The organism is Haladaptatus paucihalophilus DX253 (assembly GCF_000376445.1).
GTDB lineage: Archaea > Halobacteriota > Halobacteria > Halobacteriales > Haladaptataceae > Haladaptatus > Haladaptatus paucihalophilus.
In genome coordinates this window covers 166,337-385,667 of record NZ_AQXI01000001.1, presented here as the reverse complement: position 1 = coordinate 385,667, position 219,331 = coordinate 166,337, and the positions used below count along the sequence as shown (strand labels likewise).

Annotated in this window: 248 protein-coding genes, 6 tRNA genes, 1 other RNA gene and 1 pseudogene (2 of these 256 cut by a window edge); 147 read left to right on the top strand and 109 right to left on the bottom strand. The window is 62.4% G+C overall.

Annotated features, from left to right (window positions below):
- Window positions 1-277, bottom strand: partial view of a triose-phosphate isomerase gene (gene tpiA / locus B208_RS0102230; protein WP_007979109.1) — the 5' end (the start) only. Its footprint begins 368 nt before the window's first position; the window shows 277 of its 645 coding nt (coding positions 1-277); its start codon is at window positions 275-277; its stop codon lies beyond the left edge, outside the window.
- Window positions 278-460: 183 nt separating this feature from the next.
- Here tpiA and B208_RS0102225 point away from each other — a divergent pair, with 183 nt between their 5' ends.
- The gene (locus tag B208_RS0102225) at window positions 461-1,381 is read left to right on the top strand and encodes a DUF4349 domain-containing protein (protein ID WP_232423702.1); all 921 of its coding nucleotides are present in this window, start codon (window positions 461-463) and stop codon (window positions 1,379-1,381) included.
- Window positions 1,382-1,537: 156 nt separating this feature from the next.
- Here the strand turns inward: B208_RS0102225 and B208_RS0102220 are convergent, their stop codons facing one another.
- From B208_RS0102220 to B208_RS0102210, 3 genes are all read right to left on the bottom strand, one after another.
- Complete coding sequence (locus tag B208_RS0102220; RefSeq protein ID WP_007979111.1) at window positions 1,538-3,157, bottom strand: GMC family oxidoreductase; 1,620 nt, start codon at window positions 3,155-3,157, stop codon at window positions 1,538-1,540.
- Window positions 3,154-3,696 (bottom strand): gluconate 2-dehydrogenase subunit 3 family protein, encoded by a 543-nt coding sequence (locus tag B208_RS0102215; protein ID WP_007979112.1) that lies wholly within the window; start codon window positions 3,694-3,696, stop codon window positions 3,154-3,156. Before B208_RS0102215 ends, B208_RS0102220 begins: the two co-directional genes overlap by 4 nt.
- Before the next feature lie 126 nt (window positions 3,697-3,822).
- Window positions 3,823-4,776, bottom strand: a complete 954-nt coding sequence (locus B208_RS0102210; RefSeq protein WP_007979121.1) for a TIGR03557 family F420-dependent LLM class oxidoreductase — start codon at window positions 4,774-4,776, stop codon at window positions 3,823-3,825.
- A gap of 62 nt (window positions 4,777-4,838) precedes the next feature.
- On the opposite strand from B208_RS0102210, the gene B208_RS23695 reads away from it, so the two are divergent.
- Window positions 4,839-5,159 (top strand): hypothetical protein, encoded by a 321-nt coding sequence (locus B208_RS23695; RefSeq protein WP_139025492.1) that lies wholly within the window; start codon window positions 4,839-4,841, stop codon window positions 5,157-5,159.
- Between the two features lie 128 nt (window positions 5,160-5,287).
- On the opposite strand, the gene B208_RS0102200 is transcribed toward B208_RS23695, so the two are convergent.
- A complete protein-coding gene (locus B208_RS0102200; protein ID WP_007979128.1) occupies window positions 5,288-5,593 on the bottom strand; it encodes a hypothetical protein in 306 nt (101 codons plus the stop codon).
- Window positions 5,594-5,701: 108 nt separating this feature from the next.
- Between B208_RS0102200 and B208_RS0102195 the strand changes: the two genes are divergently transcribed.
- The 4 genes from B208_RS0102195 to B208_RS0102180 are packed head-to-tail and all read left to right on the top strand — an operon-like array spanning window position 5,702 to window position 8,563.
- On the top strand, window positions 5,702-6,871 hold the full coding sequence (locus B208_RS0102195) for an aminotransferase class I/II-fold pyridoxal phosphate-dependent enzyme (RefSeq protein ID WP_007979130.1): 1,170 nt from the start codon (window positions 5,702-5,704) through the stop codon (window positions 6,869-6,871).
- A complete protein-coding gene (locus B208_RS0102190; RefSeq protein ID WP_007979131.1) occupies window positions 6,868-7,386 on the top strand; it encodes an adenylate kinase family protein in 519 nt (172 codons plus the stop codon). Before B208_RS0102195 ends, B208_RS0102190 begins: the two co-directional genes overlap by 4 nt.
- Complete coding sequence (locus B208_RS0102185; protein ID WP_007979132.1) at window positions 7,386-7,988, top strand: CDP-alcohol phosphatidyltransferase family protein; 603 nt, start codon at window positions 7,386-7,388, stop codon at window positions 7,986-7,988. The genes B208_RS0102190 and B208_RS0102185 overlap by 1 nt, the downstream gene beginning before the upstream one ends.
- Window positions 7,989-8,029: 41 nt before the next feature.
- Window positions 8,030-8,563: a multiprotein bridging factor aMBF1 gene (locus B208_RS0102180; protein WP_007979134.1), complete on the top strand. Its 534-nt coding sequence runs from the start codon at window positions 8,030-8,032 to the stop codon at window positions 8,561-8,563.
- Between the two features lie 391 nt (window positions 8,564-8,954).
- On the opposite strand, the gene B208_RS0102175 is transcribed toward B208_RS0102180, so the two are convergent.
- From B208_RS0102175 to B208_RS0102165, 4 genes are all read right to left on the bottom strand, one after another.
- Window positions 8,955-9,389, bottom strand: coding sequence for a DUF7313 family protein (locus tag B208_RS0102175; RefSeq protein WP_007979135.1), 435 nt, complete (start codon window positions 9,387-9,389; stop codon window positions 8,955-8,957).
- 53 nt (window positions 9,390-9,442) lie between these two features.
- Complete coding sequence (locus B208_RS24640; RefSeq protein ID WP_232423701.1) at window positions 9,443-9,898, bottom strand: NAD(+)/NADH kinase; 456 nt, start codon at window positions 9,896-9,898, stop codon at window positions 9,443-9,445.
- Window positions 9,823-10,185: a hypothetical protein gene (locus B208_RS24635; RefSeq protein WP_018128673.1), complete on the bottom strand. Its 363-nt coding sequence runs from the start codon at window positions 10,183-10,185 to the stop codon at window positions 9,823-9,825. The genes B208_RS24640 and B208_RS24635 overlap by 76 nt, the downstream gene beginning before the upstream one ends.
- A gap of 114 nt (window positions 10,186-10,299) precedes the next feature.
- On the bottom strand, window positions 10,300-11,610 hold the full coding sequence (locus tag B208_RS0102165; RefSeq protein WP_007979137.1) for a M28 family peptidase: 1,311 nt from the start codon (window positions 11,608-11,610) through the stop codon (window positions 10,300-10,302).
- Window positions 11,611-11,821: 211 nt separating this feature from the next.
- Here B208_RS0102165 and pdhA point away from each other — a divergent pair, with 211 nt between their 5' ends.
- Together pdhA and B208_RS0102155 are read left to right on the top strand one after the other, a co-directional pair.
- Complete coding sequence (gene pdhA / locus B208_RS0102160) at window positions 11,822-12,883, top strand: pyruvate dehydrogenase (acetyl-transferring) E1 component subunit alpha (protein WP_232423700.1); 1,062 nt, start codon at window positions 11,822-11,824, stop codon at window positions 12,881-12,883.
- A gap of 81 nt (window positions 12,884-12,964) precedes the next feature.
- Window positions 12,965-13,198 (top strand): hypothetical protein, encoded by a 234-nt coding sequence (locus B208_RS0102155; RefSeq protein ID WP_232423699.1) that lies wholly within the window; start codon window positions 12,965-12,967, stop codon window positions 13,196-13,198.
- On the opposite strand, the gene B208_RS0102150 is transcribed toward B208_RS0102155, so the two are convergent.
- Window positions 13,199-13,456: an MTH865 family protein gene (locus tag B208_RS0102150; protein WP_007979146.1), complete on the bottom strand. Its 258-nt coding sequence runs from the start codon at window positions 13,454-13,456 to the stop codon at window positions 13,199-13,201.
- Window positions 13,457-13,568: 112 nt separating this feature from the next.
- Between B208_RS0102150 and B208_RS0102145 the strand changes: the two genes are divergently transcribed.
- Together B208_RS0102145 and B208_RS0102140 are read left to right on the top strand one after the other, a co-directional pair.
- On the top strand, window positions 13,569-14,618 hold the full coding sequence (locus tag B208_RS0102145) for a M42 family metallopeptidase (protein ID WP_007979149.1): 1,050 nt from the start codon (window positions 13,569-13,571) through the stop codon (window positions 14,616-14,618).
- Between the two features lie 675 nt (window positions 14,619-15,293).
- On the top strand, window positions 15,294-15,884 hold the full coding sequence (locus B208_RS0102140) for a plastocyanin/azurin family copper-binding protein (protein WP_007978914.1): 591 nt from the start codon (window positions 15,294-15,296) through the stop codon (window positions 15,882-15,884).
- Window position 15,885: 1 nt separating this feature from the next.
- On the opposite strand, the gene B208_RS0102135 is transcribed toward B208_RS0102140, so the two are convergent.
- Complete coding sequence (locus B208_RS0102135) at window positions 15,886-16,443, bottom strand: NAD(P)/FAD-dependent oxidoreductase (protein WP_007978912.1); 558 nt, start codon at window positions 16,441-16,443, stop codon at window positions 15,886-15,888.
- A 34-nt stretch (window positions 16,444-16,477) separates the two neighbouring features.
- Window positions 16,478-16,954 carry an SRPBCC family protein gene (locus B208_RS0102130; protein WP_018128671.1) on the bottom strand — a complete coding sequence of 159 codons (477 nt, stop codon included), beginning with the start codon at window positions 16,952-16,954 and terminating at the stop codon, window positions 16,478-16,480.
- Window positions 16,955-17,041: 87 nt separating this feature from the next.
- Here B208_RS0102130 and B208_RS0102125 point away from each other — a divergent pair, with 87 nt between their 5' ends.
- Window positions 17,042-17,632 carry an arsinothricin resistance N-acetyltransferase ArsN1 family B gene (locus tag B208_RS0102125; protein WP_007978908.1) on the top strand — a complete coding sequence of 197 codons (591 nt, stop codon included), beginning with the start codon at window positions 17,042-17,044 and terminating at the stop codon, window positions 17,630-17,632.
- Here B208_RS0102125 and lrpA1 read toward each other — a convergent pair.
- The 3 genes from lrpA1 to B208_RS0102110 all read right to left on the bottom strand — a co-directional run bounded on the left by lrpA1 (window position 17,625) and on the right by B208_RS0102110 (window position 20,985).
- Entirely contained in the window at window positions 17,625-18,053 is a 429-nt protein-coding gene (lrpA1, locus tag B208_RS0102120) for an HTH-type transcriptional regulator LrpA1 (RefSeq protein WP_007978906.1), read from the bottom strand. The genes B208_RS0102125 and lrpA1 overlap by 8 nt on opposite strands.
- Before the next feature lie 104 nt (window positions 18,054-18,157).
- Window positions 18,158-19,093 carry a thiamine pyrophosphate-dependent enzyme gene (locus B208_RS0102115; RefSeq protein ID WP_007978905.1) on the bottom strand — a complete coding sequence of 312 codons (936 nt, stop codon included), beginning with the start codon at window positions 19,091-19,093 and terminating at the stop codon, window positions 18,158-18,160.
- A gap of 2 nt (window positions 19,094-19,095) precedes the next feature.
- The gene (locus B208_RS0102110; protein WP_007978903.1) at window positions 19,096-20,985 is read right to left on the bottom strand and encodes a 2-oxoacid:acceptor oxidoreductase subunit alpha; all 1,890 of its coding nucleotides are present in this window, start codon (window positions 20,983-20,985) and stop codon (window positions 19,096-19,098) included.
- A gap of 296 nt (window positions 20,986-21,281) precedes the next feature.
- Here B208_RS0102110 and B208_RS0102105 point away from each other — a divergent pair, with 296 nt between their 5' ends.
- Together B208_RS0102105 and B208_RS24630 are read left to right on the top strand one after the other, a co-directional pair.
- Entirely contained in the window at window positions 21,282-24,656 is a 3,375-nt protein-coding gene (locus B208_RS0102105; protein ID WP_007978901.1) for a PKD domain-containing protein, read from the top strand.
- Window positions 24,657-24,945: 289 nt separating this feature from the next.
- On the top strand, window positions 24,946-25,644 hold the full coding sequence (locus tag B208_RS24630) for a hypothetical protein (RefSeq protein ID WP_232423698.1): 699 nt from the start codon (window positions 24,946-24,948) through the stop codon (window positions 25,642-25,644).
- A 26-nt stretch (window positions 25,645-25,670) separates the two neighbouring features.
- Here the strand turns inward: B208_RS24630 and B208_RS0102095 are convergent, their stop codons facing one another.
- A complete protein-coding gene (locus B208_RS0102095; RefSeq protein ID WP_007978898.1) occupies window positions 25,671-25,886 on the bottom strand; it encodes a hypothetical protein in 216 nt (71 codons plus the stop codon).
- Between the two features lie 3 nt (window positions 25,887-25,889).
- Complete coding sequence (locus B208_RS0102090) at window positions 25,890-26,930, bottom strand: Mrp/NBP35 family ATP-binding protein (protein WP_007978895.1); 1,041 nt, start codon at window positions 26,928-26,930, stop codon at window positions 25,890-25,892.
- A gap of 175 nt (window positions 26,931-27,105) precedes the next feature.
- On the opposite strand from B208_RS0102090, the gene moaA reads away from it, so the two are divergent.
- From moaA to rpsB, 16 genes are all read left to right on the top strand, one after another.
- On the top strand, window positions 27,106-28,080 hold the full coding sequence (moaA, locus tag B208_RS0102085) for a GTP 3',8-cyclase MoaA (RefSeq protein WP_007978893.1): 975 nt from the start codon (window positions 27,106-27,108) through the stop codon (window positions 28,078-28,080).
- Between the two features lie 74 nt (window positions 28,081-28,154).
- Window positions 28,155-28,931, top strand: coding sequence for a M99 family carboxypeptidase catalytic domain-containing protein (locus B208_RS0102080; protein ID WP_007978891.1), 777 nt, complete (start codon window positions 28,155-28,157; stop codon window positions 28,929-28,931).
- Window positions 28,928-29,221, top strand: coding sequence for a hypothetical protein (locus B208_RS0102075; RefSeq protein ID WP_007978889.1), 294 nt, complete (start codon window positions 28,928-28,930; stop codon window positions 29,219-29,221). The genes B208_RS0102080 and B208_RS0102075 overlap by 4 nt, the downstream gene beginning before the upstream one ends.
- A gap of 82 nt (window positions 29,222-29,303) precedes the next feature.
- Window positions 29,304-29,388: transfer RNA gene (locus B208_RS0102070), tRNA-Ser, on the top strand.
- A gap of 16 nt (window positions 29,389-29,404) precedes the next feature.
- The gene (locus B208_RS0102065; RefSeq protein WP_007978888.1) at window positions 29,405-29,911 is read left to right on the top strand and encodes a 30S ribosomal protein S13; all 507 of its coding nucleotides are present in this window, start codon (window positions 29,405-29,407) and stop codon (window positions 29,909-29,911) included.
- Window positions 29,911-30,432: a 30S ribosomal protein S4 gene (locus tag B208_RS0102060; protein WP_007978885.1), complete on the top strand. Its 522-nt coding sequence runs from the start codon at window positions 29,911-29,913 to the stop codon at window positions 30,430-30,432. Before B208_RS0102065 ends, B208_RS0102060 begins: the two co-directional genes overlap by 1 nt.
- Window positions 30,429-30,815, top strand: a complete 387-nt coding sequence (locus B208_RS0102055; protein ID WP_007978883.1) for a 30S ribosomal protein S11 — start codon at window positions 30,429-30,431, stop codon at window positions 30,813-30,815. Before B208_RS0102060 ends, B208_RS0102055 begins: the two co-directional genes overlap by 4 nt.
- A gap of 3 nt (window positions 30,816-30,818) precedes the next feature.
- Window positions 30,819-31,565 carry a DNA-directed RNA polymerase subunit D gene (locus B208_RS0102050; RefSeq protein WP_007978882.1) on the top strand — a complete coding sequence of 249 codons (747 nt, stop codon included), beginning with the start codon at window positions 30,819-30,821 and terminating at the stop codon, window positions 31,563-31,565.
- A gap of 189 nt (window positions 31,566-31,754) precedes the next feature.
- A tRNA-Leu gene (locus tag B208_RS0102045) sits at window positions 31,755-31,839 on the top strand.
- A 30-nt stretch (window positions 31,840-31,869) separates the two neighbouring features.
- Window positions 31,870-32,223 (top strand): 50S ribosomal protein L18e, encoded by a 354-nt coding sequence (locus tag B208_RS0102040; RefSeq protein WP_007978880.1) that lies wholly within the window; start codon window positions 31,870-31,872, stop codon window positions 32,221-32,223.
- Window positions 32,220-32,657: a 50S ribosomal protein L13 gene (locus tag B208_RS0102035; protein WP_007978879.1), complete on the top strand. Its 438-nt coding sequence runs from the start codon at window positions 32,220-32,222 to the stop codon at window positions 32,655-32,657. The genes B208_RS0102040 and B208_RS0102035 overlap by 4 nt, the downstream gene beginning before the upstream one ends.
- Window positions 32,651-33,046 (top strand): 30S ribosomal protein S9, encoded by a 396-nt coding sequence (locus tag B208_RS0102030; RefSeq protein ID WP_007978877.1) that lies wholly within the window; start codon window positions 32,651-32,653, stop codon window positions 33,044-33,046. Before B208_RS0102035 ends, B208_RS0102030 begins: the two co-directional genes overlap by 7 nt.
- Before the next feature lie 12 nt (window positions 33,047-33,058).
- Window positions 33,059-33,259 (top strand): DNA-directed RNA polymerase subunit N, encoded by a 201-nt coding sequence (locus B208_RS0102025; protein WP_018128667.1) that lies wholly within the window; start codon window positions 33,059-33,061, stop codon window positions 33,257-33,259.
- Entirely contained in the window at window positions 33,259-33,441 is a 183-nt protein-coding gene (locus tag B208_RS0102020; RefSeq protein WP_007978874.1) for a DNA-directed RNA polymerase subunit K, read from the top strand. The genes B208_RS0102025 and B208_RS0102020 overlap by 1 nt, the downstream gene beginning before the upstream one ends.
- On the top strand, window positions 33,438-34,649 hold the full coding sequence (eno, locus tag B208_RS0102015; RefSeq protein WP_007978871.1) for a phosphopyruvate hydratase: 1,212 nt from the start codon (window positions 33,438-33,440) through the stop codon (window positions 34,647-34,649). Before B208_RS0102020 ends, eno begins: the two co-directional genes overlap by 4 nt.
- The gene (gene rpsB, locus B208_RS0102010) at window positions 34,646-35,425 is read left to right on the top strand and encodes a 30S ribosomal protein S2 (protein ID WP_007978869.1); all 780 of its coding nucleotides are present in this window, start codon (window positions 34,646-34,648) and stop codon (window positions 35,423-35,425) included. The genes eno and rpsB overlap by 4 nt, the downstream gene beginning before the upstream one ends.
- A 138-nt stretch (window positions 35,426-35,563) precedes the next feature.
- Here the strand turns inward: rpsB and B208_RS0102005 are convergent, their stop codons facing one another.
- On the bottom strand, window positions 35,564-36,865 hold the full coding sequence (locus B208_RS0102005) for a methyl-accepting chemotaxis protein (protein WP_007978867.1): 1,302 nt from the start codon (window positions 36,863-36,865) through the stop codon (window positions 35,564-35,566).
- Window positions 36,866-37,065: 200 nt separating this feature from the next.
- Between B208_RS0102005 and mvk the strand changes: the two genes are divergently transcribed.
- On the top strand, window positions 37,066-38,049 hold the full coding sequence (mvk, locus tag B208_RS0102000; protein ID WP_007978865.1) for a mevalonate kinase: 984 nt from the start codon (window positions 37,066-37,068) through the stop codon (window positions 38,047-38,049).
- Window positions 38,046-38,786, top strand: a complete 741-nt coding sequence (locus B208_RS0101995) for an isopentenyl phosphate kinase (RefSeq protein WP_007978863.1) — start codon at window positions 38,046-38,048, stop codon at window positions 38,784-38,786. The genes mvk and B208_RS0101995 overlap by 4 nt, the downstream gene beginning before the upstream one ends.
- Window positions 38,787-38,836: 50 nt before the next feature.
- Here B208_RS0101995 and B208_RS0101990 read toward each other — a convergent pair whose 3' ends face one another.
- The 8 genes from B208_RS0101990 to B208_RS0101955 form a co-directional block, all read right to left on the bottom strand.
- Entirely contained in the window at window positions 38,837-39,091 is a 255-nt protein-coding gene (locus B208_RS0101990; protein ID WP_007978861.1) for a DUF7314 family protein, read from the bottom strand.
- Window positions 39,084-39,455: a DUF7315 family membrane protein gene (locus B208_RS0101985; protein WP_007978860.1), complete on the bottom strand. Its 372-nt coding sequence runs from the start codon at window positions 39,453-39,455 to the stop codon at window positions 39,084-39,086. The genes B208_RS0101990 and B208_RS0101985 overlap by 8 nt, the downstream gene beginning before the upstream one ends.
- Before the next feature lie 27 nt (window positions 39,456-39,482).
- The gene (locus B208_RS0101980; protein ID WP_007978858.1) at window positions 39,483-40,247 is read right to left on the bottom strand and encodes a cytochrome b family protein; all 765 of its coding nucleotides are present in this window, start codon (window positions 40,245-40,247) and stop codon (window positions 39,483-39,485) included.
- Window positions 40,248-40,251: 4 nt separating this feature from the next.
- Window positions 40,252-41,046 (bottom strand): cytochrome b, encoded by a 795-nt coding sequence (locus tag B208_RS0101975; protein WP_007978856.1) that lies wholly within the window; start codon window positions 41,044-41,046, stop codon window positions 40,252-40,254.
- Between the two features lies 1 nt (window position 41,047).
- Window positions 41,048-41,890: a Rieske 2Fe-2S domain-containing protein gene (locus tag B208_RS0101970; protein WP_007978854.1), complete on the bottom strand. Its 843-nt coding sequence runs from the start codon at window positions 41,888-41,890 to the stop codon at window positions 41,048-41,050.
- Between the two features lie 3 nt (window positions 41,891-41,893).
- On the bottom strand, window positions 41,894-42,280 hold the full coding sequence (locus B208_RS0101965; protein WP_007978851.1) for a DUF7318 family protein: 387 nt from the start codon (window positions 42,278-42,280) through the stop codon (window positions 41,894-41,896).
- Window positions 42,281-42,961: a plastocyanin/azurin family copper-binding protein gene (locus tag B208_RS0101960; protein WP_026177700.1), complete on the bottom strand. Its 681-nt coding sequence runs from the start codon at window positions 42,959-42,961 to the stop codon at window positions 42,281-42,283. It abuts the gene before it with no gap.
- An 88-nt stretch (window positions 42,962-43,049) separates the two neighbouring features.
- A complete protein-coding gene (locus B208_RS0101955; RefSeq protein WP_007978848.1) occupies window positions 43,050-43,838 on the bottom strand; it encodes a DUF7319 domain-containing protein in 789 nt (262 codons plus the stop codon).
- Between the two features lie 90 nt (window positions 43,839-43,928).
- On the opposite strand from B208_RS0101955, the gene B208_RS0101950 reads away from it, so the two are divergent.
- Window positions 43,929-44,417 (top strand): DUF7321 family protein, encoded by a 489-nt coding sequence (locus tag B208_RS0101950; protein ID WP_007978846.1) that lies wholly within the window; start codon window positions 43,929-43,931, stop codon window positions 44,415-44,417.
- 11 nt (window positions 44,418-44,428) lie between these two features.
- Here the strand turns inward: B208_RS0101950 and nth are convergent, their stop codons facing one another.
- Window positions 44,429-45,115, bottom strand: coding sequence for an endonuclease III (gene nth / locus B208_RS0101945; protein ID WP_007978844.1), 687 nt, complete (start codon window positions 45,113-45,115; stop codon window positions 44,429-44,431).
- A gap of 108 nt (window positions 45,116-45,223) precedes the next feature.
- Between nth and B208_RS0101940 the strand changes: the two genes are divergently transcribed.
- The 3 genes from B208_RS0101940 to B208_RS0101930 all read left to right on the top strand — a co-directional run bounded on the left by B208_RS0101940 (window position 45,224) and on the right by B208_RS0101930 (window position 47,645).
- Window positions 45,224-45,421: a hypothetical protein gene (locus B208_RS0101940; protein WP_007978842.1), complete on the top strand. Its 198-nt coding sequence runs from the start codon at window positions 45,224-45,226 to the stop codon at window positions 45,419-45,421.
- 78 nt (window positions 45,422-45,499) lie between these two features.
- Window positions 45,500-46,474, top strand: a complete 975-nt coding sequence (mvaD, locus tag B208_RS0101935; RefSeq protein ID WP_007978840.1) for a phosphomevalonate decarboxylase MvaD — start codon at window positions 45,500-45,502, stop codon at window positions 46,472-46,474.
- Window positions 46,475-46,535: 61 nt separating this feature from the next.
- Complete coding sequence (locus B208_RS0101930) at window positions 46,536-47,645, top strand: NAD(P)/FAD-dependent oxidoreductase (RefSeq protein ID WP_007978839.1); 1,110 nt, start codon at window positions 46,536-46,538, stop codon at window positions 47,643-47,645.
- Here B208_RS0101930 and B208_RS0101925 read toward each other — a convergent pair.
- Entirely contained in the window at window positions 47,642-47,998 is a 357-nt protein-coding gene (locus tag B208_RS0101925; protein ID WP_073096529.1) for a hypothetical protein, read from the bottom strand. The two genes, B208_RS0101930 and B208_RS0101925, sit on opposite strands and share 4 nt — an antisense overlap.
- A gap of 130 nt (window positions 47,999-48,128) precedes the next feature.
- On the opposite strand from B208_RS0101925, the gene B208_RS0101920 reads away from it, so the two are divergent.
- The 6 genes from B208_RS0101920 to B208_RS0101890 all read left to right on the top strand — a co-directional run bounded on the left by B208_RS0101920 (window position 48,129) and on the right by B208_RS0101890 (window position 55,115).
- A complete protein-coding gene (locus tag B208_RS0101920; RefSeq protein WP_232423697.1) occupies window positions 48,129-48,350 on the top strand; it encodes a hypothetical protein in 222 nt (73 codons plus the stop codon).
- Window positions 48,351-48,526: 176 nt separating this feature from the next.
- Complete coding sequence (locus tag B208_RS0101910; RefSeq protein WP_007978831.1) at window positions 48,527-48,982, top strand: thiol-disulfide oxidoreductase DCC family protein; 456 nt, start codon at window positions 48,527-48,529, stop codon at window positions 48,980-48,982.
- Between the two features lie 284 nt (window positions 48,983-49,266).
- Window positions 49,267-51,198, top strand: a complete 1,932-nt coding sequence (locus tag B208_RS0101905) for an asparagine synthase-related protein (RefSeq protein ID WP_007978828.1) — start codon at window positions 49,267-49,269, stop codon at window positions 51,196-51,198.
- On the top strand, window positions 51,195-52,925 hold the full coding sequence (locus tag B208_RS0101900) for an alkaline phosphatase family protein (RefSeq protein ID WP_007978826.1): 1,731 nt from the start codon (window positions 51,195-51,197) through the stop codon (window positions 52,923-52,925). The genes B208_RS0101905 and B208_RS0101900 overlap by 4 nt, the downstream gene beginning before the upstream one ends.
- A gap of 5 nt (window positions 52,926-52,930) precedes the next feature.
- Window positions 52,931-53,950 (top strand): lipid II:glycine glycyltransferase FemX, encoded by a 1,020-nt coding sequence (locus B208_RS0101895; protein WP_007978824.1) that lies wholly within the window; start codon window positions 52,931-52,933, stop codon window positions 53,948-53,950.
- A gap of 70 nt (window positions 53,951-54,020) precedes the next feature.
- Window positions 54,021-55,115, top strand: coding sequence for a hypothetical protein (locus tag B208_RS0101890; RefSeq protein ID WP_007978822.1), 1,095 nt, complete (start codon window positions 54,021-54,023; stop codon window positions 55,113-55,115).
- Window positions 55,116-55,129: 14 nt separating this feature from the next.
- Here the strand turns inward: B208_RS0101890 and B208_RS0101885 are convergent, their stop codons facing one another.
- Window positions 55,130-56,203, bottom strand: a complete 1,074-nt coding sequence (locus B208_RS0101885) for a M23 family metallopeptidase (protein ID WP_007978821.1) — start codon at window positions 56,201-56,203, stop codon at window positions 55,130-55,132.
- 68 nt (window positions 56,204-56,271) lie between these two features.
- Window positions 56,272-57,156, bottom strand: coding sequence for an ArsR/SmtB family transcription factor (locus B208_RS0101880; protein WP_007978819.1), 885 nt, complete (start codon window positions 57,154-57,156; stop codon window positions 56,272-56,274).
- 230 nt (window positions 57,157-57,386) lie between these two features.
- Here B208_RS0101880 and B208_RS0101875 point away from each other — a divergent pair, with 230 nt between their 5' ends.
- Window positions 57,387-58,079, top strand: a complete 693-nt coding sequence (locus B208_RS0101875; RefSeq protein WP_007978818.1) for a metallophosphoesterase family protein — start codon at window positions 57,387-57,389, stop codon at window positions 58,077-58,079.
- A 38-nt stretch (window positions 58,080-58,117) separates the two neighbouring features.
- Here the strand turns inward: B208_RS0101875 and B208_RS0101870 are convergent, their stop codons facing one another.
- Complete coding sequence (locus B208_RS0101870) at window positions 58,118-58,855, bottom strand: hypothetical protein (RefSeq protein ID WP_007978817.1); 738 nt, start codon at window positions 58,853-58,855, stop codon at window positions 58,118-58,120.
- 186 nt (window positions 58,856-59,041) lie between these two features.
- Here B208_RS0101870 and B208_RS0101865 point away from each other — a divergent pair, with 186 nt between their 5' ends.
- From B208_RS0101865 to B208_RS0101840, 6 genes and pseudogenes are all read left to right on the top strand, one after another.
- Window positions 59,042-59,806 (top strand): 2-phosphosulfolactate phosphatase, encoded by a 765-nt coding sequence (locus B208_RS0101865; RefSeq protein ID WP_007978816.1) that lies wholly within the window; start codon window positions 59,042-59,044, stop codon window positions 59,804-59,806.
- A gap of 153 nt (window positions 59,807-59,959) precedes the next feature.
- Window positions 59,960-60,727 (top strand): sugar phosphate isomerase/epimerase family protein, encoded by a 768-nt coding sequence (locus tag B208_RS0101860; RefSeq protein WP_007978815.1) that lies wholly within the window; start codon window positions 59,960-59,962, stop codon window positions 60,725-60,727.
- Between the two features lie 266 nt (window positions 60,728-60,993).
- The gene (locus B208_RS0101855) at window positions 60,994-61,767 is read left to right on the top strand and encodes an ATP-grasp domain-containing protein (protein WP_007978814.1); all 774 of its coding nucleotides are present in this window, start codon (window positions 60,994-60,996) and stop codon (window positions 61,765-61,767) included.
- 316 nt (window positions 61,768-62,083) lie between these two features.
- Window positions 62,084-62,962, top strand: a complete 879-nt coding sequence (locus B208_RS0101850; protein WP_018128665.1) for a helix-hairpin-helix domain-containing protein — start codon at window positions 62,084-62,086, stop codon at window positions 62,960-62,962.
- Between the two features lie 85 nt (window positions 62,963-63,047).
- Window positions 63,048-63,642, top strand: a pseudogene (locus tag B208_RS0101845) (peroxidase-related enzyme).
- A gap of 744 nt (window positions 63,643-64,386) precedes the next feature.
- A complete protein-coding gene (locus tag B208_RS0101840) occupies window positions 64,387-64,731 on the top strand; it encodes a carboxymuconolactone decarboxylase family protein (RefSeq protein ID WP_007978810.1) in 345 nt (114 codons plus the stop codon).
- Between the two features lie 250 nt (window positions 64,732-64,981).
- On the opposite strand, the gene B208_RS0101835 is transcribed toward B208_RS0101840, so the two are convergent.
- From B208_RS0101835 to B208_RS0101825, 3 genes are all read right to left on the bottom strand, one after another.
- A complete protein-coding gene (locus B208_RS0101835; protein WP_007978808.1) occupies window positions 64,982-65,227 on the bottom strand; it encodes a hypothetical protein in 246 nt (81 codons plus the stop codon).
- 151 nt (window positions 65,228-65,378) lie between these two features.
- On the bottom strand, window positions 65,379-65,573 hold the full coding sequence (locus B208_RS0101830) for a cold-shock protein (protein ID WP_007978806.1): 195 nt from the start codon (window positions 65,571-65,573) through the stop codon (window positions 65,379-65,381).
- A 378-nt stretch (window positions 65,574-65,951) separates the two neighbouring features.
- A tRNA-Arg gene (locus B208_RS0101825) sits at window positions 65,952-66,026 on the bottom strand.
- Window positions 66,027-66,127: 101 nt separating this feature from the next.
- Between B208_RS0101825 and B208_RS0101820 the strand changes: the two genes are divergently transcribed.
- The 3 genes from B208_RS0101820 to B208_RS0101810 all read left to right on the top strand — a co-directional run bounded on the left by B208_RS0101820 (window position 66,128) and on the right by B208_RS0101810 (window position 68,276).
- Complete coding sequence (locus tag B208_RS0101820) at window positions 66,128-67,009, top strand: geranylgeranylglycerol-phosphate geranylgeranyltransferase (protein ID WP_007978804.1); 882 nt, start codon at window positions 66,128-66,130, stop codon at window positions 67,007-67,009.
- A gap of 158 nt (window positions 67,010-67,167) precedes the next feature.
- Window positions 67,168-67,809, top strand: coding sequence for an RAD55 family ATPase (locus B208_RS0101815; RefSeq protein ID WP_007978802.1), 642 nt, complete (start codon window positions 67,168-67,170; stop codon window positions 67,807-67,809).
- Between the two features lie 56 nt (window positions 67,810-67,865).
- Window positions 67,866-68,276, top strand: coding sequence for a CoA-binding protein (locus tag B208_RS0101810; protein ID WP_007978800.1), 411 nt, complete (start codon window positions 67,866-67,868; stop codon window positions 68,274-68,276).
- 42 nt (window positions 68,277-68,318) lie between these two features.
- Here the strand turns inward: B208_RS0101810 and B208_RS0101805 are convergent, their stop codons facing one another.
- The 4 genes from B208_RS0101805 to B208_RS0101790 form a co-directional block, all read right to left on the bottom strand.
- Window positions 68,319-70,379: an alkaline phosphatase PhoX gene (locus B208_RS0101805; protein WP_007978799.1), complete on the bottom strand. Its 2,061-nt coding sequence runs from the start codon at window positions 70,377-70,379 to the stop codon at window positions 68,319-68,321.
- A gap of 330 nt (window positions 70,380-70,709) precedes the next feature.
- Entirely contained in the window at window positions 70,710-71,129 is a 420-nt protein-coding gene (locus B208_RS0101800; protein WP_007978797.1) for a hypothetical protein, read from the bottom strand.
- A 183-nt stretch (window positions 71,130-71,312) separates the two neighbouring features.
- Window positions 71,313-72,293: a PLP-dependent cysteine synthase family protein gene (locus tag B208_RS0101795; protein ID WP_007978795.1), complete on the bottom strand. Its 981-nt coding sequence runs from the start codon at window positions 72,291-72,293 to the stop codon at window positions 71,313-71,315.
- 57 nt (window positions 72,294-72,350) lie between these two features.
- The gene (locus B208_RS0101790; RefSeq protein ID WP_007978793.1) at window positions 72,351-72,656 is read right to left on the bottom strand and encodes a DUF5798 family protein; all 306 of its coding nucleotides are present in this window, start codon (window positions 72,654-72,656) and stop codon (window positions 72,351-72,353) included.
- 81 nt (window positions 72,657-72,737) lie between these two features.
- Here B208_RS0101790 and B208_RS0101785 point away from each other — a divergent pair, with 81 nt between their 5' ends.
- The 3 genes from B208_RS0101785 (at window position 72,738) to ffs (ending at window position 73,935) form a co-directional block, all read left to right on the top strand.
- A complete protein-coding gene (locus B208_RS0101785) occupies window positions 72,738-73,136 on the top strand; it encodes a DUF7548 family protein (RefSeq protein ID WP_232423695.1) in 399 nt (132 codons plus the stop codon).
- 82 nt (window positions 73,137-73,218) lie between these two features.
- Window positions 73,219-73,551, top strand: a complete 333-nt coding sequence (locus tag B208_RS0101780; protein WP_232423694.1) for a DUF5658 family protein — start codon at window positions 73,219-73,221, stop codon at window positions 73,549-73,551.
- Between the two features lie 72 nt (window positions 73,552-73,623).
- Window positions 73,624-73,935, top strand: an RNA gene (ffs, locus tag B208_RS23235) — signal recognition particle sRNA.
- A gap of 89 nt (window positions 73,936-74,024) precedes the next feature.
- Here ffs and B208_RS0101775 read toward each other — a convergent pair.
- The 3 genes from B208_RS0101775 to B208_RS0101765 form a co-directional block, all read right to left on the bottom strand.
- A complete protein-coding gene (locus tag B208_RS0101775; protein ID WP_007978790.1) occupies window positions 74,025-74,924 on the bottom strand; it encodes a succinylglutamate desuccinylase/aspartoacylase family protein in 900 nt (299 codons plus the stop codon).
- 72 nt (window positions 74,925-74,996) lie between these two features.
- The gene (locus B208_RS0101770) at window positions 74,997-75,872 is read right to left on the bottom strand and encodes a mechanosensitive ion channel family protein (protein ID WP_007978789.1); all 876 of its coding nucleotides are present in this window, start codon (window positions 75,870-75,872) and stop codon (window positions 74,997-74,999) included.
- Window positions 75,872-76,117: a YhbY family RNA-binding protein gene (locus B208_RS0101765; RefSeq protein WP_007978788.1), complete on the bottom strand. Its 246-nt coding sequence runs from the start codon at window positions 76,115-76,117 to the stop codon at window positions 75,872-75,874. The genes B208_RS0101770 and B208_RS0101765 overlap by 1 nt, the downstream gene beginning before the upstream one ends.
- A gap of 138 nt (window positions 76,118-76,255) precedes the next feature.
- Here B208_RS0101765 and B208_RS0101760 point away from each other — a divergent pair, with 138 nt between their 5' ends.
- Entirely contained in the window at window positions 76,256-77,419 is a 1,164-nt protein-coding gene (locus B208_RS0101760) for an NAD(P)/FAD-dependent oxidoreductase (RefSeq protein WP_007978787.1), read from the top strand.
- Window positions 77,420-77,459: 40 nt separating this feature from the next.
- Here the strand turns inward: B208_RS0101760 and B208_RS0101755 are convergent, their stop codons facing one another.
- Window positions 77,460-78,191, bottom strand: coding sequence for a fumarylacetoacetate hydrolase family protein (locus tag B208_RS0101755; protein WP_007978786.1), 732 nt, complete (start codon window positions 78,189-78,191; stop codon window positions 77,460-77,462).
- Window positions 78,192-78,296: 105 nt separating this feature from the next.
- Here B208_RS0101755 and B208_RS0101750 point away from each other — a divergent pair, with 105 nt between their 5' ends.
- The 4 genes from B208_RS0101750 (at window position 78,297) to B208_RS0101740 (ending at window position 80,394) form a co-directional block, all read left to right on the top strand.
- Window positions 78,297-79,022 carry a metal-dependent hydrolase gene (locus tag B208_RS0101750; RefSeq protein ID WP_007978785.1) on the top strand — a complete coding sequence of 242 codons (726 nt, stop codon included), beginning with the start codon at window positions 78,297-78,299 and terminating at the stop codon, window positions 79,020-79,022.
- Between the two features lie 474 nt (window positions 79,023-79,496).
- The gene (locus B208_RS0101745) at window positions 79,497-79,889 is read left to right on the top strand and encodes an OsmC family protein (RefSeq protein ID WP_007978783.1); all 393 of its coding nucleotides are present in this window, start codon (window positions 79,497-79,499) and stop codon (window positions 79,887-79,889) included.
- Between the two features lie 58 nt (window positions 79,890-79,947).
- Entirely contained in the window at window positions 79,948-80,124 is a 177-nt protein-coding gene (locus B208_RS23230; RefSeq protein ID WP_007978781.1) for an HVO_2753 family zinc finger protein, read from the top strand.
- Window positions 80,125-80,127: 3 nt separating this feature from the next.
- Window positions 80,128-80,394, top strand: coding sequence for an elongation factor 1-beta (locus B208_RS0101740; protein ID WP_007978779.1), 267 nt, complete (start codon window positions 80,128-80,130; stop codon window positions 80,392-80,394).
- 23 nt (window positions 80,395-80,417) lie between these two features.
- Here B208_RS0101740 and B208_RS0101735 read toward each other — a convergent pair whose 3' ends face one another.
- Entirely contained in the window at window positions 80,418-81,086 is a 669-nt protein-coding gene (locus tag B208_RS0101735) for an MBL fold metallo-hydrolase (RefSeq protein ID WP_007978777.1), read from the bottom strand.
- A gap of 81 nt (window positions 81,087-81,167) precedes the next feature.
- A complete protein-coding gene (locus tag B208_RS0101730; RefSeq protein ID WP_007978775.1) occupies window positions 81,168-82,334 on the bottom strand; it encodes a cystathionine gamma-synthase in 1,167 nt (388 codons plus the stop codon).
- Between the two features lie 87 nt (window positions 82,335-82,421).
- On the opposite strand from B208_RS0101730, the gene B208_RS0101725 reads away from it, so the two are divergent.
- From B208_RS0101725 to B208_RS0101685, 9 genes are all read left to right on the top strand, one after another.
- Window positions 82,422-83,411, top strand: a complete 990-nt coding sequence (locus B208_RS0101725) for an aldo/keto reductase (RefSeq protein ID WP_007978774.1) — start codon at window positions 82,422-82,424, stop codon at window positions 83,409-83,411.
- 122 nt (window positions 83,412-83,533) lie between these two features.
- Complete coding sequence (locus B208_RS0101720) at window positions 83,534-83,824, top strand: 50S ribosomal protein L21e (protein ID WP_007978773.1); 291 nt, start codon at window positions 83,534-83,536, stop codon at window positions 83,822-83,824.
- A 3-nt stretch (window positions 83,825-83,827) separates the two neighbouring features.
- Window positions 83,828-84,184: an RNA polymerase Rpb4 family protein gene (locus B208_RS0101715; RefSeq protein ID WP_007978772.1), complete on the top strand. Its 357-nt coding sequence runs from the start codon at window positions 83,828-83,830 to the stop codon at window positions 84,182-84,184.
- A gap of 43 nt (window positions 84,185-84,227) precedes the next feature.
- Complete coding sequence (locus B208_RS0101710; protein WP_007978771.1) at window positions 84,228-84,800, top strand: DUF655 domain-containing protein; 573 nt, start codon at window positions 84,228-84,230, stop codon at window positions 84,798-84,800.
- 121 nt (window positions 84,801-84,921) lie between these two features.
- Window positions 84,922-85,806, top strand: a complete 885-nt coding sequence (locus B208_RS0101705; protein ID WP_007978770.1) for a 16S ribosomal RNA methyltransferase A — start codon at window positions 84,922-84,924, stop codon at window positions 85,804-85,806.
- On the top strand, window positions 85,806-87,041 hold the full coding sequence (locus B208_RS0101700; RefSeq protein ID WP_007978769.1) for a mechanosensitive ion channel family protein: 1,236 nt from the start codon (window positions 85,806-85,808) through the stop codon (window positions 87,039-87,041). The genes B208_RS0101705 and B208_RS0101700 overlap by 1 nt, the downstream gene beginning before the upstream one ends.
- A complete protein-coding gene (locus B208_RS0101695) occupies window positions 87,038-87,613 on the top strand; it encodes a HemK2/MTQ2 family protein methyltransferase (protein WP_007978768.1) in 576 nt (191 codons plus the stop codon). Before B208_RS0101700 ends, B208_RS0101695 begins: the two co-directional genes overlap by 4 nt.
- A 63-nt stretch (window positions 87,614-87,676) precedes the next feature.
- Window positions 87,677-88,672, top strand: a complete 996-nt coding sequence (locus B208_RS0101690) for a hypothetical protein (protein WP_007978767.1) — start codon at window positions 87,677-87,679, stop codon at window positions 88,670-88,672.
- Window positions 88,669-89,844 carry a methionine synthase gene (locus B208_RS0101685; protein WP_007978765.1) on the top strand — a complete coding sequence of 392 codons (1,176 nt, stop codon included), beginning with the start codon at window positions 88,669-88,671 and terminating at the stop codon, window positions 89,842-89,844. Before B208_RS0101690 ends, B208_RS0101685 begins: the two co-directional genes overlap by 4 nt.
- 95 nt (window positions 89,845-89,939) lie before the next feature.
- On the opposite strand, the gene B208_RS0101680 is transcribed toward B208_RS0101685, so the two are convergent.
- Window positions 89,940-92,222 carry an immune inhibitor A domain-containing protein gene (locus B208_RS0101680; RefSeq protein WP_232423693.1) on the bottom strand — a complete coding sequence of 761 codons (2,283 nt, stop codon included), beginning with the start codon at window positions 92,220-92,222 and terminating at the stop codon, window positions 89,940-89,942.
- Window positions 92,223-92,910: 688 nt separating this feature from the next.
- Here B208_RS0101680 and B208_RS0101675 point away from each other — a divergent pair.
- The 3 genes from B208_RS0101675 (at window position 92,911) to B208_RS0101665 (ending at window position 97,200) form a co-directional block, all read left to right on the top strand.
- The gene (locus B208_RS0101675) at window positions 92,911-94,257 is read left to right on the top strand and encodes a ribonuclease J (RefSeq protein ID WP_007978762.1); all 1,347 of its coding nucleotides are present in this window, start codon (window positions 92,911-92,913) and stop codon (window positions 94,255-94,257) included.
- Between the two features lies 1 nt (window position 94,258).
- Entirely contained in the window at window positions 94,259-95,314 is a 1,056-nt protein-coding gene (gene idsA3, locus B208_RS0101670) for a geranylfarnesyl diphosphate synthase (RefSeq protein ID WP_007978760.1), read from the top strand.
- Between the two features lie 107 nt (window positions 95,315-95,421).
- Entirely contained in the window at window positions 95,422-97,200 is a 1,779-nt protein-coding gene (locus B208_RS0101665; RefSeq protein ID WP_007978758.1) for a glutamate--tRNA ligase, read from the top strand.
- Between the two features lie 108 nt (window positions 97,201-97,308).
- Here B208_RS0101665 and B208_RS24125 read toward each other — a convergent pair whose 3' ends face one another.
- Window positions 97,309-97,464 carry a hypothetical protein gene (locus B208_RS24125; RefSeq protein ID WP_007978756.1) on the bottom strand — a complete coding sequence of 52 codons (156 nt, stop codon included), beginning with the start codon at window positions 97,462-97,464 and terminating at the stop codon, window positions 97,309-97,311.
- Between the two features lie 128 nt (window positions 97,465-97,592).
- Between B208_RS24125 and B208_RS0101655 the strand changes: the two genes are divergently transcribed.
- Entirely contained in the window at window positions 97,593-97,880 is a 288-nt protein-coding gene (locus B208_RS0101655; RefSeq protein WP_007978754.1) for a HalOD1 output domain-containing protein, read from the top strand.
- Window positions 97,881-97,916: 36 nt separating this feature from the next.
- A complete protein-coding gene (locus B208_RS0101650; RefSeq protein WP_232423692.1) occupies window positions 97,917-98,594 on the top strand; it encodes a helix-turn-helix domain-containing protein in 678 nt (225 codons plus the stop codon).
- On the opposite strand, the gene tmcA is transcribed toward B208_RS0101650, so the two are convergent.
- Both tmcA and B208_RS0101640 read right to left on the bottom strand, forming a co-directional pair.
- Entirely contained in the window at window positions 98,591-100,897 is a 2,307-nt protein-coding gene (gene tmcA / locus B208_RS0101645) for a tRNA(Met) cytidine acetyltransferase TmcA (protein ID WP_007978751.1), read from the bottom strand. The genes B208_RS0101650 and tmcA overlap by 4 nt on opposite strands.
- A gap of 189 nt (window positions 100,898-101,086) precedes the next feature.
- Window positions 101,087-101,941: a cytochrome c oxidase subunit 3 gene (locus B208_RS0101640; protein ID WP_007978748.1), complete on the bottom strand. Its 855-nt coding sequence runs from the start codon at window positions 101,939-101,941 to the stop codon at window positions 101,087-101,089.
- Window positions 101,942-102,424: 483 nt separating this feature from the next.
- Here B208_RS0101640 and rpl7ae point away from each other — a divergent pair, with 483 nt between their 5' ends.
- The 9 genes from rpl7ae to B208_RS0101595 all read left to right on the top strand — a co-directional run bounded on the left by rpl7ae (window position 102,425) and on the right by B208_RS0101595 (window position 109,067).
- Window positions 102,425-102,787: a 50S ribosomal protein L7Ae gene (gene rpl7ae / locus B208_RS0101635; protein WP_007978746.1), complete on the top strand. Its 363-nt coding sequence runs from the start codon at window positions 102,425-102,427 to the stop codon at window positions 102,785-102,787.
- A gap of 11 nt (window positions 102,788-102,798) precedes the next feature.
- A complete protein-coding gene (locus B208_RS0101630) occupies window positions 102,799-103,026 on the top strand; it encodes a 30S ribosomal protein S28e (protein WP_007978744.1) in 228 nt (75 codons plus the stop codon).
- The gene (locus B208_RS0101625) at window positions 103,026-103,217 is read left to right on the top strand and encodes a 50S ribosomal protein L24e (RefSeq protein WP_007978742.1); all 192 of its coding nucleotides are present in this window, start codon (window positions 103,026-103,028) and stop codon (window positions 103,215-103,217) included. Before B208_RS0101630 ends, B208_RS0101625 begins: the two co-directional genes overlap by 1 nt.
- Window positions 103,214-103,672: a nucleoside-diphosphate kinase gene (gene ndk / locus B208_RS0101620; protein ID WP_007978740.1), complete on the top strand. Its 459-nt coding sequence runs from the start codon at window positions 103,214-103,216 to the stop codon at window positions 103,670-103,672. Before B208_RS0101625 ends, ndk begins: the two co-directional genes overlap by 4 nt.
- 169 nt (window positions 103,673-103,841) lie before the next feature.
- On the top strand, window positions 103,842-103,979 hold the full coding sequence (locus B208_RS24120) for a hypothetical protein (RefSeq protein WP_007978738.1): 138 nt from the start codon (window positions 103,842-103,844) through the stop codon (window positions 103,977-103,979).
- A 473-nt stretch (window positions 103,980-104,452) separates the two neighbouring features.
- Window positions 104,453-105,856 carry a selenium-binding family protein gene (locus B208_RS0101610; protein ID WP_018128659.1) on the top strand — a complete coding sequence of 468 codons (1,404 nt, stop codon included), beginning with the start codon at window positions 104,453-104,455 and terminating at the stop codon, window positions 105,854-105,856.
- Window positions 105,853-106,215 carry a 2Fe-2S iron-sulfur cluster-binding protein gene (locus B208_RS0101605; RefSeq protein ID WP_007978735.1) on the top strand — a complete coding sequence of 121 codons (363 nt, stop codon included), beginning with the start codon at window positions 105,853-105,855 and terminating at the stop codon, window positions 106,213-106,215. The genes B208_RS0101610 and B208_RS0101605 overlap by 4 nt, the downstream gene beginning before the upstream one ends.
- Before the next feature lie 141 nt (window positions 106,216-106,356).
- On the top strand, window positions 106,357-108,732 hold the full coding sequence (locus tag B208_RS0101600; protein ID WP_007978734.1) for a penicillin acylase family protein: 2,376 nt from the start codon (window positions 106,357-106,359) through the stop codon (window positions 108,730-108,732).
- Window positions 108,729-109,067: a hypothetical protein gene (locus B208_RS0101595; protein ID WP_007978732.1), complete on the top strand. Its 339-nt coding sequence runs from the start codon at window positions 108,729-108,731 to the stop codon at window positions 109,065-109,067. The genes B208_RS0101600 and B208_RS0101595 overlap by 4 nt, the downstream gene beginning before the upstream one ends.
- Before the next feature lie 18 nt (window positions 109,068-109,085).
- Here B208_RS0101595 and B208_RS0101590 read toward each other — a convergent pair whose 3' ends face one another.
- The 6 genes from B208_RS0101590 to B208_RS0101565 all read right to left on the bottom strand — a co-directional run bounded on the left by B208_RS0101590 (window position 109,086) and on the right by B208_RS0101565 (window position 114,592).
- Window positions 109,086-109,688, bottom strand: coding sequence for a class I SAM-dependent methyltransferase (locus tag B208_RS0101590; protein WP_007978730.1), 603 nt, complete (start codon window positions 109,686-109,688; stop codon window positions 109,086-109,088).
- A gap of 70 nt (window positions 109,689-109,758) precedes the next feature.
- A complete protein-coding gene (locus B208_RS24870; protein WP_007978728.1) occupies window positions 109,759-109,884 on the bottom strand; it encodes a hypothetical protein in 126 nt (41 codons plus the stop codon).
- Window positions 109,885-109,998: 114 nt separating this feature from the next.
- Window positions 109,999-110,069 (bottom strand) — tRNA-Gly (locus tag B208_RS0101580).
- A gap of 116 nt (window positions 110,070-110,185) precedes the next feature.
- A complete protein-coding gene (locus tag B208_RS0101575) occupies window positions 110,186-110,827 on the bottom strand; it encodes a class I SAM-dependent methyltransferase (protein WP_007978727.1) in 642 nt (213 codons plus the stop codon).
- Window positions 110,828-110,858: 31 nt separating this feature from the next.
- Window positions 110,859-112,958 (bottom strand): type II secretion system F family protein, encoded by a 2,100-nt coding sequence (locus B208_RS0101570; RefSeq protein ID WP_007978725.1) that lies wholly within the window; start codon window positions 112,956-112,958, stop codon window positions 110,859-110,861.
- The gene (locus tag B208_RS0101565) at window positions 112,958-114,592 is read right to left on the bottom strand and encodes a type II/IV secretion system ATPase subunit (RefSeq protein WP_007978723.1); all 1,635 of its coding nucleotides are present in this window, start codon (window positions 114,590-114,592) and stop codon (window positions 112,958-112,960) included. The genes B208_RS0101570 and B208_RS0101565 overlap by 1 nt, the downstream gene beginning before the upstream one ends.
- Before the next feature lie 238 nt (window positions 114,593-114,830).
- On the opposite strand from B208_RS0101565, the gene B208_RS0101560 reads away from it, so the two are divergent.
- Entirely contained in the window at window positions 114,831-115,304 is a 474-nt protein-coding gene (locus B208_RS0101560) for a DUF5793 family protein (RefSeq protein WP_007978721.1), read from the top strand.
- A gap of 18 nt (window positions 115,305-115,322) precedes the next feature.
- On the opposite strand, the gene B208_RS24865 is transcribed toward B208_RS0101560, so the two are convergent.
- Window positions 115,323-115,454, bottom strand: a complete 132-nt coding sequence (locus B208_RS24865; RefSeq protein ID WP_264781515.1) for a hypothetical protein — start codon at window positions 115,452-115,454, stop codon at window positions 115,323-115,325.
- 90 nt (window positions 115,455-115,544) lie between these two features.
- Between B208_RS24865 and B208_RS0101550 the strand changes: the two genes are divergently transcribed.
- The 5 genes from B208_RS0101550 (at window position 115,545) to B208_RS0101530 (ending at window position 122,112) form a co-directional block, all read left to right on the top strand.
- The gene (locus B208_RS0101550; RefSeq protein ID WP_007978717.1) at window positions 115,545-116,906 is read left to right on the top strand and encodes a phosphohexomutase domain-containing protein; all 1,362 of its coding nucleotides are present in this window, start codon (window positions 115,545-115,547) and stop codon (window positions 116,904-116,906) included.
- Window positions 116,907-117,027: 121 nt separating this feature from the next.
- Window positions 117,028-118,161, top strand: coding sequence for a BMP family lipoprotein (locus B208_RS0101545; RefSeq protein WP_007978715.1), 1,134 nt, complete (start codon window positions 117,028-117,030; stop codon window positions 118,159-118,161).
- A 48-nt stretch (window positions 118,162-118,209) separates the two neighbouring features.
- Window positions 118,210-119,757, top strand: coding sequence for an ABC transporter ATP-binding protein (locus B208_RS0101540; protein ID WP_007978713.1), 1,548 nt, complete (start codon window positions 118,210-118,212; stop codon window positions 119,755-119,757).
- Window positions 119,754-121,067 (top strand): ABC transporter permease, encoded by a 1,314-nt coding sequence (locus tag B208_RS0101535; protein ID WP_007978710.1) that lies wholly within the window; start codon window positions 119,754-119,756, stop codon window positions 121,065-121,067. Before B208_RS0101540 ends, B208_RS0101535 begins: the two co-directional genes overlap by 4 nt.
- Window positions 121,060-122,112 (top strand): ABC transporter permease, encoded by a 1,053-nt coding sequence (locus B208_RS0101530; protein ID WP_007978709.1) that lies wholly within the window; start codon window positions 121,060-121,062, stop codon window positions 122,110-122,112. The genes B208_RS0101535 and B208_RS0101530 overlap by 8 nt, the downstream gene beginning before the upstream one ends.
- Here the strand turns inward: B208_RS0101530 and B208_RS24115 are convergent.
- Window positions 122,091-122,276 carry a hypothetical protein gene (locus B208_RS24115; protein ID WP_171970510.1) on the bottom strand — a complete coding sequence of 62 codons (186 nt, stop codon included), beginning with the start codon at window positions 122,274-122,276 and terminating at the stop codon, window positions 122,091-122,093. The genes B208_RS0101530 and B208_RS24115 overlap by 22 nt on opposite strands.
- 77 nt (window positions 122,277-122,353) lie before the next feature.
- Here B208_RS24115 and cdd point away from each other — a divergent pair, with 77 nt between their 5' ends.
- Both cdd and B208_RS0101515 read left to right on the top strand, forming a co-directional pair.
- Window positions 122,354-122,740: a cytidine deaminase gene (cdd, locus tag B208_RS0101520; RefSeq protein ID WP_007978705.1), complete on the top strand. Its 387-nt coding sequence runs from the start codon at window positions 122,354-122,356 to the stop codon at window positions 122,738-122,740.
- 114 nt (window positions 122,741-122,854) lie between these two features.
- Entirely contained in the window at window positions 122,855-123,673 is an 819-nt protein-coding gene (locus B208_RS0101515) for a nucleoside phosphorylase (RefSeq protein WP_007978704.1), read from the top strand.
- Here B208_RS0101515 and B208_RS0101510 read toward each other — a convergent pair.
- Window positions 123,670-125,946, bottom strand: coding sequence for a DUF2298 domain-containing protein (locus B208_RS0101510; RefSeq protein ID WP_007978702.1), 2,277 nt, complete (start codon window positions 125,944-125,946; stop codon window positions 123,670-123,672). The genes B208_RS0101515 and B208_RS0101510 overlap by 4 nt on opposite strands.
- A gap of 149 nt (window positions 125,947-126,095) precedes the next feature.
- Between B208_RS0101510 and B208_RS0101505 the strand changes: the two genes are divergently transcribed.
- The 11 genes from B208_RS0101505 to B208_RS0101455 all read left to right on the top strand — a co-directional run bounded on the left by B208_RS0101505 (window position 126,096) and on the right by B208_RS0101455 (window position 135,533).
- Window positions 126,096-126,170: transfer RNA gene (locus B208_RS0101505), tRNA-Met, on the top strand.
- 191 nt (window positions 126,171-126,361) lie between these two features.
- Entirely contained in the window at window positions 126,362-127,045 is a 684-nt protein-coding gene (locus B208_RS0101500; RefSeq protein WP_007978700.1) for a type 1 glutamine amidotransferase domain-containing protein, read from the top strand.
- A gap of 53 nt (window positions 127,046-127,098) precedes the next feature.
- Entirely contained in the window at window positions 127,099-127,368 is a 270-nt protein-coding gene (locus tag B208_RS0101495) for a hypothetical protein (RefSeq protein WP_007978698.1), read from the top strand.
- 143 nt (window positions 127,369-127,511) lie between these two features.
- Complete coding sequence (locus B208_RS0101490; protein WP_081460912.1) at window positions 127,512-129,563, top strand: ABC transporter substrate-binding protein; 2,052 nt, start codon at window positions 127,512-127,514, stop codon at window positions 129,561-129,563.
- 182 nt (window positions 129,564-129,745) lie between these two features.
- Complete coding sequence (locus B208_RS0101485; RefSeq protein ID WP_232423691.1) at window positions 129,746-130,732, top strand: ABC transporter permease; 987 nt, start codon at window positions 129,746-129,748, stop codon at window positions 130,730-130,732.
- Window positions 130,733-130,735: 3 nt separating this feature from the next.
- On the top strand, window positions 130,736-131,692 hold the full coding sequence (locus tag B208_RS0101480) for an ABC transporter permease (RefSeq protein WP_073096532.1): 957 nt from the start codon (window positions 130,736-130,738) through the stop codon (window positions 131,690-131,692).
- A gap of 3 nt (window positions 131,693-131,695) precedes the next feature.
- Complete coding sequence (locus B208_RS0101475; RefSeq protein ID WP_232423690.1) at window positions 131,696-132,844, top strand: ABC transporter ATP-binding protein; 1,149 nt, start codon at window positions 131,696-131,698, stop codon at window positions 132,842-132,844.
- The gene (locus B208_RS0101470; RefSeq protein WP_018128658.1) at window positions 132,817-134,184 is read left to right on the top strand and encodes an ABC transporter ATP-binding protein; all 1,368 of its coding nucleotides are present in this window, start codon (window positions 132,817-132,819) and stop codon (window positions 134,182-134,184) included. The genes B208_RS0101475 and B208_RS0101470 overlap by 28 nt, the downstream gene beginning before the upstream one ends.
- A gap of 80 nt (window positions 134,185-134,264) precedes the next feature.
- The gene (locus B208_RS0101465; protein WP_232423689.1) at window positions 134,265-134,759 is read left to right on the top strand and encodes a hypothetical protein; all 495 of its coding nucleotides are present in this window, start codon (window positions 134,265-134,267) and stop codon (window positions 134,757-134,759) included.
- Window positions 134,756-135,235 carry a hypothetical protein gene (locus tag B208_RS0101460; protein ID WP_007978688.1) on the top strand — a complete coding sequence of 160 codons (480 nt, stop codon included), beginning with the start codon at window positions 134,756-134,758 and terminating at the stop codon, window positions 135,233-135,235. Before B208_RS0101465 ends, B208_RS0101460 begins: the two co-directional genes overlap by 4 nt.
- Before the next feature lie 40 nt (window positions 135,236-135,275).
- Window positions 135,276-135,533 carry a hypothetical protein gene (locus tag B208_RS0101455; protein ID WP_007978687.1) on the top strand — a complete coding sequence of 86 codons (258 nt, stop codon included), beginning with the start codon at window positions 135,276-135,278 and terminating at the stop codon, window positions 135,531-135,533.
- Here B208_RS0101455 and B208_RS0101450 read toward each other — a convergent pair.
- The 6 genes from B208_RS0101450 to B208_RS0101425 form a co-directional block, all read right to left on the bottom strand.
- The gene (locus tag B208_RS0101450) at window positions 135,530-135,742 is read right to left on the bottom strand and encodes a hypothetical protein (RefSeq protein WP_007978686.1); all 213 of its coding nucleotides are present in this window, start codon (window positions 135,740-135,742) and stop codon (window positions 135,530-135,532) included. The genes B208_RS0101455 and B208_RS0101450 overlap by 4 nt on opposite strands.
- Window positions 135,743-135,748: 6 nt before the next feature.
- Window positions 135,749-136,276 carry a hypothetical protein gene (locus B208_RS0101445; RefSeq protein WP_007978685.1) on the bottom strand — a complete coding sequence of 176 codons (528 nt, stop codon included), beginning with the start codon at window positions 136,274-136,276 and terminating at the stop codon, window positions 135,749-135,751.
- 7 nt (window positions 136,277-136,283) lie between these two features.
- Window positions 136,284-136,535, bottom strand: a complete 252-nt coding sequence (locus B208_RS0101440) for a hypothetical protein (protein ID WP_007978684.1) — start codon at window positions 136,533-136,535, stop codon at window positions 136,284-136,286.
- 44 nt (window positions 136,536-136,579) lie between these two features.
- Window positions 136,580-136,921 (bottom strand): hypothetical protein, encoded by a 342-nt coding sequence (locus tag B208_RS0101435; protein ID WP_007978683.1) that lies wholly within the window; start codon window positions 136,919-136,921, stop codon window positions 136,580-136,582.
- A 1-nt stretch (window position 136,922) separates the two neighbouring features.
- A complete protein-coding gene (gene hpt, locus B208_RS0101430; protein ID WP_007978682.1) occupies window positions 136,923-137,489 on the bottom strand; it encodes a hypoxanthine/guanine phosphoribosyltransferase in 567 nt (188 codons plus the stop codon).
- Window positions 137,490-137,826: 337 nt separating this feature from the next.
- Window positions 137,827-138,231, bottom strand: coding sequence for a type IV pilin (locus B208_RS0101425; protein WP_007978680.1), 405 nt, complete (start codon window positions 138,229-138,231; stop codon window positions 137,827-137,829).
- 497 nt (window positions 138,232-138,728) lie between these two features.
- On the opposite strand from B208_RS0101425, the gene mbhE reads away from it, so the two are divergent.
- From mbhE to mnhG, 7 genes are read left to right on the top strand one after another with little or no spacing between them, the layout of a single operon-like run.
- A complete protein-coding gene (mbhE, locus tag B208_RS0101420) occupies window positions 138,729-141,107 on the top strand; it encodes a hydrogen gas-evolving membrane-bound hydrogenase subunit E (RefSeq protein ID WP_007978678.1) in 2,379 nt (792 codons plus the stop codon).
- Window positions 141,104-141,565, top strand: a complete 462-nt coding sequence (locus tag B208_RS0101415; protein ID WP_007978677.1) for an MnhB domain-containing protein — start codon at window positions 141,104-141,106, stop codon at window positions 141,563-141,565. Before mbhE ends, B208_RS0101415 begins: the two co-directional genes overlap by 4 nt.
- On the top strand, window positions 141,562-141,918 hold the full coding sequence (locus tag B208_RS0101410) for a sodium:proton antiporter (protein ID WP_007978675.1): 357 nt from the start codon (window positions 141,562-141,564) through the stop codon (window positions 141,916-141,918). Before B208_RS0101415 ends, B208_RS0101410 begins: the two co-directional genes overlap by 4 nt.
- A complete protein-coding gene (locus tag B208_RS0101405; protein ID WP_018128657.1) occupies window positions 141,915-143,495 on the top strand; it encodes a Na+/H+ antiporter subunit D in 1,581 nt (526 codons plus the stop codon). The genes B208_RS0101410 and B208_RS0101405 overlap by 4 nt, the downstream gene beginning before the upstream one ends.
- Window positions 143,492-144,082 carry a Na+/H+ antiporter subunit E gene (locus B208_RS0101400; protein ID WP_007978671.1) on the top strand — a complete coding sequence of 197 codons (591 nt, stop codon included), beginning with the start codon at window positions 143,492-143,494 and terminating at the stop codon, window positions 144,080-144,082. The genes B208_RS0101405 and B208_RS0101400 overlap by 4 nt, the downstream gene beginning before the upstream one ends.
- Window positions 144,072-144,359, top strand: a complete 288-nt coding sequence (locus B208_RS0101395; RefSeq protein WP_007978669.1) for a monovalent cation/H+ antiporter complex subunit F — start codon at window positions 144,072-144,074, stop codon at window positions 144,357-144,359. Before B208_RS0101400 ends, B208_RS0101395 begins: the two co-directional genes overlap by 11 nt.
- Window positions 144,356-144,679, top strand: coding sequence for a monovalent cation/H(+) antiporter subunit G (mnhG, locus tag B208_RS0101390; RefSeq protein ID WP_007978667.1), 324 nt, complete (start codon window positions 144,356-144,358; stop codon window positions 144,677-144,679). The genes B208_RS0101395 and mnhG overlap by 4 nt, the downstream gene beginning before the upstream one ends.
- A gap of 358 nt (window positions 144,680-145,037) precedes the next feature.
- Here the strand turns inward: mnhG and coaBC are convergent, their stop codons facing one another.
- On the bottom strand, window positions 145,038-146,204 hold the full coding sequence (gene coaBC, locus B208_RS0101385) for a bifunctional phosphopantothenoylcysteine decarboxylase/phosphopantothenate--cysteine ligase CoaBC (protein WP_007978665.1): 1,167 nt from the start codon (window positions 146,202-146,204) through the stop codon (window positions 145,038-145,040).
- Window positions 146,205-146,237: 33 nt separating this feature from the next.
- The gene (locus tag B208_RS0101380) at window positions 146,238-148,157 is read right to left on the bottom strand and encodes an ABC transporter ATP-binding protein (protein ID WP_007978663.1); all 1,920 of its coding nucleotides are present in this window, start codon (window positions 148,155-148,157) and stop codon (window positions 146,238-146,240) included.
- 96 nt (window positions 148,158-148,253) lie between these two features.
- Here B208_RS0101380 and sugE point away from each other — a divergent pair, with 96 nt between their 5' ends.
- Window positions 148,254-148,577, top strand: coding sequence for a quaternary ammonium compound efflux SMR transporter SugE (gene sugE / locus B208_RS0101375; RefSeq protein WP_007978662.1), 324 nt, complete (start codon window positions 148,254-148,256; stop codon window positions 148,575-148,577).
- A gap of 526 nt (window positions 148,578-149,103) precedes the next feature.
- Here sugE and B208_RS0101370 read toward each other — a convergent pair.
- Window positions 149,104-149,868 (bottom strand): FAD-dependent oxidoreductase, encoded by a 765-nt coding sequence (locus B208_RS0101370; protein WP_007978660.1) that lies wholly within the window; start codon window positions 149,866-149,868, stop codon window positions 149,104-149,106.
- A gap of 102 nt (window positions 149,869-149,970) precedes the next feature.
- Here B208_RS0101370 and B208_RS0101365 point away from each other — a divergent pair, with 102 nt between their 5' ends.
- Window positions 149,971-150,501, top strand: a complete 531-nt coding sequence (locus B208_RS0101365; protein ID WP_007978658.1) for an SRPBCC family protein — start codon at window positions 149,971-149,973, stop codon at window positions 150,499-150,501.
- Between the two features lie 13 nt (window positions 150,502-150,514).
- On the opposite strand, the gene B208_RS0101360 is transcribed toward B208_RS0101365, so the two are convergent.
- The 4 genes from B208_RS0101360 to B208_RS0101345 form a co-directional block, all read right to left on the bottom strand.
- Window positions 150,515-151,372, bottom strand: a complete 858-nt coding sequence (locus tag B208_RS0101360) for a DMT family transporter (RefSeq protein ID WP_007978656.1) — start codon at window positions 151,370-151,372, stop codon at window positions 150,515-150,517.
- Window positions 151,373-151,442: 70 nt separating this feature from the next.
- Window positions 151,443-152,789 (bottom strand): alkaline phosphatase family protein, encoded by a 1,347-nt coding sequence (locus tag B208_RS0101355; protein WP_007978653.1) that lies wholly within the window; start codon window positions 152,787-152,789, stop codon window positions 151,443-151,445.
- Between the two features lie 66 nt (window positions 152,790-152,855).
- Window positions 152,856-153,968: a DHH family phosphoesterase gene (locus B208_RS0101350; protein ID WP_007978651.1), complete on the bottom strand. Its 1,113-nt coding sequence runs from the start codon at window positions 153,966-153,968 to the stop codon at window positions 152,856-152,858.
- Window positions 153,969-154,142: 174 nt separating this feature from the next.
- Complete coding sequence (locus B208_RS0101345; protein WP_007978649.1) at window positions 154,143-154,676, bottom strand: inorganic diphosphatase; 534 nt, start codon at window positions 154,674-154,676, stop codon at window positions 154,143-154,145.
- Between the two features lie 214 nt (window positions 154,677-154,890).
- Here B208_RS0101345 and B208_RS0101340 point away from each other — a divergent pair, with 214 nt between their 5' ends.
- Window positions 154,891-155,247: a PadR family transcriptional regulator gene (locus tag B208_RS0101340; RefSeq protein ID WP_007978646.1), complete on the top strand. Its 357-nt coding sequence runs from the start codon at window positions 154,891-154,893 to the stop codon at window positions 155,245-155,247.
- Here B208_RS0101340 and B208_RS0101335 read toward each other — a convergent pair.
- Both B208_RS0101335 and rnhA read right to left on the bottom strand, forming a co-directional pair.
- A complete protein-coding gene (locus B208_RS0101335; protein ID WP_007978645.1) occupies window positions 155,228-155,773 on the bottom strand; it encodes a DUF7108 family protein in 546 nt (181 codons plus the stop codon). The genes B208_RS0101340 and B208_RS0101335 overlap by 20 nt on opposite strands.
- Complete coding sequence (rnhA, locus tag B208_RS0101330; RefSeq protein ID WP_007978644.1) at window positions 155,766-156,359, bottom strand: ribonuclease HI; 594 nt, start codon at window positions 156,357-156,359, stop codon at window positions 155,766-155,768. Before rnhA ends, B208_RS0101335 begins: the two co-directional genes overlap by 8 nt.
- A 129-nt stretch (window positions 156,360-156,488) precedes the next feature.
- Here rnhA and B208_RS0101325 point away from each other — a divergent pair, with 129 nt between their 5' ends.
- Window positions 156,489-157,454 (top strand): transcription initiation factor IIB, encoded by a 966-nt coding sequence (locus tag B208_RS0101325; RefSeq protein WP_026177694.1) that lies wholly within the window; start codon window positions 156,489-156,491, stop codon window positions 157,452-157,454.
- A 112-nt stretch (window positions 157,455-157,566) separates the two neighbouring features.
- Window positions 157,567-158,826: a DNA repair protein NreA gene (gene nreA / locus B208_RS0101320; protein WP_007978640.1), complete on the top strand. Its 1,260-nt coding sequence runs from the start codon at window positions 157,567-157,569 to the stop codon at window positions 158,824-158,826.
- A 1-nt stretch (window position 158,827) separates the two neighbouring features.
- On the opposite strand, the gene corA is transcribed toward nreA, so the two are convergent.
- The 8 genes from corA to B208_RS0101280 all read right to left on the bottom strand — a co-directional run bounded on the left by corA (window position 158,828) and on the right by B208_RS0101280 (window position 165,551).
- A complete protein-coding gene (gene corA / locus B208_RS0101315) occupies window positions 158,828-159,808 on the bottom strand; it encodes a magnesium/cobalt transporter CorA (RefSeq protein ID WP_007978638.1) in 981 nt (326 codons plus the stop codon).
- Window positions 159,805-159,975: a hypothetical protein gene (locus B208_RS24110; protein WP_007978637.1), complete on the bottom strand. Its 171-nt coding sequence runs from the start codon at window positions 159,973-159,975 to the stop codon at window positions 159,805-159,807. The genes corA and B208_RS24110 overlap by 4 nt, the downstream gene beginning before the upstream one ends.
- Window positions 159,976-160,015: 40 nt before the next feature.
- A complete protein-coding gene (locus B208_RS0101305) occupies window positions 160,016-160,651 on the bottom strand; it encodes a DUF6517 family protein (protein ID WP_007978635.1) in 636 nt (211 codons plus the stop codon).
- Between the two features lie 41 nt (window positions 160,652-160,692).
- Entirely contained in the window at window positions 160,693-162,180 is a 1,488-nt protein-coding gene (cysS, locus tag B208_RS0101300) for a cysteine--tRNA ligase (protein ID WP_007978633.1), read from the bottom strand.
- Window positions 162,181-162,235: 55 nt separating this feature from the next.
- Window positions 162,236-162,739, bottom strand: coding sequence for a DUF7523 family protein (locus B208_RS0101295; protein WP_007978631.1), 504 nt, complete (start codon window positions 162,737-162,739; stop codon window positions 162,236-162,238).
- A 39-nt stretch (window positions 162,740-162,778) separates the two neighbouring features.
- Window positions 162,779-163,330 carry a DUF7524 family protein gene (locus B208_RS0101290; protein WP_007978630.1) on the bottom strand — a complete coding sequence of 184 codons (552 nt, stop codon included), beginning with the start codon at window positions 163,328-163,330 and terminating at the stop codon, window positions 162,779-162,781.
- Window positions 163,331-163,379: 49 nt separating this feature from the next.
- On the bottom strand, window positions 163,380-163,565 hold the full coding sequence (locus B208_RS0101285; protein WP_026177693.1) for a methytransferase partner Trm112: 186 nt from the start codon (window positions 163,563-163,565) through the stop codon (window positions 163,380-163,382).
- 570 nt (window positions 163,566-164,135) lie between these two features.
- Window positions 164,136-165,551, bottom strand: coding sequence for an adenylosuccinate synthase (locus B208_RS0101280; RefSeq protein ID WP_007978626.1), 1,416 nt, complete (start codon window positions 165,549-165,551; stop codon window positions 164,136-164,138).
- Window positions 165,552-165,784: 233 nt separating this feature from the next.
- On the opposite strand from B208_RS0101280, the gene B208_RS0101275 reads away from it, so the two are divergent.
- Window positions 165,785-166,090 carry a hypothetical protein gene (locus tag B208_RS0101275; protein ID WP_007978624.1) on the top strand — a complete coding sequence of 102 codons (306 nt, stop codon included), beginning with the start codon at window positions 165,785-165,787 and terminating at the stop codon, window positions 166,088-166,090.
- Here B208_RS0101275 and B208_RS0101270 read toward each other — a convergent pair.
- The 4 genes from B208_RS0101270 to B208_RS0101250 all read right to left on the bottom strand — a co-directional run bounded on the left by B208_RS0101270 (window position 166,087) and on the right by B208_RS0101250 (window position 169,245).
- Entirely contained in the window at window positions 166,087-167,673 is a 1,587-nt protein-coding gene (locus B208_RS0101270) for a DUF7527 domain-containing protein (RefSeq protein ID WP_455550048.1), read from the bottom strand. The two genes, B208_RS0101275 and B208_RS0101270, sit on opposite strands and share 4 nt — an antisense overlap.
- Before the next feature lie 583 nt (window positions 167,674-168,256).
- Window positions 168,257-168,535: a UPF0058 family protein gene (locus B208_RS22870; RefSeq protein ID WP_007978620.1), complete on the bottom strand. Its 279-nt coding sequence runs from the start codon at window positions 168,533-168,535 to the stop codon at window positions 168,257-168,259.
- 69 nt (window positions 168,536-168,604) lie between these two features.
- Window positions 168,605-168,820 carry a DUF7120 family protein gene (locus B208_RS0101255; protein ID WP_007978619.1) on the bottom strand — a complete coding sequence of 72 codons (216 nt, stop codon included), beginning with the start codon at window positions 168,818-168,820 and terminating at the stop codon, window positions 168,605-168,607.
- 179 nt (window positions 168,821-168,999) lie between these two features.
- Entirely contained in the window at window positions 169,000-169,245 is a 246-nt protein-coding gene (locus tag B208_RS0101250) for a hypothetical protein (protein ID WP_007978617.1), read from the bottom strand.
- Window positions 169,246-169,454: 209 nt separating this feature from the next.
- Between B208_RS0101250 and B208_RS0101245 the strand changes: the two genes are divergently transcribed.
- The 4 genes from B208_RS0101245 (at window position 169,455) to B208_RS24860 (ending at window position 173,354) form a co-directional block, all read left to right on the top strand.
- Window positions 169,455-170,051, top strand: a complete 597-nt coding sequence (locus tag B208_RS0101245; protein WP_007978615.1) for a sulfite oxidase-like oxidoreductase — start codon at window positions 169,455-169,457, stop codon at window positions 170,049-170,051.
- Window positions 170,052-170,084: 33 nt separating this feature from the next.
- Window positions 170,085-171,413, top strand: coding sequence for an isochorismate synthase (locus tag B208_RS0101240; RefSeq protein ID WP_007978613.1), 1,329 nt, complete (start codon window positions 170,085-170,087; stop codon window positions 171,411-171,413).
- A complete protein-coding gene (gene menD / locus B208_RS0101235) occupies window positions 171,410-173,161 on the top strand; it encodes a 2-succinyl-5-enolpyruvyl-6-hydroxy-3-cyclohexene-1-carboxylic-acid synthase (protein ID WP_007978611.1) in 1,752 nt (583 codons plus the stop codon). Before B208_RS0101240 ends, menD begins: the two co-directional genes overlap by 4 nt.
- A gap of 67 nt (window positions 173,162-173,228) precedes the next feature.
- The gene (locus tag B208_RS24860) at window positions 173,229-173,354 is read left to right on the top strand and encodes a hypothetical protein (RefSeq protein ID WP_007978608.1); all 126 of its coding nucleotides are present in this window, start codon (window positions 173,229-173,231) and stop codon (window positions 173,352-173,354) included.
- A gap of 35 nt (window positions 173,355-173,389) precedes the next feature.
- On the opposite strand, the gene B208_RS0101225 is transcribed toward B208_RS24860, so the two are convergent.
- From B208_RS0101225 to B208_RS0101205, 5 genes are all read right to left on the bottom strand, one after another.
- Entirely contained in the window at window positions 173,390-173,647 is a 258-nt protein-coding gene (locus B208_RS0101225) for a hypothetical protein (RefSeq protein ID WP_007978606.1), read from the bottom strand.
- 38 nt (window positions 173,648-173,685) lie between these two features.
- Window positions 173,686-174,927: a tripartite tricarboxylate transporter permease gene (locus B208_RS0101220; protein WP_007978603.1), complete on the bottom strand. Its 1,242-nt coding sequence runs from the start codon at window positions 174,925-174,927 to the stop codon at window positions 173,686-173,688.
- A gap of 93 nt (window positions 174,928-175,020) precedes the next feature.
- Window positions 175,021-175,347 (bottom strand): 50S ribosomal protein P1, encoded by a 327-nt coding sequence (gene rpl12p, locus B208_RS0101215; RefSeq protein WP_007978602.1) that lies wholly within the window; start codon window positions 175,345-175,347, stop codon window positions 175,021-175,023.
- A 6-nt stretch (window positions 175,348-175,353) separates the two neighbouring features.
- Entirely contained in the window at window positions 175,354-176,385 is a 1,032-nt protein-coding gene (locus tag B208_RS0101210) for a 50S ribosomal protein L10 (protein ID WP_007978601.1), read from the bottom strand.
- 1 nt (window position 176,386) lies between these two features.
- Window positions 176,387-177,025: a 50S ribosomal protein L1 gene (locus B208_RS0101205; protein ID WP_007978600.1), complete on the bottom strand. Its 639-nt coding sequence runs from the start codon at window positions 177,023-177,025 to the stop codon at window positions 176,387-176,389.
- 173 nt (window positions 177,026-177,198) lie between these two features.
- On the opposite strand from B208_RS0101205, the gene B208_RS0101200 reads away from it, so the two are divergent.
- Window positions 177,199-177,924: a hypothetical protein gene (locus tag B208_RS0101200; RefSeq protein WP_007978599.1), complete on the top strand. Its 726-nt coding sequence runs from the start codon at window positions 177,199-177,201 to the stop codon at window positions 177,922-177,924.
- Window positions 177,925-177,939: 15 nt separating this feature from the next.
- Here the strand turns inward: B208_RS0101200 and B208_RS0101195 are convergent, their stop codons facing one another.
- Complete coding sequence (locus B208_RS0101195; protein WP_007978598.1) at window positions 177,940-178,416, bottom strand: 50S ribosomal protein L11; 477 nt, start codon at window positions 178,414-178,416, stop codon at window positions 177,940-177,942.
- Between the two features lie 131 nt (window positions 178,417-178,547).
- On the bottom strand, window positions 178,548-178,751 hold the full coding sequence (locus B208_RS0101190; RefSeq protein ID WP_007978597.1) for a VNG_1110C family protein: 204 nt from the start codon (window positions 178,749-178,751) through the stop codon (window positions 178,548-178,550).
- 113 nt (window positions 178,752-178,864) lie between these two features.
- On the opposite strand from B208_RS0101190, the gene B208_RS0101185 reads away from it, so the two are divergent.
- The 4 genes from B208_RS0101185 (at window position 178,865) to B208_RS0101170 (ending at window position 183,835) form a co-directional block, all read left to right on the top strand.
- Complete coding sequence (locus B208_RS0101185) at window positions 178,865-179,974, top strand: OBG GTPase family GTP-binding protein (RefSeq protein ID WP_007978596.1); 1,110 nt, start codon at window positions 178,865-178,867, stop codon at window positions 179,972-179,974.
- Complete coding sequence (locus B208_RS0101180; protein ID WP_007978595.1) at window positions 179,971-180,420, top strand: TIGR04206 family protein; 450 nt, start codon at window positions 179,971-179,973, stop codon at window positions 180,418-180,420. The genes B208_RS0101185 and B208_RS0101180 overlap by 4 nt, the downstream gene beginning before the upstream one ends.
- 109 nt (window positions 180,421-180,529) lie before the next feature.
- Window positions 180,530-181,294 (top strand): VOC family protein, encoded by a 765-nt coding sequence (locus tag B208_RS0101175; RefSeq protein ID WP_007978593.1) that lies wholly within the window; start codon window positions 180,530-180,532, stop codon window positions 181,292-181,294.
- Window positions 181,295-181,777: 483 nt separating this feature from the next.
- On the top strand, window positions 181,778-183,835 hold the full coding sequence (locus B208_RS0101170; RefSeq protein WP_073096535.1) for a DUF7827 domain-containing protein: 2,058 nt from the start codon (window positions 181,778-181,780) through the stop codon (window positions 183,833-183,835).
- Between the two features lie 110 nt (window positions 183,836-183,945).
- On the opposite strand, the gene dph5 is transcribed toward B208_RS0101170, so the two are convergent.
- On the bottom strand, window positions 183,946-184,749 hold the full coding sequence (gene dph5 / locus B208_RS0101165) for a diphthine synthase (RefSeq protein WP_007978589.1): 804 nt from the start codon (window positions 184,747-184,749) through the stop codon (window positions 183,946-183,948).
- A 77-nt stretch (window positions 184,750-184,826) separates the two neighbouring features.
- Entirely contained in the window at window positions 184,827-185,669 is an 843-nt protein-coding gene (locus B208_RS0101160; RefSeq protein ID WP_232423687.1) for a hypothetical protein, read from the bottom strand.
- A 371-nt stretch (window positions 185,670-186,040) separates the two neighbouring features.
- On the opposite strand from B208_RS0101160, the gene B208_RS0101155 reads away from it, so the two are divergent.
- Entirely contained in the window at window positions 186,041-187,021 is a 981-nt protein-coding gene (locus B208_RS0101155) for a class I SAM-dependent methyltransferase (protein WP_026177691.1), read from the top strand.
- A gap of 149 nt (window positions 187,022-187,170) precedes the next feature.
- Window positions 187,171-187,245: transfer RNA gene (locus B208_RS0101150), tRNA-Thr, on the top strand.
- A 134-nt stretch (window positions 187,246-187,379) separates the two neighbouring features.
- Here B208_RS0101150 and B208_RS0101145 read toward each other — a convergent pair.
- The gene (locus B208_RS0101145) at window positions 187,380-188,579 is read right to left on the bottom strand and encodes a GNAT family N-acetyltransferase (protein ID WP_232423686.1); all 1,200 of its coding nucleotides are present in this window, start codon (window positions 188,577-188,579) and stop codon (window positions 187,380-187,382) included.
- 117 nt (window positions 188,580-188,696) lie between these two features.
- Between B208_RS0101145 and B208_RS0101140 the strand changes: the two genes are divergently transcribed.
- Together B208_RS0101140 and B208_RS0101135 are read left to right on the top strand one after the other, a co-directional pair.
- Window positions 188,697-190,271 (top strand): class I adenylate-forming enzyme family protein, encoded by a 1,575-nt coding sequence (locus B208_RS0101140; protein WP_007978582.1) that lies wholly within the window; start codon window positions 188,697-188,699, stop codon window positions 190,269-190,271.
- 301 nt (window positions 190,272-190,572) lie between these two features.
- Complete coding sequence (locus tag B208_RS0101135; protein ID WP_232423685.1) at window positions 190,573-190,935, top strand: hypothetical protein; 363 nt, start codon at window positions 190,573-190,575, stop codon at window positions 190,933-190,935.
- A gap of 35 nt (window positions 190,936-190,970) precedes the next feature.
- Here B208_RS0101135 and coxB read toward each other — a convergent pair whose 3' ends face one another.
- Window positions 190,971-191,741, bottom strand: coding sequence for a cytochrome c oxidase subunit II (gene coxB / locus B208_RS0101130; RefSeq protein WP_026177690.1), 771 nt, complete (start codon window positions 191,739-191,741; stop codon window positions 190,971-190,973).
- 177 nt (window positions 191,742-191,918) lie between these two features.
- Here coxB and B208_RS0101125 point away from each other — a divergent pair, with 177 nt between their 5' ends.
- From B208_RS0101125 to B208_RS0101115, 3 genes are all read left to right on the top strand, one after another.
- The gene (locus B208_RS0101125) at window positions 191,919-194,180 is read left to right on the top strand and encodes a DUF6789 family protein (RefSeq protein ID WP_007978577.1); all 2,262 of its coding nucleotides are present in this window, start codon (window positions 191,919-191,921) and stop codon (window positions 194,178-194,180) included.
- A complete protein-coding gene (locus B208_RS0101120) occupies window positions 194,180-194,740 on the top strand; it encodes a hypothetical protein (RefSeq protein ID WP_007978575.1) in 561 nt (186 codons plus the stop codon). The genes B208_RS0101125 and B208_RS0101120 overlap by 1 nt, the downstream gene beginning before the upstream one ends.
- Before the next feature lie 82 nt (window positions 194,741-194,822).
- Window positions 194,823-195,242 carry a VOC family protein gene (locus tag B208_RS0101115; protein WP_018128653.1) on the top strand — a complete coding sequence of 140 codons (420 nt, stop codon included), beginning with the start codon at window positions 194,823-194,825 and terminating at the stop codon, window positions 195,240-195,242.
- Between the two features lie 6 nt (window positions 195,243-195,248).
- Here B208_RS0101115 and B208_RS0101110 read toward each other — a convergent pair whose 3' ends face one another.
- The 3 genes from B208_RS0101110 to B208_RS0101100 form a co-directional block, all read right to left on the bottom strand.
- A complete protein-coding gene (locus B208_RS0101110; RefSeq protein ID WP_007978571.1) occupies window positions 195,249-196,079 on the bottom strand; it encodes a cytochrome c oxidase subunit 3 in 831 nt (276 codons plus the stop codon).
- 46 nt (window positions 196,080-196,125) lie between these two features.
- A complete protein-coding gene (locus B208_RS0101105) occupies window positions 196,126-196,905 on the bottom strand; it encodes a GHMP family kinase ATP-binding protein (RefSeq protein WP_007978569.1) in 780 nt (259 codons plus the stop codon).
- 103 nt (window positions 196,906-197,008) lie between these two features.
- On the bottom strand, window positions 197,009-197,350 hold the full coding sequence (locus B208_RS0101100; protein WP_007978567.1) for a DUF7344 domain-containing protein: 342 nt from the start codon (window positions 197,348-197,350) through the stop codon (window positions 197,009-197,011).
- A 100-nt stretch (window positions 197,351-197,450) separates the two neighbouring features.
- On the opposite strand from B208_RS0101100, the gene B208_RS0101095 reads away from it, so the two are divergent.
- The 3 genes from B208_RS0101095 (at window position 197,451) to B208_RS0101085 (ending at window position 199,139) form a co-directional block, all read left to right on the top strand.
- Window positions 197,451-198,266, top strand: a complete 816-nt coding sequence (locus B208_RS0101095; protein WP_007978565.1) for an ArsR/SmtB family transcription factor — start codon at window positions 197,451-197,453, stop codon at window positions 198,264-198,266.
- Between the two features lie 30 nt (window positions 198,267-198,296).
- Window positions 198,297-198,578, top strand: a complete 282-nt coding sequence (locus B208_RS0101090; protein ID WP_007978562.1) for a hypothetical protein — start codon at window positions 198,297-198,299, stop codon at window positions 198,576-198,578.
- Window positions 198,579-198,824: 246 nt separating this feature from the next.
- Window positions 198,825-199,139 carry a GerW family sporulation protein gene (locus B208_RS0101085; protein WP_007978560.1) on the top strand — a complete coding sequence of 105 codons (315 nt, stop codon included), beginning with the start codon at window positions 198,825-198,827 and terminating at the stop codon, window positions 199,137-199,139.
- Between the two features lie 16 nt (window positions 199,140-199,155).
- On the opposite strand, the gene cruF is transcribed toward B208_RS0101085, so the two are convergent.
- From cruF to B208_RS0101070, 3 genes are read right to left on the bottom strand one after another with little or no spacing between them, the layout of a single operon-like run.
- The gene (gene cruF, locus B208_RS0101080) at window positions 199,156-199,989 is read right to left on the bottom strand and encodes a bisanhydrobacterioruberin hydratase (RefSeq protein ID WP_007978558.1); all 834 of its coding nucleotides are present in this window, start codon (window positions 199,987-199,989) and stop codon (window positions 199,156-199,158) included.
- A complete protein-coding gene (locus tag B208_RS0101075) occupies window positions 199,982-200,809 on the bottom strand; it encodes a prenyltransferase (protein ID WP_018128652.1) in 828 nt (275 codons plus the stop codon). The genes cruF and B208_RS0101075 overlap by 8 nt, the downstream gene beginning before the upstream one ends.
- A 19-nt stretch (window positions 200,810-200,828) precedes the next feature.
- Window positions 200,829-202,358: a phytoene desaturase family protein gene (locus B208_RS0101070; RefSeq protein WP_007978554.1), complete on the bottom strand. Its 1,530-nt coding sequence runs from the start codon at window positions 202,356-202,358 to the stop codon at window positions 200,829-200,831.
- A gap of 363 nt (window positions 202,359-202,721) precedes the next feature.
- Between B208_RS0101070 and B208_RS0101065 the strand changes: the two genes are divergently transcribed.
- Window positions 202,722-203,030, top strand: a complete 309-nt coding sequence (locus tag B208_RS0101065; protein WP_007978553.1) for a hypothetical protein — start codon at window positions 202,722-202,724, stop codon at window positions 203,028-203,030.
- Between the two features lie 73 nt (window positions 203,031-203,103).
- Here B208_RS0101065 and B208_RS0101060 read toward each other — a convergent pair whose 3' ends face one another.
- Both B208_RS0101060 and btuC read right to left on the bottom strand, forming a co-directional pair.
- Complete coding sequence (locus tag B208_RS0101060; protein ID WP_007978552.1) at window positions 203,104-204,390, bottom strand: ATP-binding cassette domain-containing protein; 1,287 nt, start codon at window positions 204,388-204,390, stop codon at window positions 203,104-203,106.
- A complete protein-coding gene (btuC, locus tag B208_RS0101055) occupies window positions 204,387-205,496 on the bottom strand; it encodes a vitamin B12 ABC transporter permease BtuC (protein WP_007978551.1) in 1,110 nt (369 codons plus the stop codon). The genes B208_RS0101060 and btuC overlap by 4 nt, the downstream gene beginning before the upstream one ends.
- Window positions 205,497-205,556: 60 nt before the next feature.
- Here btuC and B208_RS0101050 point away from each other — a divergent pair, with 60 nt between their 5' ends.
- The 7 genes from B208_RS0101050 (at window position 205,557) to B208_RS0101020 (ending at window position 210,773) form a co-directional block, all read left to right on the top strand.
- Window positions 205,557-206,636 (top strand): PGF-CTERM-anchored ABC transporter substrate-binding protein, encoded by a 1,080-nt coding sequence (locus B208_RS0101050; protein ID WP_007978550.1) that lies wholly within the window; start codon window positions 205,557-205,559, stop codon window positions 206,634-206,636.
- Between the two features lie 334 nt (window positions 206,637-206,970).
- Complete coding sequence (gene srp19, locus B208_RS0101045) at window positions 206,971-207,252, top strand: signal recognition particle subunit SRP19 (protein ID WP_007978549.1); 282 nt, start codon at window positions 206,971-206,973, stop codon at window positions 207,250-207,252.
- Window positions 207,252-207,479 carry an H/ACA ribonucleoprotein complex subunit GAR1 gene (locus B208_RS0101040; protein WP_007978548.1) on the top strand — a complete coding sequence of 76 codons (228 nt, stop codon included), beginning with the start codon at window positions 207,252-207,254 and terminating at the stop codon, window positions 207,477-207,479. The genes srp19 and B208_RS0101040 overlap by 1 nt, the downstream gene beginning before the upstream one ends.
- A gap of 80 nt (window positions 207,480-207,559) precedes the next feature.
- A complete protein-coding gene (locus tag B208_RS0101035; protein WP_007978547.1) occupies window positions 207,560-208,588 on the top strand; it encodes a presenilin family intramembrane aspartyl protease PSH in 1,029 nt (342 codons plus the stop codon).
- A 73-nt stretch (window positions 208,589-208,661) separates the two neighbouring features.
- Complete coding sequence (locus B208_RS0101030; RefSeq protein WP_007978546.1) at window positions 208,662-209,978, top strand: ATP-grasp domain-containing protein; 1,317 nt, start codon at window positions 208,662-208,664, stop codon at window positions 209,976-209,978.
- 51 nt (window positions 209,979-210,029) lie between these two features.
- Window positions 210,030-210,290, top strand: coding sequence for a hypothetical protein (locus tag B208_RS0101025; RefSeq protein ID WP_007978545.1), 261 nt, complete (start codon window positions 210,030-210,032; stop codon window positions 210,288-210,290).
- 60 nt (window positions 210,291-210,350) lie between these two features.
- Window positions 210,351-210,773, top strand: a complete 423-nt coding sequence (locus B208_RS0101020; RefSeq protein ID WP_007978544.1) for a hypothetical protein — start codon at window positions 210,351-210,353, stop codon at window positions 210,771-210,773.
- Window positions 210,774-210,780: 7 nt separating this feature from the next.
- Here B208_RS0101020 and B208_RS0101015 read toward each other — a convergent pair whose 3' ends face one another.
- The 3 genes from B208_RS0101015 to B208_RS0101005 all read right to left on the bottom strand — a co-directional run bounded on the left by B208_RS0101015 (window position 210,781) and on the right by B208_RS0101005 (window position 213,715).
- Window positions 210,781-211,779 carry an ornithine cyclodeaminase family protein gene (locus tag B208_RS0101015; protein WP_007978543.1) on the bottom strand — a complete coding sequence of 333 codons (999 nt, stop codon included), beginning with the start codon at window positions 211,777-211,779 and terminating at the stop codon, window positions 210,781-210,783.
- A gap of 182 nt (window positions 211,780-211,961) precedes the next feature.
- Window positions 211,962-212,183, bottom strand: coding sequence for a hypothetical protein (locus B208_RS0101010; RefSeq protein WP_007978542.1), 222 nt, complete (start codon window positions 212,181-212,183; stop codon window positions 211,962-211,964).
- Between the two features lie 275 nt (window positions 212,184-212,458).
- On the bottom strand, window positions 212,459-213,715 hold the full coding sequence (locus B208_RS0101005; protein WP_007978541.1) for an OFA family MFS transporter: 1,257 nt from the start codon (window positions 213,713-213,715) through the stop codon (window positions 212,459-212,461).
- A gap of 87 nt (window positions 213,716-213,802) precedes the next feature.
- Here B208_RS0101005 and B208_RS0101000 point away from each other — a divergent pair, with 87 nt between their 5' ends.
- Window positions 213,803-214,444 carry an SdpI family protein gene (locus B208_RS0101000; RefSeq protein ID WP_007978540.1) on the top strand — a complete coding sequence of 214 codons (642 nt, stop codon included), beginning with the start codon at window positions 213,803-213,805 and terminating at the stop codon, window positions 214,442-214,444.
- A 10-nt stretch (window positions 214,445-214,454) separates the two neighbouring features.
- On the opposite strand, the gene B208_RS0100995 is transcribed toward B208_RS0101000, so the two are convergent.
- From B208_RS0100995 to B208_RS0100985, 3 genes are all read right to left on the bottom strand, one after another.
- Complete coding sequence (locus tag B208_RS0100995) at window positions 214,455-214,856, bottom strand: pyridoxamine 5'-phosphate oxidase family protein (protein ID WP_007978538.1); 402 nt, start codon at window positions 214,854-214,856, stop codon at window positions 214,455-214,457.
- Between the two features lie 74 nt (window positions 214,857-214,930).
- The gene (locus B208_RS0100990; protein WP_007978536.1) at window positions 214,931-215,350 is read right to left on the bottom strand and encodes a DUF3054 domain-containing protein; all 420 of its coding nucleotides are present in this window, start codon (window positions 215,348-215,350) and stop codon (window positions 214,931-214,933) included.
- A gap of 22 nt (window positions 215,351-215,372) precedes the next feature.
- Window positions 215,373-215,963 (bottom strand): class I SAM-dependent methyltransferase, encoded by a 591-nt coding sequence (locus B208_RS0100985; protein WP_007978534.1) that lies wholly within the window; start codon window positions 215,961-215,963, stop codon window positions 215,373-215,375.
- A 105-nt stretch (window positions 215,964-216,068) separates the two neighbouring features.
- Here B208_RS0100985 and B208_RS0100980 point away from each other — a divergent pair, with 105 nt between their 5' ends.
- The 5 genes from B208_RS0100980 to B208_RS0100960 form a co-directional block, all read left to right on the top strand.
- Window positions 216,069-216,620 carry a GNAT family N-acetyltransferase gene (locus tag B208_RS0100980; protein WP_026177689.1) on the top strand — a complete coding sequence of 184 codons (552 nt, stop codon included), beginning with the start codon at window positions 216,069-216,071 and terminating at the stop codon, window positions 216,618-216,620.
- A gap of 113 nt (window positions 216,621-216,733) precedes the next feature.
- Window positions 216,734-217,747, top strand: a complete 1,014-nt coding sequence (locus tag B208_RS0100975) for a thioredoxin domain-containing protein (protein WP_232423684.1) — start codon at window positions 216,734-216,736, stop codon at window positions 217,745-217,747.
- 105 nt (window positions 217,748-217,852) lie between these two features.
- Entirely contained in the window at window positions 217,853-218,833 is a 981-nt protein-coding gene (fen, locus tag B208_RS0100970; RefSeq protein WP_007978529.1) for a flap endonuclease-1, read from the top strand.
- 40 nt (window positions 218,834-218,873) lie between these two features.
- Window positions 218,874-219,170 (top strand): hypothetical protein, encoded by a 297-nt coding sequence (locus B208_RS0100965; RefSeq protein ID WP_018128649.1) that lies wholly within the window; start codon window positions 218,874-218,876, stop codon window positions 219,168-219,170.
- 60 nt (window positions 219,171-219,230) lie between these two features.
- Window positions 219,231-219,331 carry the beginning of a BolA family protein gene (locus tag B208_RS0100960; protein WP_026177688.1) on the top strand. It continues 148 nt past the right edge of the window, so the window shows 101 of its 249 coding nt (coding positions 1-101); the start codon lies at window positions 219,231-219,233; the stop codon falls past the right edge of the window.

The window sequence follows — 219,331 nt, the reverse complement described above, 5'->3', positions numbered from 1 at the left end:
CGAGTTTCTGTCTGCACTCGGAGTGGTTGATCATGGTCCCGGTCGCGCCCGCGTCGGTGACGGCCTCCGCGAGGGTGCTCCCGGTGTGGCTTCCGTGTTCGACGGGACTGACGTGTTGGCCCCACGTTTCGACGCCTGTGTCGGCGACGCGCGAGAGGTGGGCGGTTTGCGGTGCCACGGCGATATCGACGCCGTAGTCGTCGCTCACGTCGCGGGCGGCGTCCGCGATTTCGACCGGGTCGCACGGATAGGCTTTCAGATTGACGAGTACGAACATATCCGAAGCGACTGTCGGCGCCCCCAAATAGGTTGCGTCATGCGCAAGTACGGACGGGGAAACCGGACGACGGAAACGCGGGAGGTGGATGCGGAGCGGGACGAGCGCTGATGTGGCTGGAAGGGTGAAACAGGTATTTCACTCTACCTAACAGTTTTGCTCACGGGTTTACCAGTAGACTCCATGACAACATGGACCCGACGACTGGCCGTCCTCTCGGTGGTCGTCCTCGTCGTCCTCGCCGGATGCGCCGGAATGGGCGGAAACGACACGGCGAAGGACAGCGCGAATCACGATGGCGGCGGTTCGAACGGCGGCGACGCCGGGAACGCGCGCCCGAGCGACGGGACGGCCCCGCAGTCCGCCTTGGTCGTCCAGCAACGCGCGCTCATCCGAACCGGAAACGTCACGCTGTCGGTCGAAAACTTCGGGAACGCGAGTCGGTCCCTGACCCGCGCGGCCCGCGAACGCGGCGGGTTCGTCAGCGACTCCTCCCAGCGCGTCCACCACGATGGTAACGGGACGTGGACCTCCGGGAGCGTCGTCTTCCGCGTCCCGAAGGAGAACTTCTCGGCGTTCTTCGAGCGGGTCAAACGAGCGGGTGAAGTGGCGGAGTCGAGCACCGGCACAGAGGACGTTACCGACCGGTTGGTGGACCTGAACGCCCGCCTCGAAAACCTCCGGTCACAGCGCGACAAGCTCCGGGCGCTCTACGAGAACGCGAGCGACACGGAGGCGGTGCTCTCGGTCCAGAAGCGACTCTCCGACGTGCAAACCGACATCGAACGACTGGAGGCGAAACAGCAGTCGCTCGAACGGCGAGTCGCCTACTCGACGGTGACGGTGCGGATGCACGAACCGCAACCGACGAGCGACACGAAAAGCCCGGCCGAGAAGTCGTGGTACGAGACGGGTGTCGTCGCCGCGTTCCTCGATTCGGTCGACGGTGCCATCGTCATGCTCCGCGCGTTCGTCGTCGGGGCGGCCTACCTCCTTCCGTACCTGGTCGTCCTCGGCGTTCCGGTCGGCGGTGCGGTCCTGCTCTTGCGCCGCCGGTCGGAGTCGGAGACGTCTGCCGCGCCCGTTACGGACGAAGAGGAATGAGGAAGACGGCTCGCAGTCGCTCGCGGACGGCTCACGGCCCCTGTGGGAAGTTCATAGCCCCCCGTGGACGGTTCACGGCCCCCCGTGGACGGTTCACGGCCCCCCGTGGACGGTTCACGGCCCCCCGTGGACGGTTCACGGCCCCCCGTGGACGGCTCACAACCGCTCGTGAACGTGGTCCGCGGCCTTCAGCGAGAGGGCCGCGATGGTGAGAGTGGGGTTCATCGCCCCGCTGGTGACGAAGACGCTGCTCGACGCGATGGTGCAGTTCTGCAGGTCGTGGGTGCGGAGGCGAGCGTTCACCACGCTCGCTTTCGGGTCGGTTCCCATCCGGGTCGTCCCCATGTGGTGAAACGCCGGGCCGGTGTTTTCGGGGCCGACGTGCCACGTCACCTCCGCGCCGAGTTCGTCGAGGATGTCCCGCTGAATCTCGTTCGCCCGGCGGAGCGTCGCCTTCGTCCGCTCGTCGACTCGCCAGTGAATCCGAGGAACCGGGTTGCCGTGGTCGTCGGTCGTTCCGGAATCGAGCGCGATTCGGTTCTCCTTTCGCGGTTTCTGACCGGCGAGCGCCCCCATGCCGACCGAGTTGCCGTACTCCTCGCGGATGGTCGAAAGCAGCTCGTCGCCCCACTCGTCCCCGTCGAGGGCGAGGCCGACCGGCGTAGGTCCCGCGTAGTTCGAGAATTCGAGTTTCAGGCGGTCGTACTCGGCGTCGTCGGCCGCCGGGATTCCCTTCGTTCCCCGCGCGGGGTCCTCGTAGAACTGGTGACATTCGCTGGTGATGAAGCCGACGCGGTGCTGTCGGGTGCGCCGGTCGATTCGTCCACCCATCCCCGCGTACAGGTGGTCCATGAAGTAGCGGCCGACCGCGCCGCTGGTGTTCGCCAGTCCGTCGGGATACGTCTTCGATTTCGAGAGGAGAAGCAGGCGGGGTATCTCCACCCCGCCACCGGCGAGGACGAACTCGCGGGCCTCCTGTCGGTGTTCGACGCTTCCCGTTCCCCCGTTCCCGTGGTCCGGCGCGGCGTACACCGCGGCTTCGATGCGCTTTCCCTCGTCGTCGTGTTCGAGGCGTTGCACCGCCGCGCGGTCGATGACGCGCGCGCCTTCCTCCTCGGCCTTCCGCACGTGGACGTCGGCGCCGTACTTCGCGCCGGAGGGACAGACCGGTTTGCAGGTGCCGTAGCCGACGCACTCGCTTCGTCCGTCGTGCGGTTCGGAGTTGCGCGCGTTCGGCACGGAGTGCATGGCGACGCCGAGCGACTCGCACGCGTCGGCGAAGATGGAATCGCTGTGGGAGGGACGGAACGCGGGCAGGGGAAACGGTTCCTCGCGCGGCGGCGCGAAGGGGTTGTCGTCCGCACCCGCGACTCCGAGTTGCGACTCGGCGCGGGCGTAGTACGGTCGAAGGTCGTCGTAGCTGATGGGCCACGCGTCAAAATCGGATTCGTGCAGGCGCATGACCATTCCCTGCCAGTGGAGCGTGCTGCCGCCGACCCCCTTGACGCGGGCGCGGTTCAGCGGATAGAACTGCTCGCCGGTCGAGGTGTAGGCGTCCCGCGGCCCGCCCATGTCCCAGACCGAGCGGTCGTCGTCGCCGGGGCGAATCGCTCGCTCCATCCGACGTTTTCGGTCCTCGAATTCGAATCGCTCGCCCGCTTCGAGGACGACGACATCGTGGCCGCGTCGCGCGAGCGTGTGAGCGACCAACGCGCCCGCCGGACCCGCGCCGATGACACAGACGTCGGCACGCTCGGAGGGGGTTCGGTCGGTCATTCATCACCACCTCGGTAGGTGTCGAGGCCGCCGGGGTACCCTTGTGGATTTTCGGTGCCGACAAGTTTCCCGCCTGTCGGCGAGGTGAACAGCGCGAAGAGGACGTCGTTGACGAGGTAGTACCGGACCCGCGCCGCGTCGGACCCGTCCGGGTCGGGATGCGCGGTCGCCACACCCATCTCGTCGAGGAGGGTGTTTCGCGTCTCTCGGTCGAGTTCGACGAACGTCCCGTCGTACCACTCGGTCGCGTAGGTGTCGAGGGTCGAAATCGCGGCGGCCGTTCCCAGCCGGTAGCCCGGGCGGTCCTCGGTGCGTCCGACGGCGTAGGTCGTCACAAACTCCCGGATTCCGGTCACTTCGGTGGGGAACACAACCCGCGCGACCGCGACGAGCGTGTCGATGTCGTGTGTCGCCAGCGCTGGCTCCTTCCCGTCGTCGCCGAACTCCAACACGTCGGATTCGACCAGCGCCGCCCCGCCGACGACGGCGACGCCGCTCGCGGCGAGGGCGGACAGCGCGTCCCGGCGCGTTAACTCCATTTCGAACGAGATTAGGCACACCTAAACCTTGAGGGTTGTCCTTCCCGTTCGCGCCTGTTCGAGTCCGTTCGCTCCGGTCTCGAAGACGGAGCGAAGATTCGCTCCCTCCGCGTCCGTCGGCTTCGCTCATTCGACCTCGGGTAGCACTTCCTCCTCGTAAAACCGGAAGAACGACTCTTGATCGGGGCCGATTTGGTGGACGTACACGTGGTCGTAGCCCGCGTCGGCGAACTGCTCTACATTCTCGATGTGCGTCTCCGGGTCGGGGTCGGTCACGATGCTCCCCTCGGCGATGTCCTCGCGGGTGACCATTTCACACGCCTGTTCGAAGTGGGTCGGCGTCGGCAGTTGCGAGTTGAGTTCGCCCGCGAGCGCGCTGTTCGGCCACCACTCGTGGGCCGTGTCGATGGCGTCCTCCTCGTCCTCCGCGTAACAGACGGTCATCTGACTATACCGCGGTCCCTCGCCGCCCGCGTCCTCCCACGTCTCCACCGTGTCCTGCGGACCGACGCTCCAGAACCCGTCGCCGAGGTCAGCGGCGGCTTGCGCCGCTCGCTTCCCGTAGGCGGAGACGATGATGTCCGGCGGTTCCTCGGGGAGCGTGTAGAGGCGCGCGTTCTCGACCGTGAAGTGGTCGCCGTAGTAGCTCTGCTGGCCGCCCTGCCACAGTTTGCGGATAATCTCGACCGCTTCTTCGAGCATCTCCGTTCGAACCGCGTGTTCGGGCCAGTGCTCGCCGGTGACGTGTTCGTTCAGGCGCTCGCCCGTCCCGACGCCGAGGAAGAAATCGCCCTCGAACATCGTCGCGGCGGTGGCGGCGGCTTGCGCGACGATGGCCGGATGCATCCGCATGATGGGGCAGTTCACCCCCACCCCGACCGGCAGGTCGTCCGTCGCCCGTGCGACCCCGCCAAGCGTGGACCAGACGAACGGGGCGTTTCCCTGTTGGCTTATCCACGGATGGTAGTGGTCGGAGATGGACGCGAACTCGAATCCCGCCCGCTCTGCGCGGACCGCGTGGTCGACCAGTTCGTTCGGCCCGTGCTCCTCGCTCGAAATGGTGTAGCCGATGTGCGTCATCGCGTTCCTCCGTCGGCGGTCGTGTCGAGAATCATGCCACCGGCGCTACATCGGTCGCCGGTATGAGGACTCTGGCTGAAAACGCAAGGACAGTTTCGACGGCGGTGTCCTCGAATCGCTCCTGCCAGTTCTTACCGCCCCTGCCGTTCCTACCGCTCTTACCGCTCCTGCAGTTGTCTTTGGAGCCGTTGCTGGCGTTCCTGTTGTCGGCGTTGTCCCTGTCGTCGCTGGTGTTCCGATTGTCGTGGTTGTCGCTCCGGTTGCTGCTGTTCGTGCGGTTGCTGTCGTCCCCGTTGTTGCTGTTCGTGCGGTTGCCGTCGTCGCTCGGTGGGGTGTCGATATCGCTCCTCCGTCGGCGAGCGTTGCTGTTCCGACCGGTGTGACCCGCCGTGTCGCCGCTGGCGTTCCCCTCCTTGTCGCCGTTTTCCGTACCGTCGTTCCCGTTGTAGGCGCTCCTGTCGCTGTCGTCGTTCCTGTCTCCCCCCGCGAATTACGGTTCGCTCGACGTCGCTCAGCCGTCGTTCGGACCCGCCCTGTTGCCGTTCGATTCCACCTCGTCGTTCGCCTCCCTCTCGGTGCTGTTCGACCCCGTGCTGTCGCTGTCCCTGCCGCTGGCGACCGTAGCGTCGCTCTTTTTGCTGTCGTTGCTGTCGTCGATGTGGTTCGTGTTGCTCTCCCCGACCGCCTTGCCGACGGTTCGGTTTCGACCCGTACCGTCGCTGGTGGCCCGCCTGCCGTTCTCGTTCTCTCCCTTCCTTCCGCGGACCGCCGTACCGTTGGGGTTCCCGTTCGCTCTCCCGACCGCGTTGGCGCTCACGATGTCGATGATGTGTCATTGTACCTCACGGCTGAGTCGGTCGGAAATCGTTTAGTCGTGCTGGCCGCGGGTGGCCACGCTTAAGACCGGTCGGTGACACCTCCCGACATGGAACCACGAGACCTCTCCGCGCACGTCGCGTATCAGGCCGGACGGGGCATCGAAGAAGTCGCTCGGGAACTCGGTATCGACCCCGACGACCTCGTGAAACTCGCATCGAACGAGAACCCGTTCGGGCCGAGTCCGGCGGCGGTGGACGCCATCCGGGATGCGGCCGGGAACGCGAGCACGTACCCCAAGGCGTCACACACCGACCTCACCGCCCGGCTCGCCGACCGCTGGAACGTCGAATCCGAACAGGTGTGGCTGGCGAACGGCGGCGACGGCGCGCTCGATTACCTCTCGCGCGCCATGCTCGACCCGGGAGATACCGTCCTCGTCCCTTCCCCCGGGTTCGCCTACTACGGCATGAGCGCCCGCTACCACCACGGCGAGGTGAACGAGTACCGCCTCTCCGCCGAGGACGGCTTCTCGCTGACCGCGGACACCGTGCTCTCCCAGTACGACGGCGAGCGAATCGTCTACCTGACCAGCCCGCACAACCCGTCTGGCGGCCGGTTCTCGCTCGACGCCGTGACGAAAATCGCCGACGAGACCGACGAGGAAACGCTCGTCCTCGTGGACGAAGCCTACGGCGAGTACGCCGACGGACCGAGCGCGATTTCGCTCCTCGCCGAGAGCGATGACAGCGACACATCTGCCGGTGTGTCTGGCAATCGCGCTCCGCGTGATGACAGCGATGCACCTACTGGTGCGTCTGGCAATCACGCTCCGCGTGATGACGTTGCGGTCCTCCGCACGTTCTCCAAGGCGTACGGACTCGCGGGCGTCCGGCTCGGCTACGCCGTCGTCCCCGAGGAGTGGGCCGACGCGTACGCACGCGTGAACACGCCCTTCGCGGCCAGCGAACTCGCCTGCCGTGGCGGCCTCGCGGCGCTCACGGACGACGAACACGTCGAGAAGTCCATTGAGACGGCCCGATGGGCGCGCGAGTACATCTACGAGACCCTCGACGCGCCGACGTGGGAGAGCCACGGCAACTTCGTCCTCGCGGAGGTCGGCGACGCGAGCGCCGTCGCCGAGGCGGTCCAGGAACGCGGCGTCATCCTCCGCGACTGCACGAGCTTCGGGCTTCCCGACTGCGTGCGCATCACGTGTGGGACGAAAGACGAAACCCGACGCGCCGTGCGCGAACTCAACGAGGTGCTGTCCTCGTGAGGGTCGCCGTCACCGGAACCCCCGGCACGGGCAAGACGACGGCGACGGAACTGGTCGAAACCGACCTCGAAGTCGTCCACCTGAACGACGCGATTCGGGAGGAGGAACTCCACGACGGGGCGGACGAGGAGCGCGGGAGTCTCTACGCGAACTTCGACGCGATTCGGCAGTGGTTGGACGAACAGGGCGACGGAGGCGACGACCTGCTCGTCGATTCGCACCTCGCCCACCACTTCGACGCCGAGAAGGTCGTCGTCCTCCGGTGTCACCCCGAAGAGCTGCGCGAGCGACTGCTCGAACGCGGCGAGACGGACGCGAAGGCCGAGGAGAACGCCGAGAGCGAGGCTCTCGACGTGATTTTATCGGAGTCGGTCGCGGAACACGGCACCGAGTCGGTCTACGAAATCGACACGACCGACCGAGCGCCGGACGCGGTCGCGTCGGATATCGAGGCCGTTATCGAGGGCGAGCGCGAACCGTCCGCCGGAACCGTCGATTATCTGGAGTACCTCTAATGCTCGACCAACTTCGCCCCGTCGCCAACCGCGCGCTTCGACCGTTCGTCTCGGCATCGACAACTCTCGGATTAACGCCCAACGCGGTGAGTATCATCGCGTTCGTCCTCGCGGGCGGTGCCGGTGTGGCGTTCTACGTCGCCCCGGGTGCCCCCGTCTGGTATCTCGTCGGTGCCGTCCTCGTCTTCCTGAACGGCTGGCTCGACATCCTCGACGGTGCGCTCGCCCGCGAACTCGGCACCGACTCGCCCGCGGGCGACCTGCTCGACCACGTTCTCGACCGCTACGCCGACATCATCCTCATCGTCGGGTTCGCGGCGGGACTGGGCCGGTTCGCGCTCGGACTCGCCGCCGTGACGGGCGTGTTGATGACCTCGTACCTCGGCACGCAAGCCCAAGCCGTCGGGTTGGACCGCGTGTACGGCGGTTTGCTCGGCCGGGCCGACCGGTTGGCGCTCATCGGCATCGTCGGTGCGCTGGCCGCGTTCGTCCAATCCGTCGGCGGGTACTCGCTCGTCGTGCTTTTACTCGCCCTGTTCGCCGTCGTCGGGCACATCACGGCGCTCCAGCGATTTTACTATTCGTGGCGCGCCTTGTCCTGACGTGGCGTGCCATTTATGAGTCGAGACGGTAAATAGCAAGTATGGTTCAGTGTGAGATGTGCGGTGCCGAAACGGCGTCTCCCAAGACTATCAAGGTCGAAGGTGCGGAACTCGACGTGTGTGACAACTGTGCCGACTTCGGCACGGAAGTCAAGACACAACAGACCTCCTCCACCTCGACCAAGTATTCGACGTCTTCGTCCTCGTCTTCGGGCAATTCGAGCACCAGCACTGGCAGTGCGGGGTCATCCGGCGGGTCGCGCTCGCGCCGGAGGGACATGTTCGACGACATGGACGAAATCGCGCCGGATTACGACGACCGAATTCGAAACGCGCGCGAATCGACCGGTCTGAGTCAAGAGGACCTCGCCAAGGAACTCAACGAGAAGGCGAGCCTCATCAGCAAGCTCGAACACGGCGACATCCTGCCGAGCGACAGCGTGCAAAGGAAACTGGAGAAAAAACTCGACATCAGCCTCACCGTCGGTAGCGCCGGGGCGGACGACGAGGAGTGGAGCGGCGGCAGTTCGACCGGGAGTTACACCCTCGGGGACGTGGTGAAACGCAAAGACTGAACTCCACGACGCGATTTCCGTCTTTTTCGACGTTCGTGACGCCGTGAGCGGCGCGAACGCGGCGTGGTGTCTCGTCGATAGAAACGAGCGGTTCGAAGAAGTAGTATATTTCAGTATTTAACAGTGCTTTTTAGTACCATTCAGTACTTTTCGTTGTATTACAGTACTATTTTCCATATTCAGTACTCTCTCCGCCGTATTCAGTATCTTGTCTACCGTTTCGGTGGTATTCGAGCGGATACCGTTCGCTCGGACACGCAATCGGAACGCGTCGGACCTTCCGATTGCGACCGAGGTCCGACCTCGAAACTGGACTCCACGAAAAATCGAAACCCCATCACTCGGGAGCGGGATGTGAGAAACGAGAAAGGGAAAACCGAACGGAGCCGCTTCAGATAACGGCGTCCCAGATCGGCTTGATGATGAAGAAGACCGTCTCGTAGCCGATGTACATGAGGACGAGCACGGACGCCAAGACGGCCGCTTTCGGTTTTTCGAGCGGGAGTCCACGACGCAGCTCGACCGAGCGGGCCTCCACTTCGAAGAAGTCGGTGATGACGAGACCGAGGACGAGCGTCGAGAGGACGATACCGCCGTGGTGGTGGAGCGTCAGGAAGTAAAACGCCGAGAGGACCAGCAGGATGTTGCTGACCTCGTGGGGAATCCAGCGACTCAGCGTTTCGCGGTCGTCGTCTTTTGCCTGTTTCTCGTAGTTACGGGACGCGAGGATACGCGTCAGCATGTTGACCAACACGAGACCGAACACGACGAACCCGGCGTACGGTTCGAGCGCGTCGACCGGTCCGAGTAATGATAGGGGTTGCATGCTCGAAACTCAGTGCGACAGCGTATTATATTCTTTCCAATTGGGCCGCTCGGTCACTCGTCGAAAAACGGCCGACTTGATTCGACGCTGACGAGTTCCATCGACCCGTCGAACGCAACTTCGACCGGTTCGTGCGGTCGGACGGGACGGACCGACCGGTCGTCGGCGAGGAGTTCCACCGCGTCCTCGTCGCGTTCGACGGCCAACGTCACCGGGCCGCGGAGCACCCAGTTATCGACGTGGATGGCGAACGGTGCGACGGGAACGACGGAAACGACCCCGGTACCGCGTTCGACGACCGGTCCTCCGGCGTCGTGCGCGTAGCCCAAACTCCCGGTCGGCGTGGCGACGACCACGGCGTCGGCACGGAACTGGGAAACCTCTTCGCCCGCGACGCGGACGCTGTACTCCGAGATTCGGGCGGGTTCGCTGGTCACCAGCGTCGCATCGAACAGCGCGTCGGCGACGTGTTCACCATCGACCGTTGCCGAGAGTAGCGGTCTGTCCACCGTCGTCCACTCCCCGGCGAGGAGGTCCGCGACGGCGGGTTCGAGGTCGGCCGGAGCGCGACGCTCTCCAGTCCCGGTCCGGCATCGACCGGCAGGACCGGGACCGACACGCCCGCGCGCACGAGGTTCGTTACTGCCTGCTCGCCGACCGCGACGACGACGGTCGGGTTCGCGTCGAGGACGGTTCCGGTGTCCTCGCTCGTCGTCGGTTCGGCTTCGTCACCGAGCGCACCCTCGATTTCCTCGACGACATCGCCGTCGGTACTCGGTACGATGCCTACACGCATTCTGGCCTCCGTCCATAGTGGTCGCGTGGTTCGGTCATTATCAGAACAGTCTCACCCCGACCAGAAAAGGATACCGCGCTCCGAGTGAAATCGCGCGACGGAAACGGACGCGGGTTACTCGTCGTAGGGCCAATCGCCGATTATCTTCATCCCCGCCGCTTGGTCCTCGGCTTCGAGCGCGTCGGCGATTTCCTCGGGGGCTTTGTGTTCGACCTCGAACTCGTCACTCGCGAGGTACACAGCCAACTCGGTGAGGAGGATGGCCTGTTCGCGGAGGTCGCGGACTTCGAGTTTGTCCAGCGTGTCGGCGAAAGTGTGTCCCCATCCACGTCCCTCGTCGCCCGTCTCGCTCATGACGTGATAGCCCGGGACGCCCCACTGGACGAACGGCCAGTGGTCGCTGTGCGGTCCCTGTTCGGGAATCGTCGAGATGGGGTGTCCGTACTGGTCCGCGACTTCGTGAGCCGCGTCGTCCAGTTCGTCGAACCCGTGCGTGGTGAACGTGAGCGTCCGCCCTCGGGCCACGCCGTCGTTGTTCAGGATGGCTTTGATGCCGTCGAAGTCGGTGACGCTGGCCATGTGCGACGACCCGTCGAGACCGACTTCCTCGGCACCGAAGGCGACGAAGTGAACCTTCGTGTCGAGTTCGTCCTCGCGCTCCGCGAGCGCGTTCGCCATCTCGACGACCATGGCCGTTCCCGCGCCGTTGTCCATCGCGCCCTCGGCGATGTCGTGGGCGTCGATGTGGCTGGTGACGAGCACTTCCCGCTCGGTGTCCGGGCCGAGTTCGGCGTGAACGTTCTGGCTGGTCGCGTCGTCTATCTCCGCATCGACGTTCACCGTCACGTCGTCACCTTCCCAGCGCCGAGCGAGTCGAGCACCGACTTCCTTCGAGACGCCGACGGCGGGGATGTCGCCGATGGGGTCCTCTTCGGTGCCGACGCTGCCGGTCGGCGGGAGACAGCCCTCGACGTGGTTGCGGAAGACGAAGGCGGCCGCATCGCCCTCGACGGCGTAGTAGTACTTCTCCCGTCGGTGGATGAACCGGTCGTAGTAGCTCGGGACGTTCGAGGCGACCATCACGACTTTTCCCTCGATGTCGTGCTTCTCGAAGTCGTCCGGGAGTCCGTAGCCGAGGTCTACCAACTCACCGTCGACGCTTCCGGCGGGACTGCGCGGGAGCGCGATGCTGTCCTGCGTCGTCTCGCCGGCCTCGATGGAACTGGACCCCCGCGTCCAGCCCTGTACGTCGAACTCTTCCAACCGGGCGTTCCGTGCGCCGGCCTCGGCGAGCGCGTCGCGGGTAACCTCCGCGGCCGCTCGTTCGCCGTCGCTTCCCGTCATACGGTTCCCGATATCGACTATCGTTTCGAGGAAGTTCCATCCCGCGTCGCTCGTGAACGTCCGCCCGATCCACTGTGACATACGCCTACACATCTCTCAGCCCCCGCCTAAATGTTTCGAAACGTAACATCCTGACAAATCGTCGGTTATTCCGTCACTTTCGGAAGAATCCTCGGCGATTTATAATTCGGGTACTTAAACCACCTATCTATTCATCCCAATATTCCTTCTGTGGCGATGCTTTATAACGAATGATGCCGTTTGACCGATAGACAGTCGGTGATTCCAAGATATGGCTTCACAAGCACCTGACATGGCGCGCGTAGTTGGACTCGACGGTAGTGTCGAAGGGAACGTGAATCTCTCCCCGACGGACGTGGAGAACATGTACCGATTACAGGTACTCGCACGGACATTCGACGAGAAAGCCGTCTCGCTCCACCGGCAGGGGCGGATCGGGACCTACGCGCCATTGCAGGGGCAGGAAGCGGCACAAGTCGGTGCGGCGTACGCGCTTTCGCCGGACGACTACTGCTTCCCGACCTACCGCGACCACGGGATTTACATCACCCGCGGGCACGCGATGCGAGACATCCTGCTCCACCTCTCGGGAGCGGGTAACTACGTGGACCGCGAGGATGCGGACGGACTCCGGACGTTTCCGCCGACGATTCCCATCGCCACCCAACTGCCTCACGCGGTCGGCGTCGGCATGGGTGCGAACTACACGGACGACGACTGCGCCGTCCTCGCCAGCTTCGGTGACGGCGCGACGAGCGAAGGCGACTTCCACGAGGCGCTGAACTTCGCTGGCGTCTTCGAGACGCCGACGGTGTTCTTCTGTCAGAACAACCAGTGGGCGATTTCGGTGCCGCGCGAGCGCCAGACGGCCAGCGCCACCATCGCCCAGAAAGCACAGGCATACGGCTTCGAGGGGGTCCGCGTGGACGGTAACGACGTGCTGGCCGTCTACCGGACCGTCTCCGACGCGCTCGAACGCGCGAAGGAGGGGGAGCCGATACTCATCGAGGCGGTCACGTATCGGCAAGGTGCGCACACCACGACCGACGACCCGACGAAGTACCGCGACGACGCGGAAGTCGATGCGTGGGCGGAAAAGGACCCGATAGAACGGACCCGCGAGTACCTCGAAACGGAGCACGGCTGGACGGACGAGGACGAGGACGAACTTCGTGAGGAGGCGAAAGCGCGGGTCGCGGAAGCGGTCGAGGCCGCCGAAGCGCACGACGGTTACGACGTCGATGCCATCTTCGACCACGTGTACGCGGACGACCATCCCCGCTACTCACGACAGCGCGCCAACGTCCCCGAAAACCCCGACGTTGAACGCTGACGCCCCGCCCGACTCGTTCTCGCCGCAGCGGTCGCCAGCACAGTTATGTGTCGGGCTGTGGTATCCGGCACGGGGTCTACGATGGAACGCCACGAAAGACGAATGGGTGAGTACGGGGCGGAAACCGAGCAAATAGCGGACATCGCCGAGATGGAAATCACGGAGCCGACGCTGACGTGGCTCGAAGTGTCGCAGCCACAGCAGCCGATTCCGCTCGGGAAAAACGACCGGGTGATAGACAGTCGATTCAACGAGCAACACGACGTGTGGGAGGTACTGCTCGTCGCGTTTCCGGACGAGGAAGAAGAATCGTAGTTACAGCATGTCCTTCTGTTTCAGCCCTTCGATGAGGTCATCGACGAGGGCGTCAACGTCGTCGTAGGGGAAGTCCTGTGCGTCGTTCATCTTCGTTGCGAGCTCCATCGCCGTGAAGCTCGTATCGCCCGCTTCGAAGCGCGTGCCGGGACCGTTCGGCAGCGCCGGAACGAGTTCCATCGGGTTGCTGACGGGGTAGTCTGCACCTTCGAACGCGTCTTGGAACTGCTGTCGGAATTCCGCTTCTTTGTCAGCCATGTCAGCCACTGTGTGAGTAAACGGCAAAAACGTTCCGAAACCACGATACACAAGTTGAGAGTTTATTCACCGCTTCAGAGAGGTTTATACGGAGATGGGAACGAGATTCGGTATGGCATTCGATTTCGATTTCGAACTTTTGTGCGAACTGACGGAGGCGAACGGTGCGGCGGGGTACGAGGACCGAATCCGAGACATCGTTCGACGGGAGTTGGAGGACGAAGTTGACGAACTCCACACCGACGCGATGGGGAACGTCGTCGGGACGATAGAAGGGTCCGAGGACTACGACGTCGCCGTCGCCGCCCACATGGACGAAATCGGATTCATGGTCCGGCACGTCAACGAGGACGGTTTCGTCTCGCTCGACGCGCTCGGCGGCTGGGATTCCCGCGTGTTGCGAGCACAGCGCGTCGTCGTTCACGCCGAGGGCGGTGACCTACCCGGCGTTATCGGCTCGGTACCGCCGCACCTGTTGGACGGCGACGAGGAAGAAGAGGACGTCGAGGACGTCTACGTCGACCTCGGGCTTCCGGCGGACGAAGCGACCGAGTGCGTGTCGGTCGGCGACATCGTTACGATGGAACAGACGACGAGGAAAGTCGGCGAGAACGTCTCCGGCAAGGCGCTCGACGACCGCGTTTGTCTCTTCGCCATGCTGGAGGCTGCAAAGCGAATCGAGGACCCCGATGCGACCATCCACTTCTGTGCCACGGTACAGGAGGAAATCGGCCTTCGCGGTGCGACCGCACTCGGCGTCGACGTGGACCCCGACCTCGCGGTCGCCCTCGACGTCACCGTCGCAAACGATTTCCCCGCCGTGAAGCGCGAACGGGACTACGTGACCAGCCTCGGTGACGGCACCGCTATCAAACTCAAGGACGGCAGCGTCGTCACCACCCCGAAGGTCCACCGTCGGATGCGGTCGCTGGCCGAGGCGCGCGACATCCCGTACCAACTCGAAGTGCTCCCCTCGGGCGGGACCGACACCGCCGGTTTCCAGAACACCTACGGTGCGAAACCGGTCGGCGCTATCTCCATCCCGACGCGCTACCTCCACACCGTCACCGAGAGTGCCAACGGCGACGACGTATCCGCGACCATCGATCTCCTCACCGCCTTCCTCGAAACCGAGGACGGCGAGCACGATTACGCGCTCTAGAGCCACCACTTTCAGCCACCACCTTTTACGACGGTCACAAGCAGGAGCGATGGCGACAGCCATCGCTCTTGCTGGCTTCTTCACGGCTTCGCCGTGGAGGAACGAGGGTGCTCCGCTCCCTCGCATTCCCTGTAAAAGCTGGACCAAAAGCACCACGTCACCCCACTTCCGTCGCTCCTTTCAGTCGCTCCGTCCGGGGGTTCCTCGGCCCGTTCGCTCGCTACGCTCGCTCACGGAGAGTCCGCTTGTCGTGAAAATTCATCCGGCCTACCTCTTCTTCCAGTCGCTCACAAAGAACTAGCGACCGGTGAGAGCGATAGACCAATTGAGACGACCGCCAGAAATCGGCTATCGATGCAACTACTAGAAATGAGCACGCGACAGGATTCCGGGGCGGTTGGTGACACAGCCGCTAGTCTCTAGCGTTTTTACCGGAAAATCGAAGATTTTCCGGGCCGACGACCGAGTGGAGCGAGGGAGGAGTGCTTTTGGTCCAGCTTTTACAGGGAATGCGAGGGAGCTTTGCTCCCTCGTTTCTTCACGGCTTTGCCGTGAAGAAGACGGGTCGGCGCGGGTCGATTCGACCCGCGCTGACCGTTCGACCGTCGTAAAAGGTGGTGATAAGGTCGTAGGCAAACCAAAGTATTCAGTACCCATCGGTACAAACCCCCGCTCATGACAGATGGGGAAGCGGATGAATCAGTCACTCGACGTGGATTTCTCCTCGGTTCTGCGGGTGTCGTCGCGGCGGGTGCGGCCGGAACGGCGGCCGCACAGGAAGACGGCACGACGACCAGTTCCGGTGAAAACAACAGCAGTTCCGGCGGCGGCGGTGGCGCGACGAAGACCGTGAAGGTCGGTCCGGGCGGCGACTTGGTGTTCGACCCGGACAAGTTGACCGTCACGCCCGGGACGACGGTCAAGTTCGTCTGGGAGTCGGACGGTCACAACGTCGTCCCCGAAAGCCAACCAGAGGGTGCCGGCTGGGAAGGCTCGGGCAGTGCAAGCGAGCTTTTCGACACCGGTCACACCTACTCACACACGTTCAGCACGGCTGGCGAGTACGCGTACGTTTGTGCCCCGCACAAGAGCGCTGGCATGACCGGTTCCATCACCGTCGGCTCCTCGTCCGGGTCGTCGGAACCGGCGATTCCGGGTAACGCGAAAACGCTCGGCATTGCGACGTCGGGGGCGCTCGCGTTCACCCTCTCGATAGGATACTTCTTCATGAAGTTCGGCGGAGATTACGGCGAAGCGGTCGAGTAGCCTACTCCGCGTCGTCCGGCGTATCGAAGTCGTGGAATGCACGTCCCTTTTCTGTGCTCAGGATATCCAAGCCAGCGGCCGCGCCGCCGCCGACGGAAATGGCCGCCTGTATCTTGTCCGCCCGGGAACACCAGCCCGCGGCGTAGGCGTTTTCGACCGTCGTTTCGTTGTCCGAGTCGGTTTTCACCGTCCCGTCGTCGTTCAACTCACAGCCGAGGTCCTCCGCCATCTCGCGCGACCGTCCGGTGGTGAAGAGGACGTAGGTAGCGTCGTACTCGCCGTCGGCGGTCGTAACCGTGAACCCGTCGTCGGACGTCTCGACGTTCGTGACCTCCTCGCCCTGCTTTCGGTCTGCCCCCTGTTCGTCCACCTGCTCGCGGGCGATTTCCATGAATTCCTCACCGTCGATGCTCTTGATTCCGAGGTAGTTGAACAGGTGTGCGGCGTGCATCGCGGTGTCGTCGGTATCGAAGACGACCGTATCGAGGCCGTTTTTCGCGGTGAACAGTGCCCCACTCAATCCGGCGGGACCGCCGCCGATGACAGCTACATCTGACATACGGTGTCGGATACCACGCTGACGATGATAAAGTTCATCGCTCCAGCAGTTTCTTCGTCTTTCGGTGTCGATACCGGAACATGGGTTCGAAACCGACTTTTGCGAGCGGGCTTCCCGGTTCGCCCAGCGCCGGGAATCGGTAGTTCACCACGTCGCGTACCAGCGTCTTCCCGTCCCCGGCGTAGAACTGGTGGGTGTGTTCCCATTCGGGAAACGGACCGCCTTCCATCACGTCCCGAAACATCGCGGCCCCGTCTTCCTCCTCGCGCCGGACGATTTTCGAAACCCACCGTTGGCGCGGACCGACGTCGAACGGCCGAAGCGACAGCCGGATTTCCGTTCTGTTCCCCAGCACGTCCGGGTCGGACTCTCCCTCCGGTCCGCGGATTCCCTCCACGCGGAGGTTCATCCATCCCGGTGTGAGCGCCTCCAAGCCGTCGAGGGTCGAGTAAAACCGCCACACGTCCTCGAACGGCGCGTCGACCCACACTTCGCGCTGATAGGTAGCCATCGTTCGGGAATTCCGTCGCTCACCTCAAAGGTCTTGTGCGCAACCAGTACGACGGCGATTTATCCCGGCTCCGAACGTACACCGCCCATGCCAAACCTTCGATTCGCCGAGACGGGCGATGCCGCCGACATCGCGGCCATCTACGCACCGGTCGTCCGCGAAACGACCATCTCGTTCGAGACGACGCCACCGGACGAAGACGAGATGGCGGACCGCATCCAAACGACCCTGCCAACCTATCCATGGGTGGTCTGTGAACACGACGACGAACTCCTCGGCTACGCCTACGCGGGCTCTCACCGGTCACGCGAGGCGTACCAGTGGTCCGCGGACGTGTCCGTGTACGTCCACCGCGACCATCGTCGGTCGGGCGTCGGGAACGGTCTCTACGAGTCTCTGTTCTCGCTCCTCGAAAGACAGGGCTTCTACAACGCGTACGCCGGAATCGCGCTCCCGAATCCCGCCAGCGTCGGCCTCCACGAATCGCTCGGATTCGAGCACGTCGGGACGTACGAAGCCGTCGGCTACAAAGACGACGCGTGGCGGAGCGTGGGCTGGTGGCACCGTCGGCTCCGACCTCTCGACGACCCGGAACCGCCGCTCCCCCTAACTGAAGTACCGGAGAACGCCGTGGAAGACGCGTTGAATTGCGGCCGCGAATCGATACGAATCACTTGAGTCGCTCTTGGAGGAACGACGGGTGGGCTGCGGTGACGCCGTCGATGGTGAGGATGTCGTCGCTGATGACGCCCCCGACCGCATCGCCGTTCGGCGCGCGCACTTCGGCCATCAGCATGTGGTCGCCGCTGCACGTGTAGAGCGTATCGATATCTTCGAGTTCCTGTAGCGCTCGGGTCGCCTCGACGTAGCGTTCGCTTTCGACGTCGATACCGACCAGAGCGATACTCTGGCTCGACAGCTTCTTCGGGTCGATTTCAGCAGAATACCCGACGATGACGCCTTCAGCTTCGAGCTGGTCGATGTATTTTCGAACGGTCGGTTTCGAAACACCGGCCCGGTCCGCGATTTCCGAGTACGACGCTTGCGCATCGTCCTCTAACACCCGGAGAATGCGGTCTTCGGTCGATTCCGTGCTCATGTTACCAGTATGTTTCCCGCACAGGAAAAAATACCTTGCGAATTGAAAAACACATTAGCAACCATGAAAAGGTTGTTAGATCCGTCGAGAACGGAGAAACGAGATTACTTGTGGCGGTCGAGGAAGTCGTAGCTCCGTTCCCACTCGTAATCGTCGTCGAAGTACCGCTCTGCGAGCGGCGTTTCCGGCATGTCGCCCGTGGACTGTTTCTCCTGCTGGTAGGAGGGGCGCTCGTCGTTCACGTAGAAGCGGCCGGTGAGGACCTTGCCCTCGTAGAGCGCGTCCTCGGCGTCGTGCATCGCTTCCATCGCTTCACGACGGTCGTGAACGTCGAAGTCGTAGTCGTCGCTGTCCTGCACGTCGATGTACGGGACGTACTGCTTTGCGTCCTTGTTCCACGTCGGGCACTGCGTGAGGAAGTCCACGTGTGCGAACCCGTCGTGTTCCATCGCCTCGGCGAGGATTTCCTTCGCCTGGTTCGGATTGACGGCCGCCGTTCGCGCGACGTACGTCGCACCCGAGGTGAGCGAGAGCGAGAGCGGTCGAATCGGGCTCTTCGCGTTCCCGCGCGGCTGGGTCTTCGACTTGTGTCCCTTCGGGGACGTGGGCGACGTCTGCCCCTTCGTCAGTCCGAAGATCTCGTTGTCGAAGACGATGTAGGTCATGTCGTGGTTCTCACGAGCCGTGTGCATGAAGTGGTTCCCGCCGATTCCGTAGCCGTCTCCGTCACCGCCTGCGGCGATGACTTCGAGGTCGGGGTTGGCGAGTTTGGCCGCTCGTGCGACCGGCAGGGACCGCCCGTGGATGGAGTGGAAGCCGTAGCTCTGGAAGTAGCTCGAGAGCTTCCCGGAACAGCCGATACCCGTGACGAGCAGCGTCTCGTCCGGCGTGCGGCCGACTTCGGGCATCGCCTGTTTCAGCGCCTTCAAGACGCCGAAGTCACCACAGCCCGGACACCACGTCGCTTGCGGTTCGAGGCTGGGCGTGAACTCGTTCACGTCGATATCTCGTTCTTCGTCGATTGCGTTGAATACACTCATTTTCAGTCACCCGTTGCGGATTCGATGCGCGTGTTGTGCGCTGGCTCGGCACTGCCGTCGAGTCGTGCTTCGAAGCCGTCTACGACGTCGGTCGGCTCGAACGGGTTGCCGTCGTATTTCAGCAGGCTGAACAGCTTGTCGCCGTGCTTGCCGGTCGCCGCCTGAATGTGGCGGCGGAACTGTGCCGTGGCGTTCATCTCGACGACGAGCGCTTCGTCGACGCCTTCGAGGAACGAATTGACCTCGTTCTTCGGGAACGGCACCATGTCGCTGACGTTCATGGCTTTGACCGAGTGGCCATCCTCGTTCAACATGTCGACTGCCTCCTCGACGGCACCCTTCGTGCTGCCGAAGTTGAGGATGGCGTAGTCGGCGTCCTCGTCGCCGTAGACGGTCTGGTGGGACTCGTCCATCGCGTCGAGTTCGTCGCGGATGGCGTCGAGTTTCTCCATCCGTCGGTCCATCTGTGTGACGCGGTTGTCCGGGTCCTCGCTGATGTGACCGGCCTCGTTGTGCTCGTTACCGGACGCGAGGAAGTTGCCGCCCTTCTGTCCCGGCAGGGAGCGCGGGCTGACGCCATCTTCGCCGTCGTAGCGGTAGCGCTTGAAGCGACCGGCGAGACGCTCGCCCTGCTCGATGTCTTCCTCGGTCACGACTTCGCCGATGTCCGGGTTCGGCTCGCGGTCGAACGTGGACTCCGTAACCGTCTCGTGACCGCCGGAGAGTTTCTGGTCGTAGAGGATGATGCTCGGAATCTGGTAGTTGTACGCGAGTTCGAACGCCTTGCGCGTCTGGATATACGATTCCCGGGCATCACCCGGTGCGAAGACGACGCGGTTCGAGTCGCCCTGACTCGTGTACAGGACGTGTTCGAGGTCGCCCTGTTCGGGTTTCGTCGGCATCCCGGTCGAGGGACCGGCGCGCATCGATTCGACGAGCACGATGGGCGTCTCGGTGATTTCCGCGAGTCCGAGCGGTTCGGACATCAGCGCGAATCCACCGCCGGACGACCCGCTCATCGCCTTTGCACCCGCGTGGCTCGCACCGATTGCGAGCGAGGCGGCGGCGATTTCGTCCTCGACCTGTTCGGAGATTCCGCCGAGGTCGGGGAGGTGCTGGGTCATGATGGTGAACACGTCGGTCCACGGCGTCATCGGGTACCCGGAGATGAACCGACATCCCTCGTCGATGGCACCGTAGGCGATACCGTGGCTCCCCGAGATGAGGATCTGTTCCTCGTCGTGTTCGCTCTCGGGAACGGTGACGCCAACGTCGGTGTCGTAGTTCTCCTTGACGTCCTCGTAGGACTCTCGAAGGATTTCGAGGTTCGGTTCGAGGATTTTCTCCGGCATGGCCTCGCTCATCAGCTCCTCGACGATTTCGAGGTCGAGGTCGATGATGGCGCACGTCGCGCCGACGCCGGCCGTGTTTCGCATGACTTCGCGGCCGTGCTCCTTGGCGAGTCCGCGAAGGTCCAAGTCGAAGACGTGCCAGTTGTTCTCCTCGACGCGCTCATCGAAGTCCGGAATGTCGTCGGTGTCGAGCAGTCCCGAATCGTAGATGATGACGCCACCCTCGCGGAGTTCGTCCAAGTTCTCCGACAGGGGCTTGATCTCTTCGTTGCCGTAGTAGGCTTCTTCCTGTGGGTTTCGCGCGAAGCTGTCTCCGAGCGCGAGGAGGAAGTTGTAGTTGTCCCCGCGCGATTTGACTTCGTGGTCCGCCGCGCGAATCTCCACGTAGGTGTGGCCGCCGCGAATGCGCGACGGATAGTGTCGGTGCGTGAATACGTGTAACCCTGCTCGCATGAGGGCTTTTGCAAAGTTCTGACTCGTCGAGTCGATCCCGTCACCGGAACCGCCTGCGATTCGCCAGATGAGTTCGTCATCCGTCATAATTGAAGCTCCTGGCCTCCCGGGCCTAGTGGATAAGAGTTGAGTCGCAAGGTGGTAAAGCCTTTGCCATAGATTAGCAAGGAACTATTGTGATAGATGGCGCGTAACGGCTGATTTCAGGCGATTTGACTGGATAAACTCTGCATTTATTAATGATTGTTTAACCGTTGCTGGACAGACCTTTACGACAGCCCGCGGTTATTGCACCACCATTTTTAGGCGGATGTTTTAATATATAAATATAGATAAATCAAATAACTTTTTAAACCAAACCGATGCAAAACTCGTCGAATCTCATGAACCGAGTCGTATCGAGCACCATCGTGCTACTACTACTCACGACGACATTTCTACCGTCGGTAACGACGGCGAACGAACCGCCGCTCGCGGACGCTGGTCTCGACCAGCACGTCGCGCGAGGAAGCACCGTCCTTCTCGACGCCACTGGCTCACACGACCCGGATGGATACGTCGAAGGATACGAATGGACGATAGAGACACCCGGTAATCGAACGATCGAACCGAACTGTCCGAGTTGTCCGCAAACCCGATTCCGTCCGAACACCGTCGGAACGTACACGGTATCTGTGACGGTTACCGACGAGGATGGTACTAAAAGTCGAGACTCGCTCTACATCACCGTGTCGCCGGGCGAGTCCCCGACCGTTGACGTTTCGGGTTCACGCACCCCTTTCGTCGGCCAGCAAACGGTTTACTCCGCGACTATCGATGCGGGTTCTGCATCGCTCGACCACATCGTTTGGTCACTCGATGGAACGGCTATCGCCACAGATTCTCTCTCGGGTGCGAAAGACGTCGATACTATCACCCGGACGTTCCCGAACACCGGTACGAGAACGGTTACCGCTACTGTGTACGATACGGACGGACAGACGGACACGGATTCGATCGATTTGTCCGTCCGATCGAACGGGAGCCCCCCACCGTCGAGTTCCACTGCCCAGAAGTACACGCCAACTGTTGCTGGTGATTCACTGATCACGGGGACGGCACCGTTTCGTGGAACGTATCGTTTGAAGTCTATCCCCACACCGAACCAAATACGTTCCGTCCGTTGGTTTGGAGACGGCGTACGACTCGCAAGCGGTCGAACGCTGACGACCGACTGGAAAGCGGGTGACCATTCGCTGTACGCCGCCGTCTCCTACTCTGATGGCTCCCACGACATCGCCCGTTTTTCCGACGGGACGACCACTGTCGTAGCCGACCCCAAACCCACGATTGACCTCCCATCGCTCGACAGTTATGGTGCGGTTTCTGGTCGAACCACCGCGACAGATCCGTACGGTAACCTGCAATCGGTTCGCGTCCAGCTGGGTGGAAAGAGAATCGGCCACACTAAAATGGATGCCACCTCCCCCGGAGCGATGCAGCGGCATCGATCGGTATCCTTCGACACTCGGGATTTCAAGGTCGGTAAGAAGTACACGCTCTCCGTGACGGCAGTCGATTTTCACGGCCAAAAAAGCACGCTGAAACGGACCATAACACCCGCGAAGATGCCGAAAATCATCCAATCAGGGTTCGTTAAAAACGATGTAGATTCGTACGATGAGCGGATCGACCCGAAACGATATACTGCACACCACGTGACGAAAATAGATTTAAATGGAGTTGATCCGTCGGATGTCAAATTCCATTTCACCACCAAACATGAAAAGAAGCTGATAAAACTATCCGGAGAGGAATCTGTAAACGGGGATATTTTATCCATTAATACACTCTGGGCTGGCTCTACTCCGAAAAACTATGATATTGTCCAAAATATCAACATAGAGAACCCAAATTCGGGGAATAGTGAATGGTTCTATGAAGAAAAACATTTCTTGCATGTGAACCCCAGCCCTCCAGAAATTCGACTTTCGGTCATCCGCGATGGGGGGACCGGTTATCGTCCGACCAATCTGGGGATGGTTGTGGATGCGGGCGACTCGTTCGACCCGGATGGATCAGAGTTAAGGTATATCTGGAAACAAGGAGCTAATCCGATCACTCCGGATAACACGACAGCGAAGTTTAGCTCCGTCGAACTCGCTGGACTGGAAGTCCGCGACGGATACAACAAGTCGGCTTCGGTCAATTCCCACTTTCTCAACTACTTCGCGCCGGAGATTAAAAATGTGGAGTTGCTTTCGGACGGGCCTTACAAACCAAACGAGACGATACGTCTACGGGTCACGACCGAACGATACAAATTTAGCAAAAATAGCTATCACCTTCGATATGATTTGGGGATTTCAATTGAAGGTGCATCCGGTTCGATCACTGATTGGCAAAAAGACAAGATTACGAAAAGGAGTCTTAAAGAAAATTTCCACGGTACGGACCCTCGATACTACACTGGAATCGTGGAGCTTCCAGCATCCCAACTGTTCCGGAAAAACGACACCGTGAAGGTGCGGGTATATAACGAAGAGAGACCGGAGACGTACAACGAGATCGAAATTCCGGATGTCGAGGTAATGCGGAGATACGGTCAGTTCTGGACGAACCCCAGAATCAAGAGCACGGAGTATTTCGTTAACCGGCCGACGTACGACTGGAAACTCGCAACATCGCCGGAGAAACGCGACCGCTATCTCTCGAAGGGATATTCAGTCGATCAGAAGAGTCGTGATGGCTTCGAGTACTCGCTCGAAGAGCGCAAAAAGGTTCGGGACGCGAAATACGAAGATGTTGATCGGTCGTTCTCGACCGAGTTACAGCAGTCGGCATTCTTACAGGGACACCCGAACTGGTGGTCGACGGGTCGCAAGGCGGAAAAATACACCTACACGACGACCGAGCACGAATGGCACGATTCGAAATCGGGGAGAGGGAGATTCACCGGGGAGACACGACGTGTGCAGGTTCACCCGGCGCAGTATCGAACGTTGAAACAGTTCGCTCACGAACACGAAGTGACGAAGACGGGGACTAGAACGGTCCGGAAGACGAAACAGGTCGAAGTGACGAAAACGGATACCAAATACGTGATGCAGTGTCGTCCGAACGGTATTTGTTTCGAAGTTCCGGAGCAGTACACGTACACGACGACCGTCTCAAGGACGTACACGACGACCGAGACATATACCTATACGGTCACCGAGACGGATACCTACTGGTCGTATCAAAAATTTAACTTCGATGACTACTATACGGGTGAACAAAAGCGAGTGAAAGTAGAGGATGCAGAGTACGATACAGAGTATCGGTTCGAGTACTCGGAACGACACACGGGCGTAGACTACACGTACGGAGTGCAAACGCGGGAGAAAGTCCGAGATGCACAGTACGAATGGCAAGAGCAGTCAACGACGACGAAACGGGATGTCGCAATGTCGTTCGCCCGGAACAGTGATTGGCGAATTGGAAGTTATCGCCCGAACGTGAAGTGGAGTCTAAAGAAGCGGACGGGTACCGAGACCAAAACTGTCGATCAGTATCTGGAATCAGATACCGTCGTAATGACCTACGTGACTGCAAAAGTCGACCTTGTTCGTCAGTATGTTACCGAAGGTGGCGAAATTCAGAACAATACTGTCGGGGAGAAGATCGTTGATGAGTCCTTCCAAAATCTCCTGACCGACTCTGATCTTCGGACGCAACTCAAACACCACCGAGACCAACGAGAAAACGGCTGTAATGGTGAAACAAACTGCATGACATAACACATTAATTTTATATACTTATTGTGCACAAATCATCTGCATGAAGCGTGAAGTTACAATCACCATGATTATAATAGTACTATGTTCGTTCATTTTTGTTCCAATTGTAGGTGCTAATTCACTTAATAATGGCAACTCTGGATGTCCGGTTTCGAAAAGCGGTGATACGAGATTTATACAGTCATTTAATGGTGTCTGTGTCAAATCCCACTTTACAAAAGATGTTGTTTCAATTGTTGTTTCTAACCCGACTGACTCTTATATAGATCTTTCTGGGATACTTGTTCAAGTGGATGATACAGACTTCCATGATGAGTCCTTCGATATTGGTCCTGGGCAACAGATCCATCGAGAGATAAATATCACTAAAGGTTTAGACATAGTCAAAAACAACCACACGACAACCGTCTCCACATACGGCAATTACACTACCTACAACTTCACCGAGAAAATCAACGCATCGGCGACGGATGAAATCCCGACTCCGTATATTGCGAACGTCACGGTAGCCGATGGAACCATCGATGGGGAACCGTCTGCGGTTGCGTACGTCACGCTCGTCAACCCGTCGATGCGGCGATATCCGACGAAGCTGTTCGTTCACACGATAGGGACGGACGGGAGCTTCTATGCGCCAACACCACTGCCGAACAATTCGACGACGATCAAAGTCGAACTGCTCGATAAACGCGGTGCGAAAATCGCGGGTGAAGCTCGCTTGTACACCGGCAATCTCACGAAAAAACAAGGCGGACTCGATCAAGTCGGGTTCGTCGGAAAGGCAGGGGAGGGTACCCAGCAATGGAACGAATCATTCCAGCCGGCCCGTCCGACGTGGATGAACGATCACTATCAGTACGAAAACGACACATATTCCCAAAGCTTCGGTGAGAAGTTGAGCGGGGACCGCGAAATCGGTGGTGTACCGGTTGTCTATCTGGGACTGGTCGTGCTAGTCGGATTGCTTTTCGTTCGGCGCTGGCGCTGAACGCACACGGGTCGACTTTCTCCACGTCAGTTCTCGCTCTTCGTCCGAATTATCTCGCGCATGTTGATGAAGATGTCACGCGGCGTCGTCTCTTCGTCGGGGTCGAACAGATCGCTCACGCGGTAGAGCATCGCGGCGACCAGCTTGCTCTCGCTCGACTCGCCGCGGATGTCGTCGGCGATGTCTCGGAGGGTTTCCATACGCTCCTCGTCGGGGTCGAACGATTCCGTCTCGCGTGGCATGGTTCACTCCTGTTGCTGGCGGCGGCGGTTGATGATGCCGACGTTGTTGGCGACGTTTTCGGTCAGGGTGCGGAACGACTCTCCGGTGTCGCTCTCGTCGTCGAGGACGATGGGCTCTCCTTCGTCGCCGCCGCTTCGCACGGAGGGGTCGAGCGGTATCGAGCCGAGGAAGGGCATCTCGTGGTCCTCGGCGAATTCGGCCCCACCGCCGTGGCCGAAGATATCGTGTTCGCCGCCACAGTCGGGGCATTTGAAGGTACTCATGTTTTCGGCGATACCGAGGACGGGGGTGTCGTGTTTGCCGAACATCTGGAGACCTTTGTTCGCGTCGTCGAGCGCGACCTGCTGGGGCGTCGTAACGATGACGGCACCGGTGACGGGGACGCTCTGGAGGAGCGTGAGTTGCGTGTCTCCGGTTCCGGGGGGTAGGTCAACGACCATGTAGTCGAGCTGCCCCCATTCGACGTCCTCCCAGAGCTGTGTGAGGACCTTGTGAACCATCGGGCCGCGCCAGATTACGGGATCGTCCTTGCCGGTGAGGAACGCCATGCTCATCAGTTTCACGCCGAACTTCTCGGGCGGGACGAGCTTTTGCTCCTCGGTGGCCCGCGGTCGCTCGTTGGCGTCCACCATCCGCGGGACGTTCGGGCCGTAGACGTCGGCGTCGAACAGGCCGACGCGGGCACCGAGCTTTGCGAGTCCTGCCGCGAGGTTGACCGCGACGGTGCTTTTTCCGACGCCGCCCTTTCCCGATGCGACTGCGATAATGTTTTTCACGCCCGGAAGCACCTGCTCTTCCGGGGAGAGCTGGGTATCGACGCGTGCGGAGAGTTCGGTGTCGATTCCCTCGTCGTTGAGCGCTTCGCGGACGCGATTCGCGATTTCCGACTCGTGGGGTGCGTAGGGTGCACCGAGCGCGAGTGAAATCCGTGCAGTCTCGTCTTCGACCGTAACGTCGTTTACGAGTCCGAGAGAGACGATATCTTCGCCGAGGTCCGGGTCTTCGACCGTTCGGAGAACGGCTCGAACGTCAGTTTCATCCATATGATGACGATAAGGAGGGATTTGTCGATAAGGCTTGTGAACCCCGAAGCCGGAAATTTCGATTTGTGAGGCTGATTTCCGCTAGCTGTCGAACTCCCCGTAATTGAATTCGGTTACGTTCAGGTTGCATCCTCCCACGAGTTTAAGAATCCTCGCGCGCAAGACAGGGATACTAATGCTCGAAGACTCGTTCGGGCGCGAGGTTACGGGGGTGCGCGTTTCGCTGACCGACCGGTGTAATTTCGATTGCGTCTACTGCCACAACGAGGGATTAGGCGATACACGCGGACCGATGGAGCCGGGTGACGACGAGATGGGTACCGACGACGTGGTTCGGTTTCTCGAAGTCGCCCGCGAGTTCGACGTCGGAAAGGTGAAGTTCACCGGCGGCGAGCCGATGCTCCGGGAGGACTTGGAGGAGATAATCCGCCGGACGCCCGACGGGATGGAGACGTCCCTGACTACGAACGGGACGTTTCTTCCGGGGCGCGCGGAGGAACTCCGGAAAGCGGGATTGTCCCGCGTAAACGTCTCACAGGACGCGCTCGACCCGAAAGCGTTCGCGGAGGTAACGAAGAGCGGTGCGTACGACAAGGTGCTCGAAGGGGTCGAAGCGGCGCTCGATGCTGGACTCGACCCGGTAAAGCTCAACATGGTCGTTTTCGAAGCGACGGCTGGCTACGTTCCGAAGATGGTGGAACACGTCGCGGAGAACGACGGGTTGCAGTTGCAACTCATCGAATACATGCCGGAACTGACCGGCAATCCCGAGTGGGCGATCGACATCCAGCGGGTTCACGATTGGCTCGAAGAACAGGCCGACGAAATAGAAATCCGCGAGATGCACGGGCGGAAACGATACTGGGTCGGCGGCGGAATGGTCGAAATCGTGGACCCGGTGGAGAACCCGAGCTTCTGTTCCAATTGTCACCGCGTGCGCGTCACGCACGAAGGATTCCTAAAAGGTTGTCTGAATCGCAACGACGACCTCCGACCGATGGGAGAGATGACGAAACCCGAAATCCGGTCGGCGTTTCGTGAGACGGTGGCGAATCGAGTCCCGTACTACGGCGAATACATGGTCCGAAACGACGACGGGGAATGGGAGATAAACGACCGCTACATCGACGACCAGTATATCGACGCGTGATTTTTTTCGGCTCTCGATTCTGACCACACCACCGAGCGACAAGGTTGATAGTGCTCCACTGTGGCGGTTCCCGTATGCGACGGCGCTCACTGCTTTCGAAGACCGGCGCACTCCTCGCCGGAGGGATGGCGATGTCGGTCGCCGGGAGCGGACGGGAGAGTCTCGACCCTTCCTATCGAATCCTTCCGGATACGAAGTACGAGACGGGGGTCTTCGTTCGAGAGGGGACGTCCGACGGGCCGACGGCGATGGTGGTCGGTGGGATACACGGCGACGAGCAGTGTGGTTATCGCGCCGCGAGCGAAATCGCGGGATGGCAGGTCGGCCGGGGAAAACTGGTCGTACTTCCGAAGGCCAACCGAGTGGCGATTCGAAGGGACCGGCGAGAAGGAGCACATGGCGACTTGAACCGTCAGTTTCCGACCGGCGAGAAACCGGAGACGAGGTTGGCTCGCGCCATCTGGGGAGTGGTCGAGCGCCACAACCCGGACGTGGTGCTCGATTTGCATCGGTCGGTCGGCATCTACGGCTATCACGAGTCGTCGGTCGGGCAGATGATTTGGCCGACGGACGCCGGAAACGCGAGCGAGTACGCGAAGCGGACGGCGGAGGAATTGAACGGAAACGTCGTCCCGTGGTACATGCCGTTTCACGAGTATCGCCGCGGCGGCGAACTCGACGGGTCGAGACCGATGCTGGTACACAAGGTGGCGGGCGATCTCGACCGGCCGGGATACATCGTGGAGACGACAGAGTTCTTCCTCGACGCCGACACGCGGGTTCAGTGGGAGAAGGCGGTGGCGACCGACCTGCTCTCACGGCACGGTATCGAACAGCGAGGGAACCGATGAGCGGGGCTGTGAACGTTCGGCGGCTGTTTCTCGGACGCTCCGTCTGGGTTTGGTATCTCCTGTTGGTCGGTCCGGTCGCTCTCGGCGCGTTCGACACTCGGTTGATGACGCCGCTCGCCCTGCCGGGGTACGTCGCGCTCACCATCGGAAGCGCGTTCGGGAGTTACCTCTTTCCGACGCTCGAACTGTGGGTGTTTTGGGGGCCGCTTCTCGTGGGTGCCTATTTCGTGTCCGTGGCGCTTGCGGCGGCCTCTCATGCGGTTCGGGAGACATTCGTTGCGTTTAAATAGTAACCCCCGGTAGAATGCAGTGCAGACACCTGTAGGGGCACGCGTCCCGAGTCCGGAAGGGCGAACATATACAAGCGAGCGTGTCGAGGTAGCCTAGTCTGGCCCACGGCGCAGGGTTGCTAACTCTGTGGCGTCAAGCCTCGAGGGTTCAAATCCCTCCCTCGACGCTCCAAACTATCAACCATGAGTACCGAACAACCACAGGACGAAGACGACGACCTTCGGTACTTCGTCCGCATCGGGCAAACTGACCTCGATGGGACGAAGACCGTAGAGCGGTCCCTCTCCGAAATGAACGGGATCGGTCGTCGAACGGCCCGAATCGTCGCCGAGGAGGCGGACGTCGACCGGAAGGCGACGTTCGGCCGACTCGACGATGACGACATCGAACGTGTCGTTGAGGCCGTCGAAAACTACGCCGACGAAGTTCCTGCGTGGCTCACGAACCACCGCAAGGAGTACTTCTCCGGCGAGACGACTCACGAGACCGGCAACGACCTGTCGATGTCCCGACGCCGGGACCTCAACAGGATGCAGATGATCGACTCCTACAAAGGCGTCCGACACAAGCGTGGACAGAAGGTTCGCGGTCAGCGAACCAAGTCCACGGGTCGTACCGAGGGTACGATCGGTGTCAACGTCGAGGAGATCAAAGAAGCCGCAGGGGAAGAAGCCGAGGGTGAAGAATAATGTCGCTCCCAGGTGAGAACACCAAGTTCTACGAGACGCCGAACCACCCGTTCCAGGGCGAGCGAATCGCCGAGGAACGCGGTCTGATGGACCGATACGGCCTGAAGAACAAGGAAGAGCTCTGGCGAGCACAGAGTGAACTTCGCAACTACCGCCGCGAGGCACGGTCCCTCCTCGGGGACATCTCCGGCGACGAAGTCAGCGAAAGCGACGAGTTCCTCTCGCGCCTGAAGCGACTCGGCATCCTCGACGATGGCGACGAACTCGGCGACGTGCTGCTCCTCGACATCACGGACGTTCTGGAGCGCCGTCTCCAGACCGTCGCGTACCGAAAGGGCCTCGCCCACACGCCGAAACAGGCACGCCAGTTCATCACGCACGGTCACGTCACCGTCGACGGCCAGCGCGTGTCGGTTCCGTCGTACAAAGTCGAGATCGACGAGGAGTCCGACATCTCCTTCGACGAGCACAGCCCGATTGCGGACGAACTGCACCCCGAACGGTCGGAGGGTAACGAATGAGCGACAACGACGAAACATGGGGCATCGCCCACGTACACGCATCGTTCAACAACACCATCATCACCATCACGGACCTCACGGGTGCCGAGACGGTTGCGAAGTCGTCCGGTGGCTCGGTCGTGAAGCAGAACCGTGACGAGTCCTCGCCGTACGCGGCCATGCAGATGGCCGAGACGGTCGCCGAAGAGGTCAAAGCGGCTGGCATCGACGGCCTGCACATTCGCGTGCGCGGCCCCGGTGGCAACCTGCAGCAGAACCCCGGTCCCGGTGCGCAGGCGACGATTCGAGCGCTCGCCCGCGCCGGTATCGAAATCGGTCGCATCGAGGACGTCACACCGATTCCGCACGACGGTACCCGCGCACCGAAAGGTAGTGGATTCTAAACCATGACCGAAGACTTCGACGTAGAGTTCATCGACCGCGGCGAACGGAAGGCGCGTTTCCTCGTTCGCAACGTCACCCCGGCGTTCGCAAACGGGATTCGCCGAGCGATGATCGCGGACGTCCCGACGCTGTCAATCGACACGCTCCGGGTCATCGAGAACTCCTCGGTGATGTTCGACGAGCAGATCGGACTGCGACTCGGACTCGTTCCTTTGACGACGCCGCCCGGAGAGTTCGAGGAGGGCGACACGGTAACGCTCAGCCTCGACGTTTCGGGACCGGGAACCGCGTTCTCGGGCGATCTCATCAGCTCGGACGAGATGGTGCAGCCCGCCGACGATAACATCCCGATAATCGACCTCAAAGAGGGGCAGCGTCTCGAACTCGAAGCCGACGCGGTGCTCGGCTCGGGGAAGGACCACGCCAAACACCAGGGTGGCGTCGCGGTCGGCTATCGTCACCTACAGCGCGTCGAAGTCGTCGGCGACCGGGACGAGTTCGGGGAAGAAGAACCCCGAATCCTTCGCGGAACCATCGAAGACGATGGTGAACTCGTTCCGACGGAGACGTTCGACCACGACCTCTCCCAGCGGTTCCCCGGAAAGGAGGTCGAGGTTCACGACGTTCCGAACGCCTTCGTGTTCGACGTCGAAAGTGACGGCTCGTTCACCGTCGAAGAGTTGGTGACGCAGGCCGTCGATTCGCTCACCGAACGTGCGGACGAACTCGAACAGGCAATTCAACTATAACCATGATCGGCCCTTACAACCTCCCTGACGTGTCCGCCGGTTCCGCGAGTCTCGACTCTCGGAATCGCTGGACTCGCGGGCGACGGTCGCTCGCGGAATCCGAGGTATGTGCCTCGGCAATCGAAAGTGGTTTTAAGGGCCACGGACAACACTGTGTTGCCCGCGAGGGTACGCACGTGTTCTCAGCGTGCAGGGATAGCCAAGTCTGGCCAACGGCGCAGCGTTCAGGGCGCTGTCTCGTAGGAGTCCGCAGGTTCAAATCCTGCTCCCTGCACTTCAGTTCTCAGTACTTGGAGGAAGTAGCATGAGCAAAACTAACCCGAGGCTCAGTAGTCTCATCGCCGAACTCAAGTCGGTGTCCCGTGATTCGGACGCCGACGTGTGGACCGACGTTGCAGCACGCCTCGAGAAACCACGGAGTACGCACGCGGAGGTCAACCTCGGCCGCATCGAGCGGTACGCGGAGGAAGACGAGACCGTCATCGTACCCGGCAAGGTTCTCGGTAGCGGCGTCCTGCAGAAGAACGTCACCGTTGCTGCAGTCGATTTCTCTTCGACTGCGGAGACGAAGATCCAGCAGGCAAACGGCGAACCGATCCAACTCGAACAGGCAATCGAACAAAATCCCAGTGGTTCCAACGTGCGGGTGATTCGATGAGCATCGCGGAATTTGACGCAGATGTCGTAGTCGACGCGCGCGACTGTATCCTCGGTCGTGTCGCGAGCAACGTCGCACAGCGTGCGATGGACGGCGAAACGATCGCCGTCGTCAACGCCGAGCAAGCTATCATCACGGGCGACAAACAGGACATACTGGACAAATTCGAGACGCGCTTCAACCTCAGCTCCGACCAGGGGCCGTACTACCCGAAGCGCCCGGACATGCTCGCAAAGCGCTCGATTCGGGGAATGCTCCCGTACAAGAAGCCGCGAGGGCGCGAAGCCTTCGAAAACGTGCGTGTCTACGTCGGCAACCCGTACGACGAGGACGGCGAAATCCTCGACGGCACGTCGTTGGACCGACTCTCGAACATCCGCTTCGTCCAGCTGGGCGAAGTCAGCGACTACCTAGGTGCTAACGTCACATGGTAACGAACACGAGCGGAAAGAAGAAGACGGCCATCGCTCGCGCCACGGTCACGGACGGCGAGGGTCGCGTACGGATCAACTCGAAGCCAGTCGAACTGGTGGAGCCGGAGATGGCTCGCCTCAAAATGCTCGAACCGTTCCGCATCGCGGGCGACGAGCGTGAGGAAGTCGACGTTGAAGTGAGCGTTTCGGGTGGCGGAATCACCGGACAGGCAGACGCCGTCCGCACCGCCATCGCGCGCGGTCTCGTCCAGTACATGAACGATGCCGAACTCCGCGATGCGTTCATGGAGTTCGACCGTTCCCTGCTGGTCAACGACGTCCGCCAGTCCGAACCGAAGAAGTGGGGCGGCCCCGGTGCCCGTGCCCGCTACCAGAAGTCCTACCGCTAAGGTGATTTCCCCATGATGATTCCAGTCCGGTGTTTCACGTGTGGCAACGTAGTCAGCGAACACTGGCAGGAGTACAAGGCTCGCGCCGAGACGCAGATGGGCAACGAAGACCCCGGTAAGGTCCTCGACGACCTCGGTGTCGAACGCCACTGCTGCCGACGGATGCTCGTCGCTCACAAAGACCTCGTGGACATCGTCGCACCCTACCAGTAATGGCTCAACAACAATACTCCCGATACGAAAAAGCACGAATCCTCGGTGCGCGAGCGCTGCAGGTGTCGTATGGCGCTCCCGTCCTCATCGAGACGCAAGAGTCCCAGCCGATACTCATCGCGGCCGAGGAGTACGACGCTGGCGTGCTGCCGTTCTCCGTCCGGCGTGAGGAGGCAGAATGACGCGCATCGAGAGCGTTCGGCTCCGTCAGATACTCGACTCGCGTGGGAACACCACGGTCGAAGCCGACATCCTGACCGAGAGCGGTGGATTCGGTCGTGCCGCCGCACCGAGCGGTGCGAGCACGGGCGAGTACGAGGCCATCGAACTCGACACGAGCGAGGCAATCGCGTCCGCTCGTGAGCACGCCGTTCCGCGTCTCGAAGGAGCCGTCTACGTCGGCGACCAGCGCGACGTGGACCGAACCCTCCGTGCTGCGGACGGAACGGACAATTTCTCCGAAATCGGCGCGAACAGCGCCGTCGCTATCAGCATGGCCGCCGCGAAAGCCGCGGCGGACGTGCTCGGTGCACCGCTCTACCAGCACCTCGGCGGTGCGTTCCGCGGCGACAACTACCCGATACCGCTCGGTAACGTCATCGGGGGTGGCGAACACGCCGCCGACGCCACGGCGATTCAGGAGTTTCTCTCCGCGCCGGTCGGCGCACCGAGCGTCCAAGACGCGGTGTTCGCCAACGCGGCCGTTCACTCGGAAGTCGCGGACATCCTCGCCGAGCGGGGAGTCCCCTCGGCGAAGGGTGACGAAGGCGCGTGGGCGCCGTCCATCGACGACGACGACGCGTTCGAAGTGATGGACGAAGCCGTCTCGACCGTCTCCGACGAGTTCGGATTCGAGATTCGATTCGGTCTCGACGTGGCCGCAGCCGAGATGTACGATGCCGACGCCGACGAGTACCAGTACCGCGACCGGACGCGCTCGACCGACGAGCAGATCGAGTACATCGCGGATCTCGTGGACGAGTACGACCTCGCGTACGTCGAGGACCCGTTGGACGAAAACGACTACGAAGGGTTCGCGAAACTCACCGACAAGGTGGGCGAGAAGACGCTCGTCTGTGGTGACGACCTGTTCGTCACGAACGTCGAACGACTGTCCGAGGGCATCGAGAAGGGTGCCGGAAATAGCATCCTCATCAAGCCGAATCAGATCGGCACGCTTTCGGACGCGTTCGATGCCGTCGAACTCGCGGTCGAGAACGGGTACGACCCGGTCATCTCGCATCGAAGCGGTGAAACCGAGGACACGACGATTGCACACCTCGCCGTAGCGACCGACGCACCGTTCATCAAGACGGGGACGGTCGGCGGCGAGCGAACCGCAAAACTCAACGAACTCATCCGAATCGAGCAGAACGTATCACGATTATGAGCGATAACGAATCCGAACAGGTAGAAGAAGAAACGGACGGTCTCGACGCCGCGGAAGAGGAGATCGACGCGGAGCCGACCGGCGAGTCCGGTGCGGAACCGGCAGTCGACCCTGACGAAGACGTCGCCGCACAGGCGGACGAGACCGAAGAAGAAGACGAACCGCAGTTCGACGAGGACGTCCTCGGCGACGAGGAGGCGGACCTCCTCATCCCCGTCGAGGACTACCTCGGCGCAGGTGTCCACATCGGTACCCAGCAGAAGACCGAGGACATGGAGCGGTTCATCCACCGCGTTCGAACGGACGGCCTGTACGTCCTCGACGTGAGCAAGACGGACCAGCGAATCCGCACGGCGGCGAACTTCCTCGCCGACTACAACCCCGAGCAGATTCTGGTCACGTCCTCGCGCCAGTACGGTCGGTTCCCGGCCGAAAAGTTCGCCGATGCGGTCGGCGCACGTGCCCGCACGGGTCGATTCATCCCGGGTACGCTGACGAACCCGAAATACGACGGCTACATCGAGCCGGACGTCGTGGTCGTCACGGACCCCATCGGAGACGCACAGGCGGTCAAGGAGGCCATCACGGTCGGCATCCCCGTCATCGCCATGTGTGACTCCAACAACAGCACGAGCAACGTCGACCTCGTCGTCCCGACGAACAACAAAGGTCGCAAGGCGCTGTCGGTCGTCTACTGGCTGCTCGCCAACGAGACGCTCGACCGCCGCGGTGCGGAACCCACCTACTCGCTCGACGACTTCGAGAGCGAGATTTAATCGCCGAGTTTTCGATTCGATTTGCGCTGTTTTCCGATTCGCTTCGTCGGCCAGCGGTCGCGTTCTCGCCTTCGATTCGGCTTCACAACCGCTCGGAGATGACCGCCGAAAATAGAGTGGGCTAGTTCGACAGGCCGCTCAGTCCAGCGACTGTTCGATTTCGGTTTCGAGGGCGTGAATCCGCTGTTCCAAGTCGGCGACCATCTCCGTCTGCTGTTCGTTGGCGGTGGCGATGCTTTCGACCGAATCCGACACCTCTTCGCTCCGGCGAACGCTGTTGTCGATGATGGTCGCTATCTCCTCCGCGCTCGCGGCCTGTTCGTCGGTCGCGTCCGCGATTTCCGTGATTCCCACGTCGGTTTCCTGAATCGCGGTGACGATGGATTGCTGGTTCTCGACGACGGTTTCTATCTCCTCGGTCGCCGCGACGATACCGTCGTTGGTGGCCTCGACGCTCTCGACCGTATCGAGCGCGGTTTCTCGGATATCGTTGACGATGGCTTCGATCTGTTCGACGCGTTCTTTCGACTGCTCGGCGAGGTCTTTGATCTCGTTTGCGACGACGGCGAAGCCGTCGCCCTCCGCTCCGGCGCGCGCCGCTTCGATGTTCGCGTTCAACGCGAGCAGGTTGGTCTGCTTTGCGATGTTGTCGATGACTTCGACGATTTCGTCTATCTCGTCGATACGGTCTTCGAGTTCGTTCGCGTCGGTGACAACTTCCTGTGCGCTCTCGGAGACGTCATCGACCGTGGCGAGGGTTTCGACCGCGGCGTCGGCTGACGTTTCCGCGAGGGTTTTGGTTTCGGTGCTCTGACTGCTGACCTCCTCCGCGCTCGAAGCGATCTCCTCGATGGTCGCGCTGAAGGTAGCGACCTCCGATTGAACGTCCCCGAGGTTTTGGGATTGGTCGTGCGCTAATTCGCGGATGGATTGGGAGTCGTCTGCGACGTCCGCGGCGGACTCCCGGAGTTCGGCGACGGCGCCCTCCACCTCGTCGGTCATCTGTTCTTGGAGCCTCCGAACGGATTCCCGCTGCTCGATGAGTTCGGTGACACGGGTGATGACCTCGACGGCACCGACGCACTCGCCGTCGGGCGTGGTTATTGGGACGCCCAGTGTGCGCCCGTGAATCGTCTCGCCGCTCGCCGCGGTCGCGGCGCGGATGTCCGATTCGCGGATAACCTCGCCCGTTCGAACGACGGCTTCCGCGAGCGTTTCGGTTTCCCCGTCGGTTCCGAACAGTTCGTAGGCTGGCATGCCGATTGCCTCATCCGCGGAATACCCCATGAGGTCCTCCACCCTTCGATTCCAGTGCGTTACCGTTCCGTGTTTATCGATGACGAACGCCGGTTCCGGGTACAGCACGATCAGATTTTCGAACGCGTGCCGCCAGAACGACCCAGCGTCGAGGTCGCCGCCGGGATATATCTCATCTCTCACAGGTTTCTCAGTTGCCATTGTTCGATTATGTATTAAGGGCGATACAACCGATGGGCATATATTTTTGGACTGACGACGGATTGAGGCATCAAATTATATACACATACCAGCTAGTCTGTCGTCGGTGGCTCGCGGGGAATTCGGTGTCGGGCGGACCGCAGTCCGAAAGCCCTGTTATGTCCCGGTGCGGAGCCACGAGCATGACCGTTTCCAGCGCCCCGGGGAAGGTGTATCTCTTTGGGGAACACGCCGTCGTGTACGGCGAACCCGCCGTCCCGTGCGCCATCGAGCGCCGGGCGAGCGTAACCGTCGAAGCGCGGGACGACGACCGACTCCGCGTGCACGCCAAGGATCTGAGTATCGACGGATTCACCGTCGAGTACAGCAGCGAGACGAACGCCACGCCCGACGTGAACGTCTCGGAGTCGCTCGTCAGGGCCGGTGTCGGCTACATCGACGCCGCGATAGAACAGGCACGCGATGCGACCGATACGCCGGACGCGGGATTCGACATCACCGTGGAGAGCAACATCCCGCTCGGTGCGGGTCTCGGCTCCTCCGCCGCCGTGACCGTCGCCGCAATCGACGCCGCGACCCGCGAGCTCGGCGTGACGCTCTCATCGGACGAAATCGCGGACCGTGCGTACAAAGCTGAACTCGCGGTGCAGGACGGCGAAGCGTCGCGCGCGGACACCTACTGCTGTGCCACCGGCGGCGCGGTTCGCGTCGAGGGCGACGACTGTCGGTCCATCGAGGCACCCGACCTCCCCATCGTTGTCGGCTTCGACGGCGGCGCGGGCGACACCGGAAAACTCGTGGCCGGGGTCCGGGCGCTCCGCGACGAGTACGATTTCGCCGCCGAAACCGTCGAGAACATCGGCGATATCGTTCGACAAGGCGAACAGGTGCTCGCCGACGGCGACCTCGACGAACTCGGTAAGCTGATGAACTTCAATCACGGTCTGCTGGAGGCGCTCGGCGTCTCCTCGCGCTCGCTCGACAACATGGTCTGGGCGGCCCGCGACGCGGGTGCGATGGGGGCGAAACTCACGGGTGCGGGCGGCGGCGGCTGTATCGTCGCCCTCGACCCGACGGACGAGACGAAGACGGCGCTCCGGTTCACGCCCGGCTGTGAGGACGCCTTCCGCGCGGAACTCGACACCGAAGGGGTGCGCGTCGAATGAGCCTCACCGTCCTCAAACTCGGCGGAAGCGTCATCACGGACAAAGACCGTCCCGACACGCTGGACGGGGAGATGTTGGACTACGTTGCGGATGCGGTGGGCGATGCGCAAATCGACGACCTCGTGCTCGTTCACGGCGCCGGTAGTTTCGGCCACCACCACGCCAGCGAGCACGGCGTTTCGAAAACGGTGGGAAGCAGTGACGTCGCGGCGGTTATCGACATCCACGGCGCGATGGAGACGCTCGACCAGTTCGTGCTCTCCCGCCTCCACGAACGCGACGTTCCCGCCGTCCCCGTTCATCCGTTCTCCGTCGCGTCCCGTGATTCGGACGCGGAGCTCTCGCTTCCGGTCCAGCAGATTGCGACGATGCTCGGAGAAGGGTTCGTTCCCGTCCTTTACGGCGATGTCGTCGTCCACGAGGGTAAGGGCGTCACCATCGTCAGCGGCGACGAACTCGTCACGTCCGTTGCACGGCAACTCGACGCGGACCGCGTTGGCTTCTGTTCGACCGTTCCCGGCGTCCTCGACGAAGACGACGCCGTAATCCCCGAAATAACGTCCTACGAGTCGGTCGCGGACGTGCTCGGTGAAAGCGAATCGACCGACGTGACCGGCGGAATGGCTGGCAAGGTCGCCGCACTGCTCGAACTCGGTGCGCCCGCGTCTATCTTCGCCCCGGACGACCTGACGGCGTTTCTCGACGGGGAGAATCCGGGGACGAGAATCGACGGGTGAGCGGGTACGGTCAGCGGATAATCGGAGAAAAAGCGGAGAAAAGACTCGTTTTACGCGCGAGACTGGCGAACCTGTCGCAGGACCGGGATGACGAGCCAGAAGAACACCATCCCGAAGATGGCGAGCCAGAAGGTCGCCTCGCGAAGGATGAGGGCCAGATTCCCGTACATGCCCAAGCCGCTGGGGACTTCCCCGATGAGTTGTGTATCCTCGAACCCGGGGGTGGTGTACCAACCCGAGAGAACCATCCATGCAAGCCCTGCGGTGGCCGCGATACCGAGTCCCTTTGCGAATTCGTCAGCCATTGTTAGACGGTTCGTCGGAGTCATCTTTAGACTTTCCCATTCCCTCGGTGCGGAACCGCGTCGAAAAGGCGTAGACGACCGCACCGGCGGCGATGAGGAACAAGCCGAAGATGGCGAGCGGGAAGTCCACTTGCGGAAGTGGTGCGGTCGCTCGGTCAGTCGCCGAATCGAGGAGGATGAAGCCGAAAACGACCGCGAACACGGCGAACATCGTCGAGAAAACGGTAACCGCCTTGTACACCCGGAGCGGGACGACGACATCGCGCGAACGGATTCCACCAGCGGTGTCCGCGGTGTCGCCTTCGGATTCGTCGTCAAATACCGAGTCACTCCGCTCTTCGTCGTCGTCCCGAGATGAAGACATGGAAATGGGAATGGAAATGTGTGGTAGTTACTTCGGCGGGCGGAGTCGATAGTACCGGCGGTTCAGGCTGAACATGTACCCTTCGCGCATCGACTTCAGCACCGTGTAGGTGATGGTTCCCGCGATAACGGGCACGAAGAACGCCAAGTCGAACGTCAGGTGTGCCGCGATGGGCAGCAGGTTCTTGATCGACAGCGCACTGATGGTGGTGGCGAACGTGACGCCACCGACACCGACCGCGGACCAGAACGGCTGTTCGACCGGTCGCCGTGCGCTCCCCTTGTTGAGGAACGGAACGATGGCGATGAAGCCGACCACGACGACGTTTGCGACGACACCGAACGTCCGGTCGGCCATCAGCTTCTGCCCGCCGAGGATGGCCAGCTCGGGGTTGAGCGGACCGAGCTTCAGCAGCCCGAACGACCAGTAGAGATACCAGTCCGGCAGGATGATGGCCGGAGTCGAACTCGGGTCCGCCGGCGGTCCGAGGTGCGGCGGGAGCGTCGCCGCGAGGAACAAAATCATCCCGATGAAGAAGCTCCCTATCGAGAGGTTCCGAATCATCTCGTGGGGCCACGTCGGGAACGCCAGCACGTCACGTTCGACGTAGCTGGACTCCTGTCGGAGGTCTTGGTCCTCGCGCCGCGACCGCTCGAAGTATTCGTACGTCAGCCGGGAGAGCCCCTGCGTGCGCTGCTTCCGTTCGAGCCACGTCGGGGTCTCGTCGTCCGGCGGGACGATGCCGGTACCACTTCCGTCGGTTCGGGGTTGGGATTCGTTTTCGTCGGTCATTGTATCAGTGTGGTTCCGCGATGCCCTGCATCCAGACGATGCCGATGTGGACGGCGACGAGCGTCGTCACGACGAACGGCAACAGGAACACGTGCAGGATGTACATGCGCTGGAGCGTCGATTGACTCAGGCTGAAGCCACCGAACAACAGGTGTGCAACCCATTCGCCTATCAGCGGTACGGACAGGCTCATTTCGACGCCGATCTGTCCGGCCCAGAACGCCAGCTGGTCCCACGGGAGCAGGTAGCCGGTGTACCCGAACACCAGCGTCAGGCTGATGAGGATGATGCCGAGAATCCAGTTCACCTCGCGCGGTTCCTTGTACGCACCCGTGAAGTAGACACGGAGCATGTGGAGGAACACCGCCGCGACCATCACCTGTGCCGCCCAGCGGTGGATCGACCGAAGCATGAACCCGAAGTTCAAGTCGGTCATGATAAACGTAAGCTGGTTGTACGCGGCCGACGGGTCACCGGCGGTCGAGGGCGAGTAGTAGAACCCGAGTAGCGCGCCGCTGATCGCGGCAACCGCGTACGCGAGGGTGGAAAAGCTCCCCAGCGCGTACAGCGGATACCAGTACCAGAACTTGTTGTCGAGGCCGTACTGTTCGGTGTGGCTTTTCGGCATCTGGAGGTTGACGCGGTAGTACAACGTCTCCAGGATTTCGAGGTAGTCCACGATGCGGAAGCGCTTGTCCATCCACATCAGCGTCGTGAGGAACGTACTCTCGATGGGCGTGAGGTCCTTCTCACGGAGCCACTCCCCGTGGTCGTATTCGTCTTTTGGTTCGAGACTCATCTTAGCTGTCCCCCTCCGGGCGTGGCAGCGCCACGAAGGATTTCTTTACGAGGCTGAAGGGGTCGTACACCGACTGGTGGCACGGACAGTAGACGTCGTCCTGGGCGTTGAACTTGGCGGACCCCGCGATTCCCTTGAATTTGGGAACGCAACAGAAGTGGGTACACTTGTTGAGCCACGCAACGAATCCTTTGTCCGTACTGGCGTTTACCCACTCGTTGTCCTTCTTCTCGATGAGCGGGCTACGGAGGACTTGTACCGTCAGGGTCTGCGAGCTGTCCACGTCCTGTGAACGCCACGTGACCGTCGCGGGTTTGCCGAGACCGGACTTACCGATGCCGTTGCCCCACGTCTTGTAGTCCGAGAAGTCGTCGACGTGGACTTTCCCGCCCGCCTCGACGTCGGCCTGCCATTCGTACTGTGCCCCTTTCTTGTATCGGAAGTAGTTGTCTTGGTCCGCTTCGGGGTCAACGCCTTTGTACGTCTGGACACCACAGTACTGGAACCATTCGGGGGAGTACGTCATGCCGCCGATCTTCTTCTCGGCGACGACGACTTCCTGTCCGCCCTTTTGGACCTTCTTCGCCTCGGGGAACTGCCCCTTGAGATATCCTTCGCTGTCGATTTCGATGGGTATCTGCGGCATTCCACGCGGGGCGGGTCCCGCGATGTTCTCGACCGCCATGTACTGCGTGGTCCCACCGCCCTCGCCGGACGGGGAGGTAGCAGTTTTCAATGCGGCACCGGCGCCGACACCGACGCCAGTGAGCGTTGCACTGCCGACCACGCCTTTGACGAAACGGCGGCGACCTGTGCTCTCCGGATATTTGTCGTCTCCTGCCATTGTTTATCGTTTGTAGTAGGGGTACACTGCTCGTTTGAACTGTTCCCACGCGTTACCGAACGATTCGGTTCCTTCCTCTTGTCCCTCGCGCACGTAGAGGTCTTCCCATTTGCGACGACGCTTTTTCACGATCATCACGTCGGGGAGGAACTCCTTGCGGTACAACATGAGGATGAACGCGAGGTCGATGAAGATGACCGCGAGGATGCCGCCGAGGAACATGTTGCCGGCCTCCCTGAGGCCCCAGCCGTTGAGGAGGCCGTACGTGAACAGACCGACGAACACGACCTCGACTATCGTCAACAGGACGATGGTGATAGCGGCGGTCGTGCTTTCTCGTGCCGGTTCGTATCGGTGAATATCGCCGTAAGTGCTTCCTGACGAGGACATCTATCTGTTCCCTCCACTGGTGTTTGCGGATTCGCCGTACTTCAGGAAGAAGAACGTGTAGAGGAGCGACATCATCACCATCAGAATCGTCGCGATTCCGACGTAATGTGCCTGGAACGGAACACCCATCTCCTCCGGGTCCGCTTCCGCTACCGCGCCGCCACCGCCCGAGCTACCGACGGTGATGGAACCGGTCATGCCGGCGCTCTTGTGCGGGGCACAAACGTACGCGTACTCGCCGGGCGTACTGAACGTGTGCGAGTAGGTGTGACCGGTGTCGAAAAGCTCGCTCGCACTGCCCGAGCCTTCCCAGCCGGCGCCCTCTGGTTGGCTTTCGGGGACGACGTTGTGACCGTCCGACTCCCAGACGAACTTGACCGTCGTCCCGGGCGTGATGGTCAGCTTGTCCGGGTCGAACACCAAGTCGCCGCCCGGACCGACCTTCACGGTCTTCGTAGGACCGCCACCACCGCCGCCCTGTGATTGGTTCCCGCTCGATTGATTCCCGCTGGACTGGTTCCCGCCTCCCGACGTCGTCGTTTGGCCTCCACTCGTCCCGTTACCACCGGACTGGTTTCCGCCTCCTGACGTCGTCGTTTGTTGCGCACCAGCGGGTGCCGCAGTCGCGGCTGTTCCGCCAGCAACACCGCTGGCCGCCAGTAGAAAGTCCCGCCTCTTCATACATGTGTTGGTCAGGATGGGACTTGCTTAAACCCACCGATGCCGATGGATTGCCGTCATCGGCAGGCTCGGAATCCCTCCGTCCGGTTCAGTCGTCCTGGTCCTTTTCGTCGACGGGGAGAAAGTCGGGTCGCATCCCCGATTCGACGCCCGCCGAGCGGAGTCTGTTTCGATACTCCTCGGACCGAAATCTGTCGGACAAACGGGCGTTCGCCACGATGAGAAGGACGAACAGTCCGAAGACGAAGAAGGCACCCCCGACGAGGGCGAGCAGGGGTGCGCCGTCTCGAACCGAATCGGCGACGCCGACGACACCGAGGACGATGAGGAGCCACGCGATTATCATCCCGATACCGCCGAGCACGTGAATCGCGCCGATGGTCTGCATCAGCTTGTTGCCGAGTTCGCCGCTGCCCTCGGTCACCTCGTCCGGTTGCGGTAGTTGGCCCCCCTCGGGCATTTCCGGGACCTCGTACTCGTCCATCGACGCTAACGCGACCGTGGGTTTCACGTCGCGCAAAACGGTTCCACGTCCCTCGACGCTACCGTCGGGGTAGACGATGGCGTATCCCTCGTCGGAGTACGCGGCCAACTGTGGCTCCCCGTCGCGCGTGATGCGCTCGACGACGGCGAACACCTCCCTGATAGCGATGCGGTGTTTCAGGTCGGCCTCCACGCGGTCGAGCAACTCCGTGCCGGTTATCCACGAGTCGGGGTCGAAGGCGACCTCCCACTCTTCGAGCGACATCTCCGCCATGTCCTCGGGTCCGAAGTTCTCGAAATCGTACTTATCGTCGACCTCGCGGCGGAGTTCCTCGCGGGATTTCTCTGGCGCGTCGTCGTCCACGCCCTCCGTCCCGCTGTCGGAGTCAGCCATTACCCGAACCTTACACTTCGATGGCTAAAACGTCTTCTGACCTGCCCGGCGTTTCGGACGGTTTAACGCATCCCGGTCTAACCATCCAGTATGGTATCCGACGCGGCGATTGCGACCGTGGTCGCCCTAGTCGTGACGGCGAGCTTTCCGTTTTATCTCTACGGCGCGTGGATCATTCTCGAATCGGACCCCGTGACGTGGGCGGTACTGACCCGCCATCTGAAGTATATCTCCGTCGGACTGCTGTTGACCACGGTGCCCTTCCTCACGTGGATGCTTCCGCGATTCATCGCCCACTTCGGCGGCGGTCTCGCCGCGGTGCACGCCTTCCTCGGGTTGCAAGCCTACGCGATGTTGATACTGGCGCTCACCGGCATCATTAGGATATTTCAGGTCAAACGCGCTCACGATTTGTACGGCACGCCGAACCCCGAGATGGACATCGGCGAACTCCACGAAAACATGGACTCGTGGCGGTGGCGTCTGCGCGCCGGGGTCGCTGGCTACATCATTTTCTGGCTGCTCGCGTGGACGCTCGGCGTCGCACGCTTTTTCATCCTGCACACGGACTATCTCTGATTCGAAGTCCCTCAGTCCCACGCCTCGCCGCTGGCGAGGTCGATGTCGTTGTCGAGTTTCGAGGACGGACAGATGTCTTCGAGGATGCAGTCCCCGCAATCGGGGTTCCGCGCGGTGCAGGTCGCCCGTCCGTGGCTGATGAACAGGTGGGTCAGCCACTGCCAGTCCTCCTCGGGGACGAACGTCATCAGGTCGGACTCGATTTTCTGGGGCGTCTTCTCCTCCGTCAGACCCAACCGGCGCGAGAGACGCTGGACGTGGGTGTCAACGACGATTCCTTCCACCACGTCGTGACCGTGCTGGAGCACCACGTTCGCGGTTTTCCGCCCGACGCCCGTGAGGTCGGTCAGTTCGCTCATCGTGTCTGGAACCTCCCCGTCGTGTTCCTCGATGATGGTCCCGCAGGCGCTGTGTATCCACTTCGCCTTGTTGTTGTAGTACGTGATGGAGTTCAGGTCCTCGGCCAACTCGTCCACGTCGGCGTTCGCGTAGTCCTCCACCGACTCGTACTTCTCGAACAGGTGTTCCGTCTCCTTGTTCACGCGCTCGTCGGTACACTGGGCCGAGAGCATGACCGCGATGAGGAGTTCGAGGCGGTTCGAGAAGTTGAGCGAGATGGTCGCGTCGGGATACTCGTCGTACAGTCTGTCCACGATTTCGTCCAGTTGTTCCTCCCGCGTGTCGAGTGGGACGCCCATGTCGGTGTTCTCGGAGGGCGTCGGTTTGAGTGGTTCGATGTCTCGGGAGAGCGGTGAGAGAGTCGGCGCGGAGAAAGAATCTTACTCCCGGTGTTCGTAGGCGCGAACATGTCCCCCGATGGTTACTCGGCTTCGTGGACGGACCCGGATTACGTCTCGACGGTCGTCGGCGTTCTCGCCGCCGCCGCGCTCTACTTCTACAGCGCGTGGGTGAACTGGGGGCCGACGACGGTCGAAATAACGGTCGTCTTGCTAGCGGTCCTGCTCCCGACGACGCTCGCCTACGAAATTGCTCGTCGTTTCTAAGATGGACGACTCGGAAACCGCCCGTCGTCCGACTCGTATTCCAGAGAGTTTAAACGCCCGTCACGCACCCATCTCCGTATGAAAGCGACCGCGAAGGCCCACCCCATTCAGGGGCTGGTCAAGTACCACGGGATGCGCGACGAGGAACAGCGGTACCCGTACCACGACAGCATCAGCGTCTGTACCGCACCGAGCCACACGAAAACGACGGTCGAGTTCGACGAGTCGTTCGACTCGGACACCTTCGTCGTCGACGGCGAGAAACTGACGGGGCACGCGGCGGACCGCGTACGTACTGTGGTTTCCCGCGTGCGCGAGCTGGCCGAAATCGACACCCGCGTCCGACTGGAGAGCGAGAACAGCTTCCCCTCGAACGTTGGTCTCGGCTCCTCGTCGTCCGGGTTCGCCGCCGCCGCGATGGCCGCGGTGGAGGCCGCCGGTCTCGACCTCTCGCGTCCGGACGTCTCGACCATCGCGCGCCTCGGGTCGTCCTCGGCCGCCCGCGCCGTGACGGGCGGCTTCTCCGACCTTCACATGGGCCTGAACGACCACGACTGCCGCTCGGAGCGGCTCGAATCGCCGCTCGAAGACGACGTGCGAATCGTCGCCGGGCTGGTTCCGGCCTACAAGGAGACCGAGGAAGCCCACCGCGAAGCCGCCGACAGTCACATGTTCGACGCGCGGTTGGCGCACATCCACGACCAACTCGTCGAGATGCGCGACGCGCTCCGCGTCGGCGACTTCGACCGCGTGTTCGAGACGGCGGAACACGACTCCCTCTCGCTCGCCGCGACGACCATGACCGGTCCGGCGGGATGGGTGTACTGGAAGCCCGAAACCCTCGAAATCTTCGACGCGGTTCGGAAACTCCGCAACGACGAGGGAATTCCGGTCTACTACTCCACGGACACGGGTGCCAGCGTGTACGTCAACACGACCGCCGAGCACGCCGAATACGTCGAGGAAGTCGTCGCCGATTGTGGCGTCGAGACCATGCGCTGGAAGGTCGGCGGCCCGGCCGAAATCCTCCCCGAAGACGACGCGCTGTTCTGAGTTCCCGAACCGCTACTTGAGCGGGGAGTACGCCTTTAGCCCTCCCATCCGTTGTTTTCCCATGGACATCGCAGTGCTCGGCGCTGGCTATGCCGGTCTGTCCCTCGCTCGAAAACTCGAAACGGACCTCTCCGACGACGCCACCATCGTCGTGGTCGAGGAGACGGGCGAACACCTCGTTCAGCACGAACTCCACCGCGTCATCCGCCGCCCCTCGCTCGCGGACCAAATCTCGATTCCGTTGACCGACGTCCTCGACTGCGAGGTTCGGGAGACTCGCGTCGAATCGGTTGACCCGGACGAAAATCGCGTCCGCCTCGAAGACGACGTGCTGGAGTACGACTACGCCGCCGTCTGTCTCGGTGCCGAAACCGCCTTCTACGACCTCCCCGGCGTCGAGGAGTACGCGATTCCCCTGAAGCGTCTCGAACACGCCCGCGAGATTCGGGAGGGCTTCCTTTCCGCCGACGGCGGTCGCGTCGTGGTCGGCGGCGCGGGACTCTCGGGCGTGCAGGTCGCGGGTGAACTGGCCGCCCTCGCCGACGAGGAGGAGAAGAACGTCGAAATCGTCCTGCTCGAACAGTTCGAGACGGTCGCGCCCGCCTTCCCGGCCAACTTTCAGGAGGCCGTACGGGACCAACTCGAACGACGCGACATCGACATTCGTACCGGAACCGCCGTCTCCCGCGCCGATGACGACACTATCACGCTCGAAGACGGCGAAACGTTCGCGTACGACCTGTTCGTCTGGACGGGCGGGATTCGCGGTTCCGACGCGATGGGCGGCGACCGCGCCCGCGTCGATAGCACGCTCCGACTCGGCGACGGAACCTTCGTCGTCGGCGACGCCGCGCAAGTCGTCGATGGCGACGGCGAGGCGGTTCCAGCGAGCGCACAATCCGCCGTGCGGGAGGCCCGCGTCGTCGCGAAAAACATCGTTCGACTGGTCGAGGGCGACGACGTGTTCGACCCGCGTCTCGACCAGTTCACCTTCGACTCGCCGGGGTGGCTCGTTTCGGTCGGCGACGGCGCGGTGGCGCAAATCGGCCCGACCGTCGTGACTGGACGGGCGGCGAAGGCGCTCAAGGCGACGGTCGGCGCTGGTTACCTCTCGTCGGTCGGTGCCGTCAGAAACGCGGTCGATTTGATCGGAGAAGAGTTGGGGGACTAAATACCCGGAATCCCGAGTGCGCTCGACGTCAGGACGTCGAGGAAGACCAGCGCGTAGGAGATGACGACCACCGAGAGCCACGCGATGAGACCGATACCGATGGCGTTGCCCCAACCGCCGGGATACCGCCAGTTGATGACCCAAACCCACGCGATGAGGACGACGATCCAACCGAACAACCAGCCGACTAACACCGCGACGATACCGCCGATGACCGAGCCAACGATGGCTGTTATCAACGCGTATCCGTAATCGTCGGTTCCCGTGACGACCCGCGCACCGATGTAGATGCCGAGACCACCGATGAGCAGGCTCACGATGAAGCCGACGACGGAACCCATGAGGGATAACATCGTGAATTCCCCTACGACGAACCTGTTTTTATAAGAACCGCTTGCGACTCGTCGGAACCTCCGCGGCGAAATGGTTATAATAAACGAATTCAGCATCATCTTTAAGGTACTGGCCCATCCTTGCCTCACCATGGCACGCGAGCCGACGCTTGACACGGTACTGATCGGCGCGGTCGGAGCCGGTGCTGCGGCGCTAATCGGAACGAGAGCACTGGAATACTACCGAGAACGACGACGCCACTCGACGCCACACGTCGTTTGCACGGACTGTGGCGAAGCGATGCCGATAGACGACGTTCTCGACCCGGCAGTCACCTGCGCTTGTGCGACCAGTAACGTGAGAATGGACTGAGAAGAAACTGCGTGCCACGACGTTCACTTTTCGAGAAAACGAGTCGGGGAGTTAGACGTGGCGCAAACTGCCACGAAATCCCCGCTCTGTTGTGGACGCGATGACGAAAGCGACGGCGACGATGAGGAACTTCCGACGAATCTATCGGTCCGCGACACCGAGTGGGGAACGAAACGATGACCGACGAACGGGACCCCGACGAAATCATCGGCGACCTCGACGGGCCGGTGTTGCTCTTCGACGGCGTGTGCAACCTCTGTAACGCCGCCGTTCGGTTCACGGTCCGGTTCGACGAGTCGGGGACGTTCCGGTTCGCGCCGCTCCAGTCCGCCGTCGGGCGGGCGCTCCTCGACCGACACGGCCTCTCGACCGACGAGTTCGATTCGGTCGTGCTCGTGGAGGGTGACGACTGTTACACCCGTTCCACCGCCGCGCTCCGGGTCTGCCGCCGACTCGACGGTCCGTGGCCGCTCCTGTACCCCCTCGTTTTTCTCCCGGCCGCCCTCCGGGACCCGGTGTACGACCTGATAGCGACGCACCGCTACCGGCTCTTCGGGCGGACGGACGAGTGTCAAATCCCGGACCCCGAACTCCGCGAGCGGTTCGTCGAGCGCGCGCTCGATACGGTATGAACCCCCTATCGCGCGAGTAGGTTCCCTCTTCTCATCGGTTCGTTCCCGCTACTCGACCGGTAGGATGACGTACGTCACCCACAGGCCGCGTATAACAATGGTTCGGCGTCGCCAGTTGTATTTCAGTGAGAACGGATGAACGAAAGGCCACATCGAATCGAATTAGGCTGCGGTTCCGCCGAACGGGTCGCCCATCCACCACCGGCGAACGGTCGGACTACCGACCGCTACGCGGCCGTTATGAGTGAGAAGGGAATTCGACGCGTTTCGGGAGGGAGGGGCACATGGTAGGATTGTTCGGTGCCTTCGGCGACCGCACGGTCGGCTTAGACGCGTTTCCGAGCATGCGGCGTGGGGGCCCAGAGCGAACGGATTCGTTCGCCGACGATGCGGTCGCCGTGACCACGGGATTCCATCCGCTGCTGGCCGACGAACAGCCCGTCCGAACCGCCACGGAAGACGTGCTGGTCTGGACCCTCGGCGACGTGCACGGGTTCGAACGAAACGGCTCGTATCAACCGCGTCCGGCCGCCATCGATACGCCGACGTTCTGTGCGAACCTGTACGAGTCGTACGGCATCGACTTCGTGGACGGTTTAAACGGGGAGTTCGCGGGCGTCGTCTACGACCGCGAACGACGGACCGTCTTCCTGTTGACCGACCGATTGGGTTCGTATCCGCTCTTCCACACGGAGGCGGGCGACGCGCTGTTGTGTTCGACGGACATCCAAACGCTCGCCGGATTTCCGGGCGTCGAAACCGCGTTCGACCGCGACTATCTCGCCGAGTTTCTCGCCTACAAGCGGTCGTTCGGCGTGACGACGCCGCTCTCCGGCATCGAACGGCTTCCACCCGCGACGGTCACGGCCATCGACCTCGACGACGCATCGACGGATTCCCGGCGGTACTGGCGGCCCGAGTACGCGCCGAAGGACGAACCGTTCGAGTACTTCGTCGAGGAGTTCGTCGAGCGATTTCGACGCATCCTCGACGAGTGGGTACGTGACGACCGCGAGTACGGCCTGCTGTTGAGCGGAGGGAGCGATTCGCGGCTCGTCATGGCCGCGATGGACCGTCCCGTCGTCGGGTTCCACATGAACGACTGGAGAAACCGCGAGGCGCGCGTCGCGGAGCGTATCGCCGCGGCCGCCGGTAACGAATTTCGGTTCCTCCACCGCGACGAGGAGTATCGGCGGCGGTCGCTCGCGGAGAACCCCTCCCTCTCGAACTTCGACGGGTGGTACAAACAGGGCTACCCGACGGGCTTTGCCGACGAAATCACGTCGTCGGTGGACGTGCTCATGTCCGGGCTGTACGCCGACACGCTGTTCAAAGGCCACGCGGTCCCGTCGCCGAAGGTGTCGCTCGGCCCGGTGGGGAACGTGACCTTGCCGCTCGAAACGCCGATTCGGACGGTGGACGAGTTCATCGACCGGCTCGCCACCGACGCCCCTCCGTACCTCGACGCCGACGTGGACCTCGAAGCCGTCCTTCGGAAAAACATCTCCGTCACTTCGGACGGGGAGATAGACCACCACGGCGTTCGATACCGGTCGATTCGGGAACTCGTCCTCTGTAGCGACTACTACCCGCTGTCGAACGACACCGAACTCATCTACACGAACAGCCTCCGACAACTCCGTCCGTATCGGACGCCGTTTCTCGACAATCGGCTCATCGACCTCCACCTCTCGATGCCGGTCGAATATCAGCTTCGGCGCAACATCGTCCATCAGGCCATCGAGCGGCTCGACTCGCGTCTCGCCGCGGTTCCGCACTCGGAGTCCGGCGTTCGAGCCGACCGCTCGTTCCCGGTCGAATACGTCGGCAAGCACCTGAACGCATTCCGGTGGAAGCACTTCGAGGACGAGACGCCGCCGGAACCGTGGTGTACGCACGGCCCGTGGCCGAACGACGCGGCGTTTGTCCGACAGGACGGATTCGTCCGGGACGCGCTCGCCGCGAACCGCGAGGTCGTCGAAATCCTCCCATTCCTCGATTGGGAGGGCGTCCGGCGAAGCTACCGCGACCACTTCGACGGCGCGGACAACACCGTCGAACTCTACACGCTGTTGACCCTGCTCGAGATGCCGGTAACGAAACTGCTGGGCGATGCCGTCGAAACCGACGACTCGGGGGCGACCGGTTCGGAACCGGTCGGCGACCGACCGCTGATCAGGCTTCCGACCACCGACGAAGGGGGTGAGGAGCGGTGAGCGGCAACGACAGTAGTGGCGATGGCAGCGACGGAGACATCGGTAACAACGAGGGCGTCGATGGAGACGTTGGTAACAACGACGGCCTTCGAACGCTGGTGCTCGGACTGGACGGGGCCTGTCCGCCGATTCTCGAACCGCTGTTTTCGGCGGGGGCGCTTCCGAACCTCCGCTCGATATTCGACGGCGGCGTCTCTGGTCCGCTCGAATCCCAACTGCCGCCGTGGACGCCGAGCGCGTGGCCGTCGCTGTTCACCGGCGTCAACCCCGGCAAACACGGCGTGTTCAGCTTTCTGGACTACGAGGGCTACGACTGGAGCGTCGTGGACGGCTCGGACGTCCGCGCCGTTCCCGTCTGGGAGCACCTCTCCCGGCACGGATTCTCGAGCGTCGTCGTCAACGTGCCCGTGACGCACCCGCCGCGCGAGTTCGACGGTGCGCTCGTGCCGGGGTACATGGCCCCCGACTCCCCGGCGTGTCACCCGCCGGACCTGCTCTCCGACATCCGCGAGGAAATCGAGGACTACCGCGTCTACCCCGAAACGACGGACCTCTCGCCCGAGGAAGCCGCCGCCGAGTACCGCGACGTGGTGGAGATGCGCGGTGAGGCGTTCCGCCTCCTCGCGGACCGGTTCGACCCCGACTTCGGATTCCTGCAGTTCCAGCAGACGGACACCGTGTTCCACGAGTTCCCCGGCGAGCGGGAGACGGTTCGGGCGGTGTACGAGGCGGTGGACGAGCAGGTCGGCGAGGTCCTCGACGCGACCGACCCGGACACCGTTCTCGTCGTCAGCGACCACGGGATGGGCGAGATGACGGGCACGGGATTCTACGTCAACGAATTCCTCGCAAAACACGGGTACGTGGACGTGTCGCAGGGCGGCGACGGAATGCCCTCGTGGGTTCCGACGCGGGAGTCGCGGCTTCGAAACGGCGACGCGGACGGAGACGACGCGGACGACCCCAACTTGCTTCGGCGCGTGACCGCCCTCGCCGCCAAGTGCGGCCTCACGACGACACGGGCGGGAAAACTGTTGTCGGCGGTCGGCCTCCGCGATTTCGCGTCCGAACACGTTCCCGCGGGGGTCGTCCGGGCGAGCGGCAGGCAGGTCGATTTCCCGGCCTCGACGGCGTACATGCGGGCCAGAATCGAGTGCGGCGTCCGCATCAATCTGGCGGGCCGCGACCCGAACGGCGTCGTCCCGCCCGAGCGATACGAAGCCCTCCGGACGGAACTCATCTCCCTCCTCGAAGGCGTCGAGACGCCGGACGGAGAGCCGCTGTTCGAGGACGTGGCACGGCGGGAAGCGTACTTCGACGGACCGGAGGCGGACCGGGCGGTCGATATCGTCACGGTTCCGTCCGACTTCGACCACTTCCTCTCCGCGGAGCTTTCGGGGGACGAGTTCGCCGCGCCCGGCCAACCGTGGAACCACAAGCGAAACGGCGTCGTCGCCATGGCGGGCGACGGCATCGACGGCCCGCTCGGGGACGCCCACATCTTCGACGTGACGCCCACCGTCCTCGCGCTGTTCGGCGTGCCGACGAGCACCGAGATGGACGGCGAGGCGTTGTCTTCCGTGGAACCCGTCGGGGAACGTTCGTACCCGACGCGGCGGGAGGGCGGACGCGAGCGGAAGGAGGAAGCGCGGGAGGACGGACGCGAACCGACCGCATCCGAGGAATCGATGGAGAACCGACTGACGGCACTCGGCTATTTGGAGTGATACGCATGACGATAGACGTAAAAGAAGCGGACGATAGCACGCTCGAACGATGGAACTCGTTCGTGGACGAATCGAAGGAAACGACCCCGTTTCATCGGCGCGAGGCGCTCACGCACCTCGCGGAAACGGCGAACGCCGAGGTGCGGTTCCTCGTCGGCTACAAAGGGCAGGAACCGGTCGGCATCTTCCCGATATTCGAGACGACCAAGGGACCGTTCCGGATGGTGTACTCGCCGCCGCCGCACCTGGAGGTGTACTACCTCGGTCCGGCCCTGCTCAACTTCTCGAAGCTGAAACAGCGGAAAGCGGAGCGCCGACATCGGTCGTTCATCGACGGCTGTCTGTCGTGGATAGACGACGAAATCGACCCACACTACGTGGACGTTCGGACCGTGGACGGGTACACCGACCTGCGTCCCTTCTCGTGGAACGGGTTCGACGTGTCGCCGTCGTACACGTACATCCTCGACCTGACGGAAGACGACCTGCTGATGCAGTTTAGCCGCGACGCGCGGAGCAACGTCAGGAACCGGGACGACGACTGCACGATTCGGGAAGCGGGCGTCGAGGGTATCGAGGCGGTCATCGGCCAGATTCAGAACCGCCACGCGGCACAGGATAAGGAGTACCGCATCGACCCCGCGTTCGTGACCGAACTGTACGAGCGACTACCCGAGGGATGCGTCCGCCCCTACGTCTGCGAGCGAGACGGCGAAATCCTCGGCGGCATGGTCACGCTCGAAGGGGACGACACCATCTACCGCTGGCAGGGCGGCGCGAAACACGACCTCGACGTGCCCATCAACGACCTGCTGGATTGGCACATCATTCGGGACGCGCGGGAGCGAGGGCTGACCCGCTACGACCTCGTGGGCGCGAACCTGCCCCGCCTCTGTCGGTACAAATCGAAGTTCGGCCCGGAGCCGGTCGCCTACCACACCGTCCAGCGGAAGGCGACCCGGATGCAGGCGGTGACCGGGGTGTATCGTCGGCTCCCCTCCGCGCTCAGGGTGGTGTCGGAATGAGACGCCCTGCTGCCGACCTGTTCGCCCCCGACCTGCTAGCCGACGATTGCCCGACTGCAAGCCGACGAGCATGACGAAGCGAACACGGAACGACATCAAGCGACGAACACGGGACGGTATCGACCGACGAACGTACCTCCTCGCGGTCGCCGGGGGCGTCGGTGCCATCGGCGGCGTTTCGGCCGCCAGTCTCGGGGGCGAGAACGACGGGTCCCGTTCGAAGGCGGTCGTTCGACCGTCGGAGTTCGTCCTCGAACAGGACGATACGTGCGTCCCGCTCGGTGTCGTCACGTCGGACCTGCCGATAGAGACGTTCTACGACTACCGCTCGTCGGACACCGACCCCGAGGGGTGGTACAGCGCCTACGGCCCGGCGACCGACCTCGAACAGGCCGAAAACAGCGTCCTCTACCTCTACCACGGTCCGAAGGGGAGGAGCCTCGTCTTCATGCACGGAAAGCGCGGGAGCGACGGCGGCGGGTCGGTCACGTTCCACATCACCGGTCTCCCCGCGGACGGCGAGTGGGCAGTCACCGACGACCAGTACGACGCGTCCACCAACTACGACACCTTCTCGAAGTCGGACGACGGCTGGACCGTTGATTGGACGTGGGCGGGCGATTCCCACCACGGCGGGGGTGCCGACGGCGGCGCGTTCCGGGGAATCACCCGCGACGACGTGGTGACCATCGACCCAGCGTTCAACGACGACGCGCGGTTGTACAGGCAACACGTGAACCGAAACTACGTCGGACCGGTCGAGAACTGGAACGCGCTCGCCGCCGATTCCGATGGCCATCGGTGGGCGTCGTTGGACATGGAAACACCGGTCGTCATCCGTTCAGGGCAGTGTGGTGGGAACGACGGTTCGGCAACTACGACCTCGACCACGACTGCCACCGAACCGCGAACGACGCGCGGCGGGAGTCGGACAGAAGAGACGACGAGCGCCACCGGGAGAACCACGACCGGTTCTGGAGGCGACCCGACCGTCACGGACGGTACGACGCCGCTGACATCGACGGCGACCGAAGGGGCGGCGAGCGGACCCGAAGACGGAACCACGTCGAACGGACAGGCCGGGTTCGGAATCCTCGCCGGTGTCGCTGGGTTCCTCGGGATATTCGGTGCGAGTCGCTACTTCGAGCGGGATAGCTCCGACTGAGCGGACTGTGCGCCTCAGTCCGCTCTCGGGGCGACCCGCTGGCCCGCCGAAACGTAGCGGGGGTCGCCGGAGTCGTCCGCCGCGTCGGACGCGACGTCCTCGAACCGAATCGGCAGTCCCATCCCGAGGTAGAAGTTCGGGCGGTCCTGGACGTGGAAGTGAAGGTGGGGTTCCGTCGAATTGCCGGAGTGCCCACAGCGACCGATCTGCTGTCCGCGTTCCACGCGCTCGCCCTCGGAGACCGCGACGCTTCCGCGCTGAAGGTGTGCCGAGACGCTGTACTCGCCGTCGGCGTGCTCGATGGTGACCCAGTTGCCGAGGATGTTGCGTTGGCGCAGGTCGAGCCATCCGCCCGCACGGGGACCGTCTCGATGGCCGTCGTGCGCCGCGACGACGACGCCATCCGCGGGTGCGCGTATCGGTTCGCCGTAGCAGTAGTACTGGTCCGGGCGTGACCCGTCGCCGGTGTGAGTGCGACCCTCCTCGTCAGTTATCACGAAGTCGAGGGCGTATCGCTGGGCGAGGATGCTCCACGAATGGGAGCGTTCGCGCGTGGGGCCGCCGTTGATGACCGTCCACGTTTTGCCGTCCGTCGGTGCTGTACCACCGTCGGCGTCGTCGGTGGAATCGTCCCGTAATGTGCCGTCGGCGAACGGCAACCGGTAGGCGGTCGCCTGTTCGAACCGGTCGGGGTTCGGCAATCGACCGCGGTATCGAAGGAGCGTCGGAACGTGTCCGACCAGTTGGAGCACGCCTTGTACGAACACGAACGGGTTCAACTGCAACAGCAGAAGCGACAGGCGCGACCGGCGCGTGTAGGATTTTCCGCCGATGGCGACCCAATCGGTCGGGTCCTCCTCGTCCTCACCGAACGAGGGAAGGAAGCCCCGCACGAGCGGCCACAGCCCGAACAGGAAGAACAGCGCGAACAGCCGGAGGGAACGAAGTGATTGGAACAGGTAGCCGGGTATCGAGAGGAAGCCGAGCAGGGAGAGAAACGTCGGGTCGGGGAGACGCCCGAGGAGCCCCTCGCGTCGGGTCGATTCTACTCCGTCACCGGAATCGGTCGGGCCGTGTGCGCCGGACATCGGGAGTAGATGGGGTCGTCTCCCGCTTCAGTGTTTGGCGAACGATTCTTCGATTGAATTTTTGATAGTTACTCCACGGTTCGCCGCGTCGTCTCCGTGGCGTGGGCGGTGTCGTCTATCGTAACGGACAGCTCCTCGCCTTCGAGTCGGAAGGTGAGTCGGAGACGGTCGTCGTCTCCCTCGTTCACGAGGGACCCGTCGTTCTGTGCGAATTCGAGTTCCCACAGGTACGACGTGCGGACGGAGCGCCCGTGGCGATTGTACAACGCGTTCACCTCCGGATGGCTCAACAGGCAGAATCCGATGGGACCGAGGAGTTGGGCGCCACACGTCTCACAGACCGCGTGGAATCGCGGGACTACCTCCTCCTCTCCCACCTCCGGTTCGACCGGCCGGACCGCGGTCGAAATCGAGTCGTAGCACTTGGGACACGTGCCGAGGAGCGCCAACTCCACGGCGCGGTGGACCAACACCGTCGCCAACTCGAGGAGTTCCTCGACTGTCGCGTCCGCGGCGGCGTTAGGTGGCACTCCCCAATGGAACAGGGGATGGTCGTTGTCACAGGAAACGGAGAGAACGCCGTCCTCGTACGCGCCGATGGCCGTCTCTCCGCATTCGCTGCACGCGCTATCGAGTTCGACCGGACCGAGCGTTTCGCGCCCGGTGTACGTCCCTGCGAGGATGGCGGACGCCATCTCGACGCCCGCGTAGTTGAGTCGGTACCCCTCGTCCGTCTTCTCGACGAAGTGCCCGCGGAGCTTCTTCAGATGGTACAGAAATCGCCCCGAGTCGCGGACGCCGACGCGCTTTCGCAACTCGGAGAACGGCAACGTCGGATTTCCCGGCCGCTCGCGGTGGGTGTCGGCGAGCGCTTCGATGATTTCGACCCGCGTCGGGTCGCTGAGCGCGCCGAACGCCGTTGCCGGGTCGATAGCCTCGTCTGGCGAATCCATGGGTTCGTTTGCTATCGAACCGAGGGGCCGTGTGAGTGTAAATCCACGGAACTGACGCCGCGGGTTCCGGCGACGAGCGGCGGGCGAGTAGGCGGTCATCCCGGTGGACGACCGTCGTTGCACACCACCGGTTCCGGGTGGGCTTCCCGAACGAGTTCGAGCGCGGAATTCGGAGCGTTTCGGAGCTTATTTCTACGCCCGTTTGAGAACGCTCATCTACGACACGACAAATGAACTCGGCCCCGTTTAATCGGAGTATCTCGGCACAGCACCGCGCCATCGACCTCGCCGACTGGAACAACGTGTACGTCGTCGGCGACGTCCACGGGTGCCGAAAGACGCTCGACCGACTCATCGAGAAACTCGCGCCGAGCGACGACGACCTTCTCGTCTTCGTCGGGGACCTCGTTCGACGCGGACCGGACAGTCACGGCGTCGTCGAACTCGTCCGCTCGTCGGACAACATGCTCTCCGTTCGAGGGAACAACGAGGAGAAACTGCTCCGTGGCCGACGGGTCGCGCCGGACCTGACCGAGGCGGACCTCCGCTGGCTCTTTTCGCTTCCGGTCGCCATCACGTGGGAGAACGCGCTCGTGGTCCACGGGGGCATCGACCCGCGGAAGCCGCTCGGCGAGCATACCGTGGACGACTTACAGAACATGGAGTCGCTCGGCGACGACGGCCGCCCGTTCTGGTGGGAACGCTACTCGGGAGACGATCGGGTGTTCTTCGGCCACACGGTGCTCGAACGGCCGTTCGTCGAGGACGCCGCGGTCGGCCTCGACACCGGTTGCGTCTACGGGGGCGCGCTGACGGCATACGACGTTCGCCGCGACCGAACGATACGCGTCGAACCCGCCCGCGCCCACAAGGAACGGCCGCCGGAGAAGTTCGTACGCCCGATGCTTGCGACGCCGAAGTAGAGCGCTCGGACGGTCCGGCGGAGCGGATACACGGACCGTCAGCCCCGCAACGCGTCCTCGATGGAGTCCGCGAGCGGGGTTTCGAGGCCGGTGTGTTTGAAACTCGTCGCCGGATTGCTGTCGACCGCGACCCAGCGGTCGTCCACCCGAATCACGTCGACGCCGAGCGCGCGTGCACCGAGAAAATCGAGCAGTCGTTCGATTCTGACGGCCACGTCGGTGTCGATGGTTCCGGGACCGAGGCGTTCGCGCTCGCCGTGGAGCTTCGAGTCGAACCGCACGACCGCCGTGTGGGTTTCGTTGCCGTCGTGGACGGCGTAGTACTTGTGGTCCGGCCCGTCGGCGTCGAGGAGTCGCTGATAGAAATCCCCGGTCCCGTTCGCCACGGGGTCGTCGCCGATGTCGATGAACCCCTTCGCCACGTAGTCGCCGTCCGGCGGTTCGGTCAGAATTGACGGGATACGAAATCCGGCGGCGGCGAGACAGCCGAGTTGGGATACGCGATTGAACAACAGCAGGGAGGCCACGTAGCCGTTCCACGTCTTGATTCCGTTCCGTTCGGCGTATTCGAGCGCGTCGAGCGACTCCCACCGCGCCTTCTTGTTGACGAGCATGGTCAGTCGGTCGAGGCGGTCGCGTGGCTGCTCCACACCCGGTTCCAAAAACTCGACGTCGTACCCTCGCTTTCGTAAGGTTTCGGCGACGACGCCGAACACTTGATGGTTCGGATCGCAGATAATTCCGATACGTTCGTCGCCGGTGGCTTCATCCCCCATGGTGAATCACCTTGCCACGGAGTACCACCCGTGTTCGTATATGTCTTCGTGGCAACAGGCACCCACCGTGATTGACTATATAGTGCTCTGTAGAGATATTACAGAGCGCTTTTCTACCTAGATAGGCGTTAAACTACCTGCATACGCAATCATTGCACGTTCCTATTCGGACACTCCAGATACTCTATGCAAAATACGAACCAACTCTCCATCGACTTCGATGGGGACCACATCCGACGATGCGAGGACCTGCCAACGGAACCCGCTCCCGGCAACTACGTCATCATCGACGTCATGTTCTTCTCGACCACCGTCGTCGAGTTGCTGGCCGCGGGTGCCCAGTCCGTCCACGTCCCCGAAGAACGTGGACTGGAGTTCGAGTACCAGTCGGACAACGCCGACGCGAAAATCGGTGGCGGTCGCACCGAGGCGTTCGAACCCGAGGACGGGTACGACTTCTACAATTCCCCGAGCTACGTGCAGTCGGTGGACGTAACGGGGCGTCCCACGAGTTTGACCTCCTCGAATGGCGGGCGTGCGATATCCAACCTCCAAGAACTCGGCGACGATGACGTCGACATCTACATCGGGTCCACGACGAACGCGGCGGAGCTGGCTCGTCACCTCCCCGACGACGAGAAGACGTATCTCGTCAGTGCGGGGTCGAAGGGCGAGTGGGCGACGGAGGACGACCTCGGTGCCGCCATGATCGGTCGATACCTGAACGACTATCCCCTCCTCGATTTCGAAGTCGAGATGTTTCAGGACATGCTGCAGGTGGCGAAGGGTGAGAACTACGTCGAGCGACACGAGGTTCGCCGCCGGGACGTCGAGGAGTTCGTGCAGGCCATGAACAGTCGGTCGGTCGTGCCAAAACTCGTCGGCGGCGAGTTCGTCGACGTGAACGAGTCGCCGCTGCAGACGGCGGCCCAACCCGCGACCTCCGACTGATCGTTTTTACCGTCAGTTCTGCCGTTTCACTGTTTTTCTGCCGTTTCACCGTCGATATCGTAGTCGTTTCGACGCCGGAACCTCGCCTGTCTCCCGAGTGTGAATAACGGCTATACGCTCTGCGGACGCAGTATTACGGCGGTGAGTACAACTATGCAGTTCGGTGCATCGCTCGACGTGCGGTTCGATGAATCGGTCGAGGAGTTCGTCCGGTTCTTGGGGGAACAGGGGCTTTCACACGTCGAGCTACGGAAGGGGTACTTGGACGTGCGTTCGGACCCGCCGAGCCCGGACCGATTGCGGCGAATCGCGGACGACCACGGGGTGACGTACACCGTCCACATGCCCCACCGTGACTGCAATCTCGGGAATCAGAACGAACGGCTTCGACGGGCGTCGGTCGAAGCCGTCGAGGAGTCGCTGGATTTGGCCGCGGACATCGAGGCCGGTGGCGTCGTGGTTCACGGCGGGTCCGTGCGGACGCGGTATCCGGAACGCGCACAGGAACACGGCCGCGAGCAAGCCGTTCGCTCCATCCGCGAGTGTATCAACTACGCCGAGGAGGTCGAAGTGCCGGTCTGTCTCGAAAATCAACGGGATAAACCATCGAGCCGACGGAACACCGCGGTCCCCGACCGGATTGCGGCGTTCGCCGACGACATCGGTATCGACTCGGAATACTTCCGGTTCACGCTCGACGTGGGGCACGCGAAGGCTACGGGGGTTCCCTACGAGGCGTTCGTCGAGCGATTCGGCGACCGTATTCACGTCGCTCACCTCCACGACAACGACGGGACGGGTGACGACCACGACCCCCTTCCGGAGTTTCGGGCGGTCGCGGACGAAATCGGTGCCGAATACAACGTTTTCGAGATGAAGTCGCTCGACGATATCCGCCGGTGCGTCTCGGGTGGTTCGTAAGCGATTCCACACCGCCGGTCCGTCGACACGTCGCGTTTGGGAGGCGATGTATGGCCGTCCGTAACTTTCACTCGTCCGTTCCGATGCCGTTCGGCACGCGTGCGCCGGGAACCATATTTATATACTCATATATAGATTATATTGACATAACAGAGCTATTGCGTGGTAGGCATACACAATTTCTATACGTACACCTATGCTAGAGAGTGTCTGTGTCGCTTAACAAGAGATCTCAAGGGGGGGAACAGTCTCGACAGCGAGTGGGGGTGATTTGCAACGAGGAACACGACGTGTTCTCGGTCGTTGGAGACGAACTTCGCAATCGCGGTATCCGTGTCGATTTCTTCGAGCCCGGAACGGCGCTGTCCGAGGAAACTATCTCGAATCTCGATCTGCTGATGAACAAGAAGGTGGACCCGCATTCGTTTCGCGCGCTGGAACGGGCCGAATCGGCGGGTATTGCGACGTGGAACGGGTACAGAACGGTCCTTCTCGGCGCTCGTCTCGTCGGGTATCGCGTGCTCGAACGCGTGGGCTGTCGGGTGCCACCGGTCTCGTTCGAAAAACCATCGGGTGATTACGTGGCGAAGACATCCTTCGACTGGCACTTCCATCCCGACCCCGAGTTCAACGGAGAGGGGGATTTCTATCAGGAACTCGTCCCGGCGGATCCCATCGATCACAAGTACTACGCCGTGGACACCGGCGACGAAATCGTCGTCCGAGTGCTCCGTGCGAAGTCGAAACTACGCGGGAAAAAGGAGTACATCGACCTCATCGATCCCGAACCCGTGCTGGCCGAGCAGATTCGAGACGTGATGAAACTCACCGGCTCGCAAGCCATCGGCGTTGACTTCATCGAATCCGACGACGGCTACTGGGCCGTGGACGTGAACCCGGCGATGAGTTTCAGGGAAGCCGAGATGGAAGACCAACTGGTCGAGTCGGTCCTCGCGGTGCTGTCGCGCGATACCGACGACTCGACCGAGACGGCAATCCGTTCGGTGCTCACTGAACGGGAACTCGGGACGGGAGACTGACACCCCGGCGACGGCAGCGGTCCGTCCGAGCGAATCCCGTTTCATCGTACCACGTCACCGTCGTAGTGTTTATGCTACTTACGGTCGTCCGTGTGCGGTGGGCCCGTCGATACTGGGGCTATCGACGAAACGAGGGGGGTCGGGCGGCGTGGTCGCGTCCACCGCACGGACTGCCGGAAGAGAACCGCGGTTCGACGGGACAACCAGTCGAGTACCGACGCCGAGGAGCGACCCAAACGACATCACAATACCATATCGTCGGTTGCTCTCCCGGTGTCAGCAACATCGATACGATACAACACATCATAAAATGACTATGAAAGTAATCTGTGAAAACGGACTCACCCTCGACTGTAAAGGGTACAAAGCGGTAGACAGCGGCGTCATTCTGATGGATGACGAAGACCGAAAGAACGTCGTCGGGTTCGTCCCGAGCGAACACCTGGAGTACGTCGTCTCCGAGGACGTTTTCGAGGAGAACCGGGAACTGCTCGGCGTTCCGGAACCCGAAATCGAATCGCCCGAGGAACTCGACGACCAACTGGACCGATTCGAGCGGGAAGTCGCCGAACTGGAGAAGAACCTGGACGAGCAGACCGAAGCGATGTCCGAGGAGGAAGTCGAACTCCGCGAAGAAGTCGAGGAGAGACGCGACCACCTCCAAGCGCACGTCGAATCGGTCCAATCCCAACTGTCCCAGGTCATCGACCGAGCGGAGCATTTACGACGGCTCTCGGAAAGTGAGGAAGCGGTCGAAACGGAAGCGGGAGACGCGGACGCCACAGCGGAGGCGGGCGCTTCATCCGCCGTGGAAATCGACGAGACGAGCGAGGACGTCGAGGAACTCCGTCACGAACTCGACGACCGCCTCTCGGCTATCGAGGACCGTCTCGAAACCATCGCCGAGACGGGCGAAGCGAGCGACGAGTCCGACGACGGTGACAAAGCGGAAGCGGAGGAAACGGAGGGCGAAGAGGGTGCGGAGATGGAAGCGGAGGGCGACGGCCAGCACCTCGAACGGATCGACGGGTTGGGCGATACCTACCGCTCACGGCTCGAAAATGCGGGCATCGACTCCCTCGAAGACCTCGCTTCCGCCGAACCGGACGACGTTGCCGAGGCGGCGAACGTCCCCCAGACCAGAGCCGAAGGGTGGGTCGAAGAGGCCTCCGAAGAGCAACGCTCGAACGCGTAACGGACGGTATCAGTTTTGTTTTTCGGGTCCAACCGTCTCGGAACCGGACGACTTTGTTAAGTGAGAACACACCGAATCGGGGGATATGTCCGACCCGACCCTCTCCGACGAGGCACAGCGACGATTTCCCGTCCCCGACTACGATGAGATTCCCGACGACCTCCGCGAACGCATCGACGAGGAGACCGAACGCGCCGGATTCACGCCGAACGTGTTCGCGGCGCTCGCGTACAAGCCCTCCCACTTCCGCGCGTTCATGGCCTTCCACGACGCCCTCGTCGACGATACGTCGCTCGACCGCGAGGAGGTAGAGATGATAATCGTCGCCGTCTCCGGGGTCAACCACTGCTATTACTGCAACGTCGCCCACGGCGCGCTCGTTCGCATCTACGCGAAACGGCCCACCCTCGCCGACCAGTTGGTGGCGAACTACCGGCAGGGCGGACGTGAGCGAGAAGCGGGTGGCGATGCTCGACGTGGCGGTGAAACTCACCGAGCGCCCGACCGAGGTGTCCGACGACGACCTACAACGACTGCGCGACGTCGGGTACAGCGACGAGGAAGTCTGGGACATCGGAAGCGTGACGTCCTTTTTCAACCTCTCGAACCGGATGGCCATGTTCGCCGACTGGCGACCGAACGACGAGTTCCACACGATGGGCAGGGAACGACGCGAGTAGCTTTCCGTGACGAACGGACGTCGGCACGCGAATCGTGCCGTTCCATCGCATTAAAAATCGACCGCTCCACCGAACTCGTTGTACGAACGGGGGTGGAATCGAACCACCGGGGCCACGAAGTGGCCGCCACCGACGCGGGGTCGATGGTGCTTCTACCAACAAGCAACCCGTTCTCGTCCCGGAGTCCCCCACCGGAGCGCGGTATGGCCGTGCCGGGAAGCGGGCACGACCTGACTGGCGTGAGTATGCCGTGGAACACGACGTTGGGCAGCTGTGCTCGAACGTCGCGGAGTGCGTGGCGACCCGGTCGCACCCTACGACGCTCGCAATTCATCCAATGGCCGCATCCGGTATTGTTATACGGTCCCTACTGTCGAATAATCCGACCGAAGCGCACCACGACTGACGACGGTGACGTGAAACGGCCCGACTCGTTGCGACTCGTGTTGGTCTCGAACGGCAACGAATTCGGTCGTTGGCACTGTTTTATGAATACTCTACTACCCTCGGTCGGATACAAACCGTTCGAGGATCGAACGGACGCCGCAAGCTTTTGTTTGACCGTCGAACGAATCGTCCTTTCGGGCGTGAGACGACCGAATTCGATTGTCTCGGAATGGATGTGTCCGGCAACGAATCTGAACTCCCTATGCCGTTAGTGCAAAAAACAGGGCACACGGTGGCTGTTCTCGCCGATTGGGAAATAACCTCAAAGACATGTGATTGGACATCTATTGGTCTTCTATGACTCGCTCTGAAGAGTTGGCTGCGTTCAAAGCATCGCTCGGAGAACTGGTGGAAGAAGCACCCGAACTCGAACAGTTCGTCGGATTCGTCGAATCCGCCGAAACGACGACCGTCATCGACCACAAAACCAAGGAGCTGATGTCGCTCGCCATCGGCGTCGTCACCCGGTGCGACCACTGCATTCTCTGGCACACCGATGCCGCACTGGAGGCCGGTGCGACCCACGAGGAAATCATCGATACGCTGAAGATAGCCGTCGTAATGGGAGGCGGCCCGGCAATGACCTATGCGATTGTCGCGTACGAGACACTCCAAGCGCTTGAGGCCGAGCGCAACGAGTAACAAACCTCTCTCCGCGTTCGATCATGATCCGAATCGTCCTTTCGGGCGTGAGGCGTCTGAAAGCGGGAACCACGGAACGCTGATATTTGTCGATAGCGAACAAGTGAGACACGTCTGTGTATTGTGTGAAAACTGAAAGCGGAAACTACGAATACGATCCCACTGTGGGGGAGAGACCGTTGGACCTATCGAGTAACCGTCTTAGGGGATTTGTCTTACTCCGGTAGTTGCCTGCTCTGTTCTGTATCGATTACTGCTTCTCCTCGAAGGGTTCATCTCGCTGTTCGAACACTACCGTGAGCCTCCCTGGTCTCTGTCGTTGGGCGGCATTGTGGATCCCCTCGAAATGCTCTAACATCTCCGTTGAATCACTCGTTCCGGCACGGACCGTCCGTGACTCCTCTCGGAGCGTGTCGTACAGTCGATTCAGCAATCTTTCGACGGCATGTGCATCGTCCTTCGACGTAATCTCGAAGGTGGCCTCGTACTCATCCATACTGTCGCATAGGTTCTTTCGAGGGATAGGGTTATCCCAAACGGGCTCTCTACCGTACCGTCCGTCAAACAGCGATAGTTCTCTCCGGGAAGTTCGACTGGAGAAATGAAGTTACGTCGTATCGCCGTGTGGCGACGGTACGAAACGTTAGTTAGTTGCGGACGACGTTCGTCGCGCGGGGGCCCTTGGGGGCCTGTTCGATGTCGAATTCGATATCGGTCCCTTCCGTCAGGTCTTCGCCGCCAACGTCTTCCATGTGGAAGAACACGTCGTCGTCGGAGTCGTCAGTCGAGATGAAACCGTAGCCGCCAGTGTCGTTGAAGAAATCAACCTTACCGTTTGCCATTACAACTAAACAGAGACCCACCACACGGATATACCTACCGCATTCGTTTTTTAATCCGGGAATTATTTAGACAAACATCCAGAATAGAGGAGTTTTGATCTTTATTTGACCAATTGGGTGGTTCTGTGGAGAAGACACACCGAATTCACCAGAACGAACGGTTCCTTCTACTGAACCCATACTTCTCGATCGGCGAGGCCTACTGGTCGGGTCATGAATCTCGGTGGAAAGCACTCAGTTGTTCGACTATCGAACGAAAACAACGGCGCTGCAGGATTTGGGAACCACGCCCGAGCACCGACGCTTCGCGTCAAACCTCGGTCTAGTTCAAATCCTTTGCCCAGTTTCGACTCCTCACTTCGTTCGTCGTCAAAAACATGGGCGCTGCAGGATTTGAACCCGCGGCAACTTGGTCCGAAGCCAAGCACTCTGTCCAGACTGAGCTAAGCGCCCGTACTCACTCGTACTGCCCCCTACTTTTTAAACGTCGTGGTTTCGTCTCGCGGAAATCTCATTCCGACCATTTATACGACGTGGACCGAGTACGTCGCCGTATGAGTATCGACGGGCGTGCGAAGGGACTGTTCGAACTCACACGTCCGGGGAATACGTTCGCGGCGGGCGTGCTCACCTTTATCGGCGCGTTCGTCGCGGGTGGCGTCTTCACCGATTCGCAACCGGTACAGGTGGTCGCGGCCGTGGTGGCGACGTGGTTGGCGACGGGAGCGGGCAACGCCATCAACGACTACTTCGACCGGGAGATCGACCGCATCAACGCGCCGGAGCGACCCATTCCGCGCGGAGCGGTTTCGCCGAAGGGAACCTTGATATTCAGTATCGTGTTGTTCGTCGGTGCCGTGGTCGCGGCGCTCGCGTTGCCCGTCTTCGCCATCGGCATCGCGGCGCTCAACCTCCTCGCGCTCGTGGCCTACACGAAATTATTTAAGGGTCTGCCGGGAGTCGGGAACGCCGTCGTCGCCTATCTCGGGGGCAGCACGTTTCTGTTCGGCAGTGCGGCGGTTGCGGCCGACGCGGGGAGCGTCGGCGTTCCGGTCGATCAAATCCGAACCGCCGCGATTCTCTTTTTGCTCGCCGCGCTCTCGACGTTCACGCGAGAGATAATCAAGGACGTCGAGGACATGGCTGGCGACCGGGAAGAGGGGTTGAACACTCTTCCGTTGGCAATCGGTGCACGTCGTGCGACGGCCTTCGGTGCGATACTGCTCGTCGTCGCCGTCGCCGCGAGTCCGCTGCCGTATCTGTGGGGCGTGTTCGGGCTGCCCTATCTGGTGGTCGTCGTTCCCGCGGACGCCATCATGCTCTATGCCGCCGCTGAGAGTTTCGGGAACCCGACAGCCGGGCAGAATCATTTGAAATATGGTATGTTCCTCGCCGCTATCGCGTTCGTCATCGGTCGGATAGCCGTTCTCTTTTGAGTGTTTTCGACGGGTCAGATAGCAATCAAAAAGAATATAAGCGGAACCCAATATATTAATCCCAGATGATACAGGGGGAGAAAACTGGCGTTTCGCTCACCGTTCCCCCGTTTCGCTATCGAATCGAAGGGTGCAACCGTGTACAGTGAGGGTCCACGATGTACGACTTAGGTGGGGCGTTCGCGGGGAGAGACATCAATCCCGGGACGAATCTGCTCGTCGCAGGGCCGCCGATGACTGGAAAGCGCCGTCTCACGTTCGACATGCTCGCACACGGCAACCGTGCAGGTGATGGTTCGATACTCGTGACGACGAAAAGCGCGGGCAAACAGGTGCTCTCGGAGTACGAATCGCGCCTCGATGGCCCGGACGTTCCCATCGGTGTCGTGGATTGTGTTTCGAAACAACAGGGAATGGCTCCGCAGCGGACCGACGGTATCGAATTCGCGTCCTCGCCGGTGGACATGACCGGCATCGGAATCAAACTCTCGGAGTACCTCCAGCGATTTTACGATTCAGGCGTCCGTTCCAACCGCATCGCGTTCGATTCGCTTTCGACGCTCCTCATGTACTCGAATCTCCAAACCGTGTTCCGGTTCCTCCACGTCTTCACCGGTCGCGTCCAGAGCGCGGAGGCCCTCGGACTGTTCGTCATCGATTCCTCGGCGCACGACGCGCAGACGATGAGCACGCTCCGGCAGTTGTTCGACGGCGAAATCGAAGTTCGGGAAGACGGGGACGACGGGTCGGAAATCCGGTTGAAGGGCGTCGGTCCGACGACCGAGTGGCGGCGAGTGTAGCTCGCAGTCCGGCGAAAGAGCCAACGCTTTTGCGCGCTGGTCGTCTCAGTTCTCCCATGCCAATCGAAGGAGACGACGAACTGCGGGACATCCTCGAACTCGACACGGTGGCGGTCGTCGGCTGCTCTTCGACGCCCGGAAAGGACGCCCACGAGATTCCGAAATACCTCCGCGACCACGGCTACGAGGTCATCCCGGTCAACCCCTTCGCGGACGAAATCTTCGGACGGGAAGCGGCCGATTCCCTCGCCGATGTGGACGAGGAGATAGACATCGTGGACGTGTTCCGGCCGAGCGAGGAGGTTCCCGAAATCGTCGATGCCGCTCTCGAACGGGACGACGTGGATACCGTCTGGATGCAGTTGGGCATCCGCGACGACGACGCGGCGAAACGCGCGGAGGACGCCGGAAAACGAGTCGTTCAAGACCGCTGTATGAAGGTCGAGTACGGCCGGTTGATGGGGTAAGGGGACGAACCCCATCGAAAACCCGCCGAATCGCTGTTTCCCTTACTTATCGGGTTCGTAGACGTACAGACAGTCGTTGCTGTAGGACCGACCGAACTTATCGGCGTCCTCACAGCAGAGGACGCGACCGTCGTCCATCACGTAGATGTTGTCGACGTTGATGAGGGCGTCGTCCGCGATGTCCGCCGGGTCGCTCGCGTCGGGGCCGACGATGACGGGTTCGAGGGTCGAAACGTTGTAATCGTCTTCGAGTTCGGCGCGGTAGACGACGCCGCCGTCCACGCGGTCGAGTCGAACGTCGCCGAGCGTGTCGGCGAGCGCATCGTTGAGCGCCGAGATGGCGAAGTAAATGTAGTCGCCGGGTTGCGCACCGTCGACGCTATCGACGCCTTCGGCCTTGTTGAACTCGATGGTCGCGCCGACTTCCTTGGCCGCCGCACGGGTTTCGAGGAAGGGAACCTTCCGGAGTTCCTCGTCCACGCCGTTCGGCCCTTCGTTCTCGTACTGCTCGGCCCACTCGACGATCTCCTCGTTCGTGATGTAGTTCCGGTTGCCGTTTTCGACGACTTCCGTATCGGCCTCTTCGAGCGCCGTGTCGAGGTCGTCTTCCCAGTCGGTGTCGGCGTGGGTGTCGAGGTAATCGACCTGTGTAACGTCGTCGTACTCGGCGATCCATTTCTCGACCTCGTAGTTCGCGGCGTGGCCTAGTTCCAACCACTCGAATTCGAGGTTCACGTCGGCGGGCGGGTTCTTCTTCGCCGCGTCCGCGTTGGTCACCTTCGGTGCGTACAGGGTTCCGGTGACGTTCATCGGGTCGCAGTAGCCGTCGATCTCCTCGTCGGCGACGAACTTGTAGATACCCTTGCTGTCGCCGTCGGAACAACCGTACACGGTTCGTTTGTCGCTCTGTATGTCTGGAGATTCCCACGACGCTCGGCCCATCACGTAGTATTTGATGGGTTCCGGCGTCTCCGCCGTCGGTTCGCGGAAATCGACGAAATAGCCGTAGCGGTACGGGTTCGGGTACACGTCACCGATGGGGTTCATCGTGTTCCGCTCGTCCTCCGCGGACTGGTCGACCGGTGAGGCAGTCTGGTCGATGCGTTCGGCACCGAGGTAGTACGCGAGGAATTCGAGGCCCGTGAGCGCCCAGTAGCCTTGGACGCCCCACGACTCGTCGCCGTAGTACTCGTCGATGGCCTCCTGAATTCCGCTCGGATTCGGTCGGTTCCAGAACTGACAGCCGCCGATGAGGTTCTTCCCGCTTCCCTTCTCCACGATGTCGCCCACCGTCGCGGTCAGCGAAACGCGGGGTTGCGCGTAGTTCTCCTCCGCCGAAATCATCGTGTTCCACGGACTGCGGTCGCCGTAGCAGTTGATTCGCGTCCCACCGAGTTCGCGCATCGGTTCCGTGTTTGCGAGGTTGATGGCGTTCTCCAGGTCGGCGGTCCAGCCGCCGTCTTCGTCCTGACTGATGGGTATTCGGGACACGTTTCCGGGGCTGTTTTCCCAGTTGGTGAACAGGAACCCTTCGGTACCCTCCTCGTCGGTCGGAATGAACTGATTACAGTCGGGATTGGATGCGGGGTCACCGTACTGCGTCCCGGCGAAGTTGTCCGGCGTGATGTTCCAGCCGTCCGGCGTTTGGGTAACGCCGAGACGTTCGGTGTTCCCGTTGATGCGGTCTTCCTCCCGTGCGAGGAACGTGAATTCGCCGCTCGCGCTTCGAACCATCCCTTTCTCCTCGTTCGTTTGCGGCGTCGAAAGCCCGGAGAAGTCGTCGTTGCGTCCGTCCATCGAAAACCGGAACCCCTCGAAATAGCCGATGCCGGACCTGTTGTACGGCGCGGGGTTGTCGCGGCTCGGATGTTGAAGGCTGTACAGCGGCGTTCCGTCCTCGAAGACGAACGGTCCGGTGACCTCCGCGCCGAACGCGGTGGACGAAAAGCGCTTGAGGCTGCCCTTTACGTACGGTGCACTCGGAGTGTCGTCGTCCTCCGGGGGTTCGGTGCTCTCGATTCCGATAACGTTCGACGAAACGCTCGCGCCCAGTGTCGCAGCGACCGATGTGGCCATCAGTTTGCGTCGGGTGAACTCGACCATGCGAGCGTCGATTTACAGTAAGATAATATGTAAATTTATAATATATGTATGTGGTATATTGGTCCGATACGACGTCTATGTACGCGTTTCTCCGACATTGTTCGAAGTTTTAAACATACGTCCGTCATCCGACGAGAACGTGGTGCTTTCACGGAACTCGGCGAGCGTTCGGCCGAGTCTCCCGCTCTCCCTCGCTCTATAGTTCTCGAACTGGTTTGATATCGTATGGAACTCCGGTGTAATGTGGGTGGTGATGGGGGCCTCCCACGGAGCTATTCACTCCATCCCTAACCGAAAACAGAACGTTCTCCGAGAGACGAGCGAGTTCCCCTACTCCATCCCCATCTCTTCCGCGCCGGTGCGTATCTCTTCGGCCCGCTTCCGAACCGTCGAAACGTACCGTTCTATCTCCGGAGGCGTTTTGCCGTAGAACGAGGCGACCCAGTTGAGGTCGGTGTACGGTTGGGTGAGGAAGTACGCGGACAGCGTATCCCGACCCGCCTGGATTATCTCCGGCGGGACGCCACGTTCGCCCGTTCCCGCCTCCTCGAACCCGTTCACGTCGAAGTACACGTCCGCGTACAGTTCCGCCAACTCGGGGTCCTCGAACCGAACTCCTTCGTGGTTCGGCGCTTCGAATCGGTAGCGGGCGCTCCCATCCTCGGTCGGTATCGTGACGATTCGGACTCCCAGTATGTACTCCCTGTATACCGTCTCGGAGGGAGTTGCATTTCGATCAGTCTGTGACATGGATAGTTGGTCGTGGTCGCTCGACCGCCACCGAGACCGATAGTCGTCGGTCCTCGGATGTAGAGGCCCAAGGGGGAGCGTCGTTTAGTAGTTTGATAATTTCACTATATACGGCTCCGTACCTTGCATCCGCAAAAGTCGGTCAGCGCCTCTCCGTCTCCATGTACCTCTCTAACCCCGCGCTTATCCCTCCCACTCGGCGAACGAGCGGTAGATTCCCTTCGAGAGGTAGCGCTCGCTGGAGTCGGGGAAGATGGTGACGACCGAGTTTCCGGGGGCATCGATTTCGCCGTCCCGAATCTTCTCGGCGACCTGCTGGGCCGCGATGCTCGCTGCGCCGGCCGAGGAGCCGACGAGGTGGCCCTCCTCGCGTGCGAGCCGTTTCAGTTCGTCGTGGGCGGCTTCGTCCGGCACTTGGATGATTTCGTCCACGAGGTCGGGGTCGAACAGTTCGTTGGTCGTCGGGTCGTGCGTCCCGATGCCCTCGATTTTGTACTCCTCCTCGGGCACGTCGGCCCCCTTCGTCGTGGAGTAGAGCGACCCTTCCGGTTCGACGGCGGCGACGTAGGTATCGGGGTGCTGGTCGCGGGCGTACTTCGCCATGCCCATCAGGGTTCCGGCGGTCCCACACCCGGCAACGACCGCGCCGATGTCGCCGTCGAGGGCGTCGTAGAGTTCCGGTCCCGTCGTCTCGTAGTGCGCCTCGACGTTCAGCGGGTTGCTGAACTGCTGTGGAACGACCGCGTTCTCGGTTTCCTCGGCGAGCTGGTGGGCGCGCTCGATGGCGCCGCCCATGCCGTCCGCGGTCGGCGTGTTGATGACCTCCGCGCCGAGCGCGCGCATGAGCTGTTGCTTTTCGAGGCTGAACCGTTCCGGGACGACGAACACGGCGTTCACGCCGAGTTGCCCGGCGGCGATGGCGAAGCCGATACCCGTGTTTCCGGCGGTCGGTTCGATGACGGTCCCGCCGGGTCGGAGTTCGCCGCTGTCGAGCATCGCCTCTATCATGTACTTCCCGATGCGGTCCTTGACGCTCGCGCCGGGGTTGAACGATTCCACTTTCGCGTACACTGGTATCTCGTCGGAGGCGGCCTGAACACGAACGAGCGGGGTTCGGCCCACCGTGTCGAGGACCGATTCGAGCGGTTCCCGATGTGTCGTCATGTCGCAAAAATTGACGGGAGGGCTGTTAGTCGTTGTTATGTCTTCCGACTCGGTGACTCACGTGCTCGCTTCGACCGTCTCGTCGGTCGAGTCGTCCCCCGCTTCGCCCTCGCCGTCCGCCTCGGCGGATTCGACTTCGGACAGCACCTCGTCTACGTCGATGCCTTCCTCGCGGGCCAACGCCTCGATGAGCGCCTTCTGGTGTTCGTTTTCCGCTTCGAGTCGCTCGACGCGCTCGTTCGTCGTCTCTAGCGTCTCGCGCATGTCTACCAACTGCTCGCGCATCTCGTTGAGTTTAGCGTACAGTTTCTCCGCGGTGTCGGCGACTTTCTGAATCTTCTTGGCCGTGCTTCCGAGTCCCATATTCCCCCATTCGTTCCGGAGTAATGTGGGTTTTCCGACTCAAGCAGGACGCTTAACTCGGTTCCACGGATGGGTATGCACATGAGCAAGGCGCTGAAAGTCGGTATGGTGTCGTGTCTGGTCGTAGTTGCGCTCGTTTCCCTGCCGTATTTCGTCGCTCCGGCGACGGCGGTCAGCGTCTACTACGATACGATTCCCGTTCCCGTCGAACTGCTCGACGTTCTCCTCTCTCTCGTCGCGTTCATCGCGTTCGGGTCCGCACTCCGCGGTCGGTCGGACCCGGCGACCGTCGCGGGCGTCACCCTCGTCCTCGGCGGCTTTCTGGCGGGCATTACGCTCTGGTGGGCCGTCGTGACCCCCGCGTCCACGTTGGTCGAAGCGGCACGCATGGACGCGTTGAACGGGTATCGGTGGGTGATTTTCCTCGCGACGCTTGCCGTCCCCACAAGCGCGGGTTGGTACGCCCGAACCGTGCTGTAGTCGTCCCTTTTGGGTCCACAGCGATGTGTTACTCCCCGACAGTCGGCCTATAACAAAGTAACGTGACGGTGCAGGTGGTGGCGTGTCGCCGAACGCTCTCTCTCGCCTGTGGTCGCACGTCTCTCCCCCGTTGCTGATCGCCGTGTTAGGAGTGATGCTCGGCGACGTGATAACGACCGGTATCGGTTTGGAACTCGGGCTGAGCGAGGGGAACCCGTTCGTCTCCCACCTCCTCGCCGAGATGGGACTGTTCGGGTTGCTTCTTCTCAAAGCGGCGACCGTCCTCCTCCTCGTGGTCCTCTCGGGATGGACCCAGCGGTCGCGTCGGACGTTTCGACTCGGAAGTATCGTCTATCTCGTCGTCGGACTGCTCGTCGTCGTCTCGAACGTCGTGGCCATCGCCACGGTCGGATGACTTCCGGGGCAAAGTCGAAGCTTGACGCCATTCCGAACCCGAAAGGCCCTTAAGTCGGAGTGGAGTAGAAGGAAGTGGACTAGGTTGGGCAGTTAGGCCCTGCTCCCCGCCCGCGCTATGGTCTTGAGCGGGAACCAAACTCCGGGTACGTCCGGTCAGACCGGGCCGGGCCCCGAAAGCCAACGCAGAAGCCTCGTCCGACGGGGCCAGCGGTCCGCGGCGAACACTCGCAGGGGTGTCCCGTCGCGGTTAGTCGGTGGCAATCCGTCAGGCACGGAAGTGAGCAGCGGACCGCCGAACAGCTGTCGCTCGTCGGATCGCGGGGTGGAGGAGGCAACCGGGATTCCCCGGTCCGGAACGCCGGGCAACCCCGGCCGTCCACATTCATATCGCATTCTCACCGCCGAGTCGAAACGCCGTCTCGAATCCAAACGCCGTCCCGAATACAGATGTCGTCTCGGTTCGACCGAACCCTATCCGTTCAGTCGTGACGACCGAATCCCCCACGAATCGAGCACGCTATCGACGAAGGTCCGCGTCCAGCGAGCGCGTTTTTCGGGTTTCACGTCGTCCTGCGTGACCTCGAAGAGACACGACGGCACGTCGCGGTCCGCCCGCATCTTGTTGACGAGCATCGGCGTGGTGTCGTATTTCGTCTCGCTCACGGGCGTGTGAACGAAGTCGTAAACCGGTTCGTAGCCGGTGACGTACTCGTCGTTCAACCGTTCGACCGCCGCATCGACGCTCGTGACGATTTCGTCGTGTTTCGAGCGGAACACGTTCTGTCCGACGCCCTCGTCGCCCTCGCGTCGCAAGATTCCCTTGGAGCTGTGAAGGTCGATGAACAGGTCCGGGTCGTACTCCTCGATGGCCCTCCAAACCGCCTTCGCGAGCGCGTTCGTCGGCGGCTCCCCGATGGGGAACTTTCTGTTCAAGTCCATTCCCGGCGGCCACTCCCGACGTTCGTGGCGCACGCCGCGAACGTTCGCTTTCGGGAGGACGACGAGCGTTCCGGCGTCGATGTCCCACTTCCTGATGGCGTCCGCGGCCCAGTATCCGCTCTCCTCGTTGCCGTGCATTCCCCCTCCGACGAACGCGGTCGGACCGGGAGACCCCGAGCGAATCTCGTAAATAGTCGTCTCCTGTTCCGTCCCGTCGCGTATCGTCGCCGTCGAGACGGTTTGTTTTCCCGTCGCGGTGGTTGTTTCCGTCGTCGCCGTCGAGTCCGCCGACTCCGCCCCGGACGATACGTCCGTCGTCCGGCCGTTCGCGTCCCCGTCCGAGTCGCTTCCAGCACACCCCGACAGGAGGACCGTGCCACCGACCGAAACGGAACCGACGGTAGAGAGGAAGGTTCTTCGACTGCCGTTCATACCGAAAAATAACGCCCGGTCTACTTCAACGCTGTTCCACGACCGTCGGAACGACGGGCGACGATGGCCGCCTCAGTCTTCCGACAGCACCGCCAACTCGGACGGGTTCGAAATCTCGATTCCCCCCGCGAGGTTGCGGTAGGGGTACGGGATGTCGATGCCCTCCTCGTCGAAGCGCTGTTTGACCGCGGTGACGTACTCGCCGCGCGTCTTCACGAAGTCACTGCGCTTCGGGTCCGAAATCCAGAAGCGGGATTTGAGCCCCACGGAGGAGTCGCCGAGTTCGGTGAGCCGAACCGACGGTTCGGGGGTGTCGAGGATGTCCGAGTGGTTCTCGGCCTCCTCGATGATGATCTCGGTCGCCCGGTGGATGTTGTCGTCGTAGCCGATGCCGAAGAGGAACTGGATGCGGAGTTTGTCGTTGGCGACGGGGTTCTTGATAACGCCGTCGGTCAGCACCGAGTTCGGCACCGTCAGCAGTTCGTTGTCGAACGTTCGAACGCGGGTCACGCGGAGGTCGATGTCCTCCACGATACCGGAGTAACTGCCGTCGTCCCACTCTATCCAGTCGCCGATTTTGAACGGTTTGTCGGTGAAGATGAACACACCGGCGACGAAGTTGGCGATGAGGTCCTGCAGCGCGAAGCCGACTGCCAACGTCGCGGCGGCACCGATGGTGGCGAACGCGGTGAGGAAGTTCCCGAGCTCGGCAAACCCGAACGCGAGTGCGACTGCCACGAACAGGACGACCAACTGCGTTATCTTTGTAAGTGGTTTCTTGACGCTATCCTCGTATCCACGCCTGTCGAGTAGGCGTTTCACCATCGGTATGACGACGATTCTACCGAGCAGGTAGAGGGCGACAAACGAGACGACGAAGTATATTGCTTGTGTCACGAGCCCCGCGTTATCGCCGAAGATACCACTGAGTCCGGGTAGCGGTTCCATCAGTGGTACACCGCCGTGTTCCCACGCGTTTCGACGAGTTCGGCGTTCACCTCGTCAGCCAGTTCGTCCGCGAGTTCGTCGGTCGAGGTGCCGCCGCGGGCCGCTCGGAGAAACTTCACCTTCACGAGCTTCTCGTTTTGCAGTTGGTTCTTCAGTTCCTCGGTGACGGCACCGACGCCGCCCTTGCCGACCCACACCGTCACGTCGAGGTCGTGTGCCTCCTTGCGCAGTTCGTGATTACTCATAAGTAGCGGATAGTTTGGCGCGACCACCTTTAAAGCTTGTAACCAACACGTCCGGTCAGATTTGGGGGGAGTGTGAATATCACGCACCCGCTTGCGGGTTTCAACACCTTTGTATCGTATGAATCCCGATGTTCGGATATGACTTCGAAGGTCGTCGTGCTCGGTGCTGGCTACGCTGGTGCTGGCGCGATACAGCAACTCGAAGAAGAACTCGATGACGCTGACATTACGTGGGTGTCGGACAAGGACTACCACCTCGTACTGCACGAATCCCACCGTGTTATCCGTGACCCGCGAGCGAAGGACAAGATTACGCTCCCGATTCACGAGATCAAGTCCCCGAGCACGCGCTTCGTGCAGGACACCGTTGTGGACATCGACACGGACGACCGAACGGTCGAACTGGAAGACGGTGACGACCTCGAATACGATTATCTCGTCGCCGCGCTCGGCAGCAAGACGGCCTACTACGGCATCCCGGGCATGGCGGAGAACGCTCTCACGCTGAAGAGTCTGGACGACGCGCTCGAAATCCACGACCAAGTGAAGGAGGCCGCCAAGACCGCCTCCCGCAACGACCCGGCGAAGATCGTCATCGGCGGGGCCGGACTGTCCGGCATCCAGAGCGCCGGTGAAATCGCGGAGTACCGCGACAAGCACCGCGCACCCATCGACATCTACCTCGTCGAGGCACTCGACGAAATCATGCCCGGACAGGACCCTGAACTGCAGGGGACGGTGAAGAAGTACGTCCTCGAAAAGGACATCAACATCCTGACCGGCGACCCGATTACCGAAGCCACCGAGGACGAGATTCAGTTCGACGAGGGCGACGCCCTCGACTACGACGTGTTCGTCTGGACCGGCGGCGTGACGGGCCGCGACGCCATGGACGACTGCGGACTCGACAACGAACACAACCGCGTCACCACCGAATCCAACTTCCAGACCAGCGACGACCGCGTGTTCGCCATCGGCGACTGTGCCATCATCGACCAGGGCGAGAACCCGGCACCGCCGACCGCCCAGGCCGCGTGGCAGGCCGCCGAAGTCGTCGGCGAGAACGTCGCCCGCGCCATCTACGGCCAGCCGCTCAAGACGTGGACGTACAACAACAAGGGGACCGTCATCTCCATCGGTGACGAGGCCGTCGCTCACGACGTCAAAGTCGCCGGGATGGACTTCCCCATCAGCACCTTCAACTCCACGCCCGCGGAGGTCCTGAAGAAGGCCATCGCGGCGCGCTGGATCGCCGACATCTCGTCGTACAACCGCGCCATCAAGGCGTGGAGCGTGCTGTAATCGCGGGTTCGCCGCCTCGAAAAATCAGTTTTCCAGATTGCTACGGAATTCGAACGTCGTGTTCGAGCGTTCCGATTCCCTCTATCTCGACTTCGACGGTATCGCCGTCTTCGAGCGGCGCGACCCCCGACGGCGTGCCGGTGATGACGACGTCGCCCGGTTCCAGCGTGAGGTAGGTCGTAATCTCAGCGATGAGTTCCGGGACGGAGAAGATGAACTGGTCGCGCGAGGACTCCTGTCGCACCTCGCCGTTGACGCGGAGTTGCACGCGGGCGTCCTCCGGGACGTTCTCGGGAGACGCCACGACCGGCCCGAGCGGGCAGGAGTTGTCGAACGCCTTGCCGCGGACCCAGTTCTGCTCCAAATCCTGGTCGTCGCGGTTCGAGATATCGTTCACGCACGTGAAGCCGTCAACGACGTCCATCGCGTCCTCCTCGGCGACGTTTCGACACTGCTCGCCGATGACGACGCCGAGTTCCGCCTCGTGGTCGATGCGCTCCTTTCCGGCCGGGAGCGTGATGGTGTCGCCGTGGGATGCGACGGTGTTCGGCGGCTTGAGGAACAGTAGCGGACGCGTGGGAACGTCCTTGTTTCGCTCGGCCGCGTGGTCGGCGTAGTTCAGACCTACACAGACGACCTTCGTCGGTTCCGTCGGTGCGAGGAGTTCGACCTCCTCGGGCGCGTAGCTGTCGCCCCCGAATCGGAGTTCGCCGTCGCGCCATTCGCCGGTTCTAACCGACCCTGCCGGGTCGCGGAATCGGACTCGATGCATACGCTGGGTGTCGTATTCGGGAGGCAAAACGGTTCGGACTCCGGTAACACCCCACCCGCCGCCAACATCTTTTAAGACGGTTTAGGAAGTATCCCAACGTACACCATGGAGCTTACTTGGTACGGACACTCGACATGGCACGTCACCGTCGGCGACACGGAACTCCTCATCGACCCGTTCTTCGACAATCCGAAGACGGACACGGACCCGGAGGAGTTGGACCCGGACTACGTGCTGCTCACGCACGGGCACGCGGACCACATCGCGGACTCCGACCGGTTCCGCGACGCTCACTTCGTCGCCACGCCGGAGGTCATCGGCTACGTGACCGACGAGTACGGCGTCGAGGACGGTACCGGGATGAACATGGGCGGCACCTTCGAAGCCGATGACGCCTACGTCACGATGGTTCGCGCCGACCACACCAACGGCCTCGACACGGGCTACGGTGCCTCCGGCGGGATGCCCGCGGGCTACGTCATCAGCGACACCAAGCCGACCCAAGTCTCCGACGAGGAGAGCGAGACGTTCTACCACGCGGGCGATACCTCCCTGATGACCGAGATGCGCGACGTCATCGGTCCGTTCCTCGAACCCGACGCCGTCGCGGTTCCCATCGGCGACCACTTCACGATGGGACCGTGGCAGGCCGCCGTCGCGGTGGACTGGGTGGACGCCGACTACGCGTTCCCGATGCACTACGACACGTTCCCGCCCATCGAGCAGGACCCCGAGGACTTCGTGCGCGAGGTCGAGGCCACCGGCAACGACGCCGAAGTTCACGTCTTGGAGGGCGACGAGACGTTCGACCTCTCCGAAGAACTCTGGTGACGGGAATCGAGAGTAGACGGGACGGTTTTTTTTGTTTTCTTCGACGAGTTTGAGTAGGTGATTAGCTACGAACAGACGCGGTTACCGGTTATACGATTTCAGCAACTACGAAGAAGACCCACAAAGCCCCCCCGCTCGCTGTCTCGTGGTTGGTATTGCTGTGGCTGCAAATACAGACGTCAATGAAACCACCCGCCGCCGCACCGCGTACTCACGGCGCTGCCGTTCGTTTTCGAGGTTTCTCTGAAACCTCGCATGCCACTCCCTCCCCAACCGACTCCTTCGCATGCGCTCAGTCGTCCCTCGCGCTTTCCAGCAGGCCCTCGGATGTGAAATCCTCGGCCTGCTGACGCACGCGCCATGGCGGTTGACTTGTTTCACATCGACTATCTTGCACGGTTCTACACGTTCACTCCGACAAGCGCGGCCGGAAGAACAAGCCTTAGGAGTGTTGCGGCGAACGTGGAAATTGCAATGCCAGAAGTCACTACCACGTCGGAAGCAGGATACAGCGCAGAGAACGAGGTCCGCGATTTCTCCGTCACCATCGACGCGACGGGCGAGGACGCCCCGGACACGCTCGAAACACTGCTCGCCGCGTACGGTTCGTGCTACGTTCCCGCCCTTCGCGTGGGCGGCGAACAGCGCGGCGCTGGCGACCTCGGCAAGATAGAAATCGACGTGAGCGGCGACCTGAACGACGACGACAAACTCGACGCCGTCGCGTTCGACATCAAGTGGGAAGCCGAGACGGACGACGAGACGGCACAGGACGCCATCGACCGCGCCTTCGAACTTTGCAAGGTTCACGACGCGGTGAAAGAGAGCCTGCACGCCGACGCAACCGTCGAGACGGGCGCGTTCTAACGACCCGCTCGAACCCCGAAAGGGAAGCGTTAAAAGTCGCGCGGCGGAACGTGGGTGTATGAGTCAGACCCAAAAACAAGCGCGAAAATGCGTCTCGTGCGGGATTAACATCTCCGGCACGAACGCCGCGTCGTTCAAATGCCCAGACTGTGGGCAGACGATCTACCGCTGTGCGAAGTGCCGAAAACAGAGCAACCTTTACGAGTGCCCCGACTGTGGGTTCCTCGGACCGTAAATCATGGGAAAAGTAGCAGCTAAAGTCAAGGTAATGCCGCAGAGCCCGGAGATCGACCTGGACGACCTCCAAGAGAAACTCGAAGATTCGCTCCCCGAGGGTGCGAAAATCAACGGCTTCGAACGCGACGACGTTGCGTTCGGTCTCGTCGCGCTCCTGCCGACGGTCATCGTCCCCGACGATGCCGGTGGCACGGAAGCCGTCGAGGAGTCGTTCTCGAACGTCGATGGCGTCGAGAGCGTCGACGTGCAGAACGTCGGTCGGATATAATTCCACTTTTCGTTTCGTTTTTCTCACTCCGTGAGCGACCGGTACGTCGCCTCGACGTCGGCGTCCTCGACGAACCCGCCGTGATAACAGAGGACCTGACTCGTCTCGAAGTCGGCGAGCGTGCCGACCGACTCGATTGCTCGCTCCAACTCGGGCGTGAACCGCTCGTTCGGCCCGACGAGGCCGTCCTCGTCGGCGACGGTGGCGTCGGCAGCGATGAGGAGGTCCGCCTCGGGAAGGACGAGCGAAACGTGGCCGGGCGTGTGCCCCGGCGTTTCGACGACGCGCATCGGTCCGGCCTCGGTTCTGAACGTGACGCCATCGACGACCTGCACGTCGACCGAAACGGGCGGGTAGCGGTCGCCCCTCGATTTGATTGGGTCCTCGTCGCCCTCGATGGCGGGCGTGTCACCGGTCGAAGCCACGACGGTCGCGTCGGTTCGGGAGAGGAGGTCCTCGGCACCGCCCGCGTGGTCGCCGTCCTGGTGGGTCAGAAGCAGCGTCTCCACGTCGTCCAGCGAGAAGCCGTGGTCGGCGAGTGCGTCGGCCAAATCGTCCGTCTGACCGGGGAACCCCGCGTCGAGGAGAAGCAAGCCGCCTTCGGTTTCGACGCCCGACGGGTAGATGACTGTCTCGCGGTCGCCGCGTTCGAAGGTCAACGGAAACGCGTACACGTGGTCGGTCAGTTCCATGCACGACGCTACGTGCTCCGGTTTGGAGTACTGTTGGGCTCCGGCATTCGATTCCGCAACCGCGGAAAATAGAGGGGGTGACTACTTCAGCGCGGCGTCGAACGCCTGTTGGAGGTCCGCCTTCAGGTCGTCCACGTGCTCGATGCCGATGCTGGCGCGGATGAGGCCGTCGGTGAGTCCGGCGGCCAGTCGTTCTTCCTTCGGAATCGCGGCGTGGGTCATCGTCGCGGGTTGTTCGATGAGCGATTCGACGCCGCCGAGGCTTTCGGCGAGGGTGAACACCTCCGTCTCGGACACCACGTCGGCGGCCTCCTCCAGCGAGGCGTCGAGTTCGAAGCTGACCATACCGCCGAAGTCGTTCATCTGCTCCGCGGCGAGTTCGTGGTTCGGGTGCGATTCGAGGCCGGGGTAGTACACGGTGTCCACCGCGTCGTGGTCGTCCAACCAGTGGGCGATGTCGCGGGCGTTGTCGCAGTGACGGTCCATCCGCACGCCGAGGGTCTTGGTTCCGCGGAGGACGAGGAAACAATCGTGCGGACCGGGGGTCGCGCCGACGCTGTTCTGATAGAAGCCGATTTGCTCGTCCAACTCGGCGTCGTCGGTAATCAGCGCGCCGCCAACCACGTCCGAGTGCCCGCCGAGGTACTTCGTCAGCGAGTGGGACACGATGTCCGCACCGAGTTCGAGCGGACGCTGGAGGTACGGCGTGGCGAAGGTGTTGTCCACGGCACAGAGCGCGTCGGCGTCCGCCGCGATGTCGGCCATCGCCGCGATGTCCACGACGTTGAGCAGGGGATTGGTCGGCGTTTCGACCCACAGCAGTTCGGTGTTCTCGCGCACCGCGTCCGCCACTTCGTCGGGGTCGGTCATGTCCACGAAGGAGAACTCGACGTCGTAGTCGGCGTACACCTGCGTGAAGATTCGGTGGGTGCCGCCGTACACGTCCTCGCTGGCGATAACGTGGTCGCCCGAGGAGAGCAGGTTGAGGACGGTGTTGATGGCTCCCATCCCGCTGGAGAAGGCGCGACCGTATTCGCCGCCTTCGAGGCTGGCCAGATTGTCTTCGAGGTCGGTGCGCGTCGGGTTACCCGTCCGGGAGTACTCGTAGCCCCGGTGGTCGCCCGGCCCGTCCTGCACGTACGTCGAGTTGGCGTAGATGGGCGTCATCAGCGCGCCCGTCTTCTCGTCGGGTTCCTGTCCGGAGTGGATGGACCGCGTTTCGAACCTGAAATCGTCGCTGTCGGTCATGCGCGAGGGGACGAACCGGAGGAGGGTTATCCTTTCGCCTCGCGCTCAGGAAGAAGAGGCATGTACCGGGACCACGTGCCGTGCAACATGGACGAACGCGCGCTCGGAACGACGGGCTACGACGTAACGGAAGTCGGAATGGGAACGTGGAACATCGGGTCGGACTGGGGCGACGTGTCCGACGAAGCGGCTCACGAGGCCGTTCGTGCCGCCATCGACGCCGGAATCACGTTCCTCGACACGGCGGACGTGTACGGCGACGGACGGAGCGAACGCGTCATCGCCGACGTGCTCGCGGAGTACGACCCGGACGAGCGTCCCACCGTGGCGACGAAGGCGGGACGGAGGCTCGACCCGCACGACGCGTCCGGGTACACGGAATCGAACCTTCGGGAGTTCGTGGACCGAAGTCGGTCGAATCTCGATACGGACGCGCTCGATGTACTCCAACTGCACTGCCCGCCGACGGACGTGTACTACCAGCCCGAAACTTTCGACGCGCTGGACGTCCTGAAAGCCGAGGGGAGAATCGACCACTACGGCGTGAGCGTCGAGCGCGTCGAGGAGGGACTGAAAGCCATCGAGTATCCGGGCGTGGAGACGGTGCAGATAATCTTCAACCCGTTCCGCCAGCGCCCCGCGGAACTGTTCTTCGACGAGGCGGCGCGCCGCGACGTGGGAATCATCGTCCGCGTTCCGCTGGCGTCCGGGTTGCTGACCGGGAACCTCTCGGCCGAAACGGAGTTCCCGGAGAACGACCATCGGAATTTCAACCGCGAGGGCGAGGCGTTCGACCGCGGCGAGACGTTCGCGGGTGTGCCCTACGAGCGCGGCCTCGAAGCGGTGGACGAACTCCGACCGCTGGTACCCGAGGACGCGACGATGGCGCAGTTCTCCCTTCGGTGGATTCTCGACCACGACGCCGTTTCGGCCGTCATTCCGGGTTCGACGGACCCGAAGCACGTTCGGGAGAACGTCATCGCCGCCTCGCTCCCGCCGCTCACGACGGAGGAGACAGAGCGCGTCAGGGAGGTCTACGAGGAGTACGTGGCCGATGCGGTCCACCAGCGGTGGTGATGGGCTTCCCGGTTGGATGACCGCGCCACCGGTCCCGTGCCAAACCGACCCGCGAGGTTCGTGTCTCGGCGAGGAGGAACGTATCTTTTATAACCGTCACTGAACAAGAGCGTCATACGACTATGCCGAGCTCGAACGGACCGTACAACACTACCCGCGAAAAGTTGTCGAACAACCCCCGAGAACGTGGTACGTCCCCACCACAGCGCGCCGTCCAGCAGTACGAGAACGGACAGAAAGTCCACCTCAAAATCGACCCGAGCGTCCGCAAAGGTCGCTTCCACCCGCGATTCAACGGTCGCACGGGTGAGGTCGTCGGTAAGCAGGGCAAAGCGTACAAAGTCATCATCAACGACGGCGGCAAGGACAAGACGCTCATCACCCAGCCCGCACACCTCCGCGAACAGAAGTAAGCTATGACTATCTTCAAGGAAAAGCTCGACGAGGAGTATCTCACGACGCCGGAGGCGAAGGAACTCCTCGCGGACATCGAGCGCGAACGCGCGCTGGACGAGACCCGCGAGATGCCCTACAACCTCTCCCGAGCCATCGAACACGTCAACCGGTTCGCCGTCCTCGACGCTGAGGAGTCGCGCGAACTGGTCGGGGAGCTGCTCGAACTCGAAAAAGTGGACGAGGCGACGGCGTACAAGATCGCCGACCTCCTGCCGAAGGATCGCGACGAACTGCGAGCGGTCTACGCACAGGAGCGGTTCACCCTCTCGGGTGACGAGCTGGACGAGATACTGAACGTCGTGGCGAAGTACGAGTAGCTTCACCGATTCTTTAAGTTGCTCGTCATCGTATTCGAGTGCAATGAGTGAATCCGAGACTGACAGCGAAGCGTCGGCTGTGGTGCTCGACTTCCTGCCACACGGTCGTGCGGAAGACGACCGTCCGCAGTACCAGAAGGAACCGGTCGCGTACGTCCTGACTGAATCCGATTTCCATCTCCTCGAACTCGTGCTCGAACAGGGTGCAAGCGTCGGTATCGGCGACAGCATTCCAATCGAACCACCCGCGGCCCGCGAGAACGTCACCAACGTGCGCGAAGTCGCGTACGGTGACCTCACCTCCGCCGCGCAGTCGGAACTCGAACACGCCGTCACGGACATCGTGGACCGCGACGAACGGCGGTTCGTCGATTTCTACAACGACGCCCAACCGATAACCCTCCGTCTCCACCAGTTGAACCTCCTCCCCGGCATCGGGAAGAAACTGCGCAACCACGTGCTCGAAACGCGGAAACGGAAACCGTTCGAGAGTTTCGACGACCTCGAAGACCGCGTGTCCGGACTTCACAACCCGGAGGACGTTCTCGTGGAGCGCATCCTCGAAGAGATCCGCGAGGACGATTTGAAGTATCGAACGTTCGTCCGCTACGACTGACGCGAGCGGGGTTTCGATTTTCGCTCGCTTCCCGCTCTCTCGTCTCGCTTCGACGAGTGCTAACCAACGCCGGTCGGAACTCGGTGGGTTTACGCCGCTCGCTCCGGTAGACAGGATAACGATGGAACGCTCGCCACCCGAGGAAGCCGGTACGAGGGACCCCGACGCGCTGATTCGACGTGCGGGCGTCCGGGGCGACCCGAACCGCGACCAACACTTCCTCGTGGACGACCGAGTTGTGGACAGAATACCGACGTACGCCGACGAGATGAATCTGGAGCACGTCCTCGAAATCGGCGGGGGACCGGGTGTCCTCACGGACCGCCTGCTCGCGGCCGCGGACCGCGTGACGGTTATCGAGCGCGACCCGACGTTCGCCGAGTTTCTCCGCGAGGAGTTCCGTTCGGAGTGCGACGATGGGGGGTTGACGGTCGTGGAGGGTGACGCGCTGTCGGTCGAACTCCCCGACTTCTCGGCCTGTATCGCCAACCTTCCGTACGGCATTTCGAGCGAAATCGCGTTTCGACTCCTCCCGCTCGGAAAGCCGATGCTCCTCATGTTCCAAAAGGAGTTCGCAGAGCGCATGGCCGCCGAGTCTGGAAGCGACGATTACGGGCGACTCTCCGTGACGGCACAGCACTACGCCGACGTGCGCGTCGTGGAGACGGTCCCGCGCGAGGCGTTCGCGCCGCAACCGGAGGTCGAGAGCGCAATCGTCAGGACGATTCCGCGGGAGCCGGAGTACGAGGTGGACGACGAGGCGTTCTTCCTCGACTTCGTGAAGGCGGTGTTCACCCAGCGTCGGAAGACGATTCGAAACGGGATTCGGAACACGGCCCACATCTCGGGGCTCGACGACCCGGACGCCGTCGTCGATGCGCTCGAATCTCCGGACGACGACGTGTTGGACGAGGACATCCTCCGAGAGCGTGCCGGGAAGGTGTCGCCCGTGGAGTTCGCCGCGATGGCACGGGTCGCAGACGAGTTGGGTCGAGGTGGTGGTTGATGGAAGGACTGCCGCTCGCCCAGACGGAGAGGTTGTTCAGACAGGTCGGACGGCAAAGTTGGTTCGACATGCGGATTTTCACCTCCGCGTTCGTCATTCTCGCGCTCATCGCGTTTTTCGCCGTGGCATGGTACGCCCGTCCGCGTTTGCAAGAGCGAGTGCCCAATTCGCTAGCAAACGTCATCGTCGTCGGTTTCGTCTGCGTGTTCCTTTTGCTCGCGTTCACGACACTCGCCTTCACGTGGAAGATAATCAACACGGAACTCATCATGCAGGCGGATTTCGGTGTCGAAATGGCGACGGCGTTCCAAGTCGGGTCGTCAGCTGCGTTGCTCGCAACCTCCTACGTCGTCGCCGGGTTCATCCGGCAGGGGATTCAGCGGGTAATCAGGGGGCGCGACGCGTTCTCGAAACACCAAACACAAGTGATGGTCCGCGTCGCGCAGGTCTGCGTGTACGTCGTCGGGTTAACCGCCGTCCTCGGTGTTTGGGAAGTGGATATCACCGGCCTCCTCGTCGGTGCGGGATTCCTCGGAATCGTGGTCGGTATGGCCGCCCGGCAGACCCTCGGGTCACTGTTGGCCGGGTTCATGCTGATGTTCGCCCGGCCGTTCGAAATCGGCGATTGGGTGATAATCGAAGAGGAGGAGGGAATCGTGACGGACATCTCCATCGTCAACACGCGGATTCAGACGTTCGACGGCGAGTACGTGATGATTCCGAACGATATCGTCGGCGGGAGTACCATCATCAACCGGAGTCGGAAGGGGCGGTTGCGGTTGGAGGTGGACGTCGGCGTCGATTACGAGGCGGACGTCGAGCGGGCCGCGGCCGTGGCGAAGGAGGTGATGCGCGAACCGGACGACGTGCTGGCCGTGCCGTCGCCGCAAGTCGTGACGAAGGAACTCGGCGATTCGGCCGTCGTGCTCGGGCTTCGCTTCTGGATAGACAAGCCCAGCGCCCGACGGAAGTGGCGGGCGAAGACGACGGTCATCAACGCGGTGAAGGAGGCGTTCGACCGCGAGGGAATCAAGATACCCTTCCCGCAGCGCGAACTCTCCGGCCGCGAGGAGACGGGCGGGTTTCGGGTCGCGGAGGAACGGGAACGGGCGCGTGAATTCGGTGCGACCGCGGACGGCGGAGCGACCGACGGCGGAACGACTGATGATGGCCCGACCGACGGACATGTGAACGACGGCGGCCCGGAATCCGACGACGGAGGCGACGAACGATGACAGACCTCGCGGAACGACGCGGAACGGAGACGAAGGTGTACCAACCGGCGGAGGACTCACACCTCCTCGCCGAAGTGGCGGCCGAGGAGATAGCGGGAGACGAGTTGGTCCTCGAAGTCGGCACGGGGTCGGGCTACGTCTCGGAGTACGTGGCCGAGGAGACGGGTGCCCGCGTCGTGGGAGCGGACGTGAATCCACACGCCTGCGCGAACGCACGCGAGCGCGGCGTCGAGGCGGTCCGGGCGGATTTGGTGTCGCCGTTCCGCGACGGGGCGTTCGACGCGGTGCTGTTCAACCCGCCGTATCTGCCGACCGACCCCGACGAGGAGCGCGACGACTGGATGGAACGCGCCCTCTCCGGCGGCGAGTCGGGTCGGGAAGTCATCGACCCGTTCCTCGATGCGGTCGGGCGGGTGCTCGCACCGGGTGGACGTGTGTTCCTCCTCGTCAGCAGTCTCTCGGGCGTGGAGGAGGTCGTCTCGCGGGCGGGTGAGAACGGATTTAGCGCCGTTGCGCTCCGCGACGAGTCGTTCCCGTTCGAGACGCTGACGATTCTGAAACTCGTCAGATAATTATCCACGGTTATTTTCCCGAACGGAAAATATTAAACACCGGCATATCTTAGCCCCCCGTACATGACTGAGCGAATCGCCACGACGACGGGGTTGTTCCCGCTCCCGGATTGGGCGAAGGACGACCTCTCGGACCTGAAGGGTCACCAGAAACACGACCTCATCTCCGGCGACGAGGGGCCGGAGGTGACCGCGGTGTACGACGACGCTCGTTCGGAAGTCGTCGCGGTCCAGCAGGACGCCGGACTCGACCGAATCGTCGAGGGACAGCTCCGCTGGGACGACATGCTCGCGCATCCCCTCACGGTTCACGATTCCGTCGAAACGGGGGGCATCGTGCGGTACTACGACAACAACAACTTCTATCGCGATCCGGTGGTCGTGGACGAACTCGACTTCGACGGCGACGTGGCCGCGGAACTGGAATCCGCCGCGGAACTCGCCGACGACGTGCAGGCCGTTCTCCCCGGTCCCTACTCCCTCGCCGACCTCGCAACGGACGAATACTACGGCGACGACGAGGAGTTCCTCGCCGCCGTCGCGGAGTTCCTCGCGGGCGAAGTCGAAGCCTTCCCGTCCGTCGAAACGCTGTTCCTCCTCGAACCCTCCCTCGTGGTTAGCCCGCCGGAAGACGGCGAGGACGCCCGGGCGAGCGAGGCCATCGACGCTGTTGCGAACGCGACGGACGCGGACGTGGTGGTACAGCCTTACTTCGGCTCGCTCACCGAGAAGGTTCACGCGCACGTGCTCGACGCCGACATCGACGCCCTCGGCTACGACCTCGTGACCGACCACGAGGGGTGTCTCTCCAACATCAACGAGTTCGGGACGACGGACTCCGTATCCCTCGGTCTGGTCGATGGACAGAACACGCTGGTCGAATCGGCGGAAACCGTCGCCGAACGTGTTGACTGGTTCGAGGAGAACACGCCGGTCAACGAGTTCGAGACGGAGTATCTCACGACGAACACGGAACCGTTCTACCTGCCGTACAGCAAGTTCGAGGAGAAGGCGGCCGTGCTCGGCGAAGCCGCGCGGTTGGAGGAGGTGGAAATATGAGTGGCGGGTCGCCACGCGACTCGAAAAACGAGCGGGGAGGAACGACCCGCGAGTCGCCAGACGATGCTCGAAACCAGTTCCGTCCGGAGGACCACGACAACGACCACTTCATCCTGACGACCATCGTCGGAAGCTACCCCAAGCCGAAGTGGGTGGACCGCTCGCGCGAACTCTACGAGGACCCGGACGCCGACTTCGACGAGGACGCGTGGGAGGAGGCACAGAACGACGCCTCGCGTCTCATCACGAAGGAGCACGAGCGCGCCGGATTGGACGTCGTGGTGGACGGCGAGATGCGGCGCAACGAGATGGTCGAGTACTTCGCCCACCGCATCTCGGGCTACGAGTTCAACGGCCCGGTGAAGGTGTGGGGTCACAACTACTTCGACAAGCCGAGCGTCGTCACGGACGTCGAGTACGACGAGACGTGGCTCGTGGACGAGTACGAGTTCACCAGCGAGGTGGCGGACCGTCCCGTCAAAGTCCCCATCACCGGCCCGTACACGCTGGCGAGTTGGAGTTTCAACGAGGCCTACGACGACGAGGAGTCGCTGGCCTACGACCTCGCCGACTTGGTGAACGAGGAGATAAAGAAACTGGTCGAGTCGGGTGCGCGCTACATCCAAATCGACGAACCGGCGCTGGCGACGACGCCGGACGACCACGCCATCGTCGGCGAGTGTCTGGAGCGCATCGCGGACGGAATCTCCGTGAGCGGAGCGAACGGAGGCCAGTCGGACGAGTCCGACGCCGTTCCGGAGGACGTCTATCTCGGCCTGCACGTCTGCTACGGTGACTACTCGCGTATCTACCCCGAGATGCTGGACTACCCGGTGGACGAGTTCGACCTCGAACTCGCCAACGGCGACTACGAGCAACTCGACGTGTTCCGCGACCCCGAGTTCACCGCGAACCTCGCGCTCGGCGTCACCGACGCCCACACCGCCGAAGTCGAGAGCGTCGAGGAAATCAAGGAGAACATCAAGAAGGGACTCGAAATCGTTCCCCCCGAACAGCTCACCGTCAGCCCCGACTGCGGCCTGAAACTCCTCCCGCGCGAGGTGGCCTACGGCAAGATGGCGAACATGGTGCAGGCGGCGCGCGAAGTGGAAGCCGAGTTGGATTCGGGAGAAATCGACGTTCGGAACGCGCCCGTCTCCGCCGACGACTGACGACGGACGTTCCGTTTCGAAGCCAACCAGCGGTTCGGTTTTTCGCCGTCTCCGTTCTATCTATCCGAAAAAAGTGGTGAGCGACGTGTGTGGTTCTACCAGTTGTAGGCGTGGTGGCCGCCGCGGTGTCCGTGACCGCCGTGATGCCCACCGTGTCCATCGTGGTCGTCATCACCGTGGTGTCCGTGACCGTCGTGGCCGCCGTGGTGTCCGTGGCCGCCGTGATGTCCGCCGTGATGACCGTGGCCGCCGTGCCCGTCACGGGCGTATTCGAATTCGACGCTGACCGGGACGCGGCCCCCTTCGCCGGGGTGGGCCGCCCACGTCGATGCGGCGATGACTTTCTCGAAGTTGCCGTTGCGGAGGAAGTGATGGAGTTCCTGCTCCTCGTCGTCCGAGAAGGTCCGCATATCGAGCTGTTTGACCTTCGCTTTGCCGTTCTCCTTGATGCCGATGAAGGTGAACTGGTACTCGATTTTATCGCCGGTCGCTTCGCGGAGGCTCATGAACGAATCCGTCGCGTCGGTCGGGACGCTCTCGCCGCCGACCTCGACGTTACGGACGTACATTCCGGGTTGGGTGGTCGCCCAGTCCGTCGCGTAGCGGAACGCGATGAGAACCTCGCCCTCGCCTTCGTACTCGGAGAGGTCGAACGACTGTTCGACCCACTCGCCGCCGGTGGTGCCGGTGTATCCCGGCGCGTTCTCCTTGATGGTCGGATGCGCGTCCGGGTTCGGCGAGTCGTCGGTGCGGTTCGATTCGAGGCTCTCCCACGTCTCGCCGCCATCGGTCGAGACTTGCACGAAGCCGTAATCCCAGTTCTCCTCGATGTCGTAGTACGTCTCGAACGACAGCGTCGAATCGCCGTTCGAGAGGTCGGCGCTCGTGATGGCGAACCGGTCGAGGAGGGTTCCGGACCCGGAGTACAGCACTTGTCCCTCGCCGGTGACCGGGTCGGTCGCGGTCTGCCACTGGGTGCCGATGTAGTCGGTTCCGGAGAGCGTCACGTCCGTTATCGGGCCTTTATCCGACGTATCGACCTCCTTGTAGTTGGTCCCCCACGCACCCGCGGTGCCGACGTCGTTCGACGTGTTGAGGTTCAAATCGAGGCCGTCGATGTCGTACTCGTCCCGAACGCGGCGCTCGGACGAATCGAGCACCGCGGCGGTCGAGAAGTCCTGGTACAGCCCGTAGAAGTCCGTGTTCGCACCGGTTTCGTCCAGGGTCTTCTCGACGCCCTCGATGCCGTTCGCCTTCTCGTGTGCGAGGTTACTGATGAAGTCGGTTCCGTACCTGTCGCTCAGGTACATCTGGAAGCTGAACGCGATGCCGTAGTCCGAGAGGACGTTGATGGCACCTTGGTCCTCCCAGTTGGTCAGGGAGTTCGAGGGCATCTCCTCGTACGCTTGGACGTGCCCCTCGGAGACGCCGTAGCCGGTGACGACCTCGGCGTAATCGGACATGCCTTCGTTCACCCACGTCGTCTCGTCGCCGTCGAGGTCGTTGTGGACGAGGTGTTGGTACTCGTGCGCCAGCGTTCCCTCGTACCCTACCTCGTCGTTCGTCTCGTTGACCTCGTTCCAGCCTTTGGCGTCGAGCGTGACGACGTTACGGTCGGTGTATTTCTGGATGGTCGGCGAGTAAAACCCGGCCGTGTAGATGGGATACGACGCGTTGTAGTAGTTCTCGTCGCGGACGTTGTCCACCAGCAGGACGGTCTTCCCGGACCCGTTTTCGGTGTGGTAGTAGTCGTCGGGGACGGCACCGAGTTCCTCCAACAGACCCTCCGTTCCGTTGCGGGCGTCGGGTGTGCCGAACACGTCCGATTCGGTCTCGTACATGTTCTCTTCGAACTGCGTGCGGAGCGCTTCGGCCTGTTGCTCCGAGATGGTCGGGTCGGTCCGCGAGTCGTTCTCGGGCCACGCGAGGTCACGAGCGACCCATATCTCGACGTGGTCACCGATGGACAGCAGCGTGAAGTTCTTGAAGTAGTAGCTGTCGTTGTCGGAGCCGAGGTACTGCTTCGTCGTTCCGATGACGTCCGGGTCCGTCTCGTCGTCGGACGGGTCCATGACGATTGACGAGGAATCCTGGGCGAGGGTGGACATCCCACCGGACGCCGCACTCCCCTCGTCAGTCGTCGTGAACGACGAGGGGGCCGAGTCGAAATCGACGGGTTTGTCGAGCGACTCCTGTGACGGCTCGGCCTTCTGGAGGCCGTCGCCGTTCGTGGAGTTGTTCACGGTCGTCTTCGGTTCGAAGACGGTCGGTTGAAGCGTGTCGCTCGTGTTCGGTTGCGTTGCGACGGCACCGCCGACCCAGACGGCCGACGTGGACAGTACGACTAGTAAACTCAACAGCACCGCTTTTAATTTCATCCGATGTTTTCTGTTAACCCTACCTACATAATTATACCCACACTTAACTAAATTATTTAATTCGAAATATTACTATAATAATCAGATACATATTGGAATTGGGGGGTCTCCCAAGTTGCTCCGACAGGAAGAACGACTACTCACCATCGACTCACTCTCCGTCGAATCGCCGTGCTGTCCTCGAAACACGACCCGGGATAGGAGCCGTCACACGCCGAACAACCGAACTCCGAAGAGGGCGACAAGCAACGACCAACTACGAGTCCGACTTCGGCGGCCCGCACGGACACCCGTCCGCTTCCGTACAGGAGTCCCGTGACGAGGACCGCTGCGACGCCCATCGTACAGCGTGGCGAGGATAAAGACGATTTTCTATCATTTGAAAATTCGAACACACGAGAGTGGTTCTCGATAGAATACACTTTCTGAAACAGGAGCGTCTTCGGAATCAACCGATTTCCCTCCTGAGACTAGCTCCCAGAGAACACAATCCCGGCAGTTTTTATTACCCCGGGGCGTAGATGCTTGCAGACTGGGCAACTCGCGGGTGTGCGGTCCCGCCGCGCGCGAGTGCCAGACCGACGTGCTGTAAGACGCCGGGGTCTGACGCTCGCGGCCCCGCGAGTATTTCAGTGAGCAACGCAATCGCCACGCCGCGTGGCGTTTCAATGCTTGAGGAAAGCAAACTATGGAAATCGAAATTGCAACAATTGGCGGCTACGAAGAAGTTGGGCGGCAGATGACTGCCGTTCGCGCAGGCGACGACGTGGTTATCTTCGACATGGGGCTGAACCTGTCGAAGGTGCTGCTCCACGATAACGTCGAGACAGAGAAACTCCACAGCCTCGACCTCATCGACATGGGCGCGATTCCGGACGACCGCGTGATGTCCGATTTGGAAGGCGACGTGAAGGCCATCGTTCCGACACACGGTCACTTGGACCACATCGGTGCCATCAGCAAACTGGCCCACCGGTACAACGCACCTATCGTCGCGTCCCCGTTCACCATCGAACTGGTGAAACAGCAGATTCAGGGCGAGGAGAAGTTCGGGGTCGAAAACGACCTCATCAAGATGGAAGCCGGCGAGACGATGCAGTTGAGCGACGACGTCGAACTCGAATTCGTCAACGTCACTCACTCCATCATCGACGCCATCAACCCGGTGGTTCACACTCCCGAGGGTGCCATCGTCTACGGCCTCGACAAGCGCATGGACCACACGCCGGTCCTCGGCGATCCCATCGACATGAAGCGCTTCCGCGAAATCGGGCGCGAGGGCAACGGCGTTCTCGCCTACATCGAGGACTGTACGAACGCGGGTCGCAAGGGTCGCACGCCGAGCGAGTCGGTCGCTCGCCGCCACCTGAAAGACGTACTGTACAGCATCGAAGACTACGACGGCGGTATCGTGGCGACGACGTTCTCCAGCCACATCGCCCGCGTCAAGAGCCTCGTCGAGTTCGCCGAGGACATCGGACGGACGCCCGTCCTGCTCGGCCGCTCGATGGAGAAGTACTCGGGCACCGCGGAACGCCTGAACTTCGTCGACTTCCCCGAGGAACTCGGCATGTTCGGCCACCGAAAGTCCGTCGACCGGACGTTCAAGCGCATCATGAAGGAGGGCAAGGAGAACTACCTCCCCATCGTGACCGGTCACCAAGGCGAACCGCGCGCGATGCTGACGCGCATGGGTCGCGGCGAGACGCCGTACCAGTTGGACAGCGGTGACAAGGTCGTCTTCTCGGCCCGCGTCATCCCGGAACCGACGAACGAAGGCCAGCGCTACCAGTCCGAGCGACTCCTGAAGATGCAGGGCGCACGGATTTACGACGACGTGCACGTTTCGGGCCACCTCCGCGAGGAAGGTCACTACCAGATGCTCGACGCGCTGCAACCCCAGAACGTCATTCCTGCCCACCAGAACATGAAAGGCTTCGCGCCGTACGTCGACCTCTGTGAATCGCAAGGCTACCGACTCGGCAAGGACCTTCACGTAACACGTAACGGCAACCTCATCCAACTGGTGGAGTGATATGACTGACGCGAGTACGGAATCACGTGAAGAACTCGTCATGCAGACGGTCGAGCAGCGCCGCGAACTCGTCAACGCGGCCATCGAGGAGGAACTCCCGATAGTCGAACCGGAGCGTCTCTACGAGGCGTCCCGCTACCTGCTCGACGCGGGCGGGAAGCGCCTTCGACCGACGGTCCTCCTGCTCGTCGCGGACGCGCTGGCCGACGTCGAACCGATGTCGGAAGCGTACCGGAAGTTCCCGGCGCTCGACGGAACCGAACTGGACGTGATGGCCGCCGCGGTGAGCATCGAAGTCATCCAATCCTTCACGCTCATCCACGACGACATCATGGACGACGACGACCTCCGTCGTGGCGTTCCGTCGGTTCACCGTGCCTACGACACGGAAACGGCGATTCTGGCCGGTGACACGCTGTACTCCAAGGCGTTCGAAATCATGCTGGAGACGGACGCCACGCCCGACCGCTGTGTCACCGCGCTCGACGTACTCGCATCCACCTGTACGAGAATCTGTGAAGGCCAGGCGCTCGACGTCGCCTTCGAGGAGCGTCCCGACGTCCTCCCGGACGAGTATCTCGAAATGATCGAGAACAAGACGGCGGTCCTCTACGGTGCGGCGGCGAAGGTTCCGGCCGTCCTCCTCGGTGCGGACGAGGAGACGACGGAAGCGCTGTACCGCTACGGTATCGACGTCGGACGGGCGTTCCAGATTCAGGACGACGTGCTCGATTTGACCGTGCCGAGCGACAAACTCGGCAAACAGCGAGGTAGCGATCTCGTGGAGAGCAAACAGACAATCATCACGCTTCACGCCCGCAGTCAGGGCGTGGACGTGGATTCGTTGGTCGAAACCGATGACGTCGGCGACGTGACGGAAGCGGAAATCGACGAGGCAGTCCAGCGTCTCGAAGCGGCCGGAAGCATCGAGTACGCCACGGAGAAAGCACAGGAACTCGTCCAACGCGGCAAGGACCACCTGAGCGTGCTCCCGGACAACGAATCGCGCTATCTGCTCGAGCAGATAGCCGACTACCTCATCGAACGCGGTTACTGAGCCACGTCGATTTTTACGGACGCGACGACGCGGAGAGCGCCAGCGGTGTCGCTCCGGAGCGCACGGATTCGCGGGAGTTTTGAGACGGGCGGGAATAGGGACCAGTAATGGACGACGAGTTGCGGACGCGAATCGAGACGGAGGCGGAGAAACACGCGCTGTTCAACGCGTTGAAACACGACAGCGACGCGGACGTCGGTGCCATCATGGGGTCGCTGATGGGCGAGAATCCCGACTTCCGCGAACACGGCGGCGAAGTGCCGGGTATCGCCGGAAAGGTCGTCGCGCAGGTGAACCAGTTGGACGCCGAGGGACGACGCGCTCGCCTCGAAGAACTCGACGCCGAACTCGTCGAAGAACTCGACGCGGAGGACGAGGAAGACGACCAGGTGCTCCCCGACCTGCCCAACGCCGAGGAGTACGACGAGATTCGGATGCGCTGTGCGCCGAACCCCAACGGCCCGTGGCACATCGGACACGGGCGGATGCCCGCGGTTATCGGGACGTACAAGGACCTCTACGACGGCGAGATGCTGGTCCGCTTCGACGACACGGACCCGGAGACGAAGCGCCCGGACATGGACGCCTACGACGCGATTCTGGAGGACATCGACTACCTCGGCTTCGAACCAGACGAGGTTATCAAAGCCAGCGACCGCCTCGAAATCTACTACGACCACGCCCGCGACCTCATCGAGAAGGGCGGCGCGTACACCTGCTCCTGTTCCGGCGAGGAGTTCTCGAACCTCAAAAACGACGCAAAGGCGTGCCCACACCGCGACAAGGACGCGGAGACGACGTTGGCCGAGTTCGAGGACATGATCGAAGGGGAGTATTCGTCCGGTGAGATGGTACTCCGCGTGAAGACGGACATCGAGCACAAGAATCCCGCCCTGCGCGACTGGGTGGCGTTCCGCATCATCGACACGCCCCATCCGCGTCCTGAAGCGGCCGACTACCGCTGTTGGCCCATGCTCGACTTCCAGTCCGGCGTGGACGACCACCTGACGGGTATGACCCACATCATCCGCGGCATCGACCTGCAGGACTCCGCGAAGCGCCAGCAGTTCGTCTACGACTACTTCGACTGGGAGTATCCCGAGACCATCCACTGGGGCCACGTGCAGGTGGACGAGTACGACGTGAAGATGTCCACTTCGACCATCAAGGAACTCATCGAGAAGGGCGAACTCGACGGCTGGGACGACCCGCGTGCGCCCACCCTCCAGAGCGTCCGCCGCCGTGGCATTCGCGGCGAAGCCATCCGCGAGGCGATGGTCGGACTCGGCACCTCCACGAGCAACGTCGATTTGGCGATGAGCACCATCTACGCCAACAACCGAGAGTTGGTGGACGACGACGCGCCGCGCTTCTTCTTCGTCCGTGACAGCGCCGAGCAGAGCTCGGCTGGCGACCGGACGTCGTCCGGTAACGGAGTCGAATATCCGCTCATCGGCGACTATCCCGAGGCGGCGGAACCGCCGGTCCATCCCGACCACGAGGACAGGGGCACGCGCCACATCCCGGCGGGCGAGGCCGTGCGCATCGAAGCCGACGACATCCCGGACCACGGCGAGCGCGTTTGGCTGAAGGGACTCGGGTGCTTCGAGCACACCCGCGACGCGCTCCAGTACACGGGCGACGACATCAGCGCCGTCCGCGACGAAGGCGTGGACGTAATCCACTGGGTACCCGCCGAGGGAACCGTCCCGGTCCGCATGCGGACCATGGACGGCGACGTGGAAGGCGTCGCGGAACCCGACTTCGCGGAGACGGACGTGGACGACATCGTGCAGTTCGAGCGCGTCGGGTTCGCGCGAGTGGATAGCGTGGCGCGAGACAGCGAGGAGGACGCCGAGACGGTGACCTACTTCGCCCACGAGTAGACGACCGCGCTTTCCGCTCGTTCCCGACCCTTCACCACCGACACGGCCACGCGGACGGACCGACTCGCTCCTTCTGCGACACTCTCGGTACCCCCCCCCGTTCCTCCATTACTCCCAGTCCACACCCTCCAGCGGTTCGGCGACCACGCCATCCTGTCGCGCCAACACCCTCGCGTGGCTCGTGCAGACGACGCGGTTTTCGGCCCACGGGATGTGCAGTCGAACTGCCGCCTCGTTTTCACAGTCGTTTTCGGCACATTCCATCGGGAATCGCTACGCGTTGAAACCACATGGTCGTAGCGATGGTGTTTTTGGACACATCGAAACGAGTATTATAAAAGGGTTTCAAGAATAACCCCGCGTTTGAGGGCGGCTGCGAAACTCATTTCGCTATGGATGTTGCCGAACTGGAGGAGGGTGCCGATTTTACGTACGACATCTCCCCCGACGAGACTATTACCGAGGGAATCGTCACCGCGACGGCAGCGGTGACGAACGCTCGAACGAACGACATGCCACCGCTCTACGAGACGGTCGATACCGACGCGCTCGACGAGCTGTTTGCTGATAGTTGGAGTGGACGCGCGAGAAACACGGGACGGGTTACATTTACCTATTGTGGGTACGAAGTGGTCGTTCTTAGTAACGGCCGCATTCTCATCGAGGCGACCTCTCGATGAGCGTGTTCGTTACGGAAAGTGGAGGCCAGTGAGGAAATGAGCGTCATCGCCGAATTCACGATACCCACCGAGCAGTTCGCGCTCTCCGACGCCTTCGACGCGATTCCGAACATGGCCGTCGAAATCGAGCGCATGGTCGCACATCCCGCGAACCGTATTCTCCCCTACATCTGGGTGTGTGGCGGGACGGCGACAATAGTCGAGGAGGAACTTCGTGCCGACCCGACGACGGTTGCGGTGACGAAACTCACCGAAATCCCGTACGGGTCGCTCTATCGCGTCGAGTGGTCCGACGAGACGAAAACGACCGTCGAGGACGTACTGAAAAGCGACCCCGTCATCCTCACCGGAACCGCCGCGAAGGAGGGGTGGGATTTTCAGATGCGATTCGAACACCGCGACCACATCTCGAAGCTTCAAGCCGACCTGACGCATCACGACGTGACGGTCGAACTGAAGCGGTTGCACACGCCCGAGACGCCGACCGTCGACGGGCAGTTTCTCCTGACGGCGAAACAGCGCGTGGCGTTGAACGCCGCACTCGACGCGGGCTACTTCGAGGTGCCGAGGAAGACGAACCTGAGCGAACTCGCCGAACAGCTCGACATCAGCCAGCAGGCGTTATCGAAACGACTACGACGGGCGCACCGGACGGTGAGCCGTCACATCCTCACGACCGGGCCGGACGAAATCCTCGACGACCGGCAGGATTAATCCGAGTAGCGTCGTTTCTCCTCCATCGCGGCGTCGTTACCGTACGCGTCCACGAGCGGTTGAAACGCCGCGCCCAACGCGCGCATCGCTTCGCCAGCGGAGTGAAAGCCGAGTTCATCGGCCACTGCTGGCCAGCGGTGGGCTTGGAGGACTTTTCGAACCAGCAGGCGTTCCTGTCGTTGGGACAGCGCGTCGGGGTCAGCGGGGTCGACGAGTTGTTTGACAACCAACCGTCGGAACGGGGCGGGGCCGTGGTCGAACTGTCCCGGCCCGTAGGCGCTGGCGGCGACCAGTCGCCACTCCCAGTCGGTGAGCGACGTCTCCACGTCCGCGTCCGTCGCCCGGAGGGATTCCCGTACCACGTCGGGGTCCATGTCGGCGAGCGCGTCCGAGAGCACCGAGGCGATTCGCGCCGCGAACCGTCGGGCGTGGCGCTCGTACAGGTCGTTTCCGGACGGCGAAATCGGGTCGAACATGAGCGCGGAGTACTCCCCGCTAGCGTCGTTGCGCGTCGTGGAGAGTTGCACCGTCCGGTAGCCGTTCTCCCGCCAGAATCGGAGCAGTTCGGGCGTCGCGCCGAACCCCGTCCCGAGCCAGTCGAGGTCGGAACACTCCCGGCGAATCTCGGCGAGCAGGCGCGACCCCAGCCCCGACGAACGAACGGCGTGGTGGGTGGCGATGCGCATGATTCGCATCCCGACCGGGATACCGGCGTCGAAATCCCGGAGTTGTGTGGTCAGCACGTCGGGGAGCATGTTGCCCTTCACGCGCCCGCCGTCGTACATGTGTTCGCGCACGTCGGCGGGGAGGTCTCCCTCCCGCGCCAGAAGGGCGACGCTGACGACGTGGCCGTTCCAGCGGAGCGCCCGCACCGCGACGTTCGGGGCGTCGAGCAGTCGGGCGAGATCCGCCGGTTCGGTTCGGTAGTGCGCCAACACGAGGAGGCCGAACGTCTCGCGGAGCAGGTTCTCGTCGGCGAGCAGGTCGTCCGCGTCGAGCGCCAGGTACTCGGTTCCGTCGGGCGTCGCCTCGGTCACGAGCGGGTCCACCGCGGGTCGGGCGTCGAGCGCGAGCGCACGAAACGCCCAGACCTCGATTGGGTCGCCCGGCGCGTATCGGATGGGTTCGGCCAGCGTCACGTCGGTCACGTCGTGGTCGCTCTCGTCGAGTCGGTCGCGGAACCGCACCGAGAAGCCCCGCCCGGCACCCTCGTAGCCGTGAATCGTCGTCGTGAACGCGACGCGCGAAAAGCGAAGAAACCGCTCAAGCATGCGAACAGGAAGGGCCGCGGCCTCGTCCACGAACACGATGTCAGCGTGGTCGCGCTGGCGGCCCTCCGGTCCGTCGTGTGAATTACGTTGGCCCTTCGGCCCAACGCGTTCGATAACGTCCGTCGGCTTCTCGTACCGAACGCTCCCGCCCGAATTCGCGGTGACCCGGGTCGGCGGGTCGTGGTCGGTGTCCGCGAGTTCGTCCATCGAATCGAGGAGGGCGGCGGCGCGGACGAACACCTCGCGGGCGCTCCGGTAGCTTCGCGCCGTCACGAGGACGTCATCGCCTTCGGCGGCAAAACACGCGGCGGCGATTCCGGCGGCGCTCGACTTTCCGCGGCCCCTGTCGGCCTCGGCGACGACCGCGGTGTTCGGGTCGCGGAGCGCCTCGAACGCGCTGACCGCCGACAGTTGGTCGTCGGTCAGACAGGCGTCAGCGGCGGCGTGCGGAAACGCATCCAGTACCGCGTTTTCCGGCGCTCCTTCGTGGTCGGTGTCTGCCAGCCGGGGTGCGGGGTGTGTCAGGCCGTCGTCCTCGACGGTCTCCGAATCCGCGTTCACGATGGCGATGCCGCGGTGGTCGCGGAGGAGGGAGACGAACCGCCGTCGGAAGTTGCCGGTCACGTCCTCGACCCCGAACGGGGGGACCGCGAGGGTCGCGTCGAAGTCGTCCCGGCGGGTCGGCCACGCGTCGAGCGGCGGCGTGAGGAGGACGAACAGACCGCCGCCGTCCACCGCGCCGACGACCCGGCCCAGCGCGTTCGGGCGGAGTTCGTCGTGGGCGTCGAAGACGACCGCTTCGTGGGTCGTTCCGAGGAGTTCCCCCGCCCGCCGCTGGCTCACCCGCTCACAGTCCACGATGCGTCGCGGGCCGACTTGCGCGGTCGCTTTCTCGGGGATTCCCGCGGCGGAGAGGACGTTCCGAGCGAGTTCGTACCCCTCGTCGCGGTTTCCCGCGAGGACGAGGAGGCGACGCTCGTTCGTCCGTCGAGCTTCTTCACGGAGCGATGTCGCCAGAGACGAGACGTTCACACCCGTGGTTGGTCGGTCCGCCGCAAGGATGTTTCTTTTCGGTGTAGAACAGTCAGGAGTCGGGCGAGGTGGGGTTACGTGATGGCGTCAACCCGCTCGCATTTAGCGCGGGGACCTCGCCAAATAAGCGAATAGGTGCCTTCCGTATATGTTTTTTGGCCATTGTCAATTGGTGACATGGTGTGGTGGCTAGCCGGAAAGCGTCGCACCGGCGTAGAGCGAGACGACGAGGAATATCCACACTGCGTCCACGAAGTGCCAGTACATCGTGACGGTGGTGACGGAGGTGTCCCGCTCCGACGAGAACTGTCCGTACGCCGCCCTGACGAACAGGATGCACATGAGGACGATGCCGAGCGAGACGTGGAGGCCGTGCAACCCGGTCAGGCCGAAGAAGGCGCTTCCGAACACGCCCGAGGTGAGCGTGAACCCTTCGTGTGTGATGAACAGGTTGTACTCGTAAATCTGGCCGCCGAGGAAGACGAACGCCAACAGAATCGTCAGCGCGAGGAAGGTGATGAACCGGTTCCGTTTCCCGCGCAGGAGCGACATGTGCGAGTAGTGGAGCGTGAAACTGCTTGCGATGAGGATGAGCGTGTTGATGAGAACGAGGGAACTCATCACGTCGGGGATGGTCTGGCCGGTGGGCGGCCACGTTCCGACGCGGATGAAGAAGTAGTAGACGAATCCCGCTCCGAAGGTCGCCACTTCGGTCCCCAGAAAGAGCGTCATCGCCCATCGGAGCTTCGTCTGCCCGCCGCCCTCCCGGTACCAGTAGTGGTCCACGAAGCCGTGGTACAACCAGCCGTACAGCCCGACGAGGAACACGACCGTCCCGAGGACGAAGACGACCGGGCTGGCGATTTGTGGCACGTAGGAGTTTCCGCCGTGGCTCAACACGTAGAGCCCCGCACCGACGTACAGTCCGACGACACCCACCGCGGAGACGAAGGGCCACCACGACGCCTCGCCGAATCCCTTCGGCCAGTCTTCGGGTGCCGGAAGGTGATGGTCCTGTTCCTCGGTCGCCGTCTCTGTACGCATTGCTGTCCCCCCACTCATGAACGCGTGTACGTGTTGGAGCCACAAAACGGGTGTTCGGATTCGTCGGAAACGTTTTTGACGGGATTTTGTCCCGTTCCCGGATGAACTGAAACTGTTTTGTCATTCGTCCCCTCGGAATCGGTATGCCCGGTCCAGTTTTCCGCTTCGAACGTCGCTCGGATTCGAGCGCGAAGGCCGACTTCGAGAGCACATCTTCTCGCGGGGAGCGTACCACGACACGCTGTTCTACGGACTCCCCCGCGACGAGTGGGACGCCGATTTCGAGTGTCGTGAATAATCGGCCGAAATCGGGGGATAGGAGCGTGTGCGCCACCGTGCCACTCCGTCGTGGATTTGAAAGCGTTTTTATGGGGGCACACTCTACTGGAGTGTACAACCTACGCGGGGTTGATGATGCTCCTAGCCGTACAGGACTCATCCGGCAGGGGAGCCTGAGCCAGCGCGTAGGGAGGTGAACAACCTATGCCAGTATACGTCAATTACGACGTCCCAGCCGACCTGCAGGACCGAGCGCTCGACGCGCTCGAAGTCGCACGGGACACAGGAAGCGTAAAGAAAGGAACGAACGAGACGACCAAGGCTGTCGAGCGCGGCAACGCCGACCTCATCTACGTCGCGGAAGACGTTACGCCCGAGGAAATCGTCATGCACCTGCCCGAACTCTCCGACGAGAAGGGCATCCCCTTCATCTTCGTCGAGACGCAGGACGACGTCGGTCACGCGGCCGGACTCGAAGTCGGCAGCGCCGCCGCCGCCATCGTTGACGCTGGCGAAGCCAGCGACGACGTGGACGACATCGCCTCGAAGGTCGAGGAACTTCGGTGAGGTGACTCACAATGAGTGCTGAAGAGACCGGACAGGAGGACTCCACCTCCGCCGAGGTCATCGAAATCGTCGGTAAGACGGGGATGCACGGCGAGGCCATGCAGGTCAAATGCCGCATCCGCGAAGGCAGCAACCAAGGGCGAATCATCACTCGCAACTGTCTCGGACCGGTCCGAGAGGGCGACGTGCTCCAGTTGCGAGAGACCGCACGCGAGGCAGACTCCATCGGAGGACAATAATGCCACAGACGCGAGAGTGTGATTACTGCGGAAACGACATCGAGCCCGGTACGGGAACGATGTTCGTCCGCGTAGACGGAACGACCATCCACTACTGCTCGGCGAAGTGCGAGAAGAACGCCGACCTCGGCCGCGAACCGCGCGACCTCGAATGGACCGAGCAAGGCCAAGCAGAGAGTGGTAACGAATGAGCGAACGGACCTTCGTGATGGTCAAGCCCGACGGCGTTCAGCGCGGCCTCATCGGGGAGATCGTCTCCCGCTTCGAGGACCGCGGTCTGAAGATGGTCGGCGGCAAGTTCATGCAGATCAGCGAGGAACTCGCCCACGACCACTACGGTGAACACGAGGGCAAGCCGTTCTTCGACGGCCTTGTCGATTTCATCACCTCCGGCCCAGTCTTTGCGATGGTCTGGGAAGGGCAGGACGCAACGCGACAGGTTCGCCGCATGATGGGCGAAACCGACCCAGCCGAATCCGCCCCGGGCACCATCCGCGGCGACTTCGGTCTCGACCTCGGCCGAAACGTGATTCACGGTTCGGACCACGAGGACGAGGGCGCGAACGAGCGCGAAATCGACCTGTTCTTCGACGAGGACGAACTGGTCGATTACGAGAAGATAGACGCCGAGTGGCTGTACGAGTAAGTCACTGACGCGTTGCGGTATTTTTCTGCACCCGACGACCCAGAGCGGAGCAACCGCTTTCGACGGGGCCTCGAATCAGTCACGTCTGGAGAAACGTGACCACCTGAATTGCTTTTAGCGCTCTCGAAGTGACCAAAAAGCAGATAATCGAAAGCGAGAACGACGTCGTATGGGACACTGTATCGCGTGCGGCGAGGACCTCATCGAAGTCGTAGAGAGCGAGACGGACGCGAAGTTCAGCGACGCGACCGTCTGGGAGTGTTCGGAGTGCGGTGCGATTCTCGGCGTGTCGGAATACGGGGTGTAGGAGGGAGGCGGAATCGTTGGAGACGCCTTGGGTTAGTTCGTTCTTGCGAGGGCAGTAGCGACGAGGGAGGAATCGGCTGGGGAGGCTGTGGTGCGGTGCTGTCGTTTGGGTAGGACTGAAAGGGGCCGTCCGGTCCCGCGAACGGAGTGAGGGGGACGCTGTCGGAGCTCCGTTCCGACTGAACTCGCGTTTATCGTGGTCGTCTGTGCAGGCAACTATCTGCGCGTGCGGTGCGGAGAGCGCGGATATCCTGCACAGCGATCGGGGGCGGGCGGGGGCTTTCGCGGCGGTCTGATTCCCCGTGGTTGCAATCACACTCCAGACAAACACTCCTCGGAACAATCGGACATCCCGCTGGTTGGATGCGCAGGCTCTACGAAGCCCAAGACATCCTCCCCAATTTGAGGCAATATTTGCCGCAACACTCCTCGTCACGACCGGTGCTATCGAAGGTCGAACTGGAGGGGGGAACCATGAGCGATACCGAATCAAGCGAAAGCGGAGCGCACGAACACCACGAACACCACCACGACGTTGAGGGGCCGGGCTACGCGACGCCACAGGCCGCCATCGAGGAGGCGGAGCGCGAGACGGTTGCGTACGTACCGTCGTTGTACGTCGGGACGGACGTCGATGCACCCGACTTCCTGTCGGTCGTGGACGTGAACCCGGACTCGGACACGTACACAGAGGTCATCGACCGCGTGGAGATGCCGAACAAGGGCGACGAACTACACCACTTCGGCTGGAACGCCTGTTCTTCGTCCTGCCACGTCGAGGGGCTGGAGCGACGCCACCTCGTCGTTCCCGGTCAGCGGTCGTCGCGGTTGCACATCATCGACACGAAGGACCGCGAGAACCCGGAAATCGTCAAAGTCATCGAGCCGGAGGAGGTGTACGAGTACGACCTGTCCGCGCCGCACACCGTCCACTGCATTCCCGACGGGGAAATCCTCATCTCGATGCTGGGGAACGAGGACGGCGACCTGCCGGGTGGCTTCCTCGAACTGAACGACGACTTCGAAATCGAGGGGCGCTGGGACCCGCCGGGCGAAATCGAGATGAACTACGACTTCTGGTATCAGCCGCGGCACAACGTGATGGTCTCCTCGGAGTGGGCCGCGCCGAAGACCTACTATCCCGGCTTCGACTTGGAAGACGTCGAGGCGGGCAAGTACGGTCACAAACTCCACTTCTGGGACTGGGAACGGGGACAACTCCAGCAAACCGTCGACCTCGGCGAGGAGGGGATGATTCCGCTGGAAGTCCGGTTCCTGCACAGCCCGGAGGCGGCCCACGGCTACGTGGGCGCGGCGCTCTCGTCCAACATCTTCCACTTCTACGAGCGCGAGAAGGAGTGGTTCGCGGAGAAGGTCATCGACATCGAACCGCGCGAGCACGAGGACTGGGACATGCCCGTGCCGGGTCTCATCACCGACCTCCTCGTTTCGATGGACGACCGCTACCTGTTCTTCTCGAACTGGTTGCACGGCGACGTGCGGATGTACGACGTGAGCGACCCGTCGAACCCGCGCCTCGCCGACCAACTCTGGGCGGGCGGGTTGTACGGCCCGCGCCACCCGACCGGCGAGGACGACAGACCGGTCGTCGCGGGACCGCAGATGCTCCAACTCAGCATCGACGGCGAGCGCCTGTACTGGACCACCTCGCTGTTCTCCACGTGGGACAACCAGTTCTACCCGGAGGAGGGCGAGAAGGGGTCCGTGATGCTCAAGGCCGACGTGAACCCGCGGAAGGGGACGATGACGCTGGACGAGGATTTCCTTGTGGACTTCGGCGAGATGCCGAACGGTCCCGCCCGGGCGCACGAAATCCGGTGGCCCGACGGCGACTGCACGAGCGACGTGTGGCAGTGACGGAGCGCGACGGAACGGCCGCCGAACGCGACGGCGACGGCGACCGCCATCGCGTCGAACTTCGGTGGCGCGGAGGCGGAACGGAAACCGTCCGCGCCGCGGCCGCCGAATCGGTGCTGGAAGCGGCCGAGCGAGCGGACATCGGCCTGCCGTTCGGCTGTCGAACCGGCGCGTGTGCCACCTGCACCGGTCGTCTGCTGTCCGGGAAAATCGAACACGAGCGCGAACCCCGGGCGTTGAAAACGGATTCGCTGGCGGACGGCTACGTCCTGCTCTGTATCGCCCGCCCGAAGACGGACTGTCGAATCGAAGTCGGGACCGACGTTCATTCGGACCTCGTGACGAATCCGTGGAAGTAGGTGGAGCGCGGCGGGGCCGTGGGGGAGGCGCGGAACGTTCGACGCTCGCGTTCGGCGATTGCAACGGAATTAAACCTACCACTCGTTTACAATTGGGGCCGAGGCGGGGGCATTTATATCGGCGAGGTCACACGTTGTGGTATGGATGACGATATCACGCGCCGTGCCCTCGTCGGCGCGATACTCGGGGGAACGGCCGTCGGCGGGTCGCTCTCGCCCGTTCGGAGCTACCTCCGGCGCTTCGCCCCCTTGAGCGGGTCGGCGTGGGAGAGCGCGACGGACGACGTGAACGAGTCCGTCGAAAGCGAGTACGGGTCGGCGAAACTCCGCTACGACGAGGACGGCGTGCCGAACATCACGGCCGAAACCGAGACAGGACTCTACTTCGCGGTGGGCTACGCGCAGGCCCGGGACCGGCTGTTTCAACTCGACCTACAGCGTCGGTTGATGCGCGGCCAGGTTGCCGCCGTCGTGGGCGGACTGGCGGCCGACTCCGACGAGTTCCACGTCCAGATGGATTTCGCGGGCGCGGCGGACGCGACGTGGGACCACATCGCCGATTCGGAACCGGAGGCGGCGGAACCCGTCCGGGCGTTTTCGGCGGGCGTGAACGCGTACATCGAGAACGAACCGCTCCCGCTGGAGTTCGGCCTGCTGGAGTACGAACCGGCGCGGTGGACCCCTGAAGACACGATGCTGTTGGAAAAGCAGATTTCGTGGACGCTGACGGGGAGCTTTCTCCCCCTCCGGCGCGCCAAGGTCGCCTCCGCGCTCGGCCCGGACGCCGCGACGGACCTCTACCCCGAGCGACTGGACCACGACTCGCCGATTATCCGCGGGAAAGACGAGGGGAAGGCGAACGAGGGAACGACGGCGAACGATATCTCCCGACGGAACGAGGCGACCGACTCGGAAGCAGTCGGAGCGCCGTTGCTCGATTGGCTCGGCGGCTTCGAGCGCGACCACGGCATCGGGTCGAACAGCTGGCTCGTCTCGGGGAAACACACGAAGAGCGGGGCCCCAATCGTGTCGAACGACCCGCACCTATCGCTGATGGCTCCACCGGTCTGGTACGAGATGAACCTCGAACAGGGCGACATGCGCGTCCGCGGAGTCACGTTTCCGGGCGTCCCGTTCGTCGTCATCGGCGAGAACCACGCCGGAGCGTGGGGGTTCACCAACGCCGGTGCGGACGTCATCGACTTCTACCGGTACGAAACCGACGGGAATCGGTACCGCTACGATGGTGAGTGGCGCGAGTTCGAAACCGAGGAACGGGAAATCGAGGTCGCCGACGGCGAAAACAGGACGGCGACGGTTCGAAAGACGGTCCACGGGCCGGTCCTCGAACGCGAGGGCTACCGGGTCGGCGTCGCGTGGACGGGCCACACGGCGACGAACACGACGGCGGCGATCCGCGAGTACGCCAGAAGCGACGGCGTTGAGGATTTTCGCGCGGCGACGAGGGGATTCGACGAACCCACGCAGAACCTCATCTACGCCGACCGGGACGGCAACACGCTCTACTACGTCACCGGGAAGATTCCCCGCCGAACGGTGGACGGCGAGGAGGTCCGCGGCGACCGGATTTTCGACGGCTCCGCTGGAGAGGGCGAGTGGAAAGGGTTCGAACCGTTCGGCGTCTCGTCGTGGGAGGGGTTCGTCCCGTTCGAGGACAAACCGCACGTCACCGACCCGGACCTGATAGCGACCGCGAACCAGCGAATCACGGACGACCCGTACCTCTCCGAGGGGTACTCCAGCCCCTATCGCGGCCAGCGAATCTACGAACTGCTGGACGAGAAGGCGAAAGCGGGGGCCATGGACGTGAAAACGATGGCGGAGATTCAGGACGACACGCTCGACAAACGGGCGGAAACGCTCGTTCCGACGCTACTGGACGCCGCGGGAGGGGCTGACGGCCTCGAATCGGCGGTTCAAACGCTGTCGCGGTGGAACTACCGGATGGAACGCGATTCGGAGGCCGCCTTGCTGTTCGTCCACTGGTTCGACGCCTTCCGCGAGGAGGCGCTTTCGGACGCCTTCGATGAGGCCGGGTTGGACGAGGACTACTACCCCCGCGATTGGGTGCTGGCGCACCTCGACGGCGAGCGCTGGTTCGGAAGCGAGGGGCGACAAGTGGCGATGGTCCGCGCCCTCCGAACGGCGTCGGAGAAGGTCGCGGAGGGCGACGACGAGGTGTACGGGGATTACAACACGACGGAAGCCATCACGCATCCGTTCGACCAGTCGTTCCTGAACTATCCCGTGCTTCCGACGGACGGGTCGAGTCACACCGTGAACAACTACCGGAAGGACTCCGCGGTCGGCAGCAGTTGGCGGATGATCTGCCCGATGGGAGGCGACTCGAAGGCCATCGTCCCCGGCGGCAACTCGGGCGATTACTTCTCGGACCACTACCACGACCAACTCCGCCGATGGGCGAACACGGAGTACAAACCCCTGTCGCACGAGATTCGCGGCGACCTCGCCGTCGAATTCGGAGGTGACGAATGAGCCGACTGAACCGACTCGACGCGCTCCGGGCGAATCCGACCGCGAGACTGTCGTTCGTCGCCGTCGGTGCGGTCGTCGGACTCGCCCTCGCGTGGACCCACTGGCTCGGCCTGTTGGTCGGCGGTGCGCTCATCAGCATCCCCGCGCTGACACCGAAACGCGGCGTGCTCGCGGGATTCGGCTTCGGCGTGCTCGCCCTCCTCCTCTTCTCCGGCCTGCTCGCGCTCCACGGGTCGTTCAGCCACGCCCTCGGTATGGGGCAAATCACCGCGCTCACCGCGGCGATTCCGCTGGTTCTCGGAACCGTCGGTGGGCTGGCTCGGTCGTTGGCGTAGGAACTCCTTTTCCCCCACTCAGGCTCGCGCCAGCAGTTGCACCCACGAGTCGGTCGCATCGACGCTGGCCGATTCGACGGTGAACCCCGCGCTGTCCGCCATCGACCGCAACTCATCGGGTCGGTAGAGCGTGAACCGCCGTCCGTCCTCGTCGTACACGTCGCCGCTCATCTCGCCGTCGCCGTGTTTGACCGAGAGGAGGCAGACGCCGCCGGGTCGGAGCACCCGACGGAACGTTTTCAGCGTGCCGAGAGCGTCCTCCCGCGGGACGTGGAGAAACGACGCACAAGCCCACAGGCCGTCGAAGGAATCGGACTCGAACCCGAGCCGACGCATGTCCATCCGCGCGAAGTTGGCGGCAGGGGCGACCTCCCGCGCCGCCCGGAGGAAGTTCGGCGTGAGGTCGATGCCGACGACCTCGTGACCGCGCTCCGCGAACGTCGCCGACTCCCACCCGGGACCACAGCCCACGTCCGCGATTCGAGCGCTCCCCTCGGCCACTCCCTCGACGGCCGTCAGAAATCGCTCGGCTATCCCCTCGACACCCGTTCGGTCCGCGTGCAGTTCCCGATACTCGTCCGCGACCGATTGATAGGTCGCAATCGTCTCCGGGTCCGTCATCGTTCGGTTCGGATGACGGAAAGCATCGGTTTAGTTGTCACTGTTGGAGGAAGTAATCCGGATACGGCAGTTACGACTCGAAGAAGCGATAGTGGAAGAATGCACCGGACGGGATTTGAACGACGCCGAGACGTTCCGGGTCGCTCGGGGAGAGTTCACCTCTCCCCTGTTTTCGTTTCGCTCCTTCGTCGCTCACGAACGCACGCTTCCCGGGCGTGCGACTCGTCTACTTCAAATCCCTCGTGAATTTCCTCGCTTCGAAACCGACCGACACAGCAAACTTGCCGCTCGGAGAGTAGCGCTCGGAAAATGCACCGGACGGGATTTGAACCCGTGCCATGAGCTTGGAAGGCTCAGGTCCTGCCACTAGACCACCGGTGCGTACTCTCACTCCGTTCCGAGTACGCACCGAGGCTCGCAAATCCGAAGGATTTGCTCACCACCGGTGCGTTCGAATACGAGTGTACTCCTGAATTGTGCCCCCCGGCTTAAGGGTGTTACTGTTTTCGCCCGCGGACGACGGCGTAACAGTTCCCGCTGGAGATGGACACGTCGTCGGAAACGAGGGCGCTCTCGTCGAGGTCCTCGCGGAACTCGTCGGGCGAGTAGATGTGGTAGAACCGCGGCACCGTCTCCCCGCCGGGGAGCGTCCAATCGACGGTCGTGTCGAAGCCCTCTTCGCGGTCGAATTTGTCGTGAGCCGTGCTCCACGCGCTGACGAGCGCGGTTCCGTCGGGTGAGAGCACGCGGGCGAGTTCGTCCAGACTGCCGACGCGGGCCTCGCGGTTCGGTAGGTGGTGAAGCGTGGCGACGTAGACCGCGAGGTCGATGGTGTCGTCGTCGAGCGGAATCCGGGCCGCGTCGCACTGCACCAGTTCGAGGTCGAAACCGCGTTCCGTTGCCCGTTCGCGGGCCTCGACGAGGAGGCCCGCGCTCACGTCCGCGCCGATGACGCGGCTGGCGTGTCCGGTCAGCAGTTCCGCGTGCCTGCCGTTGGCACAGCCGAGGTCGAGGGCCGTGGTGCCCGCTCGACCGTCGAGGAACGATTCGACTTCGGGCCACGCGTACTCCCGCGTCTTGGCGAAGTGGCCCGCGATGCGGTCGTAGGTCGCCCGTACGTCGTGACTCGTCGGGTTCACAGTCGAACTCTCGCGCCGGGGGGTAAATCTCCTACGGGTAAACCAGGAACTCGATGAGTAGGAAGGCGACGTAGGAGATGGCCAACATCGCCGTCGCGTGCTTCGCGCCGTCGCGTACCGTTCCCTCGCCCATCTTCCCCGCGACGAACCCGGAGACGACGGCTTGGACGAGCGCGGTGTGGAAAAAGACGATGGTGTAGGCGTGAATATCCACCGCCGCGGCGTTCCCGAGGCCACCGACGCCGACCGGACCACCGGCCGCGTTTCCGGCGGGAAGGTCCTGGAGCGCGGGAACCAGGATGGCCGAAAGCGCCCCGATGATGACGAGGAAGACGAAAAACGAGAGGTAGATGATGATGAGGTAGGTCTTCATCTCGTCCTCGCGCTGGCGCTGGAGCCGTCTCGATTCCTGTGCGTCGTCCGCGGCGATTCGAAGGACGCGCCCGATGTCGCCGCTGGCGTGCATCGCGTTCGTCACGAGCGAGACGACCCGCGTGACGGTCGGCGTGTCGATTCTGTCCTCGACCCGTCGGAGCGCGGTCGCGGCGTCGGTTCCCCACTCGATGTCGCGCGACATGCGCTCTAACTCGTCGTTCAGCGCGCCGAGGTCGCTGTTCGTCACCCGTCGAACGCTCTCGACGACCGTCATCCCCGCCTCGTTGAGGCTGGCGAGTCGGTCGAGCATGTCGGGAACGGCGGCCTCTATCGCTTTAACCCGGCGACGGTACGCCCACTGAACGACGGCGTACGTCCCCAAGACGAACAGCGCGGCTTGTATCACGACGCCATCCACGGACGCGGGCGTCGCCGTCCCCGCCGCGAGGTCGGGGAAGACGCGAAGCACGACGGAGAGGAGTGCGAGCGGAACCGTCACGTACAACAGCGTATCCGGGTTCCGGCGGACGGTTCTGAACGGGTCCTCGAGGCCGTCTCGAACGTCCTTGAATCGGTCGTAGGCCGCCAATCGTTCGACGTTGGTCGGGGTGGTTCCGCCGTCGCTCACCGTGCGTCCGGCGTCCGGGTCGGCGACGCGCCGGACCGTCGGAACGGTGATACTCGGCGTCGTCCTCGACTCGCGGCTGATTCGAAGCGATTCCGTGATGCTGTCGAGATACACGACGAATCCGACGTTACCGAGGGGGATGAGCAGATACGCCATCAGATAGAGGAAGTCGAGCGTGTCGGCGACGCCCATCAGCCCCATGATGACGAGGATGGTGATGAGCAGGAGCGGACCGACGACGAACAGCGAGACGTACCCCTCTGCGAGCACCGAGAGCAGTTCGAGAAACGCCTCCTGTTCGGCTTTCGCGTCCCGTTGATAGCGCTCGTACTGCTCGCTTAGATACGTCGGAAGGCTCTGGCCGCTCTGGAGGACGCTCGCCAAGTTCTCGCCGAAATCCTCGAACTTCTCGCTCGGCGACTGGCGCGACATCTGCTTGATGGCGGTCAGCACGTCGAGTCCGAACAGGTCCATGGCCTTGACGCCGACCCCGACCTCCGCCGCCGCCTCGCCGTACACGTCGCGGTTCCGCGCCAGCGTCCGCATTATCGCGGGCATTCCCATCCCGCTCCGGGAGAGCGCGTAGGTGAACGCGACCGTTCGAGAGAGGCTGCCGTCTATCTTCCGGGCGCGGGCGTTCCCCCGGTAGGACGGCAACTCCCAGCGAAGCCAGTACGTCAGCGCGCCACCGAGGAGGCCGACCGTCGCGCTGCTGAACACGAGCAGGACGAACAGTTCGCCGAGAGTGAGCGAGGGGACGACCACGAGATTGGCGAGAAACTGCAACCTCGCCGGGAGTTCAGCACGGAGCGTCGCCGGGGAGACCGAAAGGACGGCCAACACGAGTCCGACGACGTAGATACCGATGATGCTGCCGGAGATGGTGGCCAATGTGGTGTACACCCACGTTTTCGACGCGTACAGTCGGTACGTCTCCCCGACGTGCGCCGCCCGCAACAGCTCCTCGCGGCGGTTCCGTTTCCGCCCGCCGTCGCGGACGTAGCTGCCGAAGAGCTGTAGCGAAACGCGGGTGACGGTTCGGTACGCCGTCCTGCTGACTGGCGAGAGGGCGACGGGCGCGAGAAACGCGAGCGCGAGGACGAGCGGGACGAAGTTGAGCAGACCCATCAGTCGAGCTCCGCGACGGCCGAGTCGGTGCTTTCCCTGACGTTCGAAACGACGGTCTCCGGGTCGGCGTAGTACTCGTTGACCATCGCCGTAAAGCGCCGATAGTCGGAGATGCCGTTCTCGCGGAGATACTGGAGGACGAGTTTCCTGTCGCGGAGTTCGGTGAGCAGTTCTGACTGCGACCAGCCGTGGTCGCGTCGAATCTCGTCTAGCACGCCGCTGTCGCGTTTGCGGAACGTGTCTTTGCTCGGCTCCCACGAGAACGTGGTCGTGTAGTCCAGATCGCCGGTTCGCTGGTCGATGCCGTTGATTTCGGCGAGCGTCTGCGTCCGCCGCAATCGCTCCTCGCCGACGTAGGTCAACGACTGAATCGAGAGGATGTCGAGCGATTGTATCATCGCCCGCGGCACGTTGATGGGTTCGTTTTCGAGGCGGTTGATGACCGTCTGCACCGAGTCGGCGTGCATCGTCGAGTAGGTGGTGTGACCGGTGTTCATCGCCTGAAAGAGCGTCATCGCCTCCTCGCCGCGGACCTCGCCGACGACGATGTACTCGGGGCGGTGACGGAGGGCGGACCGGAGCAGGTCGTACATCGTGATGTCGGTTCCCTCGTCCAACCGGTCGCGTGTCACGGACGACAGCCAGTTGTCGTGATACAGCGTCAACTCCCGCGTGTCCTCGATGGTGAGCACCTTCGAGCGCGGCGGGATGAACATCGAAATCGCGTTCATCGAAGTCGTCTTGCCGGACGCCGTGCCGCCCGCGAAGATGAGCGACTTGTTGTTCTCGATGGCGAGCCAGAGGTAGGCCATCTGGTCGAGGTTGAAGGTTCCGTAGTTCACCAGGTCCACCGGCGTAAACGGTTCGTCGGCGTACTTTCGGATGGTGAACGCCGACCCTCGCGGCGTCACTTCCTCGCCGAGGGCGAGTTCTGCGCGGCTGCCGTCCGGGAGCGTCGCCTCGACGACCGGTTCGCCGACGCTGACGTGCTGGCCGGACTGCTGGGCCAGACGGACGACGAGGCTGTCGAGTTCGTCCTTCGAGTAGACGACGTTCGTCCCGATGTCGTTGTACGTGTCGTGGTAGACGAAGATGGGGAGGTCGTAGCCGTCACACGAGATGTCCTCGATGTGCGGGTCGTTGATGAGCGGGTCGAGTTTACCGAATCCGCGAAACGAGCGAAAGAGGTAGTAAAACAACCGGTAGTAGGTCGCGGCGTCCACCTCGACGCCGTACACTTCGAGCAGTTCGCGCAGTTCGTCGCGGAGGACGGTTTCCGCCGTCTCGTCTCCCATCTCGCGGCGGTAGATGAGCGACTCGCGCAGGTCGGAAAACAGCCGCTCCAGCAGTTCGACTTCGACGTCATCCAACTCGGGTTCGACGACGTGATACAAGTGTTCGTTCGCCTCCGGGTCGTAGTTGATGGAGACGAACGCGAACGGCGCGTTCACCCAGTATCGCTCCACCTCTTCGTAGCCCGGCACTCCGGTGAACGTGATGAGCGACCCGTGGGTCGCCGGGTCGTAGTCGCCGACCGAGACGGTCGAACCCCGAAGCATCTCCGCCGTGCGCCGAATCGTCCGTCGCCACTCACGGACGCGAACGGTCAGTTCGTCTATCGATAACTCCGACATGTTTGTTCCCTGTCTCTCGTACGGGTGTTTCGAACGTCGGTCCCCGACCGACACGCGTCCGCACGTGAGAGACGTGTGTTCGTCACGCTCATTGGAGTGGGAGTACTTAAATCAATGGCCGGACAATTTCAGTTTCGATAGATATGTTGGGAGAGAGAAAATGTTGGTGACATAATGGTCTCGTTTCGATATATGGCGTTACGTTCATGAGACGCGAGAACGTAGGTTCGCGTACGGAATGAGGCGCGATTATTTCACACTGAACGTCGAAAATATCGACTGGGTTGAAGCGGACGGGACGCCCCGCAAGCCGACGGTAATCATCGATTTCGAGGGACCGTCCGCAACGCTCCGTGAGCGACTTACCGGACCATCCGACGAACTCCTCGATGCGAGCGAAACGGACGTTACTTTCCGACTCCAAGCCAGTCTGGACGACCCGACAGCGACGGGCGTGGTGAGCGTAACGAACCGAACGACGGGCGATTTCATCCTCGAACTCAACGAGGACGCGGACGACGTGCTCCGATTCATCCGGGCGGCCCGTGCGTACGGCGACGAAACGGACGAGTCGAACGGACGCTATCACGTCGATATCGCCATCAACGGCGACCACGTGGTCGAGTACGACAAGAGCACGTTTCTCGTCTACAACAGCGAAGGCAATCTGTTGCGCCAACACAGCCTCATCCCGAGCGGCGTCGAACTGTAACCCACCCTTTTCGCGCCTTCAGAACCACGGAGCGATGACGCCGGTCATCACCGCGACGATGTAGAGGCCCGCGATTGCTGCAAGGACGATGATGAGTCCGATGAGGTAGTCGAACAGTCCGTTCGGCGTCGTCAGCTTTGGCATGTTCATGTCAACCGCTACGACCTTGGTCGGCATATCGTTATTGGGGGTAAAACGGAATCGCGGGAACCTAAGTACCAGCGTGCGAACCCCCTCCGTATGAATTTGTTCGGAACTGCGGGTATCCGTGGTGATGTCGTCGAGCGAGTGACGCCCGAACTCGCTCTCGCCGTCGGACGGGCCGCGGGACGACAGGCGGAAGAATTCGTCGTCGCCCGTGACGGACGCGAAACGGGCGCGGCGCTCGCCGCCGCGATGGAAGCGGGACTCGAAAGCGCGGGGGCGACCGTTCGCCGTGCGGGACAACTTCCGACCCCTGCGCTCGCGTTCGCCTCGCAGGGTCGTCGCGGCGTCATGCTCACCGCGAGTCACAACCCATCGACGGACAACGGCATCAAACTCTTCGACGACGGACAGGAGTACGACCGGGCCGCGGAACGCGCCGTGGAAACCGGCGTCGAGGACGAGGAACCACCCCGTCCGTGGGACGAGTGGGGAAAGAGCACCAACGAGGACGTCATCGACGCGTACCGGGATGCGGTTATTGAGTACGCACGCGAGTACGGTGCGCCACTGAACGGCGTCCGCGTCGCGGTCGATTGCGGCAACGGGATGGCGAGCGTGGCGACCCCCCAAGTGCTTCGGGCGCTGGGCGCGACCGTCATCTCGCTCAACGCGAACGTGGACGGTCACTTCCCCGGCCGACCGAGCAAGCCGACGCCCGAGACGTTGACCGACCTGCGTTCGTTCGTCGCCTCGGACGATTTCGAATTCGGCCTCGCCCACGACGGCGACGCGGACCGTATCGTCCTCGTCAACGCGGACGGCGACGTCGTGCACGAGGATACCGTCGTCGCACTCCTCGCGGAACACTACACGTACGCCAGCGACGCCGAGGACCCCGTGGTGGTGACGACGCCGAACGCCTCGGCGCGAATCGACGAGCGCGTCCGGGCGGCCGGTGGTCGCGTCGAGCGCGTGCGCCTCGGTGCGCTTCACGAGGGCATCGCGGCGGCCCTCGAAGAGGGCGACGACGGCACCGAAGTCGTGTTCGCCGCCGAACCGTGGAAACACATCCACACCCAGTTCGGCGGTTGGATAGACGGCGTGGTGAGCGCGGCGGTGCTCTCCCGACTCATCGCGGACGCCGGTGGTGTGGAAGCGCTTCGGGCCGATGTGACCGAACGACCCTATCGAAAGGTGAGCGTCGATTGCCCCGACGCGGCGAAGACCGGGACGATGGAACGCGTCGAGACGGCGATTCCCGAGCGGTTCCCCGACGCGACCGTCGAAACAGAATACGGGGTCCGTGCGGAACGGGCAGATGGCTCGTGGGTGCTCGTTCGACCGAGCGGCACCGAACCGTACGTCAGAATCTACGCCGAGAGCGAGACCGTTGACGAACTCGTCGCCGAGACGAAAGACGTCGTAGGGAACGCCGTATCCGCTGCAAAAAAGTAACCGTCAATAGCCTCCTGTCCGTTATTTTTCGACCTTTCAAGCGTGAAGCGACGCGTTTATCACAAATTACCCGTCTGGTTACGCATAGATGACTAACATTGACAAACGGCGTCGAACATTGATGAAAACTGGCGGCGCGCTCGGTATTGCTGGCCTCGCGGGGTGTATCAGTAGCCCCAGTGACGGTGGCTCCGGCGACGGAAACGACGACGGAACCGACAACACGTCGACCGACGGAACGGACGGTGGCTCCGGCGACGGGGAGGACACCACGAACGTCGGGATGGTCTACGCGACGGGCGGCCTCGGCGACAACTCGTTCAACGACATGGCGAACATGGGAATCAAGCAGGCGAAAAAGGAGTTTGGCGTTCAGTTCCAGAACGCGGAACCCGACTCCCCGACCGACGTGGAGAGCCTCCAGCGCCAGTTCGCCCAGTCCAGCAACCCGGACTACGACCTCATCTGCTGTATCGGCTACGTTCAGACGAACTCCCTCATCAAGAACGCGGGACAGTACCCCGACCAGAACTTCATGCTCGTCGACAGCGTGGCGGAGACGGACAACGGCGACCTCGTGAAGAACGTCGCCAACTACGTCTTCAAGGAGCAACAGGGGTCGTTCCTCGTCGGCCACCTCGCGGGACAGTTGACCCAGATGGACTTCAGCGCGGGCAAAAGCTCCACGAAGTCCGGGAAGAAGACCGTCGGCTTCGTCGGCGGCAAGGAGGTTCCCCTCATCAAGAAGTTCGAGGCAGGCTACAAGGCCGGTGTCGCACACGCGAGCGAGGACATCGAGGTCAAGACGGCGTACGCTGGCACGTACAGCGACCCCGTGAAGGGGAAGGAAGCGGCGCTCTCGATGTACGAAAACGGCGCGGACATCGTGTACCACGCGGCTGGTGGTACCGGAACTGGTGTCTTCAAGGCCGCGAACCAGAAGGGTCGGTTCGCCATCGGTGTGGACAGCGACCAGTCGAAGGCCAAGGGGACGGCGAAGTTCAGCAACGTCATCCTCGCCAGCATGGTGAAGAAGGTGGACGAGGCGGTCTACCGCTCCACGAAGAACGTCATCGACGGCGAATTCAAGGGCGGCAAAGTCAACACTCTCGGCCTGGAGCAAGGCGGCATCGAGGCCGTGTACGGCGCCGACCTCGGGTCGGAAATTCCCGACGACGTGAAATCGAAGGTCAAAGAGTCCCGCGAAGCGATCATCAGCGGCGACATCGAAGTTCCGACGACGGTCGAGAAGTAAGCGCAAACCCGCGCGCTTATACAAGTAGGACGGAAATCCAGATTAAGAATGAGCCGGGCGGTACATCTCGACGGCATTACGAAACGATTCCCGGGTGTCGTCGCAAACGATAACGTCGATTTGACGATAGAACCGGGGTCGGTTCACGCACTTTTAGGGGAGAATGGTGCCGGAAAGACGACGCTGATGAACGTGCTCTACGGTCTGTACGAGCCCACGGAGGGGCGCGTCGTCGTCGACGGCCAGCCACGCGAGTTCGACTCGCCGCGAGACGCCATCGAGAGCGGTATCGGTATGATCCACCAACACTTCATGCTGGTGGATACCCTCTCGATTGCCGAAAACATCGTTCTCGGAAACGAACCCCGAAAGTGGGGTGGATTGGCGATGGACAGGGACCGCGCCGTACGCGAGGTGCGCGAGCTAAGCGACCAGTACGGGTTCGACGTGGACCCGAACGCGCTCGTCGAAGACGTGAGCGTCGGCGTCCAGCAGCGCGTCGAAATCCTGAAAGCGCTGTACCGCGGCGCGGACGTCCTCATCCTGGACGAACCGACCGCGGTGCTCACGCCGCAGGAAATCGAGGACCTGCTCACGGTGCTCGACGAACTCACCGCACAGGGAAAGAGCATCATCTTCATCACGCACAAGCTCGGCGAGGCCATGGACGCCGCCGACCAAATCACCGTCCTCAGGGACGGGAAGAACGTCGGCTCGGTCGATACCGAGGGGACGACCCGCGAGGAACTCGCGGAACTCATGGTCGGCCGCGAGGTGTTGCTCGAAACCGAGAAGGAACCGGCGGACCCGGGCGACGTGATGCTCAACGTTTCCGGGCTTCGAATAACGGACGAACGCGGCGTCGAACAGGTGTCAGGCGTCGATGTCGTCGCCCGAGAGGGCGAGGTGTTCGGCATCGCGGGCGTCGACGGAAACGGCCAATCCGAACTCATCGAGGCCATCACCGGCTTGGACTCGCCGGACGAAGGTGCGATTTCGTTCAACGGGCGCGACATCACGGGGATGTCCCGTCGTGACCGAATCGACGCCGGGATGGCCTACGTTCCCGAGGACCGCCACGAACAGGGCTTGGTCATGGAGTTCGACCTCGTGGAGAACGGGCTGCTCGGAAGCCAGCATTCGGAACCGTTCACGCACGACGGGCGGATCGATTGGGACGGCACGCGAGCCCACGCCGAGGACATCATCGAACAGTACGACGTTCGGCCGCCCGACGCGGACGCGTCGGCGGAATCGCTCTCCGGCGGAAACCAACAGAAGTTCATCGTCGGTCGGGAGTTCGCCCGCGACCCGTCGCTCGTCGTCGCTGCCCACCCAACACGCGGCGTGGACGTCGGCAGCATCGAGTTCATTCACGACCGACTGCTCGATTTACGGGCCGAGGGAAAGGCCATCGTCCTCATCTCCTCGAAACTCGACGAAGTACAGCAGCTCTCGGACCGACTCGCAGTCATGTACGAAGGTGAAATCATGGACGTCGTCGACCCGGACCGTGTGACAGAAGAGGAACTCGGCCTGCTGATGGCGGGCGAGCATCCGGCGGACACACCGAGTCTCCGAGGTGAAGCACAGTGAGTTCGTGGCAAGACCGGGCGGAGCAGGGTCTTTCCCGGCTCGTCGAGGCGTCCGCGGTCGAGCGGGTGCTCATCAGTCTCGCGGCGCTCGTCATGTCCATCATCGTCGGCGGGTTCGTCATCCTCATCTCGGGATGGGTCGCGACCTGTTCCGACCCCTTCCTCGCGCAGCAGGTGCTCATTTCGATTCCGGGAACCGGCGGCTGGGGCGTCCAGTTCCCGATACCGGGGTCGTTCTGTTACAACCCGATTCAGGTGTACAAGTACCTCTTCGTCGGGTCGTTCGCGAACCCGCAGACGTCCACTCTGTTCCCGCCGGACTTCATTCTCGATAAGTTCAGTCTCGCCGTGACGCTCCGGCAGACGAGCATGCTCCTGTTCGCGGGATTGGCCGCCGCAGTCGCGTTCCGTGCCGGGATGTTCAACATCGGTACGCAAGGTCAGCTCGTGCTCGGCGCGCTCGGGTCGGCGTTGTCGGTGCTGTGGGTCGCTCCGTACGTTCCGGGCGGACTCGTCGGCAGTCTCATCCTCATTCCGCTCGGGTTGGTCGTCGGGGCGCTCGTCGGTGGCGCGTACGGCGCGATTCCGGGGGCGATGAAGGCGTACGCGGACGCGAACGAGGTCATCACGACCATCATGCTCAACTTCGTTGCGACGGGCATCGCGTTCGTCCTCGTCTCGGAGTACTTCAAGAACCCGGCGAGTCAGACCGTCGAAACGCGCCCGGTTCCGGGGGCGGCGGTGCTGTCGCCCATCGTGTTCCCGAGTCAGGCGTCGTTCTCCATACTCGTGCTCGTCGGCGCACTCGCGCTCGCGGTCGGCATCTACCTGCTGTTGCACCGAACCGCGTTCGGATACGACCTCAGGACGAGCGGAATTCAGCCGGAAGCCGCCGAATACGGCGGCGTGGACGCGAAGCGAACGATGGTGTCGAGCATGGCGCTCTCCGGTGCCATCGCCGGTATCGGCGGGACGGTCTACGTCCTGATGATCCTCGGTCGATGGCAACAGGGAGTCCCGTCCTACGGGTTCGACGGCATCACGGTGACGATTCTCGCGGGCAACAACCCGCTCGGCGTCCCGCTGGCGGCGCTGCTGTTCGGCATGCTGAAGAGCGGAAGCCTCGCCATCGACTTCGCGCTCGGCGTTCCGAAACAACTCGTCGGCGTCTTGCGAGGGCTCATCATCCTGTTCGTCGCCATGCCGGAGTTCTTCCGGATGATCGGCAAACGGGTGACGACGCCGGAACCGTCGGGGGCCGTCGCCGCGGATGGCGGGTCCCGAATCGAGGGGGGTGAGGACGATGAATAAACGGCTCCGAATCGCCGGAGCTTCCGTCGCTATTGCGGCGGTTCTCGCCGTTCTCGGTCTCGTGTTTCCGAACAGCGCACTCGGCAAAATCGTCGGTACTATCAACGCGAGCTACGTGAGCGCGGCGCTCCGATTCACCGTTCCCATCGGTTTCGCCGCACTCGGCGGTATCTTTGCCGAGAAGAGCGGCGTCACCAACATCGGGCTCGAAGGCCACCTCATCATCTCGGCGTTCACCGGCGTCGCGGTCGCGGACGCGCTGGCCGGGTCGGGAAGCGCGACACAGACGACGCTCTGGCTCGGATTCTTCGCGGCGGTACTTGCGAGCACGCTCTTCGCACTCCTGTTCGCTGTCGTTTGTATCGAGTTCAAGGCCGACCAGATCATCGCGGGACTCGCCGTTTGGCTCATCGCGCTGGGGCTCGCGCCGTTCGCCAGCAAGATTCTCTGGGGAGGTATCAACAGCCCGAGCGTCGGAACGCTCTCGAACTGGCGTATTCCGCTTCTCGCGAAGATACCCGTCATCGGGCCGATCCTCTTCGACGCGAATCCGACGGTGTACATGCTCCTCCTCGCCGTGCCGCTGACGTGGTTCGTACTGAACGAGACGGCGTTCGGCCGCTGGGTGAAAGCCAGCGGAGAGAATCCGATGGCGCTCGATACGGTCGGCGTCGACGTCCATCGCGTTCGCTACGCGAGCGTGCTCATCTCCGGTACGCTCGCCGGAATTGGCGGCGCTGGGCTGTCGCTCGGACAGGCGGGACTGTTCAACGGGAGCGGTGCCACGATGGTCGATGGCCGCGGTTGGATCGGCATCACCGCGTACCTGTTCGGGAACTACAACCCGCTCGGGGCGTTCGGCGCGTCGTTCCTCTTCGCGAGTCTCGACGCGCTTCAGTTGCGACTCCAGCAGGTCGGTTTCAGCGTTCCGAGGGAACTCATCGGCGTCATCCCGTACGTGACGGTCATCATCGTGCTGGTGTTCGTCGGACACACGCGAACCCCGGACGCCGCGGGCGAACCCTACGAATCCGGCGAGGAGTGAGGCGGCGGCCGGTCGTTCGCCACGACCGATTTTTCACGGAGTCCGTTCCGAAGTCGTTCGATTTCTCGTCGCCGGTCGATTCCGGTTCGATACCACCGTACAGAGACAGCACTCGGCGTGGTGCCGAGCAGGGCGCGGACGATAGCGACGAGGAGACGAAACACGACGGGGTTGGTTCCGTCTTGGTATAAAAAGACTCGGCTGTCGGTTGTTATTTGACGCCCGGAACCGCACGTCCTCCATGGACGAACTCGTCGAGCAGGCACGCGAGATTCAGGACCGAGCGCACGTTCCGTATTCGGAGTACCCCGTCGGAGCGGCGCTTCGAACGGCGGACGGTACCGTCTACGTGGGTTGTAATATCGAAAACGCGAACTTCAGCAACTCCCTCCACGCGGAGGAGGTCGCCATCGCCGAGGCGATAAAATCGGGCCACCGTGAATTCGACCGCTTAGCGGTCAGTTCCGCACGCCGGGATGGCGTGACGCCCTGCGGGATGTGCCGACAGACGCTCGCGGAGTTCTGTGACGACGACTTGGTGGTCGTCTGTGACCACGGCGACGACGTGACGGAGTACACGCTCGGCGAGTTGCTTCCGGACACGATAACCGAAGACATGCTGGGCTGAGGGTGAAAGACACGTCGGAAAGGGAATGGGAGGGGTGACGGCAACGGGGGACGGTGGGAATTTCGCCGCCCGAAACGCGAAGCACCTATTTTCGCGGCGCCAAACGTGGGTGGTATGGAAGACAGCGAAGACCCGAACGCGGACGTGCAGTATCACATCGAAGTCGGGGAAAACGACGTTGCGAACGCCGTTCTTCTCCCTGGCAATCCGGAGCGCGTCGAGAAGATAACGCAGTTCTGGGACTCGGCGGACGAGAAGGCGTTCCACCGCGAGTACCGGACCGTGACGGGCGACTACGACGGGACGTCGATCAGCGTCACGTCAACCGGTATCGGCAGTCCCTCGGCCGCCATCGCCGTCGAGGAACTGGCGCGAATCGGCGCCGATACGTTCATTCGCGTCGGGTCGTGCGGCGCGATTCAACCGGAGATGGACGTCGGCGACCTCGTAATCACGACGGGTGGCGTTAGACAGGAAGGGACGAGCGACGAGTACGTCCGCGAGGATTACCCGGCGGTCGCGGACTACGAGGTCGTCGCGGCGCTGGTCGCCGCCGCGGAGCGACTCGATTACGACTACCACACCGGAATCACGATGAGCGCGGACAGTTTCTACGCGGGGCAGGGTCGCCCCGGTTTCGAGGGATTCCTCGCGGAAGGCGGCGACGAGTTGGTATCCCACCTGAAAGCCGCGAACGTCAAGAACATCGAGATGGAGGCGAGCGCGATTCTGACGATTGCGAACGTCTACGGCCTCCGCGCGGGTGCCGTCTGTTCGGTGTACGCGAACCGCGAGACGGGCGAGTTCAGAACCGAGGGAGAACACCGCGCCGCGGAGACGGCTAGCCTCGCGGTGAAACTACTAGCCCGAATGGACGAGATGAAAGCGGAGGCCGGTGTGGACCGCTGGCATCCGGGCCTCTCGCTCGACTAATTCGCTTCGTCAAATTGCGTTTCGATAACCGTCTGGTTGACGCGGTAAATCGAAACTGACCCGGAGCGGTACACTCGCTGGATGCCGGGGAATCGGTTGAACGCCGTTCGACCGTAGCGATTTCTCTCCCGCGGGCCGTAGTAGATGTACCGAACATCGTATCGCTCGAGTTTTTCGGCGCGGGTTTTCCACGCCGTGTTCGGGCTGAACATCAGTTCGACGTCCTGTTTTCGTTCGGCGTAGGCCGAATTACCGCGGTAAATCCGCTCCTGATACCACCCGACGACGGTCGGAAGACCGGTGAGCGAGGACGCGGGACTCCCCCAGACGTAGGGGTCACCGGGTGCGGAAACGATGTGCGGACGTCCGTCCCTCGCGTCGAGCCACTCTATCGCACCCGCCTCGCCCGGATGGACCGTCGAGACGAACGCCAGTCCGTCGAGTGTCGGGTCGTCGGCACGGTGGACTGGATTATCCGACGCGATATGCTCGCCGAGGCCGAACACGCCATACACGGACGTGGACAGCACGAGAAGCGCGGCAACGAGTGCGATGCCTTGGCGGAGTGACGGCGGAACGTGTTCTTCGTGAACGGTGGGGACGGTCGGTATGGCACCCGCGAGCAGTCGGGACAGTGCGACGCCGCCAGCGACAGCCCAGAGGACCCACACCTGCATGTACACCTTGAACACCGTGTTGAACCGGCCGGGGATGGCGTTGTCCTTCACGTAGACGAACTCCACGAGCAGGACGAGGCCCGCACCGGCCACCAACAGCACCGTTTCGAAGCCGAAGCCGTCGTCGAGGCGAAGCAGTAGCCACCCCCCAACGAGGAGCGGTGCGACCAGCAACAGGGCTGCGACGCCTCCTTGCCAACTCAGGAGGGCGAGTAGGAGGACGAGCGCCCCTGCACTTGTGACGGTCCGACGTCGCCACCGCGTGTTGGTCGCGAGGTACAGCGCGAACAGACCGAGGAACGTGCCGTGAACGATGAGCAACTCGACGGCGCTACTCCGGTCGGGGAGGAAGCCGAGACCGCGCGTGCCCGCCGTCCCGAACAGCACGTTGACGACGAACGGTGCCGCCCACACGAGCGCGAGACCACCGACGGTGGTGACGATGACCAACGAAATCACGATACGGCCGAGTTCGTCGGCGAACGGCGACCGTTCGGTCACGGCAACTAGTCGTTCACCGCCCGGAACGAGGGTCGCCGGATGGGTTTCCGCGAACACGAGCGAGAGCCAGACGACCCCGAGCGCGGTCGGGAAACTCCAGAAGCTGATGGTGCTCACGAATGCGACGACGGGCGGAAGCACGCCGAAGACGAGGAGTCGCCGCCATCGGGCGTCGGAACGGTAGACGGCGTAGCCGAGTGCCGCGACGAACAACAGAAACGGTTGTCCCATCATGTGGGCGTGAAGGTCGCCGTTCAGGTACGCAAAGAAGGGAAATTCGTTTATCGTATCGACCATCACGCGGCTGGCTTCCCAGTAGTAGAAGTCGGTGGGGGCGAGCGGAACCGCGGACGGGTTCATCTCTAACGGTTTGGCGATGGCGGCGAGGAGCGAGCGGGGGAAACTCCCCGCGAGCAAGCGCATCGGGGTGAACAGGTTTCCGGCGAATCCGACGAGAAAGGCGGCAGAGGCGGCGGCGAGGCGGCGAGGCGTTCCGTGTCGCTCGGCTATCGCACCCGCCAACCCGTAGGCGGTGGTGATGAGCATGCCGTAAAATCCCGCGAGTGCGAGGTTGTAGCTGTAGCGGGGCGGCGTTCCCGAAAGCTTCGTCAGAATCGCGGCGATGAGGTGGCCGCCGTAGTAATACCGAATGGGCTCACCCGCGAACCACATGTCTTCGGGGGGGAGCGCGGGCGCTCGCATGATAGACCGCAAGAGACCGAAGTCGAGGAACTTCTCGCCGCCGGTCGCGATGATTCCCGGGTCGATGGCGCGAACTCCGACGAGAAAACAGAAGGCGACGGTGAACACCACCATCGCTTCCGCATATCCCTGCAGGTCGATTTCGACCGCACGCCGTGTCAGCAATGCGGAGAGCGAAACGAGCACTACGACCGCGACGAGAACCGTGATACCGCTGAAAACGAACTGACCGAGCCAGTACGTCACAATCGTCACGACGGAGAGGCTCACGGGGAGCGCGAACGTCGCACCCCGGTCGGGGAATCGTCGAAAGAGTGCCGCTGTGATCGGTAGCCCTGCAAGAGCGAGAACGTAGTAGAGGACTAGCCAGAACGCAACGAGCGCGAACTCCATATCCGAGTCAGTTCGGGCACTGCAGTGATATACTTCTTGTGGTCTTGTTCATTGATAAACATGTGTTTTTCGGAGTGTAGTCGCGGTACGAAATCACATAGGGCGGCCGAATCATAACCCTTAACTAGGCGACGGCAGTACAAACTGGTAGCGGGATGGGATAGCCAGGAGATTCCGGCGGGCTCATAACCCGCAGATCGGTAGTTCAAATCTACCTCCCGCTATTTTCAGACGACTCGTTTACAACAGTAGTGATGTTGAGTATTGGCCAGCAGTAGTGCCGTCCGGTTCGTCATTTCTCCGATTAGTTTCGTTATTTCGGACTGAGCGGTTCGCTATCGGCCAATCTCGCCGGATTCCCTCAAAATCGGCCGGTGCCATCCAACTTATTCGTTCGGCTCCGGTAATACCGTTCATGCCATCCGCACTGTTCGTGGTGAGCGAAGAGGGATATTGGGGCGAGGAATGTATCGAACCGCTGCAGACGCTGGACGAGGCCGGTGTCGAAATAACGGTCGCAACCCCGAGCGGCGGCAAGCCGGTCGTGGACGAACGGTCCATCGACCCGGAAAACGTCGGCGAGGAAACCGCGGAACGGGTTCGTGAAGCGGACGAATCCGACCCTCGGCTTCAAAACCCGGTGCCGTTGGCGACGACGAGCGCCGACGACTACGACGCCGTCGTGTTCCCCGGCGGGCACGGAACGGAGTGGGACGTGAATCAGGACAAGCACGCCCGGGCATTGCTCCGCGACGCGGTGGAAACCGGGGACAAGAAAGCGCTCGTCGTCTGTCACGCAGTCGGATTGTTGGCGTTCACCCGCGACAGCGACGGTGGGTTCCTCGTGGACGGACGTTCCGTCACCGGGTTCCCGAACGAATGGGAGGAGGGAATCGTGGACGATGACGATTGCATGCCCGACGGTCGGAAACTCCCGTACTGGGTCGAGGACGAAGTGAAAGCGACGGGCGGAACGTGGGACGCGGAACTCGACGCCGAGACGAGCGTGCAAACCGACGGCGACTTGTTGACCGGACGCGGCCCCGGGTCGTCGCATGCGGCGGCGGTGGCGCTCCTATCCGCGCTCGGTATCGAGTAATCTCCCGACGAAAGCGCGTGATTTATACCCGATTCGTTCTCAGTTGACACGAGATGATAGGAACGCGTAGCGTACTGGCGGTGATGGCCGGTGGCGTCATGGTAACTGCTATCGTCGCCCTTCGTTCCGGTCGAAAGTCGACGGGACTGTGGTTATTGGCTGCGGGATTCTTCATCGCAAGCCTTTGGTCCGGCCTTAGCATCGCTTGGACGCGGAACAATCCCGGAATGCTGTCGTCCGATTCACACCTCCTCTTGGGGTCGACGGCAGTTGCCGGGACGATATATTATGGGATGCTCGCTCGGGAAGCGACAAGTGACTAGTCTAGTTGGATCAATACCATAACGATTCTTTTGCAAGAAAGATAGTGGCTAGTTTTGCGGCGTTTTTAGACTCTATGAAGCTCGGAAAACTAAAACCTTCTGCCAATCAGTAACTTTAAATACATCTTCTACAAGTCTTTGGTATGCCACGGCGACGCAACCCGAGTGGTGCAGACGACAGCCGAAGGAACTTTCTGAAGGCGAGTGGGGCCGGCGCAGTTGCTCTCTCCCTTGCTGGCTGTTCCGGAAATGGTGACACGAACGACGAGAAGACGTCTGACGACGGCGGTGACAAGAACACGACAACAGAAGCACCGAGTACGAACTCGCTCAGCCCTGACGACATCGAACCCGGTGGAACGCTTCGATACGGGATGGCCGAAGCGCCGGACAGCCCGAACATCATGCTGGCAGGCAGCGTGTACTCCGCGGTCGCTCTCGCCCCGGTTTACAACTACGGTGTCAGTCAAGACCCCGTGACGTTCGAGGTTAAGCCGAGCGTCTTCACCGACTGGACCATTAAAAACACCGGTAAGGACAAACCGGATGTTTACTTCAACGCCCGAAAGGACGGCCTCGAGTGGAACGACGGTGAGAAGTTCAAGATGGAGGACATCCTGTACTCCTTCCAGTTCCAACTCGACAACGAACCGGGACAGTACTCGGTTTGGAACGATTACGAGAAGATCGAGGAGGCGAAAAACGACTGGGACTTCCACCTCAAACTGTCTCGACAGGTTGGTACGTGGGACGCGGACGTCCTCGGCGCGCCACCGATCATTCCCAAGCACAAGTGGGAAGGCGTCGATTACAAGAACTACGACCCGACGACGGAAAACGAAGAAGGTCCCGTCGGAACCGGGCCGGGTAAACTCGTCCAGTGGAACCCGGACACCTCGATGCAGGTCAAGTTCCGCCGCGATTACATCGAGAACACCTACGCGCTCAACAAACTCGACTGGATCAAAGAGCACGACACGCTCATCCACGGCGGTCCGTTCCTCGACGGCGTGAACTTCAAGGTGTACGGCGGAACGTCGCCACTCACGCAAGCGTTCCTGAACGGCAAGGTCGATACCCACTACGGAAGCCTTCAGACTTCGAAAATCGCGAAAGTCAAGAAAGCGGACGACAAGGGCCTCGTAAAAGGCTACGACAGTGGTTTCTCCTACTACGGTTTCAACTGTCGTCGCGCCCCGCTCGACGACGTGGCGCTCCGACAGGCGATGTCGTTCATGTACGACGACGTGTTCTGGGTGCAGACGCTCAAGGGCGGCTACGTTATCAAGGGCGACTACGCCCAATCGCCGGGTTACAAAGGTGTTCGACCGGAGACCGTCTACGACGGCGAACTCCTCACGGACCCGCGAACGAACGCGTTCGACTTCCGCGGAAAGAAGGGCAAACTTCCTGACGTCGCCGGCGTTCGTAAATTCCTGACGAGCGGAAGCGTTATCGACGGCTCGAAAGGTTCCTACGTCGGGAAGGACTTCCCGGGGACGTTCTCGGGAGTCAACGCAAGCCAGTCGAAGGCGAAGTACAACTACACGTTCGGCTCCGTCAAGTCCAAGAACCTCAAAAACGCGAAGGTAGAGGTGGACAAGGAGATCCGCGTGGATGGAAAGACCATCCCGGAAATGATGGACGGCGACGCTATCAACCTCTTCATCGACCCGCCGAACGAACAACCGCAAGAGGCCAAAGCCATCGAACAGTGGAAAGAGAACATGCAGCGGGTCGGTATTCCGGTCAAGACCGAACCCGTCGCGTTCAACACCATGACCGGAAGGGTGTACGAAACCGAGGAGTTCGACGTATACCCGATGGGTTGGGGCGGAACCAGTCCCTACGGGACGTCGCTTCACTCGTTCTTCCACTCCGACAACGCCGGAGAGGACACGGAGAAATTCGCCTACAACTCCACGGGATACGGCGTCTCGGGCGGCAGCTCCGACAAACTTCTCTCCGACGCGTACAGCGAAACCGACCCCGAGAAACGTTCGAAGAAGTACGCGAAGGCGATGGAGAAGATCTACCTCGACATGCCGTACATGCTTCGTGACTACGAGAAATACCGCTGGCCGGTTAACTCGAAGAAGTTCGACGGGTTCGTCGAGAACATCGTCGACCCCGGATACGCAAACTGGGATTACGAGTACAGTAGCATCTACCTCAAAGAGAACCTAAAGAAGTAACCCCGTCTTCGACCCTCGACGGTGGTTTTTTGCGGTACAGGTCGGGAAAGTGGTGGTTGAATTTGATACGCAGTCGATACGAGAATCACTACATTGATAATGAATGTGTGCCATGCATGGCATAGATACGCAAGAGTAAACGATATGGTAAACAGCATACCGAAATCAACGGATGACAAAATATGACAAGGATTAGCACCCGTTATCTCGCAAAGCGGCTGATAGTCTCCTATCTGACGTTGCTCGTCATAATGACGATTTTGTTCGTGCTCATCCGGAGCATGCCGGGGACGTTCATCTCGCAGATGATCACGCCTGAGATGAAACCGGCACAGATCGCACGACTTCAGGAGCAGTGGGGACTCAACGAACCGCTGTGGCGTCAGTACGTGGACTTCATGATAAACTACCAAACCGGTAACTTCGGTCGCTCGCCGACCAAGCAGGTTCCGGTCTGGGACATCATCATTCGACGGTTCCCGCGGACGATCATCCTGTTCGGTGCGGGATTCGTCATCTCGTACACGGTCGGCCCGCTCGTCGGCATGTATCTGGGTTGGTGGCGAGGCACGAACAAGGACAAGTTCATCTACACGTCGGGGCTCACGATGTACTCCATGCCCGCGTTCTGGATCTCGTGGCTCTTCATCTGGCTGTTCGACTACAAGCTGCAGTGGTTGAAGAGCGCGTACATGGTCGATCAGTTCGGGGTACAAGATTGGACACCAATGGTGGCGATGGGAAGCATCTTACACCACATCGCGCTTCCGCTATTCAGCATCGCGTTCGTCGGGTGGGTCGGGTCGATGCTCGTCATGCGGCCGTCGATGAACAACGTCACCGGGGAAGATTACGTCTTCCTCGCACGGGCGAAGGGTCTCAGTGAGCGGACCGTACTGATGAAGCACGCGGCTCGGAACGCGTTGATTCCGGTCGCGACGCAGGCCATCGTCGGTCTCGCGTTCCTCGTGGACGGCAGCGTCATCATCGAGCAGGTGTTCAGCTGGCCCGGTATCGGAGATATGCTGGTCAGCGCTGTCTTCGCGCAGGATTATCCGATCACGCAGGCGGCGTTCTTCCTGCTCGCCGTCATGATAATCACGATGCGACTTGTCACGGACATCGCATACACCTTCCTCGACCCGCGGATCAAGTTTGGAGGAGAATAACGAATGTCAACACAATCCGAAAACGCTTCAGTAACGAACACGCTCAAAGAGCGATGGGAACCGCGGATCGAACGCTTCAAACGAGGATGGAGTCGGTATACCCACCACAAGATGGGGGTTATCGGGCTCTTCATCCTCGTCGTCTACGTTCTCTGGGCGCTGTTTCCGTCGGTGTTCGCACCGCACAATCCCTCTTGGCGTCTCTTCGTCGGAAACGACCCGTCCACCCGCTTGACGCTCCAGCAGAGCCAACAGTTCCCTCATCCACCCGCGTTCGGTGACCCGGGCTTCATCCCGCTTGGGACGAACAGCACCGGTCACGGGGTATTCTCCCTACTGGTGTACGCCGCGAAAGACGCACTCTACATCGGGTTTGCGGCCGGAATCCTCTCCAGTCTCGTCGGCGTTCCGCTCGGACTCATCAGCGGATTTTACGGGAATACGTGGATCGACGAGACCATTCAACGCATCGTGGACGTGATGTACGGAATGCCGTTCCTTCCGTTCCTCATCGTCCTCGTTTCTATCCGCGGCGTCAGCCAGACGAACATCATCCTCGGTATCGCGATCACGTCGTGGCTCAACAACTGCATCCTCATTCGCGGGGAAACCCTGTCGCTCAAGGAACGGGCGTACGTCGAGTCGGCACGAGTCGCGGGTGCGAGCGACACGCGAATCGTGTTCCGGCACATCCTTCCGAACGTTATTCCCCTCGCGTTCGTCTTCCTCGCACAGGACGCGGCGGGCGCGATCATCGCACAGGCCTCGCTCGCGTATCTCGGTCTGGGCGACTTCACGAACAACTCGTGGGGAATAATGATTCAGAATGTCAAATCAAAGGGGTACGTCTTCGACGCACCGTGGTGGCTCATCCCGCCGGGGCTGGCGATTACCTCTATCGCGGCGGCGTTCTACTTCATCGGATTCTCGGTGGAGGACCTCGCTAATCCACAGGAGTAAACCATGTCATTACTAGAAGTAAACGATTTGTGTGTTCGCTACGACGCCGGTGACAAGCAAGTTCACGCTGTCGACGGCGTTAGCTTCAGTGTCGAACACGGCGAGACGTACGGTCTCGTCGGCGAATCGGGCTGTGGGAAGACCACGCTGGCGAAGTCGCTGATGCACCTGCTCGACTCGAACGGGTACATCGAAAGCGGCGAGGTGTGGTTCGACGGTACGCTTCCCGAGTGGGAGGACGAACACGGCAACGCACGTCGGGAAATCATCGACGACGACCGGTATCCCGTGCGTGCGGACGGAATGACCGACCTCGCACAACTCGACAACCAACAGATCCGGGATGTGCGCTGGCGAAACATCGCGCTGATTCCACAGAGCGCGATGAACGCGCTCAACCCGGTGTACAAGGTCGGCGATCAGATCGTCGAGGCTATCCTGCGTCACGAACCGGATACCCCACCCGAAAAGGCACACGAACGTGCACGCGACCTCATCGAGCGAGTCGGTATCGACCCCGACCGGGCGGACGACTACGCCCATCAGTACAGCGGTGGGATGAAACAGCGCGCCGTCATCGCCATGGCGATGGCGTGTAACCCGGACATGCTCATCGCGGACGAGCCGACGACGGCCCTCGACGTCATCATCCAAGACCGTATCTTGGAGGAGCTAGAGGAACTCCAAGAGGAGTTCGACGTCGCCATTCTCGTCGTCAGCCACGACGTCAGCGTCATGGCCGAGATTTGCGACAAACTCGCGGTCATGTACGGCGGGAAGATGATGGAGAGCGGCCCGATGCAGGACGTTCTCGTCGATTCGGCGAACCCGTACACGCTCGGGCTGAAGAACTCGTTCCCGACGGTCGAAGAGGTAGACCAAAACCTCATCTCGATTCCCGGGTCGCCGCCGACGCTGCTCGACCCGAGCGACGGGTGTCGGTTCGCACCACGGTGTCCGTTCGTCGTGGACGAGTGTCATACGAGCCACCCGCCGATGTACGACGCCGAGCAGGCCGAAACGGGAAAACGAACCGAGGCGAGTTCGCCGCACACTCACCGGTCGGCGTGCTACCGCGTTGACGAACTCGAAACGATGCGCACTGAGGCACGCAAGGAGGAAAAATGGCAACAAACGACGCAGACTCACTAGTAGAGATACAGAACGTCTCGAAGTTGTTCGACCTGTCGCAGAGCGCAATCGACCAACTACTCGGACGCGAGGCACAGCCGGTTCGGGCGGTTCAGGACGTCGACCTGACCATCAACAAGGGCGATATCATGGGTATCGCGGGCGAATCCGGGTGTGGGAAGACCACGCTCGGGAAGCTGTTGGTCAAACTGTACGAGCCGACGAGCGGGAGGATTCTGTTCGACGGACGCGACATGTCCGAACTGCTCCGTGAGGACCAACAGGAGTTCCGACAGCGCGTGCAGATGATCTTTCAGGACCCGTTCGAGAGCCTAAACCCACGGATGACGGTGTTCCAGTCGGTCGTCGAGCCGCTCAAGATAAACGACATCGGCGACGGCTACCAAGACCGACGTGAGCAGGTCATTCAGGTGCTAAACGACGTTGGTCTGTCCCCCGCCGAGGCGTATCTGAACGAGTTCCCGAAGGAGCTATCCGGCGGTGAGCGCCAACGGGTCGCTATCGCACGTGCGCTGGTCGTGAACCCCGACTTTATCGTCTGTGACGAGCCCGTCTCGATGCTCGACGTGTCGATTCGCGCGGGCGTGTTGAACCTGATGAAGGAGTTGCAGGACGAGTACGGGTTGACGTACGTGTTCATCAGTCACGACCTCTCGCTGATTCGGTACATGTGTGACCGCACCGCCATCATGTATCTCGGGAATATCGTCGAGCAGGGGCCGACCGACGACGTGGTGAACGACCCGAAACACCCCTACACGGAGGCGCTGTTCGACGCGGTGCCGGAAATCGAACCGGGTGCACAGCGACGACGGGCGAACGTCACCGGCGAGGTTCCAAACCCGCGGAATCCGCCGTCCGGTTGCAAATTCCATCCCCGGTGTGCGAACATCATCCCGCCCGAGGACTGGTCGGGAAGTCAGGATGCGTTCCGGCGTGGATTCAACTTCAAACGCCGCGTTCAGACGGGAGATCTCGAAGTCGAGGATATCGCTGAGGGTCACGCGGATCAGCGGTCGGCGGTCGATGCCGTCCTCGAAACCGGTCTCTCGCTCGAACTTCCCGAAGAGCATCAAGCCGATGGCGAGCGAATGGGAACGGTAGACGTTGATTCGATCGACATACCGAAACAGGCAGAAAACGCGCTTCGTTCGGCCACGCGTGACCTCCTCGACGGAAACGAGGAGGACGCAATGGAGCAACTCAACCGGGAGTTCAGCTCGATTTGTGAACGAAGCTCCCCGGAACTTCGCCAGTCCGGAGAGCAGACGACCGCGTGTCACCTCTACGATTCGTCGCCGTCGAACAGAGAGGCGATTGCACCGGACGCCTCGGACTGACGTTCGGAATCTCGTCCCGGCTCTTTTTTGTTAGAAACGGAAACCCTTACGGCAATGACATTCATACCATGTGCTATCTAATGTCAAATTCAAACGCTCGTTCCGCGCTTCGACCGGAGCGGCCCCTCCTCGTGGCTGCCGTCCTCCTCACCGCCCTCGTTACGGCGTGGTTGTTCGTCCCGACCATGGTAGGACACATCGCAGCTATGAACGTCGGTTCCGTCGACGTAACGACATCGGGGGCGACCGTGACCGACGGTGGACAGCACCTCACGACGACGCTCACCATTCACAACCCGACGCGACGGGATATCGTGTTTTACAGCGGCTTGATACACGTCTACGACGGTGAGACGCAGTTGACGGACGGGACGACGACACCGTTCGGTGAGACGACCGTTCCCGCGAAGGAGACGGTAACGTTACAGGTCGAAATCGGTTTGGATCCCGACCGCACTGCACGAGCGAAACGAGCGATACGCTCCGACTCCGCGACGTTTTCCGGCAACCTCCGTGGGAGAATCGGGGAGAAGGGAATACACGTCTCGGTCAACACCGGAGGGTCGGAGCGATGACGGAGACGGAAACAGGCGGGAACTCCGAGACGGAAACCAACGGATGGACGACCGACCGCCGCCACGGAAGCGTCTATCGGCGACGGCTCGCGTTCCTCGGGAAGAGCGTGACCGTCGGTGTCATCGGTGGGATGGCCGCCTTCACGTACAGCTTAGCGGACATGATGACGGTTTCGATAGACCCCGTGTTCGTCCTCGTCCCGCTCGCCCTCTCGGGCGTGTTCGCTCATCTCGTGGCGTACGATCTGCACGAAAGCATTCGTGTCGGACTCGTGGGATTCTTCGTCGGGGCTATTACCTTGGTCGGGTCGTGGGTCGCACCGCTTTGGATTCTACCGTACACGTCCGGTGCTCGTGACATCCTGCTTCCGAAACTGACGGGAACCGCCGTTGTCGCCGCGATCATCGTCTACGGTGCGGTGTATCTCGGTGCGTATCTCTCCGCGTTGACGGTCGGTGCGTACGTGTCAACGTGAAACCGTGAGGGTTTTGTCCCGTCCATCGGTAGGTGCGTTCGTGTCGAAAGACGTACCAACCCGGGAGCGTTCAGTTCGTGAGCGGGGTACCTTCGCAAAACACGGCGACGACCCGACGTTAGCCAGTTACCTCTCGTCGCTCTTTTTCATCCTCTCCGTTCCGTCGTTCATCGTGTTAACGTACGCCGGACACTGGTACGGGCTGTACTCCTACGGTGCCATCATTCCGGTGTTTGCGGGACTACTCGTCGGCTCGATAGCGCTCGTGTTCGCAATCATGCACGTTCTGACCCGTTAGAACGTGCTGTTGCGAAGCGTCATGTAGAACATGACGACCATCGCGGAGACGAGGAGAACGAACTCCAACTGCGTTGCCGACCGCTGACGTGAGACGACGAACAGGACGAGACTCGACCCCCCAAGCAGTGCGACGACGAGGAACAACAGCAACGATAGGTTGGCCTCGTCGGACATCCAGTAAAAGAGCCGATTTCCGAGGTCGTCCATGATGGTTCAGAAGCGCAAGCCCTCGTAGACGCACTCGACCGGTTCGAGGACGAGTTCGAGGGCGAGCGCGTAGGTCGTCAGCGCGAGTTTCGAGTCGGCGGTGAATTCGGTCTCCGCATCCCGCCATTCGGCGACGCTGGCAGCGAACCTGACGTGTGAATCGTGAATCGTCATGAGCCACTCCGTCGGTAGTTCACCGGGCGTCCTCTTATGCGTCACCCGAAAGAGATATTTGAACGTAGCATCCGTCCGGCCGCTGATATCTTCGCCAGCTTGTAGTTCGGGCAGTTGTGGTGCGCCGAACAGTTGGACGAGTCGATACAGCGGAACGCCGATATTGTCGGTCTCGGCAGCGTCCGGGTCGCCGCTGAGGTACGCGACGACGTTTAGGTCCTCTCGTTCCCGAACGTTGTCCTCGACGAGTACGTCGCCGTCGTCTCGACGTGCTTCGATTTCGGACCGCGAAACGGGTTCGATGAGGAGGTCTTGGAGGTCCTCGAAGTCGGGGGCGTCAGGATGGTTTCGAATATCCATACGTTCGTTAGTACGCGAAGTAGTGGAATCCACGCCAGCCAGCGTAGCCGACCGCGAAGACGACGATACCGGTCACGATGACGACGAGCGATTCGCTCTGCGTCATCGTATCGTTCATCTGTGGAACCAGCTTGAAATACAGCGATAGTCCGAACAGGAGGAAAATGTAGCCGATAACGGCTCCGAGCAGAGCGACGATTATCGACAGCAGCCCAATCGGACCACGCAACGACTTCGGGACGCTAGTCTTCAACGCCATGGTTTGTGCTAATGGGGCACAAGCATAAACGTTCTGCAATGAGTTCACTCGCTTTTATCTCGTTCCCGCTCGCGGGCTTCGAGGTTCGCCATGCTCTCGTCCGAGAGCGGGGACATCCGCTCGTCGAACTCCTCTCCACCGTCGTCGGGTCTCGCCGCCGCCTCCCGCCCCGCGAAGTACGAGTTGAGAAACTCCTCGTGGTGCTCGCGCAGGGTGTATCCCAGCCAGATGAACGCGAGACCGGGAAGTAACCGAAGGACGAACGCGGGCGACGTCACTCCGTACGCCCCCAGCACGACCGACCCGTGGATGGCGTCGCCCACGAGCAACGCGCCAATCACGAGCGTCGTCGACGAAACCATCGAGAGGAACTGGCGGGAGAACATGTTATCCGTCGCCGTGTTCGTCGATGATGACGACTTCTCCGTCCTGTACGTCCACGTTGATGAGCGTCTTCACCTGGTAGTCGGTGTCGTCCAACTCGTTCGCGCCCACCTTCTTGATGACGGCACACACGTCCACCACGTCCGCGCCGATGTATTCGAGTGCCTGAGTCACGGCCTTCATCGTTCCGCCCGTGCTGAGCACGTCGTCCAGCAGCAGCACGCGGTCGCCCTCGTCCACGTTGTTGATGAACATCTCGTTCTCCGAGTAGCCCGTCTGCTGGGACAGCGAGACTTCCCCGTCGAGTCCGTACTGACGCTTGCGGATGACCACCAGCGGGATGTCGGTCATCAGCGACACGGCGGTCGAGATGTGAATCCCCATCGCCGCGGGGGTGACGATTTTATCGACGTTCTCCAAGTCAGCCTTGCGGATGATCTTGATGACGATTTCGCGCAGAAGCGTCGGTTCGAGCATCGGAATCCCGTCGCTGATGGGATGGACGAAGTAATGATAGCCGTCTTTCTCGATGATCGGGGCTTCCAAAAGCGACTCCTTCAACTGGTCCATGATGGGGGTATTCAGTCCATCAGTAAAAGATGCCGGAATCGCGCTCGCAACGTCCGACGGGATGGGTGGCAGTTCCTAGCAGTGGCGTATCACGCCCTCAGTCCCGCTCGTTCACTTTCACCCCGGATAAGGCGTACAACTTTTACACTGTACCTCCTCCGAAGAAATGCGGGTGGGAGAGACCCGCGACAAATCGATTGCCAACACCCCTACCCTACCCCAGCAGGGTTCGATTTGTTTCCATCCTTTTCCCCCGGGAGGGGTTTCAGGTTTTCAAAAATGGCAATCTATTCAATATGTGCAAAATTAAAAATAAACCTAAAGGAAAACAGTCCCTTCAGTTAGATGTGTAAGTGGCGATGACGTTTTTCTCACCGTCAATACTTGCGGTAACAGTTATTTTGTCTCCTGCACTGCAACCCGTTGTAGTAACAATATCTCCCACATCGTTAAAGGATGCAGAAGATATATCACTACAAGAACCAGTCGCATTGAGCGAAAAGCTGGACACGTCGTTCACATTACCCATCGATGTCAACTGAATATCGACCGCTGTGGCGTTCTGGTCGAACGACACACCTGCTTGTGCATTCTTGCTCACGTTGTTCCCCAGACCCATCACGAACGTTCCGATGACGGCCGCCAGAATGACCGTAATGGCGACCATGAGGATAACGCCGATAACGGGACTTACGGCTCGTGTTTCGGACAGCTTCGCGCTGACTGTTTCTTTGAGTGTCATGTTTTGGTTTCTCCTTCGACGCGCGGTCGCACCGTCCGAACGCAATTCGGTACATATTCATTCCGATAATTATGCACAAATGTCTGATACAGGATAGTTACGAACCTGATTTCTATTTGCTTTTTTCGGACGGTATGCGCGTTATAAGACGCTTTGCTACTCTTACCTAATAAAGATATGGCTGTATATGTCCATTCAAAAGACTATGATAGTTCTCGTAAAATTGAATGTATGTCTGAAAGCAACGACTGGGGGATATATTTCTGAGTGGTACTTTTCGATTCGGGAGGAGATAACGACATCGACCCACCTCGAACGCGTCGTCCATCATGGTGGGCGTGTCCGCACGGTTCGAAATCCCTGTTTCCTCCCGGCGCGTCGGAAGGAGATACCCGCAAGGACCACACGCTTTGAGAACTGTTAAGGTAGGTCCATCGCCAATTCCGAGTGTGCAATCACCATCGAACCCGACAGCCGTTGTTGTGCTTGCGCTGGTGATGCTTCCCTTCGCGGCAGCGGTGGTGACCCCACTCGTCTACCGCGTCCTCCGCGAGCGGACCGCCTACTACGCGGCGGCGGTCGCGCTCGCGTGCTTTGGGATGGTCGCAAGCCAACTCGGCACGAGCGGCTCGGTTTCCTACCAGTGGATTCCCTCGCTCGGGGTCTCGTTGCAGTTTTACGTGGACGGTCTCTCCTTGCTCATCGGCTTCCTCGCCAGCGGAGTCGGCGTGCTCATCCTCACCTACTCCGGTGGGTACATGCACGGCGAACCGGGCAAGGCGAAATACTACACCGCGCTGCTGGCCTTCATGGGGTCGATGCTGGGCGTGGCGTTCTCGGCCGACCTGGTATCGCTGTTCGTGTTCTGGGAACTGACCAGCTTGTCGTCGTTCATCCTCATCGGCCACTACACCGACCGACGGTCGTCGCAGTACGCCGCCCGAAAGTCCATGCTCATCACGGTATCCGGTGGGCTGTTCATGCTCATCGGGTTCCTCCTCATCAACCACGTCGCGGGGACGTTCGCGATGTTCGGGCCGAGCGGAATCCTCTCTCCCGAAAACGCGGCGATGACGAACGAGCAACTCCACGCGGCGGGGCTGTTCGTTCCCGCGCTCGCGCTCATCGCCGTCGGCGCGGCGGCGAAATCGGCACAGGTCCCGCTTCACATCTGGCTGCCGAACGCGATGGAAGCGCCGACGCCGGTTTCGGCGTTCCTCCACTCCGCGACGATGGTCAAGGCGGGCGTCTACCTCATCGGGCGATTCCGGCCGTTGTTCCTTCCCGAGGGAGTGCACGTCATCCCCGACTGGATGTTGCTGTTCGCGGTACTCGGCTTGGTGACGATGACGATTACGGCCATCCTCGCCGTCGCGGCGACGGACATCAAGGAACTGCTGGCCTACTCGACGGCGAGCCACCTCGGCCTCATCGTCGCCGGATTCGGGTTCGCCTCCGAGTACGGTGCCGAGACGGGCGCGTTCCACATTCTGAACCACGCGATGTTCAAGGCCGCGCTGTTCCTCGTCGCCGGTATCATCGCGCACGAGGCCGGAACGCGGAAAATAAAGCATCTCGGCGGGCTGTGGCGTGACTTACCTATCACGGCGGCCATCACCGTCGTTGCGGCCCTCGGGATGGCGGGCGTGCCGCCGTTCAACGGTTTCTACTCGAAGGAGTTCCTCTTCGAGTCGGCCTACCACGCGGCGCACGTCCACGGCGGCCTCGCGTGGCTGTTCCCCGTCGTCGCCGTCTTCGGGAGCATCTTCACCTTCCTCTACTCGATACGGTTCCTGATGCTCTTCTTCGGCGAGAAACCGAAGGGGTTGGGTCACGTGCATCGGCCGCCGCTGACGATGTTGGTTCCCCCGGCGATCCTCGGAACCATCGCGGCGCTCATCGGACTCGGCGGCGTAACGGACACGTTCGGCATCGCGCCGTCGGCGCTCAACGGCTTCGTCGGAAGCGTGGTCGAAAGCACCCTTCCGCCCGCGGCACACGCCGAGGCCGCCGAAGCGGTCCACTTCAGCTACCACCTGCCGACGTCGGTCACGCCGGCCGCGACCATGAGCGCGATAACCATCGCCGTGGGACTCGTCGCGTATCAGTACTACGACGACCTCCACCGGGGCATCAACCGCCTGCTCACGGTCAATCCCCTTCGCGCGAACTGGTGGTACGACAACGCGGTGTACGGCCTGAACGACGCGAGCGTCGAGACGATTCCGCACGTCCAGACCGGCCTGCTTCGAACCTACGCAACGTGGTCGCTGACGGCGGTGACGCTCCTCGCGCTCGGCGGCTACGCTGCGGCGGGCGTCGCCCTCCCGAGTTTCGGATTCGCGGCGGGTATGACGCCCTCGCTCGCACTCGTTCTCGGCGTCGCCGTCGTCGGCGCGTTCGCGGTCAGCATCGCCCCGTCCCACATCTCGGGCGTGCTTACGCTCTCGATTCTCGGCTTCATGGTGGCGATATTTTACATTCTCGCCGACGCCCCGGACCTCGCGCTCACGCAGTTGGTCGTCGAGACGCTGACGCTCGTCATCTTCCTGCTCGTCTTGGACCGGCTACCGACGTTCTACGGCGAGATAAAACGCAGTCGCGCCGTTCGGGACGGCGTCCTCTCGCTGGCGGTCGGAACGACCGTCTTCGTTACGGTGTTGGTCACGACGGTAGCGGACCCCGCCAACTCCATCGCACAGACCTTCCTCGATTACGGCGTGACGGTGGAAGAGGCGGGCGGTCACAACATCGTCAACGTCATTCTGGTGGACTTCCGTGGCTTCGATACGATGGGCGAGATCTCCGTCGTCGCAATGGCCGCACTCTCGGTGTTGACGCTGATCGCCATGCGGGAACGAGGTGAAACCCAATGACGACGATAATCACGCGGACGGTTACACGCACCGTCGTCCCGCTCATCTTCCTCACGTCTGTCGCGTTGATGTTGCAGGGACACAACCACCCCGGCGGCGGATTCATCGCGGGCGTCCTGACGACGACGGCGTTCGCCCTCATTTACATCGTCTACGGGTTGGACTTCCTCGAAGAGGAGATATTCCACCGACTCGTTCGCGGGCCGATAGAACACCTTCAACACGGCATCGTCGAGAACTACCGAACCCTGTTCGCGTTCGGATTGGCGCTCGCCGCCGGAAGCGGTCTGGTTGCGATGGCCTTCGGTGACGCCTTCATGAACCAGACGTACGAGGTGTTCCACTTCCCGATTTACACGGAGTTCGAGGTGGCGAGCGCGGTGGCCTTCGACACGGGGGTCTACTTCGTCGTCGTTGGCTCGCTCCTGACGATCCTCTCGGTGGTGGGTTCCGAATGAGTGAAGCCGTGAACCCCCAGTTGATACTCGCGATAGTTCTCGGGGTGTTGTTCTCCCTCGGGACGTTCCTCGTCCTCCGACGGGACGTGATTCGCGTTATCTGGGGAGTGACCATCATCAGTCAGGCCGCCAACGTCTATCTGGTGACGATGGGCAAACTCGGCGGAAGCGTCCCCATTTTCGGCCACGGGAGCCACGGCGGCGGTCACATCACCGACCCGGTCGTGCAGGCGCTCGTCCTGACGGCCATCGTCATCGGCTTCGGGACGACGGCGTTTTCGCTCGTCTTGACGTATCGCGTCTATCAAGAACACGGCACTATCGACCTCAACGAATTGGGTGATTCCACATGAATCAACTCGTCATCGAACCGCTGCTCGTCCCGCTCGTGACGGCGATTCTGACGCTCGTCGTTCGACGGTATTCGACCGTCCAGCGCGGCGTCAGCGTCCTCGGTGGGGCGGCGTACGTCGCCGTCGTCGCGTTGCTCTGGACCGACGTGGACCCCTTGGGCGCGGCGCGAACCATCCCGTATCAACTCGGTAACTGGCCCGCACCGTTCGGCATCACGCTCGTCGCCGACCCGCTTTCGGTGTTCATGCTCGGACTCGCCGCCATCGTCTCGTTCGCCGCGCTGGTCTTCTCGGTGCAGTACGTGGACGAGTTCGGTCAGCGGCTCTCCTACCACCCGCTGTATCACTTCATGTTGGTCGGCGTGAGCGGTGCGTTCCTCACGGGCGACATCTTCAACCTCTTCGTCTGGTTCGAGGTAATGCTCATGTCGAGCTACGTCCTCGTGGTGTTCTACAGCGGGCCACAGCACACCCGCGCGGCGCTCCAGTACGTCGTCCTCAACCTCATCGGGAGCGCGGTCATGCTCCTCGCCATCGGCGGCATCTACTCGACGACGGGGACGCTCAACATGGCCGACTTGGCGCACCGACTCGCCAACCCGGCGGCGAACAGTATCACTCCGCTTCCCGTGTTGGGTCTATCGGCGCTCCTGTTCACGGTGTTCGCGCTGAAGTCTGGGCTGGCACCGTTCCAGTTTTGGGTGCCCCCGGCGTACAGCGCCGCACCCGCGCCGGTGTCCGCGATGCTCGCGGGCGTCGTGAAGAAGGTCGGAATCTACGCCATCATCAGGCTGTACTTCACCGTCTTCTCGTGGCTGTCGATTCCGGATGGACTGGGCCTACCCGGTCTGTCCGGGACGTCCGCGCTGGGCTTTTTCGGCCCCGTCATGTTCGCAATCATGGCGACGGCGAGCATCCTGCTCGGCGGGCTCGGCGCGGTCGGCCGCGACGACATCGACGGGTTGCTCGCCTACTCCAGCATCGGACAGGTCGGGTTCATCGTCCTGCCGCTCGCAATCGGCGCGACTGCGGGAAGCGAAGAGATACAGATTCTCGCGGTCACGGCGGCGCTCATCTACTCGCTGAACCACGCACTGGCGAAGGGCCTGTTGTTCCTCGCCTCGGGGTCGGTGTTCTCGTCGGTCGGTTCGACGCGCTTTGCCGACCTCGGAGGGCTGACCCGCAAGGAACCGGTCCTGTCGGCCGTGTTCTTCGTCGGGGCGCTTTCGCTCATCGGGATACCGCCCCTCTCGGGCTTCTTCGGGAAGTTCCTCGTCTTCCGTACCGCGGGTGACGCGGGCGCGTCCGTCGCGCTCGCCATCGCGTTGCTCGGCGCGATTCTCACCATCGCGTACTTCTCGCGGGCCTGGAACCGCGGCTTCTGGGGCGCGGTGAGTCCGATGGTCGAGAACGGCGCGAAGCCGACCGGCGTGGTCGTCCTCGCCGGACTCGCGGCCCTCGTCCTGCTCGTCGGTATCGGGTTCGACCCCGTGCTTCGGGCGGCGGAGGCGGCGGCCGGTGCCGCGATTCACAGACAGGAGTACATCCAAGCGGTGCTCGGAGGTGGGGCCGCATGAAGAAGTGGCCCGTCATCGGCGTCGTCCTCGCGGTCCTCTGGCTGTTCGTTCGCGGGGTCGCGCTCGAACCGACGCGGATAATCGGCGAGTTCCTCATCGGACTCGCCTTCGGGATGCTCATCGCGTTCATGTTCCGGCGGTTTTACACCCTGGACATGAACCTCACTCGAACCGTGCAGGCGCTCCCCTACGCCGGGTTGTACATCGTCGTGTTCATCAAGGACCTCATCCTGGCGAACATCGACGTCGCCTACCGCGTCCTGTTGCCGAGCATGCCCATCGAACCGGGCGTCGTGGTCGTACCGCTCCGCGTGCAGACGGACGGGGCGATTACGACCATCGCAAACAGCATCACCCTCACGCCGGGGACGATAACAATGGACTACGACGAGGAGACGAACGCGCTCTACGTACACAGCATCGACGCCACGGACACGGACGGCATCGTCGACCCGATTCGAACCTGGGAGGATTACGCCCTCGTCATCTTCGACGAGGAGGGGAAACCCGGCGACCCGGTTCCGGACCTTCCGATGGCCCACGCGAGCGGCGAACCGACCGAAGGGGGTGTCAAGCGTGGCAACTGACCCCGCGATATTCTCCCTCGCCGTGCAGGTCGGCCTCGTCATCGCGAGCGGCCTGACCCTGCTCGCGGGCTACCGCGTCATCAAAGGGCCGACGGTTCCCGACCGAGTGGTCGCGCTCGACACCATCGCAACGAACGTCGTCGCCATCGCGGCCCTGTACGCACTTCAAACCGGCGAAGGGTTGTTCGTCACGGTGAGCCTCGTCCTCGCCATCATCGGGTTCATCAGCACCATCGCGGTCTCGCAGTACGTCATTGAAGGAGATATCGTCAAATGAACCTCGTTCAGGAAATCCTCATCACGCTGCTCATCGCCGTCGGGAGTTTCTTCCTCGTGGTCGGCACGGTCGGCCTCATCAGACTCCCCGACGTGTACAACCGGATGCACGCGACCAGCAAGGCGACGACGCTCGGCTCGGCTTCGCTGTTGCTCGCCGGATTCGTCTACTACGGCCCGGAAGGTGCCGGGCTCACCTCGCTGGTCGGCATCATCTTCCTGTTCCTCACCGCGCCGACCGGCGCGCACATGATTTCTCGCTCCGCCCAGAAGATGGGCATCGAGTTCTTCGGCGACGCCGAATGGCCCGGCGACGAGTAACGCGTTCTTCAAGTTTCGGCACGAGGAGAACTACCGTGGCGCGTGCACCAGCAGGCCCGAGGCCCCTTCGACCTCGGGCCTGCGTGAGTATCACGTGAGGTCTTCGTGAACAGTGTTCTCGTGAACGAATGGCTCGTCAGAACGACGCTCTGACGGTGGATGACGAGCGTCAGCGAGGAATCGGTTGGGGAGGCGTGTGGACGGTCGCGGTGCGGTTTCAGTGCCGCTCGGTAATTGTACGCTCGGAAAAATCGGAGACGACTCGTCGTGTGTGCGTGGTGGACTTTCGAAGTCGGATTCACAATCGGTGCAGCCACGGCGTCGATACCAGAACTACCTCGTGCGGAGAATTCCCGACTTACTCGCCGTCAAACACCCGGGCGAGCTCTTCCGCGACGTGGAGTCCGAGTTCCGCTTTGCTCCCGCCGTACTCCCGGACGCTGTTTTCGCGGACGAACAGGGTTCTGGTTTCGTCTTCGCCCATCACGCTGGCGTCGTTCGCGACGACGAACGAGAGGCTCGCTCGTTCGAGTGTCTCACGGGCGGCGGCGACCATCGCGTCGTCGTCGCCGCTGGTCTCGGCCTTGAACCCGACGATGGGGAGGTCGGGGTGGTCGTCACGAACCGTGTCGATGAGCTTCGGCGTCGGCCGTAAATCGAGGGTGAGGTCCTTCCCGGACCGGATTTTCTCGTCGGCACCGTCGGCGGTGTAGTCGCTGATGGCGGCGACGGAGACGAGGGCGTCCGCCGGGAGTCCGTCGACGTGTTGCTCCACCGCGTCGAGCATCTCGGCGCTGGTCTCGACTTGCTCGACGGTCGCGTAGGGGACGCCGGGGCCGTCGTGAACAAGCGTGACGCTGGCTCCGTAGACGTAGCAGGCGCGGGCGACCGCCCGCCCCGTCTTCCCCGAGGCGCGGCTCGTCAGGATGCGAACGGGGTCGACCTCCTCGCTCGTCGCGCCGCTGGTGACGACGACGTGTTTTCCGTCGAGGAGGTCCGGCGTCGTCGCGCGGGCGACGTCGAGCGCGATGGCGTCCTCGGTGGCGATTTTCGCCTTTCCCTCCTCGATTCGCGGCGAGACGAACTCGACGCCCCACGACTCGACGCGCTCGATGGCGTCGAGGACACCGGGATGGTCGTACATCGGTTCGTGCATGGCGGGGGCGATGACGACCGGAACGTCGGCACCGAGCGCGGTGGTCGCGCACGTCGTGACCGGCGTGTCGTCGACCGCGCTGGCGATTTTCCCGACGGTGTTCGCCGTCGCCGGGGCGACGAGGAGGACGTCGGCCCACCCCTCGCGGCCACAGAGTTCGACGTGTTCGACCCGTCCGGTGATTTCGGTCACGACCGGATTCTCGGTGGCGAACTCGACTGCCCACGGGTGGATGATTCCCTGCGCGCTCCCCGACATCACCGCGCGGACGTTCGCGCCGCGCCTCCGCAGTTCGTGTGCCAGTTCGACCACTTTCACCGCCGCGATACTTCCCGTCACCCCCAACGCCACGTTCACTCCGGTCAGCATTACCCGGTAGTGGGCGCGGTAGCCCGAAAAAGGTCACTGGTTCGACCCTTGGCTCGTCCGACTCGCGCTCGCCCGCCGGGTCGCCTCCGCGACGAACTCATCGGAGAGGGCGTCGATTTCCCCGGCCTGCACCCGCCAGAGGTCGGCGTAGAGGCCGTCGCCGTCGAGCAGTCGTTCGTGGGTGCCGCGTTCCACGATTCTCCCGTCCTCGATGGAGAGGATGGTGTCCGCGCCCTTCACCGTCGAGAGGCGGTGGGCGATGATGAACGTCGTTCGGTCCTCGGTCAACCTATCGAGACTGCGCTGGATGAGCATCTCCGTCTCGGTGTCGACCGCGCTCGTCGCCTCGTCCAACACGAGCAGTTCGGGGTCCGCGAGAATCGTCCGCGCGATGGAGATGCGCTGGCGCTGACCGCCCGAGAGTTTCACGCCGCGCTCGCCGACCCGCGTGTCGTAGCCGTCGGGCAGGTTGGTGACGAACTCGTGCGCTTCGGCGGCTTTCGCGGCCGCCTCGATTTCGTCGTCCGTCGCGTCGAACGCGCCGTAGGCGATGTTCTCCCGCACCGTCCCGTCGAACAGGAAGGTGTCCTGTCCGACGTAGCCGATGTGTTCCCGAAGGCTCTCGACGGTGACGTCGCGCACGTCGTGGCCGTCAACGCGAATCTCGCCGCCCGTCACGTCGTAGAGGCGCGGGAGGAGTTTGCAAATCGTGGACTTCCCGGCCCCCGTCGGACCGACGAGACCCACCGTCTCGCCGGGGTCGGCGGTGAAGGTCACGTCGGAGAGGACCTCTTGGCCGTCTTCGTAGGCGAAGTCCACGTGGTCGTACTCGACGCGGCCCCGAATCGAATCCAGTTCGACCGCACCGGGACTGCTCGTGATGTCGGGCGAAATCGACAGCAGGCCGAAGATGCGCTTGGTCGATGCCTTCGCGTCCTCGTACCGGTCCACCACCTCGCTCATCTGGGTGAGCGGTTCGACCATGCGCTGGGTGAACAGGAGGAACGTGACGAGTTGGCCGACGTAGAGCGTGCCCGAAAACCCGAGCGGCGGGTCGGTGAGGAACCACAGTCCCCCCACGACGAACGTGGCGGCGAAGGCGACGGACGTGAGCAACTGCATGCCGGGACGGTAGACGAAGTTCATCCGGAGCGCCTGCCAGTCGCGCTTGAAATACTCGTAGGAGGCGCTCCGAACGCGCTCGTCCTCGAACGACTCGGTTCCGGAGGTTTTGATGACCTCGATACCGCCGAGGTTGTTCTCCAGTCGCGTGTTCAGGTCTCCGACCGACGACCGAACGTCCGCGTAAAACGCCTCGACGCGCTTCATGAACCACCACGTGAACAGGGCCGCGACGGGGATGATGGAGAGCGTGACGAGCGCCAACTGCGGGTTGATGGTGAAGAGAAGATATCCGATGCCGATGATGAGGACGAGCAGTTGGATGGCACTCCCCATCATGTTGTCGAGGAACAGTTCGAGGCGGTTGGCGTCGTTGTTCAGGATGCTCATGAGTTCCCCGGTCTTGTGGTCGTCGAAGAACGTCATGTCGAGGCGCTGCATCCACTGATACGTCGCCGTCCGAACCTCGTGTTTGACGCGATGGGAGAAGAGGTTCAGGCTGGACGAGCGGGCGAAGTTGCAGACCGCGGCGAGGACCATCGAAACGCCCATTATTTCCGCCGAGAACCAGAACTGGTCCATCCGCGTCGTCGGAATCCACGCGTCCGGAAGGAGCGGCAGGGTGTACGCCCGCTTGCTGTAGAACACCGCGTCCAGCGCGACGCCGAGGACGAGCGGCGGGACGAGCGAGAGGAATCTGGCGGCCATGCTCGTCGCCAACCCGATGGCGAACCAGTGGAGGTGGTCGCCGCCGTATTCGGTGAACAGCCGAACCATCGGCCGCTCCACTGACTCGCCCAACTCGTCCGGGTCCACCTCGTCGGCGCTCATTTCGTGAACGCTTCAAAAGGGATTCATAAAGAGCCACGGGTTTCGGCAGACTGGGAAACGCAAGACATAGCGTTCGCCCGTCCCGAGAATCCACCCATGTCGTGGAAGGTGCTCATCGTTGCCGGGGTGTTCGAAGTCGCGTGGGCCATCGGATTGGAGTACTCCGACGGCTTCTCGAAGTTCTGGCCCTCCGTCGCCACCGTCGTCGCGCTCGTCGTCAGCATGGCGCTGCTGGCGAAATCCCTCCAAACGCTCCCCGTCGGGACCGCCTACGCCGTCTGGACTGGCATCGGTGCGGTTGGCACCGCGACGCTCGGCATCGTCCTGTTCGACGAACCCGCGGACCTCCTCCGGGTCGCCTTCATCGGCGTCATCGTCGTCGGCATCGTCGGCCTGCACCTCTCCTCCGGCGGGCACTGAGAGGAGTCTATCGAGAGGAACCGAACCACGGTGGCGCGCGCTGGCACAGCCGCGAGGTCAGTGATCGACCGAGGGGCTGTGCTGGCAGCGTGTGAGGGATGAGCGAAATGAACGGAGTGAGTGTAGCGAATCGGTTGGGGGAGGGTGTGGCTTGCGAGGTTTCGTAGAAAGCTCGAATGCGAACGGCAACGCCGTGAGCGAACGGTGCGGTCGCAGGGAGGACTGAAAGGGGCCGTCCGCTCGCGCTTGCGTGGTCTGCTGTGTGGGCTACTATCCGTGCGACTGGTGCGGAGAGCGCGGATATCTCGCACAGCGACCGCGAGCGTGACGGGGGCTTTCGAAAACCGTTTCGCTGTAACTTCGGTCCGTTCAAATACAATAGGTCGTAGCGAGCGGAGGGGGGCTTTCGAAGACGGAATCATCTCTCTGTAGTGTTCTCAAAATCGAATTCGTCTCGTGGGGGTGGCAGTCCTCGGAGACGTATTCACAACCGCATTCCCGCGAAAATACCCGACTTTTCGTCCTGTTAGTTCATGTTCTCGACGAAACTCGGGTGCGGAACCGGGCGCTCGTCCTCCCACTCCTCCAGATAGTCGCGCAGGCGGTCGTGGGCCTTCCGCGCGCGGCGCTGGCGTTCGTCCTCCGAGATCTCCTCGCAACCCTCCGGAACGTCGCGGTCGCGGTTGGTGAAATAGCCCTCCGGAACGACCCAGTCGTGGTAGAAGTCGGGGTCGGCGTCGTGGACGACGGTGATGCCGACCTGCGACCCGTGGCCCGCCGAGACGATGGCTTGGTGGTACTGTTTCGTGATTCGACCGGCGGCGTAGAGGCCATCGATGTCGGTTCGACCGTCGTCATCCACCGGGACGTACCGCTTGCTTCCCGAGTCTTCGAGGTCGAGGTCCAACCCGTCGAGGTACGAGGCGTCCGACCACGAGGTGACGACGACCCGTTCGGCGGAAATCGTCCCGTCGCCGTCCTCGCCGCCATCGTTGCTCCCACCGTCGATTTCCGCGACGAACTCGCCGTCGTCCGCGCGGCGCACGTCCGTGACTTTTGCGTCGAGGCGCGCGGACCCGGCGCGCTCGGCCTGCTCTTGGAGCATCAGGGAGAACAACCGCGAGTCGATTCCGGCGGGGAACCCGGGGAAGTTCTCCAGAATCGCGTTTCGGTAGAGGATGGAAACGCCGTCGTTCACGACCAGCGTGTCGAGGTCGGCGCGAGCGGTGAACGTGGCCGCGGAGAGGCCCGCGACGCCACCGCCGATGATGAGTACGTCGTAGTCCGTCATGATCGGAGATTATTGGTGGGGTGGTATAAACGACTGGATTGGGTACGTTTGTGCAGGTACCTCGCCGGAATGTTTACTTTCAGTCGAACAGAATCGAAACGCGTGGACCACCTCGAACTCAGTACCGTCGTCTACGTGCCGCCGGAGGAGGCCTACGAGTTCCTGCTCGACTTTCCGGGCTATGCGAACTACTCGAAACACCTCACGCAGGTCACGCACGAGGGTGACGGTGGGCCGGGAACCGAGTACGACATTCACCTCAAGTGGTGGAAGGTTCGGTACACCGTCCGCTCCGAGGTGACGGAACTCGACCCACCGAACCGCATCGACTGGAAGATAATCAAGGACATTCACGCCCACGGACACTGGCGCGTGGAGGAAGTCCCGGAGGAAGCACCGGAGGGCGAGGAAACCGCCTCGCGGGTGTGGCTCTCCATCCACTTCGACGCCGACTCGGCGGATTCGGGGATGCTCAACCTCCCCGCGTTCGTCTCGCTCGGGTGGGTCGTGGGCAAGGTGAAACCGCTCGTGCTCTCGGAGGCCGAGAAGGTCGTCGAACGCATCGTCACGGACTTGGAGGGCGAACCGCGGCCAGTCGACCTCGAAATCCACGAGAAACCCAACGCCGTCTGATTTTCTCATCGACTCACTCGGCCTGTACGAGCAGGACCCCGGCGAGCACCGACGCGCCGCCGAGCACTGTCACCGGCGTCACCGGTTCGGCGAGTATCGCCGCGCCGAGCAGGAGCGTGACGACGGGTTCGATGGTACTGACGATGCTAGCGCGACTCGCCCCGATGCGGCCCAGTCCCGCGAAGAAAGTAAAGATGGGCAGCGCGGTTGCGAGCACGGCGATGGCCGCGACGATGAGCCACTGGCTCCCCGAATCCGGGACCGAGAGCGTCCCCGTCGCCGAACCGTAGACGAGGTACGCACAGGCCGCCGCGGGGAGGACGTGGGCCGTGAGCAGGTCAGCGGGCACGGCGTCCAGCGCGACCCTGCTCGCGGTGATGTAGCTCGCGTACACCACCGCGGCGGCGAGGACGACGACGATGCCGCGCGGGTCGGCACCGGCCGGGTCGCCGCCCGTGATGAGCGCGACGCCCGCCAAGGCGAGAACCAGCGCGACGCCGGTTCGGCGCGTGATGCGCTCGTCGAGGAAGAGCGCGGAGAGCACGACGACGATGACGGGATAGGTGTAGAGCAGGATGCCGACGAGTCCGGCGGTCAGAAACGAGAGGCCCCAGAAGTAGAGTCCGCTCATGGCCGCGTAGCCGAGCGCGCCCAGACCGAGGCCGACGAGCAGGGTCCGTCCCGAAAACCGTCGGAGTCGTCCGCGCACCGCGAGGCCCGCCCACACCAACGCGGTGGCGAGTACAAACCGGAAGAACAGCACGGTCGGAATCGACAGCCCCGCGCCCGAGGCAAGCTTGCCGAGGATTCCCAGCGTACCGAACCCGACGGCCGAGACGATGACCAACGCGGTTCCGAGGCGGTCGCTCATTCGACCGAGATTTCTCGCTTGCGGATAAAGGAGATTCGAAAGCGGTGAATCGACCGCGACGCGACCGGTTTCAGACCAGGCTACGCCCTTCGAGTTCGCTCGACGGGTAGTCGAGTTCCATCAGGTCGAGGATGGTCGGGGCGATGTCGAGGAGGTCCGTGTCCTCCGGGATTCGTGCGTTCGGGTCGTCCACGAACAGCGTCGCGTTGTCGAAGCTGTGCATGCCGTTGCGCGGGCCGACGCCGAACACGTCGTCGTGGCCCTTGAATCCGGCCTTCAAATCGAAACCGTGGTTCGGGATGGCGACGAGGTCGGGTGCGATGTCCTCGTGGTCGCCGTCGAACGCCTGTTCTTTCTCCACGACGCGCCAGCAGACCTTGTTGCCGTCCGGCCCTTCGAGGTTTTCGAGCTTCTCTTTGAGTTCGGCGCGCTTCTCCTCGTACTCGTCCTGCGGGACGCTACCGCGCGGTTCGCGGCCTTCGAGGTTGATGTAGAACCGACCCGGAATGAGCGAGTAGGCATCGGTGTCGTCGCTGATGTCGCCGAGTTCCTCGTGGTCGTCGTCCTCGTAGGAGAGCCAGCCTTCCTGTTCGAGCCACGAGTTGAAGTGAACCTCGTAGTTGAGGCTGGTGAAACCGTGGTCGCTGGCGACCATCATCGTCACGTCGTCCGGCAGGGAGTCACGGAGTTTCCCGAGGTACTCGTCGAGCTTTTTGTAGAACTCGATGAACTCCTCTTTGTACTCGCCGTCCTCCTCGTAATCCTTGAACAGGAAGTGGTTCACGCGGTCGGTCGTCATGAAGACGCCGAAAAAGAGGTCCCAGTCGTCCTGGTCGATGTAGTGCTGGAACGACTCGTAGCGCGTTTCGAGCGTCTCGTGTGCGTTTTGGATGAACTCGGATTTGTCGTCCTTGTGTCCCAGTTTCGCGTTCGCGTCGATGGGATAGTCGATGGACTCCAAGTAGTTCCGCATCTCGTCGGGGTAGGCACCCTTGTCGACGCCGGGCGAGAGGAATCCGGAAACCATGCGCTGGACGTTCCGTTGCGGTGGGAACGTGACGGGGACGTTCATCACCGTCGCGTCGCGGCCCGCGTCGGTCACGCGGTCCCAGACGCGCGTCGCCTGCACGTCGCGTCCCATCGGGACGTAGGTGTCGTACGAACCGTTTTCGCGGTCTTGGAACCCGTACACGCCCGTATTTCCGGGGTTGACGCCCGTCGTGAGGGCTGGCCAGCAGGCGGAGGACTCCGGCGGCACGATGCTGTCGATCGCTCCGGCGCTCCCCTCGCTCGCCAGCGATGCGATGTTCGGGAACTCCGAGGCGTTTTCCTTGAGGAAGCTGTACGGCACGCCGTCGATGCCGAAGAAGGCGACCCGCGGAGCGTCGTCTCCACGGAGCCTATCGAATAGACCCATACGCCGCTCTACCACAGGCGACTACAAGAACCTTCGTTTCCATGCTACAACCTCTCAAGTTTTCGTTCACGAACTTTCGAACGCGGTGAACAACGCCTTCCGGGTGCTCGCGTCGATGAGCGAGTCCAGCGTCTTCGTGTGCTCGCTATCGACCCGTGCGAAGATGCCGAGCGACACCCGAGCGGTCGCGGCGTCCGCGTTCCCGCCCGTCGTCTCGCTCGCGTCGAACGCGCCGGTCAGGATATCCTCCGCGCTGGTTCGGACGTCCTCCGCGCGACAGGAGATGACGATGGTTTCCTCGTGGAGGCCGAACACGGCGGCCGTCGAGACGCCTTCGAGTCGCAGGAGCGAATCAGCGGCCTCCTCCAGCGCGCTCACCGAGGGGACGACGCCGACGTTCGCCACGGCGAAACTCGCCCGTCGTTCTCGACTCGCTATCGCCTCGCCGAGCACGTCGAAGGTGTCGCTGCTGACGCCCGGCGAGCGCAACTCCTCGATTCGCCCGAGGTCGGCGTAGGCGTGGAGGAACCCGGCGGCGTCGTAGTCGTTCGACCCGTTGGCCCGCCGGAACTCGCGGGTTCCGGCGCGGATACCGTACAACAGCGCGGTCGCCACGCGCTGGTCGGGAACGAACCCCATGTCGCGCACGAGTTCGGTCACGACCGTCGATGTCGCGCCGTCGTCCGTGCGCGTAATCGTGAGGATGTTCTCCTCCGCGGTCGGTCGGTGCCGGATGACGCCGACGACCGGGGGGTTGTTCGCCAGTCGGGGAACCGCACCGCCGCCGCCGATTGCGATTCCGCCGTCGCAGTTCGGTAGTCCTTCCCCGTTTTCGTCGAGAATCGTCACGTCGATGTCGAAGATGTTGCAGAACGCCTTGCTGTCCTCGCCGGTTATCTCGCCCTCCGCCGCGATTCGCGCCGCGACGCCCCAGTCCTTACAGAGGGCTTGTACCCCGACCGCCGCCGCCAAGGAGTCGATACTCGGGCTTTCCGGGACGACGAGCGCGACGCGGTTCTGTCCGGCGACGACCTTCCGGAGCGACCCGGCCGATTCCGGGTTCTCGGTGCCACCCCACGACCGAAACTGAACGGCGTACAGCACGCCGCCGCCGGAGAGGAGCAAGAGAACGGCAGTGGCGACCGCTGGCATGTTTTCGGCGACGAATCCGGCGAGCATTGCTAACGCATAGCTCCTTCCACTCGTATATAATTTCGGGTGTATTCTATGGCATCTTTATGTGAGGTTGGTTCCAGAAGTAACGAATTCGGACGTAATCGGCCGGTAATCGACGGGTTTCAGCGGTTCCAAAAAAGTCGGGAACTGTTCGAAAAGCTGAACGGACTATGAACTCTAGTTGAAATTTTCGTCGTACAGCTCTTGGGAGTGTTCGATGGCGTCGTACGCCGCCTGTTTGTCCTCCCAGCCCAGCGTCTCGACTTCCTTTCCGGCTTCGAGGTTCTTGTAGGTGGAGAAGAATTCGTCGATCTCGTCTTTCGTCTGCTGCGGGATGTCCTCGACGTCCTCGATGTGGTCGAAGCGCGGGTCCTCGATGGGGACGGCGATGACCTTGTCGTCCTGTTCGCCGTCGTCGTCCATCTTCATCATGGCGACGGGGCGGGCCTCGATGACACAGCCGGGGAACGTCGAATCCTCGACGAGCACGAGCACGTCGAACGGGTCTTCGTCGTCGTAGTACGACTGCGGGATGAACCCGTAGTCACCGGGGTAGTGGACGTTGCTGTGGAGCACGCGGTCCAGCATGACACCGGGGATGTCCTTGTCGTATTCGTACTTGTTCCGGTCGCCTTTGAGACACTCGACAACTGCGTAGATTTCCTCGGGAGCGTTCGGCCCCGTTTCGAGGTCTTCCCAGAGATTCGTCATGGGTCGCTTGGAACTCGACGGGAAGACCAAAAAGTCCTTTCGGCATGGGTGTAAACAAGTGACTCGTACCCATGAAATCACTCATAAGTGTGACACCCTTCCGCAATCCATGAGTGGCAGTTGGGTATTAAAATCGAACGAAAGAACGGAGAAACACCAAGAAACTTGAGAAGGGTTAAATATCTCGGTTACATATTTCGTCGTGTCAAAGCCAATGTCAGAGGCACAAACACTCACCGAAAGCAGTACCGCTCGCGACCTCACTGCGTTCCAGCGTAATATCCTCATCGTCCTCACCGAGGAACCGATGTACGGGCTCGCTATCAAGCGCGAACTCGAAAGTTACTACGACGAGGAAGTGAACCACGGCCGCCTGTACCCCAACCTCGACACGCTGGTCGAGCGCGGACTGGTCGAGAAGAGCGAACTCGACAAGCGGACCAACCAGTACGGTCTGACCCAAGCCGGTCTCGAAGCCGTCGAAGACGCGTTCGCGTGGTCGCTCTCGAAGTTCATCACCGACGACGCGCGTGCCGAAAAGGTCCGCGCACTCATCGAGCAGTCCGACTAACGCACTCGAACACGAGTTCGACCGATTCTTTTACCGTTTTTTTCTGTTCCGAAGTCGGCCACGCATTCCGCGGGAAGTACTCCGTCAGAAATTCGTCCACTTCGTCGTTCGTCGCCGACTCGACGGGTCGCGCGTAGTGATTGCCCATGAAGTCCGCGAAGGCCTCGGCGTTCGCGCCGTGGACGTCGCCGTATTTCTCTCGAACTCGCGCCGCAACGGCGCGGTTGTGCTCGTCGATTTCGTCCCAATCGTCCGGGTCGCCAGCGCCCGTCAGCGGGATTTCGACCGCGCGGTCCGTGTCCTCGATTCGCTCGACGCGAATGGTTCCGTCCTCGACCCACTCCTCGGGATGGAGGACCAGCACGGTTCTGGTGTCCTCTTCTCGAATCCGTGCGACGAAACCGTGGGTTTCGAGCAGCTGCGTCCGTTCCGTACGATATTGCTCCGCCTCTTCGCCCTCGCGGTCACGCGCGAGGTGGGTCAGTCGTTCCGCCTCCGAAACCGTGTCGTCCGGCAGTTCAGCCATCGTCTAACGCCTCGTTTGCCAATTTGTCCGCGCGTTCGTTTACCTCTCGCGGAACGTGCTTCAGGGACCATTTGTCGAACTCCTCCAACAGCTCCCGGACGCGAACGCGGCGCTCGCGGAGTTCGGGGTTGTTCGTCTTCCACGCACCCGTCACCTGCTTGACGATGAGCTGGGAATCTCCTTTCACGTCCACGGAGTCGAAACCGTAGTCGCGGGCCGTTTCGAGCCCCTCGATGAGCGCCTCGTACTCGGCTTGGTTGTTCGTCGCGCGTCCGATTCTCGTTCCGCCCTCCGCGGCGATTCCATCGCTCGTCACGATGACCCACCCGGTCGCGGCCGGGCCGGGATTTCCGCGACTGGCACCGTCGAAGTAGAGGTAGGCGTGCCCCCCCGCATCTCGAAGAATCGCCTCGATGTCCTGTGGATTCGCCCCCTGAATCACGAGCTTGTCGTCGTATGCGATGGCGACGGCGTCGCCGTGTCTCGCCCGCCACTCTTCGTACTCGGATTTGCCGTCCGAGACGATGACCCCGGCGTCGGCGAGCGTCCGGCGTGCCTCGTCCACGTCACACTCGATGACTGGCATTGCCGACACTCGTCCGTGTTCGAGTAAACAGGTTCCGGTCTCGCGGGAGTGGTATGTGAGCGTGTGTCAGATATATATAGGTTTTGCCCAAGGGTTTAAATGTTTGGGAGTTACTACTATAAAAGTGCGATGACACGGTCCACTCGCCAGCGGGAGCGCCAACTCGAAGGGGAGCAAACGGCGAACGAACGAGAGGGAGAGCGTACTTGTCCTGAATGTGGGTCCGAAACGTTGATCAAAAGTACCGACCGTGCCGAACTGGTCTGTGACGACTGTGGGTTGGTCGTCGAGGAGGAACGGATCGACCCCGGCCCGGAGTGGCGTGCTTTTAATCATCAGGAACGACAGCAGAAGTCGCGCGTGGGAGCGCCGACGACGCAGACGATGCACGATAAGGGGTTGACGACCACTATCGACTGGAAGGACAAAGACGCCTACGGTCGGTCTATTTCTTCCAAGAAACGCAGTCAGATGCACCGCCTGCGTAAGTGGCAGGAGCGCATCCGAACGAAGGACGCGGGCGAGCGAAACCTCCAGTTCGCCCTGTCCGAAATCGACCGCATGGCATCCGCGCTGGGTGTCCCGCGGTCGGTACGAGAGGTCGCATCGGTTATCTATCGACGGGCACTCAAGGAGGACCTCATCCGTGGTCGCTCCATCGAAGGCGTGGCAACGAGCGCGCTGTACGCCGCCTGTCGAAAGGAAGGGATTCCACGAAGTCTGGAGGAGATCTCCGAGGTTTCGCGGGTCGAACGAAAGGAGATCGGACGAACGTATCGATACATCTCCCAAGAACTCGGTCTGGAGATGAAACCGGTCGACCCGAAAAAATACGTTCCGCGGTTCTGTTCTGAACTCGAACTCAGCGAAGAGGTGCAGTCGAAGGCCAACAACATCATCGAAACCACCGCCGAAGAGGGATTGTTGTCCGGTAAATCGCCCACCGGCTACGCCGCCGCCGCGATTTACGCCGCCTCACTGTTGTGCAACGAGAAGAAGACGCAACGCGAAGTTGCCGACGTGGCACAGGTGACGGAGGTCACCATCCGCAACCGGTATCAGGAACAGATAGAAGCGATGGGAATCCACAGCTAACCGCGTCATCCTTCCGTTTTTGTCCCGTTCGAGCGACAGCCAGCGCGTTCCCGGCGGCCGTTTCCGTCCGATTGCCGAACGTTGAAGCCCCTCGCTTCCCTACGTTCCGTGGATGCGGTTGGACGAGTATATCGACGATTTGCGCCCGGACGAGGAGGAGCGCCGCCGCCGTCTGGCCGAGGAGAAGTCCTACGAGATTCTGGACTACGTGGACGACTTCGAGGACCGGTTTTCCGAGGTGGCGCAGGGCGATTCGCTCTTCGGAAGTACCTCGCCCTCGGTGTTCGTCGGCCGGTCGTCCTACCCGAACGTCTCGACGGGAATCCTCTCGCCGGTCGGCGCGGAGGAGAACGCCGCGGAGTTCGCCACCAGCGGCGATTGGTACCAGCGCGGCCTCGGCATCGATAACGTCCTCCAGTACCGGACCGGCCTGCTGAACTCGAACCGCTCCGCGAAGGTGAACGTGGACGACGTGTGGGACGGGTTCGTCGGCGTCCAGCGCGAAATCGCCATCGCCGACCGCCCGGTGGACGTGGAAATCGGCTTGACCGAGAAACTCGACTTGGACGTGAACGTGGACGACATCGCCACGCCGACCGGCCCGACGGCCCGCGCGTCCTCGGCGGATTTAACCGAGAACCCGCACGTTCCCCGCGCCGTGAAGAAGACGCTCGAAGACGACGACTGGCAGGCCCAAGGCGCGATGAACTACCTGTACCGCCGCGGGTTCGACGTGTACGACATCAACACCATCCTCTCGGCGGGGGCGTTGGGTCAGGGGCAGAACCGGAAACTCGTCCCGACGCGCTGGTCGATTACCGCCGTAGACGACACGGTGGGACAATACCTCCGCGGACGCATCCGCAACGCGCCGAGCATCGACGAGACGCAAGTGTGGGTGAACGAGTACATGGGCAACCGCTACTGGGTCATCCTCGCGCCGGGGCAGTGGGAGTTCGAACTCGTGGAGATGAAGGCTCCCGGAAGCATCTGGAACCCCTCGCCGACCGGCGACATCTGGATGGGAAGCGCCCACGAGGGATACGAAGGCAGAACGAGCTACGTCGATGAAACCGCCGGAGCGTACTACGCCTCGCGACTCGGCGTGCTGGAACACCTCGAAGACATCGGCCGACAGGCCAAGGCCCTCGTCCTCCGCGAGGTCAGCGACGACTACTGGGCACCCGTCGGCGTGTGGCAGGTGCGCGAGAGCGTCAGAAACGCCTTCGACGGTCGGTTCGGGGAGGCGGAATCGTTCCACGGGGCAGTTCGGGAAATCGTCCCGCAACTCCCGATTTCGATGAACTCCCTCCGCAGGAAATCCGAGATGGTCTCCGGTGTGCAGGCCAACCTCTCGGATTTCGCCCCGTGACTCACAACCACCCCGCTCTTCGGAAGTAGACGACCAGAATCGCGCTCATGAGGAACATGCCGAGCATCACCGCCGGATACCCGTAGGTCCAGCCCAGTTCCGGCATGTTGAACGGACCGTCTTGGAAGTTCATGCCGTAAACGCCGACCACGAGCGTCAGCGGGAGGACGATGGTGGCGACGACGGTCAGCTTCTTCATCACCTCGTTGGTCGAGACCGAGAGCATGTTGAGGTAGATGTCGCGCGCGCCGCCCGCCAAATCGCGGTACGTTTCGGTCAAGTCCACGAGTTGGACGAGGTGGTCGTACACGTCGCGGAAGTACTTCTCCGTCTCCGGGCGCACCTCCTCGGGGTCGCCGCGGGCGAGGTAACCCACCGCCTCGCGGGTCGGCCACGCGAGTTTTCGGAACGCGAGCAGTTCCCGCCGGACGCCGTTTATCGACTCCAGCGTCTCGATGCTCGTGTCGCTGATGACGGCCTCCTCGACGGCCTCTATCTGTTCCTCTATCTGGTCGAGCGCCGCGAAGTAGCCGTCCACGATGCCGTCACAGACGCGGTACGCCGTGAAGTCCGGCCCGCGGCCGACGATTCGCCGGTCGCCGTCGAGCGCGGCCCGCCAGATGCGCGAAACGGCGTCGATGTCGTACTCCGAGAGGGTGACGAGCCAGTCCTCGCCGACGAACACGCCCACCGGTTTGACGCGGGTTTCCTCCTCGAAGGTGGTTTCGCCGCGGGCGAGCTCGACCGTCTTGAGCAGGACGAACGTGTAGCCCGCGAACTCCTCCGTCTTCGGTCGAATCTCGTTTCTGATGTCCTCGACGGAGAGGTGGTGGATGTCGAACGCTTCCGCGACGCGTTCGAGTTCGAGGGGCGTGGCGTCGCTCGCCCGCACCCAGACGGTACCGGATTCGACGCGCGCGGATTGGAAGTCCTCGACCGTCTCGACTTCGCCGTCGGCGAACCGGAGCGATTCGACGGTCATTGGACGTCCTCCGGTTCGGCCGCGTTGGCGATCGCGGCGAGCGTGATGCCGACCATGATTCCCGTGATAGAGAACGCGCGCCCCGGATACGGCGCGGAGAGACCTATCAGATACCCCACCACTCCGAGGACGGTGAGGCCAAGTCCCGAAACGAGAGTTCGGTTCATACCGTCCGTACCGACAGAAGGGAGAAAAAACGTTGCCCGATTAGCCGCCGTGTTGGATACCGGAGAGCAGGCTGGAGACGCTATCGGATTCGTCGAGCCGCTTCGGATACACCGCGAGCACGACGATGTAATCGCCGTCGTGTTTGAACTTCGTCGCCTGAATCGTTACGTCCACGTTCGCGCCGTGCGAGCTGGCGGTTGCGGTGAATTCGGAGACCTTCGTGTTCGTCCCCAGGACCGTCACGTTCTCCGACCCGACGGTTCGGATGTCGTGGATGTTTCCGTATCCAGATACGAACTTCTCCACGAGGTCCCGGTTGTCGAACTTCGACAGCGGGTTGAACGATTTGGACGCTATCTTTACGTCGGGACTGCTGACGACGACGAAGGTCGCCGCCGTTCCTTCCGCGATGCCATCGATGCCGACGGTCTTTTCGTACTGTGCGACCCAGTTCGTCACCTTCACCTCGCGGCTCTGGCCCGCCGCTTCGAACGTCCGTTTCGCTTCGAGGGATTCGACCTTCGCTTTCTCGTAGCCCGTTTGCGACAGCGCGTTGTCGCCGACGGTCGCCTTCGTGGCGCTGACTTCGAGGGTGTCGCCGAGGATAAACCCGAGACAACCGCTCGTGAGGACGAGCGTCGCCAGTAACGCGCCTGCAATCAGTTTCCGGTTCATGTCTATCCCCGATACTCAACCCCCCAGTATAAGTCCGACGGCTACGGGAGCTTGAACGAAGGGCCGGAGTCGGAATCCTGAACATCGACGCCGAGCGCCTGTAAGTCGTCGCGGAGCGCGTCGGCGCGGTCGTAGTTCCCGGCGTCCCGCTCGCCCTCGCGGAGGTCGAGGACGAGTTCCACGAGGTCTTCGGCGAGTCGAACGTCGCCGCCCGCCTCTCCGCCGAGCGAGAAGCCCAGCACGTCGCCGCCGAGTTCCTCGAACGTCTCGACGGCCGATTTGAGGCCGTCGTAGTCGTACTCCTCGTGCGCATCCGCGTGGCGGTTGACCGCCGTCACGAGGTCGAGCAGGGCGGCGAGCGCGCGGCGGGTGTTGAAGTCGTCGTTCATCGCGTCCGCGAACTCCTCGCGCGTCTCGGTGACGGCTTGGCGCAACTCGTCGTCCTCGACCTTGGTTCGCGCGTCCGGGCCGTCGAGGGCTTCGACGGCGCGGTCGTAGCCGTCCGAGAGTCGGTCCCAGCGTTCGACGGCCTCGTTCAACGTTTCGTCGCTGAACGTCTGGCGGTTGGCGTAGGACGTAGAGAGGAGGAACATCCTGACGGCGTTCGCGCCGATCTCCGAAATCGCGCCGCGAACGGTGGAGTAGTTGCCCAAACTCGAACTCATCTTCTCGCCCTCGGTTTCGAGCAGGCGGACGTGGAGCCAGTAGCGGGCGAACTGGTGGCCGGTCGCGGCCTCGCTCTGGGCGATTTCGTTTTCGTGGTGCGGGAACACGAGGTCCTGTCCGCCGACGTGGATGTCGATGGTCTCGCCGAGGTGTTCCATGCTCATCGCCGAACACTCGATGTGCCAGCCGGGACGTCCCTCTCCCCACGGGGAGTCCCACGTCTGACCGGACGGATGGGACACCGCGTACTCCGTGTCGGGGTCGCGGTGTTCCTCGACGGCACCCTCGCTCACGCCGTCGGCCTTCCACAGGGCGAAGTCGCCGGGATGACGCTTCTCTCCGCGTTCGTCGCCCTCTCCCTGCGCCTCCATCTCCTCGACCCTCTGGTTCGAGAGTTTGCCGTAGTCCTCGAAGGTCGTGACGTCGAAGTACACCGAGCCGTTGGATTCGTAGGCGTAGCCCTTCTCCACCAACGTCTCGATGAGATCGGTGATTTCGGGGAGATGCTCGCTGACGCGTGGATACACGTCGGCTCGTTTCAGGTTCAGGTCGCGCATGTCGCGGATGACTTGCGTGATGAAGGTCCGTGCGACGTCGGCCTCGTCGTCGCCGAGGTCGTCCTCGCCAACGCGCGCCGTGATTTTCTCGTTCACGTCGGTGAAGTTCTCGACGTGGTGGACGTCGTAGCCGAGGTGTTCGAGCCATCGGTGCATCACGTCGGTGTGAATCCACCCGCGCGCGTGGCCGAGGTGCGCGAAGTCCGAGACGGTCAACCCGCAGTAGTAGAGGAGGACGGAATCGGGGTCGCCGGGTTCGAACGGCTCCCGCTCGCCCGTGAGCGTGTTCGTTACGAAGAGTGTCATAGGGAACGGTAGTGCCAGCAACCGTTTTAAATCGTCGGAAGCGACACCAACCGCCTCAATCGCCCCGTTCGGGAACGGCGTCCAACGCATCCTCGACGAATCGGACCGCGTTCGCGCCGTCGCGGCGCTCGACGACGACGACCAGCGACTCCGCGACCCCGGCCGCGACGACATCGACGTCCTCCGCCACGAGTCGGGAGAGGACGGCGGAAAACGCCACGCAGTCCACGTCACCGGCGGCGATGACGCCGGTCAACGACCCCGAATCGGGGGTGAACCCCGCGTCGCCGACGACGAGGAGCGAATCGGCGGGGTCGTCCGCTCGACCCAGGCCGCTCCGCATGGTGACGCGGGCGTCCCGGGAGTCGATTTCGTACGTCGGCAGTTCATCGGCGAACCGCGAGAGCGCCGTCGAAACCGCGTCGGTGTCGTCGCCGACGTCTATTTCGTCCGCGAGGAACCGCGCGGCGGCGGTGTAGTTCACCACGTCCGCACGGAGCGCTTCGAGGAGGAACGGCCGTCGCCGAACCGCGTTTCGGGTGGCTTCTGCGAGTGACATTACCGACCAGCACGAGGAGTGCGGGAAAAAGGAATACGATTACCGGACGAGGAAGTACCCCGCGACGCCGATACCGACCAGCACCGTAATCGCGCCGAACAGCGCGAGGACCCAATCGACGAGGACGCCGACGCCGAGAACGAGCACCAGCGCCATAATGCCGAGGACGACGAGCGGGATGTTTCGCGCCAGCTCCGACGCATCGGTATCCGATTGAATCGGTTTCTGTCGGGGTTTCGAGAGGGACTCGTCCACCGGTATCGAGTCTTTCTCCGGGTCTATTTCGGCAATATCGACGTCCACGTAGGCCGTTTCGGCCCCGTATCCGGTCACGACTTTCAGCTTTCCGCGGGCGGGACCGTCGTGAACCGTAATCGGCACTGCCTCCGTCGAGTTGGCCTCGATGTAGTGATTCGTCGCGGACAGGGATGCCACGTCGGAGAGCTCGTCGTCCAAATGGAGGTGCACGTGAATCGGCGCACCGTGGTTTGCGAGCGAAACGCTGAACGAGTCGTCGGTTTCGAACGACGGTGCTACGTCGATGTGGTGAAGTCCGTCGCGGTTGATGTGTGTTAACAACGTTTCGGACACAGTGCACCTCCCTCTTGGGTTAGAGTAAAATACTCAACTATTAAAAGATTCAGGCCTCTCGCATGTCGGGCGGCAGGAGGTTCGGGATGCCGTCCTCGATGGGGTACTCCTCGCCGCACTCGGTGCAGGTGAGCGTCCCGAAGATGACTTCCTCGTCCTCTTCCTGTCGTGCGTCGAGTTCGAGTTCCTGTTTGTCCAGTGGACAGCAGATGATATCCATCAGGGATTTCTTCATGCCCGAGTCCACGAAGGGGGAGGCAAAAAGCGTGACGGGTTGTGCGGTTCGATGGTAGCGACTCGCGGTACCACATTCGTTCGACGACCGACGGCAATACTGATAGACTATCGTCATATGGTCGTCGTTTCTCTCGACGCGTGAAGGACGCGTCCCCGAACCGTCCTCGAATCCATGGAGACGGGTATCTGAACTGCAGAACCGTGAAGGAACGTCGCACCGTACTCCAAACGGCGTGACCGGTCGATATCCGAACGACGTTGATACTATCTCTCGGCCGAGTACTTCGCTCTTTAAAATAACCAACAACATATAATATTTAATACTATATAATAGTAAATAATAGAAATTTTTAATACTATATTATAGAATTGTGTTGATGGAGGTGAGAAATGATGTTTGGATTTGGTCTTCAGATCTGGTGTGACTACCTCGGCTGCTAACAGGGTACCGTTGATACGATTATTTGGGGATTTTTTGACAGCGACACCAAAATGAAAATAGAGTAGCGAGAGCTCCGAGCGAACGGTAACTGTACCGGATACAGCGGGAAACGGAGAGAGGCGTCGATCAGTTCTCGAACGGGTGTTCGAGCACGACGGTATCCTCCCTGCTCGGGCCGATACCGACGGCGTAGATGGGCGCATCGAGTTCGTCGCTGATGTATTCGAGGTAGGTTCGCGCGTTCTCCGGAATCGCGTCGTAGCCCTCGTCAGCGACCTCGCTCCAGTCCACTTCCGGCCAGCCGTCGAAGGAACGGAAGTTCGGCTCACAGCGACCCCAGCGCTCGGTTGTGGCAGGAATGGTGAAGATTTCCTCGCCATCGACATCGTAGCTGTATCCGACTTTCACCTCGTCGAGGCCCGCCAGCACGTCGATGTGATTGACGGCGAGACCGGTGAAGCCGCTCGCGCGGGCGGCGTGTCGGAGCATGGGCATGTCGAGCCACGCGACCCGGCGCGGTCGGCCGGTGACGGTACCGTACTCGCCACCTTCCTCGCGGATGTACTTGGCGAGGTCCTCGTTTTCGCCCGCCCCTTGTTCGTCGTAGTCGGGCGTGTCACCGACGACGCCGCCGAGTTCGGTCGGAAGCGGGCCGCTCCCGACGCGCGTGAGGTAGGCTTTCACGATGCCGATGATGTCGCCGTCGCCGATGACGCCGGGGCTGAGACCCGTTCCCGTGGCGGCCCCGCCCGCGGTCGGATTCGAGGAGGTGACGTACGGGTAGTTACCGTGGTCGATGTCGATGAGGGTACCCTGTGCGCCCTCGAAGATGACTTCGTCGCCGGCGTCGAGGCGGGATGAGAGGAACTCCCCGGCTTCGACGGTCATGTTCTCCTCTTTCAGGCGCTCGCCGTAGCGCTCGTACTGTTCGTGGAGCGCATCGACGTCGAACGCTTCGCCGGTTTCGACGCCGTCGGATTCGTCCGACGAGCCTCCAATCGCTTCGCTCATGGAGACGCCGTATACCTTCTCGGCGAGTGCTCGCTTTTGAGGGACGACGTATTCGAGCTTCTCGCGGAGGAGTTCGGAATCGAGTAGGTCGCCGACGCGGATGCCGCGTCGACCGGCTTTATCCTCGTAGGTCGGGCCGATACCCCGACCCGTGGTTCCCACCTTGCGGTCCGAATCGCTTTTCACGTCTTCCTCGATACCGTCGAGGACGCGGTGGTACGGGAGGATGACGTGCGCGCGGCGCGCGAGTCGAACGTCGGGGTCGAGTCCCCGCTCGCGGAGCGTGTCTATCTCGTCGAACAGCGTGTCCGGGTTCACGACACAGCCGTTCCCGAGGACGCCGACCTTTCCGCGGACGACGCCGCTGGGAACGAGGGAGAGCTTGTATTCGTTGCCACCCTCGACGACGGTGTGGCCTGCGTTGTCGCCGCCCTGATAGCGAGCAACAACGTCAGCGGACGCGCCGTAGAGGTCTACGACGCGGCCTTTGCCTTCGTCGCCGAGTTGCGAACCGACGATGGTTACGGTCATACCGGAGGTGATTTCTCCCGCACCTCGTAAACCGATTACGGTCTTCGAAGCAAGATGATGCACGAACGTGTGCATTTCGGTGGCGACTGAGCGCCGATTCTAGCAATTTCGACGACATTCTGACGGACGATTCGGAAGTGTTAACTCGTCTCAAGAGAAAGATTCGTTCTACGTTTCTGCTTGCGATGCGGACAATAACCTTTAAAAGGCTCTAAGACAAGTTAACACATGCCATGATAGATCGACTGGAGAAGGAAGTCGATATGCTGGAACGCCACTTGCAGGTCCTGAAAATGGTCATTGAGAACGAACCTATCGGCATCGTGAAGATGTCGAACGAGACGGGATACCCCCATCACAAGGTTCGCTACTCGCTGCGAGTTCTCGAAGAGGAAAACCTCATCTCGCCCTCCAACCAAGGTGCGATCACGACCGACCGTACCGAGGAGTTCGTTTCCGAACTCGATGAGAAACTCTCCGAGATTACGAACAAACTCGACTCGATGAAGATCGGCGAGAAAGCCGAAGCCGAAAACTAGAGTTCCGGAACCGTAACGTGGAATTCACCGTTTCGTGATTCCACCAGACACAGATGATATCCTCGTTTTCGGGATAGCTTGACGAAACTCTCTCTTTTTTCCCGCGTTAACAGTCCACCGCTGGTCGCATCCTCGGTCGTCTCCAACGCGGCCGGTTCGAAGAAGCTCTTCGTGACCTGGAAGGCCGCGCTGAGTTCGTCGCTCGCGCTGGAAACGCTGCTGGCCGCGTCCACCAGCGACCCCATCATCTCGCCGGTCGCGGGGTCGCGCGAGTCGTTGATGTTGGCCACGACGAGCGGGTTGCCCATCCTGTCGCGGAGAATGACGTCGAAGGGGAATTCCGTCTCCCCACCCTCCTCGTCTTCGGTGACCAGTGCTCCGTGTAGTTCGACGCGGTCTATCTTCTGAATCGCTTCGAACAGGTCCTTCAACCCGCGCTGGTGTCCCGTCTCCAGAATCTCGTACAGGAGGTCGACGACGAGCCACGAGACGAACTTGTACTCCATCGAGTCGTGAAGGAACGCCTCGAACTCCTGTCCATCGACCGCGACGCCCGCCGTATCGAACTGCGTGTGGTGTTCGAGTTGCAGGTTCGACTCGATGGTTTCGCGGCTGGNTTCGCCCGCCGCGGCGTCGGACAGGGTGCCCTTCCCCTTCGAGCCGTAGCGGACGAAGAAGTTGGTCTGCGTGAGCGCCTGTTCGGGGGTCAACTGGCGTTCGGCGGTGACGCCCGGACTCTGTTCCCGAAGCGTTTCGAGTTCGTCCGCCAGCTCGCCAACCCGCGCTTCGAGTCGGTCACGCTCCGATTTCAGTTCGTCGCGCTCCGCTTCGGTTTGTGCGAGTTTCGACTGGAGCGCCTCTATTTTCTCCGCTCGCGCCGTGAGTTCGGCCTCTATCTCCTTCGCCCTGTTCGACTGCCCGCGTCGGGGCGATTGTTGCGGCGTGGGTTGTCGCGGTGCGGATTGGCGTTGTGGCGTCTGCCGACCGGCCCGTCGCTGTTTGACGCCCGCGTCGCGGGACTTCGACGAACTGCTTTTCTCGGGGTCCAGGGACGGAATCGTCGTGGTCTCCTGCCACTGCTGTTCGTCCGACAAGGGGTCGGATACCCCACCACCGTTATCGCTTTCGGCATCCTCGGCGCTCGACGCGTTCGGCGTCGGTGCCGATTGTGTGCTCGCCTCCGCCGACTGGCCGGCCGTCGGGGTCGCGGTGGTCGAGGGCGTTGGCTGGCGGTTGGCGTCGGCCTCGGCCTCCGTGGTCGGTTGTTGGCCGGGTTCCGTTTCGGTCGGCGACCGGGGTCCCTCGCTCGCCGTCGATGCGGGGGACTGTTGGGCTTCGTCCGTCGATGGTTCGGGGTCGCTCGTTCCGTCCGGTTCCGCCGACGAACTCGACTCGTCAGGCGCGGATGGCGCGGGTGACTGCTCCGGCTCGGGTTCCGGTTCGGGCGTTTTCGGCTCCGGGAGTTCGATGATGTCCACGTCCGCCGCGACGACCTCGTAAATCCCCACCTCGTCGTTCGCCCGCTCGAACGCCTCGTCTCCGGTGACCAGTTGTTCGCTCTGTCCGACGTAGGCGGCGCTCATCGACCGCCCGGCGTGGTAGACCACGTAGTAGTCGCCGCTGAGAACGTTCTCGCTGAGTTCGATGTACCCCGTGAAATTGTTCGACGCGAGCGTCTCGCTCGCCTCCTTGAGGGGCGTATCGTTCGTGTAGTACTTCGCTTGCGTCTTTCCACCTCGCTCTTGCATGCTGAACAACAGCGGAAGCGAGGGGTGTGGGGCGTCGAACAGCGTCCCGTCGGCATCCTCGAACGTATCGAGTGCACCATCAAACACGCCGATGACGCGGCCGTTCAACATGAACAGCCACGCCCCGCCCGCTTTGACCGCACCGGAAAATTCCTCGTCGGCAAGCGCGTGGAGCGTCTCCAGCCCACCGGAGAACGGACGAGAGCTCCACTCGGTTATCTGCTCGACTATGCGCGCATCCATATTACGTCAAAACGGAATCCCCCTCAAATAGTTTCGGGTTAGTCGAGTCCACGCATCAAGTACGGGGTGAGAAAAGGCGAGAGAGCTTTTGTGAGACTCCGTTCGAACGAGCGTCTCGGGCGGGGAGTGGTCGTGCCGTTCGAATCATCGAACCGGCGATAGCGTCGTTCGAAAATCAGATCTTTTGTTCGGCGTCGTCGGCGAGCTCTTCCATGCGCTTGCCGATACGGCCCGCTTCGCTGAACTCGTCGTCGCTCATGACGTCGGCGAGCGAGTTTCCGAGAACGAAGACGGCGTGTTTGTGTTCGCTCTTGGACTTGTGAACGTGCGAGGGGTCGACGTCCAGTTGGTCGTATGCGTCGAACGCGCCGGTCGGAACGTCGTCTTGTTCACGGAAGTACTCCATGATGGTCACCATCTGCTCGTGCAGCTCCAAAAGCTCGTCCTTATGCATGCACGGCCATTAGAAGTTAGTCGGTTTAAGAGTTTCTGAGAACTATTCACACGTTGAGGGCACGGTCCGTTAGAAGACGTACTCGTCTTCGTGACCCATCATCCCCTCATCTTCGAGTCCCGGTTCTCTATCGTTGTCCATCGGTCCACTGGTCTTGTATGCCTTGAGACCGGTTGCGAGCAAGTCCTCGACGGCTTCCTCACGGTTGACGAACTCGCCCTGGTCGACCATCTGGGCGATTTGCATTTCGAGGTGCTCTGGGACGGTAATCTCTACCTTTGGCATTGGAACAATTGTGGGCTTCGGGAGGGGTGTTCTTAAGTCTGACGGGTAGATTGTACCGGTATTGAAAACACTGTTTCTGAATCCAAGAAATCAAATTTTCTTAAAAAGAATCTACATTTGTCATTCCAGAAAACTACCCGGCCGTGGGGCCGGAGAAACGAAAACTTGTCTGTCTGGACTCACCGATTGCCGAACATCTGGTCGAGCGAGTTGATGATGCTGCTCGGTTTCAACGACTCCATTCGCTGCTCCATTCGTTTCTGGTTGAAGTAGCTCGCGAACGCGAGGATGGTCGGCGGCCAGAGGCCGATGAAGAGTCCGCGCTCGCGGTTCCCCCTGACGAAGAACTGGTGCCACGAGAGGAGCACCGATGCCGCCGACGCGAGTATCGCGATGTCGCTCGTCGATTCCTGTGCCGCACCCATCACCGGGCGTTCTCGGGCTTCCGGCTGTTGCTCTGTCTGGGACATGCGACAGTCCGTTGTGTCACGTCGGTCTTTGTTATTCAGTCGGTACCGAGCGGCGAATTCGCCCCGGTCGAGGATACGACGGTTACCCGACGACTAGCCCGACCTTACCCCCGCGGCTGGCCGCGGTCGGTACATCTACCTTTCCCGCACCCCAGCGTTCGACCATGAGCGTTACGGACAAGACGGACATCCATCGTGAGTTCGACGGACAGCGATTGCCGCCGGGACAGCGCGAGACGAGCAAGTTTCCCGTCCTCTCGAAGGGGAGCACCCCGGAGTGGGACCCCGAGACGTGGGAGTTCTCGGTCACGGGTGCGGTCGAGAACGAACGCACCTTCTCGTGGGAGGAGTTCCGGGACCTGCCGAACGAGACGCAAAAACAGGACTTCCACTGCGTCACCGGTTGGAGCAAGTTCGACTGCGCGTTCACGGGCGTCACCTTCCCGACGCTCGCGGAACTCGCCGGAGTGGACGAGGACGCGGTTCACGTCATGTTCTCGGCCCTCGACGGCTACACGACCAACCTCCCGCTCGCCGACTGTCTGCGCGACGACGTGCTGTTCGTCTGGAATTACGACGGCGACCCGCTCCCCCGCGAGCACGGCGGGCCGCTCCGGGTGGTCACGCCGCACAAGTACGCCTACAAGGGGGCGAAATGGGTGGACGGAATCGAGTTCCTCACGGAACCGGAGCGCGGGTACTGGGAGAAACGGGGGTACTCCAACACCGCGAACCCGTGGAACGAGGAGCGATATAGTTAGGCTGAAGGGTCAGCGTTCCCGAGTTTCCATTAAATGCCACCGCACCGTGACGGTCAACTGTCGGCGGGTTCTCCGCTCGTAACTCGAACGTGCCGAGTACCCGACGTTTCGTTTCGCTCGTTTCTCGCCGGTCGGGCGGCACCGCGTCTCTATTGGACGTCGTCTGATGGACTCGAAATCGCCGCGAGCGGCGCGGTTGCCCGTCTCACCGCGGACGGTGAACGCCGATTCGACGAGATTCGAGAACGCGCCGACGAACTCTTCGAAGCCGTCGACCGGGACGACGGCCCCGACGCCGCCCGTCCCCGTCTATTCGGTGGGTTTTCGTTCAGCGCGGAACACGAACCCTCACCTCCGTGGGAGGGATTCCCCGGTGCGGAGTTCGTCTTGCCCCGCGTCCAACTGACGCGAACCGAGCACGAAACGTGGCTTTCCGTGTCCGCCCGCGATACGGCGGAAGCGACCGTCGAAGAGACGCTCTCCGAGATACGCGCGGAAATAGAGGCGCTCCCGGAGATGCGCCCCAGCGGCGACTCGCCGGGCATCGAATCGACGCATCCCGCGACGGCACGCGACGAGTGGTGTTCACAGATACGCCACGCGACCGAGCGAATCCGGGAAGGGGAGCTGAAGAAAGTGGTTATCGCAACCGCGTTGGAGGTCGAACTCGCCGAATCCGTCGATGTGCCGGACATCCTCGAACGGTTGCGAACGTCGTACCCCGAATGCTACCGGTTCCTCATCCAACCCTCTTCGTCGGGCGGCTTCTTCGGCGCGCCGCCGGAACGCCTCGTCTCGCTGCGCGGACAGACGGTCGAGACCGAGGCGCTCGCCGGGTCGATAGGTCGAGGAGAGACGCCGGAGGAGGACGACGAACTCGCCGCGGAACTCGCCGCCAGCGAGAAAGTCCGCGAGGAGCACGAACTCGTCGCCAAAACGATCCGCGAGGGGCTCGAACCGCTCGCATCGTCGGTCACGGTCGGCGACCGGCGATGCAAACGACTGTCCAACATCCAGCACCTTCAGACGCCGATTTCGGCCGAACTCGACTGCGACGAGCACGTCCTCTCGGTGGTCGAGGCCCTGCACCCGACTCCGGCCGTCGGCGGACTTCCGCTGGCGGACGCCATGCGGACCATCCGCGAGACGGAACGCTTCGACCGCGGGTGGTACGCCTCGCCGGTCGGGTGGTTCGACGCCGACGGCGACGGGGAGTTCGCGGTCGGCCTCCGCTCCGGCGTGGCGGGTGACGGCCGCGTGACCCTCTTCGCCGGAAACGGTATCGTCGCCGACAGCGACCCGGAAGCGGAGTGGGACGAAGTACAGTTGAAATTCCTGCCGATTCTGAACGAACTCGAATGACGTATCCCAACCGAAACACGCTGTGGGCCGAAACGTTCGTGGACGAGTTGGCCGCCGAGGGCGTCGATGCCGTCTGCCTCGCTCCCGGGAGTCGCTCGACGCCGCTGACCGTCGCGTTCGCCAAACACGACGACATCGAGGTATTTTCCCATCTGGACGAGCGGTCGGCGGCCTTCTTCGCCCTCGGCCGGGCAAAACGGACCGGAAAACCGACCCCCATCGTTTGTACGTCGGGGACTGCGGCGGCGAACTTCCATCCCGCCGTCATCGAAGCGGACAGGGCGCGGGTCCCGATGCTCGTGTGCACGGCCGACCGACCGCCGGAACTCCGCGATAGCGGCGCGAACCAGACCGTCGATCAGGAGAAACTGTACGGCGACGCCGTTCGCTGGTACACAGACGTGGCTGAACCGGAAGCGACCGGGCGAAAACTCCGCTACCTCCGGACGACGGCGGCCCGAGCGCTCGGGTCGGCAACCGGGACGCCGCCGGGACCGGTCCATCTCAACTTCCCGTTTCGAAAGCCGCTCGAACCGGTCGAAGTCGAGGGCGACGTTCCCGACTCGTTCGAGGCCGACAATCCGCTCGCCGCCGAGGGTCGTGACGGTCCGTTCGTCACCGTCTCACAGGGCGTCCCGGAACTCGATTCCGACGCGCGCTCCCGACTCGTCGATGCCGTACGCCACGCCGAGCGCGGTCTGTTGGTGGCCGGTCCCGCAGACGGACCGACCCCGGAGCGCTCCGCGCTGGCGGCGCTGGCCGACGCGACCGGTTTTCCCGTGCTGGCCGACCCGCTCTCGGGCCATCGGTTCGGACACGACGGTTCCATCGTCGGCGGCTACGACTCGTACCTCGTTCCGGACGTGACCGAGGCGTGGCCCGACCCCGACGTCGTGATTCGGTTCGGCGCGTCGCCGACCTCGAAAACCCTTCGTCGATACCTCGAATGTACCGAAAGCCGACAGTTCGTCGTGGACCCGGCGGGCGGCTGGCGCGAAGCCACCTTCACCGCGACGGACCTCCTCGTGGCGGACCCGACGCGGTTGGCCCGCCGCCTCGCCGACGAACTCGAACCGCAAAGCGCGAACGAGACGTGGATGGCGCGATTCGAACGCGCCGAGTCCGCACACTGGTCGCTCGTGTCGGACTCCGCGGAGCACTTCGAAGGCAACCTGCTCGCGTCCGTCGCAAAGCTCGTTCCCGACCCGACGACGCTGTTCGTCTCCAACAGCATGCCGATTCGGGATTTGGACCGGTTCGCTCGCCCCCGCTCCGCCGACGTGACGGTGCTCGGTAACCGAGGGGCGAGCGGTATCGACGGTATCATCAGTTCGGCGCTCGGTGCCGGAAGCGGGACGGACGACCCGCTCGTCCTCGTCACCGGCGACCTCGCCTACTATCACGACATGAACGGGTTGCTCGCGCTCGAACGCTGTGGGGTGGACGCGACCATCGTCGAAATCAACAACGACGGCGGCGGCATTTTCCACATGCTCCCAATCGAATCCTTCGACCCGCCGTTTACCGACCAGTTCCGAACGCCGCACGGACTCGATTACTCGGCGACGGGCGACCTCTACGGACTGGACTTCGAACGCGTCGAGACGCTTCCCGCGTTCCGGGACGCGTTTTCGGACTCCCTCGATAGTTCGGGAACGAACGTCATCGAAGTCCGCACGACCGCCGAAACGAGCCACCGGATTCGGGAGTCGTTACAGGACCGCCTCGTCGCTGAACTCTCTGCCTAGTTTTCGCCGAAGATACTTGAGAAAGGTTGTGGAGTTACGTCTGTGAATGCGCCGGTAGATTGTTTTCGTGAGCGAAACAGCCACCGAGTCGAAGGAACTCGTAACCTTCCTTCGGGAACACGTCGGGACCTCCTTCGAAGCATTCGCGGTGCAAAACACGTTCCTCGGCCGCTGTCTCGACGTGATGAGGTAAGTGACGCGCGTCACCCGCACGTTCGAGTGAGTTCTCTATCGCTCCCGCTCCCGGTCTCGTTCCCGTTCCTGCCGTTCGGTTTCGTCGGTTCCTTCGAGTTCCGTTCGTAGTTCCGCCACCTCGTTTTTGAGTTCGTCCACGTCTTCCTTCGTCGCCCTGCTCCCGCCCGCCCGACGGTAGAGCAGAAACAAGCCACCGAAGATGGTCAACGGTATGCCGAACAGCATGATGGCCGTGATGAAAATGACGATCAGTTCCGCACCACCGGGAACCGGACCGAACAGGGGAATCATACTGCCCGGTTGACAACCGAGCGGCAAAAGTCTCGTGGTCACACACCCACGATAAGCGGCCCTATCAGCACCCCCATCAAATGCACGCGCCGACAGCCCAGTCGCGGCGGGAGCAGGCCGAGAACGGCGCTGCAGACGAACAGTCCGATTCCGATGACTCCGGCGAACAGGAACGAAGCCGCGACCAACAGACCGAGGACGGCGACCGACAGTCGTCGGTAGTCCATCCCGCCGACCGTTTCGAGGTAGGTGTCGCCGAGCACGAGGACGAGGACGAATCCGACGACTCCGGCGACGGCGGCGCTGACGAGGAGTACCGGAAGGTCGAGCGGTGCGTTCGTCTCCCGGAGGGCGACCATGACGCCCGTTCGAGGCGTGTCGAGCGAGACGAGGGCGAAGAGCGCGAAAATCGTGTTGGCAGTGTTGACGCCGCTACTCGCCACGATGAACCCGCGCGCATCGGTGCGGTCCGGGACCAGCGTGAGCGCGAGGACGGCGGCAATCGCGCTCGAAACGCCGGGCAGATAGCCGACGATTGCTCCGGCGAACGACCCCGCGAGCGCCGTCATGAGAAGCAGGGGTCGCGGCATGGTGAGCGTCGTCCCCGCCTGTTCCGGGACGCCCGCCCCACCCATCGCATCGAGGAGGACGGGCGCACCGAACAGTCCCGCGAACAGCGGCGTGAGGACGCTCCCGACGCCGAGCGGCGCGGTCGGCGACAGCGGGAGCGACAGGATTCCGAGCACCGCGCTCGCGGAAAACGCCACGACACCGCCGATTTGCTCCCGTCTCGTGGGTTCCGTGAATACCAGAAACCCGGTCGTTCCGAGGAGGAACAGCGGGAGGTGGCCGCGGAGGAACGGATACACGTCCGTCATCACCATCGTTACCGGGATGGCGAGCGGAACCGCGACGGCCACCGCGAGTCCGCTGCCCAGCGCCGACAGTCGAATCGCCTCCCGTCCCTGCCCCTCGATGACCAGGCGATGGCCGGGGAGCGCGCTCGCCGCCATCACCGGGTCGGGGACGCCGAGCGCGAGCGCCGGAACCACGTCGAGAAACGAGTGGACGACGCCCGCGGCGAGGATGGCCGCGCCGACGAGTTTCGGCGGCCCGGCTATCGACGTCGCCACTGACGCCAGCAACAGCGCGAGGTTGTTGACGTGAATTCCCGGCGTCAGTCCACTTATCGTCCCGATTCCGACGCCGCCGAGAACGAACGCCACCGTCGTCATCGTCGTCGCCGGGTCGAATAGGAATCGCGTTCCGAACGCCTCCATCGGGGCGGAGTGGTCCCGTCTTCGTATGTAAACGTTAGCAGTGGCTGGCGGGGAAGCGCGCGAAAGAAAAGTTTCGAGTTGGGAGCGTCGCGTTTAGCCGAAGAGTTCGCCGAGGCCCTCGCCACCGGCGTCCTCGTCTTCGTCGTCCTCTTCTTCTTCCTCTGCGGCTTCCTCTTCTTCGGCTTCGTCGGCGCCTTCGTCGTCGCCTCCGGCGGGAGCGGCGGACGCTCCACCAGCGGGGACGGCGGCGGCCTGTTCGACTGCCTCCTCGATGTCCACGTCTTCGAGTGCGGCGACGAGCGCCTTGACGCGGGATTCTTCGACATCGACGCCTGCAGCGTCGAGGACGTCCGTGAGGTTTTCTTCGTTGATCTCTTCGCCCGATTCGTTCAGGATGAGTGCAGCGTAAACGTATTCCATTGTTAGTTATCCGAACATAGCGCCGAGGCCTGCTCCTGCGTCTTCGTCGTCGTCATCGTCGTCATCGTCTTCAGGCTCGGCTTCAGTTGCTTCTTCGTCAGTCGATTCTTCTTCCTCGGCCGCGCTGTCCGTCGCCGGGGCTTCGACACCGCGAAGCTCCTCGGGCAGCGCGTCCTCGTCGTCGATTTGTGCGGCAAGTGCGCGCAGTTGCGCGTCTGCCTTGCTCACGAGGTCCGGCACGACGTCCGGACTCTCGATGGCGGCCTGCAGACCGAGGCTCTTGGCCTCGCCGGTCGCCTTCGAGATGAGCAGGGGCGCGGTCTGCTCGGTCGGGTACACCGCGTTGACCGAGAGGTTGCGGGCAAAGGCCGCAGCCGTCTCGATGTCCGTGCGGTACTCGTCCACGTCGATCGCGAGCTCGTCCGACTCGAACATGACGCCATCGGAGTAGACGGCGCGCAGGTCGAGACCGACCTCTTTCGGCTCCATGCCGAGTTCGGAGAGCACGTTCGCGAGCTCTTCCGAAACCTCGTCACCTTCCTCCGCGACGAGGCTGTCCTCGGTCACGTGGATGGAGCCGTCCATGATCCGTGCGGATGCACCGGCCTGCTGGAGTTCGCCGACGAACGGTCCGGGGTCGACACCCGTGTCACCCTCGGGAATGAGGATGTCGTTCGGGGCGATTTCGCCAGCCGAAATCGGTGCCGGGCTCTTCGAGGCTTCCAGTTCCTTGTACAGCCCGAACGGGTTGTCGTTCGTGCCGATGAGGCCGATTTGCCCGGAGACGTACTCTTCGAGGTCCTCGAAGCCAGCGCCGACCGAATCGAGCGCGCGCTGCACCAGCGTGTTACGGCTGACGCGGAGTTCCGCGCTTCCGTGAAGGCCGCGGCGCATGTTCTGGAGCTGTTTGCTCGGAATGCCGGTGATGTTGACGACGCCGACGCTGTTGTAGCTCTCGACGAAATCCGTCAGCTCAGCGACTTCCTCGCGCTTCCACTCCGGAATGGTCTCTGTCTTGCGTTCGGCTTCTGCGGACATTCTAGGCTACCTCCACCGACGGTCCCATCGTCGTTTTCACGTAGATAGTATCCACGTTGAGCGGGCCTTTCTCCAAGTTGGAGTGCAGACGCCGAACGATAACGTCGATGTTCTCGGAGATGTCCTCGGCGGACATGTCTTCTGCGCCGACGAGCGTGTGGAACGTTCGTCGGTCGCCGCTCCGAAGCTGGACCGTATTTTTCATCCGGTTGACTGTTTCGACGACGTCGTCGTCGGGTTGCAACGGCGTCGGCATCTTCCCGCGCGGACCGAGGACGGTACCGAGGTATCGACCGATGTCTTGCATCATCGACGCCTCGGCAATGAAGAAGTCCGTGTCGTCCGCGAGGTCTTTTGCCGCGTCGTTGTCGTCGCCCAAGTCTTCCAAGTCGTCGCCCGAGAGAACGTCGTCCGCGACGTCCTCGGCACGAAGGGCGGTTTCACCCTCCGCGAAAACGACAATCTTGGTGTCTTGGCCGGTTCCAGACGGGAGTACGATACTCTCGTCTACACGATTCGACGGATCGTTTAAATCGAGGTCGCGCAAGTTGATTGCGAGGTCCACCGTTTCGCGGAAATTCCGCTCAGGGGAGTCCTCGAGTGCGCGAGAGACTGCTTGCTCTATCTCATTATTTGCCATCGTTCACCTCCGTAGTACGCAGGAATGCTCCTACGGGTCAGTGAAACAGGCCATGCCTGTCTCACCCGAATTTGACGCATGCGGAACTTAAACCCGTCGAACCATTTCGGGACGAACGGCCGTTCGAGCCGTCACTGGTTTGCGGTTTGAGGCCGCATCACGAAGGGACAACGATGGCGACGATGACGCCGCTCACCGGTGTCGTGGCAGTCGCGCTCGCGGTCGTTCACGTGAGCGCGGGACACGTCCGGTCGTTTCGGGTGATTCCGCGGAGCTACTGGCTTTCGATGGCCGGCGGTGCGTCGGTCGCGTACGTCTTCGTCCACGTCCTCCCCGAACTCGAAGGCGGCACGATACTCCAGTCAGTGCCGCTCCTCGCCGGATTCCTCGAACGTCACGTCTATCTCGTCGCGCTCGTCGGATTCGCGCTGTTTTACGGGTTAGAGCGCCTCGCGCGGGAATCCGGTCGCAACGCGGACGTGCGACCGGAGACGAACGCGAGTATCTTCTGGATTCACATCGGGGCGTTCACGGCGTACAACGCGCTCATCGGCTATCTGCTCGTTCATCGGGAACAGCCGGGCGTCGTCGGGTTGGCCTTGTACGCGACCGCGATGGGACTGCACTTCGTCGTCAACGATTACGGCTTTCGGGACCACCATCGGGAGACGTACGACCGAATCGGTCGGTGGGTACTCGCCACTGCCGTCGTAGCCGGGTGGGGCATCGGCATCAACACCCACGTCGACGAAGCCGTCGTGAACACCCTCTTCGCGTTCCTCGCGGGGGGAGTCATCCTCAACGTCATCAAGGAAGAACTGCCGGAAGAACGCCGCAGTCGCTTCTGGGCGTTCGCGGTCGGTGCCGGTTGCTACTCGGCGATACTGTTGTTGGTATAGGGAAGAAAAACCGAGTTACGCGGAGAGAGCGTCGTCGTACTCGCCGTCGTCGACCTTGGCTTTGAACTCGCGTGCGTCGTCACCCTCGACGGTGACGCCGAGCGAGGCACACGTACCGACGACTTCCTTCGCCGCGTTCTTCGTGTCGTAGGCGAGGAGGTCGGGTTTCTTCTGCTCCGCGATTTTCTTCACTTGGTCTATCGAGAGGTCGGCGACGAAATCCTTCTGGGGTTCGCCGCTACCCGTCTCGAATCCGGCCTCGTCCTTGATGAGCGCCGCCGTCGGCGGGACACCGATTTCGAGGCTGAAACCACCGTCGTCCTCGACGAAGACGGTGACGGGGACTTCCGTCCCGTCGAACGCCGCCGTCTGCTCGTTGATCTCGTTGACGACTTCCTGCACGTTGACCGCGGTTGGGCCGAGTTCCGGGCCGAGTGGTGGGCCGGGATTGGCCTGTCCGCCGGGGACGAGTACTTCGATCGTATCTACCATACGTAACCGAAATCTCGCTGGAGTTTTAAGGATTTTCTTTTCCGGCGTTGCCGAACGGTGGATACCGGCGTCGAGAATGTCAACCGTTCACTCGGGGACCGGCCGCGAAAACGAGGACATCGCCCACTCGACTACGGCAAACTTACGCCGCGTCGTCCCAAAAATTGGCTCGCGTTCTTTATTTCGACGGGGCTCCCGATGAGTCGGTAGCGTTCGTCGTCCAGCGGGACGATGGTCAGCGTGAACTCCCCTTCGAGTTCGTTCCGAATCCCGCAGAGAGACTCCCGGTGGAGGATTATCTGCGTGCTGTCGCGGAGATGAGCGGGATTCGGCATGTACCTACGTGTGATTTGGCGAGGCGAAACCTATTAACGTGTCGAATCTGACGACAAAATCCCCCTGACGAGAAGGAACAAGCTTTTCGGCGGCCACGGCCGACGTGTTGCTAATGGGACTGGAGGAGGAAATCGAAGCACTCCGCGAGGAAATCTCGGACACGCCGTACAACAAGTCCACCGAGAGCCACATCGGTCGGCTGAAGGCGAAACTCGCGGAGAAAAAGGAGAAGCTACAGAACCAGTCCTCCGCCGGTGGCGGAGAGGGATACGCCGTCGAGAAGACGGGCGATGCGACCGTCGCGTTCGTCGGGTTCCCGAGCGTGGGGAAATCGACGCTGTTGAACTCGCTCACCGCCGCGGAGAGCGAAGTCGGCGCGTACGAGTTCACGACCCTCAACGTGAACCCGGGGATGTTGCAGTACAACGGTGCGAACATCCAACTCCTCGACGTTCCCGGCCTCATCGAGGGTGCGGCCCACGGACGGGGCGGCGGGCAAGAGGTCCTCTCCGTCGTTCGCGCCGCGGACCTCGTGGTCTTCGTCCTCTCTGTCTTCGAAATCGACCAGTACGAACGGCTTCGGGAGGAGTTGTACGAGAACAAGATTCGGCTGGATTCCACCCCGCCCAGTATCTCCATCGCCAAAAAGGGTCGCGGCGGAATTCGAGTGACTTCCAGCGCGGAGCAGGACATCTCCGAGAACGTCATCAAGGAGGTCCTCCGCGAGCACGGGTACGTGAACGCGAACGTCACCCTCCGCGAGAAGGTAGATATCGACCGCCTCATCGACGGCATCATGGACAACCGCGTCTACATCCCGTCGATGGTGTCGGTGAACAAGGTGGACCTCATCGAACACGACTACGCGGAAAAAGTCCGAGGGCAACTGCGCGACCACGACATCGACCCGGAGGAAGCCGTGTTCATCAGCGCGGAGAAGGAGAAGGGACTCGACGCGCTGCGGGAGAAAATCTGGAACGAACTCGGCCTGATGCGGATATATATGGACAAGCCGGGTCGGGGCGTCGATTACGAGGAACCGCTCGTCCTCCCGCAAGGGAGCACCATCAAGGACGCTTGTCACCACCTCGGCGGCGAGATGGAGCAACGCTTCCGGTTCGCTCGCGTCAGCGGCCCGAGCGCGAAACACGACGAACAGCAGGTCGGAATGGAACACGAACTCGCGGACGAGGACGTGCTTCGGCTCATCCTTCGAAAGTGACCCCCGCCGTCCCTTCTACCCATCTCGCTCCGAAATGGCGTCGGCGACTCACCCTTCTCGCGCTGTTTTTCGTCCCGTGGACGGTTCTCGTCGCACCCAGCGGCACCACGCTGGTCTTCCCGTGGGGGCTCCTGAACCCGACGACCTACCACGTTACGACGCTTCCCGATTACCTGTTCGTCCTCACGTCCGGCTTGCCACGGCAACTCCTCGCGTGGCCGCTCAGCGTGTGCCTCTATCTCCTCGCCGTTCTAAGTTCGTTCGCCGGGCGGTTCGAGGACCGTCGGGTGACCGGTTGGCTGCTCGTGTTCGCCGGTGTGACGCACGTTGGATTCTCGCTTCGGTTCGTTCATCGGTCCGGGTTGGTCGCTCCGCTCGGGCCGGTCTGTCTCCTGCTGTGTGCGTGGTGGTTTTACTGGCCCGACCTTGGAAGAATAATAGAGTAGTTCGCACGCGTACGCATTGCGTGCGATGTTCCATTCCAGTATTCATTTTTCCCCGCCCGGTTTCCGCGAGCGGTACCCTTTTCGCTTCGGAGCGGGTGGTTTCGGACGTATGAGCGGGACATTCGACCACGTGATGATGCGTGTAGAGGATTTGGACGAATCGCTCGACTGGTACGAGACGCACCTCGGGTACGAGGAGAAGGGCCGCTGGGAGGCGGACACGTTCACGAACGTCTACCTCGGACCGGAGAACGTCCACGACGAGGGTGCCGTCCTCGAACTCACGTACAACCACGACGACCGGTCGTACGAGATGGGCGACGCGTGGGGACACATCGCGGTGCGCGTCCCGGAGGACGAACTCGAATCGTCGTACCAACAACTGATGGACAAGGGCGTCGAGGACTACCGCGACCCGGAGTCCTGTGGCGGACGATACGCCTTCGTCAAGGACCCCGACGGACACGAAATCGAGATCGTAAAGCGTGACTACGGCGAGAAGTGGAGCATCGACCACACGATGATTCGCGTCGAAGACGCCGACGAGGCGCTCGGCTTCTGGACGCGCAAGTTCGAATACGAACACACCGGTCGCTGGGAGTCGGACACGTTCGCCAACTACTTCATGAAACCCGAGGACGCCGCCCGAGAGGCGATGGCAGTCGAACTCACCTACAACTACGACGGCCGGTCGTACGAGATGGGCGACGCGTGGGGGCACCTCGCGGTGCGCGCTGACGACCTCCACGACACGTGGGAAACCCTGCTGGAGCGCGAGGCGGACGACTACCGCGACCCCGAATCGTGCGACGACAGGTACGCGTTCACCAAGGACCAAGACGGCCACGAAATCGAGATTATCGAGCAGAACTGAGCGGTTCGAGGCCGAATGCGATTTTTTTCTCGGAGGGGCGATCCAGCCGCAGAACACCTGCGCATTCCGAATATATAACTAAATATTCAGTCACAGTTTTCATTCATAATCGTCACAGAGTCATGTTTTCGTTCGATTTGGGTCGTCAACCCTACTTAAAGAGTGGAATGGTGAACCATCTCATTAATCCCTCATTGTCATAACTCGGATGGGAGCCGAGCGCCGCCATTGGTCGGCTCCATTACCTTTTCATGGAAACTCCAGTACTGCCCATATTGTCCGAATTGGGGCGCGTGAGTACGTAACGGCCGATTACCAGACCACAAAGCATTTATAATAATGGACTAACGTTCTTCCTGTACCCCTACCCATGGTGGCAGATGGAGTACCACTTCCCTCCCCGTGCGATACGGGTTGGACGAAATGTCTATACGGTCGTGGGAAAGGAACTGTCGCCGTACGAGAAACAACTAACGAGAAAGCATGACAGGAAACAATACAAAGGTTCGCAGTGTTGCCCTAGCGGCACTCGTCGTCTTGTCGGTATTCGCCGGCTCGATGGCGTTCGCCGGCTCGGCTGCTGCGGCAAAAAGCTACTCCGCAAGCGACGGTGACGAAGCACTGTCGAGCGGTGGGACTTATTTCCAAGGTGAACAGCTGTTCGTTAACGCCAGCGACTTCGGCACCCTCGACGCTAACGATACCAAGTACGAGGTTCGAACGGACGACAAGGACGAAACCCTGAGCGGTGCGGGCTCGGTCGGAGCAAACGGTAACATTCTCCTCGACACGAGCGCACTCGACACGGGCAAGTACTTCCTCGAAGACCAAGACAACAACCAGATCGCGACGTTCGAAGTCGTTGAGCAAGACCTCAGCGCCAACTTCGCTGACGATTCCGTGACGAACGCGGACTCCGACGCCAACGCGACGACCCTGACGCTCAAGTCGCCCAAGCGACCGAGCTACAAGGTTATTGTCTCCGCTGAAGGCCTCTCGGTCAGCGACCTCGAAAGCATCTTCGGCAGCGCCGTTACGAGCAACGACACCGAGGACGACACCGTTACCATCATGGGCGGCACGTCCGAGGAAGTCGACGCTTACTTCGGCGACACCGCCGCTGGAATGCACAACTTCACATTCAACGTTGCAGACACGGATGCCTCCGCTGAAGCTTCGATTACCGTCGAAGAAGCGGGCGACAAGTCCGTCTCCTTCATGACCGGTGACAACGACCTCTACAGCGTCGCACGCGGTGACGTCGTTCCGATCACGGTCAATCTCGAGAACACGGACAACGGCATGGTCCGTCTCGGCAAATCAGGAGAAGTCTTCCGTGCTGACGTCAAAGTCGAGGACACGAACGACGACGGCAAAGTCACGTTCTACCTGAACACGTTCAAGACCACCAGCAGCACCTCGAGCAACTTCGTCTACGAAGGCAGCGAGGACTCCGCTAGCGTCGTTGACGCAAGTAGCGACACCAACGCTGGTCTCGCTTCGCCTCTCGCGGAAGGTTCCTACGAAATCCGCGCTGCACCGTCGAACCTCGACAACCCGACTGACGTCTCCTCGCTCTCGGTCACCGAACGCTCGACCGACAACGCGCAGACGTGGATCATGCCCGACACCAGCTGGGACAACGTTACGGACCTGACCAACAAGGTCACGCAGCGTGGCAACGTCGCAGACGGTGACGCTGTTGTCGTGCAAGTCGAGGCCTCCGGCATCTTCGGCGCTCTCGAAGGTTCCGACCTCGCATCCGTCAACAACATGTCGATGACGTTCACCGAGTCCGGTGACAACATCGAGCGTAACACGCCCAAAGACTCCTTCACGACCAGCGCCGCTGACGTCTTGGTTGAGCAGGACGGTGCCAACAACACGTTCTACGTCAAGGTCCCGACCAGCACGCTCAAGACCGAAGACACCAACGGCGACGGTCTCGGTGAGTGGACTGCAAAGTTCAAGGTCTCGGACGACTACGCCCTCGCTAACGATAACGAGGCGGTCTCCACGACCTTCACCTACGAGAAGAAGAGTGTCGAACTCAACGGCGGCGACGACGTTGCCGTCCCGAAGGGTGAGGCCACCATCTCCGGTGAAACCAACGTGGCGCCCGGTACGGAACTGACGATTGTCGCAGACAGCGACCGCGTGTTCTACAAGACCGCAAAAGCGACCGTCAACGAGGACGGCTCGTTCGAAGCTAGCTTCAACCTCAGTGAGTACGACAACGGCACCACCTTCGACCTCAGCGTCCGTGGCTCCGACGCATCGATCAGCGGCACGATCGACCAGACGCAGAACGGCGAGACCACGACGACCACGACGACCACGACGACGACCACGACGACGACCACGACGTCCTCGGAGACGACCACGACGTCCTCGGAGACGACCACGTCCTCGTCCAAGACGACGACCTCGTCGGAAGAATCCACGACCGAAAACGATGACGGTCAGCCCGGATTCGGCGTCGCTATCTCCGTCGTTGCACTCCTCGCGGCCGCGCTCCTCGCGCTCCGCCGAGAGAACTAAATCGGACACCGAGTCTGATTTCGACTGACGAAACCTACTTCATTTTTCGCGCACTCGACCCGTGAGCGGCGGCGCTATCGACCGCCGAAAAAATCGAGAATAAGACCGTTCTATACGACGTCGAGCAGGTCGCTCGGCGCGTCGGCGAGCGATTCGAGCGCGTCGGCTTCGATGTGGTGGAGGTCGCCCGGGACGACGAGCAGATGGAGCGGGTCGCCGAAATCACGCTCCGCGAGTTCCGAGAGTCGGTCGGCTTCGACCAGCGGGTCGGGGCTTCCGGCGCGCGCGACGACGACGGCGAGCACGTCGTCGTATCCGTCGGCGAGCAATTCCGCCGCGTGGCTCGCGGTCATGTACTCGTCCTCTCCGGCTTCGTCCTCTTTTCTCGGATTCCAGCCGACTTTGATGTCGAGGTAGACGAGCGTGTGCAGGCCTCGCTCGCGGTTGTCGTCGAGAACATCGGTCACGCTCGCTGGGAGTCCGTCCGCACCGTGGGCGTACTCGAACGGCAGCGTGGTCGCTTTCCCGAAGCGGTAGTTCTGCAAGCCGGTGAGTCCGCTCGCGGCGGACTCGGCGGTCGGTGCGTGAACCACGCGAGTGTCGATACCGCGGTCTTCGGCCCGGAGTCGGAGGTCGACGTGCGTCGTCGAAATCATGGTGTCACCGGCGGTGAGGAATGCGGCGTCGCCCGACTCGGCAGCAGCGAGGATGTCGTCCGGGTGCTGTTCGACGCCAGCGCGGTCTCGAACCTCGATGTCCGTGTCGTGAAACGCTTCGAGGTCGGTCACGTCCGCTCCGATGAGCTTGCTGGTGTAGAATTCGGCGAACACGCGGTCGGCGTCGGCGATGGCGTCGCGGCCCTCGACGGTGATCGAACGCTCGTCGTACAGGCCGAGTCCGATGAAGGTGAGCATGTGCGCTCTCCGTGTTCCGGCCGGTTAAAGCGCGCGAAGTACGCCGTTCGAAAAATTCAGCGGCTCATCGCGTCGGCTCAGTAAGGCTGACTCGGGTGGTGCTCCATCGATTGCGTTCCGATTCCCTGGGACGTTCCCTGCGTTCCGTACTGCTGGCCGAACCGCCGCCCTCCGGTTTGCTGACCGGACTGCTGTCCACCGACCTGCTGGCCGGATTGGTGGGTACCGGTGGTTTGGAGCGCAGAGAGTCCCTTCTCGATGGTGCCGAGCGACTGTTTGGCGTTCTCGATGGTGGCCTGTACCTCGGGTTCACCCGTGTGCTGTTGAAGCTCCTGTAGGCCCTCTTGGATGGCTTGCACGGAGCATTGCCCGATAGTGTGACTGACCGGTGACTGTCGGATGATGAGTTTCTTCTGTAACTCCGCGAGCTCTTGAATATCGTCACAGACGTTTGCGACGCGGGGCAATCCGCGTTGAACCGCCTTCACTTTGGCCCACTCGGCCGTGGTCGAGACCTTCTCCAAGTCGTCCACAGCGAGGCGAACCTCACTGGGAACCGATTCTTCGTATCGCTGGCGAATCTGTTGGCCGAACTGCTCGGCCTGCCGGTGCTGTTGCATCGGTTGCTGTTGCATCGGCTGTTGTTGCGTCGCCTGCCGGTGCTGTTGTTGCATTGGCTGTTGTTGCGTCGCCTGCCGGTGCTGTTGTTGCATTGGCTGTTGTTGCGTCGCCTGCCGGTGCTGTTGTTGCATTGGCTGTTGTTGCATCGGTTGCCGACTCGGTTGTCGTTCGAACTGTTGCGTCTGTGGCTGTCGTGTCTCTTGCTGGTACTGCTGACCCGTCGGTCGATACCGTTGTGACTGTGACTGCTGGCCGATGTCGAGTTCTTGTGTCTCCGGTTGCTGTAGTCGTTGTGTCATGGTTCTCTACCGGTCCCGAATTGGAACCAAGCCGCGGTACTCCGACGCCGGGAATAAACCGACGACTCCGTTTCGAATCGTTCAGCTACGCCATCCGACAGCAATGATGACTCGAACGGTTCGACTCCCCGACGGCACCCGATTAGCGGCCGCCGTTTAATAGATAGGGAATGGACGGTTGCGATAGGAAATCGACAGTTCCTCGGCGTACTCCCACAGTGGAGAGTCGATTACTTTGCGACACGTTGTCAAGCGGTGATGTGGGCAAGTGGCCGTTTGCAACTCGAAACTGTCCGTTGGTTCGACAGGGCCGTCCCCTCGCCGCGACCCGAAGCGTCAGCGTTAACGCCCGCTTCCGGTAACGATGACGTATGGAAGTGCCTTGCGTGCGCGTCGAACGGGAAGAGGGGGAAGCGGCGCGCCGCGAACTCGCCGAGTCGGATTTGATTGTGGACGAGGTGGAGATCGTCGTCGAAGACGGGTGGCTGTACATCCCCGTCACCGACCCAGACGCGATTCCACCGACGTTCGAGGTCGTCACCCGCGACCTCCCGACGCGGACGACACAGCAGATGCCCGCCGATATCCTCGGCTTCGAACCGAGTTACGAGCGACTGGGTAAAATCGTCCTCATCGACGAGGACGACCCCGAACTGGCGACCGAAGTCGCCGACGCGGTAGTCGCCTCGGCCCTCCCGGTCGAGACGGTGCTCAACCGCGCATCGAAGGTCAAAGGTGAGACTCGCGTGCGCGACTGGGACGTGCTGGCCGGGAACGGAACCGAAACCGTCCACCGCGAGTACGGTTGTGAGTTCCTCTTGGACGTCGCGCGGGTCTACTTCTCCCCTCGACTCGCCACGGAGCGCCACCGCGTCGCGGAGCAGGTGGAACCGGACGAACGCGCCTTCGACATGTTCGCGGGCGTGGGGCCGTTCGTGATTCCGTTCGCAAAGCGCGGCGCGACGGTCGTCGGCGCGGACGTGAACGATGTGGCAATCGACTACCTCAACGAGAACGCCCGCCGGAACGGGGTCGAAGACCGCGTGACGGCGATTTGCGGCGACGTTCGGGAGACGGCGACGGAGTACGAGAACTGGGCCGACCGCCTCGTCATGAACCTCCCGCACAGCGCGGACGAGTTCCTCGACACCGCCGTCTCCCTCGCGGGCGACGAGTGCGTCGTCCACTACTACGACATTCAACACGAGGACGACCCGTTCGGCCCCGGAGAGGCGGCAATTCGCGCGGCGGCGGAACCGGAATACGACGTCTCGGTCGAAACGCGGCAGACGGTGCGGTCCTACGCGCCGCACGAACTCAACGTCTGTCTGGACGTTCGATTGACGCGGTAGTTCGTGATGAATTAACGCCGGTGCCCGCGGCCATTTCGCAACCCTTATGCACTCCGTGGTGTCTACGTTGTAATGCAGTTGGAAGCCCCATGCCGGTGTCCGACGGAGCGTAGCGACGTCGGGTACGGGACACGAGCATACGCGAGTGTGCCGGTGTAGCTCAGACTGGCTAGAGCGATTCCTTCGTAAGGAATAGGCCGAGGGTTCAAATCCCTCCACCGGCTTCCTTTTCGAAAAACTTCACGATGAGCGGAGCGGATTCGTGGTGGGTTTGAATCAGTGAGTGAAGCGAACGAATGAACGGGACGACCGTGAGCCGTGGGCGACCCCGAGAATGGAACCCACTAACTCTTCGACGTCACCCGATTTCCAGTTCACAGAACGAGAGATTCCAACTTCCTTCCTCGGCCAGTCGGCGACCGTTGACCGTCCAGTCTCCACCCGGCCCACCGATGGGCCGCGCCGAGAACCAGTACTCCGAGGTCAATCGGGAGAGGGGGAAACGGTCGGTCGGCAGAAATCCGTGGTCGGCGAGGAGCGACCGCGGAAGCGTGGTTCCCGCGGCGACGATCACGTCGGCGTCCCGGTGTTCGTCGATGATTCGCCCGAGGAGCGCGGAGAGCGCCCGTTCCCGTGCCGTTCCGCCCGCGACCGGAAGCACGTCCGAGAGGTGGACGATGGTTTGGTCCGTTTTTCGTTGTTCGCCAACGACCATGGCGACGGGGCCGTACTCGCCGCGATATACGTAGGTCGTGTACTCGTAGCGAGGGTTCAGGAATCGCCACGCGAGGAACGTCTCGTCGCGGACGGCGTGGGCGCTCGCGGTGCGCTGTGTGGCGGCGATGTCGGCGAGCATGGCCGGACGGAGGTCGTCGTAGCGGTCGATGACGGAATCCGGGGCTCTCGACGTCATCCGGTCGCGCCCCGCGAGGTACCCTCGAATCGCGGGGAGTGCGGCGCTCGCAACCGGCGAATCGCTCAGCGCCTGCGGGTTCTGTACGCGGTAGTGTTCGGTGAAGTTCGTCAGAACGCCGTCCCGGAGCGAGAGCTTGTCCGCCAACTTCTCCAGTCCGGCTTTCACCGCCTCGTTCGGGAATCCGACGACGATGGACGGCTCCCGCGGGCCGTAGTAGTCGTAGACGTGTTTCGCCATGCGGGTGAACAGCCCCTGTCGGCGATGGTCGGGGTGGACCATCGGGTCCACCTGCACGAGCGCGAGTTCGCGCGTTCCGCCGACGGAGAGCGGAACCGGGAGGCTCGGCCGTGCACCCACGACCTCGCCGTCGCGCTCCGCGACGCAAATCGGGACGTGTGACAGGTAGGGGTTGTCGCCGAACTTCCAGTCGAACCACTCGCCGCGCCCGCGGCGGTCGCCGAACACGGTTTCGTATAGCGCCAGCACACCCGCTCGGTCGTCGGGGTCGTACTGCCGGACGACGTACGACCCGCTCTCTCTCGCGTCGGGGTCTGCCATCTCGTCGGCCATCGGGGAGTGGACGACTGCGGCCGACGTAAATCGGGACGGTCGTTCACTCGCGTAGGCGGACGCTTCGCTCACGTGAACGTGGTACGGAACACCTGCTTTCTCGGAAGAGGTGGCGTAAGTCGTCCGTTTGCTGGGGGTTCCGATGAACGATGCTCCGTACTTTTCCCGGCGTGTCGCGGGCGTGTTCGCATGGAAGCCGACTCGTTTTCGGTCGCGGCACGGTCGGGGAACGTCGCGCGACTGTACGACGAAACCGCGGAGTGTCACGCCGAGAAACTCGCGCTCGAAACGGACGGGAAACGGTACACGCACGCCGAACTCCGGGACCGGTCCGCTCGATTTGCGGGCGGATTGCAGGCCCTCGGGCTCCGTCCGGGCGACCGAATCGCGCTCTTCCTCCCCAACTGCCCCGAGTTCGTTATCGCGGCCCTCGGTGCGCTCAAAGCGGGGACGCCGTTCGTCCCGATGAACCCGCAGTATCGAACCCGAGAAGTCGCCTATCGTCTGGACGACAGCGACGCCAAGGCCGTCGTGGTGGACGAATCGCTCCGCGAGACGGCCGCGGACGCGATACGGGGGGTCGAAACGGACCCGGTGGTCATCGGTCGCAGGGATTGGGATGGAGAGGACGGAGACAGAATTGCGGACGCGGACCGCATGTTCGCGGACGTGGACGGCGAACCGGTCCTCGCCGAACGAACCGACGGCGACGTCGCCATGCAACCGTACACCAGCGGGACGACGGGGACCCCGAAGGGCGTCCTGCTCACCCACCGGAACCTCCGAGCGCAGTCGTTCATGGGGTTCGAGCGAACCGCCCTCGACGCCGACGAGGAGCGGTTTCTGTCGGTCCTTCCGCTGTCGCACATCGCCGGGTTCGTCAACCGGACGTGGCAGCCCCTCGTTCGCGGGGCGAGCGTCTTCCTCCGCGATTCCGAGTCGTGGGACCCCGAGGCGGCCATGGCGACCATCGAGTCGAAGCGAATCACGAAGTTCGGCGCGGTCGCCGCGATGTACGTGGATATCGTCGAACACGACTCCTTCGGCGAGTACGACCTGTCGAGTCTGGCGGAGTCGATGGAGGGCGGCGCGACCATGCCGACACCGGTACAGGAGACGTTCGAGAACGGCGTCGGGGTCGAACTGTTCGAGGCCTACGGGCTGACCGAGACGGGCGGCGGCACGCACGCCGGAATCAACGCGACGTTCGGGCCGCGTCCGGGCACCATCGGGCAACCGTTTCGCGCGACGGACTGTGCGGTCGTGGACGAGGACGGCGAGACCGTCTCGCCCGGAGAGGCGGGCGAACTGCTCGTTCGCGGCCCGCACGTCATGAAGGGCTACCACGAGCGACCGGAGGCGACCGACGCGGCGTTCACCGACGACGGCTACTTCAAAACCGGAGACATCGTGCGCCGCGACGAGGACAACTACTACGAGGTTCTCGGGCGGAAATCCGACGTCATCGTCACCGCGGGCTACAACGTCTATCCGGGGGAAGTGGAGGAAGTGCTCTACGACCATCCCGACGTCGCGGAGGCGGCGGTCGTCGGAAAACACGACGACCGTCGCGGCGAAACCGTCGCCGCCTACGTGGTTCCGGCGACCGGCGTGTCTCCCAACGCCGACCGACTGCGAGAGTACTGCCTGGAGACGATGGCGGCGTACAAACACCCGCGCGAAATCGAGTTCGTCCGAACCCTCCCGCGAACGACGAGCGGGAAGGTCCAGCGGTTCGAACTCGGCGGACGAGCGGACGACTGATGCGGCGTTGCGGTCGCCGAGAGGGGCAAACGGGCGTCCATCGACCGTGGAAGATGCGCTCCGACCTGCAGGCGTCCCCTATTTTTCGGTAGGCCGACCTTACAATCGGTCGCGGAAGTCACAGCGAACAACCATCTGATTTTGTTATATTTACTCGTTCAGACCACATTAGAACCGAGAAAGAACGATTGTATGGGTTCTCGAGTATTATTTCACAGTTTGATTTATACCAATGAACTGCGCGTAATCGGCAGAACTATCCGCTCCCCTTTTTCTCGTTGCCGTCGAGGGGTCAGACACCATGAGAGTAGCAGCACGGAGACTTCTCGCACCCCTGTTGATAGCCGCCCTCCTCGTCAGCACCAGCGCGGGCGTCGCGCTCGCGGCCGGGAACGCCTCGGACAGCAACGTCACGAAACTCGGCAATCAGGACATTACCATCAGCGACGCGACCGTCACCATCTCGGATACGAACATCGCCGGACCCGGATTCCCGAATCTCACCATCGACAACCAGCGGTACACGCTCGACTCCTCGACGATGACCATCGACGGTCTCCACGTCTCGTTCAACGGGCAGACCTACGAGATATGCCACGTCGACATCACGCTGAAGAACCTCGGCGTGACGCTCGACAACGTTCAAATCTCGGACAGCAACTGAGCGGTGAGCGAAACTCCGCTTTTTTCGGACGCGTGTTACCTCGCCGAGCCGTTTTCCGCCGTCGAATTCCGGAGCCACTGTCGGTACTCGTCCTTGGGGAGCACGCGGACCTCGGTCCGCATGCGCGCGTGGCCCGAGCCACAGAACTCGGCGCAGTAGCCGCGGTACGTTCCGGGTTCGAAGACGCGCGTGTGGATGACGGTGGTTCGCTTGGGGAACACGTCCTGTTTGACCCCGAGTTGCGGGACGAACAGCGAGTGAATCACGTCCGCGGAGGTCATCCGAACGTAGATGTCGGTGTTCGCCGGGAGAACGAGTTCGTCGCGTGTCGTGACGTTCGTCCCCGGATAGCTGAACTGCCACCCCCACTGGTAGGCGAGTCCGCGGACCGTCACCGAGTCCGTCGAGTTCGCGGCGTCCGCGAGTCCCATCCTCGCGCCGCCCGTTCCAGCGCCGCCCGTCGGTTGCGTCGGCGTGATGTACGGATTCGTCAGCACGGTGAACGCCGCGACGCCGACGAACAGCAGGATGATGGCAGTTGCGATGGTCCACGTTATTTCGAGCGGCGGGTCCTCCGCCGTCGGTAACGGGTCGTCGTTGTTCCGGAACTTGAACACCGCGTAGACCAGAATTATCTCGACGAAGAGCGTCAGCGGCAGCGCCACGTACGCAAGCTGGTAGTTCAGCGAGTCGATGAGCCGTTTGTTGACCGATTGCGCGGCCGCTGGTTGGACGGCGGCGATTCCGACGACGAACAGGCACACCAGTGCCCCCCACCGAGATGCCCCCCTGCGGCGAAGTCGCATCGTTCCCGAGTCAACAGACGTGCGGATATAACTATCGTGCGCTCGGTGAACTGTGTTTCATGTGTCAATTCTGTCGGACAGGAGGCGGCCTGCGGCTTTATCATGGTCGCCATTGACACGAGTGAGTATGCACGGGGGGAAGGGGACCAGCGAAGGCCATCGAGAGGTGGTTCCGCGATGAATCGGGCGATAGTCGAGTTCACGGCGCTCTCGCTCGTCGTCCTCGGGTGTTGGGTTCTCTCGCGGCTGTCCCATCGACAAGCCGCGGAACCCGACGGCGGGTATCCGGCGCGACGCGAGTTCGATTTCGACCTCGGTTCGATGTGGAAGTCCGTCGTCCACTGGACGACGACGACGAATCACCGCGAAATCGGGACGCTGTACATCATCTTCGGGACGTTCGCGGCCCTCTGGGGCGGTATCGAAGCCATGATGATGCGGACGGAACTGCTGACGCCGAACGCGAGCATCTGGTCCACGGAGACGTACAACGCGCTGTTCACCTCGCACGGCATCACGATGCTCTTTTTCTTCGTCACGCCGGTCTTCTTCGGCATCGCCAACTACTTCTTGCCCATCCTCATCGGCGCGGACGACATGGCGTTTCCGCGCCTCAACGCCATCGGCTTCTGGCTGTTGCCGCCCTCGTTGCTCCTCGTTCGCGGGGGGCTTCCGTCACAGGTCATCGGCCAGTTTCTTCGACTGTTCGACGTTCACGGCCCCCTCTTCCAGTTCTTCTGGACGCTCCGCGACCCGGAACTCGGATGGACGCTGTACACGCCGCTTTCGACCCAGAGTTCGAACCCGCAGATAGACTTCCTGCTCCTCGGGTTGCACCTCTCGGGCATCGCCACGACCCTCGGTGCCATCAACTTCATCGTCACCATCCTCTACGAACGCGCCGAAGACGTAGGGTTCGACTCGCTCGATATCTTCTGCTGGAACCTCCTCGTGACGAGCGGGATAATCATCTTCGCCTTTCCGCTGCTGGGGAGCGCCGCCATCATGCTGCTGTTCGACCGCGTGTTGGGAACCACGTTCTACGCGCCACAGGGCGGCGGGGCGCTCCTCTGGCAGCATCTGTTCTGGTTCTTCGGGCACCCCGAAGTGTACATCATCTTCCTCCCGGCGACGGGGCTGATGAGTTTCATCCTGCCGAAGTTCGCGGGCCGGAAGCTGTTCGGGTTCAAGTTCATCGTCTACTCCACGATGGGTATCGGCGTGCTCTCCTTCGGCGTCTGGGCGCATCACATGTTCACGACGGGTATCGACCCGCGCCTCCGCGCGAGTTTCATGGCCGTCTCCATCGCCATCGCCGTACCGAGCGCCATCAAAGTGTTCAACTGGATAACGACGATTTGGTCGGGGCGGGTTCGGCTCACGGCACCGATGGTTCTCTGTATCGGCAGCATCGGCACCTTCGTCGTCGGCGGCGTGACCGGCGTCTTTCTGGCGGTGATACCCGTCGATATCGTCCTCCACGGCACCTACTACGTCGTCGGTCACTTCCACCTGATACTCATGGGCATCATTCCGTTCATGATGGTCGCCGCGAGTTACTACTGGTATCCCATCCTGACGGGGCGGATGTACGACCGGCAACTCGCGCTGTTCCAATCGCTGTTGCTCGTCGTCGGGTCCGTCGTCACCTTCGGCACGCTCGTCATCATGGGGCTGTTGGGTCTCCCGCGGCGCTTCGCCATCTATCCCGCGGAGTTCGCGTCGTACCAGCGCATCGCCACCATCGGCGCGTATCTCCTCGGCATCTCGGTGCTGTTGTGGCTCTACAACATGCTCTGGTCGTACTGGAACGGCACCCCCGTCAAGACGGCCGACGTGTGGGGGCTGAAACGCACCCACCAGTTCACCCGCGAGTGGCAGTGGTTCGAACGACGGCTGGAGGAGAAGTACGGCATCGAACCGACGGAACCCGAAATAACCCGTCCGGCCGCGACGAGCGTCCCCGGCGAGGGCAGTCCGAACATCCTCGTCGGCGTCGAACCGCTGATAAACACGATTCCGCGCATCGCGGGCGCGGCCGCAATCGGCGGGTTCATCGGAACGATGCTCATGTCCGGCGTGCTGTTCACCGCGACGGTGCTGGGCGTGTTCGACCTCGTGTCGTTCTCCGACCTCGCGGGATTCGTCGGCGAACAGGGCGTGGTTATCGGCTACCTCCTCTTCCTCATCGGGGGAATGACGACCTGGGCGCTCCTGTTCGCCGTCCTGGCGGAGTACCTGCCCGGGGGTCCGCGGATCATCACCGGATTGGCGTTCGCGACGATAATCTCGGTCGGGTTCGGACTGGCCTTCTACACCGGCCAAACCGGTCTTCACCTCCTCGCCTACGCCGTCTTCGTCCTCATCGCCCACTGGTTCTACGGGTTCGGACTGTCCGCCACGTTCGAGTACCTCTCCGAACGGTGGGAGGTGGCCTGATGGACCCCGACAACCGACATCCCGAACCCATCGACGAGGAAAGCTCGCTCTCCGAGACGTTGCTAACCTACGGCGCGCCGTTCTTCGGCACGCTCCTCGTCGCCGTCGGTATCGCCGGGGGAACGCTCGGCGGGTACGCCGTCGTTCAATCCCAACTCAACCTTTGTGGCAATCCGACCATCGTCGTCTACTCGCCCGGCGCGACCGACCAGCTGACGGCCGCGACGCGGACCGACCCGCTCCGGGAGTTCGGCATCGACGAACTCGCGCCCGCGGAACGCCGGGCGTTCGAGGACGCGCTCGAAAATCCGCGGGACACCGGCGAGGTTCGCGGACGGTTCGTCCACCGGCGAGCATTCGAACGAGGCGTCCTCGTCGCGTCCGGCGGGACCACCCGGTACGTGACCATCTCCTCCGCGAACCCGTGTCTCGGGGTTGATCCGCTCCTGTTCCCGCTCGGCGTGGTGTTCGTCCTGTTGGGCGCGCTCGGAATCCTCACGCCGCCGCTCTACCGAAAGCTCCTCGAACGTGAGGAGCGGGCACGCGGGACGAATCGGTGATTTCGGCGTTCTTCGACCCGATTCCGAACCCGGAGGCGTGCGTATTTCGTGCTCCCCGTCGTCCGTTCATCGGGAGAGAACCATGACACAGCAATCGACCGGCCACGTCTCGCGGGTCACGCATTTCGCGCTGATAGTCGCGGACCAGGAGGCGGCCCTCGACTTCTACACCGAAACGCTCGGCTTCGAGAAGAAGGAGGACAGCGAGATGGGCGAGGACAGGTGGCTCACCGTCGCCCCCGCGGGACGGGAGGGCGTCCACATCATCCTCCGGTCCCCGGAGTGGTTCGACGGTCGGGACGCCGACAGATACGAGGAGTTGGTCGGCCACAACCCGATGATCGGCTTGGAGGTGGACGACTGTCACGCGACGTACGCCGACTTGCGCGAGCGCGGCGTCGAGTTCGCGTCCGAACCGCAGGAACGCGAGTACGGCGTCGAAGTCATCGCGTTCGACCCGGAGGGCAACGAACTCCTCTTCGTCGAACCGGCGCGGGCGTGACGGCTCTCACCCCGTCACGCTCGACCCGACGTACAGCACGACGACGAGGAATATCCACACCGCGTCCACGAAGTGCCAGTACATCGAGACCGTGCTGACCGACGTATCCCGTTCGGAGTCGTACTGGCCGCGAATCGCCCGACCGAGGACGACGAACAGCAAAATTACGCCGAGCGTGACGTGCAGGCCGTGCAAGCCGGTCAGTCCGTAGAAAGCGCTCCCGAACAGCCCCGAGGTCAGGGTGAACCCCTCGCGGACGATGAAGTCGTAGTACTCGTACGCCTGCCCCGCGACGAACCCCACCCCGAGGACGACGGTGACGCCGAGGAGCGCGAGAAACCGCTTTTGCTTCCCCTTCCGGAGCGCGATGTGCGAGTAGTGAAGGGTGAAACTGCTCAGCACGAGGACGGTCGTGTTGACGAGCAGGAGCGATGTCAGCACGTCGGGCAGCTCCGCGGGCGGCCACGTGCCGACGCGGACGAAGAAGTAGTAGGTGAACACCGCGCCGAACGTGGCGATGTCGGTCAGCAGGAACGACACCATCGTCGCCTCGTAGGAGTACTTCTTCTCCGTGCTCGTCCCGTGTTGCCAGTAGTCGCGGAGGTAGGCCTGGTCGAGCCATCCGCCCAGTCCGCCGACGAGCACGACGAAGCCGAAGAGTGCGAGAACGACCCCGACGATTCCGGGGAACACGTCGGAGACGCTGCCCAGTATCGTCAACCCGAGTCCGAGGTACATGGTCGCCGCACCGCCCGCAGCGATGATGGGCCATCGACTTCGGTGATGCGCCGATTCGTGTTCGTCCGCGGACGCCTCGGTCGCCACTGGGTCGGCCATAGCCGATAGAGACACACCGCGGAACGGCAAAAATTCGACGGCGACGCTACAGCAAGTGTGCGCCGGAAAACGAGACGGTCGTCCGGTTCGGGAGCACGTCCTCGACGCCCACCGCGAAGACGGTTTCGCCGAGCATCGCCATGCTCGCCGCGCCGCCCGCCGTCTCCACGTCGGCCACGGTGTCCCGAACCGTGTCCGTGGGGAGTTCTATCTCCCGTGCGAACGACCACGCGTCCCGCGTGAGGCGTTCCAAGGACGGCTCGCGCGGCAGCGAATCGAGCGTCTTCCCGCCGACGCGTCCGATTCGCGCCATCAGGTCCGGGTTACCCAGCGTCTCGCTGGTCGCCATCCCGCCGAACGAGACGTACTCGATGGCGTCGGTCGGTTCCCAGCGGCGGCGACCCGACCCGTCGCTCATCAGCGCGCCGCCCGCCGTCTGGATAAACACGTCGCCCAATCCGGTTCCGGCGTTCACCTCGGCGACGTGCGAGGCGTGTACGAGGTCCTCCCGCGAGCGTCCGAGTCCGAACTCCGCGTTCGCCGCGAGCGCGGTTGCGAGCGTGGCCGCGCCGCTCGCGCCGAAGCCGCACCCGATGGGAATGTCGTGTTCGAGTTCCACGCGGGCGGTGCATCCCAACTCGTCGAGCACGCCGGAGACGGGTTCGAAGTCGGTCCCCTCGCCGTCGAGCAGTATCTGGGTTTCGTCCGCCGCCCGCACCGACGCGACGACCCCATCCTCGATAGCCATGCTCGCGCCTCTCGACTCGTCGCCCGACTCGGCCGGTGCGAACACCGCCGTCACGCTTCCCGGAGCGAACGCTCTCATACTCGTTTCAAGGCGAAAACGGCCCTTCAATCTCCCGTCTGCGGAACGAAGCGCCGGAAACGGTCACGCGAGCGGATTAGAGTGTGTCTAAGCTCCGGGGCGGTCACATCCCGCCGTCGTCGAATTCGAGGGTGACGTCGAGGAGGTCGGAGAGAACGTCCGGGAACGAGACGACTTCCACTCGCTCTTCGTCGTCGGGGAGGTGAACGATACCGGCGGCGACGAGCCGCGGAATGTCGGTGTGGTGGAGTTCGGTGTAGATGTGGACGTGTTCCTGCCCCGAGAGGGGTTCGTCCCGGTCGGCGTCCATCCACCCCGCCACGTTGTCCGCGAGACGCGTGACCGTGGTCTCGTCGTGCCGCCGGAGGTGGTACAGCGCGTACCGTCTGCGCGGTTCCGTGAGAATCTGCAACAGTGCTCGTAACGAGGTTTCGTCGCCGTCCATGTCTTCGCCTACCGACGCATGCGTTTCCAGCGGGACGTAATAAAATACCGGGAAAGCCCGCGTCGGGCAAAGTTATAGTCCCCGCTCGGAATGGTAGGGTATGGTCGACTTTCTGCCCTCCACCGTCGATTCCGTCGCGGACGAGGACCGCGACCCGCGAGTCGTCGGCGTCGACAGCGAGGACGCGGACGCGTTGGTCGCCGCCCTCTCCTCGCAGACCGGACGCGATATCCTCGCGGCTCTGTACGAGGAACCGGCGACCCCGGCAACCATCGCGGAACGCGTCGAGACGTCGCTCCAGAACGTCCAGTACCACCTCGGAAAGTTGGAAGACGGCAACCTCGTCGAGGTCGCGGACACGGCCTACTCCAGCAAGGGGCGCGAAATGAAGGTGTACGCGCCGACCGCGGAACCGCTCGTCCTCTTCGCCGGGAACGAGTCGGATACCGTCGGACTGAAATCCGCCCTCTCGAACCTGTTCGGCGGTCTCGGCATCCTCGGGCTGGCGAGCCTCGTCGTCCAGCGACTCGCCACGAACAGACCGATCATCGGACCCATCTTCCAGATGGGGTCGAGCGGCAACACTGACAGCGGCGAGAAGGTAGCGACGACGACGGCACGAAGCGCCGACGCGGGCGGCAGCGCCGGAAACGCGGCGACGACGACCCACGCACCCGCCGACGGCGGAACGACCCACGAGGCGGCCCGGACGACGGCGGAAGCCGCGACGACGGTCGCGGACAAGACGACGACCGCGCTGCATGCGAGCACGACCAGCACGACGCGGACCATCGCCGAGAGCGCGTCGGGTGCCGGTATCCCACCCGGAGCGCTCTTTTTCGCCGGTGGCGCGCTGATTCTCGTGCTCGCTTTCTTCGTCTGGTATCGCCGGGAGAAACGGAGCGGGCAACGCTAAGCCTCTCGGGGTCGTCTCTGAGGACGGCCGATGTTCGACCGAAGAACCGTCCACTGGGCCGGGACACGCGCCATCGCGTTCGGAGCGGCGTTGGTCGTCCTCTCGCTTCCGCTCGTCATCGTGGGCGTCGCCGACGTTCTCGCCGACGCGGCGTCGATTACGACGGCGATAGACGTGCTGATTCACCTCGCTCCGGTCGAGGCGGTACACCGAGACTCGTGGACGCCGCTCTCGCTCGGACTTCTGGGCGTCGGAATCGGGTGCTGGTCGCTCGGCGTCGGATTCTTGTTACAGGGCCGAACAGAAGGGTAGAAAAACCGACGGATAGCGGTGCGGTGGCAAGGAGATGGTGTGGCGCGAGGTGCTGGCTGGTAGTGGTTGGTGGTGGATGATGTTCGATATGTTACGACAACGCCGTGTGCGCCACAGTTCGTGGCTGGCACGGGCGATAGAAAAACGTCACTAGTTGTACTATATACGTCCCAATAGCGGACGGTACCCGCTTCGACGCGTGTCAACACCCGAAATCATTTGTTCCTGCTTCGTTTTCGAAGGGGTATGGACGTATTCGAGCGACTCGAAGCCCTCCTGCAGCAATTCCGTCGAAACGTGGGTGCCGAAACGGTGTACGGAACGCCGATACAGGTCGGCAACCGAACAATCATCCCGATAGCGAAGGTGAGCTACGGGTTCGGCGGCGTCGGCGGTTCGGACGGCAGTCGAATGGGCGGCGGTGCGGGGGCGGCCCCAATCGGCGCGCTCGAAGTGTCGCCCGAAGGGACGCGATTCGTGCGGTTTTCGGAGTCGCGGCGAACGCTCGCGGCCCTCGGTCTCGGTATCGCCATCGGCCTGCTCGTGCGTCGTCGCGTCTGAGAACCCGACCGTCCGGTCAGCGGGAGAGTCCAGTCGCCGGTCGAAAGACGGCGAAGTCGAAGCGGTCTATCTTTCTGAGGCCGACGAACAGGAGGGCGGCCACGACGACCGGAATCCAGTGTTCGAAGTAGAGGTTCATCGCACCCCAGAGGATGACGAAGCTCACCATGTCGTCCAGCATGAACTCACAGGAGTCGAGTCTGTCGCGGAGCGCCCGCCAATCGAATCCGAGTTCGACGAGTCCGACGGCGACAGCGCCGCTGACGACCCAGCCGAGGTAGTTCGAGAGCGGGACGCCGTAGTACGCGCCGCCGTCGGCGTACGCCCAGAACCGGAGCGCGACGGCCGCCGGGTCCAACACGAGGTCGATGACGACGACGACGGCGAGCGAGGCCGCAAAGCGGGCGAGGCGGGAGTCCGCCCGCGGGCCGAGCAACAGGAGACAGAGCAGGTAGCTGTTCAGCACGAGCGGGAAGAAAAACACCGGAAGCCCCGCCGGAACCGTCCCGAACAGCATCGGGCCGAGTTCGAGGACGTAGTGGAACTTCCCGTACGGGAACCCTGTCGTCACGCCGAGGAACTCGATGGCGTACGTGTAGGCCGTCAACAGGAGGAGCGCGATACCCGCCCGTCGGTCCACGAGCGGCGTCAACCCGGCCACGAGCGGCGAGCGCATGACGAGCGTCCCGAAGATGATGAGGAAGGGGTTCCGCGCGAGCCACGCCGGGAGCCACGCCTCGTACCCCACCACGAACAGCGCGGCACCGATGAGCGGAAAGACGACCGCGATGGTGAACCGGTTCTCGCGGACGAGCGCGGAAAGCCGCGCCTCCGCGGCGCGTCTATCCACGGACGACACCCCACAGGCCGCCCACGGTCAACACGGCCCCGACGGCGGTGTTGATGGCCGGATACCACCAGTAGGCGCGTGCGATGTCCACGTCGCGGGTGACCCACGCGACGACGAGCAGGGGGTACGCCAGCAGGAGCAGTCCCGCGCGGACGTCGAGGAGCGCGAACAGCCCCGCCGCGAGGAGCCAGCAGACGGCACAGTAGGCGAGGGTTCGGGACTCCCCGAGCGCCGTCGCCGTCGTCCGAATCCCGGCGCGACGGTCGGGTTCGATTTCGGGTATCGCGGAGAACGTGTGCATTCCCATCGCCCAGAGCCACCCGCCGACCACGGCGAGGAGTGGGGGCTGACTCCCGGCGAGCGCCGCGTAGGCCGCCGCGCCCGGGAGGACGTACAGCCCGTTCGAGAGCGAGTCGATGAACGGCGTCGTCTTGAACCGGAGCGGCGGTGCGGAGTACTCCGCGCCGAGGAGGAGGAAGCCGACGAGCCACGGCCACGCCGCGGACGGCGTGACGAACAGGAACCCGACGCCGAGCGCGGCACAGACCGCGACTGCGACGGGAACCGCTCGGTCCCCTCGATACCGCGACTCTCGCCCCTCTTTCTTCGGATTCTCCTCGTCCACGTCGGCGTCGAACACGTCGTTGATGCCGTAGAGGAAGACGTTGGCCGGGAACAGGAAGTAGACGAACAGGGCGACCGAGACGGGGGAGAGGAGGTCGCCGACGGTCGATGCGCCGTAAGCCAAACCCACCAGTACCGGCCCGGCGAGATAGAGCCAGAATCGCGGCCGCGACAGCGTGAGGAAGGAACGGATCATCGTGTGTCGGTACTCGACGTTAGTGGTCCTCGACCATGGCGTCCGCGGTGTGTTGGCCGCTGATGAGGCACATCGGGACGCCGATGCCGGGCGTTGTGTACGACCCGGTGAAATACAGGCCATCGACCGTCGGCGACCGGTGGCCGGGGCGCATCGGTCCGGTCTGCAGGAGCGTGTGGGCGAGGCCGAGCGCGGTTCCCTTCGTGCTGTTGTAGCGGTCGGCGAACTCCGAGACGGAGAAGGACTCCTCGAAGACGATGCGGTCGCGGAGCGAGACGCCCGTGTTCGCCTCGATGTCGTCCAACAGCTTCTCGCGGAAGTTCTCGCGTATCGCCGGGCCGTCGGGCAGTCCGGGCGCGATGGGGACGAGCGCGAACAGGTTGCTGTGTCCCTCGGGCGCGACCGAATCGTCGGTCTCGCTCGGAACGCAGAGGTAGTAGGCCGGGTCGTCGGGCCACGACGGGGTATCGAATATCCGGTCGAAGTGCTCGTTCCAGTCCTCGGGCAGGACGAGCGTGTGGTGGGCGAGCGGTTCCACGTCGCCCTCGACGCCGAGGTACAGGAGGAACGCCGACGGCGCGTAGGTCCGCGACTCCCAGTAGTCGGCGTCGTACTGGCGGGACTCCGGTGGGAGGAGTTCCTGTTCCGTGTGGGGGTAGTCCGCGTCGCTCACCACGAGGTCAGCCGCGATTCTCTCGTCGGCGCTGTGGACGAAGAAATCGCCCTCGTGACCCGTGATGTCCGTCACTTCGTAGTCGGTTCGGAACTCGACGCCCAGTTCCTCGGCGAGTTCGACGATACCGTCCACGACGCCGCCGAGACCGTTTTCCGGGTAGTAGACGCCGAGGTTGAAATCGACGTGGCTCATCAGGTTGTAGATGGCGGGCGTGTTCTTCGGCGACCCGCCGAGGAAGACCAGCGTGTACTGCATTATCTGCTGGAGTCGCGGGTCGTCGAAGTACTGCTCCACGTGGTCCTGCATCGACCCGAGGAGGTTCAGCCCGCGGGCGTTCCGCGCAACGTCCATCGAGACGTAATCCCGGAACCGGGAGCGGTCGGTGTAGACGAAGTGCTCCATTCCGACGCCGTAGTTCCGTTCGGATTGGTCGAGATAGCGCTGGAGCGCCTCGCCAGCGCCCGGTTCGAACGACTCGAACAGCTCCTTGTTCTTCTCCAACTCCGGGAGGATATCGACGAAATCGACCCCTTCGGTTCCGTTCTCGCTCCCATCTCCGTTTTCGCTCCCCCGCCCGTCGCCGTCCTTGAAGAAGATACGGTAGTGCGGGTCGAGTCGCTCCAGTCGGTAGTAGTCGCTCGGCGTGCGGTCGAAGTGACCGAAAAAGCGTTCGAACACGTCGGGCATGAGGTACCACGACGGACCCATGTCGAACCGGAAGCCGTCTTCCTCCAGTCTGCTCGCGCGGCCGCCGAGCTGTTCGTTCTTTTCGAGAACCGTCACGTCCGCGCCCGCGTCGGCGAGATAGCACGCAGTCGAAAGCCCGCCGAAGCCGCTCCCCACGACGACGACGGTGCTGTCCGCGAGATTCATACCGGATATGGGGGCGCGAAACTGATAAAAACGACTCCCCGACGTGTTGGGTTCCGGTGTGGATAAGGTCGGTTTTTCGGTGGTTTAGCGGGCGTATAACAAAGGTGGCGGAAGTCATAGAAACGGATGCGCCCCTTCCTGACTCGGGCGCGTCAGTCAGTGTGAGCACGCGTATCTCGGCGGTGCCGGAGGCTCTGGCGGGAGGTTGGCTTCCTCCCAAAGTGTCACCAATCCTCTCACGTAAGTTCTCATCCCGAGATACCGTAGACCCCACACTGCGCTATCTCCCTTGCTTTCGATACTATCATTCGGTAGACTTATGTCCGCGTGCCCCACCCTGAGTAGCAACAGAGTCGAACCCACGTGGAACTTGACGCATTCTTTCTGTTGTTGGGTGTCGCCGCGCTGTCGTTTCTCGTCGTCGTCTCGCTCTACGTCGTCTGGTCCCGAATCGTGGGGCTCGACCCGACGGTCGCACAGAAGTTCGCCTCGTTCACCGGCATCAAGCGGTTTCTCACCGCGCTCGTTTCGGGTGCCCTGCTGGGAACCGCGGCCGTCATCGCGCCGTCCGTGCCGGTCGGCATCGCGGCCATCGTCATGCTCGCCGCGAGCGCCTTCGCCGCGCTGATGCTGTTCGAACTGGCACAACGGCGCTACGCGAACCGGTCGTGACGGCGTAAGCGTCCCTTGTACGCGGACAAACGGCGACGGAGAGTGTGACACAAAACCGAGATTCCGACGGCGGTCACACCGCGTCGGCGACCGCCGAGAGGAGGTCGTCCGGGGACACCACCGTTCCGCGCTCGCGGAGCGACCGGTACCGAACCGCCGCCTCGCTTCCGGCGTAGTTCCTGTCCTCGAAGGGTCGTTCCTCCACGACGACGACCGATTCCGCCTCGGCGGCGGCGTCCAGGTTCGCCACGTTGCCCGTCCCAATTTCGACGTCGGCGAGGACGGTCACGTCGGCCTCGCGGATGCGCCGCTCGACGGCGGTTCGCGCCTCGGGGCCGATGGGCGCGAAGGGCTCTTCGGCGACCGTCTCCAGTCCGAGGTGGCGGGCGGTTTCGAGGTCCGAGTCGCCCTCGTTCAACACGCCGACGGACACCTCGTGGCCCGCCGCCGAGAGCAAGTAGAGGAGTCGTGAGACGGTTCCGCCGCCGCCGATGACGTGCACCCGACCGCTCCCATCGTCCTCGCGGTCGCCATTGCCGTCGGTTCCGGCGGTTCGCTCGGGGAGCGCGGTCACGTAGGTCGAACCGGTCACGGGGTGTCTGGAGACCACCGCGCGAGTGTCGAACGCCTCGCGGAGGGTCTCCTCGGCGAGTACCTCGGTGGGGGTTCCGTCGGCGAGCACGGACCCGTCCGCGAGGAGCAGGAGTTCGTCGCAGTAGTGGGCGGCGAGGTTCAAGTCGTGAATCGCGGCGACGACGGTCTTCCCGTCGGCGACGAGTTCGCGGACGAGTTCGAACGTGCGGACTTGGTGATTGATGTCGAGGCTGGCGGTCGGTTCGTCCAACAGGAGGACGGGGGTGTCCTGTGCGAGCGCCCGCGCCAGTAACACGCGCTGGCGCTCGCCGCCGCTGACCTCGGTGATGGAGCGGTCGGCGAACGCCGACACCTCGGTTCGGTCCATCGCGCGTTCCACCACATCGGTCCCCCTTTCCCCGCCGAATCCGTCGCTCCCCGCGGGTTTCGCGCCTATTTCGCTCCCGAACCGGGTCCGGTACGGGTTCCGACCCATCGCCACCACGTTGCGCACGTCGAAATCGAACGAGAGAGAGGTGTCCTGTGGTACGGTCGCCACGCGACGGCTGGCGGCCTTCGAGGAGAGGTCCGCGATAGCGTCGTCGTCCACGACCACGCGGCCCGAATCGGGCGAAAGGACGCCGTTGGTCGCGCGGAGGAGGGTCGTCTTGCCCGCCCCGTTCGGCCCGACGAGGCCGACGAAACGCCCTTCGTCGATGGACGCCGACACGCCGTCGAGGACCTCGTTTTCGCCGAGCGTTATCGAGACGTCCTCGATTCGAATCACAGCGAGCGCACCTCGCGTTTGCGGAGCAGATAGAGGAAGAAGGGCGCGCCGAGGAAGGCGGTGACGATGCCGACGGGGAGGTCCACCGCGCCGACGGCGGAGCGAGCGACGGTATCGGTTGCGACCAGAAAGACGGCCCCGGCGAGCGCGCTGGTGGGGAGCAGGATGCGGTGGTCGGGACCGACCAGCAGGCGCATGATGTGCGGGACGACGAGGCCGACGAACCCGATGACGCCGGACACCGAAACCGCGGCGGCGGTGACGACGCTGGCGACGGTGAGAAGGAGGCGCTTCGTCCGCTCGACTTCCACGCCGAGGTTGTGGGCGTCCTCCTCGCCGAGCAGGAGAACGTTGAGGTCGGCCGCGAACGCGAGGAGGACGGCGAATCCGAGGACGGAGACGGGGAGCGCGAGGCCGACCTTCGTCCACGACGCGTTGTGGAGGTGACCCATCAGCCACAGCACGGCCTCGCGGAGGCTTCTGCCGCTCCGGAGGAGGAGGAAGGAGACGACGGCACCGAGGAGCGTCTGTACCGCGACACCGGCGAGGAGGAGGGTGGCGACGGGGGTTCGCCCGTTCTGCGTCGCCAGCAGGTAGACGCTGAAGGCGGCGGCGATTGCACCGCCGAACGAGAAGAGGGGGAGCGCGAAGGGGATGGAAATCGAGAGCGCGATGGTCGCCACCGCGCCGACCGCCGCGCCGGAGGAGACGCCGATGATGGACGGGTCCGCCATCGGGTTGCGGAAGAAACCCTGCATCACGACGCCCGCGGTTGCGAGGGCGAAGCCCACGACTCCGGCGAGGGCGATTCGCGGCAGTCGAAGTCGAACGACGATGACCTCGGCGGTGTGTGGAACCGCGAACGAGAAGACGTGACCGTACCGAAGGTCCAGCGCGGGAACCCCGATGGTCAGTCCGCCGGGCACGACGAGCGCCTGCTTGCCGAGCCGGACGCCGGTCGGCACCGCCACCGCGTTGAGAATGGCCTTGCCGACGACGACAGGCGAGAGCGAGGTCGGACCGATGGCCGCGCTCACCAGCACGACGGCGACGAGCGTCGCCGCCAACCCCGCACACCACGTCGTCACGCGCGTCCCGTATCGCATCTCTTTGAAAGTGAAGTTGCTTTAGGTAAATATTTATTGAATACGCTCGACGGCCGATGTATGAGACGCGTACTGCTGTCGGCACTGGTGCTCGTCGCCGCGGTCGTCGGCTCCCTCGGAGTCGGCCTCGGCGCGGGCGTCGCCGGTGCACAGGAGACCTGCACGTACCCGGTCACGAAGACCGACGCGACGGGCACGAACGTCACGATAGAGGAAGAACCGAGTCGGATCGTCACGCTCTCGCCGAGCGCGGCCCAGACGATGTGGAAGATCGGCGGGAAGGAGAAAGTCGTCGGCGTCTCGAAGTACTCCGCGTACCTCGACGGCGCGAGCGCGAAGGCGAACGTCTCGGGTTCCGGGATGACGGCGGCCGTCCCCGAGAAGGTCGTCGCGCAGGAACCCGACCTCGTTCTCGCGCCCAACGTCATCTCGGACGAGACGGTGAAGAAGCTCCGCGATGCGGGGCTGACGGTGTACAAGTTCCGCGAGTCGAAGTCCATCGACGACATCTACGCGAAAACCGAACTCACGGGGCGACTCACCGGCGAGTGCGACGGCGCACAACGGACCGTCTCGTGGATGAAAGACCGCATCGAAACCGTCCATCAGGCCGTCGAGGGCGAGGACAGCCCTAAGGTCATGTACGTGATGAGCGGCGGGTACACCGCCGGGTCGGGAACCTTCATGGACACCATCATCACGCAAGCGGGCGGAACGAACGTCGCGGCCGAGGCGGGAATAAAGAGCTATCAGCCGATCAGCAGCGAAGTCGTCGTCGAACAGCAACCCGACTGGTTCATCCTCTCGGCCGGTTCGAAGATTCCCGACGATTATGGCGAAACCCCGGCCGCGAAGGAGAACCGGACCGTCTCGCTGAACCCGAACTACGTGAGCCAACCCGCCCCGCAAATCGTGACACCCATCACGAAACTGGCGAAGACGCTCCACCCGGAGGCGTACGCACAGGCCAACGTCACCACGACGACTGAAACCACGAACACGGACACGAGCGGCACCGACTCGAAAACGACCACGACTACTGCCGCCACGACGACGGAATCGAACGGCCAACCCGGACTCGGCGTTCCCGTCGCCGTCGCCGCCGTCGCGCTGGTCGGACTGCTGGCGCGGCGCGACTGAGCGGTTCGAAATCCCCCGACTTTCCCTGCTGCCCTCACCGTGACCGCCAAGGTAATCTACTAAAGCGTAGTGAAAAGTACTGAATGTTGTTGTACTACTACTGAATCCTCTGTCCTCATACTATTTTATACTATTTTACACTGTTCTACACTGTTTTCTACTGCTCTCTACTGTTTTCTGCTACTCTACACTTCCATCTACTTTCTTCCATCTTCATATACTGTATTCTACTATTCCGTATCGTCCGTAACGGAAGCGGACCCACGACCGACATCGGTTCCCGCCTCGGCGTGACACGAAAAGGCGTTTAACGCGGGACTGTGGAGAGGTAGGTATGGTCGAGATAGTCATCTGGCCCGCCTACATCGACGCGGAGTTGACCCGCGGCGAGGGGCGGCGGGTGCCCCAGGAATCCGCCGTCGAGGACCCGACGGTGGACGAGATCGCCCGAGCGGTGCAACAAGTCGGCTACGATACCGTCATCGAACGCGACAAAGCCTACTCCCGCGAGGGGTGGACGGCGCGCGGTCGCGTGTTGGTGCAGAACGCCGACGACTCCTCGAAGAACGACCTCATTCAGGCCGTCGCCGCGTACGTCACGGCCATGCGCAACTGATGCAGCGGTTGGGACAGGTCGTCCGGACGGCCCAAGGACTCGCCATCGTGCGGTCGCCGAGCGATGAGTACCCGAACATCGGGACGACGGTGGTGGACGAAGGGCTGTCGGAAGTCGGTCGGGTCGTGGACGTGTTCGGGCCGGTGTCGCGGCCGTACGTGGCGGTGTCGCCGGACGAGGACGCGCAACTGGCGATGCTTGTCGGGTCGAAGCTCTACGCCCGCTAGCGGTTTCGCGCTCGGTTCACGAACTACCAGCCGTCCGACGAACCCAAAACCACAAAGAGGGGGCACTTCCTTCTCCGCATATGGATACTCGAACGCGGGAGTTCGTCGCCTCCGGGTTCACCGTCGCCATCTTTCTGGCGGTGCAACTCGGCGCGCTGGCGCTGGTGGGGCCGTTCAAGACGGCGGGCTACCAGACGGTCAAGGACCCCTCCAATCCGACGAACAGCCTCGTCTACATCGGCGTTATCCTCGTCTTCACGGCGGGAATGTTGTTGGTCATCAAACTCGGCGTGGAGTGGATTCTCCGCGCGATAATCATCCTCACGAGCGGGATGCTCTCGCTGTACGTCTTCACCGTGGTGATTCCGGCCGTCGTCACCGTCACGGTCGATGGGTCACAGGTCAACGTCCTCGCGTGGGCCGCCGCCGCGCTCGTTTCGGTCGCGCTGTTGCTCTATCCCGAATGGTACGTCATCGACTCGGCGGGCGTCGTGATGGGGGCCGGGTCGGCCGGACTGTTCGGCATCAGTTTCGGCCTGCTCCCCGCGATTCTCCTGCTCGCGGTGCTCGCGGTGTACGACGCCATCAGCGTCTACGGCACGGAACACATGCTGACGCTCGCCTCGGGCGTGATGGACCTGAAGATACCCGTCATCCTCGTGATTCCGCTGTCGCTCTCCTACTCCTTCCTCGAAGACGCGGTGCAGGCCACCAGCGAGGGTGCGGTGAACGAGGACGAGGTGGCGGCGTCGGCCGACGAACAGGCGGTGGACGGCGGCGAGGACGTCGAGACGGACGAGGCCGGAAGCGGTGCTCACGACCGGGACGCGTTCTTCATCGGACTCGGCGATGCCGTCATGCCGACCGTGATGGTCGCCAGCGCGGCCTTCTTCTCCCCGGCCGAACCGCTTCTCTCGGGTATCGCGCTCAACCTGCCCGCGCTGACCGCGATGGTCGGGACGCTCGTCGGACTGGTCGTCCTGCTCTGGATGGTGATGAAGGGTCGGGCACACGCCGGACTGCCGCTCCTGAACGGCGGCGCTATCGGCGGGTACCTCGTCGGCGCGCTGGCGAGCGGTATCCCGCTGCTGAAAGCCCTCGGACTGTAACACGACCGTTTTCGGACCTCTCCTGGTTTCTGACCGACGAAACCGACAGGCTCGTTCCACGCCTAGAGTGCGTATGGCTCGCACAGACGACGCCCCGATTCGGGTCGGCGTCCTCAGTTTTCACAACAGCAAGGAGACGAAGGCCATTTTGAACGCGGTTGAGGACCTCGGTTACACGCCGGTCTGGTTACGGAAGGGAAACACCCGGATTCAGATACTCGACGACGAGCCGCGGTTCGCCCCGGACGTGGATATCGTCGTCAATCGGCTGCTGTTGACGACCGCGGAACACCCGCTGGAACACCTCGAAATCGCTAACGCGGTCGCCGGACTCCGCCCGATGGTCAACCGGCCGGACGCCGTGCTGACCGCGATTCACAAGTACGCGACCGCGGTCCGCCTCTCGAACCACGGCATCAGGACGCCGGATTCGTTCCTCGGACTGTCCGCCGCCACGTTCGCGGAGGGTCGTCGCTTCGTCGGCGGGCCGATACTCCAGAAGGCGGGAATCGGAACTCACGGCGAAGCCGCGTGGAAGGTCGGGACGGGCAAACGGCCGACGCCGATGGTCGGCAACAGACACACGTTCCTCCAGCGGTTTCTCGACCAAGACGGGAGACAGTCCGACGTCCGCGTCTACGTCGTCGGCGACGAAATCGTCGGCGCGATGCGACGCTCGGCCCCGAACGGCGACTGGCGGACGAACGTTGCGCGCGGGGGAACGCCGGAAGACGCGACGGACGAGATTCCCGACGAGGTTCGAACCATCGCACGCGAGGCGACGCACGTCCTCGGTCTCGACGTCGCCGGTGTCGACGTGATGGAGTGGAACGGCGACTGGTACGTCCTCGAAGTGAACCCGACGGCGGGGTTTACCGGCCTCTTCCGCGCGACCGGCAGCAGCGCGGCCCCGTTCATCGCCCGGTACGCCATCGAATGCGCTGGCGGCGAGGTCGCCAGCGAACGGGTCGAAGCGGTTGCGAGGACGCTCGACGACTCGATTCCGAACTGCAAGCCGGTCGATTCGGCCGCGGCGAACGGACGGCGGACGGTCGGCTACACGGAGTGGGTGACGGTCAACGGCATGCGCGAGGCGGCGTCGGTCGTCGCCAAGGCGGACACCGGCGCGACCCGAACGAGCATCGGCATCGACCTCGCGTCGCGCGTCGGCGCGGGACCCGTCAAGAGCAGCGCCGCCGTGAAGTTCGGCAGCGGGAAAACGAGCAAAACACGGCCGTTGGTGGACGTGGACATCGGCATCGGCGGGCGGTGGCACCGCGTCACGGCCAGCGTCGAGGACAGAAGCCACATGCGCCACCACCTCATCCTCGGGCGGGACGTGCTTTCGGACTATCGCGTCGATATCCGTCGCCGGGCGAACGAGGAGTGAGTTTCGTTCCGGCCGAAGGAGGTTTCAGTTCAGTCGTCCCACGAACGAACGATGCCGGACACAGGCACCGCGACTATCGTCTACGACGACCCGGACGGAAAGGTACAGGAACGAGCGGTCGAGAACGACGACATCGTGTACTTCGACGACCACTGGCTCGTCAAGGTCGGGGAAAACGACGACGGGGACGACGTGGTTCGACGCATACCGCGCGAGCGAGTCCACCACGTCGAGCGCTCCATCGACGAACTCGAAAAGAAGGTCGAGGGAGCCATCGAGAAGGCGAAAGAGCAGGTCGGCTGGTCGGCGTAAGCGCGTTCGCCGTCCGCTTTGCCACCACAGCTATCGACGCGGACCCCGTGGAACCGCCGTATGGCTTCGAACGTCAAAAACGGATTCGTGGGCGGACTTTTCAGCACCGTCGTCATGACCGTGTTTCGAGAGTCCGTCTCCGTATCGTACCCGCCGACGGCGGACTTTCTCGCACGATACGTCGGTGGCAACCCTGACGAGCATCCGCTGGGTGCCTTCTTCCTCCACGCGCTGTACGGTGCCGTCGCTGGCGGTTTCTTCAGCGTCGCGTTCGGCGAGGGGTCGAACTCGGCGCTCGACGCCGAAACGGAGGGGACCATCGCTGGCCTCGGTTACGGACTGCTCCTCTCTATTTTCGGCGAGCGCGTCATGCTCGGTCGGTTGGTAGGGATGACGCTCGAAGAGGACGAATCGACGATATTCCACGCCGGACACGCCATCTACGGCATCGCCCTCGGCGCGTGGGTCGGGTCGCGGTCGTAAACGGACGCTATTCCCCGGTCAACGCTTCGCTCGCGGGCGACAGCGAAATCGTCGAGCCGAGTTCCTCCGCCGTCGCCTTCTCGTAGAGCATGTACGCCGAGGCGACGGTTTCGATGCCGGTCCCGCCGCTGTCGAAGACGGTTATCTCGTCTTCGGATTCACGACCCGGTTTCTCGCCCGCGACCACCTCGCCGAGTTCGGCGTGGATGTGGTCCTCGTCCACCGCACCCGACTCCAGCGCCGCGAGGAACGACCCGGCGTCCTGCGTCGCCCGCTCTCGCAAGTCGGGGACGTATTTCGAGCGCTCTATCGTCGTCTCGTCGAGTTCGCTCTTTTCGGGATGATACTGTCCCATCGCGGTGACGTGCGTCCCGTCTTCGAGGATGTCGCCGTCGAACACCGGTTCGCTGGCCGTCGTCGCGGTGATAACGATGTCCGCGTCCTCGACTGCCGCGGCGCTGCTGGCGACGGCGGCGACCGACGCGGAGAGCGCCTCGTTCATCTCGGCCGCGAACGACTCGCGACTCTCCTTCGTCGGCGAGAAGACGGAGACGGTTTCGATGTCGCGGACGGTCACGGCGGCTTTGAGTTGTCCGCGCGCCTGTGCGCCGCTACCGATGATTGCGAGGGAGGTCGCGTCCTCGCGGGCGAGCGCGTCGAGTCCGACTGCACCCGCCGCGCCCGTCTTGAACGGATTCATGCTCGCGCCGTCGATGAGCGCGAGGGGCTGGCCGCTCTCGGCGTCGAACAGCGGCGTCATGAACCACGCATCGCCCGCGCCGAATCCGGCCGAGTACATGTACCCCCCCATCGCGCCGGTTTCGGGGAGAATCGCCGAGTAGCCGGTCAACATCCCCGCCGGTTCGTCGTTCACCAGCGTCGTTCGGGGTTTCGCGGGCGCGCCCGTCCCCCGCTGGCGGTAGCCGTCGCGCACGGCATCGACGAACTCGTCCATTCCGGCCAGTCCTGCAACGTCGTCGCTCGTCAAAAACAGCGTCTCGGTCATGGCTCACAAAACGGATGCCAGCGACAAAACCGTTGAGGAACGGGAAGCGGGAACCGACCGGACCGGGAACCGGAGACGCGATGGAGAGTCGGGACTCTGACGGGTATCGAAGGGAATTGAGGGAAGGAACGGTAACGGGAATCGAAGGAAGAGAGAAGAGGAGAGAGGGAAATCGAAGGGATTCAGTCAGCGGAGTTGATTGGCGTGGATGACTGGGGGTTCGGGGCGGGCGTTTCATCGACGGGACCGTTCACGAACAGCGCGTGTCCGATGAGGAGGACCGAGACGGTCGCTCCGAGGGGTACTGCAGTGGTCAGTGCGAGCCCGGCCGCGCTGAACGCTCCGGTTACGCCGACGAGTGCGAGCGGGATCAGTCCGAGAATGAGGTCGTAGTATCCAGTCATAATGTATTCTATAATATGCGGTGCAGGTATATAACTGTTTCCCGTAGGAAAAGCAGCTGTTTCCTGTATGCCTTGGGAATGCTCTAAGGAATCTACGGAAATAGTACTCATAACTTATGGAGATGCATCTGGAATACGGAGGCAGAGAAGCGCGAATATTGGCCTTTCGAGGGGTTCGTCGATGCCCAGTAGTAATCCACCAATCGCCCAAATCGTGTCACTGATAACCGTGCTAACCACTGGAAGAAAATTACGGAGAGAATTGGTTCGAACAATTAGCTGTCCGTCGGCGGACGGAGGAACAGCGCGCCGACCGCCGCCACGATTGCGAGCACGCCCCCGACGAGGAACGCCGTCGTCCACCCCGTCGCGGTGATGAGAAAGCCCGTGACCGCCCCGCCGAACACCCCGCCCCACATCTTGCCGGAGTAGAGGAGCGCGTAGTTCGCGGACGAGTGTTCTCGGCCGTAGTAGTCACCTACGACGCTCGGGAACAGCGTGTACTGCGGACTCCAGAAGAACGTGGCGACGATGACCGCGAGGATGAATCCGACGTTCGATTCCGCGCGCGCGAACCAGACGACGGCGAACAGGCCGATTCCACAGAGGAAAAAGGACGCCGCCATCGCCTTTTCGCGGTCGAGACGGTCCGAGGCGTCCCCGACGACCAGACGGCCGACGCCGCCCGCGACCGGCAACACCGTCGCCGAAACCGTCGCGATGACGGCCGCCAAACCGAGGTTTTCGGCGAAGGAGACGACCTTCGCGGTCAGCATCAGTCCGGCTCCGCTGGCGCAGACGAACATGACGTACATCACCCAGAACTGCCACGTTCCCGCCATCTCGCGCCACGTGTACTGCTTTCTCGCGGTCGGGTCGGCGTCGGAACCGGCGTCGTCGCCCCCGTTCGTCGTCGCTTCGAGCCACCCCTTCGGCGGGTCCCGAAGCACGACCGCGCCGACGATGATTCCGATTCCGATGAGCAGGCCCATGTTCCGGAGGACGCCGGGATAGTTCGCGGCCGTCGCGTTCGCCCGGACGTACGGAACGACCAGCGCACTGCCGCCCGCGAAAGCCATCGTCCCGAGTCCGGTCGTCAGGCCGCGACGGTCCGGGAACCACTTCAGCGCCGTGTTCACCGCGACCGTGTAGACGATGCCGACCCCGACGGCACCGAGCGAGTAGAGGACGTACAACTGCCAGACGCTCGTCGCACGCGAGAGGCCGAGGTAGCCGCCTCCCGCGAGGAGTCCGGCCAGTAGCGTCAGCGCACGCGGGCCGTGTCTGTCGCGCCACCAACCGACCGGGAACTGCGACCCCGCCTGAAAGATGACGAAGAGGGTGAACACCGCGCCGAGCGCCGCCGGGTCGATGGCGAGGCGGTTCGCCATCGGCGAACGGATGGACGACCAGACGTACTGATAGGGACTGACGAGCCCCATCATCACGACGGCGGCGGCGACCTGCCACCATCTGGAGAAGCCGAGCACGTCTTTCGCACGTGCAGAATAATCGATATCGGTAGTACTCATGGCGAAACGGACCGACCGGAGGTCAATCAGGATTGTGTTTGAGGAAACCCGCGTAGGTTTATATTGGTACGAGAACAATTATCGTCTATGAAGGGGAGAAAATCGTACTTCATCGCGCTCGCGCTCGTCGTCGTTTCGTTCGGCCTCAGCGCGTACTTCTATCCCCGAATGCCGGGACAGATGGCGACCCACTGGAACGCGAGCGGTGCCGCCGACGGGACGATGCCGAAACTGTGGGGCCTACTGCTTCTTCCGACGCTGACCGCGGGACTCCTCGTCCTGCTCGCCGCGCTTCCGCGCATCGACCCGCTCCGGAAGAACGTCGCGGCGTTTCGGGAGTACTACGACCTGTTCGTCGTCCTGTTCGTCGCCTTCATGCTGTACGTCCATCTGCTGACCATCCTGTGGAACCTCGGCTACCGGTTCAACTTCACGACCGTCCTCGCCCCGGCGATGGGCGTGTTGTTCTACTTCATCGGCGCGCTCATGAATCGCGTCGAGCGCAACTGGTTCGTCGGCATCAAGACCCCGTGGACGCTCTCGAACGACGACGTGTGGAAGAAGACGCATACGCGCGCCGGGCCGCTGTTCAAACTGGCGGGCGTCCTCGCCGTCCTCGCCGTCTTTGTCCCGCAGTACGCCATCTACCTGATGGTCGGGCCGGTGCTTCTCGCCTCCGTCTACCTCACGGTGTACTCCTACGTCGAATACCGGCGCGTCACCGTCTGAACGCGTTCCGTCAGTCCCCGCCGTGAGCGATAACCTCGTCGGGGCGAATTTTGAGGAGGACCCGCGCCGTTCGAATCTCCGGTTGGTACTCCTCGCCGGTGTATCGTCGTGAGAGGTCGTCGATGTGTTCCCGGGCACCGTCTTCGGTTACTTCGTCCACCTCGCCGAGGACGGAGAGCGCCCGGTAGCGGTCGTCGGGGTCCGTCATCCCCATTCCGACTTTCGGATTCTCTCGTACGTTTCGCTCCTTGCGCCGACCGCGTTCGGTGTTGACCAGCACTCTGTCCTCGTCGGCGTCGTAATCGACCCACACCGGCGTTACGTGCGGCAGGCCGTCCGGCGTGAGCGTGGCGAAGTACGCGAACACCGGCTTCTCGAACAACTCCTGAAACTCCGTCGGGATGGATGACATCACGAAATCCACAGTCGGGAGTCACTTCACGCTACGGGCCGCGGAGCCAGCCTTCGACCGGCGGAACGGGGAGGTTACAACGCGTTCGACGCGACGCTCGCCACGAGTCGCCAGACGGTCATGAAGAGCAGTCCGAAGCCGAGCATGACGAGGACGAACGTGAGCGGCGACTCGCCGTGGAAGAACGACGTCGCGCGAAGGCCCGCTCCGATGAGCGCGGCGATGACCCACGTTCCGTCCGCTAACAGCACCGAACTGCGGACCGACCGACGCGCGCGTGAACTGTACAGTCCGACGACGAGCGACGCGATTATCCACCCGATGAGGAACGGCGCGACGGTCCCGGCGAAGTAGCCGGGATTCCCGATGATGTTCTCGTTGTGGTTCATACTCCCGATTCCGAGGAGGACGACCAACACCATCACGTCGCCGATGACCAGTCCTGCCGTGGTTGACGAGCGGTCGAACCGTCGGGTGCCGAACGCACTGCTCATACACGGTGTTGGAACGCCGGGGTTATGGCGTTCCCGGTGTCGGCTTGACGCCCGCGACGGTGTAGTCGAATCCGCGATTTCGAACGCGCGGGACGAGATTCGCGGCGTCCAACTTCCGAACCAAGGCCTCCGGCGTGACGAACGTCGAGTCCATCCCCAGCAGGTGTTCGCCGCGGACGAGGAACCACCCGCGGACCGTCGCCGGGTTGTACTCGCGGACGATGAGCACGCCGCCCGGACGGAGGATTCGCTCGACCTCCGCGAGCGTCGCGTCCGGGTCGCCGATGTGATGCAGCGCGTCGGAGATGACGGCGGCATCGACGGACTCGCTCGCCAGCGGCAGTCTCGTAGCGTCGCCGCGCACGCAGGCCAAGCCGTGACTGTGGGCCTGTGCGAGCATCCCCGCCGACGCATCGACCACGACCTCCTCGTTGACATCCAAGGCCCGAACGGCACGACCGGTTCCCCCGGCGACGTCGGCGATTCGCTCTATCGGACGCTCCGCCTGTTCGAGTCCCTCGCGGAGGACGTCGGAGTCCGATTCCGGCGAGAAGGAGTCGTAAAAGCGCGCGATGCGGTCGAAGTGCCCGATGTCGCCGTCGGTAGGGGTCATATCGGAACAACGAATGCGACCACATAAAATCCGGCGGGGGACCGACATCCGTTCTCCCGCGACCGCCCCGATGGATGGATGTACGTCGCGTCGAAACCGGATGACATGGAGTATGCGGTATTGGGCTGGCCGGACGACGGGCCGAAGATACGCCTCGACTACGAGCGGTTCAGCTACGCGGGCAAGTTCGTGATGTCGAACACGGGGAAGGCCGTCGTCCGCGCCGAGCGGCCGTCGGAACGCCCGCCGGTGAGCTTCGGCGACGAATCGGTCGTCGCAGCCATCGCGTTCAACGAGGACCGAACCGACGACGGGACGATGTGGCTCCGGTACGTGACCGTGCACGCCGACCGACGCGGCGAGGGAATCGGCCCGAAACTCGCCCGATTCACGACGGAGCGGATTCACGACCGGGGATATCACCGCGTGAAAATCGCGGTAAACAACCCCTACGCGTACCAAGCGCTCTACCGGGCGGGGTTCGGGTTCACCGGCGAGGACACCGGGTTGGCCGAACTCGTCTTGGAACATCCACGTCCCGTAGCGGGGCGCGAGCGCTATCAGGACGGCTTGGACCGCTACCGCGAGCGCGACCTCTCGTCGGGGGAACAAGCATTTCTTGCGTCGAAGGAGGGAGCGACTCCCCCGCGGGAGTGAATTTCGAGGTCCCTCGCCCGATTCGAGTGCGGTGCGCGTTCGCGGTCCTCGACCCGTTCATTCAGCTATTAACGCCCTATTAACGAAGGTGGAGTATCTCTTTCCGTATCGTAGTGAGAGACGATAGAAGAAGAGTGCTCGGCGTCATCGGGGCGGGACTCTCGGCCGGAATTGCGGGGTGTTCGGCCTTCTCGAAGGACGGGAGTCCCGAGACGACGGGCGAACGGTCCGGCGGCGAACAGTCGACTACCACGGAGGAGGGCCCGGCGGCCCCGGAGACGACCGACACCGAAAACGACTCGAAGTCGGCGTCCGACGAGGGTCCCCCGGAGAAGGTCGAACCGTCGCCGAAAGCGTACCGGTCGGTTCCGCTGCCGAGCAAGCCGACCGAGAACGAGTACGCGACGATGGGCGACGACGACGCCTCGGTGACGGCGAAGTTTTACGGCGCGTGGAAGTGCCCGTACACCCACGACTTCGTCCTGAACATCCTACCGACCTTCATCGAGGAGTACGTGAAACCCGGCGACGTGGCCATCGAGTTCCGCGCAGTCGCCTACGAGGACGGCGAAGGGTTCCACGGCCCGGACGAACCCCGCGCCGCACGCGCCGGACTGTCTGTCTGGAACGAGGACCCCGAATCCTACTGGACGTACTTCGGTACGATGTTCCAGAACCAGAACAGTTCGCCGGGGTGGGCGACGACGGAGACGCTCGTCCGCATCGCCGAGGAGGCCGACGTGAGCCACCTCTCCAAAATCACCTCGCAAATCGAGGCGAAAAAGTACCAGTCCCAAATCGAACGGACGATGGACCAGGTACACGAGATTCCGATTTCGGCCGTTCCCCGCATCGTCGTCGGCGACACGGTGACGGCACCGACGGTGAACCCGAAGAAGACGAAAGCGCAACTCGACGCCGCGCTCGGACGTGGGTCGGGGTCGGATTCCGAAACGACCACGACGACTACGACGAACGGCGACGACTCCGACACGACCACCACGAATACAACCACAACGACGACGAATACGACTACAACGACGGGGACGAGCGACACGACAACCACGACCGACGACGGTTCCGGGACGACGACTACCACGACCACGACGACCGACTCCGGCAGTTAGTCGGGCGGGTTTTTCGCTCATTTTCGTCGTTTTCCGTGCCACGGACCTCCCCTCGGCGCGTCGAAGAGGGTGCTTTGAAGCCCTTCCCGCCCGTAGCGTCGCCAAATGGGAAACTCCGCACTTCGACAGCTCGCATCCCTCGAAGAGATCAGCTTCGACGACATCGAGGGGTCGCTCGTCGCCATCGACGCGCACAACTGGCTCTATCGCTACCTCACGACGACGGTGAAATGGACGCGAGACGAGGTGTACACCACCGAGGACGGCACCGAAGTCGCAAATCTCGTCGGCGTCGTCCAGGGCTTACCGAAATTCTTCGAGCACGACCTGACGCCGGTGTTCGTCTTCGACGGCCACGTGACCGACCTCAAGAGCGACGAAATCGAGGACCGGCGCGAACAGCGCGAGAAACTGGAGGAGCGACTTGAGGAGGCGCGCGAGGAGGGCGACGCAATCGAAGTCGCGCGGCTCGACGCCCACACCCAGCGACTCACCCCCGTCATTCAGGAGACGACGCGGGAACTGCTCGACCTGCTCGACGTGCCGGTCATCGAAGCGCCCGCGGAGGGCGAGGCGCAGGCGGCGCACATGGCGCGAACCGGCGCGGTCGATTACGCCGGGACCGAGGATTACGACGCGCTCTTGCTGGGCGCGCCGCTCACCCTTCGTCAACTGACGAGCAAGGGGAATCCCGAACTGATGGACTTCGAGGCGACGCTCGACGAACACGACATCACGTGGGAGCAGTTGGTCGATATCGCCATCCTCTGTGGCACCGACTTCAACGAAGGTGTCTCCGGCGTCGGCCCGAAGACGGCGCTCAAGGGCGTCACAGAGCACGGCGACCTCTGGGGCGTCCTCGAAGAACGGGACGCGTACATCGAGAACGTGGACGTCATCCGCGGGATGTTCCTCGAACCCGACGTGACCGACGAGTTCGAGTTCGACCCGGAGATGGACCCGGACATCGAGGCGGCGCGCGAGTACGTCACCGAGGAGTGGGACATCCGCGAGGACGAGGTGGCGCGCGGCTTCGAGCGCATCGAAGAGAGCATCACCCAGACCGGCCTCGACCAGTGGACGTAGGGCCAGTACGTTCAGGGTGGTCGAGGCGCTACGGTCGATGATGACTGACAGGACGCTCGAACCGAACGAAGTAACGGAAGGGATGGCGGTCGCGTTCGACTGGTCGCCCGAAAAGTCGAGCGGCGGCGGAACCGTCGAGGGGAAGATTACCCGCGTTTGGCAACCTGACGACGACGTTCAGGAGTTCACCGTCGAAGCCGACGACGGGACCGTCTGGAACGTCTACACCGAATACAGACGACCTCCCGTCGAGCGCGTCGAACTGTCGGGCGACCGCAACGGGACGGAACCGGACGCGAAAACGGTCGGGCGACTCGACGAAATAGTCCGCGCCTGATTCGACCGTCGGCGTGTTCGAACCCGTCGTCTTTTGGTCGCCGACGGAAAAGGGTCGTTCATGAACGCGAACGAAGTCGCCGAACTCATCGAATCCGAACTGAACGACGCGGACGCGACCGTGAGCCACCCGCGGGGCGTCCACGACGAAGACCACCTCGC

Excerpts from the sequence above, each read along its gene's own strand:
- B208_RS0101680 (WP_232423693.1), bottom strand. The coding sequence starts at position 92,222 with ATGAAATTAAAAGCGGTGCTGTTGAGTTTACTAGTCGTACTGTCCACG.
- B208_RS0101870 (WP_007978817.1), bottom strand. The coding sequence starts at position 58,855 with ATGGGGGATGAAGCCACCGGCGACGAACGTATCGGAATTATCTGCGAT.
- B208_RS0101810 (WP_007978800.1), top strand. The coding sequence starts at position 67,866 with ATGCCAATCGAAGGAGACGACGAACTGCGGGACATCCTCGAACTCGAC.
- B208_RS0101110 (WP_007978571.1), bottom strand. The coding sequence starts at position 196,079 with ATGGCCGACCCAGTGGCGACCGAGGCGTCCGCGGACGAACACGAATCG.
- B208_RS0101450 (WP_007978686.1), bottom strand. The coding sequence starts at position 135,742 with ATGGACGACCTCGGAAATCGGCTCTTTTACTGGATGTCCGACGAGGCC.
- B208_RS0102150 (WP_007979146.1), bottom strand. The coding sequence starts at position 13,456 with ATGGCTGACAAAGAAGCGGAATTCCGACAGCAGTTCCAAGACGCGTTC.
- B208_RS0102030 (WP_007978877.1), top strand. The coding sequence starts at position 32,651 with ATGGTAACGAACACGAGCGGAAAGAAGAAGACGGCCATCGCTCGCGCC.
- B208_RS0101480 (WP_073096532.1), top strand. The coding sequence starts at position 130,736 with ATGTCAACACAATCCGAAAACGCTTCAGTAACGAACACGCTCAAAGAG.
- B208_RS0102055 (WP_007978883.1), top strand. The coding sequence starts at position 30,429 with ATGAGCGACAACGACGAAACATGGGGCATCGCCCACGTACACGCATCG.
- B208_RS0101460 (WP_007978688.1), top strand. The coding sequence starts at position 134,756 with ATGACGGAGACGGAAACAGGCGGGAACTCCGAGACGGAAACCAACGGA.
- B208_RS0101980 (WP_007978858.1), bottom strand. The coding sequence starts at position 40,247 with ATGACCGACGAAAACGAATCCCAACCCCGAACCGACGGAAGTGGTACC.
- B208_RS0101830 (WP_007978806.1), bottom strand. The coding sequence starts at position 65,573 with ATGGCAAACGGTAAGGTTGATTTCTTCAACGACACTGGCGGCTACGGT.
- B208_RS0101965 (WP_007978851.1), bottom strand. The coding sequence starts at position 42,280 with ATGTCCTCGTCAGGAAGCACTTACGGCGATATTCACCGATACGAACCG.
- B208_RS0101465 (WP_232423689.1), top strand. The coding sequence starts at position 134,265 with ATGTCAAATTCAAACGCTCGTTCCGCGCTTCGACCGGAGCGGCCCCTC.
- B208_RS0101630 (WP_007978744.1), top strand. The coding sequence starts at position 102,799 with ATGAGTGCTGAAGAGACCGGACAGGAGGACTCCACCTCCGCCGAGGTC.
- B208_RS0101805 (WP_007978799.1), bottom strand. The coding sequence starts at position 70,379 with ATGGTCGAGTTCACCCGACGCAAACTGATGGCCACATCGGTCGCTGCG.
- B208_RS0101650 (WP_232423692.1), top strand. The coding sequence starts at position 97,917 with ATGAGCGTCATCGCCGAATTCACGATACCCACCGAGCAGTTCGCGCTC.
- B208_RS0101100 (WP_007978567.1), bottom strand. The coding sequence starts at position 197,350 with ATGGACGGCGACGAAACCTCGTTACGAGCACTGTTGCAGATTCTCACG.
- srp19 (WP_007978549.1), top strand. The coding sequence starts at position 206,971 with ATGGTCGAGATAGTCATCTGGCCCGCCTACATCGACGCGGAGTTGACC.
- B208_RS0101950 (WP_007978846.1), top strand. The coding sequence starts at position 43,929 with ATGGTATCCGACGCGGCGATTGCGACCGTGGTCGCCCTAGTCGTGACG.
- idsA3 (WP_007978760.1), top strand. The coding sequence starts at position 94,259 with ATGACTGACGCGAGTACGGAATCACGTGAAGAACTCGTCATGCAGACG.
- B208_RS23230 (WP_007978781.1), top strand. The coding sequence starts at position 79,948 with ATGAGTCAGACCCAAAAACAAGCGCGAAAATGCGTCTCGTGCGGGATT.
- B208_RS0101715 (WP_007978772.1), top strand. The coding sequence starts at position 83,828 with ATGACTATCTTCAAGGAAAAGCTCGACGAGGAGTATCTCACGACGCCG.
- B208_RS0101795 (WP_007978795.1), bottom strand. The coding sequence starts at position 72,293 with ATGACGACACATCGGGAACCGCTCGAATCGGTCCTCGACACGGTGGGC.
- B208_RS0101600 (WP_007978734.1), top strand. The coding sequence starts at position 106,357 with ATGGATGACGATATCACGCGCCGTGCCCTCGTCGGCGCGATACTCGGG.
- B208_RS0101905 (WP_007978828.1), top strand. The coding sequence starts at position 49,267 with ATGGTAGGATTGTTCGGTGCCTTCGGCGACCGCACGGTCGGCTTAGAC.
- moaA (WP_007978893.1), top strand. The coding sequence starts at position 27,106 with ATGCTCGAAGACTCGTTCGGGCGCGAGGTTACGGGGGTGCGCGTTTCG.
- hpt (WP_007978682.1), bottom strand. The coding sequence starts at position 137,489 with ATGGACCAGTTGAAGGAGTCGCTTTTGGAAGCCCCGATCATCGAGAAA.
- mnhG (WP_007978667.1), top strand. The coding sequence starts at position 144,356 with ATGAACCTCGTTCAGGAAATCCTCATCACGCTGCTCATCGCCGTCGGG.
- B208_RS0101540 (WP_007978713.1), top strand. The coding sequence starts at position 118,210 with ATGAGCCGGGCGGTACATCTCGACGGCATTACGAAACGATTCCCGGGT.
- B208_RS0101710 (WP_007978771.1), top strand. The coding sequence starts at position 84,228 with ATGAGTGAATCCGAGACTGACAGCGAAGCGTCGGCTGTGGTGCTCGAC.
- B208_RS0101015 (WP_007978543.1), bottom strand. The coding sequence starts at position 211,779 with ATGACCGAGACGCTGTTTTTGACGAGCGACGACGTTGCAGGACTGGCC.
- B208_RS0101565 (WP_007978723.1), bottom strand. The coding sequence starts at position 114,592 with ATGTCGGAGTTATCGATAGACGAACTGACCGTTCGCGTCCGTGAGTGG.
- B208_RS0101985 (WP_007978860.1), bottom strand. The coding sequence starts at position 39,455 with ATGTCTTCATCTCGGGACGACGACGAAGAGCGGAGTGACTCGGTATTT.
- B208_RS24635 (WP_018128673.1), bottom strand. The coding sequence starts at position 10,185 with ATGCGTGTAGGCATCGTACCGAGTACCGACGGCGATGTCGTCGAGGAA.
- B208_RS0102095 (WP_007978898.1), bottom strand. The coding sequence starts at position 25,886 with ATGCCACGCGAGACGGAATCGTTCGACCCCGACGAGGAGCGTATGGAA.
- B208_RS0101410 (WP_007978675.1), top strand. The coding sequence starts at position 141,562 with ATGAGTGAAGCCGTGAACCCCCAGTTGATACTCGCGATAGTTCTCGGG.
- B208_RS0102155 (WP_232423699.1), top strand. The coding sequence starts at position 12,965 with ATGGAACGCCACGAAAGACGAATGGGTGAGTACGGGGCGGAAACCGAG.
- B208_RS0101445 (WP_007978685.1), bottom strand. The coding sequence starts at position 136,276 with ATGGATATTCGAAACCATCCTGACGCCCCCGACTTCGAGGACCTCCAA.
- B208_RS0101920 (WP_232423697.1), top strand. The coding sequence starts at position 48,129 with ATGGCACGCGAGCCGACGCTTGACACGGTACTGATCGGCGCGGTCGGA.
- B208_RS0100995 (WP_007978538.1), bottom strand. The coding sequence starts at position 214,856 with ATGTCATCCATCCCGACGGAGTTTCAGGAGTTGTTCGAGAAGCCGGTG.
- B208_RS0102060 (WP_007978885.1), top strand. The coding sequence starts at position 29,911 with ATGTCGCTCCCAGGTGAGAACACCAAGTTCTACGAGACGCCGAACCAC.
- B208_RS0101590 (WP_007978730.1), bottom strand. The coding sequence starts at position 109,688 with ATGACGGACCCGGAGACGATTGCGACCTATCAATCGGTCGCGGACGAG.
- B208_RS0102115 (WP_007978905.1), bottom strand. The coding sequence starts at position 19,093 with ATGAGTGTATTCAACGCAATCGACGAAGAACGAGATATCGACGTGAAC.
- rnhA (WP_007978644.1), bottom strand. The coding sequence starts at position 156,359 with ATGCCAGTCATCGAGTGTGACGTGGACGAGGCACGCCGGACGCTCGCC.
- B208_RS0100980 (WP_026177689.1), top strand. The coding sequence starts at position 216,069 with ATGGAGTATGCGGTATTGGGCTGGCCGGACGACGGGCCGAAGATACGC.
- B208_RS0101360 (WP_007978656.1), bottom strand. The coding sequence starts at position 151,372 with ATGAGCGACCGCCTCGGAACCGCGTTGGTCATCGTCTCGGCCGTCGGG.
- menD (WP_007978611.1), top strand. The coding sequence starts at position 171,410 with ATGACGTATCCCAACCGAAACACGCTGTGGGCCGAAACGTTCGTGGAC.
- B208_RS0101895 (WP_007978824.1), top strand. The coding sequence starts at position 52,931 with ATGACGATAGACGTAAAAGAAGCGGACGATAGCACGCTCGAACGATGG.
- B208_RS0101695 (WP_007978768.1), top strand. The coding sequence starts at position 87,038 with ATGACAGACCTCGCGGAACGACGCGGAACGGAGACGAAGGTGTACCAA.
- B208_RS0101195 (WP_007978598.1), bottom strand. The coding sequence starts at position 178,416 with ATGGTAGATACGATCGAAGTACTCGTCCCCGGCGGACAGGCCAATCCC.
- B208_RS0101175 (WP_007978593.1), top strand. The coding sequence starts at position 180,530 with ATGAGCGGGACATTCGACCACGTGATGATGCGTGTAGAGGATTTGGAC.
- dph5 (WP_007978589.1), bottom strand. The coding sequence starts at position 184,749 with ATGCTCACCTTCATCGGACTCGGCCTGTACGACGAGCGTTCGATCACC.
- B208_RS0101510 (WP_007978702.1), bottom strand. The coding sequence starts at position 125,946 with ATGGAGTTCGCGCTCGTTGCGTTCTGGCTAGTCCTCTACTACGTTCTC.
- mvaD (WP_007978840.1), top strand. The coding sequence starts at position 45,500 with ATGAAAGCGACCGCGAAGGCCCACCCCATTCAGGGGCTGGTCAAGTAC.
- B208_RS0102175 (WP_007979135.1), bottom strand. The coding sequence starts at position 9,389 with ATGCAACCCCTATCATTACTCGGACCGGTCGACGCGCTCGAACCGTAC.
- B208_RS0101840 (WP_007978810.1), top strand. The coding sequence starts at position 64,387 with ATGACTCGCTCTGAAGAGTTGGCTGCGTTCAAAGCATCGCTCGGAGAA.
- B208_RS0101295 (WP_007978631.1), bottom strand. The coding sequence starts at position 162,739 with ATGTCACTCGCAGAAGCCACCCGAAACGCGGTTCGGCGACGGCCGTTC.
- B208_RS0102035 (WP_007978879.1), top strand. The coding sequence starts at position 32,220 with ATGAGCATCGCGGAATTTGACGCAGATGTCGTAGTCGACGCGCGCGAC.
- B208_RS0101425 (WP_007978680.1), bottom strand. The coding sequence starts at position 138,231 with ATGACACTCAAAGAAACAGTCAGCGCGAAGCTGTCCGAAACACGAGCC.
- coaBC (WP_007978665.1), bottom strand. The coding sequence starts at position 146,204 with ATGCTGACCGGAGTGAACGTGGCGTTGGGGGTGACGGGAAGTATCGCG.
- B208_RS0102020 (WP_007978874.1), top strand. The coding sequence starts at position 33,259 with ATGGCTCAACAACAATACTCCCGATACGAAAAAGCACGAATCCTCGGT.
- B208_RS0101560 (WP_007978721.1), top strand. The coding sequence starts at position 114,831 with ATGAGGCGCGATTATTTCACACTGAACGTCGAAAATATCGACTGGGTT.
- B208_RS0101485 (WP_232423691.1), top strand. The coding sequence starts at position 129,746 with ATGACAAGGATTAGCACCCGTTATCTCGCAAAGCGGCTGATAGTCTCC.
- B208_RS0102220 (WP_007979111.1), bottom strand. The coding sequence starts at position 3,157 with ATGACCGACCGAACCCCCTCCGAGCGTGCCGACGTCTGTGTCATCGGC.
- B208_RS0101760 (WP_007978787.1), top strand. The coding sequence starts at position 76,256 with ATGACTTCGAAGGTCGTCGTGCTCGGTGCTGGCTACGCTGGTGCTGGC.
- btuC (WP_007978551.1), bottom strand. The coding sequence starts at position 205,496 with ATGCGATACGGGACGCGCGTGACGACGTGGTGTGCGGGGTTGGCGGCG.
- B208_RS0102185 (WP_007979132.1), top strand. The coding sequence starts at position 7,386 with ATGCTCGACCAACTTCGCCCCGTCGCCAACCGCGCGCTTCGACCGTTC.
- B208_RS0101640 (WP_007978748.1), bottom strand. The coding sequence starts at position 101,941 with ATGCGTACAGAGACGGCGACCGAGGAACAGGACCATCACCTTCCGGCA.
- B208_RS0101500 (WP_007978700.1), top strand. The coding sequence starts at position 126,362 with ATGCCATCCGCACTGTTCGTGGTGAGCGAAGAGGGATATTGGGGCGAG.
- B208_RS0101025 (WP_007978545.1), top strand. The coding sequence starts at position 210,030 with ATGCCGGACACAGGCACCGCGACTATCGTCTACGACGACCCGGACGGA.
- mbhE (WP_007978678.1), top strand. The coding sequence starts at position 138,729 with ATGCTTCCCTTCGCGGCAGCGGTGGTGACCCCACTCGTCTACCGCGTC.
- B208_RS0102110 (WP_007978903.1), bottom strand. The coding sequence starts at position 20,985 with ATGACGGATGACGAACTCATCTGGCGAATCGCAGGCGGTTCCGGTGAC.
- B208_RS0101220 (WP_007978603.1), bottom strand. The coding sequence starts at position 174,927 with ATGGAGGCGTTCGGAACGCGATTCCTATTCGACCCGGCGACGACGATG.
- B208_RS0101745 (WP_007978783.1), top strand. The coding sequence starts at position 79,497 with ATGCCAGAAGTCACTACCACGTCGGAAGCAGGATACAGCGCAGAGAAC.
- B208_RS0101960 (WP_026177700.1), bottom strand. The coding sequence starts at position 42,961 with ATGAAGAGGCGGGACTTTCTACTGGCGGCCAGCGGTGTTGCTGGCGGA.
- B208_RS0101120 (WP_007978575.1), top strand. The coding sequence starts at position 194,180 with ATGGACCCCGACAACCGACATCCCGAACCCATCGACGAGGAAAGCTCG.
- B208_RS0101155 (WP_026177691.1), top strand. The coding sequence starts at position 186,041 with ATGGAAGTGCCTTGCGTGCGCGTCGAACGGGAAGAGGGGGAAGCGGCG.
- B208_RS0101125 (WP_007978577.1), top strand. The coding sequence starts at position 191,919 with ATGAATCGGGCGATAGTCGAGTTCACGGCGCTCTCGCTCGTCGTCCTC.
- B208_RS0102075 (WP_007978889.1), top strand. The coding sequence starts at position 28,928 with ATGAGCGGGGCTGTGAACGTTCGGCGGCTGTTTCTCGGACGCTCCGTC.
- B208_RS0101440 (WP_007978684.1), bottom strand. The coding sequence starts at position 136,535 with ATGGCGTTGAAGACTAGCGTCCCGAAGTCGTTGCGTGGTCCGATTGGG.
- B208_RS0101970 (WP_007978854.1), bottom strand. The coding sequence starts at position 41,890 with ATGGCAGGAGACGACAAATATCCGGAGAGCACAGGTCGCCGCCGTTTC.
- B208_RS0102225 (WP_232423702.1), top strand. The coding sequence starts at position 461 with ATGACAACATGGACCCGACGACTGGCCGTCCTCTCGGTGGTCGTCCTC.
- B208_RS0101685 (WP_007978765.1), top strand. The coding sequence starts at position 88,669 with ATGAGTGGCGGGTCGCCACGCGACTCGAAAAACGAGCGGGGAGGAACG.
- B208_RS0101225 (WP_007978606.1), bottom strand. The coding sequence starts at position 173,647 with ATGATTCCCCTGTTCGGTCCGGTTCCCGGTGGTGCGGAACTGATCGTC.
- B208_RS0101730 (WP_007978775.1), bottom strand. The coding sequence starts at position 82,334 with ATGACCGACAGCGACGATTTCAGGTTCGAAACGCGGTCCATCCACTCC.
- B208_RS0101770 (WP_007978789.1), bottom strand. The coding sequence starts at position 75,872 with ATGGAACCGCTACCCGGACTCAGTGGTATCTTCGGCGATAACGCGGGG.
- B208_RS0101190 (WP_007978597.1), bottom strand. The coding sequence starts at position 178,751 with ATGCCGAATCCCGCTCATCTCCGCGACAGCACGCAGATAATCCTCCAC.
- B208_RS0101655 (WP_007978754.1), top strand. The coding sequence starts at position 97,593 with ATGGATGTTGCCGAACTGGAGGAGGGTGCCGATTTTACGTACGACATC.
- B208_RS0101705 (WP_007978770.1), top strand. The coding sequence starts at position 84,922 with ATGGAACGCTCGCCACCCGAGGAAGCCGGTACGAGGGACCCCGACGCG.
- B208_RS0101000 (WP_007978540.1), top strand. The coding sequence starts at position 213,803 with ATGAAGGGGAGAAAATCGTACTTCATCGCGCTCGCGCTCGTCGTCGTT.
- B208_RS0101725 (WP_007978774.1), top strand. The coding sequence starts at position 82,422 with ATGGACGAACGCGCGCTCGGAACGACGGGCTACGACGTAACGGAAGTC.
- B208_RS0102165 (WP_007979137.1), bottom strand. The coding sequence starts at position 11,610 with ATGTCACAGTGGATCGGGCGGACGTTCACGAGCGACGCGGGATGGAAC.
- B208_RS0101245 (WP_007978615.1), top strand. The coding sequence starts at position 169,455 with ATGAGCGTTACGGACAAGACGGACATCCATCGTGAGTTCGACGGACAG.
- B208_RS0101415 (WP_007978677.1), top strand. The coding sequence starts at position 141,104 with ATGACGACGATAATCACGCGGACGGTTACACGCACCGTCGTCCCGCTC.
- B208_RS0101720 (WP_007978773.1), top strand. The coding sequence starts at position 83,534 with ATGCCGAGCTCGAACGGACCGTACAACACTACCCGCGAAAAGTTGTCG.
- B208_RS0101275 (WP_007978624.1), top strand. The coding sequence starts at position 165,785 with ATGATAGATCGACTGGAGAAGGAAGTCGATATGCTGGAACGCCACTTG.
- B208_RS0102135 (WP_007978912.1), bottom strand. The coding sequence starts at position 16,443 with ATGTCAGATGTAGCTGTCATCGGCGGCGGTCCCGCCGGATTGAGTGGG.
- B208_RS0101875 (WP_007978818.1), top strand. The coding sequence starts at position 57,387 with ATGAACTCGGCCCCGTTTAATCGGAGTATCTCGGCACAGCACCGCGCC.
- ndk (WP_007978740.1), top strand. The coding sequence starts at position 103,214 with ATGAGCGAACGGACCTTCGTGATGGTCAAGCCCGACGGCGTTCAGCGC.
- B208_RS0101860 (WP_007978815.1), top strand. The coding sequence starts at position 59,960 with ATGCAGTTCGGTGCATCGCTCGACGTGCGGTTCGATGAATCGGTCGAG.
- B208_RS0101020 (WP_007978544.1), top strand. The coding sequence starts at position 210,351 with ATGGCTTCGAACGTCAAAAACGGATTCGTGGGCGGACTTTTCAGCACC.
- B208_RS0101140 (WP_007978582.1), top strand. The coding sequence starts at position 188,697 with ATGGAAGCCGACTCGTTTTCGGTCGCGGCACGGTCGGGGAACGTCGCG.
- B208_RS0101530 (WP_007978709.1), top strand. The coding sequence starts at position 121,060 with ATGAATAAACGGCTCCGAATCGCCGGAGCTTCCGTCGCTATTGCGGCG.
- B208_RS0101925 (WP_073096529.1), bottom strand. The coding sequence starts at position 47,998 with ATGTTATCCCTCATGGGTTCCGTCGTCGGCTTCATCGTGAGCCTGCTC.
- B208_RS0102025 (WP_018128667.1), top strand. The coding sequence starts at position 33,059 with ATGATGATTCCAGTCCGGTGTTTCACGTGTGGCAACGTAGTCAGCGAA.
- B208_RS0101735 (WP_007978777.1), bottom strand. The coding sequence starts at position 81,086 with ATGGAACTGACCGACCACGTGTACGCGTTTCCGTTGACCTTCGAACGC.
- B208_RS24865 (WP_264781515.1), bottom strand. The coding sequence starts at position 115,454 with ATGAACATGCCAAAGCTGACGACGCCGAACGGACTGTTCGACTACCTC.
- B208_RS0101625 (WP_007978742.1), top strand. The coding sequence starts at position 103,026 with ATGCCACAGACGCGAGAGTGTGATTACTGCGGAAACGACATCGAGCCC.
- B208_RS0101610 (WP_018128659.1), top strand. The coding sequence starts at position 104,453 with ATGAGCGATACCGAATCAAGCGAAAGCGGAGCGCACGAACACCACGAA.
- coxB (WP_026177690.1), bottom strand. The coding sequence starts at position 191,741 with ATGCGACTTCGCCGCAGGGGGGCATCTCGGTGGGGGGCACTGGTGTGC.
- B208_RS0101160 (WP_232423687.1), bottom strand. The coding sequence starts at position 185,669 with ATGACACAACGACTACAGCAACCGGAGACACAAGAACTCGACATCGGC.
- B208_RS0102065 (WP_007978888.1), top strand. The coding sequence starts at position 29,405 with ATGAGTACCGAACAACCACAGGACGAAGACGACGACCTTCGGTACTTC.
- B208_RS0101700 (WP_007978769.1), top strand. The coding sequence starts at position 85,806 with ATGGAAGGACTGCCGCTCGCCCAGACGGAGAGGTTGTTCAGACAGGTC.
- B208_RS0101240 (WP_007978613.1), top strand. The coding sequence starts at position 170,085 with ATGCCACCGCACCGTGACGGTCAACTGTCGGCGGGTTCTCCGCTCGTA.
- B208_RS0101050 (WP_007978550.1), top strand. The coding sequence starts at position 205,557 with ATGAGACGCGTACTGCTGTCGGCACTGGTGCTCGTCGCCGCGGTCGTC.
- B208_RS0101800 (WP_007978797.1), bottom strand. The coding sequence starts at position 71,129 with ATGTCACAGACTGATCGAAATGCAACTCCCTCCGAGACGGTATACAGG.
- B208_RS0101850 (WP_018128665.1), top strand. The coding sequence starts at position 62,084 with ATGAAAGTAATCTGTGAAAACGGACTCACCCTCGACTGTAAAGGGTAC.
- B208_RS0102210 (WP_007979121.1), bottom strand. The coding sequence starts at position 4,776 with ATGACGCACATCGGCTACACCATTTCGAGCGAGGAGCACGGGCCGAAC.
- B208_RS0101350 (WP_007978651.1), bottom strand. The coding sequence starts at position 153,968 with ATGCTCGCCGGATTCGTCGCCGAAAACATGCCAGCGGTCGCCACTGCC.
- cysS (WP_007978633.1), bottom strand. The coding sequence starts at position 162,180 with ATGACACTCTTCGTAACGAACACGCTCACGGGCGAGCGGGAGCCGTTC.
- B208_RS0102040 (WP_007978880.1), top strand. The coding sequence starts at position 31,870 with ATGAGCAAAACTAACCCGAGGCTCAGTAGTCTCATCGCCGAACTCAAG.
- B208_RS0101785 (WP_232423695.1), top strand. The coding sequence starts at position 72,738 with ATGAGCAAGGCGCTGAAAGTCGGTATGGTGTCGTGTCTGGTCGTAGTT.
- B208_RS0101955 (WP_007978848.1), bottom strand. The coding sequence starts at position 43,838 with ATGGCTGACTCCGACAGCGGGACGGAGGGCGTGGACGACGACGCGCCA.
- B208_RS0101345 (WP_007978649.1), bottom strand. The coding sequence starts at position 154,676 with ATGACGAATCTCTGGGAAGACCTCGAAACGGGGCCGAACGCTCCCGAG.
- B208_RS0101400 (WP_007978671.1), top strand. The coding sequence starts at position 143,492 with ATGAAGAAGTGGCCCGTCATCGGCGTCGTCCTCGCGGTCCTCTGGCTG.
- eno (WP_007978871.1), top strand. The coding sequence starts at position 33,438 with ATGACGCGCATCGAGAGCGTTCGGCTCCGTCAGATACTCGACTCGCGT.
- B208_RS24110 (WP_007978637.1), bottom strand. The coding sequence starts at position 159,975 with ATGAACCGAACTCTCGTTTCGGGACTTGGCCTCACCGTCCTCGGAGTG.
- fen (WP_007978529.1), top strand. The coding sequence starts at position 217,853 with ATGGGAAACTCCGCACTTCGACAGCTCGCATCCCTCGAAGAGATCAGC.
- B208_RS0101255 (WP_007978619.1), bottom strand. The coding sequence starts at position 168,820 with ATGCCAAAGGTAGAGATTACCGTCCCAGAGCACCTCGAAATGCAAATC.
- B208_RS0102125 (WP_007978908.1), top strand. The coding sequence starts at position 17,042 with ATGCCAAACCTTCGATTCGCCGAGACGGGCGATGCCGCCGACATCGCG.
- B208_RS23695 (WP_139025492.1), top strand. The coding sequence starts at position 4,839 with ATGAGGACTCTGGCTGAAAACGCAAGGACAGTTTCGACGGCGGTGTCC.
- pdhA (WP_232423700.1), top strand. The coding sequence starts at position 11,822 with ATGGCTTCACAAGCACCTGACATGGCGCGCGTAGTTGGACTCGACGGT.
- B208_RS0101005 (WP_007978541.1), bottom strand. The coding sequence starts at position 213,715 with ATGAGTACTACCGATATCGATTATTCTGCACGTGCGAAAGACGTGCTC.
- B208_RS0101865 (WP_007978816.1), top strand. The coding sequence starts at position 59,042 with ATGCAAAATACGAACCAACTCTCCATCGACTTCGATGGGGACCACATC.
- sugE (WP_007978662.1), top strand. The coding sequence starts at position 148,254 with ATGTCGTGGAAGGTGCTCATCGTTGCCGGGGTGTTCGAAGTCGCGTGG.
- B208_RS24125 (WP_007978756.1), bottom strand. The coding sequence starts at position 97,464 with ATGGAATGTGCCGAAAACGACTGTGAAAACGAGGCGGCAGTTCGACTG.
- B208_RS0102080 (WP_007978891.1), top strand. The coding sequence starts at position 28,155 with ATGCGACGGCGCTCACTGCTTTCGAAGACCGGCGCACTCCTCGCCGGA.
- B208_RS0101075 (WP_018128652.1), bottom strand. The coding sequence starts at position 200,809 with ATGATCCGTTCCTTCCTCACGCTGTCGCGGCCGCGATTCTGGCTCTAT.
- B208_RS0101775 (WP_007978790.1), bottom strand. The coding sequence starts at position 74,924 with ATGAACGGCAGTCGAAGAACCTTCCTCTCTACCGTCGGTTCCGTTTCG.
- B208_RS0101105 (WP_007978569.1), bottom strand. The coding sequence starts at position 196,905 with ATGAGAGCGTTCGCTCCGGGAAGCGTGACGGCGGTGTTCGCACCGGCC.
- B208_RS0101885 (WP_007978821.1), bottom strand. The coding sequence starts at position 56,203 with ATGTCCGGCGCACACGGCCCGACCGATTCCGGTGACGGAGTAGAATCG.
- B208_RS0101085 (WP_007978560.1), top strand. The coding sequence starts at position 198,825 with ATGGACGTATTCGAGCGACTCGAAGCCCTCCTGCAGCAATTCCGTCGA.
- B208_RS0101040 (WP_007978548.1), top strand. The coding sequence starts at position 207,252 with ATGCAGCGGTTGGGACAGGTCGTCCGGACGGCCCAAGGACTCGCCATC.
- B208_RS0102195 (WP_007979130.1), top strand. The coding sequence starts at position 5,702 with ATGGAACCACGAGACCTCTCCGCGCACGTCGCGTATCAGGCCGGACGG.
- B208_RS0101095 (WP_007978565.1), top strand. The coding sequence starts at position 197,451 with ATGGTCGACTTTCTGCCCTCCACCGTCGATTCCGTCGCGGACGAGGAC.
- B208_RS0102130 (WP_018128671.1), bottom strand. The coding sequence starts at position 16,954 with ATGGCTACCTATCAGCGCGAAGTGTGGGTCGACGCGCCGTTCGAGGAC.
- B208_RS0101755 (WP_007978786.1), bottom strand. The coding sequence starts at position 78,191 with ATGCATCGAGTCCGATTCCGCGACCCGGCAGGGTCGGTTAGAACCGGC.
- B208_RS0101135 (WP_232423685.1), top strand. The coding sequence starts at position 190,573 with ATGAGAGTAGCAGCACGGAGACTTCTCGCACCCCTGTTGATAGCCGCC.
- B208_RS0102105 (WP_007978901.1), top strand. The coding sequence starts at position 21,282 with ATGAACCGAGTCGTATCGAGCACCATCGTGCTACTACTACTCACGACG.
- B208_RS0101115 (WP_018128653.1), top strand. The coding sequence starts at position 194,823 with ATGACACAGCAATCGACCGGCCACGTCTCGCGGGTCACGCATTTCGCG.
- B208_RS0101370 (WP_007978660.1), bottom strand. The coding sequence starts at position 149,868 with ATGACGGACTACGACGTACTCATCATCGGCGGTGGCGTCGCGGGCCTC.
- B208_RS0101335 (WP_007978645.1), bottom strand. The coding sequence starts at position 155,773 with ATGGCTGAACTGCCGGACGACACGGTTTCGGAGGCGGAACGACTGACC.
- B208_RS0101380 (WP_007978663.1), bottom strand. The coding sequence starts at position 148,157 with ATGAGCGCCGACGAGGTGGACCCGGACGAGTTGGGCGAGTCAGTGGAG.
- B208_RS0102145 (WP_007979149.1), top strand. The coding sequence starts at position 13,569 with ATGGCATTCGATTTCGATTTCGAACTTTTGTGCGAACTGACGGAGGCG.
- B208_RS22870 (WP_007978620.1), bottom strand. The coding sequence starts at position 168,535 with ATGCATAAGGACGAGCTTTTGGAGCTGCACGAGCAGATGGTGACCATC.
- B208_RS0101355 (WP_007978653.1), bottom strand. The coding sequence starts at position 152,789 with ATGGGTCTATTCGATAGGCTCCGTGGAGACGACGCTCCGCGGGTCGCC.
- B208_RS0100990 (WP_007978536.1), bottom strand. The coding sequence starts at position 215,350 with ATGAGCAGTGCGTTCGGCACCCGACGGTTCGACCGCTCGTCAACCACG.
- B208_RS0102180 (WP_007979134.1), top strand. The coding sequence starts at position 8,030 with ATGGTTCAGTGTGAGATGTGCGGTGCCGAAACGGCGTCTCCCAAGACT.
- B208_RS0101475 (WP_232423690.1), top strand. The coding sequence starts at position 131,696 with ATGTCATTACTAGAAGTAAACGATTTGTGTGTTCGCTACGACGCCGGT.
- rpsB (WP_007978869.1), top strand. The coding sequence starts at position 34,646 with ATGAGCGATAACGAATCCGAACAGGTAGAAGAAGAAACGGACGGTCTC.
- B208_RS0100985 (WP_007978534.1), bottom strand. The coding sequence starts at position 215,963 with ATGACCCCTACCGACGGCGACATCGGGCACTTCGACCGCATCGCGCGC.
- B208_RS0100965 (WP_018128649.1), top strand. The coding sequence starts at position 218,874 with ATGACTGACAGGACGCTCGAACCGAACGAAGTAACGGAAGGGATGGCG.
- B208_RS0101570 (WP_007978725.1), bottom strand. The coding sequence starts at position 112,958 with ATGGGTCTGCTCAACTTCGTCCCGCTCGTCCTCGCGCTCGCGTTTCTC.
- B208_RS0102090 (WP_007978895.1), bottom strand. The coding sequence starts at position 26,930 with ATGGATGAAACTGACGTTCGAGCCGTTCTCCGAACGGTCGAAGACCCG.
- B208_RS0101200 (WP_007978599.1), top strand. The coding sequence starts at position 177,199 with ATGGCGACGATGACGCCGCTCACCGGTGTCGTGGCAGTCGCGCTCGCG.
- B208_RS0101835 (WP_007978808.1), bottom strand. The coding sequence starts at position 65,227 with ATGGATGAGTACGAGGCCACCTTCGAGATTACGTCGAAGGACGATGCA.
- B208_RS0101995 (WP_007978863.1), top strand. The coding sequence starts at position 38,046 with ATGAGCCTCACCGTCCTCAAACTCGGCGGAAGCGTCATCACGGACAAA.
- B208_RS0101035 (WP_007978547.1), top strand. The coding sequence starts at position 207,560 with ATGGATACTCGAACGCGGGAGTTCGTCGCCTCCGGGTTCACCGTCGCC.
- B208_RS0101675 (WP_007978762.1), top strand. The coding sequence starts at position 92,911 with ATGGAAATCGAAATTGCAACAATTGGCGGCTACGAAGAAGTTGGGCGG.
- B208_RS0101940 (WP_007978842.1), top strand. The coding sequence starts at position 45,224 with ATGTCCCCCGATGGTTACTCGGCTTCGTGGACGGACCCGGATTACGTC.
- B208_RS0101340 (WP_007978646.1), top strand. The coding sequence starts at position 154,891 with ATGTCAGAGGCACAAACACTCACCGAAAGCAGTACCGCTCGCGACCTC.
- B208_RS0101490 (WP_081460912.1), top strand. The coding sequence starts at position 127,512 with ATGCCACGGCGACGCAACCCGAGTGGTGCAGACGACAGCCGAAGGAAC.
- B208_RS0101325 (WP_026177694.1), top strand. The coding sequence starts at position 156,489 with ATGACACGGTCCACTCGCCAGCGGGAGCGCCAACTCGAAGGGGAGCAA.
- corA (WP_007978638.1), bottom strand. The coding sequence starts at position 159,808 with ATGACCGTCGAATCGCTCCGGTTCGCCGACGGCGAAGTCGAGACGGTC.
- B208_RS0101435 (WP_007978683.1), bottom strand. The coding sequence starts at position 136,921 with ATGTTCTCCCGCCAGTTCCTCTCGATGGTTTCGTCGACGACGCTCGTG.
- B208_RS0101185 (WP_007978596.1), top strand. The coding sequence starts at position 178,865 with ATGGGACTGGAGGAGGAAATCGAAGCACTCCGCGAGGAAATCTCGGAC.
- B208_RS0101890 (WP_007978822.1), top strand. The coding sequence starts at position 54,021 with ATGACGAAGCGAACACGGAACGACATCAAGCGACGAACACGGGACGGT.
- B208_RS0101740 (WP_007978779.1), top strand. The coding sequence starts at position 80,128 with ATGGGAAAAGTAGCAGCTAAAGTCAAGGTAATGCCGCAGAGCCCGGAG.
- B208_RS0101495 (WP_007978698.1), top strand. The coding sequence starts at position 127,099 with ATGATAGGAACGCGTAGCGTACTGGCGGTGATGGCCGGTGGCGTCATG.
- B208_RS0101250 (WP_007978617.1), bottom strand. The coding sequence starts at position 169,245 with ATGGGTGCGGCACAGGAATCGACGAGCGACATCGCGATACTCGCGTCG.
- B208_RS0101090 (WP_007978562.1), top strand. The coding sequence starts at position 198,297 with ATGTTCGACCGAAGAACCGTCCACTGGGCCGGGACACGCGCCATCGCG.
- B208_RS0101550 (WP_007978717.1), top strand. The coding sequence starts at position 115,545 with ATGAATTTGTTCGGAACTGCGGGTATCCGTGGTGATGTCGTCGAGCGA.
- B208_RS0101750 (WP_007978785.1), top strand. The coding sequence starts at position 78,297 with ATGGAGCTTACTTGGTACGGACACTCGACATGGCACGTCACCGTCGGC.
- B208_RS0101930 (WP_007978839.1), top strand. The coding sequence starts at position 46,536 with ATGGACATCGCAGTGCTCGGCGCTGGCTATGCCGGTCTGTCCCTCGCT.
- B208_RS0101210 (WP_007978601.1), bottom strand. The coding sequence starts at position 176,385 with ATGTCCGCAGAAGCCGAACGCAAGACAGAGACCATTCCGGAGTGGAAG.
- B208_RS0101765 (WP_007978788.1), bottom strand. The coding sequence starts at position 76,117 with ATGAGTAATCACGAACTGCGCAAGGAGGCACACGACCTCGACGTGACG.
- B208_RS0102140 (WP_007978914.1), top strand. The coding sequence starts at position 15,294 with ATGACAGATGGGGAAGCGGATGAATCAGTCACTCGACGTGGATTTCTC.
- B208_RS0101470 (WP_018128658.1), top strand. The coding sequence starts at position 132,817 with ATGGCAACAAACGACGCAGACTCACTAGTAGAGATACAGAACGTCTCG.
- B208_RS0101665 (WP_007978758.1), top strand. The coding sequence starts at position 95,422 with ATGGACGACGAGTTGCGGACGCGAATCGAGACGGAGGCGGAGAAACAC.
- nth (WP_007978844.1), bottom strand. The coding sequence starts at position 45,115 with ATGGGCGTCCCACTCGACACGCGGGAGGAACAACTGGACGAAATCGTG.
- B208_RS24120 (WP_007978738.1), top strand. The coding sequence starts at position 103,842 with ATGGGACACTGTATCGCGTGCGGCGAGGACCTCATCGAAGTCGTAGAG.
- B208_RS0101280 (WP_007978626.1), bottom strand. The coding sequence starts at position 165,551 with ATGACCGTAACCATCGTCGGTTCGCAACTCGGCGACGAAGGCAAAGGC.
- rpl12p (WP_007978602.1), bottom strand. The coding sequence starts at position 175,347 with ATGGAATACGTTTACGCTGCACTCATCCTGAACGAATCGGGCGAAGAG.
- B208_RS0101910 (WP_007978831.1), top strand. The coding sequence starts at position 48,527 with ATGACCGACGAACGGGACCCCGACGAAATCATCGGCGACCTCGACGGG.
- B208_RS0101285 (WP_026177693.1), bottom strand. The coding sequence starts at position 163,565 with ATGAAGAAATCCCTGATGGATATCATCTGCTGTCCACTGGACAAACAG.
- B208_RS0101990 (WP_007978861.1), bottom strand. The coding sequence starts at position 39,091 with ATGGCTGACGAATTCGCAAAGGGACTCGGTATCGCGGCCACCGCAGGG.
- B208_RS0101790 (WP_007978793.1), bottom strand. The coding sequence starts at position 72,656 with ATGGGACTCGGAAGCACGGCCAAGAAGATTCAGAAAGTCGCCGACACC.
- B208_RS0101070 (WP_007978554.1), bottom strand. The coding sequence starts at position 202,358 with ATGAATCTCGCGGACAGCACCGTCGTCGTCGTGGGGAGCGGCTTCGGC.
- B208_RS0101545 (WP_007978715.1), top strand. The coding sequence starts at position 117,028 with ATGAAAACTGGCGGCGCGCTCGGTATTGCTGGCCTCGCGGGGTGTATC.
- B208_RS0101515 (WP_007978704.1), top strand. The coding sequence starts at position 122,855 with ATGGAAGACAGCGAAGACCCGAACGCGGACGTGCAGTATCACATCGAA.
- B208_RS0102215 (WP_007979112.1), bottom strand. The coding sequence starts at position 3,696 with ATGGAGTTAACGCGCCGGGACGCGCTGTCCGCCCTCGCCGCGAGCGGC.
- B208_RS0101880 (WP_007978819.1), bottom strand. The coding sequence starts at position 57,156 with ATGGATTCGCCAGACGAGGCTATCGACCCGGCAACGGCGTTCGGCGCG.
- B208_RS0101030 (WP_007978546.1), top strand. The coding sequence starts at position 208,662 with ATGGCTCGCACAGACGACGCCCCGATTCGGGTCGGCGTCCTCAGTTTT.
- B208_RS0101170 (WP_073096535.1), top strand. The coding sequence starts at position 181,778 with ATGACAGGAAACAATACAAAGGTTCGCAGTGTTGCCCTAGCGGCACTC.
- B208_RS0102050 (WP_007978882.1), top strand. The coding sequence starts at position 30,819 with ATGACCGAAGACTTCGACGTAGAGTTCATCGACCGCGGCGAACGGAAG.
- B208_RS0101405 (WP_018128657.1), top strand. The coding sequence starts at position 141,915 with ATGAATCAACTCGTCATCGAACCGCTGCTCGTCCCGCTCGTGACGGCG.
- B208_RS0101820 (WP_007978804.1), top strand. The coding sequence starts at position 66,128 with ATGAGTATCGACGGGCGTGCGAAGGGACTGTTCGAACTCACACGTCCG.
- nreA (WP_007978640.1), top strand. The coding sequence starts at position 157,567 with ATGCGGTTGGACGAGTATATCGACGATTTGCGCCCGGACGAGGAGGAG.
- B208_RS0101010 (WP_007978542.1), bottom strand. The coding sequence starts at position 212,183 with ATGACTGGATACTACGACCTCATTCTCGGACTGATCCCGCTCGCACTC.
- B208_RS0101595 (WP_007978732.1), top strand. The coding sequence starts at position 108,729 with ATGAGCCGACTGAACCGACTCGACGCGCTCCGGGCGAATCCGACCGCG.
- B208_RS0101975 (WP_007978856.1), bottom strand. The coding sequence starts at position 41,046 with ATGAGTCTCGAACCAAAAGACGAATACGACCACGGGGAGTGGCTCCGT.
- cdd (WP_007978705.1), top strand. The coding sequence starts at position 122,354 with ATGGACGAACTCGTCGAGCAGGCACGCGAGATTCAGGACCGAGCGCAC.
- B208_RS0101305 (WP_007978635.1), bottom strand. The coding sequence starts at position 160,651 with ATGAACCGGAAACTGATTGCAGGCGCGTTACTGGCGACGCTCGTCCTC.
- B208_RS0101815 (WP_007978802.1), top strand. The coding sequence starts at position 67,168 with ATGTACGACTTAGGTGGGGCGTTCGCGGGGAGAGACATCAATCCCGGG.
- mvk (WP_007978865.1), top strand. The coding sequence starts at position 37,066 with ATGACCGTTTCCAGCGCCCCGGGGAAGGTGTATCTCTTTGGGGAACAC.
- B208_RS0101205 (WP_007978600.1), bottom strand. The coding sequence starts at position 177,025 with ATGGCAAATAATGAGATAGAGCAAGCAGTCTCTCGCGCACTCGAGGAC.
- lrpA1 (WP_007978906.1), bottom strand. The coding sequence starts at position 18,053 with ATGAGCACGGAATCGACCGAAGACCGCATTCTCCGGGTGTTAGAGGAC.
- B208_RS0101690 (WP_007978767.1), top strand. The coding sequence starts at position 87,677 with ATGACTGAGCGAATCGCCACGACGACGGGGTTGTTCCCGCTCCCGGAT.
- rpl7ae (WP_007978746.1), top strand. The coding sequence starts at position 102,425 with ATGCCAGTATACGTCAATTACGACGTCCCAGCCGACCTGCAGGACCGA.